This is a genomic window from Nocardia sp. NPDC049935 (genome assembly GCF_055586645.1).
The window spans coordinates 627,966-850,278 of record NZ_JBVJHV010000002.1 but is presented as its reverse complement, the minus strand read 5'-3'; the positions used below and the strand labels follow the sequence as shown (position 1 = coordinate 850,278).

Sequence of the window (222,313 nt, the reverse complement as noted above, 5' to 3'; positions counted from 1 at the left end):
CGGCGTGGTGGTGCGCGAGCAGTTCCTCGTGCGTGATGTGGGTACCGACCTCGACGTTCAGGTAGTACTGCAGGGTGTCCCGGCGGAACGCCGATTCGAACATGCCGGCCACCGTCTTGGTGCCGGGATGGTCGGGTGCCACGCCGGCGCGTACCAACCCCCACGGGGTGGGCAGCCGGTCGAACATCTCCACCTGCACATCGCACCGCCGCAGCAGTTCGTCGGCCGCGTAGGCGGCCGCCGGGCCGGCGCCGACGATGGCGACCCGCAGGGTGCCCAGCTCCTTGGGCGGACGCACCGGGGTCGAGATCGGGTCCAGGTTGGATTCCAGCGGATGCCGTTCGAACCAGGCCGCGTTGATATCCCGGAAGCGGGCCAGCGAGGCCGACAGATCGTCCTCGGAGAAGATGGCCTCCACCGGGCACGCGTCGACACAGGCGCCGCAGTCGATGCAGGTGTCGGGGTCGATGTAGAGCATTTCGGTCGTCGCGAATTCCGGCTGGTCCGGAGTCGGGCGGATGCAGTCGACCGGGCACTCGGAAACGCAGCTGGCGTCGTTACAGCAACGTTGCGTGATTACGTAGGCCATATTTGTACAGATCCTCGAGACTTATGTGCGGTCTGGTGCCGTCCGGGTCGCGGGTGGCGGGGTGGCGTCACGACTGGGTGCGGACCGGGGTCACCGGATCTCCACTCTATTGTGATGCCGCTTTCAGTTTGCCTCGAGTGTGTTGTGGATCTCCGAACGGAGGGTGCTTACGGTGGTTCCATGGCTCGGACTCTGATCTTGATGCGGCACGGTAAGTCGGCGTATCCGGCCGGGATCGCCGACCACGAGCGTCCGCTGGCGCCGCGTGGAGTCCGGGAAGCGGGCCTGGCCGGCGACTGGCTGCGGGCGACACTACCCCCGGTGGACGAGGTCCGCTGCTCGACCGCCACCCGAACCAGGGAAACCCTGGCCGCCACCGGGATCCGGGCCCCGGCGGTCTTCGAATCCGGTATCTACGAGGCGTCCGCCGAATACCTGATCGAACTGGTGCGGTTGACCGATCCCGCGGTGTCGACCCTGCTGGTGATCGGGCACGCGCCGGGTATGCCGTGGACCGCGTGGGATCTCGCCGCCACCCACGACAGCGAGGCCGCGGTGCGGATCGGCCGCAAATTTCCCACCTCGGCGCTGGCGGTGCTGCGGTTCGCCGGGGAGTGGGACGCGGTGGACACCCGTACGGGCGATCTGGTGACCTTCCACGTCCCACGCTGAGCGGGCCGGACGTTCAGCGCAGCAGTTTGCCGCCGAACACCGCCCCCGCGCCCAGCAGCACCAGCAGCAGGAACGCCGCCCAGCCGCCGATCAGCCACCAGACCAGTCCGAACACCACCACGATCGGCGCCACCGCGATCGCGGTGATCACCGGGCTCTCCTTGACCGTGGCCCAGGCCGAGCGGGCCCGGATATGGTCGATTTCCTTCGCCATGGTTCCAGGCTACGTTCCGGCGCCGGGTTGCGCTGGCACGCGCGGGTTCCGCGGTGTCAGGTGGGCTGGACACGGCGGAGCCGCGCCGACCGGCGCGAAGATCCCCGGCGACTACGCTGGCGCTCGGCGGGCGAGCCGGTGGCCGGGCCGCCCGAGCAGATGTGCCGGCGACGGAGAGGAACCGCGGAGATGACCGAAGCGACCGAGCAGAGCAAGGTGATCCGCAACGCGGACGAGAACCGCTACGAGGTCTGGTACGGCACCGAACTGGCCGGCTTCGCCGAGTACCGCGAGCAGGGCACGGATACGGTCTTCACCCATACCGAGATCGACTCGGCCTTCGAGGGCAAGGGCCTGGGCAGCAAACTCGCGAAATTCGCCATCGAGGACACGGTGGACCGCGAACGCGGTATCCGGCCGCAGTGCCCGTTCATCCGGGCCTACCTGGACAAGCATCCCGAATACGCCGCCCATATCGTCGGCGACAGCGGTGAGTGACCTCGACCCGCACCCCGCCGAAACCGTCTGCGAACCCGCTACCGGCCCGGGACCCGTCGCCGAGCTGTATCCGGCCCGGGAGGTGCCGCTGGGCGGGGTCCGGGGCACCTATGTGGAACGCACCCTGCCGCAGCGGGACCTGCCGACCGTCGGCGCCTGGTGCTTCCTGGACTATTTCGGCGCGCCCACGGTCACCACGACCGATGCGCCCCCGGATATCGATCCGCACCCGCATATCGGGCTACAGACCGTCACCTGGCCGTTCGAGGGCATGATCCGGCACCGGGATTCGGTGGGATCGGATGTCCGGATCGAACCGGGTCAGCTGAATCTGATGACCTCGGGGCGCGGGATCGCCCATTCCGAGTACACCGTGCCCGACGCGCCCGCGGGCCGCGGACTGCAGCTGTGGATCGCGCTGCCCGACGGTCATCGCGGGATCGCCCCGCATTTCGAGCAGCATCGCGATCTGCCCGAGTACACCGCCCCCGGGCTGCGGGCCAAGGTGCTGCTGGGATCGCTGGCCGGGGTCACCTCACCCGCGATTACCTACACCCCGCTGGTGGGCGCCGATATCCGGATCGACCCGGGCGCGACCGCCGAACTCGGGATCGACCGCGAATTCGAGTACGCGGTGCTGGTGGTGGAGGGCTCGGTCACCGTGGCCGGCACCGAGCTGGGCCCGGGCCCGCTGCTGTATCTCGGCACCGGACGCGACCGGCTGGCGCTGTCCGGTACCGCCGGCGCCCGGTTCGCGCTGATCGGCGGTGAACCGCTGGCCGAGGAACTGGTGATGTGGTGGAACTTCGTGGCCCGGGACCACACGGAGATCGTCGCGGCCCGCGCCGACTGGGAGGCGCACGACACCGGCCGGTTCGGCGATATCGCGGGCCATCCTCCCGAGCAGCGCATCCCCGCACCGCCGCTGCCGGGTCTGCATCTCAAACCCCGGCGCCGCCGTCCGCGCCCGTAGACCACCCACCGCCGCTGCTCTTTCTCGCGACGCCGCCGGACACCCCGGCACCGCGCCGCGACCCGTCACGCGACCTCGGCGTTGCGGAATCGCCGCTTGCCTGGAGTCCACTCCAAGTGGGTAGCGTCGATGACGTTCGGCGCACCGGATGAGATCCCCGGACCGGCGGCCACAACAATCCGTGAGGAGACCAGCCGTGAACGTATCCGGACCGGCCCCGGGCGACCCCGCGCGCGAGCTGCCCCGCCATACGATCGGCGCCGCGGCCCGGCACTGCGGGCTGAGCCAGGACACGCTGCGCTGGTACGAGCGGATCGGCCTGCTGTCCCATATCGGTCGCGATCACACCGGCAGGCGCCGGTTCAGCGATCGCGACCTGGAATGGCTGATCCTGATCACCCGGCTGCGTACCACCGGCATGTCGGTGGCGGACATGATCCGCTATGCCGAACTCGTCCGGGCCGGTGAGGGGACCATTCCGGAGCGGCTCGCCATGTTCCGGCAGACCCGCGCCGAGGTCCTCGACCGTATCGCCGAACTCCAGCAGACTGTGGGCGTGCTGGACCGCAAGATCGCGACCTATGAACAGCACATAGCGAACGACCCCGCCCGGGCGCCCGACAATGCCGCATCGTGAAGGGATATCCGCGACCATGACCTCCTCCTCGTCACTGCTGCCGACGACCACGCTGGGAACCGACGGGCTCCGGGTCGGACTCCAGGGTCTGGGCTGTATGGGTATGAGCGAGTTCTACGGACCCACCGACAGCGCGGAGGCCCGCGCGACCCTGGACCACGCGCTCGAACTCGGCGTCACCCTGTTCGACACCGCCGATATCTACGGGTCCGGCGACAACGAGAAGTTCCTCAGCGATTTCGTCCGCGCCAACCGCGACGCGATCGTGCTGGCCACGAAATTCGGTATCGTCCGCAAGGCCGACGACCCGTCGTACCGCGGTTTCGACAACTCCCCCGACTACATCCGCCGCGCCGTGGACGAGAGCCTGCACCGGCTCGGCGTCGACACCATCGACCTGTACTACATGCATCGCCGGGACCCGGCCGTCCCGCTGGAGGACAGTGTCGGCACCATGGCCGAGCTCGTCCGGCAGGGCAAGGTGCGGGCGCTGGGCCTGTCCGAGGTCACCGGGGCGGAACTGCGGGCGGCGCACGCCGTCCATCCGATCGCCGCGGTGCAGTCGGAATGGTCGCTGTTCTCGCGCGATGTCGAGAACACCGCGGTGCCCACCGCCGCGGAACTGGGCGTCGCCTTCGTGCCCTACTCCCCGCTCGGCCGGGGCTTTCTCACCGGATCGTTCGCCCGCGGCGACGAACTGAACGATTCCGATTTCCGGCGGAATATGCCCCGCTTCACCGGAGAGAACGCCGATCACAACGCCGCCCTGCTCGAACCGCTGCGCAGTATCGCCGAGGAGCGCGGCCTGACGCCCGCCCAGATCGCGCTGGCCTGGGTACATTCCCGGGCCCGGGTGCACGAACTGCCGGTGGTCCCGATCCCCGGCACCCGGCGTCGCACCAGGCTCGACGAGAATGTCGCCGCGGCCACCACGGAACTCACCGAGGCCGAACTCGCCCGGCTCGACCCGATCGCCGGTCAGGTCGCGGGTACGCGCTATCCCGATATGTCCTTCACCTCGGCGGGCCGGGAGTAGGTCACCTCGCCGGGCCGCGAGGGGGCCGCGGCCGGGCCGAGCCGCTGGGTGCCGATGACGCGCAGGAGTTCCATCTTCTCGGCGGCGTCGGTACCCGGCAACGGCCAGTAGATCAGTAGTCGCTGCGACGCGTTCGGCGTGAGCAGGGTTTCGCAGTAGATATCGATCGGGCCGATCTCCGGATGTACGGCGGTCTTGGTATCGGACAGCCGTACCGCGACCTCGTGCTCGCCCCACAGGCGCTCGAATTCCGGGCTGGCCGCCCGCAGCGCGGCGATGAATTCGATGACGTCGGCGTCCCTCGCGCGCCGTGCGGCGGTCGCCCGCAGATCCGCCACCAGGCGGCGGGAGAGCCGGTCCACATCGTGGGCCGGAGCGAAATCACGACCGTCCGGCTCGACGAACCAGCGCCAGCCGTGGAACCGCGCCCGGCCGCGCCGGCCGGACACATCGCCGAACAGCAGCGCGTGCATCGGGTTCTGCACCAGCAATTCGCCCAGATCGGTGATCACCGCGGCGGGGGTGTCGTCCAGTTTGGCCAGCACATGCATGGAACCGGGGCCGACGTGCTTATCCGCGCCACCGCCGACCGGCGGGGAGTGGTCGCACAGCAGATACATATGGTCGCGTTCGTCGGCGGTGAACCGCAGGGCCCGGGACAGCGACGCGAGCACCTGCGTGGACGGCCGCGGCCCCCGGGCCTGCTCCAGCCGCGTGTAGTAGTCGGTGGAGATCCCGGCCAGCGCGGCGACCTCGTCGCGCCGGAGTCCCGGGGTGCGGCGCCGGTTACCCGGCGGCAGCCCCACCGCCTCGGTTGTCAGCTGCTCGCGGCGGCGACGGAGGAAATCGGCGAGTTCGCGGCGATCCATATCTCCACTGTCGCGCACCGGCCCGCCCGCAGCCAGGGACCGGCGCTCCCCCGATAAAGCGTCTCTGCCACCCGAGTGGGCGCGCGGCCAGTGTGGACGTCATGACGAACACACAGATGCAGAGTGCGCGGTTGGGCGGCACCGGGCCCACCGTCGGCCGGGTCGGACTCGGCGCGATGAGCATGTCGGGCTCCTACGGGCCGGCCGACGAATCCGAATCGATCGCCACCGTGCACGCGGCGCTCGACGCCGGTGCCCGGGTGATCGATACCGGCGACTTCTACGGAATGGGCCACAACGAGTTGCTCATCGGCCGGGCGCTCGCGGATCGCCCGCGCGAGGAAACCGTGCTGAGCGTGAAATTCGGCGGCATGATCGGGCCGGACGGCGCCTGGCAGGGTTTCGACAGCCGCCCGGCGGCGCTGCGTAATTTCCTGAGCTACAGCCTGCGGCGGCTGGGCACGGACTACGTCGATATCTACCGGCCGGCGCGTCTGGATCCCACCGTGCCGATCGAGGATACGGTCGGCGCCATCGCCGAGCTGGTCGAGGCGGGCTATGTGCGCCATATCGGGCTGTCCGAGGTCGGCGCCGATACGCTGCGCCGGGCTGCCGCCGTCCATCCGATCGCCGACCTCCAGATCGAGTATTCGCTGATCTCGCGAGGAATCGAGGCCGAGATCCTGCCCGTCTGCCGCGAACTGGGTATCGGGATCACCGCCTACGGGGTGCTGTCGCGGGGGCTGCTCAGCGATTCGATGCGCGGCCACGCGCAGTTCCGGCCGGGCGATTACCGCGCCCACGCCCCGCGTTTCCAGGGCGAGAATCTCGCCGCGAATCTGAAGCTGACCGATACCCTGGCCGGTCTCGCCGAACGGAAGGGATGTTCCACCGCCCAGCTGGCCGTCGCCTGGGTGCTCGGCCGCGGCGCGGATATCGTGCCGCTGATCGGCGCCCGCACCCGGACCCGGTGGGCGGAATCGCTCGGCGCGCTCACCATCTCGCTGACGGCGGCCGAGGTCGCCGAGATCGAGGCCGCGGTGCCCGCCGACGCCGCCGCGGGCACGCGGTACGAAGCGACCCAGATGGCCGCGCTCGACAGCGAGCGCTGAGCGGGCTCCCGCCTGCGCACCGGCTCCGGCCGCATTCGGAGCCGGTGCGCGGACAGGCCACGCGGATTACTTCGCGAGCAGGGCGTCGAGCGCGCGATAGCTGGCATTGAGCCCGTCGGCCATCCCGGACTGCAACATGCCGTCGCGCTCCTCCGGGGTGTGGAACTGGCTGACCGTGACCACCCGGGTCCGGCCGTCGCCGAGATCCTCGAAGGTCGCCGCGTCGATGGCGACATGAGCGGGCATACCGTCCCATTCGAAGGACTGCACGATGCGCTCCTGCGGCACGATTTCCCGGATCCGGCCCTCGAATCCGTGCGATTGGCCCTCGGAGTGTTCGACGAACCGCCAGTGCCCGCCGGCCCGGAACTCCCAGCGCTCCACATCGATGCGGTTGCCCCGGCCCCACCACTGGGTGAGCTGTTCGAGGCGGGTGTAGGCATCCCACACCCGCGCCAGCGGGGCGTGGAAAACCCGTTCCACCCGGATCTCGCGATCCGCGGCGGCGGTGACGACGGCTTCTTCGGTGGCAGTGCTCATTGTTCGTGCTCCGTTCGTTGCAGGAATTCGCCGAGACGGTCCATACGCGCTTCCAGCATCTGCCGGTAGCCCTGTAACCAGGCCACCTCCCGCTGGAACACCTCGGGTTCGATACGGCAGTACCGCACCCGGCCCCGCTTCTCCGTGGCCACCATGCCCGCGTCCTCGAGCAGGCCGATGTGCTTCTTGATGCCGGTGAGGGTCATCGAGAATTCGCCGGCCAGTTCGCTGACGGTGGCGGGGCCGCGGCCGAGCCGCTCGAGGATGCCCCGCCGGGTGGGGTCCGCGAGCGCCCCGAAGGAGGCGTCCAAGAACTCATACTGAACCATCTAGTTCAGTATTGGCCGGAGCCCGACGATTGTCAACAGGCAGCGGTGAACAATTCGTAGCTGTGCCCCTCCGGCGAGAGCACGTACACCCGGCGACCCCCGCCCCGCCGATCGATCCGGCGATCCCATCCACCCGCGGGCCCCGAGCCGAACTCGATCTCGGGCCGTTGCCCGAGCCGGTTCAGCGCGGCGTCGAATACGGCCTCGCCGACCAGGAATCCGTAGTGCCCGGGTTCCACGCGCCCCCGGTCGTCGAAATCGAAGGTCAGATCGGCGTTCACCCGCACCGGAACGAAGGGACCGGCCGGCGGACCGGCCGCCAGCCCCAGCAGTTCCGCGAAGAACGCGGCCCCGGCGACCCGGTCGAACGCGGGCACGACGGTGTGATCCAGCACGATACGCACAGATTCCACGACTACCCCGGTACTCGAATCGACCATGAAGACCACTCCTCAGTTGTATGCGTTTCACACGGATTATATATGCGAATGGCATCCAAATAGTCGAGAAGCTAGATTGGGGACATGAGCGGCAGCCCCACTCCCGCGGACGGCGGGCCCGCCCTGTTCCGCCTGGTCCGGTTCTGGTCCCGGCGCTGGATTCAGCGCGGGGCGCAGGACCGGTCCGCGGATCTGCGGCACGCGCAGCACGTCCAGGTCGTCGAGGCGGTCGCCGGAGCCGCCGGATCACCCGGCGAGGCCACCATCACCGCCGTCGCACACCAACTGGGGCTCGATCATTCCGGCGCCAGCCGGATGGTCCGCGACGCCACCGCCGCCGGATATCTCTCGCGCCACGGATCCGATCTGGATCGCCGGCGCACGGCCCTGCACCTCACCCCCGCGGGGCACCGGCTGCTGTCCGACGCGCACGACTGGCAGCGCGGCGTCTTCGACCGGCTCACCGAGGACTGGCCGGCCGCCGACCGCCGCCGCTTCGCCGGATATCTGCAACGCCTGGCCGACGATCTCCCCCATCACGACTGACGTCCCCGCCGGCAGGCCGGTCGGGGACATCGGTACCGGTCGCCTCACCAGCGGTAGTCGAGGAATTTCCCGTCGAAGGTGATGACCACCCGGTCGCCGTCCGGATCCGGCCGGCGGGCGAAATCGACCTTGAAGTTGATGGCGCTCATGATCCCGTCACCGAACTCCTCGTGGATCAGTTCCTTGAGCGCCGGGCCGTACACCGAGATCGCTTCCACGAAACGGTAGATGGTGGGATCGCTCATCAACGCCGGATCCGCGCCGCGGGCCGGCTGTTTGGCCAGGCTCTCGGCCACCGTTTCGTCCAATCCGAGCAGGCCGCAGGCCTTATCGGCCTGTTCCGGGGTCATCGGATGCTGACCGAGCAACGCGGCGGTGGTCCACACCAGCGGAGCCCCGAGCGCATCGGCGATATCGGCCCACGACAGACCCTTGCGGATACGTGCCGCCACCACAAGATCGGCGGCGGCGCTCTTGCTCATGATCGGTTCCATATCTGACTCCTAGCCTCGAGAACACCGAAAGCCTGCCACCACCGGACGCCGGGAACCGCATCCGTATTCCAGTTTTTACCTCTGCGATACGGACCTTCCGGACCCCCGCTCACCAGGCCAGGGCCGATGACCAACGGGCCCCGGCGAATACGGTGAGGGTCCGGTAACACGTGCGCGCTCGACCGGATACCGCCGGGAAATCTCCTCATCGCACACTTCGCCCAGAGCCCAACGAGCGAAGGACATGTCATGTCGTACCTCAAACCGGCGGATTTCGTCGGCAAAATGATCGACGCCGGCGAAGAGAAGGCATTCATGTCGACCCGGGACACGGTGATACGCGCCTTCATGGCGGGCGCGATCCTGGCGCTGGCTGCCGCGTTCGCCGTCACCATCACCGTGCAGACCGGCGAACCGCTGATCGGCGCGGTGCTGTTCCCGGTCGGGTTCTGCCTCCTCTATCTATTGGGCTTCGATCTACTCACCGGCGTATTCACACTCGTCCCGCTGGCCTGGCTGGACAAGCGGCCCGGCGTCAATTGGCGCGCGGTCCTGCGGAACTGGGGGCTGGTGTTCGTCGGCAATTTCGCCGGCGCGTTCACCGTCGCGGTGATGATGGCGATCATCGTGACCATGGGTTTCTCCATGGACCCCAACGAGGTCGGGCAGAAACTCGGCGAGATCGGCGTCTCTCGGACGGTCGGCTACGCCGATCACGGCGCTTCGGGGATGCTCACCCTGTTCATCCGCGGCGTGCTGTGCAACTGGATGGTGTCCACCGGGGTGGTGGCCGCGATGATGTCGACGTCGGTATCGGGCAAGGTCATCGCCATGTGGATGCCGATCATGTTGTTCTTCTACATGGGTTTCGAACATTCGATCGTCAATATGTTCCTGTTCCCGTCCGGACTGCTGCTCGGCGGTGATTTCTCCATCGGCGACTACCTGATCTGGAACGAAATTCCCACGGTCATCGGGAATCTGGTCGGCGGCCTCGCCTTCGTCGGGCTGACGCTGTACGCGACCCACGCCCGTACCGCCGCGCCCCGGCCCCGACCGGCCGACGACGCCGACGCCGACGCCGACGAGCAGGTTCCGGCCGATACCGCCGCCCGCGTCTGATACGACATCGGCCCGCTCCCGGTACCGGGAGCGGGCCGATTCGCGTGGGTATCAGGCGAACAGCGTCAGCGCGATCGCGGCGGCCGCGGCTCCGAAGACGACCACATTGCGGGCGGTCTGCAGGGTCCAGGTCCAGGCGGGGAACCCGGATTCGGCCGCTTTCAGCAACGCCGGGACATCGATCCGCAGCAGTTCCGGATCACCCTTGCGCGCGAAGGCGGCCCGCACCGACCCCACCGCGGTGAGGTTGCTGTACACGATGACGCCGTTGCCCAGCAGCACCAGCGCGAAGACCACCAGGTTCACCGCACCCACCCAGGTGGGCGCGACCAGATTGATTCCCGCCACGGCGAGCAGCGCGGCCGCGATGGAGATCGGCGCGGCGGATTCGTGCCCGCTGGCGTCGAAGCGCATTCCGTTCTCGGACAACGCGGACGTCCGCACCCCCTGACGCGCCAGCTCGTCCTGCGCGGTGGCCATGGCCGCGGCGCCGTACCGGTGCCGCACCAGCGGCATGCTGAGAAACGCTGCCGCGATGGCGGTGGCGAGGACTGCGACGATGACGTTCATGGTGTTCCCCTTGTGTCCGGTGACCCGATCGGCACCGACTTGAACTAAGTAAAAGTAGCGTAGCGCAGCACTTGAACTAAGTGCAAGAGTGAATTTGAACTAAGTGCAAGTCGGTATCCGCCGAGGCCCTAGAGTTGTCCCATGCCCCGCGACACCCTGACCCGCGACCAGATCGTCGGCGCCGCCATCGAACTCCTCGACGCCGAAGGCCTCGACGGGCTCAATATGCGCAGCCTCGGCAAACGCCTCGACTCCGCGGCCACGGCGATGTACTGGCACGTGGGGAACAAGGACAACCTGGTCCGGCTCGCCACCGATACGGTCTGGGCCGAGATCCCCCTGCCCACCCTGGACGCCTCCGACTGGCCGACCGCCGCCCGCACCATGGCCACCGGCATGTACGAGATGATGGGCCGCCACCCCTGGCTGGTTCAGGCGCAGTCGTCGTATCTGCTCTACGGCGAGAACAAATCCCGCCACGACGACCACGTCCTCGCGATCTACGACGATGCCGGATTCCCGCCGGACGAGGCGGACCGTGCCGCCGCCACAGTCTTCATGTTCGTCCTCGGCAACGCGGCCGGAGCGGCGGCCAACGTCTCCCTGCGCCGCCGTCTCTCCCAGAAGGGCGGCGACCCCGACGCGCAACTGTCCGAAACACTCGCCGCCGCCACCGAGGTCGCCCGCCGCTTCCCCCGCCTGCGCGCCCGCATCGAGACCGCGGCCGGAACCGACTACAACGAAGCTCCCGGCAGCAGTTTCGAATTCGGCCTGACCGCCCTCCTCGACGGCCTGCGAAGCCGCCTGGCAGCAGGAAACACCACCTGACCTTATACTCACTTAACGCATAAGTGAGTATAAGATGCCGACGTGGAATCAGTTACGCCGTGGCCGCCGATCGAGTGGGAAGAGCGCACCTGGATTCCGACTGTCCCGCCCGATCTGGTGTCACGTCGGATCCGAGAACGGCATCGTGGACCCTATTTCTCGGCGGTACCTGCGCCGATTGCCGCGCGGACATTGCAGCTACCTGGCGTTGTTCTCGCCGCGGCCGACGAAGCCTCGATCGAGATCGCCCGCTTCGATGCCGAAACCGGCTCGCGGTTGGCACCCTTCGCGGCGATTCTCCTGCGATCGGAATCGACCTCGTCCTCCCGGATCGAGAATCTCACCTCGGGCGCGAAGGCGATTGCCCTGGCAGAACTAGGCGCGACCAACCAACGCAACGCGGTCGAGATCGTCGGCAATGTCCACGCGATGCAGACGGCAATCGACCTGGATGGACATCTGGATGAGAACCTGGTCCTGGATATGCATGCGGCGCTGATGGACGGGCACCACACCGGCCCCGGCGGGCAGTGGCGAAACGAGCAGGTCTGGATCGGCGGAGACAGTTTCGGGCCGCACGGAGCGACGTTCGTACCCCCACACCACGACCGTGTGCCTGCAGCGATGGCCGACCTGATGGAGTTCATCCGCCGGGACGACCTTCCTGTTCTCACCCATGCGGCCATCGCGCACGCGCAATTCGAGACCATCCATCCGTTTCCCGACGGAAACGGGCGTACCGGGCGTGCGCTCATTCACTCGATATTGCGTGCACGGCAACTCACCCCGCACGTCACGGTTCCCATCGCCGCGGGACTGCTCACCGATGTCGAGGCCTACTTCGCGGCATTGACCGCGTTTCGGATGGGTGATCCGTCACCGATAGTGCTCGCGATGGCCGAAGCATCATTCTCGGCCATCGCCAATGCTCGCCTGCTCCTCAGGGATATCACCGAAGTCCGCCAGGGCTGGGACTCGCTGATCACGGCCAGGACCGAGTCGAGGGTCCGGCAACTGGCTGATCTGGCACTGCGGATACCGGTATTCGACGCGGCGACCGTGGCGCGAGAACTGATGACCACTCCGTCTAATGCGACGCGCGCTATCAGACCACTCGCGGAATCGGGAATCCTGGCCGAGTTCACCGGTATGCGCCGCAATCGGATGTGGCAGGCTCGCGAGATCCTCGACGCACTCGATGCCTTCGCCGCTCGCGCCGGACGGCGAAACCTGGGCTGAACCCCGAAACAGACTTCGGCCCCGCTCCCTCTGGGAGCGGGGCCGAAGTGGTACTGCGGCTAGCGATTACCGGTAATCGCTGAATCCGTAATCGTCCAGCGGAACCGCCGCACCGGTGGTGGTGCCGAAGCCCTCCGGGCTGTAGTAGGTGTCGTCGTAGGACGGCACCGCGTACGCCGCGGCACGGGCCTCCTCGGTGGGCTGAACCTGGATGTTGCGGTACCGGTTGATACCGGTACCGGCCGGGATCAGCTTACCGATGATCACGTTCTCCTTGAGGCCGATGAGCCGGTCGGAGCGGCAGTTGATCGCCGCGTCCGTCAGGACTCGGGTGGTCTCCTGGAAGGACGCCGCCGACAGCCACGAATCGGTGGCCAGCGACGCCTTGGTGATACCCATCAGCACCGGACGGCCGGCCGCGGGCTCGTTGCCCTCGGCGACGACACGGCGGTTGGACGCCTCGAACTCGGAACGCTCGGTGAGCGAACCGGGCAGGAACTCGGTGGCGCCCGAATCGATGATCGTCACCCGGCGCAGCATCTGGCGGACGATGACCTCGATGTGCTTGTCGTGGATCGACACGCCCTGGCTCCGGTAGACCTCCTGGACCTCGTGGACCAGGTGGATCTGGACCTGCCGGGGGCCCATCACGCGCAGCACCTCGTGCGGATCCGCCGCGCCCTCCAGCAGCTGCTGGCCGACCTCGACGTGATCTCCGTCGGAGAGCAGACGCTCGGTGCCGTCGTCGTGCTTGAACACACGCAGACGCTGGCGCTTGGACAGCTTGTCGTACACCACTTCGTCGCCACCGTCATCGGGGATGATGGTGATCTTGTAGAAGCGGTCGTCGTCCTCCAGCCGGATCCGGCCCGAGACCTCCGCGATCGGCGCCTTGCCCTTGGGCACACGAGCCTCGAAGAGCTCCTGGACCCGGGGCAGACCGCCGGTGATGTCGTCACCCGCGACACCACCCTGGTGGAAGGTACGCATGGTCAGCTGGGTACCGGGCTCACCGATGGACTGGGCGGCGACGATACCGACGGCCTCGCCGATATCGACCAGCTTGCCGGTCGCCATGGACCGGCCGTAGCAGACCGCGCAGACGCCGGTGCCGGTGCCGCAGGTCAGCACGGAGCGGACCTTGACCTCGGTGATACCGGCCTCCAGCAGCGCCTCGATGGCCGGATCGCCGAGATCGGCGCCCTTGCCGACCACCACGTTGCCGCTGGTGTCGAGCGCGTCGGAGGCCAGGGTCCGGGCGTAGCACGAGGTCTCCACGTGCGCGTCGCGGATGATCGTGCCGTCCGGCTGCTTCTCCGCGATATGCACCAGGATGCCGCGCTCGGTACCACAGTCGGTCTCGCGCACGATGACGTCCTGCGAGACGTCCACCAGACGCCGGGTCAGGTAACCCGAGTCGGCGGTACGCAGCGCGGTATCGGCCAGACCCTTACGCGCGCCGTGGGTGTTGATGAAGTACTCCAGAACCGTCAGGCCCTCACGGAAGGAGGACTTGATCGGCCGCGGGATGAACTCACCCTTCGGGTTCGTCACCAGGCCCTTCATACCGGCGAGGGTACGGGTCTGGGTGAAGTTACCCGTGGCGCCCGAATCGACGATCGTGATGATCGGGTTATCGGCCGGGTAGTGCGCCCGCAGTGCGCGGCCGACCTCTTCGGTGGCCTCCTGCCAGATCTTGACCAGGGCGTTGTTGCGCTCCTGGTGATCGAGCGCACCACGCTGGTACTTCTTCTCGATCTGATCCGACTGCGCCTCGTAGCGCTCCATGATCTCGGCCTTCTCCGGCGGAACGAGCACGTCCGACATGGAGACGGTGACACCCGAACGCGTGGCCCAGTAGAAGCCGGCGTCCTTGAGCTTGTCGACGGTCTGCGCGACCACGATCATCGGGTAGCGCTCGGCGAGATCGTTGATGATCGTCGCCTGCCGCTTCTTCGGCATCGGCTCGTTGATGAACGCGTAGTCCGCGGGCAGCAGTTCGTTGAACAGCACCCGGCCCAGAGTGGTCTGGGTGGTCCACGCGTCGCCGCGACGCCAGCCGTCCGGGAACAGCTCCGCCTCGACTTCCTTCTGCGGACGCTGATCGGTCAGCCGCACCTTGATGTTCGACCGCACGGTCAGCTCACCGCGGTCGACCGCCATCTGGGCCTCGGCCGGCGAGGAGTACACGCCCTGCTCCGGACCGTCGGCGGTGGACGGCTGGTACTCGCCCTTGGCGCCCTCTTCGAGGCGGGTCAGGTAGTACAGACCGGTCACCATGTCCAGACGCGGCATGGCCAGCGGGCGGCCGGATGCCGGGGACAGGATGTTGTTCGAGGACAGCATCAGGATGCGGGCCTCGGCCTGCGCCTCCGCCGACAGCGGCAGGTGCACGGCCATCTGGTCACCGTCGAAGTCGGCGTTGAACGCCTCACAGACCAGCGGGTGCAGCTGGATGGCCTTACCTTCCACCAGCTGCGGCTCGAAGGCCTGGATACCGAGGCGGTGCAGCGTCGGCGCGCGGTTCAGCAGCACCGGATGCTCGGCGATGACCTCTTCGAGGACGTCCCACACCTGCGGGCGCTGCCGCTCCACCATCCGCTTGGCGGATTTGATGTTCTGCGCGTGGTTCAGGTCGACCAGCCGCTTCATCACGAACGGCTTGAACAGCTCCAGCGCCATCAGCTTGGGCAGACCGCACTGGTGCAGTTTGAGCTGTGGACCGACCACGATGACCGAACGGCCGGAGTAGTCGACACGCTTACCGAGCAGGTTCTGACGGAAACGACCCTGCTTGCCCTTGAGCAGATCGCTCAGGGACTTCAGCGGGCGGTTACCCGGGCCGGTGACCGGCCGGCCGCGACGGCCGTTGTCGAACAGCGCGTCCACCGACTCCTGCAGCATCCGCTTCTCGTTGTTGACGATGATCTCGGGGGCGCCGAGGTCGATCAGTCGCTTGAGGCGGTTGTTGCGGTTGATGACACGGCGATAGAGGTCGTTCAGGTCGGAGGTGGCGAAACGGCCACCGTCGAGCTGGACCATCGGCCGCAGTTCCGGCGGGATCACCGGAACGGCGTCGAGCACCATGCCCATCGGCGAATTGCCGTTGGTCTGGAACGCCGCGACGACCTTGAGCCGCTTGAGCGCGCGCAGCTTCTTCTGGCCCTTACCGCTGCGGATGGTCTCCCGCAGGTTCTCGGCCTCGGCCTCGATATCGAAGTTCTCCATCAGCTTCTGGATGGACTCCGCGCCCATCGCGCCGGTGAAGTACTCGCCGTAGCGGTCGGTGATCTCGCGGTAGAGCACCTCGTCCACGATCAGCTGCTTGGGAGCCAGCTTGGTGAAGGTGGTCCAGATCTCGTCGAGCCGGTCCAGCTCGCGCTGGGCCCGGTCGCGGAGCTGCTTCATCTCCCGCTCGCCGCCGTCCTTGACCTTGCGGCGGACGTCGGACTTGGCGCCCTCGGCCTCGAGTTCGGCCAGATCGGCCTCGAGCTTCTGTGCCCGGGCCTCGAGGTCGGCGTCACGCTGGTCGGCGACGGTCTTCTTCTCGACCTCCATCTCCGCCTCGAGCGTGGACAGCTCGTTGTGCCGCATTTCGTCGTCGACGGCGGTGATGACGTAGGCGGCGAAGTAGATGATCTTTTCCAGATCCTTCGGCGCCAGGTCGAGCAGGTAGCCGAGCCGGCTCGGCACACCCTTGAAGTACCAGATGTGGGTGACCGGGGCGGCCAGCTCGATATGGCCCATCCGCTCACGGCGCACCTTGGCGCGGGTCACCTCGACGCCACAGCGCTCACAGATGATGCCCTTGAAGCGGACGCGCTTGTACTTACCGCAGTAGCACTCCCAGTCCCGGGTGGGACCGAAGATCTTCTCGCAGAACAGGCCGTCCTTCTCCGGCTTGAGCGTGCGGTAGTTGATGGTCTCCGGCTTCTTCACCTCACCGAAGGACCAATTGCGGATGTCCTCGGCGGTGGCCAGGCCGATCCGGAGTTCATCGAAGAAGTTGACGTCTAGCACGTAACTTCCTTTCCCCTGTGCGGGTCGCTTACGAGCAAAAGTTCTCTAATGGTTCGAACGCGATACCCGGGTGCCGAGCCGAATCCGTACTCGGCACCCGGGCAACGCCCTAGTTCGCCAGATCGTCGACGGTGGCCGCTTCGTTCCGGGACAGGTTGATGCCCAGATTGGCCGCCGCGCGCTCCAGATCCTCGTCGTCGCCGTCGCGCATCTCGATGGCCGCGCCGTCGGAGGACAGCACCTCGACGTTGAGGCACAGCGACTGGAGTTCTTTGAGCAGAACCTTGAACGATTCCGGGATGCCCGGCTCCGGGATGTTCTCGCCCTTGACGATCGCCTCGTAGACCTTCACGCGGCCGACCACGTCGTCGGATTTGATGGTCAGCAGTTCCTGCAGGGTGTAGGCGGCGCCGTAGGCCTGCATGGCCCAGCATTCCATTTCGCCGAAACGCTGACCGCCGAACTGCGCCTTACCACCGAGCGGCTGCTGGGTGATCATCGAGTACGGGCCGGTCGAGCGGGCGTGGATCTTGTCGTCGACCAGGTGGTGCAGCTTCAGGATGTACATGTAGCCCACCGCCACCGGGTACGGGAACGGCTCACCGGAACGGCCGTCGAACAGCGTGGCCTTACCGTCGGAGTTGACCATCCGCTCACCGTCACGGTTGGGCAGCGTCGAGGCCAGCAGACCCGACAGCTCCTCTTCCTGCGCGCCGTCGAACACCGGGGTGGCGATATTGGAGTCCGCGGGGGCACCCCACATCTCCTCCGGCAGGTTCTTGGCCCAGTCGGGACTGCCCTCGACCTCCCAGCCGGCTTTGCCGATCCAGCCCAGATGGGTTTCCAGGATCTGCCCGATATTCATACGACGCGGCACACCGTGAGTGTTCAAGATGATGTCGACCGGGGTCCCGTCGGGCATGAACGGCATATCCTCGGTCGGCAGGATCTTGCCGATCACACCCTTGTTCCCGTGCCGGCCCGCGAGCTTGTCACCGTCCTGGATCTTGCGCTTCTGCGCCACATACACGCGCACCAGCTCGTTCACGCCGGGAGGCAGGTCGTCGTCGTCCTCACGGGAGAACACCCGGATACCGATGACCTTGCCGGACTCACCGTGGGGCACCTTCAGCGAGGTATCGCGGACTTCACGCGCCTTCTCACCGAAGATCGCCCGCAAAAGCCGCTCCTCCGGAGTCAGCTCGGTCTCACCCTTCGGCGTGACCTTACCGACCAGGATGTCCCCGTCACGCACCTCGGCACCGATCCGCACGATGCCCCGCTCGTCGAGATCGGCGAGGACCTCATCGGAAACATTCGGGATATCGCGGGTGATCTCCTCGGCACCCAGCTTCGTATCGCGGGCATCGATCTCGTGCTCCTCGATATGGATCGAGGTCAGAACATCGTCCTCCACGAGACGCTGAGACAGGATGATCGCGTCCTCGTAGTTGTGGCCTTCCCACGGCATGATCGCCACGAGCAGGTTCTTACCGAGGGCCATCTCACCGTTCTCGGTGCACGGACCATCGGCCAAAACCTGACCACGCTCCACCCGCTGACCCTCGTCCACGATCGGACGCTGATTGGCACACGTGCCCTGATTCGAACGCGCGAACTTCCGCATCCGATACGACTTACGGGTGCCGTCATCGGCCATGACCGTGACGTAGTCGGCGGAGACTTCTTCGACCACACCGGTCTTCTCGTTCACCACGACATCACCGGCATCGACCGCGGCCCGCAGTTCCATACCGGTCCCCACCACAGGCGATTCGGAACGGATCAGCGGCACGGCCTGACGCTGCATATTCGCACCCATCAGGGCACGGTTGGCGTCATCATGCTCGAGGAACGGAATCATCGCCGTCGCCACCGACACCATCTGGCGCGGGGAGACATCCATATAGTCGACCTCGGTGGCCGCGACGAATTCCATCTCCTCGTTACCGCGGCGGCACAGCACCCGGTCCTCGACGAAATTGCCGTCGGCGTCGACCGCGGAGTTGGCCTGGGCCCGGACGTGCCGGTCCTCCTCGTCGGCGGTCAGGTACTTGACCTCGTCGGTGACGCGGCCGTTCTCCACCTTGCGGTACGGGGTCTCGATGAACCCGAACGGGTTCACCCGCGCGTACACCGACAGCGAACCGATCAGGCCGATGTTCGGGCCTTCCGGGGTCTCGATCGGGCACATACGGCCGTAGTGCGAGGGGTGGACGTCACGGACCTCGAGGCCGGCGCGTTCACGGGACAGACCGCCGGGGCCCAGCGCCGAGAGGCGACGCTTGTGGGTCAGACCCGACAGCGGGTTGTTCTGGTCCATGAACTGCGACAGCTGGGAGGTTCCGAAGAACTCCTTGATCGCGGCTACGACGGGACGGATGTTGATCAGGGTCTGCGGCGTGATGGCCTCGACGTCCTGGGTGGTCATCCGCTCGCGGACCACACGCTCCATCCGGGACAGGCCGACCCGGATCTGGTTCTGGATGAGCTCGCCGACGGTACGCAGACGACGGTTACCGAAGTGGTCGATGTCATCGACCTCGACGGGGACCTCGACGCCGCCCGGGGCGGTCATGTTCCGGTCGCCGGAATGCAGCCGCACCAGGTACTCGATGGTGGAGACGATGTCCTCGCGGGTCAGAACCGACCCGTCGATGGCCTCGCCCGGATGCAGGCCGAGCTTCTTGTTGATCTTGTAGCGACCGACGCGCGCGAGGTCGTAGCGCTTTTCCTTGAAGAACAGGTTCTCCAGCAGGGTCTGCGCGGATTCCTTGGTGGGCGGTTCGCCCGGACGTAGCTTGCGGTAGATGTCCAGCAGCGCCTCGTCCTGGCCGGCGGTGTTGTCCTTCTCCAGGGTGGACATCATGATCTCGGAGAAACCGAAACGCTCGGTGATCTCCTCGTTCGTCCAGCCCAGGGCCTTGAGCAGCACGGTGACCGGCTGCCGCCGCTTACGGTCGATACGCACACCGACGGTATCGCGCTTGTCGACGTCGAACTCCAGCCACGCGCCGCGGGAGGGGATCACCCGGACACTGTGCAGATCCTTCTCGGTGCTCTTGTCGACCGAGTGGTCGAAGTACACACCCGGCGAACGGACCAACTGGGACACCACGACACGCTCGGTGCCGTTGATGATGAAGGTGCCCTTGTCGGTCATCATCGGGAAATCACCCATGAAGACCGTCTGACTCTTGATCTCACCGGTGTTGTTGTTGATGAACTCCGCGGTGACGAACAACGGCGCCGCGTAGGTCATGTCCTTGTCTTTGCACTCGTCGATCGAGGCCTTGACCTCTTCGAAGCGCGGGTCCGAGAAGGACAGGGACATGGAGCCGGAGAAGTCCTCGATCGGCGAGAGCTCCTCGAGGACCTCCTCGAGCCCGCCGACCAGCCCGCCGTCACCGCGCGCGGCGGCCCGCTCACGCCATTCCGGCGTGCCGACCAGCCAGGCGAAAGATTCCGTTTGTAGATCGAGAAGTCCGGGCACCTCCAGCGGCTCCCGGATCTTCGCGAAAGACACCCGCAACGGAGCCCCGGGGATACCTCCCGAAACTCCCAGCTTCGTATTGGCGCTTGTCTGGGTGGAGACTGCCAAGATGCGTCCTTCCAGCACCTCACGCGCGTCGCGTGGTGGTCCGCGACCGTCGCTTGTCTGCTACATTTTTGGATTCTCGCTGGTCACAACCCGAACGAGACTCGAACAGCAAACAACGGAAGCAACACCGGAAGGGTGGGACTTTCGTAGTGCGATCAAGGAATGGACAGGAGGCAGCCAGCGCAACGTCCAAACCTACACCTACCTATACGGAGGTGTCAAAGTACCACCCCGGCGAGCCGTTGGGCGGCTGACTCGCCGGACCGGTTCGCTGGCTGCGTTCCGGTCCGCGGTCCGAGCCGCCGACAACTGATTCGGCGCTGGCGGTCGTGCACTCTCGGTGACGGTCGAAGCCGTCTCCAATAGCGTGACGGGTCGGGCGAAAGTCGTCAAGTGCCCGTGCCGACCTGCTGGTCCTCGGATCGGTTGCCGCAGTACAAGATCACCCGAAACACCGGCGGCGAGGACGTCGCGGGGGTGCGCAGCCCTCGGATCGACGGCCGGCGAGCCCGGGCGTGTCCGCGAAAACAAACAGCGCGCCGGGTGCGAACCCGACGCGCTGCTCTCGGAGCAAGCCTGTTACAGCTTGGGGTACTGCGCGGTCTCGAAGTCCGAACCCGGGAAATCGTTACCCGCGTCACGGCCGGCGGGCTGCCGGCCGGAGTTGTACGACATGACCATGGTCTCGTCGTTCTCGTCCAGCGATTCGCGGATGGCCACCTGCGCGGCATGCGGCAGGGTGTGCATGACCTCGCGGACGCGGTCCTTACGCCGCTGCACGGCCTGGCGCACCGGCATACCCGGGGTGGCGCGCATCTGCGGGATGATGCCGTCGACCTCTTCGGCGCCGCCGTGATGGTGGCCGGCGTCCACGAGCGCCTGCTCGCGCGCCATCTGCGCCTCGTCCTTCTCCTCGGACATACCGATCGGACCGATCATGCGGCCGTTGAGGAACTGCTTGACCACCGGCTCCTCGCTGGTGAGCAGCACCTCGCGCGGACCGAACATCACCAGCTGGCGCCGGAACAGCATGCCGATGTTGTCGGGCACGGTGCGGGCCAGGTTGATGTTGTGGGTCACGATCAGGATCGTGGCGTCGATCTGCGCGTTGATATCGATGAGCAGCTGGCTCAGGTACGACGTACGCACCGGGTCGAGACCGGAGTCCGGCTCGTCGACCAGGATGATCTGCGGATCGAGTACCAGCGCGCGGGCCAGGCCGGCGCGCTTACGCATACCGCCGGAGATCTCGCCGGGCAGTTTGCCCTCCGCACCGAGCAGACCGGTGAGTTCGAGCTTCTCCATGACGATCTTGCGGATCTCGGACTCGGACTTCTTCGTATGTTCCCGCAGCGGGAAGGCGACATTGTCGAAGAGGTTCATCGACCCGAACAGCGCGCCGTCCTGGAACAGCACGCCGAAGAGTTTCCGGATTTCGTAGAGCTCCTTGTTGGAGCAGGTGGTGATATCGGTACCACCGATGAAAATGGACCCGCGCTCCGGCCGCAGCAGGCCGATCAGCGACTTCAGGAATACGGACTTACCGGTACCCGACGGGCCCAGCAGCGCGCTGACCTCACCGGCAGGCAGGGTAATTGAAACGTCCTGCCAAATCCGCTGTGAACCGAACGACTTGGTTACACTCTCGGTCCTGACCTCGACGCCCACGCCAACCTCCACATTTCTCAGCGAGCTGCCCACTTCGGCACCGCAGACCCGGTAGCGGTGCGTCTCACGTCACAGTGGGTTCGGCCACTGTATCTCATGGCACACCCATAGCACACCCGACCTGACCGAAGAGTAACCACCGGTGACGGTTGCCAACCGGAAGAATCACCGTTAACCAGCACACCAGCGACTCTCCGGGAAACAGAAACGGGCGGCCCCGAGGGGCCGCCCGTTTCCGGCTGTACCGGTCGGAATTACTTGACCGAGACCTTCGCGCCCGCGCCTTCCAGCTTCTCCTTGGCGGCGTCGGCGGCTTCCTTGGCGACCTTCTCCAGGATCGGCTTCGGAGCACCCTCGACGAGGTCCTTGGCCTCCTTCAGGCCCAGGCCGGAGACGATCTCACGGACCACCTTGATGACCTGGATCTTCTTATCGCCGGCACCCTCGAGGATGACGTCGAACTCGTCCTGCTCCTCGGCGGCCTCGGCGGCGGCCGGGGCGGCACCGGCGGCAGCGACGGCGACCGGAGCAGCAGCGGTGACCTCGAACTTCTCCTCGAACTTCTTGACGAAGTCCGACAGCTCGAGCAGGGTCATGTTGCCGAAGGTTTCGAGCAGCTCATCAACGTTGGCCATTGATATTTTCCTTTCGATAGTGAATGTCTGCGCGGGTGAGCCGGACGCGGCCCTTCCGCGAATGAGGTGCGGAAGGTGTTACTCCGCGGCGGCGTCTCCGCCTTCGGCCTGCTTCTTCTCCTGCAGCGCGGCGGCCAGGCGGGCCACCTGCGAAGCGGGAGCGTTGAACAGACCGGCGGCCTTGGCCAGGTTGCCCTTCATGGCACCGGCCAGCTTGGCCAGCAGGACCTCGCGCGACTCCAGGTCGGCGATCCGCTCGACCTCGGCCACGGACAGCGGTGCGCCGTCCATGTAGCCGCCCTTGATAACCAGCGCCTTGTTGTCCTTGGCGAAGGTCTTGAGGGCCTTGGCCGCCTCGACCGGTTCGCCCGAGATGAACGCGATCGCGGTGGGTCCGACGAACAGGTCGTCCAGGCCCTCCACGCCGGCCTCGGCCGCGGCACGCTTCACCAGGGTGTTCTTGGCGACGGAGTACGTGGCATCGGCACCCAGCGCACGACGCAGCTGGGTCAGCGCACCGACGGACAGACCACGGTATTCCGTGATGACCGCGGCGGTCGAGCCCTTGAACTGCTCGGTGATCTCCGCGACCGCGGTTACCTTTTCGGGTTTCGCCATACTTCGCCTCCTCTCTGATGTCGGTATGGATATGCCCTACCGAATCAGGGGCCGGCGAAAGAACAAGCGCCCCGAACGCAGAGCGTTCCGGGGCGCGAAGAGTATTCGGACCGCAGGCGCAAACCCGCACTCCACTCCCAGCCTCGGCTCTCCCTGCGCGGGCCGCCGGCACTTTCGCCGGACCTTCGACCGATTCCATACGAAATCAGCGACCAACGGTCTTCGGTAGAACGGATTGGGTGGCGGTCGAACTCGTCGACAACCGCCGATCAGAGTACCTCGCGACCCGCCCATCTGGCAAAACGTGCCCGCAATCCCCCTTCCGCGACGATATTCGCCGGCCCCTCGCGGTGAGACATGACACAACCGGTCCGCACTCCGGCGGAGATCACACGATCATAGTGTTACTTCAGGTAACAGATAGTGGTTCGCTGCTGAGTATGACGACCGACATAATCGCCGCGCCTCGACTGCCGGACCGACGTTCTCGACGGTTCCTGGCCCTCGCCGTCATCTGCCTGGCGGAACTGCTCGTGGTCCTGGACAACACCATCGTCAATGTCGCGCTGCCCTCGATCGGCGTAGAACTCACCACCGGGGTCAGCGGGCTGCAGTGGGTGGTCGACGCCTACACCCTGACCTTCGCCGGACTGTTGCTGGCCTGCGGAAACCTCGGCGACCGGTACGGCCGCCGCCGCGTGATGACGATCGGGCTCGCCGGCGTGGCCCTCGCCTCCATCGGCGGCGCGCTCTCGGATTCGCTCGGGGCCGTGATCACCGCCCGGGCCGTGATGGGCGTTTTCGCGGCCGCGGTCTTTCCCGCGACGCTCGCCCTGATCATCAATATCTTCACCGACCGCCGCGAACGCGCGCTGGCCATCGCCGCCTGGACCGCCATGGCGGGATTCGCCATCGCGATCGGCCCGATTTCGGGCGGATGGCTCCTCGAACACTTCTCCTGGCATTCCGTCTTCTGGATCAACGTCCCCGTAGCGCTCGTCGCGCTGGCGGCGGTACTGCGCTGGGTTCCGGAATCCCGCGCACAGCACACCGGCCGCCTCGATCTACCCGGAATCGGACTCTCCATCGCCGGAATCGTGCTCGTGGTCCGGGCCGTCATCGAGGCGCCCCACTACGGCTGGCTCGCCCCGGTCACCCTCGCCACGGGGACGGCCGGCCTCGCGCTGCTGGCCGCCTTCGTCTGCTGGGAACTGCGCACCACCACACCGATCCTCGATATGCGGCTGTTCCGGGTACGCCGTTTCTCGCTGCCCGCCCTGGCGATCGCCGTCGGCTACTTCTCGATGTTCGGCTTCCTGTTCCTCATCACCCAGTACTTCCAGGGCGTGCGTGAGTACACCCCGCTGGAGTTCGGAATCGCCTCGTTGCCGTTCGCGGCCTCGGTCGCGCTCGGCGCGCCCCTGGCCACGCTGCTCGCGCAAAGATTCGGTACCACACCGGTGATCGTCTTCGGGCTCCTGCTCACGGGGCTGGGCCTCTACCTGGGCGGCCAGGTGACCGTCGACAGCGGTTACCTCACCGATGTGCTGCCCTCGATGGTGTCCATGGCTCTCGGCCTGGCGATCGTGCAGGGCCCGGCGACCGAATCCATCATGTCGGCGCTACCGCTCGACGAAGCCGGGGCAGGTTCGGCGGTCAACGATACGACCCGCGAGATCGGCGGCACCCTGGGCGTGGCGGTACTCGGATCCATCGTGGCGTCCTACTACACCACCCGCGTCCAGCCCCTGCTGGACCGAGTACCGGCGTCGCTGATGACCGAGGACGAGAAGGGATTCGCGGCCGCCACCCCGCTCAGCATTCTGGAAATGCGCGAACGCGAACTGGCGCCCTTCTTCGACACCCAGCGCGAAACCCTCATCACGGCGATGAAAGCCGCCTGCCTGGAAGGTTCGCACGCGGCGTCACTCGTCGCGACAGCGGCGGTGCTGGTGTGCGCGGTGATCGTCGCCGTCGCGCTGCCCTGGGGCGTGCACAGGGGTGATTCGATCCTGTTCGGCGATCGCACACCGTGACAGCGGGACTACCGCTACGACCCCGAACGAAAACGCGACGGCGGGAGCATCCGCGGAGGATGCTCCCGCCGTCGCGGGATAGTGCCTGGCGCCGTTTACGCTTCCTCGTCCAGGAGGTTGCGGGTGCGGTTCGGGTCCACCGGGATGCCCGGTCCGGTGTTCGTCGAGACCGTCACCTTCTTGACGTAACGCCCCTTGGCGGTCGACGGCTTGGCACGCAGGATCTCGTCCAGCGCGGCCCCGTAGTTCTCGACCAGCTTGTTGTCGTCGAACGACGCCTTGCCGATCACGAAGTGCAGGTTGGCCTGCTTGTCGACGCGGAAATTGATCTTGCCACCCTTGATGTCGGCGACCGCTTTGGTCACATCGGTGGTGACCGTGCCGGTCTTGGGGTTCGGCATCAGACCACGCGGGCCCAGGACACGCGCGATCCGGCCGACCTTGGCCATCTGGTCGGGGGTGGCGATCGCGGCGTCGAAGTCCAGCCAGCCGCCCTGGATCCGCTCGATCAGATCCTCGGCGCCCACGGCGTCCGCACCGGCGGCCTCGGCCTCGGCGGCCTTCTCGCCGGCCGCGAACACGATGACGCGAGCGGTCTTACCGGTGCCGTGCGGCAGGTTCACGGTGCCGCGAACCATCTGATCGGCTTTACGGGGATCCACACCCAGCCGGATCGCGACCTCGACGGTCGCGTCGGTCTTGGTGGTGGAGGTCTCCTTGGCGAGCCGGGTGGCGGCCAGCGGAGAGTACAGCTTGCTGCGATCGACCTTCTCGGCCGCGGCGAGATACGCCTTGCTTCGTTTTGCCATGTTTCTCTGTCCTCGGTTTCTGGTTCAGTCGTGGTTATCGGGCCTGGCCGGCCCTCCCACCAAACGTGCGCTGAGCGTCAGCCTTCGACGGTGATACCCATCGAGCGCGCGGTCCCGGCGATGATCTTGGCCGCCTGATCGATATCGTTGGCGTTCAGATCTTCCTGCTTGGTCTTCGCGATCTCGCGCACCTGGTCCATGGTCACCGTGGCGACCTTGTTGCGGTGCGGCTCGGCCGAACCCTTCTGCACGCCGGCGGCCTTCAGCAGCAACCGGGCGGCGGGCGGGGTCTTCAGCTTGAAGTCGAAGGACCGATCCTCGTACACCGAGATCTCGACCGGCACGACGTTGCCACGCTGCGATTCGGTCGCGGCGTTGTACGCCTTGCAGAACTCCATGATGTTGACGCCGTGCTGACCGAGCGCCGGGCCCACCGGAGGAGCCGGGTTCGCCTGGCCGGCCTGGATCTGGAGCTTGATGATCCCGGCGAGCTTCTTCTTCTTGGGGGGCATCTTTCTTTCCTAGGGTGTGTGGTTCCTTGCTCTCTGCAAGTTCCGGCCCGAGGCTCACGGCCTCGGGAGCACAGGTGCCGCCTACTAGATCTTGGCGACCTTGGTGAATTCCAGTTCGACCGGAGTTTCGCGACCGAAGATCGAGACCAGCACCTTGAGCTTCTGCTGTTCGGCGTTGACCTCGGAAATGGTCGCGGGCAGCGTCGCGAACGGGCCGTCCATCACCGTCACCGATTCGCCGACCTCGAAATCGACCTCGATGGTGGGCTTGGCCGCGGTCTCGCCGGCACTCTCCTGAGACGCCGCTGCGGCGGCCGGAGCGGCGGCCTTCTTCTGCTGCGAGGCCGGCACCAGGAACTTCACCACGTCATTGATGGTCAGCGGCGAGGGGCGCGAGGTGGCGCCCACGAACCCGGTGACACCCGGGGTGTTGCGGACCGCGCCCCAGGATTCGTCGTTCAGGTCCATCCGCACCAGGATGTAGCCCGGCAGCACCTTGCGGTTCACGCTCTTGCGCTGGCCGTTCTTGATCTCGGTGACCTCTTCGGTGGGCACCTCCACCTGGAAGATGTAATCCTCCAGGTCCAGGTTCTGCACACGGGTCTCGAGATTGGTCTTCACCTTGTTCTCGTAACCGGCATAGGAATGGATCACGTACCAGTCGCCCGGCGAGCGACGCAGCACGGCCTTCATCTGCTCGACCGGATCCGGCTCCTCGCCGTCGTCGGATGCGGGCGCGGCCTCGTCGGCAGCCTCGGGCTCGGCGTCGGACGCCGGCTCCTCGACGGACACGGCGGCCTCCTCGGCCGTCTGATCGTCGACCGGGAACTCGTCGGTGGTGTCGTTCTCCGGGGTGCTCACTGGGCACTCGCTTCCTGTGTCGTCACGTGCATCCTCTGCGTGCCGGGTTCGGGCGCGGCTATCGGTCTGGCATCCGGCCCGCGGCGCGGATCGGTTACCGGCGCCGATATCGCCTGGCTAACCGAACAACCAGTCGACACCCTTGATGAACGCCAGATCCAACCCGCTGATGAACGCGACCATGAAGATCACGAACACCAGCACAACGGTCGTATAGGTGACCATCTGCTTCCGGTTGGGCCAGATAACCTTCCGCAGTTCCGCGATCACCTCACGCAGGAACTTGAACAAACGCTTGAACGGATTCCGCGACCGATCGCGTTCGGATCGGCCCGACTTCGTCTCGGCCTTGCGTTCGGGCCGATCGATGGTCGCGATCGAACCGGTATCGGACGCGCCCGACGAGTCGGACCGGCTCCGCCGAGCGGAGCGCTTTCCGCTCGGCCGCACGGCGGCGGTGTCGTCGCCGTCGTCGGCGCCATATCCGCCGCGGCGAGTGTCCCGCTCGTCGGTCACGTCGATCCTCTCTCGTCGCTGGTGTCCAGGGCAGGGGCGACAGGACTTGAACCTGCAACCTGCGGTTTTGGAGACCGCTGCTCTGCCATTTGAGCTACGCCCCTTCGGCCGAACCGATCACCGACAGGTGAGATCCGGCCACACTGCGATATTCAGTTGTCGACGTGGGTGTCACACAACACGCGCGCCGCTCCGGCAGATGCCGGCCCCGTCGGCGGGGCCGGACGAACCGGTTCGGTCCGAGCCTACTCAGCCGTACCGGCCGATACTCGGTAACCCCGCCTGGAACCAGCCTTGCAGAGCAGCGCGCATCGGCTGGTGACCCCAGAATCCCGAGTGTACGGCACGGTCGGCGACAGAAGCCAATCAGGGTCACCCGACCAGGTCAGGACAACCGCACCGTAGCGGTGGCCCGGCCGAAGATCTTTCGCCCGCCGGATTTCGCGACGATCGCGATCACCGCTGTCTTCGTTTCCGGGTCGAGCGATTTGACCTTGCCGGTGAACTCGACCTCGGCGGCCTCGGTGGCACTCACGAACACCGGGCTGGTGAAGCGGACGTTGTACTCCCTGACCCCGCCGGGATCGCCCAGCCAGGAGGAGACGAACCCGCCGCCGAGGCCCATCGAGAGCATGCCGTGCGCCACGCAGGTGTCCAGGTCCACCAGCTTCACGACCTCGTCGCTCCAGTGGATGGGGTTGGCGTCGCCGGATACGCCGGCGTAGTTCACCAGGTCGCCGCGGGTCAGCCGGACGATACGGGCCGGGAGCTCGTCCCCGACGGAGACATCGCCGAACGCGCGGGCGAACCGGGTGGGCTCCACCGCCAGCGCCGCCGGCGCGGGCGGGGCGGGATGCGACCGCGGCGTGTGATCGGGCATGGAGGCTTCCATCCCGTGCATCAGCACGTTGCGCACGGCGTCGTTGAGATTGGGATCGATATCTCCGCCGCTGCGTCCGACGAGCGTGGTGTAGGTGGTGAGAACCAGTTCGTCGTTCTGGTCGGTGACGATGTTCTTGGTGACGATGATGTCGCCGCCGAAGGCCTGGCGGAACGAATGCAGATAGACATCGCAGGTCAGCCTGTCGCCGACCAGAATCGGCCGGTGGAACTCCAGGATCTGATCGGTCTGCATGATCTGGCTGAGGTCGTAACCGGTCACGACCGTTTCGAAGAGTTTGCGCTGCGCCAGGATGCCGACCAGGGAAATGAACGTCAGCGGGGCGACCAGGCCGTCGTAGCCGAATTCCAGCGCGATGTCCTCGTCCCAGTGCACCGGGTGGCTGTCCTGGACGGCGCGGGCGTATTCACGCACCTTTTCGCGGCCGACCTCGTAATAGTCGTCGACACGGTAGTGGTGACCGACCATCGCGGCCGCGTGTGCGGCGGGGTCGAACTCCGTCTCCGTCGCAACCGCTTCGTCTGTTCCGGTGTTCATTGTCACGGGAGGACTGTACCTATCTGACCCCGCAGCACGGAGTCTGCATGGCGACTGGACATCAGCCCGGAACGAAAGTGGCGTGACCACGAGGGGCCGTGCCGCCGCCCGATCATGACAGCGACCGGGTACCGGCCGCGGATTCGATGGCCGTCGCACGACCATCGGGAAATCGCCGCCCGGCCACGGACGGCGATACTCACGGGAGGGTCAGCGCGACTCGCGGTGCGCCCGGTGGGTGCCGCAGTTCGGGCAGAACTTCTTCAGCTCGAGGCGGTCCGGGTCGTTGCGCCGGTTCTTCTTGGTGATGTAGTTGCGATGCTTGCACTGCTCGCAGGCCAAGGTGATCTTTGGCCGGACATCGGTGGACTTCGCGGCCACGATTATGCCTTCTTTCCGGTCAACCAGAGGGTCAATCAGTATGGGTAGCGATGGCCGGACTTGAACCGGCGACACAACGATTATGAGTCGTTTGCTCTACCGACTGAGCTACACCGCCTTACGCACCATCTGCAACGGCGACGTCGCGGCTTGGAGTGCCGAGTCGGACACCACCGGCAATCCGGCGAGCCCCCTAACGGAATCGAACCGTTGACCTTTTCCTTACCATGGAAACGCTCTGCCGACTGAGCTAAGGGGGCACGACTTCTCCGCAGCGGGAATCGGCGAACTTCTACCCGTTGCCTCGAAGACTTGAACGAGAGTACACACTCACCGCCGAGAGCTCCAAACCGCGTGGTCAGAGCCCATTTTACGCACTCGGCACGGGTACCGGAACGACGAAACCCCCACCGGATTTCACCGGTGGGGGTTCGTGGTGGCAGGTGTAGGATTCGAACCTACGTAGGCTTTCACCGACAGATTTACAGTCTGCTCCCATTGGCCGCTCGGGCAACCTGCCTGGAGGCGCACTCCCGATCTCGGATCGCTTTTCCGAGTGCGCTGAGCAGGATACAACGAACCCGCACCCGGAATGCAAACCCGCTGGCCAGATCGTATGAACCGCGCCCTTTCGAGACGGCCGATCGGCGCCGAGGTAGCTTGCCTAGGCACGCAGGGGTGATTCAACAGCGAACAGGAGCTCAGTGTGGCCGATTCATCATTCGATATCGTCAGCAAGGTCGAACGGCAGGAGGTCGACAACGCCCTGCACCAGGCCGAGAAGGAGCTGAACACCCGCTACGACTTCCGGGGAACAGGCGCGGCAATCGAATGGTCCGGCGAGGACAACGTCGTACTGACCGCCGAATCCGAAGAACGGGTGAAGGCCGCACTCGAGGTGTTCAAGGAGAAATTGATCCGGCGCGATATCTCGCTCAAGGCCTTCGACGCCGGCGAGCCGGTCGCCTCCGGCAAGACCTACAAGGTCACCGGATCACTCGTCCAGGGCATCGACTCCGAACACGCCAAGAAGATCTCCAAGAAGATCCGTGACGAGGGCCCCAAGGGCGTCAAGGCTCAGATCCAGGGCGAGGAACTGCGCGTCACCAGCAAGAAGCGCGACGACCTCCAGGCCGTGATCGCCCTGCTGAAGGGCGAGGACTTCGGAATCGCCCTGCAGTTCGTGAACTACCGGTAGCCACCGCCACCGGCCCGGCGGATCAGCGGCCGGCCATCTGCTCGAGCCGCGCGATCCGATCCGCCATCGGCGGATGGGTCGAGAACAACCGGGCCATCCGATCACCGGCACGGAACGGGTTGGCGATCATCAGATGCGATTGCGCGGTGAGCCGGGGTTCGGGCGGCAACGGGGCCGCCTGCACCCCGCGCTCCAATTTCCGCAGCGCCGACGCCAGGGCCAGCGGATCGCCGGTCAGCTCGGCCCCCGATTCGTCGGCCTGGTACTCCCGCGACCGCGACACCGCCATTTTGATCAAACCCGCGGCGATCGGGCCCAGCAGACTCACCAGCAGCACCCCGATGAGATTGGGCCCGGAGCCGCCGCGGTTACCGCCGAAGGCGGCCGCGAAATACGCAAAATTGGCCAGGCCGGAAATCACCGCCGCCATCGCACCGGCCACCGAGGAGATCAAGATATCCCGGTTGTATACATGCGAGAGTTCGTGCCCGAGTACGGCCCGTAATTCCCGCTCGTCCAGGATCTGCAGAATCCCGCTGGTACAGCAGACGGCCGCATGCCGCGGGCTACGCCCGGTGGCGAACGCATTCGGTGCGTTGGTGGGGCTGATATACAACCTCGGCACCGGCTGCCGGGCGGTGGTCGCCAGCTCACGCACGATCTTGTAGATGACCGGCGCCTCGATCTCGCTCACCGGCTGTGCCCGCATCGCCTTCAAGGCGAGCTTGTCGCTGTTGAAATACGCGTAGCCGTTCATGGCCACCGCGAGCACGATCGCGATCACCAGAATGGTCGTATTCCGGAACGCCGCTCCCGCGAGCACTATCAACGCGGAAAGACCGACCATGAGCCCGAACGTTTTCATCCCATTCGCAAACCCGTGCCCGTGCATAGCACTCCTGTATACGTGGCGCGTCTACCGCGCGAATTTCGGCCAGAACCGCTACTGCACGACAACGATTACCACGACGGGGAAGTTCCGTTACATGGAGCAGCTCCGCTGCTCGAGGGTCGGCCCTCCTGAGCGTCGCCTGTCAGACCTCGAGACTCGTGGCTTCGCCACATGCGCTTCGAGGTCTGACAGGCGACGCGGGCCGACCCCTTGACGCGGGCCGAACCCTTCAAGGGCATCGCTGAACGCGGCACCGAACTCGGAGCGGCATATCCAGCTCGGAGCCACACATCACTGGTTCGGCCCGCGTCTGCTGTCGGCCCTCGAAGCGCATGCGGCGCAGCCGCGAGTCTCGAGGGCCGACAGCAGACGCTCAGGAGGGCCGAACCTCGAGCGCGTCAGCGCTCCAGAATTACTGCCGAACCTCGAGCAGCGGAGCTGCTCCAATTACTCAGCCGACTCGTTCGATGGTGTATTGGACCAGGCGTACGAGGGCGTCGTTGGCGGGGCCCGGGGGCAGGGCCGCCAGTTCGGTGTGGGCGATGTCGGCGTATTCCCGCAGCTTTTCCTTCGCCTGGGTCATACCGGCCGACCGGCCCAGCAGTTCCAGGGCTTCGGTGACCTCCGCGTCGGATTCCAGGGGGTGGTCGAGCAGGGTGCGCAGCCGGTCGCCCACGGGGCCCTCTTCGCGCAACGCGTAGAGGACGGGGAGGGTGTGCACTCCTTCCCGCAGATCCGTGCCGGGGGTTTTGCCGCTCTGGGCCGAAACCGACGAGATATCGATGATGTCGTCGGAGATCTGGAACGCCGTCCCCACCGCGTCGCCGAGCCGGGCCAGGCGTTCGACATGTTCGGTGCCGGCGCCGGAGAACGTACCGCCGAAGCGGCCGGAGGCCGCGATCAGCGACCCGGTCTTCTCCCAGACGACCTTCAGATAGTGGGCGATCGGATCGGTGGATTCCCGGGCGCCCATGGTTTCGCGCATCTGGCCGGTGACCAGTTCGGCGAAGGTCTCGGCGATGATCCGTACCGCGTCGGGTCCGAGCGTGGAGGTGAGCCGGGAGGCGTGGGCGAACAGGTAGTCGCCGGCGAGGATGGCGACGCTGTTACCCCAGCGTGAGTTCACACTGGCCGCGCCGCGGCGCATGGTCGCCTCGTCCATGACATCGTCGTGGTACAGGGTGGCCAGGTGCACCAGTTCGACTACGGTGCCGGCGGTGATCAGGTCCGGATCACCGGGACGGGGCCCGAGCTGGCCGGTGAGGATGGTGAACAGGGGCCGGAACCGCTTACCTCCGGCCTTGGCCAGATGCAGCGCGGCTTCCTGCAGGAACGACGCACCGTCGGACAGTTCGTCGACCAGTAGTTTCTCCACTTGATCGAGACCGCCCCGCACGGTCTCCGCCAAGGCGGCGTCTCCGAGGTCTACCCCCGCCACCACCGTGCCCGCTTCGCTCACAGCAGATGTGCTCATACCTTCTCCCAAGGACGCGTCCGACCCCACGGTGATGAACCTAGCGTGTTCACGTGACAGCTCCCATGAACGCCGTCACTTATCGACCACGCATGAGCGAGGACCCTCCGTGGTGACGCTTCGCTACCGCCTCCGGGCCCGGCTCACTCATGCTGGCACCGTACCGCCATCGACATCGACGTCGGCGGCCTGTAACTATTGACCGCATGGGTGCACCTGGAGCCACGCCGGCCGACAGCTTCCCCGATGCGCTTCCCGCACGGGTAGAGGTGCTGGTCGTGGGGGCGGGCCCGGCGGGTTCGGCGGCCGCGGCGTGGGCCGCGCGGGCCGGCCGCGATGTGCTGCTGCTGGATTCCGCGGTGTTCCCACGGGATAAGACCTGCGGTGACGGGCTGACTCCGCGTGCGACGGCCGAACTCGAACATCTGGGCCTGGGCGAATGGGTGCGCGCGCATACCGTCAATCACGGCCTCCGGATGACCGGTTTCGGCCGCGAAGCGCTGCTGCCCTGGCCGGGTGGCTCCTTCCCGACCTACGGGAGCGCGATCCCCCGCACCGAACTCGACGACAAACTGCGCGAGACGGCGGTGAAATCCGGCGCCCGGATGTTCGACGGCGCGAAGGTGATCGAGGTCTCCCGTGACGGCGACCGGGTCACCGGAGTGACGGTGCGCACGGGCGAATCCGTTCGCGATATCGGCTGCGACACCCTCGTCGTCGCCGACGGGGTCCGCTCCCCGATCGGCAAACAGCTGGGCCGGGAGTGGCATCGCCGATACGCGTACGGGGTGGCGGCCCGGGCCTACATCACCTCCGGTCGCAGCGACGATCAGTGGATCACTTCACATCTGGAGCTGCGTAACGCCGACGGCGAACTGGTCCCCGGATACGGCTGGGTTTTCCCGCTGGCCAACGGCGAGGTGAATATCGGGGTCGGTTCGCTGGCCACGGAGCGGCGGCCTTCCCATATCGCGTTGAAACCGCTGCTGGAGCACTACACCGAGCTGCGGCGCTCGGAATGGGAGCTGACGGGATCGGTGCGTGCGGTGTCCTCGGCGCTGCTGCCGATGGGTGGTGCGGTCACCGGGATCGCGGGACGCAACTGGGCTCTGGTCGGGGACGCGGCGGGATGTGTGAATCCGCTCAACGGCGAAGGTATCGACTACGGGCTGGAGGGCGGCCATATGCTCTCGGAACTGCTCGACGAGCCCGATCTGACGCGGATCTGGCCGGATCTGTTGCGCGCCAGGTACGGCCGCACCTATTCGGTGGCGCGGCGGATCGCCGGCCTGGCCACCCATCCGCGGATGGTGCCGATCGGCGGACCGCCGGTGATGCGGTCGAAACTGCTGCAGCGCACCGCCGTCCGGGTGATGGGCAACCTCGTCACCGACGAGGATGTGGATCTCACCGCTCGCGCCTGGCGCACGGCCGGCCGGGCGTCCATGCGTTTCGACGAACTCGCGCCGTTCGGCTGAGCCGGCGGTACGCGACGCAGCCATGACGGGCCGCCCGGTTCCCGAGGATCTGCTCCCGCATCTGCGGCGGTCGCGGGATTTCATCGACCGTGAATACGCCCGGCCGCTGGATCTCGACGGGATGGCGGCGGCCGCGGGCGTCTCGAAATACCATTTCCTGCGCTGTTTCGCGGCGACCTACGGCAGGACCCCCGCGGTGTATCTGGCCGAGCGGCGTATCGAACGCGCCCAGGACCTGTTGCGCGCGACGAACACCACGGTAACCGAGGTGTGCCTGCTGGTGGGCTATACGAGTCTGGGCTCGTTCTCCCGGAAATTCACCGACCTCGTCGGCGTCTCACCGTCGCAATACCAGGCGAAGTTCGCCGACGGCGCCCCGCGGATCCCGGGCTGCTATATCTTCATGCACGGGTTGTCCGACCGTCGGCCCGATACCGCAATTTCGGAGAAGCCGGGCGGCGCGAGTGGGCCATAGGGTCGGGACATGACTCCGATCATCACCAATATTTCGCTGGTCACGGTGTATGTGACCGACCAGACGGCGGCCAAGAACTGGTACGTCGACATTCTCGGTTTCGTGGAGACCGCCGATATCACCATGGGCGACAACGGGTTCCGCTGGGTGACCGTGGCGCATCCGGATCATCGCGAACTCGAGGTGACCCTGATGGTGCCGGGACCGCCGCTGGACGAGAACCTGGCCGAGGCGATCCGCCGTTCACTGGCCGGCGGCAGCCACGGCTCGCTCGGGCTGACGACCCGGGACTGCCGGAAGGCCTACGAGGAGCTCAGCGCGAAGGGCGTGGAGTTCGTGCAGCCGCCCGCCGAACGCCCGTACGGGGTGGAGACGGTGTTCCGGGACAATTCGGGAAACTGGCTGGTACTGGTCGAGCCGAAGGAATTCGATCCGGCCGCCGGGACGGAAGCGCCCTGCACGCAGTTGTGAGCGGGCGGTGCGGTTGTCCCGGGGCCGCGGCGGTGCCCGGCCCCGGGGATGCGGATATCAGGCGTCGGCGCGTTCGGCGAACCAGTTGACGACGAATTTGCGTTCGCTTTCGACCACCCGTCGCTGCAACTGCTCGGCGAGCGGTTCGATGGCGCCGCCCACCAGCGGGACCTTGACCTTGACCGAACCGGATATCTCCAGTTCCGAGCCCTCCGCCGAAGGCCGCAGCCGGAAGGTCCCGGTCATCTGCGAGGAGATCGCCGACGAGGTGCCCTCGAAGGTGCCCTCGGCGGTATCGCCGGACAGCGGCTGCCAGTTGTCCACCCGGGTGACGACGAGATCGCTTTTGAGCACCTTGCGGACGATGCCGGGAATCTTGTCCGGGCGGATCGTCTCGCTCATGGCGATTCTGATGGTCCCCGGGCCACCGGGATGCGACAGGTCCAGCGTGGCGGTCTGCGCACCGGCGAATCGATCACGCCACAGTTCGTCCCCGGTCAGTGCCGCGTGGAGCCGGTCCACCGGGATCGGATAGGACAGGGTGAAGCCGAATTTTCGGGCCATGAGCGCCCACCCTAGCCGACCCGGATAGCCTGTTGCCGTGCCGTGAACCGGCCGCCCGGCCCTGCCGTACGGCGGCCGCGCGCACCCCCGAACAGGAATTCCGAGGAGCCAGCGTGCCCGATCAGGCAGAGGTCGCCGAGCCACACGGCCCGGCCCCGCAACCGGACGCGCACCCGGCACCCGGACCGGACCCCGTGCCGCGGCCGGCCGATCCCAGCGATCGGCTGCGCAAGGTGCGCGTGGGGGTCCTGATCGCCGCCGTAGCGCTCAGCGTGCTGACGGTGCTGCTGGTTCTGGCCGCGTGGCGCAACGACTACCTGATCGAATCGGATAAGGGCGAGACGACCGGTGAGGTGCTGTCCGCCGGACGCCTGCGGTCGGCAGTGATGTACGTCACTCCCGATGGGGTGACCCACAATCCGAAGGTCGGTGTCCTCTACCCCACCAACCTGACCGCCGGTGAGCGGATCAATGTCGAATACAACCGCGCCGATCCCGATCTGGTGCGGGTCGCCGGCCGGGATGTGCGGGTGGCGATACCGCCCGCGCTATCGGTATTGGCCACGATCTGGGCGCTGGCCCTGCCCACACTGTGGCTGCTGGTGCGGGCCGAATCCGGTTCGATGAGTGTTCGCCCGATCTTCGATCCGGTGTCATATCGCCGACGCACAGCGGGGTCATCGGACCCCCCACACTGAGCGTGTGCGCGTAGCCATCGTTGCGGAGTCATTTCTTCCGAATATGAACGGCGTCGTGAACTCGGTGCTCCGAGTGCTGGACCATCTGGACCAGCACGGACACGAGGCCCTGGTCATCGCGCCCGATTCGCTGCGCGGACAGCCGCCCGCGGCCCGGCAGCACGGCAGATTCCCGGTGTACCGGGTACCGGCGGTGATGGTGCCGAAGATCAGTTCGCTGCCGGTGGGGTTGCCGCAGCCCGGCATGGTCAAGGCCCTGGGCGCGTTCGACGCGGATGTAGTCCATCTGGCGTCCCCCTTCCTGCTGGGTGCGGGAGGTCTGGCGGCCGCGCTACGGCTGGATCTGCCCGCGGTGGCGGTCTACCAGACCGATGTGGCCGGTTTCGCCAAGAGCTACGGGCTGGGCCTGGCCACCCGGGCCGCCTGGGGCTGGACCCGGCGGATCCACGAGGGAGCGGTCCGGACGCTCGCGCCGTCGAGCGCGGCAGCCGAGGACCTCGCCCGGCACGGGATTCCCCGGGTGCACCGGTGGGGCCGGGGTGTCGACACGGTGCGCTTCACTCCCGGCGCCCGGCGGCCCGAACTGCGGGCGGCGTGGGCCGGGGCGGACGACAAACTGATCGTCGGGTTCGTGGGCCGGCTGGCGCCGGAGAAGCATGTGGACCGGCTCGCGGTATTGGCCGGCGATCCGTCGATCCAACTGGTGATCGTCGGCGACGGACCCGAACGGGCGAAGCTCACCGCGGCCCTGCCGGGCGCCGTGTTCACCGGTGAACTCGGCGGCGACGAACTGGCCCGGGCCTACGCGAGCCTGGATGTGATGGTGCATCCGGGCGAGCACGAAACCTTCTGCCAGGGTGTCCAGGAGGCCCTGGCCTGCGGGGTTCCCGTGATCGGGCCCGATATGGGCGGGCCCCGCGATCTGATCGCGCACTGCCGCAACGGCTACCTGCTACCGGTTCCGGAGTTCACCGAACTGCTGCCCAGTACCGTCGCGGCGTTACGCGAGCCCGCGCTACGCGCCCGCTTCGCCGCGGCGGCCCGCAAATCGGTTCTGCATCGCACCTGGCCGGCGGTGTGCACCGAGCTCATGGGCCACTACGCGGAGGTGATCGGCGCCGATCACCGGTTACCGCGTTCGGCCTGAGACCACCGGCCGCTCGTGCCGCGGGTCGCCGATGCGCTCGCCGCCCCGGCGCCCATTAGGGTCGGGGCTGTGGTGAAAACGCAATCGGTCCGGGCCTCGCTGGACAAGCAGCCGCACGAGGTCGCGTCGATGTTCGACGGGGTGGCGCGGCGGTACGACCTGACCAACACCGTGATATCGGCAGGTCAGGACCGCTATTGGCGCTGGCTGACCCGTAAGGCGATCGATCCGCGTCCGGGTGAGCGGATCCTGGACCTGGCGGCCGGGACCGGGGTCTCCACCGTGGAACTGCGGAAATCCGGGGCCTGGTGCGTGGCCACCGATTTCTCCCAGGGCATGCTGGCCGCGGGCCGGTTCCGCCGGGTGCCGATGGTCGCGGGCGACGCGATGGCGCTCCCCTTCGCCGACAACTCCTTCGACGCGGTGACCATTTCCTTCGGCCTGCGCAATGTGGCCGATATCGATCTCGCGATGCGCGAACTGCTGCGGGTCACCAAACCCGGCGGCCGGATGGTGATCTGTGAGTTCTCGACGCCGGTGATCCCGGTGTTCAAGACCATCTATATGGAGTACCTGATGAAGGCGCTGCCCCGGGTGGCCCGCGCCGTGAGCAGCAACCCGGACGCCTACGTCTACCTGGCCGAATCCATCCGCGCCTGGCCGAACCAGCGGCGGCTGGGCCGCCGGGTCGCCGACGCCGGCTGGTCCGGGGTGAAGTGGCGGAACCTGACCGGCGGCGTGGTCGCGCTGCATCGGGGGTACAAGCTCGGCGGCTGATACCCGCCGGGGCGTGTTCATTTTCCTCACCGCTGTGAATTTCGCCGGTGAAGGGGAATGTCATCGGCCCCTAACATCGGGAAAACCCGAGGAAACCGGTCGCGGGCACCATCGGAACCATGTCCGAAAGGCGCACAGACCGGCAGCCGGGCACGACCCGAACCTCGTGCTCGTACTGCGGCGTCGGCTGCGGAATCGAAGTGACCACCCGGACGGACCCCACCGGCGCCCCGGTGATCGCGAAGGTCGTCGGCGACAAACTCCACCCCGCCAACGCCGGGCGGTTGTGCACCAAGGGCGCCACCCACCTGGAGCTCACCCGGACCACCGGCCGGATGACCACCGCTTATCGGCGGCCCGAGCGCGGCGTCGAACCGGAACCGGTCGGGGTGGACGAGGCGGTGGCCGAGGCCGCGAGCCGACTGCGCCGGATCCTGGACGAACACGGACCGGACGCGATCGCGCTCTACGTCTCCGGCCAGATGTCGCTGGAGGCGCAGTACCTGGCCACCAAACTCGCCAAGGGGCATCTGCGCACCATCCATATGGAGGCCAACTCGCGCCTGTGTATGGCCAGTGCGGGCACGGGCTACAAACAATCGCTGGGCGCCGACGGGCCGCCCGGATCCTATGAGGATTTCGAGCACGCCGACCTGTTCTTCGTGATCGGCGCCAATATGGCCGATTGCCATCCCATTCTGTTCCTGCGGATGGCCGACCGGCTCAAGGCGGGCGCGAAACTGATCGTGGTGGATCCGCGCCGCACCGAAACCGCCGCCCGCGCCGATCTGTTCCTGCAGATCGCTCCCGGCACCGACCTCGCACTGCTGAACGGTCTGCTGCACCTGCTGGTCGAGAGCGGGGATATCGACAGCGAGTTCATCGCCGAGCACACCGAGGGCTGGACCGGTATGCCCGAGTTCCTCGCCGACTACCCGCCCGACCGGGTGGCCGCGCTCACGGGTCTGGCGGAGGCCGATATCCGCACGGCCGCACAGTGGATCGGCGCGGCGGGTGAATGGATGAGCCTGTGGACGATGGGGCTCAACCAGTCCACGCACGGCACCTGGAACACCAACGCGCTGTGCAACCTGCATCTGGCCACCGGCGCGATCTGCCGCCCGGGTAGCGGCCCGTTCTCCCTCACCGGGCAGCCGAATGCCATGGGCGGCCGGGAAATGGGTTATATGGGCCCGGGCCTGCCCGGCCAGCGCAGTGTGCTCGCGCCCGCCGATCGCGCCTTCGTGGAGACCGCGTGGGAACTGCCCCCGGGCTCCTTGCGGTCCGAAGCGGGCCCCGGCACGGTGGAGATGTTCCGGCAACTGTCCGCGGGCGCCATCAAGGCCGCGTGGATCATCTGCACCAACCCGGTGGCGACCGTGGCCAACCGCAAAACGGTGATCGCCGGGCTCGAGGCCGCCGAACTGGTGATCGCCCAGGACGCCTACACCGATACCGCCACCAACACCTACGCCGATCTGCTGCTGCCCGCCACGCTGTGGGCGGAGGCCGACGCGGCGATGGTCAATTCCGAACGCACCGTCACCCTCCAGCAACGTTCGATCGACCCGGCGGGTGCGGCGCGCCCGGACTGGCAGCTCATCGCCCAGGTGGCGACCGCGATGGGATTCCCCGGGTTCGACTACGCCTCCAGCGCCGAGGTTTTCGACGAACTGCGCGGTTTCGCGAATCCGGCCACCGGCTACGACCTGCGCGGAATGAGCTACGACCGGCTGCGCGAGGGGCCCATGCAGTGGCCGTGCCCGGACCCGGCCCGCCGCCGCAACCCGATCCGCTACCTCAACGACGGGGTGAGCCAGACCGAGTACACCGACGCCACCGGGCACCGGCCCCGGCTGGCCTTCGCCACCCCGAGCCGGCGGGCGGTGTTCTGGCCGCGGCCGCATATGCCCGCTGCGGAGATGCCCGACGACGACTATCCGTTCCTGCTCAATACCGGCCGCCTGCAGCATCAATGGCATTCGATGACCAAGACCGGCCGCATCGACAAGCTGAACAGACTGAACCGGGCGCCGTTCGTCGAGGTCCATCCCACCGACGCCCGCGCGCTGGGTCTGGAACCCGGCGACCAGCTCGAAATCGCGTCGCGTCGCGGCCGGGCGGTGCTGCCGGTCCGGATCGACGACCGGGTCCGGCCGGGCGACTGTTTCGCGCCCTTCCACTGGAACGACGAACAGGGTGAGTACCTGACCATCAACGCGGTGACCAACGACGCGGTCGACGGCGATTCGCTGCAACCGGAATTCAAGGCGTGCGCGGTGTCGCTGCGCCGGGTGGCGCCGATGACGCCCGCGCGCGGACCGGAGTCGCCCGCCGCCGAAATCGGCGAGACCGCGCCCGGCGCGCATCCGCTGGCCGCGATCCTCGGACTGGACACGGCCGCCACCCCGACTCTGAGCGAAACCGAACGGATCTACCTCGGCGGCTATCTGGCCGCCCTGCACTCCCTTCCGGTCTCGGGCCAGCCGGTGCTGCCGGAATCGGCTCCGCTCTCGGCGCGCGGCCGGGTCTGGGTGGACGGGCTGCTCGCGGGCATGTATTCGCGCGGTGTACCGGCGGATCCGGCGGCGGCCGGCGCGGCCGGCGGTGACGCGCAGACGCGGGCGGTCACGGTGTTGTGGGCTTCCCAGACCGGCAATGCCGAGGAGTTCGCGGCGGGCGCGGCGCAACGGCTCACCGAGGCCGGATTCCGGCCGCGGCTGGTCGATATGGATTCCTGCGAACTCTCGGCGCTGGCCGGCGATGTCCTGGTCGTCACCAGCACCTTCGGCGACGGCGGCCCACCCGACAACGGCACCGACTTCTGGACCCGGCTCGACGAGAGCCCGGTGCGGCTCACCGGTATGCGCTACGCCGTCTTCGCCCTGGGCGACTCCTCCTACGACGATTTCTGCGGTCACGGCCGCAAATTGGACACCTTGTTCGCCGACCGCGGCGCCACCCGCTTGCTGCCCCGGATCGACTGTGAACCCGATTTCGAGGAGCCGGGGGCCGCCTGGCTGGACTCGGTGATCGCCGCCCTGTCGGATTCCGGCGGCGAACGGGAAGCCTCCACCGACACCGCCGGAACCGGTACTGCCGCACCGGCCGGTATCGGCGGCCCGGGCCCGAAGCCGGCGACCGGTTCCACCGCCGCCACGGCTGTTCTGGAGCGCACGGCTCCGGCGCGGACACCGCGCGCGCCCGCGCCCTTCACCCGTGCGACCCCGGTCGCCGCCCCGCTGGTGAGCAACGAACTGCTCACGGCCCCCGACGCGTCGAAGGAGGTCCGGCGGTTCGTCTTCGACCTCCAGGGCCTGGACGCCCGATACGAGGCCGGTGACTCACTGGGTGTGTGGCCGGTGAACTGCCCGTCGCTGGTCGGCGAATGGCTGGACGCCACCGGGCTGGACGGCAACCGGACCGTCACCGTCGGCGACGCGGAGATGAGCCTGAACAGCGCGCTGCGCACCCACTACGACGTCACGAAGGTCTCCCGCGACCTGCTGGAGTTCGTGGCCGAACACAATCCCAGCAACCGGCTCGCGAAGCTGTTGCGCCGGGACAACCGCAACGAACTGGCCGGGTATCTGTGGGACCGGCAGGCCGCCGATGTCCTCCGCGATTTCCCGGTGCGGGCCGACCTCGTCGAATGGCTCGATGTGCTGAAGAAGCTCCAGCCGCGCCAGTATTCGATCTCGTCCAGCCCACTGGTGGATCCGGACCGGGTGGAACTCACCGTGGGGATCGTCCGCTACGGCGATCCGGCGGGCGCCGGATCGGCGGCCCGGCGCGGCGGTGTGTGCTCGACCTTCCTCGCCGACCGCGCCGCCGACGCGACGGTCCCGGTGTTCCTCCAGCGCGCCCCGCATTTCCGCCCGCCGCTGGACCCCTCCGCGCCGATGATCATGGTCGGTCCGGGCACCGGTATCGCTCCCTTCCGCGGTTTCCTGCACGAGCGGCGGGCGCGGGGTGCCACCGGACGCAATTGGCTGTTCTTCGGTGATCAGCACGCCACCCAGAACTTCTACTACCGCGCCGAACTCGAGGATATGTTCCGGTCCGGGCATCTGTCCCGGCTCGACCTGGCCTTCTCCCGAGATCAGCGCGAGCGGATCTATGTCCAGCACCGGATGATCGAGCACGGCGCCGAACTGTGGTTGTGGTTGCGCGAGGGCGCCCATTTCTATGTCTGCGGCGACGCGGCCCGGATGGCCAAGGATGTCGACGACGCCCTGCTCCGGATCGCCCGGGTGCACGGCAAACTCGACGAGGACGGTGCACTGGCCTTCCGGAAACAGCTGACCGCGGAGAAACGCTATGTCCGCGATGTCTACTGAGCATGAGCGGGGCAGGTCCGGAGGCGGTAGCGAAGCGTAACCACGCAGGACCCCCGCTCATGCTCGATGTCTACCGAGCGGTTCAGGCCGCGGGTGGGTTGAGCCGGGTGAAATCCGGCAGGCGGTAGTACGGGTAGTAGGGGTACGGCGGGGTCAGTGCGCTGGCCTTGTCCAGCCGGGCGAGCTGGTCGGCGGTCAGTTCCCATCCGACCGCGCCGAGGTTCTGGCGCAACTGCTCCTCGTCGCGGGCGCCGACGATCACGGTGGCGACCGTGGGACGCGTGAGCAGCCAGTTGAGGGCGATCTGCGGTACGGTCCGGCCGGTTTCGGCGGCGACCTCGTCCAGCGCGTCGACGACGGTGTACAGGTGTTCGTCGTCCACCGGCGGACCCGCTTCCGCCGTCCGGTGCAACCGGCTACCCTCGGGGAGCGGCTGCCCACGCCTGATCTTGCCGGTGAGCCGGCCCCATCCGAGTGGGCTCCAGATCACCGCGCCGACCCCTTCGGCCAGGCCCAGCGGCATCAGTTCCCATTCGTAATCGCGGCCGGTCAGGGAGTAGTAGACCTGGTGCGCGACATAGCGGGTGAGACCGCCGCGATCGGCGGTGGCCAGTGATTTCATCAGCTGCCAGCCGGCGAAATTGGAGGCGCCCAGGTATCGGATCTTGCCGGCGCGGACCAGATCGTCCAGCGCGCGCAACACCTCCTCGATAGGGGTGTGGGCGTCGAAGGCGTGGAGCTGGAACAGGTCGATGTGCTCGACGCCGAGCCGGCGCAGCGAGGCCTCGACCGCGCCGATGAGCCTGGCCCGGCCCGAGCCGGCGTCGAGCGGCCCGGGACCGGTGGGCAGGCTCGCTTTGGTGGAGAGCAGCAGCCGGTCACGCCGGCCGCGGATCGCGGCGCCGAGCACTTCCTCGGAGGCGCCGTCGGAATAGACGTCGGCCGTATCGAACATCGTCACGCCCGCGTCCAGGCTGATATCCACCATCCGCCGGGCCTGCTCGGTATCGGTATCGCCCCAGGCGCCGAACAGTTCGCCGCGGCCGCCGAAGGTGCCCGCTCCGAAACTCAGGGCGGGTACGACCAGCCCCGAGGCACCCATCCGCCGGTACTCCATCTCGACTCCTAAAGGGTCTATAGTTCCGTTAACAAACTCGAAGATACACCCATCGAGCCACAAATGAAACTGGAGTTCCGTTATGACGCTGGATTCGCCGGACCACGAGACACCCGAAACATCGGAACCCGGTGACGCTTCGGAACCCGGTTCCGTCCGCCCGGGCGGACGCACCGCCCGGGTCCGTGGCGCGGTGCTGCGTGCCGCCGGCGATCTGCTCGCCGAACGCGGTTTCGCGCACCTGGACCTGACTGAGGTCGCCGCCCGGGCCGAGGTCGGCAAGACCACGGTCTACCGGCGCTGGCGGACCCCCACCGGACTCATCGCCGACCTCCTCGTCGAGATGGCGCGGGAATCACGACCGCGCGCCGATACCGGGACATTGCGCGGCGACCTCACCGCGAACGCCCGACTTGTCGCCGATACACTCACCGACCCTCGCCAGGGCAGTCTCTTCCGGGCCGTCATCGCCGCCGCCACCTGCGACGACTCCGCGGCCGACGCGCTGCGGCGGTTCTACGACGCCCGGCTCGGCGAATGGGCGCCGTGTATCACCGACGCCGTCTCCCGCGGCGAGGCGCCGCCCGGCACCGACCCCCGCGCGGTACTCACCGCGGTATCCGGGCCGCTGTACTACCGGTTGCTGGCCAGCGGCGACCCGATCGACGCGGCCGCGATCCGCACGGCCGCGTCGGCCGCGGCGGCGGCCGCCACCGCGGGAATCTACGTCCGCACCGCCGACGACCACAACGCCGAATGACCCGGCCGCCCGGCCGGGTTTCTCACCACAGGTTTCCGGCGTGGATCACCGCGTCGGCCAGTAGCGCGGCGCCCAATACCGCGAACACCACCCGCACCGAGACCGGCCCGTATCGCGAGACCACCCGTACGACCGCGCGATACACCCGCTGCGCGCGCGGAGTGCGCCGGACCGACAGCGCGAGCACCACCACGGGCGGCAACAGCGCGAGAGCGCAGTAGGCGACCACGATCAGCGGCCACAGCGCCGGACGTGGATCGCGGGCCGCGATCATCGCCAGGCCCGCCAGATAGGGAATCGCGGTCGGCGCCTGGGCCAGCCCGATACCCACCCCCAGCACCCCGAGCAACCAGGGCCGCCGCCGGATGGTGACCGTCCAGGCGGGCGGTTCGGCGCGCGCGCCGCCGGGCAGCGCGGCCAGAACCAGCAGGACCACCCCGAAAACCAGTTCCCCCCAGGCCCGGATGGTCGGCGTGAGTTCGAAATCCACCAGATCGGTGAGGAAGTCGATACCGAGCACGGTCAGCAACCCGAAAGCCGTCGTGACGGCGAAAACCCCGGCGACGAAACTCATCCCGCCGGGCACCGGCGATTTCCGGGCCAGCCTGCTGTCGACCACGATCGCCGCGGTCACCCCGACGAGCAACAGGTCGAGGGAATCGATGAACGCGAACCCGGCGAGGGCGAACAGGAGGGCCACCATGACGCGGCCAGCCTACGCACCCGCCGGACCCGGTCGCCGGACAGCGCGGACCCGGTGCCCGCGCTGTCCGATCATGTAGCGGAGATGGCCGTCGGTAGCCAGAACGGGTCGCGACCGGTGTAGCCGAGTACCCGGTGCAGCAGCGGGGCGCCGGGGCCGATCGCGACCGTGGGGCCGAACAGTCCGGGCGTGCCCTCGGCCGGGGTGTCCTTCAGGAAATCCAGCAGTATTTCGAGGTGGGAATCGGCCACCTCCAGCGGCTGCGCCGTCGCCCGGGACAGATCCCAGGCGTGGATGACGAGTTCGTCCAAGGCGACCCGTGCGGTCACGGGAGCCGGCATGGCGACACCGCCCGCTTCCGTATCGCCCTCCCAGGCCGACGGTGATCGCCACGCCTGCGCGAGCGCGCGCAACCGGTCGGCGATACCCGCGCGCCAGCCGGTCGGCAAGGTGTCGCCGGAACCGAATTCCGGGGCCGCGGAGCTGTTCAGCGCTTCCTTGGTGGCCGCGGCCCGGAAAGCCTCGGCCAGCCCGTCCACATGCTCGAGCAGGGCTCGGACAGGAATATCGGCGGGGGTGGGTGCGTCGAGCTGGTCGTCCTCGATCGCGGCGACGACGGCGGTCAGGGCGTCGGTGGCCGGCGACAGGTCGAATTCCGGTGGCATGCGGTCTCCTCGATCCGGGGCTGCTGTAGATCGAGACGACGCGGGCCGGGCGAAATCATCTGTTATTTCGGAGCGGCTCCGCCGCTCGATGTTCGGCCCTCCTGAGCGCCTGCTGTCAGCGCTCGAGACTCGCGGCTGCGCCGCCTCGCTTCGAGCGCTGACAGCAGGCGCGGGCCGAACCGGGCGGCCGAACCCGGCGGCCGAGCGCGGGGGCCGAGCCCGGGGCGTTAGGAGCCGATTCCGGTGCGCATGGCCGTGTGCAGTTCTCGCAGCCCGGCCCGGTCGGTGAGCACCTCCAGTACCCGGAACCCGCCCGCGGGTACCGCGAGTTCGGCTGCGAGTTCGGCCGGGCCGACCTGCTGATGGGGTATTCGGTATGCCGCGCACAATGCCGAGAGGTCCATTCCGTGCGGGGTGCCGAACACCCGCTCGAAAACCCCGGCGTATTGCGGGTCTCCCTGTTCGAGGAGTTCGAAGATGCCGCCGCCGTCGTCGTTGGCGACCACGATGGTGAGGTCCTCGGGGCGGGGCTCGCCGCGTCCGATGAGCAGGCCCGGCGCGTCGTGCAGGAAGGTGAGGTCACCGATCAGCGCGACCGTGCGGCCCGGATGGTGCAGCGCGGCGCCCACCGCGGTGGACACCGTCCCGTCGATACCCGCGACCCCGCGGTTGGACAGCACCCTGACCCCGGGCAGCGGCGAGGACACCAGGGCGGCGTCACGCACCGGGTTCGAGGCGCCCAGCAGCAATTGATCGCCTTCACGCAGGGCGTCCATGATCACCGCCGCCACGTGCAGGCCGGTGGGTTTCGGATGACCGGCCAGTTCGTCGCGCACCACCGTGCGGGCACGCTGATCGAGCTCCCGGCAGCGGGTCAGCCATTGCGGGCTCGGCTCCCCCGTGGTGACCGCCCGGGTGCCGGTACCGACCACATTGCCGGAGACATCGGGCCAGCGCGGACCGGTGGTCAGCGCGTACACCGTGACCTCGGGATCGGCCAGCACCTTCGACACCTGCCGGTGCAGGGTCGGGCGGCCGGTGATGATGGCCTGTTTCGGTTTCAGCAATGGCAGCGCCAGCGGATGCAGGGCCGGGCCGTGCACGGGCGCGGTGGGCTCGGCGACCGTCGGCAGGGCCGCGAGTTCGGGGCGCAGCCCCGCACCGTGGCCGGAGATGACCACGGTATCCGGGGTCAGGTCGATATCGAGCGGAACGTCGAGGGTGGCGTACTGGGTGGCGGTCCACGGGCGGCCGGATTCCCGTCCCGCCGGTATCGGCTCACCGGCCCGCGAGTCCGGGACCAGCGGTTCACGCAGCGGAATATCGAAATGAACCGGCCCGGCATTGCCGGAGCGGGTACCGCGGGCGGCGGCCAGCACCCGGCACACCGACGAACGCCAGACACTGTTCTGCCGCGGATAGTCGGCGGCCGCTTCGGTTTCGGCCAGGCCGAGGCTGATGGTCGCGCGGACCTGGCTGCCGAACAACCCGAGTTGTTCGACGGTCTGGTTGGCGCCCGTGCCCAGCATCTCGTAGGGACGGTTGGCGCTGAGGACGATGAGCGGCACCCGGGCGTAGTTCGCCTCCAGCACCGCGGGACCCAGATTGGCCACCGCGGTCCCCGAGGTCATGACGACCGGTACCGGGGCGCCCGACGCGATGGCCAGGCCGATCGCGAGAAATCCGGCGGTCCGCTCGTCGATCCGCATATGCAGCCGGAGCGTGCCCGCCGCATCGGCGGCCTGCAGTGCGAACGCGAGCGGCGCGTTGCGCGAGCCGGGGCACAGCACCACTTCCCGCACCCCGCCACGGGCGAGTTCGTCGACGACCACCCGCGCTTGCGCTGTTGACGGATTCACGCCTCCAGCCTGTCAGACCACGGCGGCGCCGTCTGCGTCGGCCTGCTCACATCGGCGGCGCCGATCGGCGGCACATACCCGCAGGACCTGCGATAACCGGTCCTTCACCCCCGAGAACCGGGCCGGAACCCCCCGTTGGGGACCTCGTCGACGAGGCCCCCACGAGCCGCGCGTGCGCGCGGCCGAATCACCGTATTGCCGGGATACCGGTCAGCCGGCGTGCTTCTGTACCAGGTCGCCGACCCGGGGCAGCGCCTCGACGACGTTCTTCTTGGCCGAGGAACGCATCGAGTTGTACACCTTCTGCAGGGCCGGGCGGCTCGAGGCCGCGGCACGCGCGTCGGTGACGGTCAGCAGCGATTCGGCGACCTCGTCGCCCTTGCCGGCGAGCAGTTCGCCGAAGGTGCCGCTGCCGCCGGCCTGGAACTCGGCCCAGTACGGCTGGAGCTGCTCGAGCAGCTTGGGCGCCAGCGATTCCAGGGCGTCGGGCACGATGGACGGGCTGATCTTCTTCACCGCCGCGTACCCACCCTTCACGGCCAGACCCGACGCACCACCCTTATCGGAGACCTCGGCATCCAGGACCTGGACGGCATCGGCGAGGAAGGCCGGGCGCGTGGCCTCGTCAAGCAGTGATTCAGACAGTGCTGCAACCAATTTAAGGATCCTCCGGATCAGTACTCGTATGGACGGGCAACGCAACTATACGCATCACCCGCACGAGTGTTCGCGGCCCCGCACAGCCGGACCGCGGGCCGCACTGTCCCACCGGCGTTGCCGCGCAACCCGGTACGGCCGAAGATCGGGCCGCAGCCCACCTCCCGAGCAGGTAGTACCCCCGGCGTACACAAACCGAAACATCCGTACTCCGAAGAACCCGCCACGCCCCCCGTCCGGTCCCACCGACCGGGATCCCGCAACGGCCACCGCCCAACCGCCGAGACCGATGTTTCCCGCCGCCCCCCCCGATTTCAGCAAGACCTTCAAGGCCCCGACCTCCGCCTGAACCGGTTCGGCCCGCGTCTGCTGTCGGCCCTCGAAGCGCATGCGGCGCAGCCGCGAGTCTCGAGGGCCGACAGCAGACGCAAAAGAGGGCCGAACCTCGAGCAGCGGAGCTGCTCCAGAATTACGGCTGCCAGGGGAGTAGCTGGATCATCAGGCCTTCGCAGTCCGCGAGGACGGTGCCTTCCGCATCGAGGAGTTCGGCGCTGATGAAGGTTTTCCGGCCTTCCGTCCGCTCGACCCGGCTGCGCACGGTGAGCGGGGTGTCCAGCGGAGTCACCTTGCGGTAGTTCACATGCAGGTAGGCGGTGCGGCTGATCGGCCGTCCGGCGTAGTGCACGGTCATCCCGAAGAGATCGTCGAACAGCAGCGGCAGCACACCGCCGTGCGCGGCGGCGTTCCCGCCGAGATGGAAGCGGCGGAACACACCCCGCATCACGATGCCGTCGGGTCCGGCCGAGACCGTACGCCAGGGCAGCAGGAGCAGGCTGCCGCGACCGGGCAGGTCGACGGCCCGGCCGGCGGGACCCTGCTGTTCGGGGGCCCGGTAGGGCTCGAGCAGGGCGATCAGCTCGTTGGCCCGGTCGCGGGCGGCGCGATAGACCGAATCCGGGGCGTCGGCGGAGACGGTGAGGTCCTGGAGGGTCCGCATGGCCTCGACGAACTCCCCGAATTCCGGCCCGACCTCGGCCGGGGTGATCTTCGGAAACCCGCCGTGCCGCTCGTACCGATCCTCGTCGACGGCGCTGTCGTCGATCACCGGTTGGGTCCGCTCGCTCATATATGCACCGTAACTCCGGGTTTTACGCCGTCCAAACAAAACGGGTGAGATGTGGTGAAGTCAACGGCCCGCAAACCCGCCTACCGCGCCTGATGTAATCACCCCCATGACGTTCAATCCGACGCTGTGGCGCGAAGTGGCAGGGTTCGAGAACCTGACCGATATCACCTACCACCGCCATATCGAGCAGGGCACGGTCCGGGTCGCCTTCGACCGGCCGGAGGTGCGCAACGCCTTCCGGCCGCATACGGTCGACGAACTCTATGCGGTCCTCGACCATGCCCGCACCACCGGCGACGTCGGCGCAGTCCTGCTCACCGGAAACGGTCCCAGCGCCAAGGACGGCGGCTGGGCCTTCTGCTCGGGCGGCGACCAGCGGATCCGCGGCCGCAGCGGCTACCAGTACGCCAGCGGCGATACCGCCGACACGGTCGACAAGGCCCGCGCCGGCCGGCTGCACATCCTGGAGGTACAGCGGCTCATCCGGTTCATGCCCAAAGTCGTGATCGCCCTGGTCAACGGCTGGGCGGCCGGCGGCGGCCACAGCCTGCACGTGGTCTGCGACCTGACGCTGGCCAGCCGCGAACACGCCCGGTTCAAACAAACCGACGCCGACGTCGGCAGTTTCGACGGCGGTTACGGCAGCGCCTACCTGGCCAAGCTGGTGGGCCAGAAATTCGCCCGCGAGATCTTCTTCCTCGGCCGCGCCTACACGGCCGCGGAAATGCACGCGATGGGCGCGGTCAACGCGGTCGTCGACCACGCGGAACTCGAGGATGTCGCCCTGGAATGGTCGGCGGCGATCAACGGGAAATCCCCCCAGGCCCAGCGCATGCTCAAATACGCCTTCAACCTCGCCGACGACGGTCTCGTCGGCCAGCAACTCTTCGCCGGCGAGGCCACCCGCATGGCCTATATGACCGACGAAGCCATCGAAGGCCGCGATTCGTTCCTGGAGAAGCGCGCCCCCGATTGGAGTCCCTACCCCTGGCACTTCTGATCGGGCGCCGGCGTGCGCCCGCGCTCGCGATTCTCCAGATGCCGCCCGAAGTCACGTAGATAGTCGCTGAACTCCGGACTGTCCAGGTACGCCTCGTACTGTCCGAGGCAGTCGTGGATCTCGGAGTTGTCCCCGGCGGCCAGGACATGACGGAGGTAGCCGACGATGACCTCCTTGTCCTCGACCCAGGCGGCGAGGCTCAGGGAGGTCCAGCGATCCAGACCGTCGAACCGGTAACACCCGAACACTTCTTCGGAGTCGGCGCTCATGATCGCCGCGAGTTCCTCCTCGTCACGGGGCTGACGGAACACGAATTCGCGGTAGTGGTGGTCGTACGCCACGTTCTCGGGTGCGCTCAACCGCCCGGTCGCGCAGGTATCGCTCGACACAGTCCAGATAATGCCCGGAACCGTCAGGAATGCCCGGGTGTCCCAGTCGTCCAGCGGATGGTCGATCTTGCCGAGGAGCCAGTCCTTCGCGCTCGGATGCCAATTACGCAACGGGGCGCGCAGGGCGACGGTCCGGATCTCTCGGCGGTCGGGCAAGTAGAGCGTCACAAGATCGATTGTCTCGAAGCGCGCGAATCCGGGGCGGATCCCGCGCCGACTGCCGGGCCGCCCCTACACTCGCTCAGGGTGGATATCCTCAGCAGCCGGGTCATTCTGCGCCCGCGGGACTACGCGACAACCCTGGCGTTCTACCGCGACTCCCTGGGTCTGGCGGTGTTCCGGGAGTACCCCGGCGGAACAGTGTTCTTCGCGGGACAGTCGTTGATCGAGGTCGCGGGCCACGGCGGCGCGGATACCGCCCCCCGGGGGTTCGCGGGGGCGATCTGGTTGCAGGTTCGCGATCTCGGGGCCGTCGCGGTCGAGCTGACGTTGCGCGGAGTGGCGATCGACCGGGCGCCGGTCATCGAACCGTGGGGATTGATCGAGATGTGGCTGACCGATCCCGACGGTGTTCCGATCGTGCTGGTGGAGATACCCGAAGAACATCCGTTGCGGCGCGACAACCGCTGACCGGGAGCGGCCGGGTTTCCTGCCGGGTTGCCAACCCCCGGCCCGCCGGGCGACGATACGATCGGATGGCCGCCCGATCACCGACGCCCGGTGCGACCCCTTCGTACCGTCCGTCGAGTGAATCGCAGCCCCATGCCTGGCCCAGCCCAATCCGATAGTCCGGCTCCGGCGCCCTGTCCCGGCAGCGCGGACCCCTGCCTGCCGTGTCCGCGCGGACATGACACCATCGCTGCCGTGAGCGAGCACGACGAGCGAATCACGACCTTCCGGCGAGCCGGGGACAAGGCGCGGCCGTGAGCAAAACCTTGCGTACTCTGCCCATTCCCACCGGCAGCGGTGTCAGCGACGTCCTTCCGCATCTGCGGCAGGTGCTGGACGGCAGCGGATCGGCGGCGTGGCTGCCGGTACCGACCAGTGATCGTCGCGAGGCCCGGCGGCTGGGCGACGCGCTCGCCCCGGGGGAACCGATCGACGACGGTATCGCGCTGGTCGTCACCACCTCGGGGACGACCGGGGTGCCGAAGGGCGCCATGCTCACCGCCTCCGCCCTCCGGGCCAGCGGCGACGCGACCCATGAGCGGCTCGGCGGTCCGGGCAGCTGGCTGCTGGCCCTGCCGACCCACCATATCGCCGGTCTCCAGGTCCTCCTGCGCTCGCTGCTGGCCGGCACCGAACCCACCGTGGTCGATGTGTCCGGCGGTTTCCTGCCCGAGGCTCTCGCGGGAGCCGTCGCCGGGATGCGCGGCGAACGCCGCTACACCTCGCTGGTGCCGACCCAGCTCATCAAGGTCCTCGAGGCGCCCGCCGCGACCGCGGCGCTCGCGGAACTGGACGCGGTACTCATCGGCGGCGCCGCCACTCCGGCCCCGGTGTACGAGCGGGCCCGCGACGCGGGGATCAATATCGTGCGCACCTACGGGATGAGCGAGACCTGCGGTGGCTGCGTCTACGACGGGGTCCCGCTGACGGGCGCCCGGATCCGGATCGACAACGGCCGCATCGTGCTGGGCGGCGATATGGTCGCGGCGGGCTACCGCAATATGCCCGAGCATCCGGCATTCGCCGAACCGGGCTGGTTCCGCACCGACGACGCCGGTGAGTTCGCCGACGGCGTACTGCGGGTCCGGGGCCGGCTGGACGAAGCGATCAGCACCGGCGGCCTGCTGGTGATCCCGCAGGTTGTCGAGGCGGTCCTCGCGACGCATCCGGCGGTCGCGGAATGCGTGGTACTGGGCCTGCCCGACGAACGGCTGGGCCAGCGGGTCGCGGTGGCCGTGGTGCCCGCGCCGGGGACCACGCCCACCCTCGACGTGCTGCGCGACCATGTCCTCGCCGAACTCGACGCGGTGGCCGTACCACGCGACCTGACGCTCGTCGACGAGATCCCGCTGCTGGGCCCGGGTAAACCCGACCGCGCCGAACTGCGCAGAACACTGCTCGCGGGCTCGGCGTCCTGACCCGCGGGCCCGGGTCCGGCGTCAGGGTTCGTCGTCGGCGTAGGAGCCGTCGTAGTCGTCACCCAGCGGGACCGGGATGGCCTGTTCGGCCATATCGACCGGATCTGCCTCGTAGGTGTCCCGGGTGCCCGGCGCCGATACGGTTTCGCCCGGGACGGCGTGGTCGTCCGGAACCGAGCGGGGGTCGATATCGCTGTACGGGGCATCGTCGGGATAGGCCGGAACCGCCTGTTCGGCACGATCCGCTTCGGGCACCTCTTCGAAGGCACCGGGCTCGACCGTGCGGGGCAGCTTGCGCTGGGCCATCGTGGCTCCTCTCCTCCGGGTACGCCTCGGTGGGCGACTTACCCACCGAGAGGAAGATCAGTCCAACGTTGTCGAGAATGCCCGCACCCGCCCGATCAGGCAAGTGACCTAGGCTTCGGTGATGGCTACCGCAGCACAATGGATCGAGGGCGCCCGGCCCCGCACACTGCCGAACGCTATCGCCCCCGTCCTGGCCGGTACCGGCGCCGCCGCCGCGATCGACGGCGCGGTGTGGGGGAAGGCGCTGCTGGCGCTCGGTGTTTCGATGGCGCTGATCATCGGGGTCAACTTCGCCAACGACTATTCCGACGGTATCCGCGGTACCGACGACGACCGGGTGGGCCCACTGCGGTTGGTCGGCTCCGGCCTGGCCACCCCCGCCGCCGTTCGCGGGGCTGCCGTGGCCTGTCTGGCCGTCGGGGCGGTTCTGGGCCTGATCCTGGCCGCGCTGTCGGCGTGGTGGCTGGTATCGGTCGGCGCGGTCTGCCTGGCCGGCGCCTGGTTCTACACCGGCGGCAGCAAACCCTACGGCTACAGCGGATTCGGCGAGGTCGCCGTTTTCGTCTTCTTCGGCCTGATCGCGGTGCTCGGCACCCAGTTCGTCCAGGCCGGGCGCATCGATTGGGCCGGAGTGGCCCTCGCGGTCGGGGTGGGATCGTTCTCCAGCGGGGTGCTGGTGGCCAACAATCTGCGGGATATCCCCACCGACTCCGAAACGGGTAAGACGACTCTCGCGGTGAAACTCGGCGATACCCGGACCCGCACGCTGCATCTGGTGCTGATGGTCGTCCCGTTCGTCCTGACCCTGGTGCTGGTCGCGCGCACCCCCTGGGCCCTGGCCGGGCTGCTCGCCGCACCGCTGGCGGTCCGCGCGAACACTCCGGTCCGCGCGGACCGTTCCGGTCTGGAGCTGATCCCCGCACTGCGTGATTCGGGCCTGGCCCTGCTGGCCTGGTCCGCGCTCAGCGCGGTCGCCCTCTGGCTCGGCGCCTGACCCCGCTCGGCCCACGGCGGCGAAGGTCCGCCGGCCGCGGGTTCGCTCAGTCCCCGTCGGGGAGAATGATTCCGAGCGCCCAGTTCACGATGGTGATGATGATCGCGCCGAGCAAGGCCGCCCAGAACCCGTCGATCCGCAGGCCGTAATCGGTGGCCTCGGTGATCCAGGCGGTGAGCCACAGCATCAGGGCGTTGATGACCAGCAGGAACAAACCCAGGGTCACGATCACCAGGGGCAGCGACAGGAGCTGCACGAGCGGTTTGACGAAGGCGTTCACCACGGTGAACACCACCGCCACCGCGAGCAGGACGACGATCTTGGCACCGTTGCCCTGATCCGGTGGGGAGAAGACCTCGATGCCGCCGACCCATAGGGCGGCCAGCCAGATAGCGAATGCGGTGCCGATCAACCGGAGCAGAAGCTGCATGACTCATGCTAAGCACACGGCGCCCGGTCGCGGCGGATCCGCCGGTAATTCGCGCTGGGGCAGGGTGTCCGCGCCCGGGCGGGCCGCCGTCAGGCCGCCCGGTCCAGGAGCACGTGGACCTGTGCCCGTAGTCCGTCGATCCGGTCGGTACCGCCGAGGATCCCGGTGGTGACCGTATTGGGCGCACGGAGCACCGCCAGCAGGATATGACCGGTTTCGATCGTCTTGTCCTTGCGGGCCAGCGCCTCCCGTAGCGAGAGCTCGATAACCTTCTTGGCGCCGGAGTCGAACGGAATATGCCCGAACAACCCACCCCGGCGCTCCTTGGACTCCCGCGCCGGCTGCGCGCGGTCGAGCGCGTCGGCGCCGAAGGTCGCCTCCAGGCTTTCGCGGACGGCGTCCAGGTCGATACCGATGGAGCGCAGCGCCTCGGCGTCCTCGGGGCCGAGCGGCCATCCGCTCGCCTCCTCGGTGAGTTCGTGCCACGCCGCGGATCCGGTCACCCCGTTCTCCTCCAGTAGCGCCCGGAGCCGGGGCTCGCCCTCTTCGAGCAGCGCGAGCAGCAGATGCTCGACGCGGATCTCCGGCGCGTGCAGGGCGCGCGCCTGCTCCTGCGCGGCGACCACCACCGAGCGGGCGCTCTTGGCGAATCTCTCGAACATCTACCGACCCCTGTCTTTCCGGTTGTATTTCTGATGGACCGCCTGCTTGCTGACCTCCAGCGCGTCGGCGATGGCCTGCCAGGACCAGCCCTGGTTCCGGGCGTTGGCCACCTGGATCGCCTCCAGTCGTTCGAGCAGTCTGCGCAGCGCCAGAACGGCCCGTAGCCCGACCGAGGGGTCGGGACTACCCGCCGCCGCGGCGAGTGTCGTCGCTTCTGTCATACGTCAATTTTGATTGACACTCGGCGCAATGTCAACAAAAATTGACGACACCGCCCCGCAATCGCCGTGCAAGAGCGATGCAAGACCCGGAGAGGACCGTGAATCCCATGACGAATCACGTATCAGCGGCCGCCCTCGCCGTCGAGGCCACCGACCTGGTCAAGGTGTTCGGCACCCAGCGGGCCGTCGACGGAGTGAGCCTGGCCGTGCCGCAGGGCACGGTCTTCGGCGTCCTCGGACCCAACGGCGCCGGCAAGACCACCACTATCCGCATGCTGGCCACCCTGCTGCGTCCCGACGGCGGCAGCGCGCGGGTCTTCGGCCACGATGTGGTCCGCGTACCCTCCACCGTCCGCTCCCTCATCGGGGTGACCGGCCAGTACGCCTCGGTGGACGAAGACCTGACCGCCACCGAGAACCTGATGGTCTTCTCCCGGCTGCTCGGACTGAGCCGGACCGCGGCCCGGCGCCGGACCGCGGAACTGCTGGAGGAGTTCGCCCTCACCGATGCCGCCGACAAAGCCCTGAAGAACTTCTCCGGCGGTATGCGCCGCCGGCTGGACCTCGCGGCCGGTCTCATCGCGACCCCGCCGCTGCTGTTCCTCGACGAACCCACCACCGGCCTGGACCCGCGCACCCGCGCCCAGATGTGGGAAACCATCCGCGGCCTGGTGCGACGCGGTACCACGGTGCTGCTCACCACCCAGTACCTGGACGAAGCCGATCAGCTGGCCGACCGCATCGCGGTGATCGACCACGGCCGGGTGATCGCCGACGGCACCGCCGACGAGCTCAAATCCTCGATCGGCGGATCCTCACTGCACCTGACCCTGGCCGACCGCTCGCAGCTCGACCCCGCCCGCCGGGTACTGGCCGAGGTGCTCGGCACCGAACCGCAGGCGACCCCGGAGGCCGGCCGGCTCACCGCCGCCCTGCCGGACGCGGGCCACACCACCGACCTGCTCATCGGACTGCGCGAACGCGGTATCGCCGTGGAAGAGATCAGCGTGAGCCGGCCCAGCCTCGACGAGGTCTTCCTCACCCTCACCGGCCACCCGGCCGATACCGAACCCGATACCGACCCCGAACGGACCGCAGCATGACCACGACCCTCACCGCCCCCGCGCCCGCCGCGGCCGGGCCGATCCCCCGTCCCGCCGACCGCATAGGTCTGCGCCGGACCGTCGAGAACACCCTGACCATGGCCTACCGCGGCCTGCTCAAGATCAAGCACAATCCCGAGCAGTTGTTCGACGTGGTGATCCAGCCGATCATCTTCACCCTGATGTTCACCTACATCTTCGGCGGTGCCATCTCCGGCGATGTGCACAGCTATCTGCCGGTGATCATCCCCGGCATCCTGGTGCAGACCGTGGTGATGACCTCGGTCGTCACCGGTGTGCAGCTCAAGGAGGATATGGAGAAGGGCGTTTTCGACCGCTTCAAATCCCTGCCCATAGCCCGGATCTCGGCGCTGTCGGGCGCGCTCACCGCCGATATGGTGCGCTACGGGATCGCCTCGATCCTGACGCTGGTGATGGGCCTGATCATGGGCTTCCGTCCCGATCCGGCCGGGGTCGTGGCGGCGATCCTGCTCGTGGTGGTCTGCTCGTTCGCGACCAGCTGGATCTGGGCGTTCTTCGGCGTGATCGCCAACAAGGCCGCCGCGGTCCAGGGTTATTCGATGATGGTCATGTTCCCGCTGACCTTCGCCTCCCCGGCCTTCGTCCCCAAGGAGACCATGCCGGGCTGGCTGCAGGCGTTCATCGACGTGAACCCGGTCTCGCATCTGGTGTGGGCCTGCCGGGATCTGATGAACAACGGGCACGCCGGTATGCACGTGGTGTGGTCGCTGGTCGGCGCGGCGGCGATCATCGCCGTCTTCGCCCCGCTCACCGTCCGCGCCTATATGCGCCGGGCCTGAGCGCGCGCGGGTCCGCGCGCGGCCACTTCCGCCAGCAGTTCCACGATCCGCGCACCGGCGCGACCGCGGTGGTGCCGTTCCACCACCGGCCACGCCGATCCCAGCCGCGGACGCCACAGATCGTGATGGCGTTGCCACCGCATCACGGGAAAATCCTGCCGGGGCACGACCGCGGGCGCCAGCGCGAGCAGCTGCGCTCCGCGGCTGTCCCGTTCGTCCAATGCCAGCAGCGCCGAACCGAGCGCGCAGGCGACCGTCCCGATCCGGGGCAGGTCCGGTACCTGCTCGAGCGGGTTCGCCGTGAAGACCGCGACAGACGGCACGACATCGGCGACCAGATCCACCCGCCCGGCCAGAACGTGCGCGGCCAGGTTCGCCGAACACATCAGCAGGGTCCCCGGCCCGGGTGCGGATTCCCGGAACGGCCAGCCCATCAGTTCCAGAGCCCGCCGGAAATGCCGCAGCCCGGAGTCGGTATCGCCCTCGGCGAGTTCGACTTCCGCCAGCGCCGCCGCGATCATCGCCAGCCGGTGGTTGAACCGGACGCCGGGGTCATCGATGAGATCCGTTCCCCGCGTACCCGACCCGGACAGTCCCAGCGCCGAGCCGATCTCCCGGCGCGCCCGGGCCGTCTCCCCCAGACCGGCCAGCGAAACCGCCAGATACGAGTGCACCTCCAGGCTCTCCTCATAGGCGTGGATCCGGCGCAGCGACTCGGCCGCGCTTTCGTAGTGCGCCACCGATTCCCGGTAATGCCCGGTCTGCCCGGCAAGGGAGCCCAGATGCTGCGCGACCATCCCCCGGCTCCAGACCTCCGCTCGGCCGTACAACTCGGCTGCCGCCAGCCCGTCGCGCTGTGAGCCGTGGATACGGCCCATGTTCTCCCACATGTTCGCGCGAGCCACCAGTGCGATCGCCCGGGTCGCGGTATCGGCCGACCGCACACCGCGCGCCAGCAGCCGCGCCAATCCGGCGCCACGGGCCGGGCACACGAGCATCTGTCCCTGGAACCGGAACGCCTCGCTCATCCCGGTCTCGGCGCGCAGCAGCGCGCGCACGCGCACCCTGATCCGCGCCAGCTCCCGCAGGTTCCGGTTCATGAACGCCATATGCAGGGCGATCAGGGCGTGCCCGAGCAATTCCAGTTCGGCGTAGACCCCGTACGGCCGCGCCGGTGGCACGATCTCGGACAGCCGGGGAATCCAGCTCATGAATTCCATATGCGCGCCGTGGACCACCCAGCGCATGGCGACCACCGGGAACACCGCGTACACGGTTTCGCGATCCGCGTCCGCCGAGGCCCGGCGCAGTACGGCCACCAGGTTGTCCAGTTCGACCGCCACCCGCAGCGCGGGTTCGAGCTGGTCGCCGCCGCGCACCTCCGCGGCGACCGCCACCGCGAATTCGCGTGCCCAGCAGGCCATCCGCGCATCCACCAGTTCGGCTTCCGGTCCGGCGTCGCCGGCCTCGACGAGCTGCTGTTCGCCGAATTCCCGGACCGTTTCCAGCATCCGGTAGCGGACCTGCGGCCACGGGTCGTCACCCTCGGCCTCCGCTTCGACGACGGTGAGCAGCGATTGCGCCACCAGTCCGTCCACAGCGGCCGAGATATCGCCCACCTCCGCACCGCCGGCCACCGTCTCGGCGGCCGCCAGGGTGAAACCCGCCGGGAAGCGGCACATCCGGCGCAGCGTGATCCGCTGTGCCGGTTCGAGCAGATTCCAGCTCCACGCGATCACCGCGTGCAGGGTGCGATGCCGTTCCGGTGAGGTGCGGTCGCCGGTGCGCAGCAGGGCGAATCGCTGATCGAGGCGCCGTTCGATATCTTCGACGCTCATCGTCCGGACCCGGGCCGCGGCCAGCTCGATCGCCAGCGGCAGTCCGTCCAGCTTGTGGCACAGCCGGGCGACGACCTCCATATCCAGCCGCACCGAAGGCCGCACCGCGCGGGCCCGGGCGGTGAACAGATCGGTGGCGGGAGATCCGGTGGGGTCGATGGCCAGCGGGGCCAGCGGATAGACGGTCTCGGCGGTGATGGCCAGCGGGCTGCGGCTGGTAGTGAGCACGACCAGCTGCGGACAGCTACCCACCAGATCGGCCACCGCCGCCGCGGCCGCGTCGATCAGATGCTCACAGTTGTCCAGCACCAGCAGCATCGGGCGGGCCGACAGCGCGTCACGCAGCCGCCGCGCGGAATCCGGGCGGGGCCGCGAAGGCGGCAACCCACGCTCGCGTCCGGCCTCGCCGAGGCCCATCGCCGTGCCGATCGCGGTCTCGATCTCGAGCGCCCCGCCGGACCGGCCGGACCCCGGACGCAGCGAGGCCAGCTCCACCAGCACCACCGGCAGTTCCGCCGCGACCCGCATCCCGATCGCGTTGGCCAGCCGGGTCTTTCCGGCGCCCCCCGGCCCCAGCACGGTGACAACCCGCGATTCCCGCAGCAGCCGGGCCAGTTCGGCGAGATCGTCATCGCGCCCGAGTAGCGCGTTCGGCGCCGCGCGCACCCCCACCGCCGCGGCGACCGGCGGATTCGCCGGCGGCCGGACGGGGCTCTGCTGCCCACCGGCCTCGAACCGCCCGCGCAGGATGGCCGTATTCAGCTCGGTGACCGCGACTCCGGGATCGGTGCCCAGCTCGGTGGCGAGACCCGTACGAAGAGTCGCGAAGACGTCGAGCGCCTCGTTGGCCCGCCCGGCGGTCGCGAGCAACCGCATGAGGGTGCGGGCGGTCGTCTCGTCCAGGGGCCGGGCCCGCATCCGGGCGCGGCCCAGCGCTATCGCGCCCTCGAGGTCGCCGAGCGCCTCCCGCGCGGCCAGGTCGATATCGTCGAGCGCCTCGGCGTGCTCGGCGGCCAGACCGGCGAGTTCGTCGGCCAGCGGGCCGGCGGGCATATCCGCGCCCGGTTCACCGGACCACAGCGCCCGCGCCCGTGCCACGGCGGCCAGCCCCGCACCCGGTTCGCCGCGCTGCAGGTGCGCCCGCGCCTGCCGGACCAGTTCGGCCACCGCGGTCAGATCCACCTGGCCGGGACGCAGCGCCAGCCGGTAACCACCCGGCCCGGCCTCCAACGCCCCGTCGGGCAGCGCGGCACGCAACCGGGAGACCTGCGTATGCAACGCGTTCATCGGCGCCCGCGGCGGGTCCTCGCCCCAGACGTCCTCGATCAGGGCCGCCGCGGTGCGGGTCCGGCCCGGGCGCAACGCCAGCGCCACCAGCAGCGAGCGGGCCCGGGCGCCCGGAACCGCCACCAGTTCGGTCTCGCGGCGCAGCGCGATCCGACCCAGCACGGCGACGACGAGCGACTCGCCCGCCGACACCGGATTCAGAAGAGAGGGGCCGTCCGAGCGGCCCGGATCGCGCTCCATACCGCAGCCATCGTATGCGCTGCGCACCGCTTCCAGGCGATCGCCGCCGCGCGGCGGACCCGGCCGGGCGGCGGGCCTCAGGCGTTCCAGCGCCCGGTGGCGAGGAATTCGTCGAGGACGGCGGTCGGGGTGTTCAGGTCCCAGCCCTGGCCGTCGATCCACTCGTCGCTGAAATACGTGCCCGCGTAACGCTCGCCGCCGTCGCAGAGCAGGGTGACCACGCTGCCGCTGCGCCCGGCGGCGAGCATTTCCGCGATCAGCGCGCAGGCGCCCCAGAAATTGGTACCGGTGGATCCGCCGACCCGCCGGCCCAGCCCGCGGCTCGCGAACCGGGCGGCGGCGATCGAAGCCGGATCCGGGACCTGGAGCATGCGATCCACCACCTCCGGCACGAACGACGGTTCCATCCGCGGCCGCCCGATCCCTTCGATCCGCGACGGCATACCCGTCGCGTAATCCCGGGCCCCGGTCTCGTACGCCCCGAAGAACGCCGAATTGTCGGGGTCCACCACGGCCAGCCGGGTGCGGTGCCGGCGGTAGCGCAGATAGCGCCCGATGGTCGCGCTGGTGCCGCCGGTACCGGCGCCCACCACGATCCATTCCGGCACCGGATGGGTTTCCAGCCGCAGCTGGTCGAAGATCGACTCGGCGATATTGTTGTTGCCCCGCCAGTCGGTAGCGCGTTCGGCGTTGGTGAACTGGTCGAGATAGTGCCCACCGCATTCCGCGGCCAGCCGCGCCGCCTCGGTGTACATATCCGGCGGTCGCCGCACGAAGTGGCACCGGCCGCCCTGCGCCTCGATGAGCGCGATCTTCTGCGGTGAGGTGGAGGCCGGCACCACCGCCACGAAATCGAGACCGAGCAGCTGGGCGAAATACGCCTCGCTCACCGCGGTCGACCCCGAGGACGCCTCCACGATCGTGGTGCCCTCGGTGATCCAGCCGTTGCACAGGGCGTACAGGAACAGCGAGCGGGCCAGCCGGTGTTTCAGGCTGCCGGTGATATGGGTGGATTCGTCCTTGAGGTACAGCTGCACGTTCCAGTCGGCGGGTAAGGGATAACGCAGCAGATGGGTGTCGGCGCTGCGCTGGGCGTCGGCATCGATGAGCCGCACCGCCTCGTCGGCCCAGTCGCGCGGATTACCACGGGTGCAGGATCTCACTCCCGGCCGCCGTCGTCCGATCCCTTCGGGCCGGATTCCCGCTCCGTGGTCGGCGCCGTGTCCTTACCGGTATCCGTGCGGGCCGCCGCGTCGTCCTCGCCCCGCAGCCGGGCCCGTAACTGGGCCTTGTCCCGGCGGCGGCCTTCGTCGACCGCCGCGATATCGGAGTTCACCCGAACCCGCAGGCTCTTGAAGAGCGTGAGCGACAGCGGCATGGCGATCACGAGCGCGAACAACACCGCCACCAGCAGCGGCACCTCCACGCCGACCACCCGGGCCCCGACCATGATCACCACCGTGAGTACGGCGACGAGCGCCAGCCGCGCCAGCGTGTAGAGCGCCAGGTTGCCGGCGAGCCGGCGACCCGGCGACGCCCCGGGCCGGGGGGTGGTCTGTTCCTCGGATGGGTTCGCGTCACTCACCTGACCAGCGTAAGCGACTCCGTTCAGGGGTCACCCGGGTGTATCCGTTTTGTCCATTACTTCCCCTTTACCAACAGTAGGTGGTTCGAGTACCCGGGCATCTCGGTGCCACTATGTCGGAATCCGATGAGAAAACGTGACGAAACAGAAAGGTTTGCCATGACCGCGATTGCCGTCGGGGCCCAGGAGAACCTGCTGACCCCCGGCCAGGTTGCCGCCCTGTTCCACGTGGACCCCAAGACCGTCACCCGCTGGGCACATGCGGGACGGCTCGGCTCCCTGCGCACCCCGGGCGGCCATCGCCGGTTCCGCGAATCCGAGGTGATGCGGTTGCTCGAATCGCTCACCACCGAGGCGACCGTGCACGGCTGAGGCCGGACACGACACGCAATCACGAAGTGAACCGCCCCGGCCGCCCGCGGCCGGGGATCGGCGCCTTCGGCCCCGGTCGACGGCCGGAATCACCGGCCGGCGGCCCCGAGGGTTAACCTCGATAGAGGAGGTGAGCCACGTGATCTACCTGTTGGCACTCGTCGCGATCGTGGTGATCGCGGTGCTGTGCTGGAAGGCGTTCGGCCCCGGGCGCCCGGCCGCCCCGGGAACGGGGCGTAATCGCGTCGTGGGCCCCGATGACGACCCCGAATTCCTCTGGCGAATCTCACGTCAGCGGAATCACCGGGACGGCGATTCGGAATCCACCGAACCTTGATCGCCGGGCCCGGATAACGCCGTTGTCCGGGCCATTATCCGGCGCACACCGGCCGCGATCTAATCGGCGGTGCTGTCGACCTGCGGCAGCCCTTCCACCGCCCGCAATTTATCGGCCACCCCGGCGAGGCGGTCGAGCGCTTCGGCGGGTAAACCCACCGCGGTACGGACCAGTCTGACCAGGGAGTCGGGCTCCAAACCGCAGATCAGCGCCTCGTTCGTGACCTCCGAGGTGTGGCAATTCACCTCGCCGCCCGTATCCGAACTGAAATTCTTCGAATCCACTGCCGCTCTCCTCGCTGTTCGACGCGTTTTACCGCGTGGTGGAGGGGAAATGACCGGTCTCGCCCGATTCAACGCATCGAGGCACAAACAGTTCAGCTATTACTCGGACCGAACAATAGCAACTGCGCATTGCGGGGGCATAACGATCATTGCGACGATGGAAATACCGCGCCGGATCAGGTCAATCCGGAGTAGCTGTGCAGGCCGGAGACCACCAGGTTGATGATGAAAAGGTTGAACAGCATCGCCACGAATCCGGCGACATTGATCCACGCCGCGCGAGTGTCGCGCCAGCCCGAGGTGGCGCGCGCGTGCAGATACGCGGCGTAGAGCACCCAGGCGATGAACGAACAGGTCTCCTTGGGGTCCCAGCCCCAGAACCGGCCCCAGGCCGCCTCGGCCCAGATCGCGCCGAGGATGACCCCCGCGCCGAACAGCGGGAAGCCGATGATCGTGGTGCGGTAGGCCAGCCGGTCCAGGGTGCGGGCGTCCGGCAGCCGGCGCGCGATCGCGCCCAGCACATTCCCCGATTCCGCTCCCTCGGGCTGGCGCAGCCGGTACAGGAACAGCAGGCTCGCGATACCGGAGACCAGGAACACGCCGCTGCCGATACTCACGATGGTCACGTGCAGGGGCAGCCAGAACGACCGCAGCGCGGGAACCACCGGCGCCGCGTCGGCGTAGAGCACGGTGCCCGCGAGGAACATCAGAACCAGCAGGGGGACCAACAGGAAGGCCCACATCCCCCGGTACCGCTCGTCGCGCATGAAGACGAGTCCGACCACGGCCGCGGTCGCGGTGGCCATGGCGACGAACTCGTACATATTGCCGAGCGGGAAGCGGCCGGTCGCGAAACCGCGCAGCACGATCGAGGCGATATGCAGCCCCACGGCCACGAACAGAACCGAGAAGGCGATATTGCCCAGCCGTTGCGACAGCGGCGGCCGGGGTGTCTCGTCGATCCGGCCGGGGGTACCGCTACCGGCGACGACGCCGCCCGCCGGGACCAGTTCGCGTTCGCTGACCTGTTTGGCGCGCGCCGAGGCGTACTGCACGATCAGTAGCACCAGCACCAGCGCGTACACGACTGCCGACGTTTCGTAGGCGAGGTCGCTGTAGCCGGCGAGAGTGGCGTCGATCGGCATCATTCATCTCCCGTGTTCATACCCGGTCGTCCGGCGCGTCCAGCAGGCGGTCCCGGAGGCGATCGAACTCCGATCCCCAGCCCGCCTGGTCGGTGCGGGCCAGCCCGCCCATCTCTACTACGACGCGTCGTTGGTCCACGGTACCCTCCGGGGTGACCCGCAGCCAGACCCGCCTCCGGGAAATCAGCAGCGAGACCAGCAGCCCGCCCATCATCACCAGCGCGCTCACCAGCACCCACTGCTGCGCCGGATCATGCGAGACCTGGATATTGGCGAATTCCTCCGCCCCGTCGAATCGCACCTTCGTGCCGTTGGGCAGCGTGGTCGACTCGCCCGGCCGCAGATTCACCCGGGCCTCCTTGGTGAGCCGGCCCTGACGCACCATCTCCTGGTCCAGCGCGAAGATCGACTGCGGCCGGCCGGTGTCCAGACCGGTGTCACCGCGGTAGACGTCCACCGCGACGGCGGGATCGGTCATCCCCGGATACACCGAGGTCATCAGGGTGCCGTGGAAACTCGCCGTCGGCGCGAACAGGCCCTCGATCGCGATCTGGTTCTGCCGCCGCTCGGTATCGTTCGAATACATCCCGCCGGGCGGATCGACCCGCAGCACACCGCTGGACAGGAAGGTCTGCATATCGTTGGGCTGCCACTGCACGGTCTCGGTGCGGGTCTCGCCGTTCGGGAAGGTCACCGTGAAGGTCGGCGCGTAACCGTGGCCCTGGAGATAGACGCGATCGCCCTCGACGCGCAGCGGATGATTCACCTTGATGGTGGTGTCGCGCCAGGTGCCCGACTCCAGATCCGCACCCGCCTGATACGCGATATCGGAGGTGAACATCTCGGCCTGGCCGTTGTCCAGGTAGTCGGCGCGGAAGTTCTTCACCCGCACGCACATGGGGGTCATACCGGTGCCGTCGTTGACATTGCCGGCCCGGAACGAATCGAACACCGCCGGCGAAGTGGTGCAGAAGCCCGGCCCGTTGTTCGCGATGACGATGACATTGCCCTCGTAGCCGAACAGCTTCCCGGCCGCGATCGCCACCAGCAGCCCTACCAGGGCCAGATGGAATACGAGATTGCCCAGCTCGCGGGTGTAACCCTTCTCCGCGGAGAGCGTCATCTCCCCGTCGCGCTCACCCGGGCGGACCTCGGTGCGCCAGCCGCGCAACCGGGCCCGCGCCTGCTCGACGACATCCTCGGGTGTTCCGTCCATCTCGCCGCGATGGTGATGCGGCAGCCGGGCCAGATTCCGCGGCACCCGCACCGGCGGCGTCCGCAGCGCCCGGTAGTGGTCCACGGTGCGCGGCAGGATGCAGCCCACCAGCGAGATGAACAGCAGCACATAGATCGCGGTGAACCAGAAACTGGAGAACACGTCGAACAGTTCGAGACGGTCCATCCATTCGCCCAGTACCGGGCGGTCCTCGATGTACTGGAGAACCTTCTGCTCGTTGAGGCTCCGCTGCGGGAGCAGCGCGCCCGGAATCGCGGCCAGCGCCAGCAGGAACAGCAGCACCAGCGCGGTACGCATACTGGTGAGCCCGCGCCAGCCGTTGCGGAGCACCGCGCGGGCACGGCCGAGCGGGGACTGCCGGGGCGGTAGAACCGGGGGCGCCTCGGGACGGTCTGTCACGGTCATATCGGCAGTGTCACCTCGGCGACGAAGCCGTCCCGCACCCAGCCGACGAACTGATCCCAGGCTCCGGTCACCAGCGCGACCCCCACCGCGACCAGCAGGATTCCGCCGATCACCTGAATCGTGCGCGAATTGCGCCGCAACCATCCGACACCGCGCAGCGCCCCGGCCGAACCGAAGGCCAGCACCACGAACGGCAAACCCAGGCCGAGGCAGTAGGCCACGATCAACGCGACCCCGCGCGCCGCCGTGGTGCCTTCCGTTCCGGCCGCGACCGCCATCACCCCGGACAGGGTCGGCCCGAGGCACGGGGTCCAGCCGAGGGCGAACACCGCGCCCAGCAGCGGCGCGCCCGCGATACCGGCCAGCCGCCGCGGCTCCATGCGGGTATCGCGCTGCAGCGCGGGAATGAGGCCGATGAACGCCAGGCCCATCACGATGGTGACCACACCGCCCAGCCGCTGCAGCAGTTCACGATTGACGTTCAGGGTCTGGATCAGCCCGAAAACCGTGGCGGTGGCCAGTACGAACACCACCGTGAACCCGGCGACGAACAGCCCGGCCGCACCCGCGACCCGCAACCGCCCGGAATCCGCGGCCCTATCGGGAACCGCCGTATCGGCCGCGGCGGGTTCGGTCAGTACCGCCGTCGCGCCGCCTCGCACCGGTTCCGCGGCCCGATCCCGCCGGGCCTGCTCGACGGTCACCGGTGGCGCCTGCGCACCCACCAGACCCGCCAGGTAGGACAGATAACCCGGCACCAGCGGCACCACACACGGTGACGCGAACGACACCAGTCCGGCCAGCAGGCAGGCGCCGAGGGCCAACAGCAGCGGGCCCGTGGCCGCTGTCTGCTGAAATGACTCCCCCACTCCTGCCAGTACCGTCAACGCGAACTACGCTCCGAGTCCGGTTCGGTGTTCGCGCGCCGGTCGTCACCGCGGCCACCCGGCGCGGTCGATCCCCGGCCGTTCGACGGCCGCGAATTCGACACCCGCCGATCGCTGCCGGGCGTGGTCGCGGGCTGTAGCTCCCACGAACCCAGTGACGATTTCACCAGGACCTCGGCACGAACCCCGCGCGGCGGGCGGTTCGCCCCGTACCGGCGTACGCCTCGGGACCGAAGGCTTCTCATGATGCTCCCTCCGCGGCGATGCGCTGCACCACCGGCATTAGATCTTCGACGAGTAGGGCGCGCAGGAAAACCGCCGCCACCCGGTGGTCCCGATCCAGCACCAATGTGGTGGGAATAACGCTGGTCGGGAAATTTCCACCGAGCGCCAGCAGCGTGCGCATCGACGGGTCGTAGATCGACGGATAACCGATATGGTTGTCGACCACGAAATCACGGGCTTTGTCCTGCTGGAAATCGCGGACATTGATCCCGAGGAAAGCGACCCCGAGATCTTTGGTCTGTTCGTAGACCTGTTCGAGCGCGGGCGCTTCGGCACGACACGGGCCGCACCACTGCCCCCACAAATTCACCACGACCACCTGGCCGGGGAAATCATCCACCGAAATCGTCTCGCCGTCCTCGGACATGAGGTCCGGGCCCGATAATTTCCCGATGGTTCCCCGCGCGGACGGCGGATCGTAGAAGATATCGGTCTGTCCGCCGGGCGAGACGAATTCGAAGGTCCCACCGGTGGCGACCGCGTCGGATCCGGTGGAACAGGCGGACATAACCGCCACGCACAACAGAGCGGCGAGCGCCGGTAACAACCGGCCCCCGGGCGCCGAGGCGACTCGTCTCATGCTGTGACATCTGCGCATGAGCGCGAGCCCTCCGTGGTCACGCTCCGCTACCGCCTCCGGGCTCGGCGCGCTCATGCGCCGTGCACCGTCGGGTCCGAACCGCCCGCGGGCTCCGAGTAGACGATGTCGACCAGGGTGTCACCCCGGTACACCAGCGAGGTCAGCGAGGCCAGACCGCACTGCCGGGAGCGGGGATCGTGCCAGAGCCGCTGCCCCTGCAGGAACCGCCGCAGCGTCCAGACCGGCAGCTGGTGGGAGACGAGCACCGCTTCCCGGCCCGCCGACTCCACCCGTGCCTTGTTCACCGCGGCCAGCATCCGGTGCGCGATCTGCAGATAGGGTTCGCCCCACGACGGAGTGAACGGGTCCCGCAGTTTCCACCAGTGGCGTGGTTTGCGCAGCGCGCCGTCACCCACCGACACCCGCAGGCCCTCGAAGGTGTTCCCGGCCTCGATGAGGTTCTCGTCGGTGCGCACGGTGAGCCCGTGCCGGCTCGCGATCGGGTCCGCGGTCTCCTGCGCCCGCTGCAGCGGCGAGGCGATGACCATGGCGATATCGTGATCGGCCAGCGACCGCGCCACCGCGCCCGCCTGGGCGCGCCCGGAGACCGACAACCCGAACCCCGGCAGCCGTCCGTACAGGATTCCGCGCGGGTTGTGCACCTCACCGTGGCGCAGCACGTGCACGATGGTTTCGACCGATTCGGCCTCGGCCGCACCGTCGCCCGGCATGGGCGGGGTCGCGAGGACCTCGTCGGCGGGGTCGGCGGCCGGAACCGGTTCGCTTCGGTCTTCCGGTTCGGCGGCGGCGTTCTCGTGCTCGGGCCGGCTCACGCGCCGGCTCCCTCGGGTACCGCACTCGCGGCCGCTTCGGCGGCGGCGGGCAGGGCGGCGGCTATCCGGTCGAAGGCCGCGTCGTCGAGCGCCGCGGAGACGAACCAGGCCTCGAACGCGCTGGGCGGAGCGTAGACCCCGGCGTCCAGCAGGGCATGGAAGAAGGCCGGATAGCGCCACGTCTGGGTGGCTTTGACCGTGGTGTAGTCGAGTACCGGAGTATCGGCGAAGAACACGCTCACCATATTGCCCGCGAATTGCACCCGGTGCGCTACCCCCGCGCCGGTGAGCGCCTCGGTGAGCAGAATGCCGAGCCGTTCGCTGTTGCGATCCAGCGCCGCGTACACCTCGTCGTCGGCGGCGTGCAGGGTGGCGATTCCGGCCGCCACCGCCACCGGGTTACCCGACAGCGTGCCCGCCTGGTACACCGGGCCCAGCGGGGCCAGCCGGTCCATGACCTCGGCCCGGCCGCCGAACGCCGCCGCGGGCAGGCCGCCGCTCATGACCTTGCCGTAGGTATAGAGGTCGGCGGCCACCGGTTCCAGCCCGTACCAGCCCGAACGGCTCACCCGGAAGCCGGTCATCACTTCGTCCATGATGAGCAGCGCACCGTGGTCGGTGGTGATCCGCCGCAGTCCGGCGTTGAAATCCGGCAGCGGCGCCACCGCGCCCATATTTCCGGCGGCGGCCTCGGTGATCACCGCGGCGATCTCACCGGGATGCGCTTCGAACGCGGCGCGGACGGCGTCGAGGTCGTTGTACGGGAGCACGATCGTATCGGCGGCCTGCGCCCCCGTGACCCCCGGCGAGTTCGGCAGCGCGAAGGTCGCGACACCCGAGCCCGCCTCCGCGAGCAGGGCGTCCACATGTCCGTGATAGCAGCCCGCGAACTTGATGATCTTGGTGCGTCCGGTGTAGCCGCGCGCCAGCCGGACCGCGCTCATGGTGGCCTCGGTGCCCGAGTTCACCAGCCGCACCTTCTGCACCGGCGCCACCCGCTCGACGATCAGCTCGGCCAGTTCCACCTCGGAAGCCGTAGGCGCCCCGAAGGACAGCCCCGATCCGGCGACCCGGCGGACCGCCTCGACCACCGCGGGGTGGGCGTGCCCGAGAATCATCGGGCCCCACGAGCAGACCAGATCGATGAAATCGTTGCCGTCGGCGTCGGTCAGATGGCAGCCGTTCGCCGATGTGATGAACCGCGGCGTGCCCCCCACCGAACCGAAGGCACGCACCGGGGAATTGACCCCACCGGGAACAACCGCTTCGGCTCGCTGGAAAAGCTGACTGGAGGCCGGCACCGCCGTACCGGCCACGCGCAGAGAACTCACGGTCTCCAGTTTGGCAGCCTCCTCCGGGAGGGTCCGCACAGGGTGGCGCATACGTGATATATACCGCCGGTTCGACACGTCCCGAGCCAAATACTGCAGGCCGGCGGCCCGAGTGCGTACTGTCATCTCAATCGGAAAATTCTGCGAACCACCGGCCGGGGAGGTCGTCTTGCGTATTGCCATCAGTGGTGCGGCTCTGTCACTGGCCTCGGTCGCGTTCGGCGTCCTCGCCACCTGCCTCGGAGCCGGTACCGCCGCCGCGGCCGAGCCGGTGGTGGACCCCGACAACGGCCGGGCCGGAGTCCGGCTCAGCCACCAGGAGACCGAGGCGCTGGCCGCCGGGCCGATCCCGGCCCTGGTCGACCATGTCGTCCCGCCCTCGCGTATCGGCGCCGGGCTGAACAGCGAGACCCGCCTCTACCGTGACGAACAGGGCGGCGTCCACGCGTCCCTGCGTCAGGTGATCCTCGAATCGGCCGATAACAACGGCTCGGTCCTCGTGTTCTTCCACGCACCGGGGGCGGCGCACGGCCGGGTCTTCGATATCTATCAGCAGTGGGGCTGAAATGTTGGAGCAGCTCCGCTGCTCGAGGTTCGGCCTTCTGAGCGCCTGCTGTCGGCCCTCGAGACTCGTGGCTACGCCACATGCGCTTCGAGGGCCGACAGCAGGCGCGGGCCGAACTCTTTCGGGGGGTCGCGCTTCGGGGCTGCTTTTACGGGCGCCGCAGTACGCGCGTGGTGGCGTCGATGATTGCTACCCCGGAGCCTGCGACCAGCACGGTGGCCAGGAATAACCAGGGGCCCACGTAGCGGGTGGCGGTGTAGGCCGGGACGTCGCCGGTCGCGGGGAAATCGGTATCGCGGACGCCGAGTTGCCAGCAGAGCACGGCCAGGGCGAGCGCGACCAACGCCGCAGCGAGGTCGATGGCCGGGACGACGAACGAGCGGTTCACGGATCTCCTCGGATCGGGCGGTCGGTGTGCTATCCGATGCTGCCCGCGCGGGAGCCGATAATCAATCGTCGCGACCGGTGTCGGAATCGCCGGCGGGCTCATCCGTCCCCGCGCCGGCGGGCCGGTCGATCAGCTCGGTGAGCGCCGCGCGTAGCGCGCGATGATCCTTGGCCCAGGTTCGTACCAGTTCGCCGTCGGTGCGGCGCAGGCCGATCGCGGTGCGCCGGCGCGGCACTCCGGTGAGTTCGCCGAGGGCGCGGCCGTCCTCCCAGGGTTCGTCGGAATCGACCGGCAACACCGCGGCGATCGAGGCGACGGTGGTGTTCTCGGGGCCGTTACGCAGGAAGCGATCGGTGAGTTCGACGCTGACGTGGGTCCGGGCGGCGTACACCTGCAGCACCGCGAACGACGCGATCAACGCGGCGCAGAACAGCAGCGCGAACCAGTGCACGGTGGCGCCCGCCGCGATCTCCACGGCGAGCAACAGGAAACAGACGATCGGCCCGTAGGCCACGGCCCGCCAGCGCGCACCCGGCTCGGAGAACAGGATCTCCCCGGATTCCGTGGCGGTTCCGGCCTGCTCAGCCATCGATTTCCGAGGTGGCGACGACACGCACCCGGATCAACCGACGATGCTGGGAATCAACAGAACCGCGACGGTGAGGACACCGAACAGAATCAACAGGCTCAGTACGAGCATGTCCCGCCGGATACTCTGCGGCTGCTGGATCACCACTCGCATCGTTGCCTCCGATCACCGGACGACCCGAGCTGCCGCCCTACTGGACGGTTACCCCTGGCCACCGGTTCCCATGTCCTCTGTGACAGCCCTCACCATACATGGCGGAATTCTGGAAACAAACTCCGCGTTCGTTATCTGAATGCGGGTCGAACCGTGACCCGGAATCAATGTGCAGGTCAGAACGCCGGGTAGGACTTCTCACGAATTTCCGGGACCCCCGGGCCGTCGCGGCAGGAACCACTTGGCCGCGTCCGGCCGCTGGCACAGGTAGATCGCGCCACCGGCCAGTACCGCCTGCACGATCGTCGCGGCGCCGCCGAGCAGCGGCACGACACCGTCGACCATCCCGATGGAGAACAGGGCGGCCACGCCCGTGATCACCAGCCACACCCCGGCAAACGTCAGCAGCGTCCGCGCCCACAATTTGCCCTTGCCCAGCTGGTGAACCACCAGCACACCCAGCGCCGCGACCGCCAGCCCCAGGATCACGCCCAGGACGGCGCCCAGTGTCACCAGCAGATCGGTCATCGCCGGGGTGAGCTGGGGATCGGTGGACTGCACCCGCTCCCGCAGCTCGGCACTGAACCGATCCCGGTTCGCCAGCGTATCGGCCAGTGAGACGAACAAGCGCCCCACGCCCAAACCGATGACACCCCACCACAATTGCCGCGCGGTCACGATATCCGCGGGCATACTCACGATAGCCAGCGTGCTGCCTCCGTCGCCCAATAGGTGAGCACGATATCCGCGCCCGCACGGCGGATACCGGTCAGCGACTCCAGGATCGCCGCGTCCCGGTCGATCCAGCCGCGCTCGGCCGCCGCCGTGATCATCGAATACTCACCCGAGATCTGATACGCCGCCACCGGAACCGGCGACCGGTCGGCAACCTCACGCAGGATGTCCAGGTACGACATCGCCGGTTTGACCATCACGATATCGGCGCCCTGTTCGAGATCCAGGTCGAGTTCGCGAATCGACTCCCGCCGGTTGGCCGCGTCCTGCTGATAGGTCCGCCGGTCGCCCTGCAGTGAGGACGACACCGCCTCCCGGAACGGCCCGTAGAAGGCCGACGCGTATTTGGCGGCATAGGCGAGGATCGCGGTATCGGTCCGGCCCGCCTCGTCGAGAGCCTCCCGGATCGCCCCCACCTGACCGTCCATCATCCCGCTCGTCCCGAGCAGATCCGCGCCGGCCTCGGCCTGGGCCAAGGCCATCTCCACATACCGATCCAGAGTGGCGTCGTTGTCGACCGCGCCCGCCGGATCCAGCACCCCGCAGTGCCCGTGGTCGGTGAATTCGTCGAGACAGGTATCCGCCATCACCACGGTCGCGTCCCCCACCTCGGCGGCCAGCGCCCGCAACCCGCGATTGAGAATCCCGTCCGGATCGGTGGCCCCACTACCCACCGCGTCCTTGTCCTCGGCCCGGGGCACCCCGAACAACATCAGCCCGCCCACTCCGGCCTCGACCGCCTCCACAGCGGCCTTGCGCAGCGATTCCAGCGAATGCTGGAACACACCGGGCATGGACCCGATCTCCCGGGGTTCGGACAATCCATCCGCGACGAACATCGGCAACACCAGATGCCGCGGCTCCAGACCGGTTTCCGCCACCAGCCGCCGCAGCGCAGGCGTACGCCGCAACCGCCGCGGCCGCTCCACTCCGCTCATAAGGCTCATTCTGCCCTGTGCCCGCGACGCGTCCCCTTCGGCATCGAAGACCGACTCATTCGGGCGCCCCACCCCCGAATCCCGGAATCCCCGAACCCAGCCGACCCCGAAAAGGGTTCGGCCCGCGTCTGCTGTCGGCCCTCGAAGCGCATGCGGCGCAGCCGCGAGTCTCGAGGGCCGACAGCAGACGCAAAAGAGGGCCGAACCTCGAGCAGCAGAGCTGCTCCAAAATTACAGCACCCTCGAGCAGCGGAGCTGCTCCATGTGACAGCTACCTACTGCGGCGGCTCTTCTTGCGCGGCGGCGGCAGCAGGCCCTCCGCCCGCAACCGGGCGGCGTGCTCGGCCAGCGCCTCCACCAGCGGACCCACCTGGGCGACCTCCGGCTGCACATCCACCCGCAGCCCGAACTCGACCGCCGTCTCCGCCGTCTTCGGCCCGATGCAGGCCACAATCGTGCGGGCGTGCGGTTTGCCGGCGATACCCACCAGGTTCCGGACCGTCGAGCTCGAGGTGAACAGCACCGCGTCGAAACCGCCGGTTTTGATCATCTCGCGGGTTTCGGCGGGCGGCGGGGAAGCGCGGACCGTGCGGTAGGCCGTGACATCGTCGATTTCCCAGCCGCGTTCGCGCAGGCCCTCGGCGAGGGTCTCGGTGGCGATATCCGCGCGCGGCAGCAGCACCCGGTTGACCGGGTCGAAGACGTCGTCGTACGGCGGGAAGTCGGCGAGCAGGCCGATCGAGGACTGTTCCCCGCTGGGCAGCAGTTCCGGGTTGATCCCGAAGGAGCGCACCTTCTCGGCGGTGGCCTCGCCGACGCAGGCGATCTTCACACCGGAGAAGGCCCGCGCGTCCAGGCCGAATTCGGCGAATTTCTCCCAGACCGCGCGTACGGCGTTGGTCGAGGTGAACACCACCCACTGGTAGCGGCCGTCGACCAGGCCCTTGACCGCGCGTTCCATCTGCGCGGGGCTGCGCGGCGGTTCGACCGCGATGGTCGGCACTTCCTTGGGAATGGCGCCGTGGGTGACCAGGCGCTCGCTCATCTCTCCGGCCTGGTCCTTGGTGCGCGGCACCAGCACGGTCCAGCCGTAGAGGGCGCGTGATTCCCACCACGACATCTTGGAGCGCTGCGCGACGGCTTTGCCGATGGTCACCACCAGGGGACCGACCAGTTCGGAGGCGGCGCTGTTCAGCGTGGCCAAAGTGGCCTCGATGGTGCGCTGCTGGCGGGTGGTGCCGCGGACGGTGACCGCGACCGGGGTCTGCGGCGCCATACCGTGCTCGACCAGCGCGCTCGCGGTCTCGGCCAGATGCCCCGAGGTGGCGTGCAGCACCAGCGGGCCGGGGGCGGCGGCCAGCGCGGGCCAGTCCACCTCGCCGCGCACATCGGCCTCGGTATGCCCGGACCCCAGCGCGATACCGGCGTAGCTGGGCACCGCGGACCCGGACGGCAGCCCGGGTAGCACCTCGAAGACGATATGCGAACGGGTGACGGTGGTGACCTCGGCGATCACCGCGTCGGTGGTCAGCGGGTCGCCGGAGACCACCCGCACCACATCGTGGCCGGCCTTGGCCTCGGCGATCAGCGTTTTGGCGACCTCCGCGGGATCACCCAGCGCGGGCCGCACGTCCACCGGACGATCGCCCTCGGCATCGGGTTCGACCTGGGTGCCGATCAGGGCGAGCACCCCGGCGTCCACGTCGGGGTCGGTGAACGCGAGGGTTGCCCGGCACAGCACTTCGCGGGATCGGGTGGTCAGCAAAGCCGGGTCCCCCGGGCCCGACCCGACGAACAGGATCCGCCCCGGATGCTTCTTGCTGGCTCGACTCATCGGTTGTTCTCCATGGGACTGGGTTCGGTGAAGTCCGTAGCGGTGCTCCCGGCGGTCGCGTTCCCCGATTCGGGGGTGCCGGGTTCGGCGGCGAGTAACTCGCGCGCGCCCAACTCCAGCAGTTCGCGGGCCAGTGCGATGCCGAGTTCGGCGGCGTCGGCCGGTGCACCCACCGCCGAGGCCCTTATCACGTCGGAACCGTCGAGCGCGGCCGCACAGCCGCGTAAGGACAGCTCCTCGACGATGCGCCCGTCGTCGTCCAACGATTCGACGATTTCGGCGATCGCTCCGACGGGCGCAGTGCAGCCCGCCTCGAGTTCGGCGAGCAGTGCTCTTTCCGCGAGCACCGCGGTTCTGGTGGCGGCGTCGTCCAAGGCGGCGAGCAGCCCGATCAGTTCGGTCTCCCCGGCGCGGCATTCCACCGCAAGCGCGCCCTGCGCGGGTGCGGGCAGCATCTGCACCGGTTCCATCGCCTCGGTCACCGCGTCGAGCCGGCCGATCCGGGCCAGCCCGGCCCGGGCGACCACCACGGCGTCGAGTTCGCCCTCGGCGACCTTGCGCAGCCGGGTGTCGAGATTGCCGCGCAGCGGGCGGATATCGAGCCCCAGCCCGAGCGCACGCAGTTGCGCGGACCGGCGCGGCGCGGAGGTCCCGACCACCGCGCCCGGCGGTAACTCCCCGAGCACCATTCCGTCGCGCGCCACCAGGGCGTCGCGCGGATCCTGGCGCACCGGTACGGCGGCGAGCACGAAACGCTCGTCGGCCGCGGTGGGCAGATCCTTGTAGGAGTGGACGGCGATATCGATGGTCCCGGCGGCCAGTTCGGCGCGCAACGCACTGGTGAACACGCCGACGCCGATATCTTCGACCGGGTCGCCGGACAGATCGCCCGGGGTTTCGACGAATACGAGCTCGGCGGGCTGGCCGGCCGCGATCAACGCGTCCCGCACATCACCGGCCTGGGTGCGCGCGAGCAGGCTGGCCCGGGTGCCGATCCGCCAGGCCGGCCGGCCGCCGGTCCCCGCACCCGGTGCGGCGCCTTCGCCCTGCAGGATTGTCATGTCGACTGCTCCTGTTCGTCGTCGTGGCCGCCGGGAGTGAAATCGTCGGCCAGGGCGATGTCGCCGTCCAGGCCCATCCAGCCGACGCCGTTGTGCTCGGCGCGGCTGATCTCCATCGGCGCGGCCACGGCCTGCGCCGAACCGGGCTTGAGTTCGAACAGTTCGCGCAACGCCTCGGCGTAGCTGTCGCCACCGGGAGTGGTCGCCAGCTGCTTGACCCGCACCGTCGGCGCGTGCAGCAGCTTGTCCACCACCCGGCGCACGGTGCGCGCCACCTCGTCGCGGGCCGGATCGGCCAGGCCGGGCAGTCTCGAATCCAGCCGGAGCAGTTCGGCTTCGACCACCTCGGCGGCGCGCTGGCGCAGCGCCGCGACGGTCGGGGTGACTTCGGCCATCCGCTGGCCGGCGAGGTATTTGGCGAGTTCGTCGGCGACGATCGAGCGCGCGGCGGCCGTATCGTCGGCCGCGGCGCCGGCCGCGGGGTCACGCTGCAGGGTCTCGATATCGATGACGGTGACACCGGGTAGCCCGGCCACCGCGTGATCGACGTCGCGGGGCAGGCCCAGATCGCAGAACACCAGGGGCCGTTCCGCGCCACCGGCGCGCTCGGTGAGCGCGTTGTGCGCGTCGGCCAGGGTGACCACCGCGCCCACCGCGCCGGTGCATGTGATCACCACGTCGGCGGCGGCCATGGCCTCGGTGAGCCGGGACAGTTCGTAGGCGTCGGCGGCGACTCCGTGTGTCTCGGCGGTCGCCGCGAGCCGCTGGGCGCGTTCGATGGTGCGGTTGACCACCAGAATCCGGCCGATACCGGCCCGGGACAGATGCGCGACCGACAGCCCGCCCATGGCGCCGGCGCCGATCACGGCGGCGGTCCGGCCCGCCAGCGGGCCGAGGACGGTGGTGGCACGGTCCAGCGCCACCGACACCACCGACGCGCCGGCCCGGTCGATCCCGGTCTCCGAATGCACCCGCTTCCCGACGCGCAGCGCCTGCTGCGACAGTTCGTGCAGGGTGCGTCCGACGGCCTGCTGGGCATCGGCGGTGGTGTAGGCGCTGCGGATCTGGCTCAGGACCTGCTGTTCGCCGACCACCATCGAGTCGAGCCCGCTGGCGACGGCGAACAGATGCTCGGCGGCGGCCTCGCTGTACCGGACGTAGGCGTGCCGGGTCAGTTCGGGCATCGGCAGACCGGAATGCTCGGTGAGCAGCTGGCCGACATCGGCCAGGCCACCGTGGAAGGCGTCGACCACCGCGTAGATCTCCACCCGGTTGCAGGTGGACACGATCATGGCTTCGGAGATATGGCTAGAGGCCAGCATGCGGTCGATCAGTTTGGGCCGATCGGCATCGGTGATCGCCACCTTCTCCAGCATCGCGACGGGCGCGCTGCGATGGGAGATTCCGACGAGAAGAACGCTCATGGTGTGACCACCGATCCCTTGCTGGTTGGCTCCGTTGCCGTATGCGAGGTCGTCTGGGCGGCCTGCGCCGCGCAATGGGACAGCCCGGCGGGGCCCGGCGTCGGATGCGCAGGCACCCGGCGGGCGATCCGGCCGGAGCCGTTCAAGGGATGAGCGGCGGGCACGCCACCGCTCGGTACAACACCGCCGGCGGCGGAATCATTCGCCGCGGCGGTGGCGTCGTCCGCCACATCCTCGGCGCTCGCGGCGGCGATATTCTCGCCGCTCCCGGCGGCCGTTTTTTCCGCGGCGCCGCCGTTCGGGCCGGCCGGCTCGTCGGAGTCGGCGTTGCGGACCCGGTCGAAGGACAGCATCTGCATTTCCACCGCGAGGTCCACGCGCCGCATCTCCACCCCCGGCGGCACGGTGAGCGGGCACAACGCGAAACTCAGAATCGATCCGACCCCCGCGGCGACCAGTTCGTCGCAGACCTGCTGGGCGCTGTCGTCGGGTACCGCGATCACGGCGATGGTCGGGCGCAGTGCCGCGATCCCGTCCGCCAGCCCGGCGACATCGCGCACCCGCAGTCCCTCGACCTCGCGGCCGATCACCTCGGGGTCGTCGTCGAAGATCCCGACCACCGCGAACCCGCGCCGCCGGAACCCGCGGTAACCCACCAGCGCGCGCCCGAGATTGCCGGCGCCGACCAGTACGACCCGGTGGCCGCCGGACAGTCCGAGGACATCCTCGATCCGCGCCCGCAACCGCGCGACGTCGTAGCCGACGCCGCGAACGCCGTTGGGGCCCAGGAAAGAAAGATCCTTGCGCAGTTTCGCGGAATTGACACCCGCCGCGACAGCCAGTTCCTCACTGGATACGATGGCCACAGCGTCATCGGCGAGTAGGGCGAGCACCCGGAGATAGGTGGCCAGCCGGCCCACCGTAGCCTGGGGAATGTCCTTCTGGAGGGTCCGGGTGGTGACGTGGGGAGCATCGCCGGAGACGCCGCGCGTCTCATGGTGCTCTGTCACGTCCTCGGCTCCTCGTCCGGACCGAACAGGCCCGGGTGGTCGGCGACCTCCGCCGGGGTCCATGCGCCGATGACGGGGTCGGATATCGGGTTGATTCACGTGCTACCGGCGGCCGGATACTCGCCCCGGCCTGCGGTTCGCGTGCCACCACCGTAACTGCTTGTGAACCCATGCACAAAGTCGGTGAAATTCGCCTCATTTTGTGTCGCGGCCCGAGCTTGTACGATTCCGCGCCGGAATCACGTCACCGCGGGCGGGCGAGGTCGGTCCGCAATCGGCTCTCGTCGACATCGAAATAGCTGTGCTCGCGGCCGTCGAGCAGGACCACCGGGAGCCGGTCGCCGAATTCCGCCCGCAACCCCGGGTCGGTCGCCGCCGCGACGTCCACATCCCGCGTCCCCGGCTCGATCCCGAATTCGGCGCAGATCACCCGCAACTGATCCAGCGCCCGGTCGCACATTCCGCAGCCGGCGCGGGTCAGCAGGGTCACCTCATGGGTGGTGGAGTGGCTCATGACCGATATTCAACCCGCCCCGCCGGGACGCCCGCACCACTGCAGTGCGTCCCGGCGGGCGCGTCCGGTTAGTGTGGACGTGATTCGCGCGAACAGGCGGAGGTACTGGTGCCGGAACGATCGAAGGTGGGGAAAACCGGATTCATCGCGGGCCGGTTCGGGGAACTTCCGGTCCGGTGGAATCTGGGTCCGCTCGGGCAGGGCCTGTCCGAGCAGCTCGCGCGTATCTCGCGCAGCCCGTTCGGGCCGAGCGAGGAAGAGGTCCGCGCCAATGTCGCCGGCGAGGCCAGTGCCGACGCCGCGCTGGCCCTGCAGGACGCCGAGCGGGCCGGTGGTATCGGCACGGCCCGGCCGGAGGTCCCCCGCGATCTCACCGCGGCCGCCTTCTTCGACGTCGACAACACGATGGTGCAGGGCGCCTCGATCGTGCATTTCGCCCGGGGATTGGCCGCCCGTAAATACTTTCGGAGTTCCGATCTGGTGGATATCGCCTGGAAACAGGTGAAGTTCCGGGTCACCGGTAAAGAGAACAGCACCGATATGGCCTCCGGTAAAGAGAAGGCCCTGGAATTCATCGCCGGCCGCTCCACCGCCGAACTCGCGGCTCTCGGCGAGGAGATCTACGACGAGATCATCGCCGACAAGATCTGGCCCGGCACCCGGGCGCTGGCGCAGATGCATCTGGATGCCGGTCAACAGGTCTGGCTGGTCACCGCCACCCCGGTCGAGCTGGCGCAGGTGATCGCCAAACGGCTCGGCCTCACCGGCGCGCTCGGCACGGTCGCCGAAAGCGTCGACGGTGAGTTCACCGGCCGGCTGGTCGGCGATATCCTGCACGGCCTGGGCAAAGCCCACGCGGTCCGCGCCCTGGCCATTCGCGAGGGTCTCAACCTCAAACGCTGCACCGCCTACTCCGACAGTCACAACGATGTCCCCATGCTGTCGCTCACCGGTACGGCGGTCGCGATCAATCCCGATTCGGATCTGCGCGAGGTCGCCAAGGCGCGCGGCTGGGAGATCCGCGATTTCCGCACCGGCCGCAAAGCCGCCAAGATCGGCGTCCCCACCGCCCTGGCCCTGGGCGCGGCCGGTGGCGCGGTGGCCGCCGCCGTGACCCGCCGCCGTGGGGGCAGTCACTTCTGACGATCCGGGATGTTCCGGGGTCACTGCCTTAATCTCGACGCGTACGGATACGAAGCTCGTCCGGTCAGGCCGATATCGAGGAGCGTCGATGGGTCCGATTTCCGTTTCGCGTCGCTGGCCCGTCGCGGCGGCCGCGGTGCTTCTGACGGTCGCCGCGGGTGGATTCACCGCTTCCGCCGCGCCGGCGGACGAACGGCCCAATGTGGTGCTGATCCTGGCCGACGATCTGGACGCCGCCACCACGCCGGTCTGGCAGGCGATGCCCCGGACCGCCGCGCTGATCCGCGACCGCGGAATGGAGTTCACCGACGGTTTCGCCCCGATGCCGATCTGTTGCGCCGCCCGGGCTTCCATCCTGACCGGCGAATACGGCCACAACACCGGGGTCCTCACCAATTCCGGGCCGGTGGGCGGTTTCGAAACCTTCCGCGCCAACGGGAACGAGTCGCATACGGTGGCGACGGCGCTGCACGATGCGGGATACCGCACGGGAATGGCCGGGAAATACCTCAACGGCCTCGAGGACGACCCCGGCCATATCCCGCCGGGCTGGGACGACTGGAACGCCGGCGTCGACAACTTCCTGTACTCCGGCTACAACTACACGCTCAACGAAAACGGTTCCTTCGTGAAATACGGTCTCGCGCCGGCCGATTACGAAACCGATGTCGTCGGCGCGAAATCCCGGAAATTCATCACCGACTCCGCCGCGTCCGGGCAGCCGTTCTTCTGGCTGGCGTCCTCGACCTCACCGCATTTCCCGATCCCGCCCGCGCCCCGGCATATTCCCGAGACCCGGCCGACCGCCTCGCCCCGCTCGCCCAACTATCAAGAACCCGACGTTTCGGATAAACCGTCCTGGCTGATCGATACCGCCGGCGCGCGGGCCGCGACGATCGCCGCGACCAACGACGCCGATTACACCAATCGGCTCGGGGCGCTGAAATCACTCGACGAAATGGTGGCGGGCATCGTCGAAACCCTCGCGCGCACCGGCGAACTCGACAACACCTACCTGGTGTTCACCTCCGACAACGGCTACAGCCTGGGCGCGCATCGCCTCACCCAGAAGATGGCGCCCTACGAGGAGTCCATGCGGGTACCGCTGGCGATCGCCGGCCCCACGGTCCCCACCGGACGCAGCGACGCCATGGCCCTGTCGATCGACCTCGCCCCCACCATCCTCGACTGGGCCGGAATCGGTGTCCCCGATCGGATGGACGGCCGCTCCCTCACCGGAGCCCTGGCCGGGGACGCCACCTGGCGCACCGACTTCCTCGCCGAATACGGCGGTCCCGGCGACGACGGGCGCGCCGGTATCGCGCAGGAACAGGTGCCCGGAACCGACACGCCCCTGATCTACACACTCGATATGCCGTCCTGGAGCGGCGTCCGCAACCAGCGCTACCTCTACGTGCGCTGGTACGAACGCGAACGCCCGCTCGACGCCCGCGAATACGAGCTCTACGACCTACAGGCAGACCCCTACCAACTCACGAACCTCATCAAAACCCCCGAGGGCCGCGCCGCCCACGCCGAGGTGGCCGGCGACCTCGACGACCGGCTCACCGAATTACTCACCTGCACCGGCCACAGCTGCCGCTGACCGGCGCAGATGGGCTTGCCGCTACCCCATGAAGGTGTTGCGGCGTTTGATGAGGAGTTTGTAGAGGGTCTGCTGGATGGTTTCGCGGACCTGGTCGGTGACCTCGAACATGAGCATCGGGTCGTCGGCGTCCTCGGCCACATAGTCGGTGGTACTGATCGGGGTGCCGAATTCGATGTACCACTTCGAGGGCAGCGGGATCGCACCCAGCGGGCCCAGATGCGGGAAGGTGGGGGTCACCGGGAAGTACGGCAGGCCGAGCAGCCGGGCCAGCGGCTTGATATCGGCGAGCTTCGGGTAGATCTCCTCGGATCCCACGATCGAGCACGGGATGATCGGTACTCCGGCCTTGACGGCGGCGGCCACGAACCCGCCGCGCCCGAACCGCTGCAGTTTGTAGCGGTCCGCGTATTTCTTGCCGACCCCTTTGAAGCCTTCCGGGAACACGCCGGTGAGTTCGCCCGAGCGCAGCAGGCGCTCGGCGTCGGGGCGGCAGGCCAGGGTGTGACCGGCCTTGCGGGCGAGGGCGCCCAGCATGGGCACCTCGAAGACCAGATCGGCGGCGAGCAGGCGCAGCGCGCGCTGTTTGGGATGGCTGTCGTGCACCGCCAGCTGGAGCATCAATCCGTCGAGGGGGACGGTGCCGGCGTGGTTGGCCACGATCAGCGCGCCACCGGCCTCCGGGATGTTCTCCATCCCGTTGACCTGGACCCGGAACCAGTTGTCCGCGAGCGGGCGCAGAGCGGGGAGCAGGACCGATTCGAGGAGATGCTCGTCGAATCCGAACTCGTCGACCTGGTAGTCGCCGGTGAGCCGGCGGCGGGCGAATTCGGCGGTCCGGCCGATCTGCTTTCCGACGGCGTCACGTACGAGATCGGCCGTCGAACGCGGCGCGGGCGGCACCGGCGGACTGAGACGGTCGGTCAGCGAAGTCACCGAGCGGTCCACGGGACCGGCCCAGTTCCGGGCCGCGGGTCGTTGCCGCGGCGCGGTGGCGAGATCTTGCAGCCGAATGACTTTGGCAACGTCGTTCATGTATGTGCTCCCGTACCGGCCCCGAGAAGGCCGAGCAGTTTGTTTTCTGCGGCGTCGATCCACGCTGGATCGACTACGGGCCGCAACGCTGCGCCCCCGGTGAAGTCGTCGAACGCCTGTACCGTCGTCCAGCGCGGCTCGAATCCGAGTTCGGCGCGCATTCGCGTCGTGTCCAGACCACAACCGAAAAGGAAATAATCGAGCTGTTCGGAGCTGAAGTCACGCATAACCGGACCCATCAGGGACCGGCCGACGGTGCGGAACACAGACCACGGTACCGGTACCGCGACCCTTCCGGCACGACGCACCGCTTGGGAAAGCGAGAGCGCGCCGTCGCCGGCGACATTGTAGGTACCACCCGGACCGGACCGGGTGGCGTGGACGAGGGCTGCGACCGCATCCTCTTCGTGCAGGAACTGCATCCGTGCGTCCCGTCCGAGCACTGTGGGAGTGACCGGCGAACGCAACAGTTGCGCGGCGCGGCCACCGAGGCCGGGCCCCACGATCGGCGCGAGGCGCAATGTTATGGCATTGATATCCGGACGGCGCCGGGCCAGGCCGCGCGCGAAGCCTTCGATCTCGATCAGATCGCGCGCGAACCATCCGCCCGGTGCCCTCCGAGCGCTCATTTCCTCGGTGAACTTCGCTGGATCCTTGGCACTGCCCCCGTATACCCCGGAAGTCGATCGCAACACCACCCGGTGCACGGTCGGTGATTTCTGGCAGACCGCGAACAGCTGCATCGCGCCCAGGACGTTCATATCCTTCATCGCGGCCCGGCCACCGCCCGACGGCGGTTGCGACAGCACCGCGGTGTGCACCACGGTATCGACCTGATAACGCTCGATAACTTTGCGGATCAGTGGATTCCGGATATCGGCGCGCACGAATTCGGCGCGGCCCATACGCCGCCGCAGTGGGGGGCTCGGGGTGAGTACATCGACCGCGATCACGCGTTCGATGCCGGGATCGGAGACCAGCGAGCACACGACATTGCCACCGAAGAAGCGGCTGGCACCGGTCACCAGCACGACTTTCGGCCGGTATTCCCCGTTCGCGTCAGTGTCCATCTGCACCGGACCAATCCACCTCGAGCATCGATCCCCCGCTCATCAGTTCCGAGTACCAGCGTAACGGCCCCAGCCGTGACCCCCGGCTTCTTAACGGGGACCTAACCCCAACTTCAGTTGATCGAAACGAAACGAAAACCCGCCACCGAATGGTAGCGGGTTTCGTGGATTACGACGCGCGAGTTGCGCTTACTTGCCGAGTTTGCGCCGCTGCACGCGGGTACGACGAAGCAGCTTGCGGTGCTTCTTCTTCGACATGCGCTTGCGGCGCTTCTTGATCACAGAACCCATAGGGTGTCCTCGCGTTCTCTCCTCGGCGCGTGCACGCGCTCGCTTACGTCAACTGTCCGGTCGTATGCCCGGTTGCTTGGTGGCCGAAAACTCCCAGCCCACCCGGGGCGGACCCTCGGCCCTGCGGACGGCGGCTCCGCGCGACCACGACAGGGCCGCGGCGAACCGCCGATCCAACACAGCGAGGGTTGATGTTACCGGCCCGCCGGACGGTGCCGGTAACCGCCTTCACCCGGCATCGAAATAGGACGTCTCCAGATAATCGTGCACCGCCTTGGCATGCACCCGGAACGATCTTCCGACGCGTACCGCCGGTAACTCGCCGGAGTGCACCAGCCGGTACACCGTCATCTTGGAAACTCTCATCAAATTCGCCACCTCGGCGACGGTGAGGAATTGCGTACCACCGCCGAGTATTGATTGTCCTGGCGAAGAACCACCGCCGCTGTTAGCGGACATCTTGTTCGAAGACATCATCGCACCACTGACCTCCGGCACGTCCGCGCCGCCGGCTTCCCCACCGGCGGAACAGACACGCACGTGCTCCTTGAAGCTTAGCGGGACCAGTGGGATTACTGCGACGGGAGTGAGAAATCAGGTTCATACGCTGGGGGTCGGCCGGTCATTCCGCCGACGCTCCCTGTTCCGCCGAACGCTGCTTGGCCGCGTGCAGCGCCTCCAGGAACGCCGACCGCAGGCCCGCCCGCTCCAGTTCGCGCACCGCCGCGGCGGTGGTACCCGCCGGTGAGGTGACCGCGGCCCGCAGATCGACCGCGCTCTGCCCCGACTCGGCCAGCATGGCGGCCGAACCCAGCATGGTCTGGTTGACCAGCTGCGCGGCGATATCCCGGGTCAGCCCGAGTCCCACCCCCGCCTCGACCATGGCCTCCACCACCAGGAAGAAATACGCCGGACCCGACCCCGACACCGCCGTCACCGCGTCCATCTGCGCCTCCGGGACCACACACACCTGGCCCACGGTGCTCAGCAGCTCGGTCACCAGGTCCAGCTGCTCGGGTTTGGCGTAGCGGCCCGCCGCCAGCACACTCATCCCCGCGCCGACCAGCATCGGGGTATTCGGCATCACCCGGACCACCGGGAAACCGGCGGGTAGTTTGCCCTCCAGCCGGGCAGTCGGCACACCCGCCGCCAGCGACACCAGGATCTGATCCCGGTCGCCGCCCAGATCCGCCTTCCCGAGTTCGGTGAGCACCGCGTCCACGTCGCCCGGCTTCACCGCCACCACGAGCAGATCCGCTCCCACCGCGGCATCGTCGACGGAATCGGTGACCCGGACCCCCAGCCGCTGCGCCAGCAGCTCGGCCCGGTCGGTATGCGTCTCGACCACCACCAGATCCTTGACGGGACGCCCGGCCTCGAGCAGGCCGGCAATCAAAGCCTCACCGATCCGGCCACCGCCGATCACTGCAATACGTGTCATAGGGCTATCTTCGGCCCCGACCACGGATGCGGCCGACCGGGGGTGCCTAACGCTTGGGTGAGGGAAGCAACGCCAGCTGACGGCTCTGCGCGACCAGCGCCCCGGTGGAGTCCACCACGATCTGATCCGAATCGAACATCCCGCCGCCGACCTCATGGGTGGTGGCGATGATGCGCAGCCAGCCCGGGGCGGGGCGGCGGCGCAGGTAGGTGGTCATCTGAACGGTCGGGGACCAGCCGAAGTACCCGAGGTTGGTCGGGACGGGCGGGCACATATCGGCGGCCATCATGGCGATATAGGACGCGATCTCGGGGTCGGCCTGGTCGGCGGGACGCGGCCGCAGCCACATGCGCAGGCGGGGTTCGCCGTGTTCGCCGTCGATGAAGCGGGCCCATTCACGGTCCAGGAAGGCGTCCATACCGCGGGCCACGTGCACGATACGGCCCATCGACGAGCCGGGTTCGTAACCGATGGCGTCGGCGGGGGGTTCGACCGGGAGATCGGTGTGCTCGGGTGAATAGAGCGGCGGCCGGTCCGGTCCGTCGAGGTGGCCGAAGGTGAAGGCGGTGCGCACCAGCGGGCGGCCGCGCTGGATCAGCATCACGTCCACCAGGCAGATCTGCCGGCCGACCTTGCGGATGGTGACCTCGTAGGAGACCTCACCGGGTTCCGGGGCGCCGAGGAAGTCGGTGCTGCCGGACAGGGGGGCCATCGCGGCGCGGTCGGGTTCCACGGTGCGCAGCCAGCGGGTCGCGGCGGCGGCGGAGCCGGCGACCATGGTGCCGCCGTGCACCTTGGGTCCGATGGTCCAGATGTTGTCGATGACGCCGCGATAGCGGCCCGCGCCCGGTTCGTCGGCGGCGAGCTCGGTCAGGGCGCATACCCGGCGGAACGGTGCGTCGGGGTGCACCAGGTCGATATCGGCGCTCAGCTCCGTCTCCGTCGTCATCGGTACTCCTCCTCCTCGGCCCCGTGTCCGTCACCGCGGGTTCGATACTGCCGGTCCATATTGGTACACAGGTGCCTCAACGGCTCATTCGGGTGCCTCGCGTACGCGTGCCACTGTAGGTGCCCGCGGGCCGCGGGCCGCGGACGATCACCGGGACTCGATCGGGCTGTGATCGGGCGGCGAGGTGACCGCGGGATTCAGATGGGTGCGGGCGAAGGTGAGCGTTTTCTCCAGCATCGCCGACCGGGCCGCGGTGGTGCGGGCCTCCTGGGTGTTGATCTCGGCCACCGCGTGCCCGCCGAACCCGGCACGGACCAGCGTTTCGCACACCTGGGCGCAGGGCTGCGTTCCCTCACCCGGGACGAGATGTTCGTCGTGCGCCGCGCCGCGGCCGTCGGCCAGATGCAGATGCACCAGCCCCGGCCCCATCCGTTCGGCCAGCGCCAGCGCATCGGTCCCGGCGGTGGCGGTATGCGACAGATCGAGGGTGTAGTGGCGGAACCCGGTATCGGTCGGGTCGTAGGTGGGGCTGAAGGCGGTCATCGAAAGACCGGGACCGCCGCGGCGTTCCAGGCGGCGGATATCCCCGGCGCCGCGTTTGAACAACCGGTCGGCGCGCATCGGGAACATGTTCTCCACCGCGACGGCGACCGCACCGTCCTGTTCGAGTGCCCGCACCTGTTCGGCGAAACCCTCGGCGTAGCGCCGCTGCCACCGGAACGGCGGATGCACCACCACGGTGTCCGCGCCGAGCGCCTCGGCCGTGCGCACGCTGCGCTCCAATTTGGCCACCGGGTCCGCGCCCCATACGCGCTGGGAGATCAGCAGGCACGGCGCGTGAACCGCCAGCACCGGCACCGAATACTTGCGCGCGTAGCCACGCACGGTGGCGATGCTCTGACTGGCCGGTTCGGCCCACACCATCAATTCGACACCGTCGTAACCGAGTTCGGCCGCGTACCGGAACGCGGCTTCGGTGTTCTGCGGATAGACCGACGCGGTGGACAGTCCCACCTTCACCGCATACGTCCGGCCACCGTCCCGCGCCTCGGCCGCGGGAGATCTGCCTGTCATCGCTGCCTCGCTCAGCCCGTACTGAGTAGAAATGCCAACGGCCCCAGCGTGACGAACACGCCGACGACCACGGCGATCACGGTACTGAAGATATCGTCGGTACGGCGCAGGATCCGCACCAGGGCGACGAGTCCGAGGATCACGACCACCGCGAGCGCCAGCGCCGCCAGCGGCTGCATCTCCCACAACTGCTCGAAACCCTTGAACAGCACCATCCCCACCAGGGCCGCGCCGACGCTCTGGACACCGAGCATGATCCACTGTTTGCGCGGGTCGACGGGGGCGTCGCCGTCCTCGGCACGCTCACGGCCCGCGAGCCGTTCGCGGGCGCCCGCGAATTTCCCGGTGGCGACTCCGAGCCTGCCGGTCAGCGCGGCGCGGCCGCGGGCGAGCCGGGATTCGGCCTCCTCGGCGTCGTCCCGGTCGTCGTACAGATCGGGTTCCGATGCGAAATCCGCGTCGAAATCGCCTGTTTCGGGACCCCGGTCGCGCGGCATGGGCCCGGGCACCGGCGGCATCGGGCCGTGCACATCGGTGGCGTACATATCGGTGGCGAAGCTGCCGGAATCCTCGAATCCGGGTGCGAAATCCCCCGGCCCGCCCGGATCCGGGAACCCGGGGGCCGGGTGTCCCTCGTGCCCACCCGGACCGAAGCCGGGACGGTGCCACGACTCTTCCAACGGGGGCGCGTCGACACCCGGCGGACCGAACGGCGGCCGCTGCTCCTGGTCGGCGCGCGGCCACATCACCGTCGCCTGCTCGGCCGCCGCCACCTCGGGCCGGGGTTGTCCGTCGGGCCACGGCGCCGGTTCCGGCACCGGATTCGTACCCCGCCGGCGGCGCTCCAGTTTGGGACGGCCGTCCAGGCCCGGGCCGGGTTCCGGCGGCTGCCAGGTCTCGGCCGGCGCCGCCCCCGGCGGGCCAAGCCGGGGCGGCCCGGCTTCGAAACCGGGCGCACGGTCCGGCCAGGACGGCCCAGGATCCGGGCGGCCGAAATCCGGCTGCGCGGCGGGCGGCCCGAAATCCGGAGCCCCGAAATCCGGGGCGAAGCCGCCGAAATCCCCCGGCCTGCCGTAGTCCGCGGGAGCCTCGGGAGCGGTCTGCCGGGCCACTTCGGCGGCGGCTTCCGCCGCGGCCGCGGCCTCGGCGGCCTCGGCGGCGCGCCGGCGGGCGGCCCGGCCACCGCCGGGCGTGGGCGGACCGGTCTCCCAGGACCGATTCGCGCCGTCGCCGTCGAATTCGTCGTCCGATTCGGCCCGGCGCCGGCGCCGTCCGGCGGGGCGGGTGTCCTCGGCCGCCGGTGCGGGCTGCGGGTCCGGCCAGGCACCCGCGGCCGGGTCGCCCAGCCGGGCCGGCGCGTCACCGGCGCCCGCATCCGGCCCGTACGGCGCGAGCGGGTTGTAGACGCTGATCGGGCCGGACATCGGAGAGTAGTTCGGATCCGGCGCGGACTGCGGGAGCTGTTCGCCCGCATAACCATCCGGCGCGTAGCCGTCGGCCGCGGGCTGTCCGGGGTCGTACCCCGCGGGCGGATCGTCGGTATCCGGCGCCGCGTGCGAGGACGTGCCGTTCTCGACGACCGGCAGGTCACCGCTCAGCTCGTCGACCGAGACTCCCCGCCCGCCACGCCTTCTGCGCCCACCGCCGGCGGCCGGCTGCTGACCGTTGCGGGCCAGAAGTTCGGCCACCGACAGCTGATTCGAGTTCCTGCTCATGAAGGCACCGTTTCGATCGGTCCCGCCGACGCGCTGCCGGGCGAGGCACCGTTACCGGACGCGTTCGCCGGAGCGTTCGTTGTCAGAGGTCCACCATCCATATCGGTATCCAGTTTGCGCAGAATCAGGCCTTCGCGCAGCGCCCACGGACAAATTTCCAGCGTATCGAGGGAAAGCGCGCGCATGGCCGCTTCCGCGACCAGCGCCCCGGCGACCAGCTGCTGGGACCGGTCGGCGCTGACTCCCTCGAGTTCGGCGCGATCGGCGGCGGTCATCCGGGAGATGAAGGCGATCAGCTGCCGCAGTCCCGAACCGGTCAGGGTCCGGCGCACCCGCGGCCCGGCACCGGACGGCGCCGCACCCGTCAGCCTGGCCAGCGATCGGAAGGTTTTGGACGTGCCAACGGCCAGATCGGGCTTTCCGGCGTCGCCGAGCTGCTTGGCGGGATCGACGAGTTCGGCGGTGAGCCAGTCGCGCAGGATGGCGATACGCCGCTTACTCGGCGGATCCTCCGGCAGCCATTTACGGGTGAGACGGCCGGCGCCCAGCTGCAGGGAGAGCGCCACATCGGGTTCTTCGTCCACCCCGCTGCTCACCTCGAGCGAACCACCGCCGATATCCAGGTTGATGATCCGGCCGGCGCTCCAGCCGTACCAGCGGCGCACGGCCAGGAAGGTGAGACGGGCCTCGTCCGCGCCGGCGAGCACCCGCAGATCCACCCCCGTCTCGGTGCGCACCCGCTCCAGCACCTCGTCGGAGTTGGTGGCCTCACGGACGGCCGAGGTCGCGAACGCCATCAGTTCGGCGCATCCGGAGGTCGCGGCCAGGCCGGCGAAATCGGCCACCGTGTCCACCAGTTTCTGCGCGCCTTCGGGGGTGATCCGCCCGGCGTCGTCCATGCTCTCGGAGAGTCGTAACGACTCCTTCGTCGAGCTCATCGGCATGGGATGGCCACCCCGATGCGCGTCCACCACCAGCAGGTGGACGGTGTTGCTTCCGACATCGAGGACACCTAGACGCACACGGACACGTTACTTGGTGAACCTGAACGCCGAACGACCCGGTTGTGGTGTTAGCGTTGAGGGTTGTGACGTCTGGCGCAGCCACGAACGACTCAGTCCCCGCTCCGACCGACCTTCCGATGCCGAAGATGCGGCCCAGCCGGGAAGTACCACTCGACTTCCCCCGCGAGTGGCTCGAGTTCGTCGACCCCGCGGACGACGAACACCTCGTCACCGCGGATCTCACCTGGCTGACCTCCTATTGGACCTGCGTCTTCGGGACTCCCGCCTGCCAGGGCATCCTGGCCGACCAGCCCGATTCCGGCTGCTGCACCCACGGCGCCTTCCTCTCCGACGACGACGACCGCAAACGCCTGCGCAAGGCCGTCAAGCTGCTCACGCCCCAGGAATGGCAGCTGATGGACGAGGCCCGCGACGAGAACGGCAAGATCACCCGGAAGACGTATCTGGAAACCGACGAACTCGACGGCGATCCCGCCGAGCGCACCCGCCGGGTCGACGGCGCGTGCATATTCCTGAACCGGCCGGATTTTCCGGGTGGCGCCGGGTGCGCGTTGCACATCATGGCCGGACACCGGGGCGTCGAGCCGCATACGGTCAAACCCGACGTCTGCTGGCAACTGCCGATCCGCCGCACCCAGGAGTGGGTGGACCGGCCCGACGGTGTGCGGATCCTGCGGACCGTGATCACCGAGTACGATCGCCGCGGCTGGGGCCCGGGCGGGGTGGACCTGGACTGGTACTGCTCCGGCTCCCCGGACGCCCATATCGGCGAACGTCCGGTCTGGCAGGCCTACCGCGCCGAACTGATCGAACTCCTGGGCAAACCCGCCTATGGCGAGCTCGAACGGCAGTTGCGCCGCCGCGAAGGCATCCCGCCGGTCGCGGAGCATCCCGCGACCACCCGCGCCCGGCGGTCGGCCCGGGCGCGCCAACAGGGAAACCCGCGGATGCCGGATAGAATTCTGGGACTCGAGCTGCGATAACAGGAGCGGAGCATGCTGCGGAGCCCCTGGATGAGATGGCCGGCCGGTTTCGCGGCGGCCCTGTTCGCTCTCGGCGCCGCCGGCGTCTCGACCGGTGCTGTCGCCGACGCCCGGCCCGCCGCCGACCCCCGTCAGTACTCCGACCGCACCGCCTGGTTCGTCCCGCTCGGCCATCCCGACGCGCAGACAGCCGCGGCGACCGGCAAGAAGCTGGTCCTCAGCCCCTACGGCGCCCGGCGCAGTATCGTCTGCCGCGGTGACGGCGAATCGATACCGCTCTACGACTGCGCCCAGGAGGACGGTCTCGGTCTCGGGTGGGCGCCGCTGCATCGCACCGACACCCCGGTCGGGGAGGTCTGGATCTACTTCCCCTGACCGCTCCCGGCTCAGGCCTCCAGTTTGTAGCCCAGCCCCCGGACGGTGACCAGGTGTTCCGGACGGGCCGGATCGGACTCGATCTTGGATCGCAGCCGTTTCACATGCACATCGAGGGTTTTGGTATCGCCCACGTAGTCGGCGCCCCAGACCCGGTCGATCAGCTGTCCGCGGGTGAGCACCCGGCCGGAGTTGCGCAGCAGGTATTCGAGCAGGTCGAACTCCTTCAGCGGCAGTGTCACGGGTTTGCCGTTGACCAGGACCGTATGCCGGTCCACGTCCATGCGCACCGGCCCCGCCTCCAGGACGCCGTTCTCACTGCCGGAATCCAGTTCGTCGCCGGCGCCGCGGCGCAGCACCGCCCGGATCCGGGCGATGAGTTCCCGGGCCGAATACGGCTTGGTGACGTAATCGTCGGCGCCCAGTTCCAGGCCGACCACCTTGTCGATCTCGCTGTCGCGGGCGGTGACCATGATCACCGGGACCCCGCTGCGGGTGCGCAGCTGTTTACAGACGTCGGTGCCGCTCATCCCGGGCAGCATCAGGTCCAGCAGCACGATATCGGCGCCGGACCGGTCGAACTCGGCGAGCGCGGAGGGCCCGTCCCCCACCACCGTGACCTCGAAACCTTCCTTGCGCAGCAGGAAGGCAAGCGGATCGGCCAGCGACTCCTCATCCTCGACGATCAACACACTCGTCATCTGCGTGCCTCCACACCATTCGTTCGGCCCGGTCCCGAGGGGCGCGGGCTGGTTTCTCTTTTAGTCAGCACGGGCGGATCGGCATTACTGCCGTCGGCCTCCTGATGCGCGGGTATGCGCAGGGTGAATGTCGAGCCGGTGCCGAGTTTGCTCCACAGCGTGATCTCACCGTTGTGGTTGGCGGCCACGTGCTTCACGATAGCCAGGCCCAGTCCGGTACCGCCGGTGGCGCGGGAGCGCGCCTTGTCCGAGCGGAAGAATCGTTCGAACACGCGTTCCTGATCGTCCTTGGCGATACCGATCCCGCGATCGGTGACCGCCATCGCGACGTAGGTTCCGCGCACCGACCGGCTCACCGAGACGTGGGAGCCGCGGGGCGAGTAGGCGATGGCGTTCTCGACCAGGTTCGACAGCGCGGTGATCAGCAGTGTTTCGTCGCCGAGCACTTCGAGCCCGCTGGGCCGGTCGGTGCTGACCGTGATCCCGGCGACCTCGGCGGCGGTCCGGGACCGGTCCACCGCCTGATTGACGACCGTGTCCACATCCACGACCTCGAGTTCCGGCAGTTTCTCCGCGCCCTGCAGCCGTGACAGCGCGATCAGCTCGGTGACCATCTTCCCGAGACGGCTGGACTCGGCGAGCACCCGCTGACCGAAGTGCCGGACCGCTTCCGGATCGTCGGCGGTCTCCAGTAGCGCCTCGGCCAGCAGACTCATCGCACCGACCGGGGTTTTGAGCTCGTGGCTGACATTGGCGACGAAATCGCGCCGCGTCGCCTCCATCCGGGCCTGTTCGGAATCGTCGTCGGCGAACAGCACCGTGAAACTGGTCTCCTCCGGCGACAGCGGCCGTGCCAGCCCCCGGACCGCGATCCGGCCCCGCCCCGGCGTGGGTTTGTCGGCGGTGAGATCGAACTCCGATGATTCGCCGCTGGCCAGCACTTTCTCCACCGCGGCCCAGGCCCGTTCGTCGAGCAGCCGGTCGCGCACCAGTCCCAGTTCCTCGGCCCGCGGGTTCACCAGGACCACATCGCGGTATTCGTCCACCACCGCGATACCGCTCTCCGACGCCAGCACGATCAGGTCGAGGACCTGTGACATGGTGAGACCGGAATCGGCCTGCCGCCGCTGCGCGGTGCGCGCGTTCACATAGGGGATGAGAAGTCCACCGACGGCCAGTCCGACGACAGCCGCCAGGACTGCCAGCAAAACGGCCTGGGGAACGCTCACATCAAGAATCGTACGGTCGACTACAGGTAAACAAACCCGGGGTCGGTGAAGTTTCACGCAGGTCACGGGCGATTATTGCGGCGTTCGCCGGGCGTTTACTCATTGTTCGGCACCCGATCGTTCCGGCGGCGGTCCGGGCGTGTTCGGCCCCGGAACGCGACGCGACCCCGTTGTGTCTGGGACACAACGGGGTTCGTCTCGGCGGCGGCTACCCGCGCGCGCTCACCAACCAGGATTACCGCGCACCGGCAGATTGACGAAACTCGGCAGGTTCGGGTCGAGCTGCACATGCTGAGGTTTCAGCCCGGTATCGAGGATCATCGGCAGGGGCGGTACACCCTTGGGCGGATTGCCCGCGTAGACGTCCACCCGCAACCGGTGACCCGGCTCCAGCCGCGCCTCGATCGCGGGGACCGCGATATCGAGTGTGGTGACCTCGCCGGGCACCGTGAGCTTCCGGTTCTCGATCGAGGTGTAGGGGCGGGGGTCGGTGTAGTCACCGTTGGCCGACCGGCTGCTCAGCGAATCGTCGATCTCCCGCAGCGAGGCCGTCAGCTGCCCCGACGACAGCACCCGCGACTGCCCGTCGGGCGCCACATCGTTGACCGTGACCGACCAGTAGCCGTCGGCCGCGTCCTGCACGGTCTGCAATCGCACGGCGATCGGGCCGGAGACGTCCACCGCCGCGGCCACCGGCGCGCTGGTGAAGGTGAGCCCGTTGGATTCCTGGATCCGGGAATCCGCACCGCAGGCGTTGATGACCGCGATGATCCCGGCGGTGGCCTGGCCGGCGTCGTTGGAGCAGATCCCGGTGAGTCCCGGCGCGACCGTCAACCGCGCGGAACTGTCGGCGCTCGTTCCCAGCGAACCGTCGTGCACGCTGTGCCCGCCGGTCCCGCTGGGCGCGGCGGACAGATACATCCGCCGGTACTCGGCCGCCTGATCGGGTGGGGCGCTCTCGCCGAACCCGTCCCGGGTCACCCAGCCCCCGCCCTGCTGCCGCAGGGTGACCGGGCCGTATCCGTCGATCCCGTTGTCGATCCCCTTGAGCCATTTGTCGAACCAGGCGCGCTGCAGCACGTCCAGACGCGGCGGCAAACCCGGTTTCCCCGATTCGCTGCCCGAGTTGATGTGATAGGTATCGCCCATGAGCAGCTGCTTCTGCCCGGCGGGCAGCGGCATCTGGTTGTAGATCTGCGACTCCGAGTAGGTGAACAGATCGTGCCAGCCGCCGGTGACGAAGGTCGGCACCTCCACCTTCGACGGATCGCCGAGCCAGGCCTGCCGGTCGGGGCTGCTGCCGCGGATCATCTCCTGCAACCGCGGATCCAGGTCCTCCACCCGCGGCGTGGTGTAGGCGTCGAGGAACACGTCCAGGTAGGTGAACGGCGAGGACAGCCGATCGTGCAGCCACCGCTGATCGAAGGTCCCGCTGACCATCGACTGCACATCCGGCACCCATTTGGTCGCGTTGATCAGCGACATCCACAGCGGGATGAAATTGAATCCGAAACCGCCCCCGGGCATGAGCACGTCCTGGGTGAGGTCGCTGCCGGGCACCACCGGGAACAGGGCCTTCAGAGCGGGCGGATGCTGTTCGGCCGCCTGCAACTGGTTGATGCCGGAATACGACATCCCCGTCATCCCCACCTGACCGTCCGACCACGGCTGCCGCGACGCCCAGTCGATCACCTCCACGGTGTCCCGCTGTTCGCGCTGCCGCAACATATCCCAGACGCCCTGCGAGAACCCGGTCCCGCGGACATCCACCACGACCTGCACGTAGCCGCTCTTCACCAGTTGCCGGTCCACGGCGAAGTTGCGCATCGCGCCGCCGCCGAGCGCCTTGGTGAGATCGGTCAGACCGGACAGCGGGGTCCCGGTCATATCGATATCGCGGGACAGCTGAGTGACGGCGTCGGAGATACCCGGTACCGAACCCATATGGTCGACCAGGTTCGACGCCAGTTTGGTGTAGGGCGTCATATTCACCAGCACCGGAGTGTGGGTGTCGATGGGCCGCGACGCGGCATCGGCGGGGCGGTAGACATTGGCCTTCAGCACCGTGCCGTCGCTCATGGTGATCGGCACATCCCAGGTGATGTGGATGTTCGGATACTGCTGCGGCCCGTCGTGGGTGGCCGCCCACTGCGCGCCGGCCGCTCCGCCGTCGGGGCCGGCGGCCACCGGGGCCGCGACCGCACTGCTGCCCAGTATCGGCGCCAGCAGCACCGCGGCGGCCATTGCCACTGTGGCTCGGAGCATAATTCTCATCGGCCGTGATCCATCTCTCGGACTGGTCGGACGATCGAGAGCTTACACAGTGTTACCAACGAGTAACGAGAAATCGGCGGCCGTAAAGGACTGCGGCGCCGGAGCGTACGAACTACCGGCCGCCCTGGTTCGCGACCGCGGCCGCACCGGCGGCGGCGGCCTCCGGGTCAAGGTATTCGCGCGGGCGGACCGGGCGCAGATCGTCGTCCAGTTCGTAGCGCAGCGGAATGCCGGTCGGGATATTCAATCCGGCGATATCGTCGTCGGAAATTCCGTCGAGGTGTTTCACCAGCGCCCGCAGCGAATTACCGTGTGCCGCCACCAGGACGGTCTTTCCGGTCAGCAGTTCACGCGAGATCGTCGACTCCCAGTAGGGCACCATCCGGTTGACCACGTCGAGCAGGCATTCGGTACGCGGGACCTCGATTTCCGCGTAGCGCGGATCGCCTTCCTGGCTGTACTCGTCGGCCGGGTCGATCGGCGGGGGCGGGGTGTCGTAGCTGCGGCGCCACAGCATGAACTGGTCCTCGCCGTACTCGTCGCGGATCTGGGCCTTGTTCTTTCCCTGCAGCGCCCCGTAGTGCCGCTCGTTGAGCCGCCAGTCCCGGACCACCGGGATCCAGTGCCGGTCGGCGGCGTCCAGTGCGATATTCGCCGTCATGATGGCGCGGCGCAGCAGCGAGGTGTAGACCACATCGGGCAGGATGCCGTGCTCGGCCAGCAGTTCGCCCGCCCGTTTCCCCTCGGCGACGCCCTTGTCGGTGAGATGCACGTCCACCCAGCCGGTGAAAAGGTTCAGGGCGTTCCATTCGCTCTCGCCGTGGCGCAGCAAAACGAGGGTGTAGGTCATGCCGGTCATCCTGCCATGGCCACGCGGCCCGTCGTGCGCGTGCCCGGACCGGCCCATCAGGCGACAGCGAACGGGTCGAGCGGCGATCCGGCCAGTACCGCGGCGCCGACGAGGGTGGCTCCGTCGTCGAGACGCGACAGTTCCACCCGCAGACCGCGGAGGAAGGTCAACCCGGCGTGACGGGCCACCGCTTCGCGTAGCGGACGCCACAGCGGATCACCCGAATGCGCGAAACCACCACCGACGACCACGGTGTCCACATCCAGCAGCGCGGCCGCCGAGCAGATCGCCTGCCCGAGCGCGGTCCCGGCTCGCGCCAGCGCGGCGGTCGCGATCGGGTCCCCGGCCCGGGCCGCCGCCGCGAGTTCGGCGCCGGTCTGCCCGGCCCAGCCCTGCGCGCGGGCCCAGCGCGCGGACGACATCCCGCTCGCCACCGCTTCCACACACCCCACCCCACCGCAGGCACACGGCACATCCTGGCCGGGCACCACGATATGACCGATATGCCCGGCATTCCCGGTGCGGCCCAGCGATACCCGTCCGTCGACCAGCACCCCGCCACCGATCCCCGACGAGACGGTCATCGCCAATCCATTGCGCGTCCCCCGCAACGCACCCGACCGGTATTCCGCGAGCGCGAGGCACGCGCCGTCGATGGCGAAACGCACCGCTGCGCCGGGAAAGAGCTCCTCGACCGCCGCCACGATCGGGAATCCACCACGCCACTCCGGGATATTGAGCGGACCCGTCACCCCGCCGGGCGTATCCACCGGACCCGCCGACCCGATCCCCACCGCGGTCACCTCGGCTCCACCGGCGACCTCGAGCAGCAGACGCCGGCATTCCGTCCACACCTCGCGCGCCGGCACCTCCGCCCGGCTCACCGCGTAGACCCCGCCCGCCGGGTCGACCTGCCCCGCGGCGAACTTCGTCGCCCCGATATCCAGCGCCAGAACCGCCACCGACTCCTCCAAGGTTCGCCTGCGTCCCCGATTGTCGCCCACCGACACTCGGCTTCCGGGCAGCAGCACCCCGAGCCTCTCCAAAATATTCCTTGACTTGAATATTCTTTTCAGTGAATACTTCTGTCCATGGATCGCATCGTGGCAGCTCTCGCCGACAGCGCGCGATGGCGTCTCGTCGAACTCCTCGCCGAACGCCCGCGCTCGGTCGGGGAGCTGGCCGACCTGACCGGCCTGCGGCAACCGCAGACGACGAAACACCTCCAGACCCTCGCCCGCGCGGGTCTGGTCACCGTGTTCCCGCTGGGGCAGCGCCGGGTCTACGCCCTGGAGGCCCCGCCGCTACGGGACCTCCGGCACGAGCTGGGGAAGCTGATCGGCGCGATCGAGGCCCACTCCGGTGACCGGGACGCGGTGGCGCGCTACCGCGCCGCCATCGAGCGCGACAGCGCGGCGGCGGACGGCCGGCGCTGGGCGGACGGCCGCACCTTCGTCTTCGAACGCGACCTCCCCGCGCCCCCGCCGGAGGTCTGGCGGTTCTGGGCCGAGAGCGATCTGCTCGCCTCCTGGTGGGCGCCCGCGCCGATGACGGTGACCGAATGCGGATTCGCCCTGTTCCCCGGCGGACCGGTGGTTCTCGAGTACCGCGACGCCGAGGGGGTCCGGTATCGCTCGGAGGGCCGGGTCGAACACGCCAACGCGCCGGGCCACCTGGCCTTCACCCTGTCCGTACTCGACTCCGCCGGCGCCATCGCGTTCACCGGCCACTACGACCTCACCCTCACGGCGGCCGCGGCGGGCACCCGGCTCCGGCTCGAACTCGCCGTCACCGAGACGACCGTCGAGGCCGTCCCCTACATCGCCGGTATCGAAACCGGATGGGCCCAGGTGCTCGACAACCTCACCGCCGCGATCCACGATCCGCGATCCGGCGCCACCACCCACACCGGAGAAACAGGAGCACACTCATGACCGAGACGACCCGCGCGGTACGCGCCAACATCAGCATCACCCTGGACGGGCGATACAGCGGCCCCGGCGGGGCCACCGACCTGGGCGCGATCGTGCCCTACGCGGTGACCGAGGTCGCACGCGATCACCTCACCAGAATCCGGGAAGGCGCGACCACCGCCGTGCTCGGCCGGGTCAATGCCGAAGGATTCCTGGGGTTCTGGCCGCCGGTCGCCCAGGACGAGAACGCCGATCCGCGCGACCGCGGCTACGCGAAGTGGCTGGTCGATACAGAGAAGATCGTCCTGTCCAGCACCGTCACCGAATCGCCGTGGGAACGTACGCGCATGGTGAACGCACCGGCGGCGCAGGTCATCACGGAACTGAAAGCGACCGGTACTGGCGATATCCTCGTCAACAACAGCGTCAGCGTCATCCGGGCGCTACTCGCCGAAGACCTGCTCGACCGGCTGTATCTCATGATCTGTCCCGAGATCGCCGGGGACGGGCAACGGCTCTTCACCGACGGCCTGCCCGGTTCGAAATGGACGCTCCGGCATCAGGAAACCGGTGAATTGGGTGAGATCGCCGTGATCTACGACCGCGCGCGCTGAGAGCGGATCCGTCCCGCGGGCCGCACGTCAACCCGCGGCACCCGGCTCATTGGACGTCGGAGGTATCCACCAGATGCTCGAACGCGCGCAGGTTCTTCAGCGATTCGCCCCGGGACACCCGCCACTTCCATTCCCGGCGAATCGATTCGGCGAATCCGAGTTCGAGCAGGGTGTTGAAATCGCCGTCCACGGCTTCGAGGATCTGGCCGAAGATCCGATCCAGTTCCTCGGCGGTCACCGCGTGCGTGGCCGCCCGGCCGACCAGATAGATATCGCCCACCTTGTCGAGGGTGTAGGCCACGCCGTAGAGACGGCGGTTGCGGCGCAGCAGATATTTGTAGACGCCCTCGAAATTCTCATCGGGTTTGCGGCAGACGAAGGATTCGAAACGCACACCGTGCCCGCCCACCGTGAGCATCACGTTCGTCTTCAGTTTCCGCTCACCCGGTAATACGGCGACGAACACCTCGTCACCGGTCCGGGTGTATTCGATCTCGCGATCCCGCAGCGTCTCCTCGACGATCCGAGCGGTATCGGCTATCTCGCTCATCTGCGCACTCCCGTCCGGCGCCGCCACAGCGCCCGCGATCTGGCCTGGCTCTCGCCGAGGGTAGCCGGACCGCGACCGTAGTCGGCCAGCGCGGCGGTATAGCTGGCGAGCAGCTTGTCCGCGGTATGGGCCCACGAGAAACCGGCGGCGTGGGCCACCGCGTGCCCGCCCATGGCCCGCAACCGCGCCGGATCATCGAGCAGGTATTCCAGCGCACCCGCCCAGTCCGGCGTGCGATGACCGGACACCAGCAACCCGCTGTGCTCGTGCCGCACCGCGGTACCCAGCCCGCCGACCGCGGCCGCCAGCACCGGGGTACCGGCGGCCTGGGCCTCCAGCGCGACCAGCCCGAACGATTCGTTGTAGCTGGGCACCGCCACCAGATCCGCGGCCCGGTACACCTGCACCAGGCGGTCGGGCGGTTGCGGGGGCAGGAAGGTGACCTGGTCGCTGATCCCGAGTTCGGCCGCCAGCTCGATCAGCGAATCCGGGCGTTCCAGCCCGGTCCCCGACGGCCCGCCGACGATCAGCGCCCGCAGCCGCCGGCCCGGTCGCCGCCGCACGGCCTCCGCGACAGCGCGCACCAGCACATCCGGAGCCTTCAACGGCTGGATCCGGCCCACGAACGCCACGATCTCCTCATCCGCCGCGAGCCCCAGCTCGGCCCGCGCCCGCAGCCGGTCGCCCGGCCGGTAGCGGTTGAGGTCCGCGCCGGGCGGGACGATATCGATCCGGTCGGGCAGCGCGCCGTACAGCTCCCGCAACTGCCGGGCCTCGCGCGCGGTGTTGGCGGTGAGCCGGTCGGCCTCCGCGATGACCTGCTTCTCACCGATCTCGCGGGTCGCGGGTTCCGGGGAATCCCCCTCGGCCAGGGCGGCGTTCTTCACCGCGGCCAGCGTATGAGCGGTATGCACCAGCGGCACCCGCCAGCGGTCCCGCGCCAGCCAGCCCACCTGACCGGAGAGCCAGTAGTGCGAATGGATCAGGTCGTAGTAGCCGGGCAGATGACGGGCCTCCTGCCGCAGCACCTCGGCCGTGAACGGGCACAGCTGGGTCGGCAGATCGTGCTTGTCCAGGCCTTCGAAGGGTCCGGCCACCACATTGCGCACCAGCACCCCCGGCGCGGCCTCCTGCACGGGCGGCAGATTCGACGAGGTCGCGCGGGTGAAGATCTCGACCTCGGTCCCGCGCCGCGCCAGCTGTTCGGCGGTCTGCAGCACGTAGACGTTCATCCCACCCGCGTCCCCCGTGCCCGGCTGGGCCAGTGGTGAGGTGTGCACCGTCAGCACGGCGATTCTGTTCGGCCGGCGGTCCGGGCGTTGACTCACGATGTCCATACTGCACGGTGCAACGCGGCAGCCCGACGGCTCCTTCCCGAGGGGTGAAAGTGATCACAGTAATTTTGGAGCGGCTCCGCCGCTCGAGGCGGGGCCCTATTAACCCCGGTTCTTCACTCCCGGCGGTCGGTCGCTGCGCTCCCTCCCTCTGGTCGCTCCAGAACCGGGGCGGGCCCCGCCCGGCGAAGGCGACCGTCAGGGGGGAGGGGGCGAGGGGGACGTTGTTATGGGGTGGCCAGCTCGGCGGAGAAGTGGCGGATCTCGGTGGTGAAGCGGTCCGGGTCCTCGATGAACAAGGCGTGTTTGGCGTCCTCCCAGATGGAGGTGCGGCCCAGGGGGGCGGTCTCGGCTATGTAGCGGCCGTCGGCTACGGGGACCACCGGGTCCGCCGAACCGTGCAGCACCAGCACGGGAACATCGAGTCCGCGCAGGGTCTCGGTGTTGTCCACGGTGCGATAGAACAGCGCTTTTCGCACGAACGGGGGCGTGGCCAGGCTCGCGCCGAACAGACGTTGCGCGTCCGCGCCCTTGTCCCGGCGGGACCCCGTATTGGCGTCGCCGAACGCGGTGAAACCGCGCATCGCCTTTCCGGGGCTCTCCTCGAATGCCGCCGGTATCGCCTGCTGCATGGCCTCGCCGACCTCGGCGCCCGGCACGCCCCGGCCGATATTGGCCATCGACCCGGTATAGACCACCCCGGCGACCGCTCCGGTCCCGTACTCGGCCAGATAGTCGCTGATCACGATCCCGCCATAGGACCATCCGAGCAGCACGGCGCCCGCCTCGATCGATTCGGCGGCCAGTACGGCGGCGATATCGCCCGCCCAATTCTTCGGCTCGTCGTACCCGGTGCGCGGAGCCTCCGAATACCCGTGGCCCCGCAGGTCGACCGCGACCACCCGGAAATCGGCGGCGAGATCCTCGAACACCTGCCCCCAGCACCGCAGATCCGCCGACCACCCGTGCACCAGAACCAACGGCGGTGAATCCGGTGACCCGCCCGTCCGGTAGACGATGCCGGTGCCGTCGATACTGCGCACTTCTCTGATGGCCATGAGCGCATCATAGGATCGGGCCCATGAGCACACGTACCGCCGTTGTCACGGGAGCCAGTTCGGGAATCGGTGCGGCCACCGCCCGGGAACTCGCGAAGCAGGGCTATCACGTGTACGTCGGCGCCCGGCGGGTGGACCGGCTCGCGGTGCTGGCCGAGGAGATCGGCGGGACGGCGCTGGAACTCGATGTCACCTCCGAGGAATCGGTGGCGGCCTTCACCGACGCGGTCGGCGAGGTGAACGTGCTGGTGAACAATGCCGGTGGCGCCAAGGGCCTGGCCACTGTCGCCGACGCCGACCTGGACGACTGGCGCTGGATGTGGGAGACCAACGTCCTGGGCACCCTGCGCATGACCAAGGCCCTGCTACCGAAACTCATCGCCTCCGGCGACGGCCTGATCGTCACCATCACCTCGGTGGCCGCCTTCCACGCCTACGACAACGGGTCCGGCTACACCACGGCCAAACACGCCCAGGCGGTGCTGCACCGGACCCTGCGCGGCGAACTCCTCGGGCAGCCGGTGCGCCTCACCGAGATCGCGCCGGGCGCGGTGGAGACCGAGTTCTCGCTGGTCCGCTTCGACGGCGACGCCGGCCGCGCCGCGGCCGTCTATCAGGGCATCGACCCGCTGGTCGCCCAGGACATCGCGGAGATCGTCGCCTTTGCGGCGAGCCGCCCGCCGCACGTGAACCTGGACCAGATCATCGTCAAACCCCGTGATCAGGCCGACCCGGGTCGTTTCGCCCGCCGCTCCTGACCCGGTCGGCGCCGGCCCGGCGTCAGAGGTCCAGACCCACCGTCACCGGTTCGGGCACCAGGGTGATCCCGAACCGGTCGGCCACCCCGTCCCGGACCACGCGGGCCAGCGCGGCGATATCCGCGGCGGTCGCCGCGCCCCGGTTGGTCAGGGCCAGCGTGTGCTTGGTGGACAGCCGGGCGGCGGCGTCCGGACCCGGGAACCCCTTGGCGAAGCCGGCGTGCTCGATCAGCCAGCCCGCGGAGAACTTCACGCCGTCGGGCGCGGGGTAGGTCGGGAAGGAGATATCGCCGAGCCGGTCGCGGATGGCGGCGCGCACCCGCTCCACCTCACCGGCGGGAACGACCGGGTTGGTGAAGAACGAGCCCGCGCTCCAGGTGTCGTGGTCGGCGGGGTCGAGCACCATGCCCTTACCCGCGCGCAGACCGAGCACGGCCTCGCGGACCGCGGCCGCGGGGCGGGATTCGCCGTCGCCGGCGCCCAGTATCCGGGCCAGTTCGCCGAAACGCAGCGGTGCGCTCGTGCCGGAGGGATCCAGGGCGAATTCGACCGCCAGCACCACCGCGTCGCCGGTGTGCTTGAGGCGGCTGGTGCGATACCCGAGGGCGAGATCCTCCGGACCCACCCAGTGGGTCTGCCCCGACGCCCGGTCCAGCAGCCGCACCCGGCGCAGCAGCTGGGCGACCTCCACGCCGTAGGCGCCGACATTCTGTACGGGGGTGGCTCCGGCCGATCCGGGGATACCGGACAGGCATTCCAGCCCGCCGAACCCGGCGGCCACCGTTTTCGCCACCACCGAATCCCAGTTCGCCCCGGCTTCCACCGTGACCCCGTCGGCACCGAACTCGATACCGGCGCTCGCGACGCGGACCACCACACCGGGCACCGGGTCGTCGGAGACGAGCAGGTTGGACCCACCGGCCACCAGCAGTACCGGCACCTCGGCGGCATCCAGCGCGGTGACCGTGGCCACCAGCGAGTCGGTGGTGGCGCAGTCGGCGACCGTGGCCGGCCCGCCGACCCGCAGCGTGGTGAGCTCGGCCAGCGGGACCGCGGACCGCACCCGGGCGCCGGTTCCGGCCAGCAGGGTACGGAGTTCGTCGGCCGGGACAACCCGAGAAGTTCGCACGACCAGACGGTAGCGTGTCCGGTCATGGCTACAGCGCTGGCGTATACGGCTCGCTATTCCCACCCGGTCGCCGCGGTCCGCGAGGCGTTCTGCACCGAGCAGTACTGGCGGGATCGCATCGAGGCGGTGGGCGGACCGAACGCGAAGTTCGTCTCGCTGACCGTGGAGGGCGAACAGGTCCGGGTCGAGGTCGTGCAGACCATCCCCTCCGATCTGCTGCCGGCCGCCATCACCGCTGTACACCCGGGCGATCTGATCATCCCGCGCACCGAACTCTGGTCGGGTACCGCCGGTAGTTTCGAGGCCCGCGTCGAGGGCGCGCCGGCGGAGGTCCGGGGCACCATCACCGCCGTCGACGAGCCCGACGGGGCGGTCGCCGAGATCTCCGGATCCATCGAGGTGAAGATTCCGCTGTTCGGCCGCAAGATCGAAGAGGCCATCGGGGAACGTCTCACCGAACTGCTCGCCGAGGAGACCGAGTTCACCAACGGCTGGATCGCCGAACGGGCGTAGCCGCGCCTACCTGCGCCCACGGTCCGGCCTCCGGAGGGTGGGCGCGGCCGCGGGCGGTAACCTACCGCCCATGGCTCGCCGACTCGACTATTCCGCCCGCTATCCGCTGCACACCACCAAGGAGCTGTACGCGGCGCTGACGAACCGGGATTACTGGGAGGCGCGGATGGAGGAGATGCGCAAGTACTCCCCCAACGAGGTCATCTCCATCGACGCGAGCGAGGACGGGATCGATGTGGTGCTGCATCACATCCTGCCCCGCGATGTGCTGCCCGAGGTCGCCCAGTCGGTGATGCGCAAGGATATGGTCATCACCCGCAAGGAGAGTTACGGCCGGTTCGGGCCGGAGGTCGACGGCCGGTATTCGGCCTCGATCCCCGCCGGGCCGGGCAGCCTCACCGGCACCATCAGCCTGTTCCCCACCGAAACCGGCTGCACGATGCGGATGTCGTCGGAGGCCAAGGTCTTCATTCCGATGGTCGGGCCGCGGCTGGAACAGCTCATGCTGGTGAATCTGGTGGACCTGTTCCGCGCCGAGGCCGAAGTGACCCAGAAATGGCTGGACGAGCACAAGTCCGCCGGCTGAGCGTTCCGCTCGGCACCGTCACCCGCGGCACCACCGGCACCAACCGGCTGCGGCGCAGCGACCGGCAACTGATGCACGATCCGCGGATCACCGAGGTACTGCGCGGGGCGGCCGATCCGCTGGTGGTCGACCTCGGCTACGGGGCGCAGCCCTGGACGACGCTGGAACTGGCCGCCCGGTTGCGTACGGTCCGGCCGGATACCCGGGTGGTGGGTCTGGAAATCGATCCGGCCCGGGTCGTCCCCGCCCGCGACGGCGTGGTCTTCGCGCGCGGCGGTTTCGAATTGGCGGGTCTGCGCCCGATCCTGGTCCGCGCGTTCAACGTTCTGCGCCAATACCCGGAAGCCGCGGTCGCCGGCGCGTGGCAGACGGTACTCGCGGGCCTGGCTCCCGGTGGGTTGCTGGTGGAGGGCACCTGCGACGAACTGGGCCGCCGCTGCGCCTGGGTGGTGCTGGACCACTCCGGCCCCCGTTCCCTGACGCTGGCCTGGGATCCGCTCACCGTCGAACGCCCCTCGGATCTGGCGGAACGACTCCCGAAGGCGCTCATCCACCGCAATATCCCCGGAGAACGCATCCACGCCCTGCTCACCGCGGCCGACCGTGCCTGGGCGCACAGTGCCGCGCTGGCGTCCTTCGGCCCCCGGGTGCGCTGGCGGGCGGCCGCGGATCTCCTACGGGAGCAGGGGTTTCCGGTGCGCGATCACCGGCGGCGCCTACGCGACAATATTCTCGAGGTGCCGTGGTCCACGGTGGCGCCGGCCTGACAGGCGGAGACCGGCATGTGTCCTAGATCACAATAGGACGCCCGGAACCGAGGCTGACGTCGGCACCTTCACCGTGTGCCCATATCCGGGCCTCATAGCCGGCACAGAATCATCGGGAAGAATCTCACTCATGTCCACCAAGTCCCTGTCTGTCCCGAAGGTCAGCCGCCGGACCACCGTGATCGCTCTGGTCGCCGTGCTCGTGCTGGTGGCCGGTGCGTTGATCGGCGGTGAAGCCTATGCGCGGCACCGCATAGCGAGCTGCATCAGCTCGCAGTTCGAGAAGGAAATGGGCTCCAAGATAGATGTCGGTTTCGGAGCCAAACCGCTGCTCATCACCTGGCTGGACGGGAAGGTCTCCCGGATGGACGTCGACAGCGAGGGCGCCGAGTTCGGCCCCGCCGTCGGTATGCAGGTGCATGCGCAATTCCACGACATCACCATGCCGAAAGGCAGTAGCAGCGGCAGTTCGATCGGCAGTTCCTCGGCCGATGTGAGCTGGAGCAACACCGGAATCAGCGAAACGCTGAAAGGCCTGGTCTCCGATGTGATCTCCGATCCCGCCACCGGGCAGCTCACCATGAAGGTGCTCGGCGGTATCGGCGAATTGCAGGTCGTGCCCCAGATCGAGGACGGCAAGGTCGATGTATCGGTCGCCCAGGCCCAGTTCCTGGGATTCGGAATACCCGACGACCTGGCCCAGGGCGTCGTGGATCTGATGACCGAGAGCCTGCAGACCTATCCGCTGGGCCTGCAACCGACCGAATTGCGGGTCACCGACGACGGTATCGAGGTAGACCTGGCCGGCGGCCCGGCCCAGCTGCCCGCGCCCGCCGAGGGCAGCGATGCCTCCTGCTGACCTCCGGCCCGTACACCCCGGCGGGCCGGGCCGGGTCTCACTCCGGGAAACCGGCGAGAACGTCACGGCTGCGGGACAATCCGAGCCGGGTCGCACCCGCGGCGATCATCTCCGCGGCCGCGGCCGCCGTCCGGATCCCGCCGCTCGCCTTCACGCCGAGGCGCCCGCCCACCGTATCCGCCATCAACCGCACGGCACGCGCGTCGGCGCCGCCGGCGGGATGGAACCCGGTGGAGGTCTTCACGAAATCCGCCCCCGCCTGTTCGGCGGTGCGGCAGGCCTCGACGACGGCCTCGTCGGGCAACGCGGCGGATTCGATGATGACCTTCAGCAGCGCACGGTCCGAAATCGACTCGCGCACCACGATGATATCGGCCAGGACGGCGGCGAAATCGCCGGAGCGGGCCGCCCCGACGTCGATCACCATATCCACCTCGGCCGCACCCTGCTCCACCGCCAGCCGCGCCTCGGCCCCCTTCACCAGCGAATGATGTTTGCCGGAAGGGAAACCCGCGACGGTGGCGACCACCACGCCCGGTGCGCGCACCGGAAGCATGGCCGGCGAAACGCAGATCGCGTAGACCCCGAGCTCGCGCGCCTCGGCCACGAGGGCGGTAACATCCGCGCTCGTCGCTTCCGGGGCCAGCAGGGTGTGGTCGATCATTGCGGCCACCTCGGACCGGGTCAGCGACTGGGAATCGGCCATGGGTCCAGAGTCTGGCATACCCGTATCCGATGGCCGGGGCCCGGCGCGGCGAATTCCGTTGCGCGCCTCCGAGCCCTCACGCACACTCGTATCGGCCGCCGAAGAGAGGACGCCGTTGCTGATCCGCCGCGAACGCATGGTCGACGCCCCCGCCATCGCCGCCGTCCACCGCAGCGCGTTCGCGCCGCACTACGCACCGGGCGGCCCCGCGGCCGGTGCGGCGGATCCCGGCGCGCCTCCCGAGGTCGCGCTGGTGGACCGCCTGCGCAGTGATCCGGCCTGGATCCCGACCCTGTCGATGGTCGCGGTGGCACAGGAGACCGTGGTCGGTCATGTCTGTGTCACCCGGGCCACGGTCGGTCCGTTCCCGGTACTGGCCCTCGGCCCGATCGGCGTGCTCGCCGAAGCCCAGGGCGAGGGCGTGGGCACGGCGCTCATGCACGCGGTGCTCGGCGCCGCGGACGCGCTGGACGAACCCCTGGTCGGACTGCTCGGCAGCCTCGAGTACTACCCCCGGTTCGGATTCCAGCCGGCCGAACGGCTGGGTATCGCCCCGGACCAGCCGGACTGGGCGAGCCATTTCCAGATAAGGCCGCTGACCGCCTACGACGCGCAGATCCTCGGCGAGTTCCGCTACCCCGAGCCGTTCTACGCCCTCTGACCGGCTCCCGGACCGGCGGGAGGCGGAGGCGCGGACGGCCGCGCGGGCCCGCCCTGTCAGGATGACCTCATGGTTTCCGCCGTTCCCGTCGCCGACGACCGTCGCTACGTGCTCACCCTGGGCTGCCCCGACCGTCCCGGCATCATCGCCACCATCACCTCGTTCATCGCCGGGTTCGGGGGGTCCATCCTGGAGGCGGGCTACCATTCCGATCCCGAGACCGGCTGGTTCTTCACCCGCCAGTCGATCAGGGCCGCGACCGTCCCGTTCGGCGTGGAGGACCTACGGCAGCGGTTCCGTACCATCGCCGACGAACTCGGTCCGCGCACCGAATGGCAGGTCCACGATTCGGGCGTCCGGCGCCGCTCGGTGGTCCTGGTCAGCAAGGAGGGGCACTGCCTGCACGATCTGCTGGGCCGGGCCACCTCGGGTGAACTGCCGTCCACCATCGAGGCGGTGATCGGCAACCATCTCGACCTGGCCGCGATCACCGAGGCGCACGGCATCCCCTTCCACCACGTCCCGTTCCCGAAGGATCCGGCCGAACGCGGCCCGGCCTTCGAGCGGATGCGCGAACTGGTCGACCGCCACGATCCGGACGCGGTGGTGCTGGCCCGGTTCATGCAGGTGCTCCCGGAGGATCTGTGCGAGCACTGGGCCGGCCGGGCCCTCAATATCCACCACAGCTTCCTGCCGTCGTTCGTCGGCGCCCGCCCCTACCACCAGGCCTTCGCCCGCGGCGTGAAACTCATCGGCGCGACCTGCCACTATGTGACCCCCGAACTGGACGCCGGCCCGATCATCGAACAGGACGTGATCCGGGTCGACCACGCCGACGAGGTGAGCGATATGGTCCGCCAGGGTCGCGATATCGAACGTGTCGTGCTGGCCCGTGGACTGCGCTGGCATCTGGAGAGCCGCGTGCTCGTGCACGGCCGGCGCACCGTGGTGTTCTCCTGACCGCCGCGCGGGCAGCGCTCAGCCGGCCGCGGTGGCCGGCTCCCGTACCGAGGTGAGCACCTGATCGAGGATCTCGTTGAACTCCTCGATCGCTTCCAGGTTGCCGAGGTGGCCGGTGGGCAGCAGCACGAACCGGACCAGGTTGCCGGTCTGTTTCAGCCACTCCGCGATCTGCTCGGCGTGTACGGCGGGGGTCATATCGTCGGCGGTCCCGGCGATCACGGTGGTGGGCACCGTGAGATTGCGGGCCGCGTCGCCCAGGTCCATCTCCGCCAGCAGCAGGCCGAACGCCGACCGCACCCGCGACCGGCACGAGCGCACGATATTCATCCCGAACTCGATGGACTCCGGATCGGCGGCCAGGCTCATGATCTGCCGGGCGAAGATCCAGCGGACCGCCGCTACCGGCGGGAAGACGATCCGCGCGCTCAGGCCGTTGCGCCCGAGCCACGCGGGCAGCGGGACCATCCGGTCGATCAGCGGCAGCGGCCGGTTGAAGAACGGCACGACGGTGGTCTCGGCGACCAGCGAATGCGGCCCGGTATTGGCCAGCACCACCGCCGCCGCCTGTTCGGCGACCCGCTGCGGATACTTACCGGCCCATGCCTGCAGCGTCATCGCGCCGAGGCTGTGGCCCACGATCACCGCACGCTGCCCGGGCCGCAGCGCGGCGTCCAGGACGGCACACAGGTCGTCGGCCAGCAGATGGCAGTCCAGTTTCTCCGGCGCGCCGAATTCGCTCTCCCCGTGCCCGCGCAGATCGAACGCGATGATCCGGTACTGCCCGGCGAACTCGTTGATCTGCGGGTTCCAGTATTCGAGCGAGCACGTCCAGCCGTGGACGAGAACCACGGGCAGGGCATCGGCGGGACCGTAGGCGTGTACTCGCAGCCGGGCGCCGTCGGCGGCCCGGGCCTCGATGACCTCGTGCTCCACCCGCGGCGGGTTCAGCGCCGGGTTGCGGTATCCGCCCCGGGAACGCAGTCCGGCACGGTGCACCTCGAAAAGACCCTCGATCTGGTCCACGAGGGCGCCCAGGGCCGCCTTCGGCATCGTCGCGCGCATCGGCACACTCCTTTGTGTTACTCAATGACACAGTAACTCTTGGAGTGCCACCCCGCCACCCGGGTATCGCGGTCCCGCCGCGAATGCCTCCTACCAGCGCGGTCCGCGCTGCACTTCGTCGAGTTTGGGCCGGACGTCGGCCAGGTAGATACCCGTCGCGATGATCGCGATGAACGCCAGCAGCCCCAGACCGGAAGATCCCACCAGCAGCAACAGCGCCGCCACGCCCAGAATCCCCAGCCAGATCGGCTTGGTCAGTTTGTCGACCGCGGTGAACGCGTCCGAACGCTGGCGCACGGCGTGCACCAGCGCGAATACGGTCGCACCCAGCGCCAACAGCCGCAGCGCGAGCATGATCCACCCGGTCAAGCCATACACCTGTTCCACCCCACCATGATAAGAGCAGCGCCCCCGTGCACCACAGGTGCACGGGGGCGCGAGCCCTGACCGGCCGATCAGACGTTCTTCGGCGTGGTCTTCTTCGGGGCGGCCTTCTTGGCGGCCGGGGCCTTCTTGGCGGCGGGAGCCTTCTTCGCCGGAGCCGGGGTGGGCGCGGGCACCGGAGCGGGCTCGACCACTTCGGCGTCGAGGACGTCGGGCGCGGCGGGAGCATCCGCCACCGGCGCCTCGTCGGCGGTCTCGTCCTTGCCGGGGCGGCCGATCAGGCCGTTCACCCGGCCCAGCACCTCTTCGGCCCGCACACTGGCGTCCTTGTAGAAGGTCTCGACCCGTCCGACCTGCTCTTCGACGAGATGGTTCGCCCGCAGCCGGTCGACCGTCTCCTCACCGCGCACGGCGAGATCGGAGTAGATGTCGAGCACCTGGCGGTAGTACTGCTCGGCGAGCCGGCGCAGTTCCTCGGTGGTGAACTTCTCCCGCAATTCGGCGAGATCCTCGGGCAGTTCGGACGGCAGTTCCGACAGCCGGGTGCGGATCTGCTCGAACTGGGTCTGTACATCGGCAGGCAGCCCGGCGAAGCGCTCACGGGCCACATCGACCCGGCCGTTGACATCGGTGGCGCGTTCCCGGACCTGCGTCACCGCATCCACGACCGCGGCGTACACGGCGTCCGTGGCACCGACAGTGGCGAACAACGGCTTAGCGGTGGTGTTCTTCTCGGTCATTTATATCGCTCTCCTGGCGTGGAGCATCGGTGGTCGGTTGTGGAACAACGCTGTCCCGATCGAGCGTTTCCCCGTTCTCCCGGCGGAACGACTCGTATATGTCCAGGAGCACCTGCTTCTGCCGCTCACTGATCGCGGGATCGGCGAGCAGAGCGTCCCGGACGGGACTGTGCGCCCGCTGCTCGAGAAAGCCGGCGCGCACGTACAACACCTCCGAAGACACCCGTAGCGCCTTGGCGATCTGGGTGAGCACTTCGGCCGAGGGGTTCCGCAATCCGCGCTCGATCTGGCTGAGGTACGGGTTGCTGACCCCCGCCAGCTGGGCGAGCTGACGCAACGAGACCTGGGCGGCCTCGCGCTGCGCCCTGATGAATCCGCCGATATCCTGCGCCGCGTTGACCACGCGGGCTGCCTTGTCGCCGGCGCCGGCAGACGCTGCCGGATCGTCGGTGCGCTGGCTGGAAACCTGGGGCTGGTCGGCCATCACTCACCTTCTGGCGTTGTACGAACGCAACGATAGAACAGGGTGCTAGCTATTGCAAGCACTTTGTTAGCAGGGGTTGATATACGCGCTCGGCGCGCTCATCCGCCGAACATCAGCTGCGACACCGTGTAGATCACCAGACCCGCCAGACTGCCGACCACGGTGCCGTTGATCCGGATGAACTGCAGATCGCGGCCAACCTGCACCTCGATCTTCTTGCTGGCCTCCTCCGCGTCCCAGCGGGCGACCGTATCGGTGACGATGGTGGCGATCTCGTCGGCGTAGTTGGCGGCCAGATAGCGGGCGCCGCGCTCGATCCAGCCGTCGATCTTGATCCGGGTCTCGGTCTCGTCACGCAACCGCTCGCCCAGCTGCTGCACGTTCTCGGCCACCTTGCGGCGCAGCGTGCTGTTCGGATCGTCGGCGGATTCCAGGATCAGCCGTTTGGCGGCGCGCCAGGTCGCCTCGGCCAGACCGGTGATCTCCTCCCGGCCCATGATCTCGGTCTTGATGCGCTCGGCCTTCGCGATCATGGTCTCGTCGTACTGCAGGTCGTGGGCGAACTCCTCCAGGAAACGGTTCGCCGCCAGCCGGACCTCGTGATCGGGGGTGGACCGGACCTTCCAGGTGAACTCCACCAGTTCCCGGTACACCTTCTCCGACAACAGCACATTGACGAACTTCGGCGCCCACTGCGGCGCCTCGCCCATCACGATCCGGTCGACGGTCTCCTGGCTGCCCAGCGCCCACTGATGCGCACGTTCGGCGAGCAGATCCAGCAGCGGCAGCTGGCGGTTGTCGGCCAGCAGCTCGGCGAGCACCCGGCCGATCGGCGGACCCCACTGGGGCTCGGCGATCCGCTTCACGATGGTGTTGTCGATCACCTGCTCGACATCCTCGTCGCGCAGCGCGCCGACCACCGCGCGCAGAATCGTCGAACTCTCGTCGGCCACCCGGGCCGCGTTCCCCGGAACGGCCATCCACCGGCCCATCCGCCACGGGATCTGCGCGGAATTCACCTTCGCCGTCACCACCTCGGGTGACAGGAAGTTGGTGCCGACGAAATCGCCCAGGCTGGCGCCCAGCTGATCTTTCTTCCGCCGGATGATCGCGGTATGCGGAATCGGCAGCCCCAGCGGATGCCGGAACAGCGCCGTCACCGCGAACCAATCCGCCAGCGCGCCGACCATCCCCGCCTCCGACGCCGCCCGCACATAGCCGACCCAGTCGCCCGCCCCGCCCCGCGACTCCAGCCACCGGCACACCAGGTAGATCACCGTGGCGACCGCCAGCAGACCGGTCGCCACGGCCTTCATCCGCCACAGGTCCCGCTTCTTGGCGGCCTCGTCGGTGAGGGTGGCGAAAACACCCGGGGTCTCCGCCGGGCCGCCGGGTGCGGCCGCCCCGGGAGCGGATTCGAGCACCGCACTACTACCGGTCGGTTTCTGCATGAGGTTCATTCTGCCTGTAATTTTGGAGCTGGAATTTTGGAGCGGCTCCGCCGCTCGAGGGTGGGGCCCTGGCATCCCGGTTCTTCACTCCCGGCGGTCGGTCGCTGCGCTCCCTCCCTCTGGTCGCTCCAGAACCGGGCGGGCCCCACCCCGCCCCCTTCGCAGGATGCGACCATCCGGAGGAACGGGAGATCGTCGCGAAGCACCCCGCACCACGCAGCGCACATGCGCAAACCCCACGTCACTTCCGCCTGTGCCACTCCCACCCCCGCGTCGCCCCTGGCCTCGCGTCACTCCCGGCCCCGCGTCACTCCCGGCCCCGCGTCACCACCGGCCCCGCGTCACTCCCGGCCCCGCGTCACCACCGGCCCCGCGTCACCACCGGCCCCGCGTCACTCCCGGCCCCGCCTCACCACCGGCCCCGCGTCCCCCTACGGCGCGTCACCACCGGTTCCCATCCGAAGCGGGCTCATCCTCGAAATAGACCCTCCCGCAGCGCCGAGCATGCGAGGCTTTTGGAAAGGGTCGTCCCGCGTCTGCTGTCAGCCCTCGAAGCGCATGCGGCGAAGCCGCGAGTCTCGAGGGCTGACAGCAGACGCTCCGGAGGGCCGACCCTCGAGCAGCGGAGCTGCTCCAAAATTACAGCTACTAGAGTGGAACGCACCTACCGAAACGGACCGAGGAGTCACGCTGTCCACCGAAGACCTGATCGATATCGGCACCTCCGCCGAGCGCTCGGCGCCGGTGCGTACCACGCGGACCGACGGTCGTAAGCGGCGCTGGCGGCAACACAAGATCGACCGGCGGGAGGAACTCGTCGACGGCACGCTCGCGGCGGTGCGTACTCGCGGCGGGAATGCCGGGATGGACGAGATCGCCGCCGAGATCGGGGTGTCGAAAACCGTCCTCTACCGCTATTTCTCCGATAAGAACGACCTGGTCAACGCCGCGATGCAGCGGTTCATCGAGATCACGCTGATGCCGCGGGTGTACGGGGCGATCAGCTTGGACGCCGACGAGTATCAGCTGGTGCGCTCGGCGCTGGCCGAGTACGTGGGCGCGGTGGACGAGGACCCCGAGGTCTATCGGTTCATCATGGGCACCGGGTCCGGCGATCCGTCCACGCTGGCCGATTTCGAGCGGCTGTTCGCCGAGGTGGTGGCGGCGGCCATCACCGAACGGGGCGGTGAGCGCGGTATCGAGACCGAAGGCGCGATGCTGTGGTCCTACGTCATCGTGGGCGGTATCCAGCTGGCCACGCACTGGTGGACCACCACCAACAAGACGATGGCCCGTGACGAGGTGATCGACTACCTCACCATGATGGTGTGGAGCGCCATCGAGGGGATGACCCGCGCCGGCGGTTCGCGCACACGGTTCGCCGAGCAGGAGCACGCGCTGCCCGATATCGCGCCGGACGACCCCGCCGTCTGAGCCCGGCCGGACGCCGGACCGTCCGGGACGGCCGATTCGCCGGGCTCGACAACACCGCCGGTTTGGTTAGTCTGAGTCCCGTGCGGCGGCAGCGGACCACTCCGGTCCACCGGCCACCGCAGGCGCGCGTCGGCACCAACGGAGGTACCTCGATGGCGAAACAAGTGCCGACATCGCGGCTGGCCCGCGGCACCAAACTGGGTGCCGTCGCGGCCGGTTCGATGATGCGGAAACAACGCGCCCGGCTCTCGATGAGAGGTCGTTCCGAGGCCGTGCGCGCGCGGATGGCCGAGGAATCCATCCTGCGCAGCACCGAACAGCTGGTCATGGTCCTGGGCACCATGAAGGGCGTGGCGATGAAGCTGGGCCAGATGATGTCGGTACTCGACCTGGATCTGGTGCCGCCGGAACATCGCGAACGCTTCCAGAAACGACTGGCGGTCCTGCGCAACGCCGCGCCGTCGGTGTCGTTCGAGGCGATGCGCGCGGTGATCGAGGAGGACTACGGGCAGCCGCTGGACGCGGTGTTCGCCGAGTTCGAATCGGAGGCGATCGCGGCGGCCTCGATCGGGCAGGTGTATCTGGCCCGGTTGCACGACGGCCGTCAGGTCGCGGTGAAGGTGCAGTATCCGGGGATCGATGCCGCGGTGCGGGCCGACCTCAAGAACCTGTCCATGTTCCGGCGCGTCCTGCAGTCGGCCATGCCCTGGGTCACGCCGGCCGTTCTCGACGAGCTGCGGCTGAACATGGAATCCGAACTGGACTACCAGATCGAGGCGCAGACCCAGGGCGAGATCGCCGACCTCTACACCGGCCACCCCTTCGTGGTGGTGCCGCGGCCGGTTCCCGAGCACAGCACCCAGCGGGTACTGGTCACCGAGTATCTGCCCGGCACCGCCTTCGAGGACATCCGCGAGCTGCCGCAGGCCGACCGCGACCGGGTCGGGGAGATCATCTATCGCTTCTACGTGGGCTCGCTGTTCACGTTCAACGAGTTCTGCGGCGACCCGCACCCGGGCAATGTGCTGCTCGCCGCGGACGGCCGGGTCGGGTTCCTGGATTTCGGTCTGTTCAACCGGATGGACCCCGAGCACGTCCGGTTCGAGGCGATCTGCCTGTGCGCGGCGGCGGAGGATCGCGGCGAGGATCTGCGCGAACTCATGGTCCAGCGCGGTGTGATCGATTCCACCGACGAGATCGGGGTCGAGGAGTGCCTGGAGTATGTGCTCTCGGCCTCCGAATGGTGTCTGGTGGATCAGGAACTGACCATCACCCCGGAGCTGGCCAGCGGCGCGTTCCTGCTCGCCGTCGACCCGCGCTCCAGCGAATTCTCCGGTATGAAGCAGCAGAACCTGCCGCCGGAGCATCTGTTCTCCCGGCGTGCCGATTTCCTCACCTTCGGCATGCTGGGCCAGCTCGAGGCCACCGGGAACTGGCATCGGGTGGCCCGGGAATGGCTCTACGGCGAGGAGCCGGTCACCGAATTGGGCAAGCTCCATCACCAGTGGCTGGCCACGCGCCGGCCGGCCAAGCGCGGTAGACGCCGCACGGGTTAGCGGCCGCGCACGACCACTACGACCAGGGGTTCCATCCATGACAGACCTACGCGAATTCGATCTTGTCGTCTTCGGCGCCACCGGCTTCGTCGGCACACTCACCGCGCGATATCTGGTGCACGCCGCACCGCCCGGGGCCCGGATCGCCCTCGCCGGACGATCCGCGGACAAACTCGCCGCGGTACGCGACGAGATCGGGGCACCGGATTGGGGGCTGATCGTCGCCGACACAGGCGACCAGGAGTCGATCGACGCGCTGGCGGCCCGGACGACCGCCGTGATCACCACGGTCGGCCCGTATCTGCGCTACGGGATGCCGATGGTGGCGGCGTGCGCGAAGGCGGGCACCCACTACGCCGACCTCACCGGTGAACCGCTGTTCATCCGCGACGCCATCGACGCCCATCACGACGAGGCCGCCCGCACCGGCGCCAAGATCGTGAACTCCTGCGGCTACGATTCGGTCCCCTCCGATCTCAGCGTCTACCAGCTCTACCGCCGCAGCGTCGCGGACAACACCGGCGAACTCGGCGACACCACCCTCATCGCGACCCTGCGCGGCGGAGTGAGCGGCGGCACCGTCGATTCCGGGCGCGCCATGATGGAGGCCGTCGCCGCGGATCGGTCCAAAGGCGCGGTCCTGGCCCATCCGTACTCGCTGAGCCCCGATAAATCCATGGACCCCGATGTGGGCCGCCAGTCCGATCTCACCGTGCAACGGGCGAGCGAGATCGACCCGAGCCTGCGCGGCTGGGTGGGTACCTTCGTGATGGCCGGTCACAACACCAAGATCGTGCGCCGCAGCAACGGGCTGCTGGGGTGGGTGTACGGCAAGAACTTCCGCTACCGGGAGACCATGGGCGCCGGGACCTCCCCGCTGGCACCGCTGGTCGCCGCGGGTGTCTCCGGCGGTGTGGTGGCCGCGCTGGGTATCGGCGGGCTGCTGTCGCGGTTCCGCGCCGGACGCGCTCTGCTGGACCGGATCCTGCCCGCGCCCGGTACCGGGCCGAGCGAGGCCACCCGGGAAAGCGGCTGGTTCCGGATGCGGACCTACACCCGAACCTCCTCGGGCGCGCGGTATCTCGCGAACTTCGCCGGTGTGGGCGATCCCGGGTACAAGGCGACCGCGGTCATGCTGGGCGAGAGCGGACTGGCCCTGGCATTCGACGAGAAGCCCGAACTCGCCGGAATCCTCACCCCCGCCGCGGCCATGGGCGACGCGTTGACCGATCGCCTGCGCAATGCCGGTATGACCATCGATGTCGAGCGCCTGGGATGAACCTCGCTCGACGCACGATGAACGCACCGGCGCTGGCCGCGGTGTACGAGAAGGTGTGGCGGCCGACGGTGTTCTACCTGGCCACCGGGCGCACCACCGAGTCCGACCGGCGGTTCGCGGTGGACTCCCTGCACCTGCGCCGGGCCCACCGGGTCTTGGATATCGCCTGCGGTCCGGGTAATTTCACCCATTTCCTGAGCGAACAGGTACCCGCCGACGGCTATGTGACGGGTATCGACTTCTCCCCGCCGATGCTGGCGCGCGCCCGCGCGGACAACGCCGGCCCGCGCGCCGGATATGTGCGCGGGGACGCGCGTTATCTGCCGTTCGCCGACGGAACCTTCGACGCCGTCTGCTGTTTCGGCGCGTTGTATCTGATCCCGGACCCGCTGGTCGCGGCCCGCGAAATGGTCCGCGTGCTGGCTCCGGGCGGTCGCCTGGCGATCACCACCAGCCACCGTCCCGACAATCCGATCGGCGAGATCACCCGCCGCACGGCGGCGGTGAGCGGGCTGCGCATGTTCGACGGGCAGACCTTTCCCGACCTGTTCGCGGCGGCGGGCCTGGTCGATATCGAGCAGCGCGTCCACCGGTTCTTCCAGTACCTCACCGCGGTCCGGCCGCCGGACGGGGTCCCCGCACGGGACGCGGGCAGACCCGCCGCGTCCGGTCGCGGGGTCTGACGTATTCCCGCGCGCGATAGTCACGTTCGACCCGATGATCTCCCGTTATCCACCCACGCGTACGGCCCTGCGCGCGTGCGCCATGTCACAACCGAATCCCCGTGAGCGGCCGGTTTTCCCACGACGACACGGCTACTCGTCGGTAGAGTCACGGGACATACCCGTGGGCCGGAAGGGGGATTCGAGATGTCGGTGCCGGACATGGGCCAGGGGACGGCCCGGCGGCTGTACGCTTCCGCCACCGCCGGGAGCGCCGATTCCTTCGCTCTCGCCGAGGATGCCGCCCTGCGGCTCGCCGCCGCCTGCGACACACTGGTCGCCGATCTGGAGGCCGCCCGCGCGGGCGGGCAGCAGATCGCCGATGCGCCGGGCACTACCGGTTTTCCCGATCTCCCCACCGGCCGGGCACTCGCCGCCGGTTTCACCGCCAAGGCGGCCGACTACCTGGACACCCTCACCGCGCTCCAGGAAACAGCCCTCTGCTTCAAGGCCGCCTATCTGGCCGCCGGCGGCCGGTTCGAGGAAGCCGATCTCGCCAACCGCGCGGCGCTCGCGGTCGTCGCCGCACATCCCGGCCACCACGACGCCGGATGCGCCGCCGATAAGGGCGACCATGGCTGAGACCGCCGATACCGATCCGCCGTACGCGCCGGAACGTGAATGTTTCGGCAGCTACAGCCATCAGGAGATCTGGGACCGGGTTCACGAAACCCTCGATCCCGGCGCCCTGGGCGCCACCGCGGCGGCCTGGAAATCGAACGCCGACAGCGTCGCGGAGGCGTTCGCCGGCTTCACCGATATCGTGGCGCGCGAATTCGGGCACTGGTCCGGGCATACCGCGAACGCCGCCCGGCAGGCCACCCAGGATTTCATCCACCGCGGGAACGCGACCCACGACGTTTGCCGGGCGCTGCAGCGGATCATGGAGGGTAATTCCGAGGCCGCGCAGACCCTGCGGTCGGCGATCGAGCCCCCGCTGCCCTACCGGCCGCTCGACGATCCCGCCGCCGAAGCGGTACACGGCGGCCGCCGCCGGATGGATCACGATATCGCCTCCGCCGCGGCGACGGCCGACGCGCAGGACGCGATGACCACCATCTACACCCCCACGCTCCCGGCCTCCGGGGATCGGGTCCCCCGGTTCCCCGACGCCTCACCCGGCGCCGGCGGCGGGAGCCCACATCGGTGAAATGGATCCTCACACCGGACGAATTCAGTTACGTCTGGGCCAATGAGACGAGCCTGGACCGGCGCCCGTATCCGGTGAACCTGGCGCCCGCCAGCACCGTACGAACCGAATCGGAACTGGCCGCCCTGCGATTACCGCAGCGGTTTGCCAGGCAGGCCGACCCGGATCTGGCAGCCGCACTCATGCTCTGCGCTCGCCCGGACGCCACCGCCGTCACCGTCTCCGGCGAACGATCGGGCCCCGGCCGAGGCGGCGACCGGGCCGAATCCGAGCAGATTCTCGGATTCGCCGCCGTAATGGACCATCACGCCGCGGTGCTGCAGGCCACGCCCACCCGGGTCACCGTCCATATGTGTCACGCCCGGGAGCTCGGAAGCCGGCTGGTGGCGTTGATCGGCTCGGCGCGGGCGGGTTCGCACGGCCCGTTCCACGAGCCCCAGGAGACGGTTCTCACCGATGAGCCGATCCCGGGATGTGCCACCGGCGACGCCGCCAGATTCCGCGAAACCCTCCGCGAGCCGGTAGATTCCCGGGGGTTCATCACCGTCACGGTCGCCCCGAGCGATCCGATGTCGCCGCCCACCCGCCACCGCAGCTGGCTCGATATCCAGGGCGACGGCCGCTACCTGCTCACCACCGCGGATGTCCTGACCCTGAGCCCGGTCGGCGACGCCGACTTCGCCGGCGAACTGCTGAGCCTGGCACGGATCGGTGGCAGCGCCTCCGGATTGTGATAATCCTGTTCGATGGCTCAGCACTGGAAGATCCCCGCGGGCCGGGCGCTGCGCGCCGACGGCCTGCGCATCGCCGACCTCGACACCTCCGCGCGCCCCGGCTTCCACGGCGGGAAGAAGGCCGGGCAGGAACTCCTGGCCGAACGCGGCACGGTCCTGGCCGGGCTACAGGAGAAGCTCTACGCCAACGGCCGGTCCGGAGACGAACGCAGCGTCCTGCTGGTGCTGCAGGGTATGGACACCGCCGGCAAGGGCGGCATCGTCCGGCATGTGATCGGTTCGGTGGACCCGCAGGGCGTCGATCACGCCGCCTTCGGCGTACCGACCGAAACGGAGAAGAAACACCATTTCCTGTGGCGGATCCGCAAGCGACTGCCGCGGGGCGGGCAACTCGGCGTCTTCGACCGGTCGCACTACGAGGATGTGCTGGTGGCCCGGGTGCACCACCTGGTTCCCGAGGAGATCTGGCGCAAGCGCTACGACGAGATCAACCGGTTCGAGCGGAAACTCGCCGATGCGGGCACGACCCTGGTGAAGGTCGCCATGTTCGTCTCGCTGGACGAACAGAAGAAGCGGCTGCGGCAACGGCTGGAACGCCCCGACAAATATTGGAAGTTCAACCCCGCCGATATCGACGAACGCGCGTACTGGCCCGATTATCAACAGGCCTATCAGGACATGCTGGACCGGACCTCCACCGACGACGCGCCCTGGTACGTCCTGCCCGCCGATGCCAAATGGTTCTCCCGGCTGGCCGTCACCGAACTGCTGATCGAGGCGCTCGAGGGGTTGAACCTGCACTGGCCGCCGGCCGCGTTCGACCCGGAGGCCGAACTGCGCCGGCTCGACAGCGCCTGACCGGCCCGCCACCGCCGGTTGTGGAAACTCTCAGCAAGCCGGGCAATGATGGGCAGTGCGCCGGGGCACCCGGCGGCCCGGCAGGCCTTCCGGCGCCGGGCAACCAGGCTAGCGAAAGGCGTGGTGAACGCACGGTGAGCAAAAACCCCGGGCGATCCAATCCGGTGACGGCGGCCGCACGCGCGGACCGCAATCGCAAGATCGCGATACAGGTGGGGGTGACGGCGGTACTGATCGCCCTGGTCGCCGCGATCGGGATCGGGCTGGCCGTGCGCAACTCCGGGTCGGACTACGACGGACCGGTGCCGGCCGCGGCCACCGAGAACGGCGCCATCCGGATCGGGCAGCCCGATGCCCCGGCGACGGTCCGGATCGTCGCGGATATGCAGTGCCCGGTCTGCAAACAGTTCGAGGCCGATAACGGCGAACTGCTGCGGCAGGCGGTGACCGACGGGTCGGCGGCCGTCGAATACAACATCGTGGGCTACCTGGACAAGATGTCCAGTACCGAATACTCCACCCGGGCGGCCAACGCCTCCTACTGTGTCGCCGATACCGGCACCGACAAATACCAGGACTGGCTGGAGCGGATGTTCGCCCAGCAGCCGGAAGAGGGCGGCGCGGGCCTGCCGGACGACAAGCTGGTCGAGATCGCCCGCGAGGCCGGCTACACCGACCCGGGTATCGAGAAATGCATCACCGACGGCACCTACAAGGGCTACGTCGCCGCGAAATCCGACGAATCCCTCGCCGAGGGGATCGACGGCACGCCCACGGTCTTCGTGAACGGTGAACAGATCCAGCTGAAGACCAAGCAGGCCGGCCCGAACAAGGTCGTGTTCGACACCGCTCCGCTGGCCACGGCGATCCAGGAGGCTGCGGGCCAGTGATCCGGACCTCGCCCCAGGCCGCCTGGATCCTGCTCCTGGGCGGCCTGGCCGGCTGGATCGCCTCGTTCGTCCTGCTGGTCGAAGATTTCAAACTGCTCAGCGAACCCGGGTATGTGCCGTCGTGCAGCCTGAACCCGGTGCTCTCGTGCGGCTCGGTGATGGTCACCGATCAGGCCCAGGTGCTCGGATTCCCGAACCCGATCATGGGTGTCGCCGGGTTCTCGGTGGTCGTCACGCTCGCCGTGCTCTCGGTCGCGGGCGTGGCCCTGCCGCGCTGGGTCTGGACGGGTCTGTGGCTGGGCACCCTGGTGGGCACCCTGTTCATCTGCTGGCTGATCTTCCAGAGTCTGTACCGGATCAACGCGCTGTGCCCGTACTGCATGGTGGTGTGGGCGATCATCACCCCGCTGCTCGCCGTGGTCACCGAGCAGTTGTGGGCCGATGATCGCGGCGCTCTGCGGGTCGTGGCCGAATGGCGCTGGACGTTCGTGGCGGTCTTCTACGCCATCGTGCTGGTGCTGGTGTTCCTGCGGTTCCAGGATTACTGGCTGTCACTGTTCTGACCGCGAACCGAGGGTCAGCCCGGGGTGCCGGTGGCCAGGGTCACCGGCACCACCCGTTTCGTCCCGTCGATCGCCAGGACCCCGAGCTGGACGACCTCCGCCGGTTTGCGGGCGTCGATGGCCGCGCGCAGCGCGCGGGCGCTGGTGATCGCGCGGCCGTCCACCGAGGTGACGATCTCCCCCGCGACCAGGCCCGCCTGCTGGGCGGGCAGGCCCCCGATGGCCATATCGATCCGCGCGCCGCGGGGTCCGGCGTCGGAGATCAGCACGCCCAGGGTCGCGGTGGGACCGATATGCACCGATTCGGTCGGAGTGCCGGAACGAATCTGCCGCACGACCCGCATGGCGGCGTCGATCGGGACCGCGTACCCGTTCGGCGGGTCGGCCGTCTCACCCGGTGGGTCGTGCTCCCCGGAGGCCGCGGCGATCACGCCGACCACCGCGCCGCTGTAATCGGTGAGCGCGCCGCCGGACTGCCCGGAACTGACGGCGGCCTCGATCTCGAGCACCCCGGTGAGCGCCTGGCGCGACAGATCCTGCTCGTTGAGAGCCATGATGGTGCTGTCCAGATCGCTGATCCGCCCGGTGACCGCGGTGGCCGCGCCGCTGCCGCCGGCGTTACCGATCGCCATCACCTCGTCGCGCAGCCGCAGCCCCGCCGAACTCCCGATCCGCGCCGCCGCCAGCCCGTTGGCGCCGGCCAGGGACAGCAGTGCGATATCGGCGCGGGCGTCGTAGCCGAGCACCTGCGCGGAGTAGACGGCGCCGTCGGCGACCCGGCTGACCCGTACGGTTTTCGCGCCCTTCACCACATGGTGGCTGGTGAGGACCTGGCCGTCACCGGTGAGGACGATGCCGGAGCCGGCGGCCGAGGCGCCGAACGGCCGGGCCGCGGCGGTGATATTGACCAATACCGGCGAGATGCCCTGGGCGACCGCTCCGGCGTCGAGCGGAGGCCGCGGCGCGAGCCGGACCGGCGCGGCGACCACGCTGCGTCCCGGCTGTCCGATGCCGGGGAGTTCACCGCGGTAGCCGAAAAGCGCACCCAGGGCCAGCACCGCCGCGACGACAGTGATGAGCGCCCGGCCACCACCGGTGGGACCACCGGGGCCGGTGCCCTGCCACTGGTTGTCCAATGAGCCTCCCTGCCGCCGCCGGACACACCCATTGTGGCCCGGATCCACGCCGGGCACCGGGTTTCCCGGGGGCGGGGAGTTATCCACAGATCTCCACAGTTATCCACAGGCCGGCCGGTGCCTGTGGATGACCGCGTGGAGACGACTGCCGATTCGTTACCGGAGGCCACCGCGGTCACATCCGCGTCACACCCACGACCACCGCGATTTCGGCCGGTTTCCGGAAAACCCGCCGTGGCGTCGGACTTTCCCACCGAAAGCAACGCCGCGAATCCGGCCCGGAAATCGCGCACACTCGTTATCCGCCGGAAACCGAAACAATAGAATCCGCGCTCCCACCAGGGCGGGAGCCGGAAACAATCCACAAGAACCAGCCGTCATCCACAGCACCGCCCGAGGTTTTCCACAGCCTTCTCCACAGTGCGGAAATCCACTCACAACCCGGAATGGGGCATTGTTCGACAGCGGCCGATCAATCCTTCGACGACGACCGATCAATGCGTTTCGGTACCCGCGGATCCCCCGGCGAATTCAGGGTCCATTCCTCCGGAACCTCAGATCGTGGCGGTATCGATCACGAACCGGTAGCGCACATCGCTGGCCACCACCCGCTCGTAGGCGCCGTCGATCTCGTCGGCGGAAATCAACTCGATCTCGGCGCCGATTCCGTGTTCGGCGTAGAAATTCAACATCTCCTGGGTTTGTTCGATACCGCCGATCATCGACCCGGCCAGCGCCCGCCGCCGCCCGGCCAGGACCTTCGCCGGCACCGCCAGCGGCTGCTCGGGCAGCCCCAGCACCACCAGCGTGCCGTCCAGGCGCAGCAACTTCATATAGTCGGCAATCGGCAAATCGGCGGACACAGTATTGATGATGAGATCGAAGTGGCTACGCAACTCACGGAAGACCTGTTTGTCGACAGTCGCGTAATAGTGGTCCGCGCCGAACCGCTTTCCGTCCTCCTGTTTGCTCAGCGAATGGCTCAGCACCGTCACCTCGGCGCCCAGCGCGGACGCGATCTTCACACCGATATGGCCGAGACCACCCATACCGACGATCGCGACCCTCTTACCCGGCCCCGCACCCCAATGCCGCAGCGGCGAATACAGGGTGATCCCGGCGCACAGCAGCGGCGCCGCGACCGAGAGGTCGATACCCTCGGGAATCCCGACCACGAAGTTCTCGGCCACCACGATCTGCGTGGCGTACCCGCCGAGCGTGTGCCCGCCCGGCTGTAACTCCTCGGGCACCCGGCTGTTGTAGGTCATGACCGCACCGCGGGTGCAGAACTGCTCCTCACCGGCCAGGCAGGGTTCGCAGACGCCACACGAATCCACCATGCACCCGACACCCACCCGGTCCCCGGCCCGATACCGCGACACCGCGCTCCCGACCGCGGCGACGGTCCCCGCGATCTCGTGCCCGGGAACACACGGATACGCGGCGCCGCCCCATTCATTACGCGCGGTGTGGATATCGGAATGGCAGATCCCCGCATAGGCGATATCGATCAGCACATCGTGCGGACCGATCTCCCGGCGCTCGATCGCGACCTTCTCGAACTGGGCATCTGGTCCGGCCATTGCATACGCGGCGGCAACACTCATGATGTCATTTTGGCGCGCCGCCACACCCGAGGTTCGACCCCCCTCAACGTCCGCTGTCAGCTCCCCTTACAACTCGCCTTCCCAAGCACCTCCCCCACCCCCCGACGGTCGCGTCCGCGGGCGGGGCCCGCCCCGGTTCTGCAGCGACCAGAGGGAGGGAGCGCAGCGACCGACCGCCGGGAGTGAAGACCCGGGGTTAATAGGGCCCCGCCCTCGAGCGGCGGAGCCGCTCCAAAATTACAGCCCTCGAGCGGCGGAGCCGCTCCAAAATTACCGCCGGCGGACGCGGCGGGCGGCGGCGACCAGGTTGCGGAGGGCGGGGTCGAGTTGCCAGTGGTGACGGGTTTTCAGGCCGCCGTCGGGATTGGCCCAGAGCCGTTCGGGGCCGACAGCGGCCGCGGCGGCGGTGAGTAGTTCGTCCAGCTCGTCGATATCGGGGATCCGCGCCGAGCGGCTCTCGTACACACCCGGGCCGACACCGTGGCTGAGGCCGTGGCCGGAGGCATAGTCCTCCTCCAAGGCCTTGAGCACCCATTCGATCGACCTGGTGGCGACGATCGCGGTCACGTCGGCGTCCAGCTGTTCGATGGCCTGCACGATCTCGGTACGTCCCGAGTACGGGATATGGGTGTGGATCTGGGTCCGCGGTTGCACGCCCGAGGTGGCCAGCCGGAACGCGCCGATCGCCCACCGCAGGTATTCGGCACGGCCCTCGGGGCGGGCGGGCCACAGTTCGCGCAGGGCGGGTTCGTCGACCTGGATGATGCCGATTCCGGCGCGTTCCAGATCGACGACCTCGTCGCGGATGGCCAGGGCGACCTGATCGGCGGTCTCGTAGAGCGGCTGGTCCTGTCGCACGAACGACCGCGCCACCATCGTGACGGGCCCGGTGACCATGCCCTTGACGGGTTTATCGGTCAGCGATTGCGCGTAGGTGGTCCACTCCACCGACATCGGGGCCGGCCGGGAGACGTCGCCGTAGATGATCGGCGGGCGCACGCAGCGGGAACCGTACACCTGGACCCAGCCGAAATGCGTGGTCGCGAAGCCGTCGAGCAGTTCGGCGAAGTACTGGATCATATCGTTGCGCTCGTGCTCACCGTGCACGAGCACATCGAGGCCGATATCCTCCTGCAGTGCGATCGTCCCCGCGATCTCGGCCTCGATCCGCTTGCGGTACTCGTCGTAGGACAGCCGGCCCTCGCCCAGTTCGTGCCGGGCCCGCCGGGCCTCGGCGCTCTGCGGGTAGGAGCCCAGGGTGGTGGCGGGCACCAGCGGGAGCCGCAGATGCTCCTGCTGCGCCGCGCGGCGGATCGCGTACGGTTCGCGTTCGCGCATCGCGGGCGTGATCGCGTACACCCGCTGGCGCACGGCATGCTTCTGTTTGAAATGCACTTCGCCCGGCCGTTTGCGCCATTTGTCCGAAGGGCCCTCGGTCAGCGCTTTGGCCAGGGAGACGACTTCACCGACTTTTTGTTTCGCGAAGGCCAGCCGGTCGGCGACATTACCGTCGATATCGTATTCGGCCAGCACGTCATAGGGCACGTGCAGCAGCGTGCTCCCGGTGGAAACCACCAGGTCCGGGCACACTTTCGCGAGTTCGTTCAGATACTCGAGCGTGACGTAGCGGTCGGCCCGCCACACATTGGTGCCGCTGATGACACCCGCGTAGAGCCGTTTCCGTTTGATACCGGGAATCGCGGCCAGCGCCTCCGGCCGGATCCGGTACGACGCGAGATCCAGCCCGATCGCCTCCACTCCCGACGCGGCGAGAATGGTCAGCGCCTCCCCGAAATCTCCGTACTGTCCGGTGACCAGGATGCGCGGGCGCAGCGGCGATTTGGACAGCCGATCGTAGGCCCGGGAGAACGCCGCCAATTCGGCTTCGCTGCGTTCGGCGGTGAAACAGGGCTCGTCCAGCTGCACACAGGTCGCCCCGCGGCGCGCCAGGATCTCGAACAACTCCTCGTAGACCGGCAGCAGCCGGTCCAGCAGTTCGACGGTGTCGAATCCGGCCGATTCGCCGGGCACACTGCCGGCCTTCGACATCAGCAGCAGTGACACCGGCCCCAGCACCACCGGGCGCTGTTCGATACCTGCCGCCATCGCCCGGTCCCATTCGTCGAGCAGGGCCTCGGGGTGCAGTGAGAAGGCGGTATCGGCATCCAATTCCGGCTGGCGGTAATGGTAATTCGTGCCGAAATAGCGCACCAATTCCAGTGGCGGCAGATCGGGGCGGCCGCGCGCCATCAGGAAATAGAAGTCCAGCGGATCCAGATCCGCGCGGAACTCCTCGAAACGGGACGGGACCGCGCCGAACAGCAGGGCGTTGTCCAGGACATGGTCGTAGAACGAGAAGGTGTTACCCGGAACCTGGGTGAGCCCGGTGGCGGCGAGTTCGTGGAACTGCTCATCCTGGATATCGCGGGCGACGGCCCGCAATTCCTCCCGGGTGATCGCCTGCCGCCAATACGCCTCGAGCGCACGTTTGAGTTCCCGGTGCGGACCGATCCGGGGATACCCGAGCACACTCGACCCGAACCCGTCGTTCACATTCGCCATGCCGGCCTCCTGTAATTTTGGAGCGGCTCCGCCGCTCGAGGGCGGGGAGGTAATTCTGGAGCGCCTCCGGCGCTCGAGGGTGGGGCCCCTGGTAGCCCGGTTCTTCACTCCCGGCGGTCGGTCGCTGCGCTCCCTCCCTCTGGTCGCTCCAGAACCGGGCGGGCCCCACCCGATTGGATGCGACCATCCGGAGAAGGTATTCGGCTATTTGCCGCCGTACTGGTAGAAGCCCGCGCCGGTCTTCTTGCCGAGCAGGCCCGCCTCGACCATGCGCATGAGCAGCGGCGGGGCCGAGTAGAGGGGTTCTTTGAATTCGCCGTACATGGAATCGGCGATGGATTTCACGGTATCGAGGCCGACCAGATCGGTGAGCGCGAGCGGACCCATCGGGTGCGCACAGCCCAGCACCATCGCCTTGTCGACATCTTCTTTGGTGGCGAATCCGGATTCGACCATGCGAATGGCCGAGAGCAGATAGGGCACCAGCAGCGCGTTCACGACGAAACCGGAGCGGTCCGAGGAACGCACGACCTCTTTACCCAGGATCTCGGCGGCGAATTTCTCGGCCCGCTCGGAGACCGAGGCGCTGGTCTTGAGGGTGGTCACCAGTTCGACCAGCGGCAGCACCGGAACCGGGTTGAAGAAGTGCATACCGACGACCCGCTCGGGGTTGTTGGTGGCCACGGCGATCTTCATGATCGGAATCGACGAGGTGTTGGAAGCGAGCACCGCACTGGGGTCGGTGACGACCTTGTCGAGCTCGGCGAAGATCGAAGTCTTGACCTTCTCGTCCTCGAGCACCGCCTCCACGACCAGCTGGCGATCGGCGAAATCGCCCAGATCGGAGGTGAACCGCAACCGCCAGGCCGCTTGCTCACGCTCCCGCTCGGTGATCTTGCCGCTGCTCACACCGCGATCCAGCGACCGCAGAATGCGGGATCGGCCGGCCGCGGCGAGTTCACGGGTCTGCTCGTACACGAGCACATCGACATGCGCGCGCGCACAGACCTCTGCGATACCGGCGCCCATCTGTCCGGCGCCGATGATTCCGACGCGCTGAATCTTCTCACTCACGTCCCGCTCCTGTGTCTATGGCGCCGCCTCCGGCGGCGCGGGTTGGGGCCCTATTAACCCCGGTTCTTCACTCCAGCCGGTCGGTCGCCGCGCTCCCTCCCTCTGGTCGCTCCAGAACCGGGGCGGGCCCCCACCACTGGATGCGAACATCTGGAAGAAACGTACGACCGCCGACTCACCTGCACCATGATCGCCGCACAGGTGTCGCGCCGATGTCAGTGCGCAAGGGCGCGAACGGTAGCTCGGCAATGGCACACCACGAATGCGAACAACCGGGGAACAATGCGATTGCGGAGGGCGTGGCTGTCCAGTTTTCACGGTAAGTGCACCGATGCCCCCTCGCCGGGCTGTTGCGAGGGGGCTGCGGTGACCAACCCCAACCGGGGTAGCGGTTACCGGTATCCGCCACGGATACCATGTCCGGCTCCGGTCGACCCGGAACCGGGCCGGCTCCGGGCCATCCTGCCGGGCAACCGTGACCCGAACCGGAGCCGAACTTCCGATACCGGGAGCAGTACCCGGCGATCCGGCCCCCGACCTGCCCAGGAACCAACCCGAACAAACCGAAGATCCGAACCTCACCGCGACCACCACCCGGTATCGAGTCTTACGAGATCCACCATGGTTGAGGCCCGTCCCGCGTTTCCGTGCTCGAAGCGATGCGCCGTAGGCGCGAGTCTCGAGCGCGGAAACGCGGGACTCGAGGGGGCCTCAACCCCGCGCCGCCGGAGGCGGCGCAGAAAACTCAGTGAAATTGCCCCTCTTCGGTGGAGCCCTTCAGGGCCGCCGTCGAAGTGTTGGGGTCGACCGTGGTGGCGATGGTGTCGAAGTAGCCGGCACCGACCTCACGCTGGTGCTTGATGGCGGTGAAGCCACGCTCGGCGGCGGCCTTGAACTCGCGCTCCTGCAGGTCGACGAAGGCGGTCATACCCTCGCGGGCGTAGCCGTAGGCCAGGTCGAACATGCCGTAGTTGAGCGAGTGGAAGCCGGCCAGGGTGATGAACTGGAACTTGAAGCCCATCGCGCCGAGTTCACGCTGGAACTTCGCGATGGTCGCGTCGTCCAGGTGCGCCTTCCAGTTGAAGGACGGCGAGCAGTTGTAGGCCAGCAGCTGGTCCGGGAATTCGCCGCGGACGGCCTCGGCGAACTTGCGCGCGACCTCGAGGTCCGGCACGCCGGTCTCCATCCAGATGAGGTCGGAGTAGGGGGCGTAGGCCTTGGCCCGGGCGATGCAGGGCTCGATGCCGTTCTTCACACCGAAGAAGCCTTCGGCGGTGCGGGTGCCGTCGAGGAATTCGCGGTCGCGCTCGTCCACATCGGAGGTGATGAGGGTGGCGGCTTCGGCGTCGGTGCGGGCGATGATCACCGAGGGGACCTCGGCGACGTCGGCGGCCAGGCGCGCGGAGGTCAGGGTGCGGATGTGCTGCTGGGTGGGGATGAGCACCTTGCCACCGAGGTGGCCGCACTTCTTCTCCGAGGCCAGCTGGTCTTCCCAGTGCACACCGGCGGCGCCGGCGGCGATCATGGCCTTCTGCAGTTCGTAGGCGTTGAGCGCGCCACCGAAGCCGGCTTCGGCGTCGGCGACGATCGGGGCCAGCCAGTTCTCGACGGAGGTGTCGCCTTCGACCTTGGCGATCTCGTCGGCGCGCAGCAGCGCGTTGTTGATGCGACGGACCACCGCGGGCACCGAGTTGGCCGGGTAGAGGCTCTGGTCCGGGTAGGTGTGACCGGAGAGGTTCGCGTCACCGGCGACCTGCCAGCCCGACAGGTAGATGGCCTTGAGGCCGGCGCGGACCTGCTGGACCGCCATATTGCCGGTGAGGGCGCCGAGGGAGTTGATGTAGTCCTCGTTGTTCACCAGATCCCAGAGGATCTCCGAGCCGCGGCGCGCGAGGGTGTTCTCTTCGACAACGGTGCCCTGCAGCTTGGAAACCTGCTCGGCGGTGTAGTTGCGGGTGACGCCCTTCCAGCGCGGGTTGGTATCCCAATCCTTCTGGATTTCCTCGGGGGTCTTCGGGGTGCCGGTGGTCGACATCGTGCGACTCCACTTCCTTGTTCGGTCGGTCCCGTCGGTCTACGTCGACGGAGCGTTTCCGCTCCGCACTGCTGACTCGACGATTTGCAGGCTTGCAATGCCCTGTGGCGGTACTTCCACACCTTGACATACGAACAAAAGGCCGTCTACCTGTTGCTTCTGTGAATCTGAGCTAGGATCGCCCCCCGGATTGCTAACCCTGCGAAAGTAGCCAGCACATTGCCGCCACAAATTCTACTCACCAGTAGCCCTGACCTCGGCTTTTAGCGTAACGCCCGTACTGTTAGCGAAAGCACCCACCCGCCCCCACTCACTCCCTCCCCCGACCCCCTTGTGAGGACGTTCATAACTGACATCACCCGCCATCACACCCCACCCAGAACACCGCACCAGACCCCGCACGCCCCCGATCCACCACTCCCCCGAACCGAACACTCCCCACGCCGCCCCCGCGACCCCCGGTCCCCACGCCAACCCCCGGTCCCCGGGCCAACCCCCGCGACCCCCGGCCTCCACACCGACCCTCGCGAGCCCGGCCTCCCGCCGACCCCGCGCGGGCCCCGGTTCGGCCCGCGCCTGCTGTCAGCACTCGAAGCGCATGTGGCGAAGCCACGAGTCTCGAGTGCTGACAGCAGGCGCTCAGGAGGGCCGAACCTCGAGCAGCGGAGCTGCTCCAAAGTCACAGCTCCAAAGTCACAGCTCCAAAGTCACATCTTCCCGCCGGCGGGGACTCGGGTTACGGGGGTGAACCCGCAAAATTTCACAATATGCCCAGAAAGGCGCAGTGCCCGGCCACAGAACTTGGCCAACCATTCATGTACCCGCCCGATAAGATTTTCGCGGGCGTGCCAATTTCGCACAGAACAGCGCTAGGGTGGCCGTCACGTGCGCGGTCATCGGTGACAGGTGCCGATGGTGAGCGCCTGCCCTCCGACGCACGGTGGGATCGGAGCTGTTGATGCGCGATATCGTCGACGACCTGCTGGAGGTATGGCGTTCGGGCCGGACCGGCGGGCTGGCAACCATCGTGCGCACGGGGGGCCGGGTGGACATCCCCGTGGGTACGTCGATGCTGGTGGACCCGGATGGAATGATCTACGGATCGATGGCGGCCACCGGTATCGAGGACACCGTCTACGAGGCCACCCTGCAGTCCGCGCGGACCGGTCAGCGGGCGTTGCACCGGCTCACCGTGCCCACGGCCGACAGCGGCGGCGAGAGCGGGGTTATCGACGTGTTCACCGAACCGTTCTCGCGCGGCCATTTCCCGGAATTCCCGACAATCGCGACCGAAATCGCCGAGCACCGCCGCGTCACACTATTCACAGTGGTCTGGAATCCGGAGCCCGGAATGATCGGGCAGCATCTGATCACCGATAAACGCCATGCGACCGAGCTTGTCTCACTTCCGCAATCGGATATCTTCGTGGCCTCGTTCGCGCCGCCGCCGCTGCTGATCATCTTCGGCGCGAACAGTGTGGCGGCCGCGTTGTCGACGCAGGCGCAGTTGCTCGGCTATCGCGTGGCCATCTGCGATCCGCGCCCCGCTTTCGCGGTCCCCGAGAGTTTTCCCGGCGCCGAGGTCGTCTGCGATTGGCCGCACCGCTACCTGAATGTGCTGGTGTCGGACGGAGAGGTCGATTCGTCCACCGGGATCGTGCTGGCCGGTCACGATCCGCAGTTCGAGATCCCGCTGCTGACGGTCGCGCTACGACTACCCGAGGTGGGCTACATCGGCGCCGTGGGGTCGGCGATCACGAGTGCCCGCCGCCTCGACGATCTGCGCGCGGGGGGTTTCGACGACACCATGCTGGCGCGGCTGCATTCGCCGGCCGGGATGGATATCGGCGCCGCCGGCGCCGGCGAGACCGCGCTGGCGGTCGCGGCGGAGATGGTGGCCGCCCGCAACGGGCGGCTCGGCCGGATCACCGTCCGGTTCCCCGCGGAGGCGGCGATCTGAACACTCCCGACCTGTGTCCGGCCCGGCGTGGCCGGCGACCGATTCCGGCTTCCCGCCCCGGCCGACCGCGTTTGCGTGGCGGCCGCTCTCGTGGACAGTGGTTCTCGTGATCCTCACCGTGACAATGAATCCCGCCTACGACGTGACCTACCGGGTGGAGAATTTCTTCCCCGGGCAGACCCATCGGGTGCGTTCGGTCGAACAGCGTCTGGGCGGCAAGGGCATCAATGTGACCCGCGTGCTCAACCAGCTGGGACGGTATGCCCGTGCGACGGGATTCGCCGACCACGCCTTCGCCGCGGCCGCCGAGGCGGAGATGCCGGTGGATTTCGTGCACGCGCTGCCGTGGGTGCGGCGCACGGTGGTGATCAGCGAATCCGAGTCCGGTATCGCGACCGCCCTGCGGGAGCCGGGGGCCCGGATCTCGAATCCGCATGCTTCCGAGCAGCTCGAGGTCCGGGTGTCGGGCATGCTGCCGCATATCTCGGGACTGGTGATCGCCGGATCGCTACCGGAGGGGATCGATCCCGGTCTACCCGCCCGGATCGCGCACAGTGCGCTCGACGCCGGGGTCCCCACGGTCTGCGATCTGGACGGGCCCGCGCTGCGGATGGCCTCGCGTGTTCCGGGTGTGGTGTTGCTGCCGGGCGTCGGCGAGTTCGCCGCCCTCACCCACGGCCGGGTCGAGACCCTGCCGGCACTGGCCACCGCCGCCCGGAGCCTGGTGGACCGGGGTGTGGGCGCGGTGGTCGTGACCCGCGGTGCCGAGGGCATGCTGGCGGTCACGCCGCGGGGCACCTGGAACGCGCATCTTCCCGAACCCCTGACCGGTAACCCCACGGGGGCGGGCGATCCGGTCGCCGCCGCGGTGATCGCCGCGCTGGCCACCAGCGAAACACCCGATTGGCCGGCGATCCTGGTGGACGCGGTCGCCACCTCGGCGGCCTCGGTCGTGATCCCGGTGGCGGGGGAGATCGATCGGCGGTTGCGCGGGCATCTGGCGCCCACGGTGGTGGTCACCGAACTCGAGAATGCCGTGTCGTCCGCGCAACCGGAGTCGTAGTCCGGCCGCGCCGGGGCGGCTATTTCAGCACGTACGGCGAGACCGAGCTGCGGTGTTCGCTGATATCGAGTGTTTTGCCGAGCGGCGGGAAGGCGCGCTGCGGGCAATTGGTGCGGTCGCAGACCCGGCAACCGGCGCCGATCGGGGTCGCGTTGACCTCGCGCAGATCGATCCCGTCGGCGTAGACCACCCGGGCGGCGTGCCGGATTTCGCAGCCCAGCCCGATGGCGAAGGTTTTACTCGGCTGCCCGAACCGGGTGGCGCGCCGTTCGACGGTCCGGGCCACCCACAGATATTTGCGCCCGTCGGGCATCTGCGCGATCTGGGTCATGATCTTGCCCGGATAGGCGAAGGTCTCGTACACATTCCACAGCGGGCAGGTGCCGCCGCTGGAGGAGAAGTGGAATCCGGTGGCGGACTGGCGTTTCGACATATTGCCCGCGCGATCCACCCGGACGAACGAGAACGGCACACCCCGCAGCTCCGGGCGCTGCAGCGTGGAGAGCCGGTGACAGACGGTCTCGTAGCTCTGGGCGAAGAACGCCGATAATCGTTCGATGTCGTAGCGGAAGGATTCCGCCACCTCGTGGAAGTAGGTGTAGGGCAGTACGGTCGCGGCGGCGAAATAGTTCGCCAGTCCGAGCATGGCGAGTTTGTGCGCGTCCGGGCCGGAGAAGTTGCCCTCGTCGACGAGTTTGTCGAGTAACGGCCCGCATTCGAAATAGGCCAGTTCGGCGGCCAGTTTGAACAACCGCTGCCCGCCCGAGAGATGCGGGGCGATCTCGAGCACCTGGTGGTCGGGGTCGTAGCGGTGCAGAACGCCCTCGCCGAGATCGATCCGTTCCAGGATCCGCACGCCGTGCGTGCGCAGGACCTTCGGAATCTCGCTGTGCGCGTCTCCGTTGTGCAGGCGGATGCGGTTGGCCAGTTCCTCGGCGGCGGTATCGAGTTCGTGAATATAGTTCTGCCGCTGATAGAAGTAGTCGCGGACTTCCTCGTGCGGTTTGCTGATGGTGGCGCTACCGGAGCCGTCGGAGAAACGGTCCTCGGTGGCCGCGGCCAGCTGGGCACTGGTGTTGCGGTAGCGGTTGTGCATGTTGACCAGGGCCCGGGCCATGCTCGGGTGGGCCGACACCATCTCCGCGATCTCCCGGGCGTCGGCCTCGATACCGAGTTCCTGGTCCATCACCACCTCTTGGAGTTCGGCGATGAGCCGGGTGTCGTCCTGCGGGGAGAAGAAGGTCGCCTCGACACCGAAGACCTCGCTGATCCGCAGCAGCACCGGCACGGTGAGCGGCCGGACATCGTGCTCGATCTGGTTGAGGTAACTGGCCGAAATCTCCAGCTGCTGGGCCAGCGCCACCTGACTGAGCCCGCGTTCGGTACGCAATTGCCGGAGCCGGGCACCGACGTAGGTCTTGGCCATGCGTCCAGCTTATGCAACGTTCGCACGCTGCGATACTCGGGTTAGCAAGAATTACATATTGCGGTCTATCCCGGGGATCCGGACGGCCAGCCGGGCGGATCCAGATGTGAGAGCACCCGCTGCAACTCCTGTTCCGACGGCATCTCGTCGGTGACCTTGGTGATCATCACCTCGATATCGGTGGTGTCCGGCCGCCGGTCCGCCGATATCGGCACCTCCCGCGCGATCTGCCGGACCTCTTCGTCGGTCAGCCGCCTGCGCAGCAGCGCGACCAGCGGAATGTAGTCCGATTCCGGCACCCCGTCGGGATAGCCGCGCCGCAGCCACTCGATCACCGCACGTACGACGTGCGGCACCATCAGCCGTCCTCGGCGGGGCGGGAGATCTCCTCCAGCGGCGAGGCCAGCGGCCAGCCGCCGGCGGCCAGATGCGACGCCACCCGGGCGATATCGTCGGCGCCCGCCTTCTCGCGGGCCACCCGGCCCACGGCCGCCTCCACCTCGTCGTGGGTGATCTCCCGGCCGTCGCTGTCACGCACCACTTCCTCGGCCACGAGCAGCACCTCGTAGTCGGTCAGGTCGCGATGCAGGACCGCGAACAACGCGACGTAGTCCGACTGCGGTACCCCCTTGGGATATCCGGCGCGCAGCCATTCGACGATCCGCGCCAGTAATCCCGACCGTTCGGGCGGTAGCCCACTCCCGGCGCTCATCTCAGGCCTGCCCGAAGAGATGGATACCGAGCCGGTCGGCGAGGAACGCCTTGGCCACGAACAGCACACCGGCGATCACCACCGCCAGGACGACGAGCAGGCAGATCACCGCCCCCGCCCAGGCGGCGTAACTGTGGCGCACCGACCCGTCGGGGCCCGGCCGCTCCGCGACCGACCACCACCGCACTCCCAGCGCGAAGACGGCCGGCAGCCCGGCTCCCAAGATCAGCGCCGCCAGCAGTACCTCACCCAGCGACCGGAGATCGGCCAGAAAGGTGCTCATCATGCCTCCTCGCGTGTGGACTCGACGGCCGGCGAATCCTGGACCGGCGGCGATGCGACGGTCCCGGGGGGATCGTTGACATTGCCGCTGGACACCCGGTCGCGCAGCGAACGCCGGTAGATCACCAGCGCCAGCGCTATGAGCAGCGCGAATACGACCAGGACGCCGGTCAGCCCACCGATATAGTGTGCCAGCGCCCAGCACATCGCGCCGACCGTGCCCGCGGCGGGCAGGGTCAGCAGCCAGGCGACCGCCATCCGGCCCATCACTGCCCAGCGCACCTCGGCGCCCTTGCCCAGGCCGGTACCCAGGATCGCACCGGTCACGGTCTGCGTGGTGGACAGCGGCAGGCCGAAATGCGCCGAGGTCAGGATGATCGCCGCCCCGGACGATTCGGCCGCCAGCCCCTGCGGCGAGTCGATATCGACCAATCCCTTGCCCAGTGTGCGGATGATCCGCCAGCCGCCGAGGTAGGTCCCGGCCGCGATGGCGAAGGCGCAGGAGGCCATCACCCACAGCGGCATGGTGGCGTCCGCCGAGATCTCGCCGTAGGCGACCAGTGCCAGGAAGATCACGCCCATCGTCTTCTGGGCGTCGTTGGTGCCGTGGGCCAGCGATACCAGCGACGCCGACCCGACCTGACCCCAGCGGAAGCCGGTGGTGACCTTGTCCGGATCCGAGCCGCGGGTGATCCGATAGACCGACCAGGTGCCGATGGTGGAGACGAGCCCCGCCACGACCGGTGCGAGCAGCGCGGGCAGGATGATCTTGTTCACCACGCCCCCGTCGTCGGAGAACCAGACGACCCCGTTCCAGCCGAGCGCGGCCAGCGTGGCGCCGATCAGACCGCCGAACAACGCGTGCGATGAACTCGACGGCAAGCCGAACAGCCAGGTCAGCAGATTCCACAGGATGCCGCCGACCAATCCGGCGTACACGATGATCAGCAGCGAATGCCCGGAGACCTCGTCCAGCCGCACGATCCCCTCGGCGACGGTGGCCGCGACCGCCACCGAGAGAAACGCCCCGATCAGATTGAGAAAGGCCGACAGCGCGACCGCCACTCTGGGTCTGAGCGCTCCGGTGGCGATCGAGGTCGCCATGGCGTTGGCCGTGTCGTGGAAACCGTTGGTGAAGTCGAAGGCCAGTGCCGTGACAATGACGACCAGAAGGATCAGCAGCTCTACCGTCACACCTGCATTGTGCGCTGCGCCGTCCGGCCGGCTTCGGGCGGACGCTGGATGGTTGCTGAAATGTATCGCCGGCCTGCGGCGATCCGGTGGTTACGGGCGTGCCGACCCGCCGGTCCGCAACTCGGCGGGCTCCGGCGATACCGAAGCCGGGGCCGGGGCTCGCCCGGCGAACCACCGGGCGGCCATCCCCAGACACGCGCAGACCACGATCACCACCGCCATCGGCACCCCGGTCTCCGGACCGCCCGTACCGACCAGCGGCGACACCAGCGCACCCAGCGTGAACTGCAACGCGCCCATCAGCGCCGACGCGGTGCCCGCGGACTGCCGGGCCCGGCCGATCGCCAGCGCGCTCGCGGTGCCCATCACCGTCGGCGTACTGGCCACCAGCACGAACAGCGCCGGCAGCACGGCCGCCGCGGGGGCGCCGGCCGCCAGCAGGACCAGGAGGACGAGTCCCGCGGCCAGGATGACGCGCTGCCCGATCCGCAGGATGGGTTCCGGGCCGAACCTGCCGACCAGGCGGGAGATCACCACCCCGGCCAGCACCATGCCCGCGGCATTGGCGGCGAACACGATCGTGTAGGTCCGGTTGGACAGGCCGAGCACGTTCTCCACGACGAACGGGGAGGCGGAGATATAGGCCATCATTCCCGCGAACCCGAGCGCGAACGCGAAGATGTAGCCGAGATACCCCCGGTCGGCGGCGACCCGCGCGATACCCCGCGCCGTGCCCGCGATCCCGGCGGTGTGCCGGTTCTCCGGCGGCAGCGATTCCGGGACCACCAGCAACGCCCCCAGGAACATGAGCAGGAAGATCGCGCTCAGAGCCCAGAACTCCGCCCGCCAGCCGGCCGCGACCAGGACCCCGCCGAGCAGCGGCGCCACCACCGGGGCGATCCCGCCGATGGCCGAGAACAGCGTGAACAGCCGGGCGGTACCGGCGCCCTCGGTGCGGTCGGCACCGACCGCGCGGCCGATCACCAGGCCCGCGGAGGCAGTGAGGCCCTGCACGAAGCGCATCACGATGAGCAGCCAGATACTCGGCGCGAGCGCACAGCCGACGGTCACCGCCACGGTGATCGCCGTGGCCAGGACCAGCGGCCGGCGCCGCCCGAACCGGTCCGAGAGCGGGCCGATGAGCAGTTGTCCCAGTGCCAGCCCGACCAGGAACGCCGTGAGAGTGAGCTGGACACTCGCCGCGCTGGTACCGAGGTCGGCGGCCAGATCCGTGAAGGCCGGCAGGTACATGTCGATCGCGAACGGCGCGGCCGCCGCGAGCAGGGCCAGCACCACCAGCAGAATTCCCGATACGCCGGGCCGGTTCCCGATCGGCATCCGGGCTCCCTCCGTCCAGATATTCATTCATACCAAGTACTTATTTATGCATACATAAGTTAACATGGGAAGTGTGAGCCGTGACTCCGATCTCCGGGCCCTCGATGCCGCGCTGCGGGATATCGCCCGCGCCGTCCGGCGGGCCGCGCTACGCCCCGCCGGCGCCGAGGCGCTGACCGATTCCCAGTCCGAGGCGCTGCGCTTCATCGTGCACAACCCGGGAGCGGCCCCCGGGGAACTGGCGGCACTGGCGGGTATGCAGCCGAGCAATATGAGCGCGGCCCTGCGCCAACTCGCCGAATACGGCCTGATCGAACGCGAACGCGACCCCGGCGACCGGCGCTGCAGCCGGGTCTCGCCCACGCCGAAAGCCCTCGCCTACGCCCGTGAGATACAGGCCCTGCGCAGCGGGCTGGTCCTCGACGCGCTCGACACGATGGATCAGGCCGATCAAGACGCCCTGGTGGCCGCTGTCGGCGCGCTGCGGTCGCTGGGCGCGGCCCTCGGCGCGGCCTCCCCCACCGCCCGTCCTCGGCAGAGATGAGCCCGGTACGGGCCGGAATCGGCCGTACCGGGCTCGACGGTCACCCGGGGCGAACGCCCCGGCGGCTCAGAACGCCTCTTCCGGCATCTCCATGATCTCGGTATCGAGAGCGGCGATGACATTCTTGGTCGCGGTGAGTGTGGGCAGCACGTTCTTCGCGAAGAAGCTCGCCACCCCGACCTTGCCGGTATAGAACGGCCGGTCGCGCTCCTGGGCCTCCGAGGCGAGTGCGGCCGCGGCGACCTCCGCCTGCACCAGCAGCCGCCAGCCGATGAGCAGATCACCCACCGCCAGCAGGAAGCGCACCGAACCCAGGCCGACCTTGTACAGCTCCGAGGGCTCGCTCCGAGCGGCCATCGCGTAACCGCTCAGCGAGCCCGCCATGGCCTGCACATCGGCCAGCGCGGTACGCAGCAGCGCGCGTTCGGTTTCCAGCCGCCCGCTCGGGGTGTCCAGGAAGGCGGTGATCTCGCCGAAGACATGCCCCGCCGCGGCGCCGGAGTCCCGCACGATCTTGCGGAAGAAGAAGTCCTGCGCCTGGATCGCGGTGGTGCCCTCGTAGAGCGAGTCGATCTTGGCGTCGCGGATGTACTGCTCGATCGGGTAGTCCTGCAGATATCCGGATCCGCCCAGGGTCTGCAGGGATTCGGTCAGATACTGGTAGGCCCGCTCGGACCCGACACCCTTGACGATCGGCAGCAGGAAATCGTCGACCCGGTGCGCGGTTTCGGCATCGGCGCCGGAAACCAGTTCCGCCACATCGGCGTTCTGATGCGCGGCGGTGTACATGTACACCGCGCGCAGGCCCTCGGCGTAGGCCTTCTGGGTGGCCAGGCTGCGCCGCACATCCGGGTGGTGGGTGATGGTGACCCGGGGCGCGGTCTTATCGGCCATCTGGGTGAGATCGGCGCCCTGGACCCGTTCCTTGGCGTAGGCGAGTGCGTTCAGATAGCCGGTGGACAGGGTTCCACTGGACTTGACGCCGACCATCATGCGCGCGTTCTCGATGACCTTGAACATCTGGGCGATGCCGTTGTGCGAGCCGCCGACCAGCCAGCCGACCGCCGGCCGCTCCCCACCGAAGGTGAGCTCACAGGTCGGCGAGGATTTCAGGCCCATCTTGTGCTCGACGGCGGTCACGTACACGCCGTTACGTTCACCCAGTTCCAGTGTCTGCGGATCGAAGTGGTATTTCGGCACGTAGAACAGGGACAGCCCCTTGGTGCCCGGGCCCGCGCCCTCCGGCCGGGCCAGCACCAGATGGAAGACGTTCTCGGCGGTATCGCCCACATCGGCGCCGGAGATGAAGCGCTTCACGCCCTCGATATGCCAGGTTCCGTCGGGCTGCTCGACGGCCTTGGCCCGGCCCGCGCCCACATCGGACCCGGCGTCGGGTTCGGTGAGCACCATCGTGCCCTGCCAGTGCCGCTCGAAACCCGCCGCGGCCCAATGCCGCTGCTGCTCGTCACCGATCCCGTACAGCACCTGCGCCATCACGGCGCCCATATCGAAGAACACCGCGGCCGGATTGGCGCAGGTGATCATTTCGCTGACCGCCCAGTTGAGCGCCGCGGGCGAGGGCATACCGCCCATCTCCTCGGGTTTGCCCAGCCGGTTCCAGCCGGCGTCGCGGATGGCGAGAATCGACTTGGTCAGCGGTTCCGGAACGGTGATCGAATGGGTGTCCGGGACGAATTCCACCGGATCGCGGTCGGCGTCGGCGAAGGACTCCGCCACCGGGCCCTCGGCCAGCCGTTTGACCTCGGCCAGGATCTCGCGCGCGGTATCGGTATCGAGATCGCCGTACGCACCCGAGTCGAGCAGTTTGCCGAGTTCGAGCACCTCGAAGAGATTGAATTCGATATCACGCAGATTCGCCTGGTAGTGACCCACGGTCGTCCTCCTGGTCGGTTCCCTGGCGGTCGGGGCCGACCGCGTGGTGCAGGCTTTTGACATCGTACGAATTGCAGCGTGCCGGACGGCGTGCGGGTACGCAACCGTAGCTTTCCCACCCCGCATCCACCGGGGCCGCACGGACGGGTGAACCCGTCCCGGACAGTTCGCCGGGTCTCAGCAGTCCGGCTGCAACGGCCAGCATTCCACCGGCCCGGCCGGGGGCGGTGGCGCCGGAGCCGTCGAGCTGGGCGGTGCCGCCGGTTCGGCGGACGGCCCGTCGGACAGCAGCGAGCCGATGATCGCGAACAGCACCACGAGCATGCCGAACACCGCGACGCTCAGTACACCCCAGCCGATCAGATCGTGGGTGCGGTCCGAATCCGGCTGCCGCCAGCTCGGCCGCTCGCGCGGTTTCTTGGGCGGCTCCGGGAGTTTGTCCTCGAATCCGGCGGCGATCAGTTCGCCGCGTTCGGGTGCCCAGCCGGTGAGCGCACGGGTCGCCGCGCACACCCGCCCCAGCGTCCAGCGCGGCGGTCCGGGCGCGAAATTCTCCAGGAAGATCCGCAGCTCGGTGTGGTCGGCGGCATTACCGGCCACCACGTCGAGGCCCGGCCGCAAGGTCTCGCGAGCCGGCCGCAGCACCGCGCCCCGCATGGGGATCAGCGCCACCGCGCCGCACAGCTGCCCGGGATCGTAGGAGGCGCGCTCGAAGGTCAGCTGCACCTCCTGCACCGCGCTCTCCACCTGCCGCACGGGGTTGGTCCCGAACTCCAGCGCCAGATCGGCCTCGTGCTCGCCGACTCTCCAGGCGCGTTGCGGGGCAACCGTCAGAATCCCGCTCTGCCGGCTCCGGAACCCGATCACCTCGAAGACCAGGACACCCTGCGGGGTCCAGATCACCGCACCGATCTGCCGGGTGCCGCGCTGGGTCCCGATTCTCAGGCCCACGATGGCCAATCCGGTCGTCGGCAACTGCCGCAGACATTCCACGAACTCCCGCTCGGCCGGAGAAAGCTCCGCCCGATCGTCGACCTTCACCAGCATCGCGCTCTACCTCTGCCGTGTGTCGTTACGCCCGATACCACCACCGACCCCCTGACGATCATGACCCCACGCCCCCTTTCGTACCACTCGTACCGGCCGCGGCTCCGGCGAATCGGCAATCCACGGCCGCCACCGGGTGCCGGCGACCCTTGCCGGGCGGAATATCGCGGTGCTGGCTAACCTGCTGTCATGTCTGACGCTCCGCCGCCCGGAAAGCCCTCTGTCGCACTGGTACTGGGAGGCGGTGGACCGGTCGGCATCTGCTGGCTGGCCGGTCTCGCGATCGGTTTACGGGATGCCGGTGTGGACCTCGCGCTGGCCGACCGCATCATCGGCACCTCGGCCGGGGCCGTCGTCGGCGCGGTCCTCGCGGCCGGGGCCGATCCGGCGACCCTGCTGACGCCCCGGCCCGAACCCGCGCAACCCGTGCGGTACAACTTCGGTCCGCTGCTGGAGATCGCCTCGCTGCTACGCGCCGTCGACCAGGATCGCGAACTGGTCCTGCAGCGCGTGGGCGAACTGGCGCTCGGCAGCGATACCGGCGACCCGGCGGCGCATATCGAGCGGATCGGCGCTCTCGTCGGTTTCGCGTCGTGGCCCGAACGGGAACTGCTGGTCACCGCGATCGATATCGGCACCGGAACACTTACCGCCTGGACCCGGGACGGCGCCGCGACCCTCGTGCAGGCGCTGGCGTCGAGCACCTCGGTGCCCGGTGTCTACCCGCCGATCGAGATCGGCGGGAGTCACTACATCGACGGCGGTGTCCGTTCCACGATCAACGCCGATCTCGCCGCCGGGTTCGATGTGGTCCTCATCCTGGAACCGCTGGCCCATATGTACCCGCGGACCCGCGCGGACCGGGAACTGCGGGCCGGGCACGAGATCTCGGTGGGTCCCGACGATATCGCCGTCGCCGCGTTCGGCACCGACCTGTTCGCCGCCGCGTCCCTCGCCCCGGCCTACGAATCGGGGTTGCGGCAGGCGGGAGAACTCGCACCGGAACTGAAAGCGGTCTGGCCGGCCGCGGGACAGTGACCGCTAGATGGTCCGAGGCCCGCGGGCGGCACGCAAACCGCTACGTGGGAGCCCGGCCCGGTTCGCCGGCTGCTGGATCAGCTCCGGGTCGATCCCGACGCGCTGCGCGAATTCGGTGAGACCGGGAGTGGCCTGATCCATGTAGAGCAGATCGGAGGTGGTGGCGCGGACGGTCCGGTGCCGCCCGATCTGCTCGGGGGCCAGGTCCTCGGCCTCCAGCAGCAGCCCGAGCGCGCGTTCCGGGCTGCGGCGCTGGGCCCACGCGCGGGCGGTGTCGACGAGCAGCCGGCAGTGATTGGCCGTCGACAGCGTCCGGGTGTCGACCTTGCCGGCCAGCCTGATCGCCGTCCCCGCGTCGCCCAGTTCCACCGCGACGGAGACTTCGTGCAGATCGACGGCGGTGGGGCCGAAACCGGTCTGATAGTCGTCGCGGTCGCGCCCCAGATCGGTCGCCACCTTGCGCGCCCGGATCAGCAGATCGTGCGCCGATTCGGCGTTCTCGGTCCGGGCGGCGACGACGGCCGCCTGCAGGGTGAGCGCGCCGTACACGCTCAGCGCCCGTGGATCCCCCTGATCGACCAGTGGTTCGATAGCCGCGCGGGCCGTTTCGGCGGCATATCCGGCCTGGTCGAGCTGCTGTGAGCGCTGGAAGATGAGGGTGAGGCGGAAAGCCGCCGAGGCGAGCAGTACCGGATCGCCGGTGCGCTGGGCCTTGCTCATGGCGCGCTCCGCGGCGACCCACGCCGCGTCGAACTGCTGCAGTTCGGCCAGGGCGACGGCCCAGGCCTGGTACGTACTCGCGAGCAGTTCGTCGGCCCGGCCCGGCCGGACTCCGGCGGCCTCCAGTTCCGATAACAGCGGTTCGAGCACCGGTAGCAGGTCGGCGTAGCGCGCGTGGCGGGTGAGCGACCACACGGATTCGACGCGCTCGGCCAGTTGCGCGTAGTCGGGTTCGGGGACACGGTCGGCGACCATCGCCGCCAGCGCGTGGTTGGCGGTGAGCAGCCGGCGCAGCGCCGCGGCATCGGCCGGTATCGGCTCGACCCGGACGGTCCGCGCGGTCGGCGCCAGTTCGGCGACCGGGATATCGAGTACCTCGGCGATCCGCTCGAGCACGTCGAGCGCTTTCACCGGGCGCACCCCGCGCTCCACCTGGGAAACCCAGGCCTCGGACCGTTTGATCAGGGGAGCGAAATCTCGCTGGGACAGACCTTTTCGCGCGCGGTAATACGCGACTTTACGGCCGATACCCGATTCGTTCTCGGTCATCGGCCGGACTCGCCTCTACCGGCGAGCGGTTCGTGGGTTCGCGCCGCGGACGCGCTCCCACTGTGGCCCGATCGCCGGTGGTAGAGACCCGTCGCACTCATCTGGTCGTGCGAATCGACGCGCGGGACCGGTCCCGTCATGTCAGGCTCCTTCGGTGCGTCACCGGCGCGAGGCCGATCCTGGGGCTGCGGCTGTTCACTTGTCCGATCAGTACTCATCGTCTGTCCGAGCACTGTCGGTGTTACATCGTTCGTGTGGCTGTGCCGCAACGCCCGCACCCGAACCGCCGGTGAGTGGATGCGTGAATTCCCCGAGAGCTGTTCCGGATTCCCGCCCCGCCTCCGCCTGACGATCACTTTATAACGTCTCGCTGCGATTCTCTCGGGCCAGTGGGGCTTACGGGTACCCATTGACCCGTTCCGGTAAAACCCCGGCGCCGGGAATTCGCCCGCCGCCTACCCGCTGTCCACGGCATCCGCCGCCGACCGGCGCGGGCGGGCCCCCTCGTGTAATATAAGTTCAAACTTATACAAGGAGGACAGCATGGATTTGCTCGCCGATCCCGCAGGGCTGGCCGGACTGGTCTCGCGGGAGATCCGCACCGGCGAACGCCAGGGCACGCCGACCAAGATCGCCGTCGCCCGGCGCACCTACCCCACCGATCGAGACGATCTCTGGGATGCGCTCACCGACGCCGACCGGCTCCCCCGGTGGTTCCTGCCCGTCACCGGCGAGTTGCGCGTCGGCGGGAAATACCAGCTCGAAGGGAACGCCGGCGGTGTCGTCGAGGAATGCGAACCGCCGGCCCGCTTCGCCGTGACCTGGGAAATGGGCCCCATGATCTCCTGGCTCGAGGTCCGCCTCGCGCCGGCCGGCGCCGGCACCACCCTGGAGCTGACCCACGAAGCACCGGTGGACCCCGATATGTGGAAGCAGTTCGGGCCCGGCGCGGTCGGTGTCGGCTGGGACCTCGGGCTCATGGGCCTGGGCCTGCATCTGGACACCGGCGCCGCCGTCGACCCGGCCATCGCACTGGAGTTCCCGGCCACCCCCGAGGGACTGCTGTTCATCCGCACCTCCGCGGCGGGCTGGGCGGAGGCCGCCGTCGCCGACGGCGACGACCCCGCCGAGGCCCACCCGGCGGCGGAGGCGACCGTGGCGTTCTACACCACGGTCCCCGAGGAGGGCGCGCAATCCTGATGTCCGGTACCTCACCGGCGAAGGTATTCGAGGCGCTGGGCGATCCGGTCCGCCGCCGGATCCTGCAGCTCGTCGCAGCGGGCGAACAGACGGCCGGTGGGCTGGTGGACGGCGTACGGCAGGACACGCCGATCTCCCAGCCCGCCGTATCGCAGCATCTGCGCGCCCTGCGCGAGGCCGGGCTGGTGCGGGTGCGGCCGGAGGGCAGTAAGCGGTTCTACGGGCTGGATCCCACGGGAGTCTCCGCCGCGCGCGAATGGCTCACGGATCTGCTGGACCCGATGGCACTGTTCGCGCAGCCGCTCGACGCCCTCGCCACCGAAGTCGCCCGTGGCAAGCGCGAACGCCGTGGGCGGGAGTCCGGCGGCGGCGCCGACCGCGACTCCCGGCCCGCCTGAGGGTCCGCGATCGGGGCGACGCCGCCCCCTGGCGCCTGCTATACAACGGGGGTGCGACGCTGGATCATCGGGATATCACTGGGCCTGGTCATACTGCTGATATCGGCGGCGGGTGGCTATTTCCTGATGAACTCCCGCACCTATCAGCTCACGGGGCGGTTGGTCGACCGGGTGGAGACCGGCGCGAAGGTGGTGGCCCTGACCTTGGACGACGGTCCGACCGACCGCGCGAGCGAGGTACTGGACCTCTTGGCCGAGGCCGATATCCCCGCCACCTTCTACCTCAACGGCGGTGATCTCGCGGCCCGGCCCGAACTGGGCCGGGCCATCGCCGCGGCCGGTCACGAACTCGGCAATCACACCTACACCCACCGGCGGATGGTGCTGGTGTCGCGGGAGACCGTCGCCGACGAGATCGAGCGCACCGACGCCGAGATCCGCCGCACCGGATACCGGGGTGAGATCACCTTCCGCCCGCCGTACTGCAAGAAACTGTGGACCCTGCCCGACTATCTGTCCGACCACGACCGGACGACGGTCACCTGGGATATCGAACCGGAGGCGGTGGCGAATACCGCCGAGGGCATGGTCACCGCCGCGACCGAACAGGTCCGGCCCGGGTCGATCATCCTGCTGCACACCATGTTCGCGAGCGGGGCCGCGGCCCGCGCGGCGATCGTCCCGATGGTGCGGGCCCTGCGCGCCGACGGCTACCGGTTCGTCACCGTGTCCGATCTGCTGCGCGACGCCGGGACCGCCGCGTGATTCCGGTCCGCGCGCATCGGAGGCGGACCGGCGGGTAGGTTCGCAGCAGTGCCGCGCGCCCACTTCCGGGGTTCGCGGCCGGGACGGCAGCTTCCACCCGAAAGGGACTGACAAGATGGTTTCGGAGTCGCGACCACGGATCACCCCCGGCCGCCTGCGCGAGCTCGGCCCGATCAACTGGGCCGCCTGGCAGGTGCTCTCCAAGGCGTCCGGAACCCCGGACGCCCAGGTGTTCAGCACGCTCGGCCGGTCGGGCCGGCTCTTCCGCGGCTGGCTGCACTTCTCCGGAATGCTCATGCCCGGCGGGCGCCTGCGCCGCTACGAAACCGAACTGGTGATCCTGCGGGTCGCCCATCTGCGTGGATGTGAGTACGAGACGGATCATCACATCCGCCTGGGCAAACGTGCGGGCATCACCCCGGAGGTCCTGGACCGGATCCGGACCGGCCCCGAGGCCGAGGGCTGGCCCGCCGGGCACCGGGCCCTGCTCACGGCCGTCGACCAGCTGGTCCGCACCCGCGATATCGACGACGCCGTCTGGACGGAACTATCCGCCCACTACGACGAACGCCGCCTGATCGAAATCGTGCTGCTGGTCAACCAGTACGAGGGCCTGGCCGCGACGATCACCACGCTGCGTATCCGCCGCGACGAATTCTGAGCGCGCCGCCGCGCCTTCCGTGGTCTACCGCCCGCCGATGAACGCCGCGGCGGGCAGGAATATCTCGTGCCCGGAATCGAACCGGAAGGCCACCCCGCCGGGCCGCCAATCCACCGATTCCAGGCGCGGGTCGCGGTTGCCCAGTATCTCGAAGTAGACGGGATGCCCGTAGCCCAGCCCGGGGTCGCGCCCGACGAGCACGACATCCGGCAACCGGCGGTGGAGCAGCCGGCTCTCCTGCCGCACCAGTCCGGCGTGATAGGTGGCGCCGTCGTAGTCCACACCGGCGGGCTGGACCTCGGACAGGACCACCTCGCTGCGCACCAGCTGGGTATCGGCGAATACCGCCGCCGCTACCGCTACCAGCAGGAACAGGATCAGCAGTACCGCGAGCACCCATCGGAGTACGGGTGCGGCGCCGGTGCCCGGCGCCGGAGAAGAAGACACCGCCGGAATATATCCCGCCGGACCGGCGCGCACCGGACCGGCGGAACCGTCGAAAACGACCGACTCCGCGCCGGATACCGGCGCGGAGTCGGGAGTCACCGATCGGATCGGCGGATTCGCTCAGAAGTTGATCATATGGCCGGCCAGGCCGTGGAAGGCTTCCTGCAGCGCCTCGCTCAACGTCGGGTGGGTGTGCACATTGCGGGTCAGCTCGTTGACCGTGAGATCCCACTTCTGCGCCAGGGTGAGCTCCGGCAGCAGTTCGGAGACATCGTGGCCGATGAGGTGGCCGCCGATGAGCTCGCCGTGGGTGTTGTCGGAGATGAGCTTCACGAAACCGGTGGCATCGCCCAGGCCGTGCGCCTTACCGTTGGCGGTGAGCGGGAAGGTCGCGACCTTCACGTCGTAGCCCTCGTCGCGCGCCTGCTGTTCGGTGAGCCCGAAGCTGGCGACCTGCGGCTGGCAGAAGGTGGCGCGCGGCATCATCCGGTAGTCACCCAGGGCCAGCGTCTCCGCACCGGCGATGGTCTCGGCCGCGACCACGCCCTGCGCTTCGGCGACATGCGCGAGCTGCAGTTTCGCGGTGACATCGCCGATGGCGTAGATATGGCCCACATTGGTGCGCATGTAGTCGTCGATGGCGATGGCGCCGCGGTCGGTGAGCGCGACCCCGGTGTTCTCCAGGCCGAAGCCCTCGACCCGGGGCGCGAAGCCGACGGCCTGCAGCACCTTGTCGACGGTGACCGTCTCCACCTGGCCGGACTTGTTGTCCTTGATGGCGACGGTGACCTTGCTGCCGTCGTCGTCGATCGACTGCACCGCGGCACCGGTGCTGATGGTGATGCCCAGCTTCTTGTACGCCTTGGTGATCTCCTTGGAGACGTCGGCGTCCTCGTTCGGCAGGGCCCGGTCCAGGAACTCCACGATCCGTACGTCCACGCCGTAGTTGCGCAGCACGTAGGCGAACTCCATACCGATGGCGCCGGCGCCGACGATCAGGATCGAACCGGGCAGGTCGCGGGTGAGGATCTGCTCCTCGTAGGTCACCACGTTCTGGCTCAGGGAGGTGCCCGGCAGCAGTTTGGTGTTGGTACCGGTGGCGATGATGGCGTTGTCGAAGGTGATCGACTCGCTGCCACCACTGCTCAGCTCCACCGAGAGCGCGTTCGGGCCGGTGAACGTGCCCTTCCCGTCGTACTCGGTGATCTTGTTCTTCTTCATCAGGAAGTGGACGCCCTTGACCCGGCCGTCCGCGACCTTGCGGCTCCGGTCGAACGCCGCTCCGAAATCGAACGACGCCTCACCGGTGATACCGAAGGTTTTGGCCTCCTTGGTGAAGATATGCGCCAGCTCCGCGTTGCGCAGCAGCGCCTTGGACGGGATGCAGCCCACGTTCAGGCATACGCCACCCCAGTATTTCTGCTCGACGATCGCTGTTCGCAGGCCGAGTTGAGCGGCGCGGATCGCGGCGACGTAACCGCCGGGACCAGCACCGAGAACGACGACATCGTAGTGGGAAGTCACGGTGTCGAGCCTAGCTCTCCGGGCGTGGCGGGACCCACCCACCCGTCCCGCCCGTGAACAGCGTCACCGGGTCCGGGCGTGGTCGCCCGGACCGCCGCCGCCGACGCGACCAACGCCACGGCGACGACCGCGGCCGCGATCCCGAACCCGGTCGTCGACAGGACCAGCCCCCCGACGACCATCCCCGCCGGAATGCCCGAGGCGTCGGCGAAACCCTCGAGAGAACTGAACCGGCCCAATGCCGCGGTGGGCAGTATCGCCTGGATCAGCGCCTGCCAGACGATCCCGGCGACGGCGATCGCGAACCCGGCCGCCATGATCCCCGCGCACAGCGGCACCGCCCCCACGACCCCGTACGCGTAACCGGTGACGACCGCCAGCTCCACGAGGACGACCACCGACATCACCACCACGGCCAACCTCCAGCCGACCCGCCGCAGTCCGGCCATCACGGACGCCGACCCGGCCAGACCGGCCACCGCCATACCGGTCGCCACCACCGCCCACAGACCGCCGCCGCCGCGCTCGACGGTCAGCACCGGCCCGGCCACCGCGACCAGGCCTATCGCGAACGAGACGCCGAACCACAGCACGACCGACCACCCGAGCCACGGCGCCCCGGCGAGCGTCGCACGCAGCGAATCCCCGCGCGGTGAACGCCCGGCGCCCGGGGATGCGGACGGAGGGGCGATGTCCACGGCCGCACCGGCCCCGGCATCGGGCGGGGTGTCCCCGGGAGCAACGGTCACCCGTGCCGGCGGGCGAGCACGGCCGCGGGCGTACCCCAGGGCGGCGAGATTCAGCGCGAACGTCACCGCGTCCAGCACCAGGATCCAGAGGAAGCCGGTCGTCTCCATCAGCACCACCGCCAGCGCCGGACCGGTCAGCAGGCCGAGGTCGGCGACTGCCGTGAGCAGTGCGTTGGCGGTCGGCAGATCACGCGCGGGCACGATCCGCGGCAGTACCGTGTGCAGCGCGGGCCCGTAGAACGCGGTCGCGGCCCCGAACACCGCCGCCGATGCGATCAGGGCCGCTGCCGGATCGCGATCGGAGCAGACCAGAACCAGCGCGAGCCCGCCCTGTGCGACGATGCGGGCCGCGTCGGCGGCGATCATCACCGCGAACCGGTCGCACCGGGCGGCGGCGATCCCGGCGAGCGGGGTGCAGACCAGCCGGCCCGCCCACAGCGCGAGCAGCACCGAGGTGAGCACGGCGGCCGATCCGAAGGTTTGTACGGAATAGACGGCGAAGGCCACCGGGATCATTCCGTCCGTGGCGGCCGAACATACCGCGCCGAAACCGATTCCACGAAAGGCCGGTTCGCGCAACGGGCGTAGTTTCTCCCGCGGCGCCGGCCGGGGCACGACTGATCTCATACGCCCCGCATCCTGTCCGGAAAGGCCGCCGGGCGACAGTCATTTTCCGGCGGGCGGCGGCGTCAGCCCAGCAGGAAGGCGACCAGAAAGCCCACCGCCGTCGCCATTCCGACCCACCAGCCGCCCTCCTTGTAGGCCTCGGGCATGAGTGAGTCGGCGAGGACCGCGATGGTGGCGCCGCCCGCGAATGCCTGGACGGCGCCGATCGAGTTGTCGCTCAGATGGTCCGAGAGGGCGTGGCCCCCGACCGTCACCACGACCAACGCCGCGGCGGTGAGAACCCAGAGCATGAACGCCCTGCCGTTGGAGACATCGTGCTGCCGGTGCAGCAGCGCGGATCCGCCGATCGCCTCGGGTACATTGCCCGCGGCGATGGCGACCAGCAGTACCAGCCCGCCGCCCGACGCCAGGGATACGCCGAGGGCGGTGTTCTCGGGTACGCCGTCGAGGACGGTGCCCAGCATCAGCGCCCAGCCCACGGCGCCCGCGCCGGTCCGTCGCTCCAGCAGGTGGTTGGCCACCACGTACACGGCCGCACCGGAGAAGAGCGCCGCTCCGGCCGTCGCCGCACCCGCCTGGACGAAGGCGGGTTCGAACAGCTCGTTGGTGACGGCGGCGATCATCGTTCCGGCACCGAATGCCATCAGCGACGCGAGCAATGGCCTGGGCAGAGTGGTGCGCAAACCTATGGCCGCGCCGATCACCAATGGAATTGCCGTACCGAGCCCATACAAGAGCGCCGTTCCCATAGGGTGAACACTATGGGTTGGAGGGTTATGGCAATGGTCATGCAGGGCCGAAAGAAATTATTCTAGAATTTCCCTCTAAAATCCCGCGAACTCGTGGCGACCCGGGTATTGTCCGATTTGGCAGTTTTCCGGCGACCAGGTTGCGAGCAGCCAACTTTCGGCAAACACGCAGCGTGCTACCGGTGTGCTACGAAAGGCCCGATCGATGACGAGGGGATCGGGCTTTTCGGTATTGTTCTGCGCGATGTCACAGGAAGCGAATTCGGGACGAAGGTATGCCGGCCAGCCCGTAGAAGATCGGCAACGCGAACGGCGCGCGCGTTTTCTCGAATCCGGCCTGACGGTTTTCGCCCGCGACGGGTATGCCAATAGCTCGGTCGGCGCCATTTGCAAAGACGCGGGGCTCTCCTCGCGACAGTTCTACGAGGAGTTCACCGGACGTGAATCCTTACTTCTCGAACTGTTCGCGACGATCGATCGGGAATCGCGCGCCGCGGTCCTCGGATCCCTGCAGCACAGCACCGAGCAGAGTTCACTCCAGCGGATCGACAGCGCGATACGCGCCTATGTGCAATCCATCGGTACCGATATGCGGCGGGCTCGGGTCGTGCTCGTCGAAGTGGTCGGGGCCGGGAGCAAAGTCGAAAAGATGCGTACCGAATCGCGGCGCGCCTGGAGCGCGGTTCTCGCCCAGGCCGCGGAGGACGCCGCCCTGCACGGCGAGATCCCGACCGGCGACTACGACCTGCGCATGCTGGCGATCATCGGCGCGGTCAACTATGTCGTGGACGAATGGAGCGGAACCGAACCGCAGCGCCCGCTCGACGAGGTGATCCGGGTGATGAGCCGGATCATCGTCGGCGCCATCCGGGCCTGACGCGCCCCCGGAGCGCCGGCGGCTAGCCTGGCCCGATGGAGACCGTTCCGATCCAGATGCCGGACGGCGCCACGGTGCCGGTGCGACTGCTGCCGGCCGAAGGGCCGCACCGGCATCCGGTCACACCGGATAGGCCGCGACCGGTCGTCGTGCTGATACCGGGGCTGGGAGTTCCGGGCGAGTACTACCTGTACTTCGCCCGCGAACTCGCCCGGCGCGGAATGGACGTGGCGGTCGGCGAATTGCGCGGCAACGGGGACAGCGCACCGAAGGCCACCGCCGCCAGCAGCTACGGCTACCACGAACTCGCCGCGGTCGATTTCCCGGCGATCTTCGAGGCGGTCCGGACCCGGTTCCCCGGCAGCACCCCGTATCTGATGGGGCACAGTATGGGCGGGCATCTCTCGGTTCTCTACGCCTCCCGGGTCCGCGGCCGCCTGGCCGGATTGATCCTCGTCGCCTCCGGAACCCCGTACTACCGGGGGTTTCGCGGACTGCTGGGACCGGGCCTGCTCCTGGGCACCGCCGCCGTCTCGCTCACCGCCAATCTGGCCGGCGTCTGGCCCGGTGACAAGCTGGGTCCCAACGGGTTCGGCCGGCAGTCGAAGGTGCTGATCTCGGATTGGGCCCGGCTGGCCCGCACCGGCCGGTTCACCCCGGCCGGCGCCGATATCGACTACGAGGAACGGATTTCCCGGCTGAAACTGCCCGTGCTGTCGATCACCATGTCCGGCGACGAATTGACCCCGCGGGCCTCCGCCCGCCATCTGCTGGACAAATTACCGGCCGCCGACAGCACCACCTGGCACGAACCGCGCCGGCTCGGCCACAACGGCTGGATCACCGATCCGCACAGTGTGGTCGACCGGATCGAGAAATGGATTCGCGACCGCTGACCGGGCCGCGGATCATTTCTCCGTCCGGCCCTCGATCAGCGTCTGGGTGAAGAACTCGTAGATCAGGGCCGCCTGGAACGCCGACTGCTTGTTGTCGGCGGCGCCGCCGTGCCCGCCCTCGATGTTCTCGTGGTACCAGATCCGGTGCCCCTGCTCCTCGAGCAGCGCGGCCATCTTCCGGGCGTGCCCGGGATGCACGCGATCGTCGCGGGTGGAGGTGGTGAGCAGAATCGGCGGATAGGTGGCGGTACCGCCCTCGCTCATGGCCTTCTGATAGGGCGAATACCGGCTGATGTATTCCCATTCCTCGGGGATATCGGGATCGCCGTATTCCGCGACCCACGACGCCCCGGCCAGCAGCAGGTGATACCGGCGCATATCCAGAAGCGGGACCTGGCAGACGATCGCGCCGAACAACTCCGGATAGCGGGTGAGCATCACACCCATCAGGAGGCCGCCGTTACTGCCGCCCACCGCACCCAGCTGTGACGCCGTGGTTATTCCGCGCGCCACCAGATCCCGCGCGATCGACGAGAAATCCTCGTACACCTTGTACCGGTTCGCCTTCTGAACCGAGGTATGCCAATCGGGTCCGTATTCACCACCGCCCCGGATATTGGTCATCACCCAGGTGCCGCCCTGTTCGAGCCAGCCCATACCCGAGGCCCCGCCGTACGCGGGGGTCCGCGACACTTCGAATCCGCCGTACCCCGACATGACGGTGGGCCCGGGACGGTCGCGATGATCGCGGTGGCGGAGCACGAAATACGGGATCATGGTCCCGTCGTCGGAACGGGCGAAGAACTGTTCGGTGTCGATACCGGCGGCGTCGAAAACCGCCGGTTCCTGCTTCAGTTCGGTCACCGCCGACCCCACCGAACCTGCCAGCAGTGTGGTGGGAGTGGTGAAACCACTGGTCAGCAGCATGAAGTCGTCGCCGGCCTCGAGCGGGTCGAGGTTCATGAAACTGGTGGTCGCCATTCGCGGAGTATCGGCCAGCGGTTCGGTATGCCAGCCCCGCTCACCCGGAGTGAGCACATACAGTTTCGTCTGCACATCCTCGAGGGTGACCAGGAGCAAATGGTTCTCGGTCCAGCCGTAACCGTGGAGCGAGGTATGCGCGTCGGGTTCGAAAAGCACCTCGAATTCGCGTGCACCGGAGAGGAATTCGGCGAAATTCGTCGCGATCAGCGAACCCGCGGCATACGTATGGCCACCGGTTTCCCACTCCGATTTCAACCGGATCGTCAGCCATTCCTTGTACCAGGACTCGTCGGCATCCGTCGGCGTCTCCAGCCGGGTACGGGAACCCTCCGCGTCGAGCAGATACACCGTTTCGTTGTAGAAATCCGTCGCCTGCCCGACGAAGTGACGTTCGTATCCCGGCGTCCGGTCGTAACCGGCGGATACCGCGACATCGGTCGCCGCGCCTTCGAATACCGTTTCCGCGCTCTCGAGCGCGGTACCGCGCCGCCACCGTTTCGCGATCCGCGGGTATCCGGAATCGGTCAGCGATCCGGGACCGAAGTCCGTGCCGACATACACCGAGTCGATATCGATCCAGCCGATCCGGGATTTCGCCTCCGGCAGATAATAGCCGCCCTGCTCCGGAGCGATGAATTCCCGTGTTACCATATCGAATTCGCGCACCACCTTGGCGTCGGCGCCGCCCCGGGACAGACTGATCAGGGCCCGGGTCTGCGCCGGGCGCAACACTCCCGCACCGCCCCACACCCAGTTCTCCTCCTCGGCGGCGGCGAGCTCGTCGAGGTCGATGAGCACATCCCATTCGGGTTCGGGTTTCACGTACTCGGCGAAGGTGGTGCGGCGCCACAGTCCTCGCGGATGTTCGGCGTCCCGCCAGAAGTTGTAGAACCATTCCCCGCGCCGTCCCGGGAACGCGATCTTGGCATCGGTATCGAGCATGTCCAGAATCCGCCGCCGCAGGACCTCGAAGCGGTCCTCGGCAGCGAACCGTTCCATCACGACCTCGTTGCGGGCCCGCGCGAAGTCGAGCGCCCGCTCGCCGGTCACCTCTTCCAGCCACAGATAGGGATCGGTTCCGCGGTCCTGACTGCCACCACTCATCCGACCATTGTCACCCACCGATCGCCGGTCCCCCTACCGAGGTGATCGGCAGCGGGCCGGGCCCGGCGCACGAGGCATTCGTCCGGCCGCCGCGCCGATCAGCCTGCCACGCCCGTCACAAACGCGACCTGCTGCCCGGTCACCCGGGCAACCGTCGCGAAGTCCTTGTCATCACAGAGGACTGTGAGCCGGCCGAGTTCCGCCGTCGCCGCGATCAGGAGGTCCACCGGGCCCGCCGAACGATGGATTCCCCGCTCGGTCATCAACTGCTGGGACTCCTCGGCGCGACGGTAGGCATGCTCGGACATCGGGACCCAGCCGAACAGGTCACGCAGTAGCCGCTGCTTCTCCAGCCGGTCGGCCAGCGATCTGGCGGAATACAGGAATTCGAGCTCCACTATCGGGCAGGTAGCGATCACTCCGGCGGCCAGCTGATCGGCCCATGCCTTCCGGTGCGGCTCCTGGAGAATCCGGAAGAGACCCGAGGTATCGATGAGGTAGATGGCAGGAGTCACCGCCGGTAGGCCGCTTTGTTGCCGAGGTATTCGTCGAAGTCTCCGCCGTCGGCCATCTCACCGAGACGGGCCAGCGCACGCATCCGCACCAGTCGCTGGCCCACTTCGCGGAGCGCGGCGTTGACCGTATCCTTCTTGGTCTTGGTGCCGAGCACCTCGGCGGCGATGGCCAGGGCCTCGTCGTCGATCTCGATCGGCGTCTTGGAAACACTCACGACCCACCGTCTCCTCTGGGTATCCGAGAAATCCACCGTAGATATCTACGACATCCCAGCCTACCGCTCGAAATGCCGGAGACCGGCCCACCGTGTGGTGGACCGGTCTCCGGTTCGAACGGGGTGCCGGGTGGCAGGGACTCAGAAGTCCATGCCGCCCATGCCGCCGGTCGGATCGGCCGGGGCGGCCGAGGCCTTCTCCGGCTTATCGGCGACAACGGCCTCGGTGGTCAGGAACAGGGCCGCGATGGAGGCCGCGTTCTGCAGGGCCGAGCGGGTGACCTTGACCGGGTCGGCGACGCCGGCGGCCAGCAGGTCCTCGTACTCGTTGGTCGCGGCGTTGAGGCCCTGGCCGGCGGGCAGGTTGGAAACCTTCTCCGCGACCACGCCGGGCTCGAGGCCGGCGTTGAAGGCGATCTGCTTCAGCGGAGCCGACAGCGCCACCTTGACGATGTTGGCGCCGGTGGCCTCGTCACCTTCGAGCTTCAGGTCCTCCAGCGCGGGGGCCGACTGCAGCAGGGCCACGCCACCACCGGCGACGATGCCCTCCTCGACGGCGGCCTTCGCGTTGCGCACGGCATCTTCGATGCGGTGCTTGCGCTCCTTGAGCTCGACCTCGGTCGCGGCGCCGGCCTTGATGACCGCAACACCGCCGGCCAGCTTGGCCAGACGCTCCTGCAGCTTCTCCCGGTCGTAGTCCGAATCCGAGTTCTCGATCTCGGTGCGGATCTGCGCCACGCGGCCCTGGATGGCCTCCGCGTCGCCCGCGCCCTCGACGATGGTGGTCTCGTCCTTGGTGACGACGACCTTGCGCGCCTGGCCGAGCAGCTCGATGCCGGCGGTCTCCAGGGAGAGGCCGACCTCTTCGCTGATGACCTCGCCACCGGTGAGGATGGCGATATCGGCGAGCTGGGCCTTGCGGCGGTCACCGAAGCCCGGAGCCTTGACGGCGACGGACTTGAAGGTGCCGCGGATCTTGTTCACGACCAGGGTCGACAGGGCCTCGCCCTCGACGTCCTCGGCGATGATCAGCAGCGGCTTACCGGCCTGGATGACCTTCTCCAGCAGCGGCAGCAGGTCCTTGACGGTGGAGACCTTCGAGCCGACCAGCAGCAGGTAGGGATCCTCGAGGACCGCTTCCTGACGCTCGGGGTCGGTGACGAAGTAGCCCGAGATGTAGCCCTTGTCGAAGCGCATACCCTCGGTGAGCTCCAGCGACAGACCGAAGGTCTGCGCCTCTTCGACGGTGATGACGCCTTCTTTGCCGACCTTGTCCATGGCCTCGGCGATCAGCTCACCGATGGACGCGTCGCCCGCGGAGATACCGGCGGTGGCGGCGATCTGCTCCTTGGTCTCGACCTCCTTGGCGGAGTCGAGCAGCTTGGCGGTGACGGCCTCGACGGCCTTCTCGATGCCGCGCTTCAGGCCCAGCGGGTTCGCGCCGGCCGCGACATTGCGCAGACCCTCACGCACCAGCGCCTGAGCGAGCACGGTGGCGGTGGTGGTGCCGTCGCCCGCGACGTCGTCGGTCTTCTTGGCGACTTCCTTGACCAGCTCGGCGCCGATCTTCTCGTACGGGTCCTCGAGCTCGATCTCCTTGGCGATGGACACACCATCGTTGGTGATCGTGGGGGCGCCCCACTTCTTCTCGAGCACGACGTTGCGGCCCTTCGGCCCCAGCGTCACCTTGACCGCGTCGGCGAGGCTGTTCAGGCCCCGCTCGAGACCGCGACGGGCCTCTTCGTCGTACGCAATTGTCTTGGCCATTGCGGTGAGATCCTCCAAGTAATGAGGCTGACACACAGGATGACCGCATTGTCGGGCCACCCTCTAGCTACGCTTGTGGCCAGGCTCGGTGCCCGCGACGGACGACCAGGGGTGTCGTGGTACCCGATCTCACCGTCCCGACCTGGCACTCACCGGTGGGGAGTGCCAAAGCCATTTTTAGCACTCGCCGGTAACGAGTGCAAGGTCGGTAGGGGCAGCGCCGAAATTACAGGCTGTCGGTTACGCGGAGGGCGAGGGCCAGGAAGGCGTCCGCCCGGCGCTCCTCGGGGGTGCGGGGCTCCCCCTCGTCGATCGTGACGAATTCGGCATCGTGCAGTAACAGCTCGGCTTCGACCCGCATGATCGCGCGGATGAACGGCGGCGCGACCTCCGGCGGCAGATCGCCGTTGACCACATAACTCCCGTCGGACAGGGATTCGGTGGACACGTAGGTCAGCGCGCGCAGCAGATCGTCCCGGTGCTCACCGGCCACCAGGTCGGAGTCCGTTTCATCCGCCATTGCTATAGATTACCGGGATCAGTGGCCCGTCCGGGTACCCCCGCGACGTTCGCGGGCGCCGCCCTGTACCCCTCGGCGGTTTCGCGGGCCGACGGCCGGCCGGTCGGGCGGCAACCGCTCGCGGTTCGGAGTCCCGGGTGCCTCCGCGCCGCTCACGGCCTATTTCTGATCGGCAACGATCTGCTGGAGAACCTCGGTCAGGCGGGTTTCCAGGGCATCCTTGCGCAGCCCGGCGCCGGAGAGGATCCCCGATCCGTTCTCCTGTTCCAGAATGGCCAGCAGAACATGTTCGGTGCCGATGTAGTTGTGGCCGAGCCGCAGCGCCTCCCGGAAGGTGAGCTCCAGCGCCTTCTTGGATTCGGCGTCGAAGGGCACGAGCCCGCTCATCTTGCCGGACCTCACGGCGGCCCCGAGCTCCTGCGGCGAGATCGCCGCGCCGGGTTCGGCGCCGGAGGCGGCGACAGCGGTCGCACCCAGGTCGGCCAGGGAAATCCCCTGTTCGACCATCAGCTGACCGGCCAGCCCGTCGGCCTGGCTGAGCAGGCCCAGCACCAGATGGGCGAGCGTGATCTGCGAACCGCCGGCGACGGTGGCCGCCTCCTGCGCGGCGACCACCATGGCCCGGGCCCGCGCGGTGAACTTCGCGAAACCGGCGTTGGGGTCCATCTGGTCGGAGGGGTCCCCCGGCGCTTTGGCGACGAAGCGCTTCTGGGCCGCCTGTTTGCTGACGCCCATACTGGCGCCGATCTCGGTCCAGGAGGCGCCGGAGCGGCGGGCCTGATCGACGAAGTGGCCGATCAGATGATCGGCCAGTTCACCGAGGTGGCCGGCGGTGACCACCGCGTCGGAGAGCTGTTCCAGGGCATTGTCGGGCCGGGCTTTCTTGATGACCTCGATGAGGTCGTCCAGCCGTACTGAGGAAGTCATGCGTCAACTATAGGTTGACGCATGACCGAGCGTCAACCGACAGTTGACGATTCCTCGGGATCAGCTCCGCCCGCCCGGACGGCGCAGCCGCAACCGCGAATCGCCCCGCAATTGCGGCCTGCGGATCTCCGGACGCCGGAGTTCCGGACGGCGCAGCACCGGCATCCGGCGGTCGGCGCGCCGCTGCGCCCGCCGTTCCGCCGGTTTGTACTGCCAGGTCTCCGGCCGCGCCGCGACCCAGCGCTGCGAATACCAGGCGAAGGGAATATGGCCCAGGTAGAGCACGATGAGCACCAGCAGCAGCACGATCGGATAGGTGATCAGGGCCGCGCCCGCCAGCGCGACCAGGACCAGCAGTCCGGCGGCGGCCTGCGGCGCCACCGAGACCGATTTCAGCGCCAGGGTCGGAATGGTGCTGACACACAGCGCGGCCGCGAACACCGTCCAGGCGGCGACCACCGGGAAACTCGTCCACCAGCCGTCGCCGAACTGGACGAGCACCGCGATCGGTGCCATGGCGATGAGCGCGCCCGCCGGAGCCGGAACCCCGACGAAGTACTCCCGCGCCCAATCCGGGCGGGTGTCGTCGTCCATCAAGGTGTTGAACCGGGCCAGTCGCAGCACGACGCTCACCGCGAACAGCAGCGCGATGATCCAGCCCGAACCGCTGCTCTCCCCGTCGAACAGCACCACATAGAGCACCAGGGCGGGCGCCACTCCGAAGGAGATGGCGTCGGAGAGCGAATCCAGCTCCGCGCCGATCTTGGTGGTGGCCGACAGCAGCCGGGCCAGGCGGCCGTCGAGGGTGTCGAGTACCGCGGCGGCGCCGATCATGGCGAGCGCGATCTTCAGCTCGCCTTCCAGGCCGAATTTCACCGCGGACAATCCCGAGCACAGGGCCAGGATCGTGACGATACTGGGCAGCAGCCGGATGGATCGGCGCCGCCTGCCTTCGATGACCTGCTCCATCACGTATCGGCCGACGGCAGGACCGCCAGGACCGTCTCCCCTCCGATCGTGCGCTGCCCGACGTTCACCAGCGGCCGGGTACCCACGGGGAAATAGGTGTCCACCCGGGAGCCGAAACGGATCAGGCCGTAGGTGTCGCCGATGGTGACCCGGTCGCCGGGAGCCGCGTCACAGACGATCCGGCGGGCGAGCAGACCGGCGATCTGCACCACCACCACCTGCTCGCCGCTGTCGGTGTCGAGCAGCATGCTGCTGCGCTCGTTGGCATCGCTGGCCTCGGGCAGATCGGCGGATTTGAACTGCCCCCGCCGGTACTGCACATCGCGCACCACACCGGACACCGGCGTGCGCTGTACATGGACGTCCAGGACGGACAGGAAGATGCTCACCCGCGGCAGCGGGCTGTCACCGAGTCCCAGCTCGGCGGGCGGCGCCGCGGTGTCGACCAGCGCGATTTCGCCGTCGGCGGGCGCCACGACCACTCCGGGCCGGTTCGGCGGCACCCGGTGCGGGTGCCGGAAGAAGGTCGCGCTCGCCAGCGCGGCGGCGAGCCCGCCGCGGCGGATCCAGCGACGCCGGCGCCCGAGTACCGCGACGGCCAGCGGCGCGGCCACGAACGGCAGTCCGGCCGGGTGCATCGGCGGGATCGCGTTACGCACCAGATCGGCCAGATGAGCCGGACCGGAACGTTCCGGAGTGCCCGGCGGGGTGGGACGGCGTGCCACTGATTCCTCTTTCGTACTCGGTTCGATCCACCCGGACCGGGTCACGGCCGGACACCACACGGCGTCCCCGCCGGACCCGTCCGGCGCAAGCGTTCACACCTTACGCCGAACTGGGCCGACGGGGCCGGGTTCGCACCGGCGGCTACCGCCGCACGACTGCCTTCACCAGGAACAACAGGATGACCGCGCCCGCCAGGCAGGTGAAGAAGCTGAACCACAGGCCGCCACCCTCGACGTCCACGCCGAACAACCCGAGCAGGAAGCCGCCGAGCAGGCCGCCGACCACGCCCACCACGATGTTGAGCAGAATGCCCTGCTGCGCATCGGTTTTCATGAACTTGCTGGCCAGCCATCCGGCGATACCGCCGATGATGATCCAGCCGATGATGCCGAGACCGAGCATGACTTGTCCCTCGCTTCTCTCCTCGGGTACACGTCGCGGTGGCGAACGTGTACCCGGGCGATACCCGGAGCGGGTCGGGATAACCGCGAGCCGATCTCGAATTTGGGGCTGCCGCCACGCGAACCGCGAGCTAATATGAGGGTGCCTCATGTCTTCGGATGCCGGTGGCCGTCAGCCACAGCCCCCGGCGAGGAACACACAGCCCCCGGCGCGGAATACCGATCGGATTCCGGGCCCACCCTCGCGGCGCCGCCGCCGCAGGTACATAGGAGAAGCAGCATGGCTACTGAGCTCGCCCAGACGACCGGGGCGCAGTACACCGCGATCCTGGGGCTGGGCGTCTATCGCCCGGCTCGCGTCGTCACCAATGACGAAGTGGCCGGACCGATCGATTCCAGCGACGAGTGGATCCGCACCCGTTCGGGTATCCGGACCCGCCGATTCGCCGACGAGACCGAGACCATCCACTCCATGAGCGTCGCGGCCGCCCGCGGCGCCCTCGATTCCGCCGGTATCGCCGCCGACCAGGTCGACTGCGTGATCGTCGCCACCTCGACCCATCTGCTGCTCACCCCCGCCGCCGGTCCCCGTATCGCCACCGAGCTGGGCACCAACGGATCGGCCGCCTTCGATATCTCCGCCGGCTGCGCGGGCTTCTGTCACGGCCTGGCCATGGCCTCCGACCTCGTTCGCGGCGGCACCTCGTCCTACGTCCTGGTGATCGGGGTGGAAAAACTCACCGACACCATCAACCCGGCCGACCGCGGTACCGCGTTCCTGTTCGCCGACGGCGCCGGCGCGGTCGTCGTCGGACCGGCCGAGGCGACCGGGATCGGGCCGACGGTCTGGGGCTCCGACGGCACCCAGCACCATGCCATCCGCCAGGACAAGGACTGGATGGAGTTCTTCGCCGAAATCGACGAGAAGGGCACCGACGCCGTCCGCCCCTACCTCGCCATGGAGGGCACCGCGGTGTTCCGCTGGGCCGCGCATTCGCTGGAGAAGGTCTGCCGCGACGCGGTGGACCGCGCCGGCCTGTCCACCGACGACCTCGACGCCATGATCCCGCACCAGGCCAACGGCCGGATCATCGAGATCATGGCGCGGGTGCTGAAACTGCCGGAGAACTGCGCGCTGGCCGACGATATCGAAGAGGCCGGCAACACTTCGGCAGCCTCGATTCCGCTCGCGATGGAGGCGCTGCTGCGGACCGGGCGCTCCAAGCCCGGCGATACCGCGCTGCTCATCGCGTTCGGCGCCGGACTCTCCTACGCGGCCCAGGTGGTGACCCTGCCGCCGTTCAGCCCGCCTCGGCCGCTGTCTTGATCTTCGCCAGCGATTCGTTCATCCCGCGCACCAGATTCTCCTCGAAGGCGGTCTCGCCGCCGAGCGCGGCATCGATCATGGTGCGGGAGAACCAGCTGGTGCCGTTGGGAACGTCACGCCGTTCGACCAGCCGGGTCCCGGTATCGGTCGGTTCGAGCGTGTAGACCCATACCGAGCGGTTCTGGCTGACCCGGAACGCCAATGCGCTGTCCTTTTCGTAGCGCAGGATGCGGGAGGTGGTCGGCCAGAACTTCCAGCCGTCCCGGTTGAGATTGACCGTCAGGGTGCCGGCCCGCGGTTTTCCGATCGGGATCATCCGTACGCACTGGGGGCTGAACTCCGGCATCCGGGCGGGATCGGAGAGCACCGCCCAGACCCGATCCGGGGGCGCGGCGATCTCGATACTGACTTCCAGGTTCTTCGGCAACGCTGCCTCCATTTAGATGAAACTCCAAGTATCAGGAAGGGTAGCGATTGGCGACGGCTCGGTCACGTTTTCTCCCGCCGCGTATCGATAACGCCCATCGGGAAGCAGAATTGATCGTGAGATCTCCGCCGGGTCGGGTACCCGCACCGCAGCAAGACACGATGCCAGCAAACACTCAGCTAACGTAAGGTGATGGCCGTGAACCTTCGCTCGCTATTGCGCCGCCAGAGCACCGGCAGTCTGCCGCAGCTACCCGCGATCGAACCGGACGAGGACACCGGCGGCGACCGCGTCGACGAACGCCTCGAACGACTGCTCACCCCGACCGAACTCGATATGGTGCTGCGACACCGAGTCTGACCCCGCGGTCCGGCTCGACCCGGCTACCCGCGAGGCCGGTGCGAGCCGCCCGGTACGCTGCTGGCCACGCCGGAGGCTCCGGCGTGGCTGACCACCGGGACATGCGTTATGAAGCGAATCTCAACTGTTGTCGTCACCGCTGCCGCCGCCGCGGCGCTGGTGCTGTCGGGTTGCTCCTCCGACGAGGAATCGGCCGACGCGGCCGGTCTGCGTAAGAACACGGCAACAGCTCAGACCACCCCCGACAGCGACCCCGGCGTGACCGAACAGACCCCCGCCCCCGGCGACGACACCGGCACCGCCGAAGCGCCCGCCGAGGACACCTCGGCCCCGGCCGCCGAGCCCGGCGACGCCACCGCCCTCCCCGACCGCGCCACCGATACGACGTGCGCCCAGTTCAAGTCCCTCGACGAACCGGACCAGCAGCAGCTCATCGGCCGCATCCTCGGCGAGAACCCCGACAGCACCTTCGTCGGCAACCCCAACGCGGCCCTGGGCACGGCGAAACTGGTCTGCAACGCCGGCAAACTCGCCGACCAGAAGGTCGCCGTGGTGGCGGGAATCGTCATCAACGGATAGCACAACCAGCGGTCCGCCCCCTATACCCGGACGCTCGCCACAACCCCCACCTCCGACTCCGAGCGCCGAGTTCAGCGAGGCCCTCCGAGGGTTGCGGGCCGTCCCGTGTTTCAGTGCCCGAAGCGCATGTGGCGAAGCCACGAGTCTCGGGCGCTGAAACACGGGACACAAGGGGCCCGCAACCCCGCGCGCCGAAGGCGCGCAGAATTGACGCTGTGGCTGAGTTGGGTTTGACGGTGCGACTGAATTCTTCCGCCGCCGATGCGCGCCGGGGGGTGATCCGCTTGCACCCCGAGGTGCTGACCGCGCTCGGGTTGCGGGAGTGGGATGGGATCACGCTGGTGGGGTCGCGGCGGACGGCGGCGGTGGCGGGGCGGGCTCCCGCGGGGACTCCGGCGGGAGCCGCGCTGCTCGACGATGTGACGCTGTCGAACGCGGGGTTGCGGGAGAACGCGACCGTGGTGGTGTCGCCGGCGGTGGTGCACGGGGCCCGGCATATCTCGGTGAGCGGATCACGGCATGCCACCCAGTCGATTCCGGCCGCCACGCTGCGCCAGGCGCTGCTCGGCAAGGTGGTGACCGTCGGGGACACGGTGTCGCTGCTGCCACGGGATCTGGGGCCCGATATTCCGTCGTCGGCGGCCAGCCAGGCGCTGTCGCGGGCTTTCGGTATCGCCTGGACCTCGGAGTTGCTCACAGTTGTCGCGACCGAACCGGCGGGCGGGCCGGTGAGTGTGCAGCCGAATTCGGCGGTCGAATGGACCGCGGGAGCGACCGGCGCCCCGGCGGCCGGAGAGGCTCCGGCGGTCCGGGTGAACGGTGACGGCGGTGCGCGGCCGTCGCTGATCCCCAGTCATCTCGACACCGTGACCACCGGCGATCTGCCGGGCAACGTACCGGTGGCGAGCGCACCCGCGACGGAGATCGGGGTGGAGGAGCTGGCCGGGGCCCGGCCGCAGGCCGCGAAACTGGCCGAATGGCTGAGTCTGGCGTTGGACGAACCGGAGTTGCTGAAAGCGCTGGGCGCCACCCCGCGGCTGGGCGTGCTGATCACCGGGCCCGCGGGCGTGGGCAAGGCCACGCTGGCGCGGGCGGTGGCGGCGCCGCGGCGGGTCGTGCAGCTCGACGGACCCTCGGTGGGCGCCGCGGAGAGCGGGGCGCGGTTGCGTGAGGTTGCGGCGGCGGTGGCGGCGGCGAGTTCGGGGCAGGGCGCGATTCTGCTGGTCACCGATATCGACGCGCTGCTGCCCGAACCGGCCGAGCCGGTGGCGACACTGATCCTGGACCAGTTGCGGGCGGCGGTGGCCGCGCCGTGCGTGGCGCTGCTGGCGACCACCTCGAACCCGGCCGGGGTCGATCCGCGGCTGCGGACTCCGGATCTCTGCGATCGCGAACTCGCGCTGACACTGCCCACCGCCGTGGTGCGCCGCAATCTGCTGGAACAGTTGCTGCGCAAGGTCCCCACCGGGGAACTGCGCCTGGACGAGGTGGCGGCGGCCGCACAGGGGTTCGTGGTGGCCGATCTCGCCGCGCTGTGCCGGGAGGCGGCGTTGCGCGCGGCGGCGCGGGCCAGTCGCGAGGACAGCGAACCGCGGCTCGAACACGAGGATCTCGCCGGGGCGCTCGAGGTGATCCGGCCGCTGTCGCGTTCGGGCAGCGAGGAACTGGCGATCGGCAGTCTCGGGCTCGACGATGTGGGCGATATGGCCGAGACCAAACAGGCGCTCACCGAGACGGTGCTGTGGCCGCTGCGCCATCCCGATTCCTTCGCCCGGCTGGGTATCGACCCGCCGCGCGGGGTGCTGCTCTACGGACCGCCCGGATGCGGGAAGACCTACCTGGTCCGGGCGCTGGCGGGGAGCGGGCAGCTCAGTGTGCACGCGGTCAAGGGCGCGGAATTGATGGACAAATGGGTGGGTTCCTCCGAGCGCGCCGTGCGGGAACTGTTCCAGCGGGCGCGGGATTCGGCGCCGTCGCTGATCTTCCTGGACGAGGTGGACGCATTGGCGCCGCGACGGGGGCAGAGTTCGGATTCCGGGGTCGGCGACCGGGTGGTCGCGGCACTGCTCACCGAACTGGACGGCGTGGAGCCGTTGCGCGATGTGGTGGTGCTGGGCGCGACCAACCGGCCGGAGTTGATCGATCCGGCGCTCCTGCGCCCGGGCCGGCTGGAGCGTCTGGTTTTCGTACCGCCGCCCGACGCCGAGGCCCGGCACGCGATTCTGCGGACGGCCGGCCGTTCGGTGCCGCTGGCGGAATCGGTGGACCTCGCGCGGCTGGCCGCGGATCTGGAGGGTTTCTCGGCGGCCGACTGTGCGGCGCTGTTGCGTGAGGCCGCGCTGGCGGCGATGCGGCGGGATGTGATGGCAGCCGATGTCACTGCCGAGGACCTCGCCGCCGCGCGCCGGACGGTGCGGCCCTCACTGGACCCCGAGCAGGTCGAAGCATTGCGCCGGTACGCCGACGCCCGTCACTGAGTCCGGGCGTCCGTCCGATATGTCTGACCTGCGGTGATCGTTGCCCGAGGGTAGCCGGATGCGGACCACGGTCCGTTAACCTGTACGATTGTGCCAGATCGTGCTCGCATATGATGAGCGCGCTGTACCCCGCCGCCCCGATTCCCGACGGAGGTAACGCTTGCTCGCCATCCTGCTCGCACACGCTTTGGCCGCGCTCGTCGCGCCGCCCGCCGTGCGAGTGATGGGGCGCAACGCGTTCTATCCGCTCGCGCTCGTCCCGCTCGGTTCCCTCGTCTGGGTCATCGCCCGGTGGAACGACACCGTGCAGGTCCGGATGAACTGGGCGCCCAATATCGACCTGTCGCTGGATCTGCGGTTCGACTCGCTCGCCACCGTGATGAGCGCGCTGGTCCTGGGTATCGGCGCCCTCGTACTGGCCTACTGCGCACGCTATTTCACCGACGACGAACCCAAGCTCGGCTCCTTCGCCGCCTGGCTGGTCGCCTTCTCCGGCGCCATGTTCGGCCTGGTCACCAGCGATAACATGCTGCTGCTGTTCACGTTCTGGGAAATCACCACGGTGCTGTCGTTCCTGCTCGTCGGACACAATTCCGACAGCGCAGCGGGCCGGCGGGCCGCCCTGCAGGCGCTACTGGTCACCGGCGCGGGCGGGCTGGCGATGCTGGCCGGGATCGTCATCCTCGGTGAGCGCTACGACAGTTATCTGCTGTCGGATCTGCTGTCCGCCGAACACCCTCCGGGCGGTATCGCGGTGCAGGTCGCACTGGTGCTCGTCCTGGTGGGAGCGCTGAGCAAATCGGCCATCGTGCCGCTGCATTTCTGGTTGCCCGGCGCCATGGCCGCGCCCACCCCGGTGAGCGCCTATCTGCACGCCGCCGCCATGGTCAAGGCCGGTGTGTACCTCATCGCCCGGCTGGCTCCGGCCTTCGCCGGCGAACCGGTGTGGCGCCCGCTCGTGCTCACCCTGGGTGTCGCCTCGATGTTGCTGGCCGGTCTGCGCGCGATGCAGGTCACCGACCTGAAACTGGTACTGGCCTTCGGCACGGTGAGCCAGCTCGGCTTCCTGGTGACGATGGTCGGGATCGGCACTCCCGACGCCGCCCTCGCCGGTATCGCCCTGCTCGTGGCGCACGCCCTGTTCAAGGCCTGTCTGTTCCTGGTGGTCGGCATCATCGATCACGGCGCGGGCACCCGCGAGATCGACGAACTGTCCGGCCTGGGCAGACGCGCGCCGATACTGTTCGCGACCGCCACGCTGGCGGCGCTGAGTATGGCCGGAATCCCCCCGCTGTGGGGTTTCGTCGCCAAGGAATCCGCACTCGCCGCCGAACTGTCCGCCGAACCTCTCGGACTCACCGCCAAGCTGCTGCTGGGCGCGGGCATCGTGCTCGGCTCGGTATTCACCGTGGCCTACAGCGCGCGTTTCCTCTGGGGCGCCTTCGCCGACAAATCCGGTGTCCGCGAACCCGGCTGGCATGCGCCCGGGGCCGCCCTCATGGCCGCGCCGGTACTGCTGGCGGTGGGCTCGCTCGGCGCGGGCCCGGCCGCCCCCCTGCTGGACGAATTGCTGGTTCCCTACGCGGCGTCCCTGCCCGGTGAGCTGACCGAACACCTCCAGCTGTGGCACGGCTTCACCTGGCCGCTACTGCTCACCGTGGTGATCATCGCCGCCGGGGCCTGGCTCTTCGCGCTGCGCGACCGGTTCGACCACTCGACCACGCTGCTCGGCAACGCCGACCGCGGCTACGACGCCGCCCTGCGCGCCATGGACCGGATCTCGTTGCGGATGACCGGTTCGGTCCAACGCGGTTCGCTGCCGCTGAACCAGGCCGCCATCCTGGGAACGTTGGTCATCCTGCCCGCGGTGGTCCTGGCCGTCGGCACCCGCACCGGCGTCGAACTGCGGCTGTGGGATTCCCCGCTGCAGTTCGTGATCGGCGCGATCATGATCGCGATGGCGCTCGGCGCGACGGTCCTGCGCAACCGCCTGGCCAGTGTGCTGGTGGTGGGCCTCACCGGCTACGGCTGCGGTGTCATCTTCGCCCTGCACGGCGCTCCCGATCTCGCGCTGACCCAGTTCCTGGTGGAAACGCTCACCCTGGTCGTCTTCGTCCTGGTGCTGCGGGCGTTCCCGGCCGAGATCGGGCCGGAACAGCAGGCCGGATTCCAGATCGGCCGGGCGGCCATCGCCATCGCCGTCGGTATCGCCGTCCCGGTGCTGGCGGCCTTCGCCGCCGCGGCCCGTAACACCCAGCCGATCTGGGAACGTATCCCGGAGGCCGCCTACGAATTCGGCGGCGGTAAGAACGCGGTCAACGTCCTGCTGGTCGATATCCGCGCCTGGGATACGCTCGGTGAGATATCGGTGCTGGTCGTGGCCGCGACCGGGGTCGCCTCGCTGGTGTTCCGCAGTCGCCGGTTCGGGCTGGCGCCGCGTGCGGCCGATGCCCCCAACTACACCCCCGGCAAGGTGAGCTGGCTGCCCGCGGGCCGGTTGGTGGACCGCCGCGACCGGTCGATGGTGCTGCAGATCACCACCCGCCTGGTGTTCCCCACCGTCATGGTGCTGTCGGTCTACTTCTTCTTCTCCGGCCACAACGCCCCCGGCGGCGGTTTCGCCGGCGGGCTCATCGCCGGGCTGGCCCTGGTGCTGCGTTATCTCGCGGGCGGGCAGTACGAGCTGGGTGAGGCGCTGCCCGTGGACGCCGGGCGTCTGCTCGGCGCCGGCCTGGTCCTGGCGGCCGGTACCGCCACCGCGTCACTGCTGCTGGGCGCGCCGCCGCTGTATTCGGTGATCGTGGAGACGACCGTGCCGCTGCTCGGCCACGTCAAACTCGTGACCTCCCTGTTCTTCGATCTCGGGGTCTATCTGATCGTGGTCGGCCTGGTCCTGGACGTACTGCGCAGCCTCGGCGCGCGGCTGGACGACGAGCTGGTGCAAACATGAGCGCGAACCTGACCCTGTTGATCGTCGTCGGCGTCCTCACCGCCTGCGGCGTATACCTGCTGCTGGAGCGGACCGTCTCCAAGATGCTGCTCGGCATCCTGCTGTTCAGCAACGCCGTGAACCTGCTCATCCTCACCATGGGCGGGCCGGACGGGTCGGCGCCGATCAAGGGCACCGACGACACCGCGCACAGCGGTATGGCCGATCCGCTGGCCCAGGCCCTGGTGCTGACCGCCATCGTGATCACGATGGGGATCTCGGCATTCGTGCTGGCCCTGGCGTATCGCTCCTACATCCTGACCACCAGCGAAAAAGTGGAGAACGACCCGGAGGACATCGGGATCGCCGCGCGCGAGCGGGAGGACCCCGAAGAATGAGCCTGTCTTCCGATTTCCTGCCCGCGCTGGCCCCGCTCCCGGTGCTCATTCCCCTGCTGGCGGCCGCCGCGACCCTCATCGTCGGCCGCAGCCCGCGTATCCAGCGGGTGTTCGTCATGGTGGCGCTGACCTCGGTCGTGGTGATCTGCGCCGGGCTGCTGTACCTGGCCGATCGCGAGGGTACGGTCGCGGTGCAGGTCGGCGGCTGGGAGACCCCGATCGGTATCACCATCGTCGTGGACCGGCTGTCGGCGGCGATGCTGCTGGTATCGGCGATCGTGCTGCTCGCGGTCGCGGTCTACGGCGCCGGCCAGAACATCGGTGACAGCCGCGTCCGCCAGCCCACCTCGATCTTCTGGCCCACCTATCTGGTGCTCAACGCGGGCGTCTCGATGGCCTTCCTGGCCGGCGATCTGTTCAACCTGTTCGTCGGTTTCGAAATCCTGCTGGTGGCCTCCTTCGTCCTGCTGACCCTGGGCGCGACCGCCGACCGGATCCGCGCCGGAGTGTCGTATGTGATGGTGTCGATGGTGTCGTCGCTGATCTTCCTGATCGGCACGGCGGTCATCTACGGCGCGACCGGCACGCTGAACTTCGCCCAGCTCGCGGTCCGGATGGACGGGATTCCCGACGGTATCCGCCAGGCCGTGTACGCGGTGCTGCTGGTCGCGTTCGGGATCAAGGCCGCGGTGTTCCCACTGTCGAACTGGCTGCCGGATTCGTATCCCACCGCACCGGCCCCGGTCACCGCCGTTTTCGCCGGTCTGCTCACCAAGGTCGGTGTCTACGCCATCGTCCGGACCCAGACCCTGCTGTTCCCCGACGGCGGTTTCGACAATCTGCTGCTGATCACGGGCCTGCTCACCATGCTGATCGGTATCTTCGGCGCGATCGCGCAGAACGATATCCGGCGATTGCTGTCGTTCACCCTGGTCAGCCATATCGGCTACATGATGTTCGGCGTCGGGATCGCCAGCCGGATCGGTCTCACCGGCACGGTGTACTACATCGCCCACCACATCCTCGTGCAGACCGCGCTGTTCCTGGTGGCCGGACTGATCGAACGGCAGGCCGGGTCGGCGTCGCTGCGCCGGGTCGGCGGGCTCGCCGCGGCCAGCCCGCTACTGGCCGGGTTGTTCCTGATACCGGCGCTGAATCTCGGCGGTATCCCGCCGTTCTCCGGTTTCATCGGCAAGGTGGCCCTGCTCCAGGCCGGTGCGCAGGACGGCAGCGCGCTGGCCTGGATCCTGGTGGCCGGTTCGGTGATCACCAGCCTGCTGACCCTGTACGTGATGGCGCGGGTCTGGAGCAAGGCGTTCTGGCGGCCTCGTGAACAGGCCCCGGAGGGGCATCTGGTGGCGGCGACGCTGCCGTCGCTGGTCGAGGACAACACCGACATGCTCTACGACGAACGGACCGATCCCGGCCGGCTCCCGGTGATGATGGTGTTGCCGACGGCGGCGCTGGTCGCGGTGGGCCTGGCGCTCACGGTGTGGGCCGGACCGGTGCTGGGCATCGCCGACCGGGCCGCGGTGGAACTGCAGAATCGCGGCGTCTATATCGGCGCGGTGCTGGGCGGGGGGACGAAATGACGCGCTGGATCGCCCTGACCCGTGACAATATTCTGCGCGTCGGGGTCCTGGCCTGGCTGACGGTGGTGTGGGTGGCGCTGTGGGGGCAGATCAGCGTCGCCAATGTGCTGGCCGGATTCGTGGTCGGGCTGGTGATCATGGTGGCCCTTCCGCTCCCCCGGATCCCGGTGCAGGGCCGGTTGCGGCTGCTGCCGCTGATCCGGCTGGTCGCCGCGAGCGTGTACTACGCGATCGAATCCAGCCTCCAGGTCGCCTGGTTCGCGCTGCGGCCCGGTCCGCCCCCGGTTTCGGGTGTACTCCGGGTTCGCTTCGCCTTCCGGTCCGATCTGGTGCTGGTCCTGTGCACCAATCTGCTGAACCTGATCCCCGGCACCATGGTGCTCGAAATCGATCGCCAGCAGTGCGTGGTCTACGTCCATGTCGTCGATATCAGCAGTGAGAAGGCGGTGGCCAGTTTCTACCGGACCATCCGCCAGGTGGAGCGGCTGCTGATCGCCGGGCTGGAGAACCGCGCCACCCCGCTTCCCCCGCCGGACACTCCCGAGGAGGTGCGCTCGTGAACGTTGTGGCAGTGGTGGCCGCGGTGCTGCTCGGCGCCGCCGCGTTGATCACCGCCTACCGCATTCTGGCCGGACCCGACACCCTCGACCGGGTCGTGGGGATCGACTCGATCATCGCGATGGCCATCTGCGGTCTGGCGGTTTGGGCCGCCTACAGTCGCGATACCACGGTCGTTCCGGCCATTGTCGCGCTCTCGCTGGTGGGCTTCCTGGGGTCGGCCGCCGTCACCCGCTTCCGGGTCCGGGACGACCGATGACGACCGTACTGAACTGGATCTCCGGCACCCTGATCATCCTCGGCTCGCTGTTCGCGCTGACCGCGGCGATCGGCATCGTCCGCTTCCCCGACACCCTGCTGCGTATGCACGCGGCGACGAAACCACAGGTCATCGGGCTCACACTGGTGCTGACCGGTACCTGTCTGCGGGTCTACGAGGATCCGAACGTCTGGATGCTGGTGATGGTCGGGCTGTTCACCCTGCTCACCGCACCCGTGATCGCCCATCTCATCGGCCGCACCGCCTATCGTGAGCAACTGCATCGCAAGGATCTCCTGGTCGTCAACGAGCTGGAGGACGACCTGGAGAAGGAGCAGCGGCAACCGTAGTCCCGGAATGCCGGCCCGGGCGCCGACGCGGTGCACCGGACACCGGAACGGCAGCGCCGGCGCGCTCGTGACGCGAACTCAGCGGGAGTCGTCGCCCGCGGCGGCGGAACCCGTCTGCCCCTCGGCGGCCACCGCCGGTTCGCCGCCGCCCGGAACCCGGACGGGGGCCGGAGCGGACGCGACCGCCGGGCGGACCGAGGCCGGGGCGCCCGCCGCCGCGACCGCGCTCGCCACCCCGGCTCCGGTGGTCACCGAACCGGGCAACCGGCCGCTCAGACCGGAAACCTCGGTCGCGACGGGCCGGCGGCGGCGCGCGAACCAGGTCGCGTGGAATCCGGCCGCCATCGCGGCCAGCAGGGCCAGCACCACCGACCCCGCCACGATCGGATGGTCGGCCATCTGCACCGCGAGGTACCGGTAACCCAGCAGCAGCGCCACCAGCACCAGCGCGCCGCCCGCGACGAGGCGGATCCGGAACCGGCCCCAGCCGCGTTCGGGATCGCGCAGCGCGGATTCCACGGTCAGGCACAGCACCGCGCCCGCGACCAGGTCCACGCCGTAGTGGTAGCCGAAACCCAGGGTCGCCGACAGGGTGCACAGCAGCCAGAAGGTGCCGCCCCAGCGCAACCAGGTGGGGGCGAGGGTGCCGTCCGGATTGCGCCGGGTGTGCAGGAAGAGCGCCAGCGCCCACGCCGTATGCATGGACGGCATGCAGTTGCGCGGAGCCACCGCGTCGAAGGCCATGGCCGCCGGGCTGCGATCCAGCGAGGGGACCACCCCGGGCCAGTAGTTGCCCACCTGGAACCCGTTACCGTCCGCGCCGTAGGCGAACATCGGCCCGACCACCGGGAACAGGATGTACACCAGCGGACCCACCAGCCCGAGCACCAGGAACGTACGCACCAGATAGTGGGCGGGCCACCGGCCGCCACCGGCCACCGACCGCAACTGCCAGACCGCGACCAGGATCGCCGCGGCGGGCAGTTCGATGTACACCCAGTGCAGCACCGCGTCGGGCACCGGCCCCAGCGCCTCCAATACCCGGCCCATCACCCAGGACGGATCGCCGAGCGCGTGATCGGCCAGCATCACGTACTGATCCAGTACCTCGGGCCGCAGGTCGATGGTGATGTGCAGCCAGACATCGCCGACCTTGGTGGCCAGGATCAGCAGCGCCCCCAGCGCCGCCGCCCGCAACGCGTTACGCCGCGTCGGCCCCTCCCAGCGCAACCACGCCACCAGCACCAGCCCGGTGAGTACCAGCACGGGACCGTTTCCGACGGTGAACGGGTCCCCCATCAGCAGCCGGGCGCCCGCGTATCCGATATCGATCGCCACCGCGGACGCGAACGCCACCAGCCGGTGCCGGCCGGCAAGGCCCACCAGCGCCAGCACCAGACCCGCCCAGGGCACGGTCATGGATTTGGGAGTGCCCAGGTAATCCCGGACCAGACTCTCCAGGGGCCCCTCGTACCCACGCCAGACCGCCACCGCCTGCAGGGCGATCAGCAGGGCCGGTACCGCGAGTACGGCGAATACCCGAAACCCCCGATGCGGCACGGATGGGCGCGCCGCGGGCCCGGCTCCCGTATTCGGGTTTTCGACTAGCACTCGCTCATCGTAAACGGCACGTGAACGGCAGGCCCACGGCCTGTTGAACAGCAGCGGACCGGACGGCTTCAGCCGTCCAGTTCACGCACCAGGGCGTCCACCACCGCCACCAGATCCCCCTGCGCCGCCGCGGCCACCTTCCGCTGCCGCTGATAGTTGGCCCCGTGCCGTGGGATATCGGCCACCGCGGCCAGTTCGTCCGCACAACCCAGCCGGCGCGCTGTCGGCTCGAGCCGGTCCAGCAGTTCCGCCAGATCGTCGGTAACCAGCCGTTCCCGGTTGTCCGCGTCCACGATGACGATGGCGTCCAGGCCGTAACGCGCGGCCCGCCACTTGTTCTCCTGCACATGCCACGGCGGCAGGGTCGGCAGATCCTCGCCGTTTTCCACCCGTTCGTCCAGGTGCACGATCAGACAGTGGATGAAGGCCGCCAGTGCGGCCAGTTCCGCGCGATTGGAGATCCCGTCACAGATGCGGACCTCGATGGTCCCCCATTTCGGGGCCGGCCGGATATCCCAGTGCATCCCGCCGAGCTGTTCGAACACACCGGTTTTCATCTCGTCGTGCACATAGCGCTCGAACTGGCCCCAGTTCTCGAACTGGAACGGCAGTCCGGCGGTGGGTAACTGCTGGAACATCAGCGCCCGGTTGCTGGCGTAACCGGTATCGGACCCCGACCACATCGGCGAGGACGCCGACAGCGCCAGCAGATGCGGATACGACAGCAGCAGCGCGTTCAGGATCGGAAAGACCTTCTCCCGGTGCGAAACCCCGACGTGCACGTGCACGCCCCAGATCAGCATCTGCCGGCCCCACCACTGGGTGCGTTCGATCAGCTCGTCGTAATGTTCGGTGCGGGTGAGCTGCTGGGTCGACCACTGCGCGAACGGGTGGGTGCCCGCGCAGAACAGATCCACCCCCAGACCGTCCGCGGCCCGCCGCACCGTATCCATGGTGGCGGACAGATCCTGTACCGCCGCACCGACGGATTCGTGTACACCGGTGACCAGTTCCACCGTGTTGCGCAGCAGTTCCTTGCTCACCTGCGGAGTGCCGTCGTGGGCACGCAGTTCACCGACTGCGTCGAAGACCGCGGCGGCGGTATTGGACAGATCGCGGCTCGTCTTGTCGACGAGCGCGATCTCCCATTCGATCCCGATGGTCGGCCTGGGCGACTCACGGAAAGGAACCGGTTCGATCCGTGCCCCACCCATTTCGCCTCCGTAGCGCGTCGACTGCTACCCGATGACGCCGCAGGCGACGCGCCCGCCCGCGTCCCCGGTGCTCATCGTGTTCTGATCCGGGCCGGCGCCGCCCTCACGGGTGTAGCGCTCCGGGATATTGGCGAAGTTGTCCGGACCGGCGTGGATGATCAGCGCCTTGCCCTCGATATCGGCCATGGTGACGGTATCGGTGGTGGTCACCAGGTAACCGTGACCGTCCTCACGGACCTGCAGCGAGGTGAGATCGCCGCTGGCCGGATGCCCGGTGGCACCGCCGACCTGCAGATGCCCGCCCGCGGACAGGAAATCACCGGGCGCGCCACCGGCGGGCGGCGCGGAGTTCGCCTCGCACTTGCCCTCCTGGTGGATGTGCAGGCCGTGGAAACCCGGGGTCAGTCCCGTGGCGTCGACGGTGACCTTGAGATGGTTGCCGTCGACGGTGAAGTTAGCGGTGCCGGCCGAGGCGCCGCTCGGCGTCTTCAGCTCGACCTCGGTCCCCGAACCGGCCGGAGTGCCCTGCTCCTCGGCGTGCTCGCCGTGTTCGGACTCGCCCGCCGGAGCCGGCGAGGAGGTCCACACCGGCGGCGTCGTACCGGTCGCGTCGCTGGATTCCTGGCTGTTCGTGCAGGCAACGAGGCCGAAAGCCGCGACAGCCAGCACCGGGGTCACGGTCCGCCAGGACGGGCGACGAGATGTGGACGGTGCCATCGAGGAACTCCTTTACGAGTACCGAGTTTACGGGTCGATCGTTTCGACAACGATCATTCGACGCAGATGATGATGCCACGCCCCCCGCATCCGTCCGGGACAGCCCCGACCTCCGGTCGCCCGCGTCACCGCCCGGTCACCACGACGATCACACCGGACCCGTCGCCCACCCCCGGCGCCATGGGCGCGGTGGTGGCCCCGATATCGGCGGCCACCGCGGCCGCGGTCTCCTGGTCGCCGGGCGCGGTGCCGTAGTAGACGGTGGTGGCCTCCAGGGTGGCGGCGGCGTAGTTACCGGTCGAGGTGTTGGTCCAGCCCTTGGCCGCCAGTTCGTTCGCCGTAGTGGCCGCCAACCCGGCGACCAGGCTGTTGTTGAGCACTCGCACCGGCGCGGCCCGGTCCACCTCGCCGGCGGCGGCCTGGGTGCTGGTCGACACCGCGCTGGTGGTGGCACCCGCCGCCGTGGTCGTCGGAATCGCGGCGCTCGCGGTGGTCCGCGGCGCGGCCGGCGCGGTGGTCGTCGAGGTGGTCCCCGCACTCTCGGCGCTCTCGGAGGACTCCGAATCCGCGCTCGACAGTGACATCGCGCCCAGACCGGCGAAAACGATCGCCAGCGCGATCAGAACCATCGCCGTCGCACGCAGCGGCGGCCCACCGGAGCCAGGGTTCGAATTGCTCACGGCCCGAGCCTAGCGTTGCGCTCGACCGCGCGCCCGCGGCACGCGGGGCCCGACCACGTTTTCACCCACCCCCACACCGACTCCACAAGACCCGAGTTACGTTCTCGCCCCACCCCACACCCCCACACCCGCCCCCGCACCGAGGGCCGAAGGCCCGACCGGGTTCGGCCCGCGCCTGCTGTCAGCCCTCGAAGCGCATGCGGCGAAGCCGCGAGTCTCGAGGGCTGACAGCAGGCGCCCAAGAGGGCCGAACCTCGAGCGGCGGAGCCGCTCCAATATCACAGCTCCTATATATCGAACCCGAGGCGGCGGGCGGCGCGGGACTTCTGGCGGCCGGCGCGCAGGCGGCGGAGTCGTTTCACCAGCATCGGATCGACGGCCAGGGCTTCGGGGCGGTCGATGAGGGTGTTGAGGACCTGGTAGTAGCGCGTGGGTGAGAGCGCGAACAGTTCGCGGATCGCTTCCTCTTTGGCGCCCGCGTATTTCCACCACTGCCGTTCGAAGGCCAGGATCTCGTGTTCGCGGCGGCTGAGACCGCTGTCCGGATCGTGGGCCGATTCGACCGTATTCGCTGTATTGGCCGGAGGACTGGCCTGGATTGCGGAAAGATCCCGCGCTGCTGCGCCGTCCATCTTGCTCCTCGCCGAGTTACCACCGGACGCGATCACATTTCAAGACCCATCGCGTCACCGTGTTACTGCCTTTCGATATTCAACCACGCCGCGCGAGTTACCGCTGCCGCACGCATCCGGGCGTGTCCGGCACGGTCGTACCGGAATAACCCGGGGTCGCCGCCCGTCTCGCGCCGGCGCCTCCCGCGGCACTTCAGAACAGGCCCTTTTCATCCTGCGCCGGGGCACCAATAAGCTCGTAGCCATGTCTATCCTGCCCATCGTGATCGTCGGCGATCCCGTACTGCACCGGCCCACCGAGCCGGTCACCGAAGCACCGGCCGACCTGGCCGGGTTGGTCGCGGATATGTACGAGACCCTGGACGCCGCCAACGGTGTGGGCCTGGCCGCCAATCAGGTCGGAGTGTCCAAACGACTCTTCGTCTACGACTGTCCCGACCGGGCGGAGGACGGGACGGTGACCCGGCGGCGCGGGGCCGTGATCAACCCCGTCCTGGAGACCTCGCAGATCCCGGAGACGATGCCGGATCCCGAGGACGACGACGAAGGCTGCCTGTCGGTACCCGGTGAGCAGTTCCCCACCGGGCGCGCCGACTGGGCGAAGGTCACCGGGACCGATGAGCACGGCGAACCGGTGACGATCGAGGGCACCGGCTTCTTCGCGCGGATGCTGCAGCACGAGGTCGGCCATCTCGACGGGCACCTCTATATCGATGTGCTGATCGGCCGGTACGCCCGTGCCGCGAAGAAATCGGTCAAACGCAACGGCTGGGGCACCCCGGGGCAGACCTGGATGCCCGGTATCGATCCGGACCCCTTCGGACATGACGACTGAACCGCCGGAACCCGAGCACAGCGCCGCCGCGGATATCCCGGTCGGCGAACGGGTCGTGGTCCGCTACCGGCTGCCGGACGGCAGCGATCCGCCGCTCACCGATGTGATCGGTGAGGTGGTGTCGACGAACCCGCTGACCGTCCTGGCCGCCGACGGGCACCCCGTACTGATCCCGACCGGCCGCGTGGTCGCCTTGAAATCATTGGCGCCCCGGCCTATTCGCACCTCCGAGATCCGCGCGCTGGAAACCGCCGCCGCCTACGGCTGGCCGGGCACCGAATACGCCTGGATGGACGGCTGGATGCTGCGCGCCGGGCACGGCTACACCCGCCGCGCCAATTCGGCGGTGCCCATCGGGGATTCGAGCGGCCCGGCGCGGATGGGCCCGGACACCCTGCACCGCATGGGCGCCTGGTACGCCGCGAAAGGCCTGCCCCTGCAGCTCGCCCTCCCCGATCGGCTGGCCACCGTCCCGCACGGCTGGAACAGCTGGGGCGAAACCCGCGTACTCGGTATCGATATCGAGAATTTCGTCCTGCCGCAGGGCCCGTCCATGGTGCGCATCGCCCCCGAACCCGATATCGCCTGGCTGGAAATCCACCGCCATCGCGGCGACGAGCCCACCGGGCACAGCACCACCGTCCCGCTGCCCGAGGTCTTGTCGGCGGTCTACGAGGGTCAGCTGGGTTTCGCCTCCCTGGGGCTGCCCGGTCCCATCGCCATCGCCCGCGGCGCCCTGACCGCGGCCTCGGACGGACGCCGCTGGGTCGGCCTGACCTGCGTGGCGGTCCTGGCCGCGCACCGCCGGCACGGGCTGGCCGCGCTGGTCTGCGGCGAACTGCTGCGCTGGGGGCGTGATCGCGGTGCGACCCATGCGTATGTGCAGGTCGAGGCGGGGAATGTGGAGGCGCTGGAACTCTTCGGCGAACTGGGGTTCATCGACCACCACAGCTACCGCTACGCCGTGAGCGGTAATTTTGGAGCAGCTCCGCTGTAATTCTGGAGCGCTGACGCGCTCGAGGTTCGGCCCTTCTGAGCGTCGGCTGTCAGCCCTCGAGACTCGCGGCTTCGCCGCATGCGCTTCGAGGGCTGACAGCCGACGCGGGCCGAACCCTTTACCGGCTGGTTGAGATGTTTCTCTGGGAGCTACTGGGTTAGCCGTGCCCTTTGGGCGGTGGGGCGGGTTTTGTTGATGCATCGATTTTGCATCGCTTGGGGCGTAGGGTGGTGGGCATAGACGGAGGATTTTCTGGCTCGGCCGGGCGTCTCCCGCGTGGCGCCGCCCGGCACCGCGATCGAGAACGAGGAGACCGTCATGTTCCATCCCATCGCCACACGCTCACTCGGGTTGCTGGTGGGCGTGGGCGCGGCGTCACTGTGGGCCTTGGTCGGGGGGCCGACAGCGAACGCCGCGCCACCTGCCGCCTGTCCGGCGGCCGGCGCCGCCGCCGTCGAAGCCGGTGCCGCCGGGGCCTCCTGCGCCGCGGACAGCGACGCGGGCGGTGCGGCCGCCGCCTACGGCATCGACGGCAACGCGGCCGCCGATGCCGCGCCGACCAGCCTCTCGCTGGCCATCGCCGCCAACGGCGGAAATGCCGCCTCGGCCTCGCAGTTCCTCTCCGGTCCGGCCGCGATCGCGGTGGGTCCCGGCGCCACGGCCGACACCACGGGGGTGCGGCCGGGGTTGTCCATCGGAATCGCCGGGCCCGGCGCGACGGTGACCGTCACGGGCACCTCGGCGCCCACCTGCACCGGCGGGCCCGGGTTCGCCGGTGACTTCCAGACGCTGCAGGGCTGTCTGTCCATGCCGTGAGCGGAATCGGCCACCACACCGTCGTTCCCGGCGATACGACCAGGTCCGGATCGGATGTTCCGGAGCGGCGAAAGGGGCCGGAATTGACCGGGGCCGGTGCGGGAATCGATCCGGAGGCCGGGCTGACCGTGAGTGCCGTCGCCCGGTCCCTGGGTATCCCGGTGGCGACACTGCGGAGCTGGAATCAGCGCTATGGGCTGGGGCCCACGCGCCGGCGGCCGGGGCAGCACCGCCAATACACCGCCGGTGATGTGGCGGCGCTGCGCCGGATGGTCGAGTTGGTGCGCGCGGGGGCGACTCCGGTGAGCGCGGCCGAGGCGGCCCGCGCGGCCGCCGAACCCACCCCGCTGCTCGGCGATCTGTCCCCCGTCCTGGCGGCCGCCGGCCGGCTCGATTATCCGGAGCTGCTCTCGCTGGTCACCGCGCACTTCGCTCATCTGGGTGTGGTGACCACGTGGAACGGATTGTGCCGCCCGGTCTTCGCCGACCTGGTGGCCCGCCAGGAGCGCGGTCACGGACTCATCGATGTCGAGCACGTGTTCTCCTCGGCGATTACCGCCGCCCTGCACCGCACGGTCCCGCCCGTCCGCAATCTCGGCGGCGGCGCACCGGTACTCCTGGCCTGCACCGGCGGTGAGAACCACGTGCTGCCGCTGGAGGTGCTCCGCGCCGCCCTCGCCGAAAACGCCGTCGCCGCACTGCTACTAGGCGCAGCCGTCCCCGCCACCGCCCTGGCCGAGGCCATGGCCGCACAACCCCGCGACCCCATCGTCGTGCTGTGGTCCCAGACCCGGGGCACCGCGGCCGAGACCGTCCCCGCCCGCACCCGCGCATCCACCCTGCTCCTACTGGCCGGACCCGGCTGGGCCCACGTACCGCTACCCCCCGAAGCGCACCGGATACACACCCTCGAGGCCGCCCTGCACCACATAGGCCGCACCGTCCACGCCACCGGCACCACCGTCCGCCGGCACCACCCCCCAGGACCGAAGCCCACCAACCCTTGACCAACCTTCGAGGCAAAAACGATGCAACCCCACATCCCGCAGACACCCGGCCCCATCCCCCCCGCTAGCACGTAGATACCCACCACCTCCTCCACAAGGTCTCCTCCCCAGGGCGGGGCCCGCCCCGGTTCTGCAGCGACCAGAGGGAGGGAGCGCAGCGACCGACCGCCGGGAGTGAAGAACCGGGGTTAATAGGGCCCCGCCCTCGAGCGGCGGAGCCGCTCCAAAATTACAGCCCTCCAGAATTACCTCCCCGCCCTCGAGCGGTGGAGTCGCTTCGAAGATACTTCTTTCGTGCGACTGGCTACCTGGAATGTCAATTCGATCCGCTCCCGGCAGGACCGGATGCTGGCCTGGCTGGATCGCCAGGACATCGACGTGGTGGCCCTGCAGGAGACCAAATGCCGCGACGATCAGTTCCCGTTCGAGCGCTTCGCGGAGGCCGGGTACGAGGTCGCCCATGTGGGGCTGAACCAGTGGAACGGGGTGGCGATCGCGTCCCGGGTGGGGCTCGAGGAGGTGGAGATCGGGTTTCCCGGTCAGCCCGGTTTCGACCGGGATGCCGCCGATGCGCTGATCACCACGCCCACCGTGGAGGCGCGGGCGCTGGGGGCGACCTGTGGCGGGGTCCGGGTCTGGAGCCTGTATGTGCCCAACGGCCGTGCACTGACCGATCCGCACTACGAGTACAAGCTGGAGTGGCTGGCCGCGCTGCGCGATAACGCCGCGCGCTGGCTGGCCGACGATCCGGCGGCCAAGACCGCGCTGGTGGGAGATTGGAATATCGCGCCCACCGACGACGATGTGTGGTCGATGGAGTTCTTCGACGGCAGAACCCACGTTTCCGGGCCCGAACGCGATGCCTTCCGCGCGATCACCGAGACCGGTTTCGCCGATGTGATGCGACCGTTCGCTCCGGGCCCCGGCGTCTACACGTACTGGGATTACACCCAGCTGCGGTTCCCTCGCAAGGAGGGGATGCGGATCGATTTCGTGCTCGCGTCGCCGGCGCTGTCGGCCACGGTGACCGACGCGGGGGTGGACCGGGAGGAACGCAAGGGCAAGGGCGCCAGCGACCACGCGCCGGTGATCGCCGAATTCGATATCGCCGCCGACGGGCAGGGCTGAACCCGGCCGCTGTCACCCGGCCCGAAAGGGCCGGGTCGAGAGCGCCTACAGCCAGTCCGCGAGGGGGTCGGTGGCGAGGAAGGTGCCGAGCGGTTCCGGGAACTCGATATCGGTACCGAACGGGACGGTGACCTTGCTGGCGTATCGACCGTCTTCGGGTTCGCTGTACACGCTGGCCTCCGCCGCGCCGCGGTCGATGAGGAAGTAGAGCGGGATCCCGGTCGCCGCGTAGAGGAACGGTTTGTCGAGCCGGTCCCGCAGTTCGGTGTGCTGGGCCCGGGACGTGATCTCGATCGTCATGAACACCGGCTGCGGATCCGACCATTCGCCTTCGCCCGCGAATGCCGACGCGGGCGCGAGGATCGCGTCCGGCCGGACCCGGCTGCCGCCGCCGCGACCGGCCCGCAGGCCCCGGTCGGCGAACAGCCACAGCTCGGATCGGCGGGGCACCAGGAACCGGGCCAGCCATTGCACGACCCGGCTGTGATTGACGTCCGGTCGCGATTTCGCCGCCAGCAGTCCGTTCAAGTACTCCAGCCGCAACCCATCGGAAATCCGCTGTGCCGCGGCGTCGAGTTCCTCGAACTCGCCCACGGTCATCAGCGATCCATGCGAGAGCGTCACCGTTAGACCCTATCGCCCGCACCCCCGAAGTCCGCACCGAACACCCACCCGACCCCACCGAACGAAAGAACACCCCGCCCTCGAGGCGCGGAGCGCCTCCAAATTACAGTCGGGGGGAAAATTTCACACGCAACGGGGGCTCGCACCAGCGGGCTGAGAGGACGGCTAGCCCAGATCGGGCGTTCAGGGCCGTCGACCGTATGAACCTGACCGGGTAATGCCGGCGTAGGGAGGCAAGTATGACGAGCACACCTGTCGATTCCGTGACCACGGGTCCGATCGAGGGCAGCGTCAAGCACTATCGGGAGACGGACGGTCTGCGCATTCCGGTGCGCCGGATCGGCCTCACCAACGGCGACCATTTCGATGTGTACGACACCTCGGGGCCGTACACCGACGAATCCGCCGCCATCGATCTGGAAGCCGGGCTGCCCGCAGTGCGCGACAGCTGGCCGAAACCGGATCTTCCCGGGCCCCGCACCCAGTTGGCGTGGGCGCGGGCGGGCGTGGTGACCGCGGAGATGCGGTTCATCGCCGCGCGGGAGGGGGTGGAACCGGAACTGGTGCGGGCGGAGGTCGCCGCGGGTCGTGCGGTGATCCCGGCCAACCACCGGCATCCCGAACTCGAACCGACCGTGATCGGCAAGAAGTTCCTGGTGAAGATCAACGCCAATATCGGCAATTCGGCGGTCTCGTCGTCGATCGCCGAGGAGGTGGAGAAGATGGTGTGGGCCACCCGCTGGGGCGCCGACACCATCATGGATCTGTCCACCGGCAAGAACATCCACGAGACCCGGGAGTGGATTCTGCGCAATTCGCCGGTACCGGTGGGCACGGTGCCGATCTATCAGGCGCTGGAGAAGGTGAACGGCGATCCGGCCGCCCTGACCTGGGAGCTGTACCGGGATACCGTGATCGAGCAGTGCGAACAGGGTGTCGACTATATGACCGTGCACGCGGGCGTACTGCTGCGCTATGTGCCGCTCACCGCGAAACGGGTCACCGGGATCGTGTCGCGGGGCGGTTCGATCATGGCGGCCTGGTGTCTGGCACATCACCGGGAGTCGTTCCTGTACGAGCATTTCGACGAGCTCTGCGAGATCCTGGCCCGTTACGACGTGACCTTCTCGCTGGGCGACGGCCTGCGTCCCGGCTCGATCGCCGATGCCAACGACGAGGCGCAGTTCGCCGAACTCCGCACCCTCGGCGAGCTCACGAAGATCGCGAAATCGCACGGGGTGCAGGTGATGATCGAGGGTCCGGGGCATGTGCCGATGCACAAGATCGAGGAGAACGTGCGGCTGGAGGAGGAACTGTGCGAGGAGGCGCCCTTCTACACCCTCGGCCCGCTGGCCACTGATATCGCGCCCGCCTACGACCACATCACGTCGGCCATCGGCGCGGCGATGATCGCCCGGGCCGGTACGGCGATGCTGTGCTACGTGACCCCGAAAGAACACCTGGGCCTGCCGAATCGCGACGATGTGAAAACCGGGGTGATCACGTACAAGATCGCCGCGCATGCCGCCGATCTGGCCAAGGGGCATCCGCACGCGCAGCGGCGCGACGACGAATTGTCCAAGGCGCGTTTCGAATTCCGCTGGCACGACCAGTTCGCCCTGTCCCTCGACCCGGATACCGCCCGCGAGTATCACGACGAAACACTGCCCGCGGAACCGGCGAAAACTGCGCATTTCTGCTCGATGTGCGGCCCGAAATTCTGCTCGATGCGGATTTCGGCGGATGTGCGCGAATACGCCGAACGGCACAACCTGACCGATGTGGAGGCCATCGAGGCGGGAATGGCGGAGAAGTCCGCCGAATTCGCCGATACCGGTAAGCGAGTGTATCTGCCGCTCACCACCTAGCGAGCAATCACAACAGAGCCCGCCCGATCATGGTGACCGGGCGGGCTCTGTGGGTCCCGGCGGGTGCCGCGACCGTCCGCGCCACCACCGGCGGTCAGTGGGAGATGCCCGGAGCCTGGTGTACGTAGGTCCGATCGGTGACCTGGTCCAGGAGGAATTCCGCGATATCGGCGCGGGCGATCTTCAGGCTCAGGCCGGCCTCGTCGCCGCCGAAGCCGCGCCGGTAGGTGCCGGTGCGGGGACCGTCGGTGAAGGCGCTGGGCCGCACGATCGTCCAATCCAGGTCGCTGGCGCGCACATGGATTTCCTGCTGCTGATGGTCGGCGTAGGCCGGACGCAACAGCAGGCCGAACATGATGTATTTCCACAGGAAGTTCAGGTTGGCCCGGCTGTCGCCGGCGCCGAGGGTGGACTGGCAGACCAGCCGTTTCACCCCGGTCCGGTTCATCGCCTCGATCACCGTGCGGGTGCCTTCCGCCCGCACCAGGCCCTTGCGTCCGTTGCCGAGGACCACGACGACCGCGTCCTGTCCGATTACCGCCCGCTCGACCGCCGCCGGGTCGAGCACATCGCCCTCGACGATGCGCAACCCCTCGCGCGACCGGTCGATCCGGCTCGCGTCGCGGGTGAGCGCGGTGACCTCGTATCCGCGTGCCAACGCCTGGTCCACCACATGCCGTCCGACCGTTCCGGTGGCTCCGAAGACCGCGATTCGCATAACTGCTCCTGACTCTCGAAAGCTGCTGTTTCTGGGCTGAATCCAGTACAGCAACACGGAGCGAGACGGAACATCGCTCGAACGCTCGAGGACATAAGCGAGCGTCTACCGGGCCACGTGGGTGCGTTCAGCCGGGCCGCAGCGCCCGGATCGTCGCCTCGTCGGCCGGGTAGAAGGCTTCGATATGCAGTTCGTCGACGGTCACGTCGGTGGCCGACATGGCCTGCGCGGTGATGCTGAAGAAGGAGAGTTCCGCCTCCCCCACCCGCAGTCGCAGCGGAATCACCACATCGGCGCGCGCCGTGCCACCGTCCTCCCGGTACGGATAGGCCGAGACCTCGTCCAGCAGCGCCTTCAGTCGCTGGTCACCGGTGGATTCGTAACGGCCGCGGACCTGGCCCAGCAGATGCCCGCGCCATTGGGCGAGATTGCGGATCCGGGGTGCGAGACCGTCCGGGTGCAGGGAGATCCGGATGGCGTTGACCGGCGGCTCGAGCACTTCCGGCGCGCAGCCCTCGAGCAGCACATCGGTGGCGGTATTGCGGTCGACCACGTCCCACCAGCGGTCCAGCACCAGCGCCGGATGCGGCATATGAGCGTCGAGCAGTACCCGGAAGGCGTCCATCACCGCGCGCAATTCGGGCGCGTTCACATCCCGCTGGCCGTATCCCGGCGCGAAACCGGCCGACAGCAGCAGTTCGTTGCGTTCGCGCAGCGGCACCTCCAGATGGGCGGCCAGCCGCTCCAGCATTTCCCGGGTCGGCCGCGACCGGCCGGTTTCCAGGAAGCTCAGATGCCGCGTCGACACCTCGGCCTGGGCGGCGAGCTGCAGCTGACTCATCCGGCGCCGCTCCCGCCACGACCGCAGCAGCCCGCCCACCGAGGGTTCGGTCTCCATCGTCACCACGGACCCAGCGTATCGGTCACGGTAAACGATCCCATTACCTCGCGGGTAATCGCCGCGACGCCGGATCCCGGAGAAGCTGTGTGCGTCGAGTTCACAACCCCGAGAGGACAATCCGATGAGCGACACCGTCACCGCCTACCTGGAGACCTGGAACACCACCGACGCCGCGGCGCGCACCGCGTTGCTGGCCCGGCACTGGACGCCGGAGGCCACCTACACCGACCCGCTCGCCGAAGCCGTGGGCGCCGAGGCGATCGGCGCCACCATCGGCGCGATCCACGACCAGTTCCCGGGGTTCGTGTTCACGCAGGTCGGTGAGCCGGACGCGCATCACCGGCAGATCCGGTTCCAGTGGGGTCTGGGCCCGGCCGGGGCCGAACCGGTGATTATCGGCTTCGACGTGGTCGTCACCGACGAGCGGGGCCGCATCGATACGGTCCTGGGCTTCCTGGACAAGGTCCCGGGCTGAGACCGGGGGTTCGAGCGGGCCGGCCGCCGGGGCGTGCGGCGCGCCGAACAACCCGGCGGCCACACTCCGGCATCAGGCCCGGCCGAGCGCGAGGGTGACGTTGTGGCCCCCGAACCCGAACGAGTTCGTGAGCGCGTGGTCGATGCGCTGGGCCCGGGGCGACCCGTGCACGATATCCAGTGCGGCGTCCGGGTTGTCCAGATTGAGGGTCGGCGGCACCGTCTGTTCACGCAGCGTGAGGGCGGTGAGGACGGTTTCGAGCGCACCGACCGCGCCGATGGAATGCCCGAGTGCCGATTTCGGGGCGTAGACCGAAGCGTCCGGGGTGACGGCGCCGATGGCGGCGGCCTCGGACGCGTCGCCGATGGATGTCGAGGTGGCGTGCGCGTTGACATGCTGGATATCGGCCGGTTCCAGCCCCGCGGTGGCGATCGCCTTACGCATGGCGCGGGCGGCCCCGGCGCCGGCCGGATCGGACGCCACGATATGGAAGGCGTCGGAGGTGATCCCCGTGCCGAGCACCCGCGCGTGGATCCGGGCGCCCCGGGCGCGGGCGTGCCGCTCGGATTCGAGCACGACCAGCGCCCCGGCCTCACCGAAAACGAACCCGTCCCGGTCCCGGTCGAACGGTCGTGAGGCCGCCGCGGGCGCGTCGTTGCGGGTGCTCATGGCCCGCATCATCGCGAAACTCGCGATCGGCACCGCGTGGATATGCCCCTCGACGCCGCCGGCCACCACCACATCCGCCTCCCCCGTGACGATCAGCCGCCAGGCGTGCGCGATGGCCTCGGTCCCGGACGAGCAGGCCGAGACCGGCGCGAAAACACCCGCTTTCGCCCCGATTTCGAGGCTCACCGCCGCGGCCGGGCCGTTGGGCATGACCATCGGCACCGACATGGGCGATACCTTGCGATAGCCCCCGGCGCGCATGGCGTCGACGGCATCGATCAGCGCGTCGCCGCCGCCCAGCCCGGTGCCGATACAGACCGCGAGCCGTTCGCCTTCCACCTCGGGCTCACCGGCGGCCCGCCATACCCGCCGGCCCAGAACCAGGGCGAGTTGTTCGACGTAGGAGTGCCGGCGCTGTTCGACCCGGGTGAGACCGGCGCCGGGATGCGCGGTGAGCTTGCCACCTATCCGGACCGGGAGGTCGTATTCGGCGACGAAATCGTCGTCGAGGGTGCTGATCCCGGACTGCCCGGCGAGCAGGCGCGCCCAGGTGTCGTCCATATCGTCGGCGAGCGAGGTGGCGGCCGCGTAGGCGGTCAGCACCGCCCCGGTCCGAGTTTCTGTAGCGATCGGTACAGTCACGGTGTCCATGAATACCTGTACCGTTCGCTACAGTCAACCCATGGCCCGCCCACTCGACCACGCCAAACGCGCCGAACTCCTCGACGCGGTGGTGCGCTATATCGCCGAGCACGGCCTCGCGGACCTCTCCCTGCGCCCGTTGGCCGCGGCGCTCGGCACCAGTTCGCGCATGCTGATCTACTACTTCGGCACCAAGGAGGAACTGCTGGTCCAAGCCCTGACCAGCCACCGCCCCGACCTGACCGAGGTCTTCTCCGGTATCGGCGACGCCGCCGGGCTGCGCGACCGGATGTGGGACTTCTGGCAATCCAATACCGCCGGCCCCGACGCCCCGAGCGTCACGGTGATGCTGCAGGTACTGGGCGCGGCCTGCGCACCCCACGGCCCCTATATCCGCTACGCGGACCAGGCGATCGCCGAGTTCGTCTCCACTCTCACCGGCGAACTACGCCGACTCGGCACCGAGGACCCCGCCGTCGCCGCCACACTGCTCGTCTCCGGACTCCGCGGCATCCTGCAGGACCGGACCATCACCGGCGATCACGAACGCGCCGACCGCGCGGCCCGGCGCCTGATCGACCAGTCCATACGTTGAGCAACGTGAAGCCGGTACCGCGGTCCCCGGCCGGTGTGGGCCGGAGACCGGCGGAACCGACGTTCAGGACCCCGCGGTCTGATCGACCAGCTGGGCGGCCGGGGCATTCGACTGCACCGAGGCGATGCCCTTCTTGGCGGAATCCTTGGTTTCGTAGGCCTGGCTCGCGGCGATGGTCTCACCGTTACCCGCCTTGAGCCGCCAGCGGAACTTACCCGCGGCATCGGAATAGAGCTCGAACTTGGCTGCCATGACTTCCTCCGCTTCATGAGCTGGATATAGCCTGGTCAGCCGCAGAATACGACCGCTCCCGCACAGCCTTGCGCAGACACGCGGACGCGCCGGCGCATCGTTGGGCGAACGCGACCGCGCGGCCGGGCCGGTATCGGGCGGCGGCTCCGCTCTTCGAACACGCCACATACAGTTGTGCCGTGAAGCTCTTGCCGTTGACCCCCACCGGACAGACCCCGCCCCGGGTCCTCACCATCGCCGGCACCGACTCCGGGGGCGGCGCCGGGATCCAGGCCGATACCCGGACCATGGCGCTGTGCGGAGTGCACGCCCTGGTGGCGGTCGCGGCGGTGACCGTGCAGAACTCGGTCGGGGTCAGCGGATTCCACGAGATCCCCCCGCAGGTGGTGGCCGATCAGGTGCGGTGCGTGGCCGACGATATCGGCGTGGGAGCCGCGAAAACCGGGATGCTCGCGTCCAGCGACATCATCGAGGCGGTGGCCGGAGTATGCCGCGAGGTCGGGATCGGACGCGATTCGGCGGTACCACTGGTCGTCGACCCGGTGGCCGCCTCCATGCACGGTGACCCGCTCCTGCACACCGAAGCGCTCGACGCCGTCCGCTACACCCTGTTCCCGCTGGCCACCATCGTCACCCCCAACCTGGACGAGGTCCGGTTGCTCACCGGTGTGGAGGTCACCGACCGTGCCACCGCCCGCACCGCCGCCGAGGCCCTGCACGCCCTCGGACCGCAGTGGGTCGTGGTGAAGGGCGGCCATATGCGATCCGCCCCCACCAGCACCGACCTGCTGTTCGACGGCGAACGCTTCCTGGAGTTCGACGCCGACCGCATCGTCACCGGAAACGACCACGGCGGCGGCGACACCCTAGCCGCCGCGCTCGCCTGCGCCCTCGCCCACGACTACACCGTCCCCGAGGCGTTCGAGTTCGCCAAGGAATGGACCCGCCGCAGCCTGGAAGCCTCCTACGACCTCGGCAAAGGCCACGGCCCCGTCTCCCCCTTCTGGCGGTTGTAATGTGACAGCAGGCGCGGGCCGAACCATTTCACCCCCGGTTCGGACCGGGGGCAGATCGGTGGCCGGGCTCCCCGCCCCGGTTCCCTTCCTGACCGAATCTGTCGGACCCCCCGCGCATACTGAATGCATCTCGAGACACCACTCACAACGGCGTGAGCCCGGACAACGAGGTCCGATCGAGAATCCGACCCACCGCCCCGATGGTCGCAACACCCGACCACCAACATTTTCCCAAACGGTCGCCCCCGCCAGGGCGGGGCCCGCCCCGGTTCTGGAGCGACCAGAGGGAGGGAGCGCAGCGACCGACCGCCGGGAGTGAAGAACCGGGGTTAATAGGGCCCCGCCCTCGAGCGGCGGAGCCGCTCCAACAACACAGCAGGTTCACAGGTTGGCTGGAGGGTGGCCCCAGCGGGCGGGCCGACTGTGGTCACCATGACCCAGACCGTGACCGCCGCCGGACCGGTGGAATACGCGGACGCCGCCTCGCCGCCACCCGTGCTCGATGTGGTCGTCCCCGTCTACAACGAAGAGACCGATCTCGGCGTATGTGTGCGCCGGCTCCATTCCTATCTGGGAGACGGGTTCCCGTTCCCCGCCCGGATCACCATCGCCGATAACGCCAGCACCGATGCCACCCTCGCGGTCGCCGAGCTGCTGGCCGCCGAACTGGACGGCGTCCGGGTGGTGCATCTGGACGCCAAGGGCCGGGGCCGGGCGTTGCGGACGGTGTGGCTGGAGTCGGACGCGCAGGTCGTCGCGTATATGGATGTCGACCTGTCCACCGATCTCAATGCGCTGCTCCCGCTGATCGCGCCGCTGGTTTCGGGCCATTCGGATCTGGCGATCGGCTCCCGGCTCAACGCCGCTTCGCGGGTGGTGCGGGGGCCGAAGCGTGAGTTCATCTCGCGCTCCTACAACCTGCTGTTGAAGGCGTCGCTGCGGGCGGGCTTCTCCGACGCCCAGTGCGGATTCAAGGCGATCCGCACCGAGGTGGCGCGTAAGCTGCTGCCGCTGGTACAGGACGGGGAGTGGTTCTTCGATACCGAACTGCTGGTGATCGCCGAGCGCGCGGGCCTGCGGATCCACGAGGTGCCGGTGGATTGGATCGACGATCCGGACAGCCGGGTCGATATCGTCGATACCGCCCGCAAGGATCTGCGCGGTATCTGGCGTCTGGGCCGGGCGCTGGCCACGGGCGCGTTGCCGCTGGCCGAGATCAGGCACGCGGTGGGCCGGGAACCGCTGGTGCCGGGGGTGCCGCTCGGGATGGTGGGTCAGCTGATCCGGTTCGCTGCGGTCGGCGTCGCTTCCACCCTCGCCTACATGCTGCTGTATGTGCTGATGCAGCCGTGGGCCGGGGCGCAGATCGCCAATTTCGGAGCCCTGTTGATCACGGCGGTGGCCAATACCGCCGCGAACCGCGCCTTCACGTTCGGGGTGCGCGGGCAGCGGGATATGGCCTCGCACCATTTCCAGGGGTTGCTGATCTTCGGTTTCGGATTGCTGGTCACCAGCGGTTCGCTGTTCGCACTGCATCGCTGGGCGCCGGGCGCCCCGGTGCAACTCGAACTGTTCGTCCTGGTCGTGGCCAACCTGATCGCCACCCTGATGCGGTTCGTGGGACTGCGCTGGGTGTTCCGTGAGGCCGGCCGCCCCGCCATCGACACCGAGGAGCCCACCCGATGACGACCCTTGTCACGAATCCGCCTTCCGCCGCGCCGGCACCTGCTGCCGGCTCCCGACCGGCGCGGCCGCGCTGGGAGTTTCCGGCGCTGGCGGCGCTGCTGCTGGCCACGGCGCTCTCCTATCTCTACAACCTGAGCGCCAACGGCTGGGCCAACTCGTTCTATTCGGCCGCGGTACAGGCCGGTTCGGTGTCCTGGAAGGCGTTCTTCTTCGGTTCTTCCGACGCCGCGAACTCCATCACCGTGGACAAACCGCCCGCCTCGCTGTGGGTGATGGAACTGTCGGTGCGGGTGTTCGGGCTGAGTAGCTGGAGCATGCTGGTTCCGCAGGTGCTGCTGGGTATCGCCACGGTGGCGCTGGTGTGGGCGACGGTGCGGCGCTCGTTCGGACCCGCCGCGGGACTCCTGGCCGGTCTGGTATTGGCCGCGACACCGGTTTTCGCGCTGATGTTCCGTTTCAACAATCCCGACGCGCTGCTGGTGCTGCTGATGGTCGCCGCGGTGTGGGCGATGATGCGGGCACTCGATGACGGCCGCTGGCGCTGGCTGGTGCTCACCGGAGCCTGTATCGGCTTCGGGTTCCTGGCCAAGCAGTTGCAGGTGATGCTCGTCGTGCCGGTGCTGGCCCTGGTGTACCTGTTCGCGGGCCCACCGAAACTGGGTAAACGGATCGCGCAACTGTTCGCGGCGGGCGCCGCGATGGTGGCGGCGGCGGGTTGGTGGCTGCTGGCGGTGGAACTGTGGCCCGCCGATTCCCGCCCGTATATCGGTGGTTCGCAGAACAACTCGATCATCGAACTGACCCTGGGCTACAACGGCCTCGGCCGGTTGAACGGTAACGAGACCGGCAGTGTCGGGCCGGGCGGGGAACTGCCGCCGGGCGGTAACGGTATGTGGGGACAGACCGGGATCACCCGGATGTTCGATCAGATGCAGGGCGGGCAGATCGCCTGGCTGATTCCCGCCGCGCTGGTCGCGCTGGTCGCCGGACTACTGCTGCGCGGCCGGGCCGCCCGCACCGACGGCCCCCGGGCACAGGTGCTGCTCTGGGGTGGCTGGCTGCTGGTGACCGGCCTGGTGTTCAGCTTCATGGCCGGGATCTTCCACCAGTACTACACGGTGGCGCTGGCGCCGGCGATCGCGGCGCTCGTGGGTATCGGCGCGGTGTCCTACTGGCGTAACCGGTCTCGCTGGTGGGTGCGGCTGCTCGCCGCGGCGGCGGTGGGCCTGACCACCGCGACGGCGTGGCTGCTGCTCTCGCGTACCGCCGATTTTGTGCCGTGGCTGCGCTGGGCGATCCTGGCCGGCGGTATCGTCGCCACCCTCGCGCTGCTGGTCCGGCTACCGGGCAAATCGGCCGTGGCGGCCGCGGTACTGGCCGGTGTGGTCGGTCTGAGCGGACCGGTCGCCTATACGGTCGACACCCTGAATTCGGCCCACAACGGCCCGATTCCGACCGCCGGGCCGAGTAACGGAATGTTCGGGGGGATGCGTCCCCCGGGTATGCGGGACGGCGGCCCCGGTATGGACGGCGGAATGCCCGGGATGCCCGGTAATCAGGGCGGGACGCCCGGTATGGGCACCGGGCCGGGCGGTATGCCCGGAACGGGCGGCGGCGTGCCGGGTACCGATGGCGGTCAGGATGCCGTACCAGGAACCGACGGGATGCCCGACGGCGGAATGGGCCTCGGCGACGGGAACGCCGCGGGCCAGGACGGTCGCCGTGGTGGTATGGGCGGTCCCGGCGGCGGGGTGATGGGCGCCAGCCGCCCCAGCGACGCCCTGGTGGCGCTGCTGAAGGAGGACGGCGCGGACTACACCTGGGCCGCCGCCACCATCGCCTCCAACAGCGCGGCCGGTTACCAGCTCGCCACCGAACTGCCGGTGATGCCGGTCGGCGGATTCAACGGCAGCGATCCCTCACCGACGCTGGAACAGTTCCAGCAGTACGTGGAGTCAGGGCAGATCCACTATTTCCTCGGCGGCAGCGGCAGCGGCGGCGGACCCGGCGGACGGCAGGCCACCACCTCCGCCATCACCGAATGGGTCCAGCAGAATTTCACCTCGAAAGAGGTGGACGGGGTGACGGTCTACGACCTGACCGCGCCGAAGTAATTCCGCACCCGCGTAGACCGACGGCTCGGACCGCTGTGGTCCGAGCCGTCGGTTTTTCGTTCCGAGCCCTACCGATTCAGGCGAACACCTCGGTGAGGTCGCCGTAGAGACGCTGTTCGGTGAACAGGGTGTCGGCATCGATGGTCGCGTACACCGCGCCCGGGATATCGACCTCTTTACCGTTCTTCAGCCAGTAGTGGATCCGGATCTCGAAGACGACCTCGGTGATTCCGTCGACCGGCGGATGCGGTTCGATCCAGTGGACCACTTTGTGTTCGATCTTGTCGCACTGGTCGAGGACGAACTGGATGGACGCGGTGGCGGTATCGCGACCGGTCACCGGCTCGGCATTGGCGAAGGTGAGTTTCACATCGTCGGTCATCAGCGCGGCAGCGTCGGCCAATCGACCGGAATCGATCAGACCGTAGTATTCCTCCACCATTTTCCGAACAGCCGACATCCACTATCTCCTTGCTGAGTTTCCCAGGTAGGGAAGGTTTTTCGAAGTGCGAGCCAAGGTTAGTGGACCTTCCCGCGCCCCGCGCTCCCGAAAGCGGAACGTCATCCGACTGTGATCGCGCGATCCCCCTCGCTCGCGACCGCACCGGGGATCGCGACAGCGGCCCGGACGGCGGCGGCCTCGTGGTCGAGGAGAACGTCACCGCCCTGCGTGCTGACGATCGGCGTGTAGGGATCGGGTTCGTGTGGGTCGCCGAGCAATTCGCGCAGCACGGCCACTCCGCAGAACGGCACGTAGTACGGGCTGTAACCGCCCTCCTGCACGAACGCGATCCGCCCCTCGCACAGTTCGGCGGCGAGATCCAGCATCCACCGTGTGAGCTGCGCGAACCCGGCACTGGTGACCATCTGGCGGGCCAGCGGGTCCATCATGCTCGCGTCGAATCCGGACGCGACGATCACCAGTTCGGGCCGGAACGCGCGCAGCGCCGGGACCACCGCCTCCGCCAGCGCGTACAGATACGCCGCGTCGCCGCTGCCGGGCGGTAGCGGGATATTGATCGAGTACCCCTCGCCCGCGCCGGTGCCGCGTTCTTCCCGGAATCCCGAATTCGGCGGGAAACACAGATGCTGGTGCAGCGATACGGTGAGCACCGAGGGATCGCTGTACCAGATGTCCTGAGTGCCGTTGCCGTGGTGCACATCCCAGTCGACGATGGCGATCCGCTCCAGCCCCAGCACCGCCTTGGCGTACGCGGCGGCCACCGAGACATTGTTGAAAACGCAGAAGCCCATCCCGGACGCGCGGGTCGCGTGGTGCCCGGGCGGATTCACCAGCGCGTACCCGGTATCGATCGTGCCGGCCACCACCTGCGAGACGAGCTGGATCGCGCCGCCGGCCGACAGCGCCGCGATCTCGTAGCCGCCTTTCCCGAACGGCGAGCATCCGTCACCGGCGTCACCGCCCTTCGGCAGCAGGCTCTCCGCCTGGATCCGCGCGAGATGTTCGGCGGCATGCACCCGCAGGATGTCTTCCTCGGTGGCGGGAACCGCCCGCACTTCCCGCAATCGGTCGAGTAGGCCGGATACGGCGACCAGTTCGTGGAAGCGGCGTTTGGTGTCCGGATGGGCGAGATGGTGTGCGATGGGTTGGAGGCCGGTGGTCGCGTCGGAGGGGAACAGACTCCCCGAACCGGTGTCGACCCACCCGTAGACGGTATTCCAGACGTAGCCGATGGTCATGGTCGAGCTCCTAACGCCGGCGAGCCGAGGGGGCGCCGGACGGCAAATATCGCGCAATCGAGCGATCACGCGCGCTTATCGAGCCATAACCTCCTACAGCGCGCAACCGGAACGATTCCCACACCCGACCATGCCGAACCGGGCAAACCGGATTGTCGGGCGTTTCCGGATCCACCCGGACCCCACGACCTGCGAGCAGGAAAATGGCTGGACGGAATTTCGCGGCGATTGCTAACTTCGATGCAGCCGTGACAGCACGCGAGGAGGTGAGACCCATGAACACAGCAATCATGTGGGTGCTCCCACTCGTGTTCACGGTTCCGCGATCGATGTAGGTGTCGCCGGGAGCGCCCGACAAGGCGATCCCGAAAGGCAACACCATGCATTTCACCTCCGAGACATCGTCGAACGGTGTCATCGAACGAACCTTCACCCTGGGCGAGATCACCGGCGTGCTCTGGTCACCGGAATCCGGGCAGGCCGGCGCGCCACTGCTGCTGTCCGGGCACTCCGGCGGTATGCACAAGAAGGCGCCCGGGCTGGTGGCCAACGCGCTGCACAGCGTCACCGCCTACGGTTTCACCGTCGCCGCCATCGACGCGCCCGGACACGGTGACCGGCCGCGGACCCATCAGGATCGGCAGCGGGGCGAGCAGATCCACGCCGCGCGGGCGGCGGGCGAGTCCATCGCACCGATCGTCGTCGAGTACAACAGAGCGCTGGCCGAGCGCGCGGTGCCGGAATGGCAGACGACCCTGGACGCCCTGCAGTCACTGCCCGAGATCGGCACCGAAACACCGGTCGGCTACGGCGGTATGAATCTGGGTGTCGTCACCGGCCTGATGCTGACGGCGGCCGACCCCAGGATCGCGGCCCTGAGCCTGGGCGCGGTGTTCGTGGACGACGCCCTGATCGAGGCGGCGAGAAAGGTGACCGTACCGGTCGAGTACCGGATTCCCTGGGACGACGAGTACTTCGACAACGCGTCCGGCGTCGCGTTGTTCGACGCCCTCGCCTCGAAGGAGAAGACGCTGCACGCCCACCCGGGCCGGCGCCACCGGATACCCGAATACGAGCTCGACGGTTCGGTCCGGTTCTTCACCCACCACCTCGGCGGAGCCGCCACGGCTTCGGACTGACGCGACCGTGCCGGCGTCCGGTTCCCGCCGGACGCCGGCACTCCCGTTCAGGCGGTGGCGCGTTCCAGATTGCCGATAATGCGTTCCAGCACATCCATCATCCGGGCGAATTCGTCTTCACCGACCCCCTCGCCCGCCAGCTCCCGCAGCCGCGATACCGAGTCCCGCGCGGTCGCGTGGGCAGTGCGGCCCGCCTCGGTCAGCGTGTAGTTCGCGTCGGCGCCGCGGACGATCCAGCCGCGGGCGGTGAGGCCGGTGACGGTATCGGCGACGCTCTCGCCGCCGGCCTCCCAGAACGGGCGCAGCGCCTCGGTGAGTCCGGCGTCGTCGACGGGTCCTCGGGCGATCGTGTTCAGCGTCTGCCACTGCCGCCGTGAGAGTCCGGCTTCGCCGAGCAATCGGTCGAAGGTCACCTCGATGAGCTGATCGAGTCGTTTGACCTGGTAGCCGATGAGCCGGTTCTCCGAGTCGGCCGGAGGGCCCGGCGCCTCGGCGGACCCGCCGCACGCGGCCAGGGACATGAGCAGTGCGACGGCGAGGCCGGCGAGCAGAGCGGAGGTTCTCATCGTGACTCCTGCGGAGAATATATTCCTAGTGAATATACATGTCTTATGACATGTATATGTCAGTAGTAACATGCCCGCATGGACGATGTCGAGCGGGTGGAACGGGCGATGGTCGCGATACGGCGCAGGCAGACCCGCCGCGCCCTCGCGCGCGACGGTGAACTCACCCGGCAGTCCTTCGATGTCCTGGACGCGATCGAGGCCGCGCCGGAACCCACCGTGTCGACGGTCGCCACCGCACTGGCGGTGGACCAACCCCGCGCCAGCAAGCTGGTCGCCGCGGCGGTGAGCGAAGGTTTCGCACACCGGATCGCCGATCAATCCGACGGCCGGCGCTCGATATTGGCCCTCACCGAGCGCGGACGGGATCTCCTCACCCGGGCACACCGCACCCGCCGGGAGGCATTCGATTCGGCGATGTCGGAGTGGACCGCGAGGGAACGGTCCGAGTTCGCCCGGTTGCTGGATCGCTTCGTCGACGCCATGCCCTGAAGTCCTGCCCGCGCTCGGTTCGCACCGGCCGCGCTTGACCGCTGACGATTTTTCGTGAACACTGCTCTCTATAGAGAGCAGTGTTCACGGACGGGAACGGGCATGCGGGAAGTCTGGAAGTGGGGCAATCTCACTCTGTTGTTCGTGCTGGAGCTGGCCGCATTCGCCGCACCGGCACTGTGGGGATGGAAGGTCACCGACGCGACTCCGGCCAAGCTCGCGTTGGCGATCGGCGCACCGGTTCTCGCGATCACCGCCTGGGCCCTTTTCGCCGCCCCGAAATCGGTTTTCGACCAGCCACTGCTCGCGATCGCCACCAAGATCACGGTTTTCGGCGGTGCGGCGGCCGGGCTGTGGGCCGTGAACTATCGCACGGCCGCCGTCGTGTTCGCCGTTGTTCTCGTCGCCAACCTGCTGGCGATCCGGATCGGGCATCTCACCCCCGTGACCGAACTCCGGCTCGAGCAGAGGGGCTGAGCAATGCCGCAGGGAATCCCTTCCAACCGTTCGAATCGATGGCTCCGGGGCGCTGTCGCTTCAGCGGAAGGACGGATGACCGTGTGAGATTCCGGAGGTGAATGCGTCCCAGTCGCCGGAGGCGAAGTGCAGGACACCCGCCTCCGGCGACTTCGAGTCACGCACGCCCACGAGATCGGGCGCGAGGAAGGCCACCTCGACGCATTCACCCGTACCCTGGCTGTAACTGCTCTTGAACCACTGTGCGGAAACCGGGTCGACCGTCACGCCAGATACTCCTTCGCTACCTGCCGTAGCAGGTTCCTGCTGGTCGCCGTATCCAGCGATCGGCTGCGGATCCGGCCGTACGTCTGATGGTAGCTCCGGACATCCTGCGGCTTCTCGAGATACAGATTGCCGACCGAGCTTCCCTCGATGAAGACCACCTGCGGCTCGACAGGGTCTCCCGTCTCGGTGGATCCGAAGTCCAGAATGACGCAGGGCCCCACCGCCAGACCTGCGGGAAACCCCGCCTGGAATGGGAGTACGAGCACTTCGACATTCGGGAGCGTGGACATATCCGCCAGCTTCCGCAACTGCACCGCCATCACCTTCCGGCTTCCGTTCACTCGCCGCAGGGCTGCCTCACCGACAACCGCCACAACCGACAACGGGCGGCGTTTCCGGGTCACCGCCTGCTGTCGCCGCAGCTTCAGATCCACCCAGGCCTCATGCAATTCGGTGCTCGCTGTGGGAAAAGCGGCGCGGTTCAGCGCTCGAACGTAGTCACCGGTCTGGAACAGGCCGGGAATGAGTTCGGGCTGAAATGTCGTAATACCGACCGCGGCGGCTTCCAATCCCACATAGACGTCGAAGTCCCGGGGAATCAGATCCCCGAATTCGTGCCACCAGCTCCGCACCGCCGCCTGCCCGGCGAGCCCGACGAACGCGGCCGTCAGTTCCTCCGGCACTCCGTACAGTTCACAGGCCGCTTCTATCTGGCCTGTCCGGACCCGCCCGGTCCGCCCGTGTTCGAGCCGGTGCAATCCGCTGACGCTGGTTTCGAGTAGTTCGGCGGCGGTGGTCAGAGTCAGTCCGGCGCGGGTGCGCCATTCCATGAGATAACGCCCGAGCTGGCGTCGGGACAGTGTCGATCCGGTGTCCTGCATGGAGTCCTCCCCATTTCGGGCGGGCGGGATGCGCCCGCGACGGGTAGAGCCTGAGCGCTGCCGTGGAAGAAATGCTGGGCGTTTACCTGAAATGCGGCCATCGGCGCGCATACCGGCGCATCGCCCCCGGGCAGATGGTTCGCTGATGCGCACCGGATGCCGCCCCCGAATCCGATCTCAACCTAGCAGCATCGGGAACGATCCAAAACCCTTGTACCCGAACATAATTGGAGGATTCTCCAGGTGATTGCACAGGTCCGACCACGTCTCGGCGACCCCGCCGCGACGGGCAGAACCCGACTTCGACCCTGACGTAGGGCACGTCGCCACCCCGCCGAGGCGGCGACGCCGAATCGTCACCCGCAGGGCGGTCGGCCGGGTCTCGTCGGCGTCAGCGGGCCGAGTAGCAGGAGTAGGTGATTCCCGAGCGGAAGGTTTTCGTATCGACGAGGCGGAGTTCCGGGATCTTGTGACCGGCCGGGAACAACCGATGGCCGCGGCCCTGGACGACCGGGTAGGTGAACAGGCGGAACTCGTCCACCAGATCCGCCGCGATCAGGGTGTGGCAGAGCGTGATGCTGCCGGTAACGACGATGTCCTTGCCCGCCTGCTCTTTCAGTGCCGCCACCTCGGCGACCGGATCGCCGGACAGGACGGTGGAGTTCTGCCATCCCGGATCGGTGAGAGTGGAGGAGATTACGTATTTCCGCACGGTGTTCAGGTATTCGGTGATACCGGTGGGGTCCTCGGCCTGCTGGGGCCAGTAGCCGCGCAGATCCTCGAAGGTGCGGCGGCCGGTGAGAAAGGCGTCGGCGGCGCTGTCCTGGCGGTGCGTTTCGTCCAGCAGGTCCTGATCGTCGCCCTGCCCCTGCGGGTCGAACCAGTCGTCGAGCATCTCGATGGCGCCGTCGACGGTGATGTTCTGGGTTATCGCGAGCGTGCGCATGGCGCCTCCTGGCAGCGTCGTACGTCCGATAGGGGGACGGCGGCCCGATGTCTCGGATTTACGGGCCGCCGACCCGCATGTTCGGACGAGGCAGCGCACCGAAACTCATCGGCCGCTCCCGGATTTTCTTTCCGGCAGGCCTCCCGGGCCGCTCAGTCGAAAGGGTAGGCGCAGGTCAACCGGTATCTTCCGGTTCGCCCGGTGTGGCGGAAGAAATTCACCGCACGGTCGCTCACCGGCTGTCCGGAGCTGTCAGAGTCGGGAGGTATGGGTGTTGTGCGTAGAGCCGCTTCCGGCTGCGCTCTGGTCATGGGTCTCGTTCTGCTCGCCGGATGCTCCGGGTCCGGCGAACCCGCTCCCCCGCCGGGCGCGATCCCACTGGTCTCCACCGCCGACCTGCCGGCCGCCGAACCGGGCGAGGTGCATCTGTTCGGGTTCAACGATCTGCACGGTCATCTCGAACCGCCCGAGGCGAGCAACGGACTGGTCGGCGAATACACCGCCGGTGGCGCCGCGTATCTCTCCGCCCACCTGCAACGATTGCGGGCCGCCTATCCCGACAGCGCGGTCCTGTCGGCGGGCGACAATATCGGCGCGAGCCCGCTGGTGTCGTCGCTGTTCCACGACGAACCGACCATTTCCTTCCTGAACCGCGCCGGGGTCGCGGCATCGGCGGTGGGTAATCACGAACTCGACCACGGGGTACTGGAACTGGCCCGGCTCAGCAAGGGCGGGTGCGCACCGGACGGATGCGTACCGGGCGAACCGTTCACCGGCGCGGATTTCGCCTTCCTGGCCGCGAACCTCACCGACGGCCGCGGTGCGGTGCCGCCGGAGGTACGGCCGTGGACGATGCTCGACGTGGGTGGGCACAAGATCGGAGTGGTCGGCACCGTCACTCCCGATACCGTGAACCTGGTGTTCCCCGAGGGGATCCGCGGCTACACCTTCGGCGATCAGGCCGAGGCCATCAACAAGTACGTGCCCGCCATGAAACAGGCGGGCGCGGAAACCGTGGTCGCGCTGGTGCACGACGGCGGCGCGCAGGGCACTCCGGCGAAGACCACCGATTACAACGGGTGCGCCGATATCAGCCCCGATGTGCCCGACCTCGCCGCGCGGACCGACCCGGCCGTCGCGGTCCTGCTCACCGCGCACAGCCATCAGCCCTATGTCTGCGAGTTCGGCGGGAAAGTGGTGACCCAGAGCGCGTCCTACGGCCGCCTGATCTCCGACATCACGCTGCGTTTCCAGGACGGCCGGGTTTCGGCGAAGGCGGTGAACCGGGTGGTCACCAGGGATATCGAACCCGACCCCGCGATCACCGCGCTGATCGACTACTACGCCGGGCAGGCGGCACCCCGGGCCGAGCGGGTGGTCGGCACCGCGACCGCCCCGCTGGCCCGCGGCAGCGCCACCGGTGAGTCCCCGCTGGGCGCGGTGATCGCCGATGCCATGCTCGAGGTGACCGGCGATTCGGCGCAGGCGGTGGCGGCGTTCATGAATCCCGGTGGTGTGCGCGCCGATATCGATCCCGGACCCATCACCTACGGAAACATCTACGAGACCCAGCCCTTCGGGAATCAGGTGGTGACGCTGACCCTCACCGGCCGTCAGATCCTCGACCTGCTGGAACAGCAGTGGGACAACACCAGCAAACCGGCGATCCTGTCGGTGGCGGGGCTGACCTACGCCTACGACGACGCGGGGTCTCCGGGAGACAAGATCGTCGAAGGGTCGGTACGGATCGCGGGACAGCCGGTGAACGAGGTCGCGGGATACAGGGTGAGCACCAACAATTTCCTCGCTTCCGGCGGCGACGGCTTCACCGTTTTCACCCGCGGCACCGATACCGCGGTCGGACCCACCGATCTGGACGCGCTGGAAACATATCTGCGCGATCGCGGACCGGTGGCGGCGCCGGAGGAGCGCGTCGAACGCCGGTGAACGGTATCCGCCGGCGATCACCGCCGCGACGGATTCACCACTGTCCGTCCTGGACCGGCTTGTCGTTCAGGTGGTAGGTCGGCAGGGGTGATTCCAGCGGGGCGTCCGGTCCGGACTCCGGGAACCAGTTGCCGCTGGCCTGCACGGCGCTCAGGTCCGGAGCGGGCGGGAGATCGGCCGCATCGGCGTCGTAGTAGTCGAACCACGGCAGACCTCGCGCGGCATACGCTTCCGCGGTCACGGGGGTGGGCGGCGCCGGTTCGCCGGTGATCTCCCGCCATTCGGCCGCCGACGCCAGATGGACGAACACCCGGCCGTGGGCCTGGGCGCGGTAGTCACCGAGCGGGCGGGTGTCCTCGAAGATCTGCTGACGCATCCGTCCACCGGCACCGAGACCCATCGGCGACGCGCCCGGACGCCGGGGCGCCGCACCCGGCTCGGGCAGCCCTCCGGCGACCGGTACCGCGCCGTATGCCGCCGGCGACGGCGCGTTCGCCCGGAGTCGCGCGGCCTCGGCGCGGCGGGCCCGGGCGATTTCCTGTTCCCGGTCCCAGGCCTCGCGCGCCGCCGGGGTCAGCCCGTGCACCGCCAGCTGCACCCCACCCCACTGTTCGGTACCGGTGACCTGGCCTTCGACCGTCGCGCCCAGTCCGAGCGGCAGCGCGACGAACTGGCGGACCGTACCGTTACCGGAGTTGATACCGTCCAGCCACGGCTGTTTCGGCAGGGCCACGTAGTTCTGCGGGTCGCGGATGAGCTCGTCGGACCAGGGCTTGCCGGAGACCGCGCACACCTTCCCGACCCCGACCTTCAACGCCGCGGGCACCGGCGCGGTGAATCCCAGCCACATCGCTTCCCGCTGGTACACGGGCAGCATCACGCCGCCGCGCTCCCGCCACTGCGCGGGCACGGTATCCGGATAGTCCGCGACCCGCCGCAACGGAAAGGATCCCAGACCCGGCGGCAGTGGATAGGTGCCCTCCTCGGGCAGTCGCAGCGTCCGGACGAACCGGACCCGGGCGCCACCCGGGAGCTCCAGCGAATCGCCGGTCAGAGTTATTTCCGTCATCGCAGTTCCCACCCGTATCTGTCGATCTGCGCCGGCCCCGGCCCACCACCGGCGGAACCGCCCGGCGGGACCGGATATCCGGACCAGAAAAACGAATCCACACCTCATGCGGACGATCCCCACGCTACTCGCCGGAACCCGGAGGAGGCCGGTATCGCCGACGGTCCACAGCCGGACGGGTGAATCCCCGGCCGGCGCAGTGGCCGCGTTACGGAGCGACGGAGGTGCGCAGGATATTCCGGGGAGCGGGACGGAGCGCGATATCGAGTGCGTCCAGTCCGACAGGGGCGGAGACGAGGTCGTCCCAGGGACGGCGGCCGAGGGTCGCGGCGAGGAAATCCACCGCGCGGACGAGGTGACGTGGCTCGTAGTTGTGCACGCCGGTCAGCGTGAGCCAGCCGCGGACCACCGCTTCGGGATCCACGGCGACGGCGGGGCCGGGGGTCACCGAACCGGCGAGGACCAGGGTGCCGCCGAGGTCGAGCCGCGACAGCGCGGTGGCCACCGCGGCCGCCGAGCCGGAGAAATCGAAAGCGGTATCGACCGGACCACCGGTTTCGGCCGTCGCGCCGAACCGGGCCGCCAGTTCCAGCCGTTCCGGATGCGGATCGGCGATCTCGACCAGGGCGCCCTGTTCGGCGCAGGCCGCCGCGGCGGTGATACCGAGCATGCCGGCGCCGCAGATCAGCACCCGGCGACCGGACAGGTCCCGAGCGGCTTCCAGGGCGGCCATCACGGTCGCGGTGGCACATCCGGCCGGCGCGGCGACGGCGTCGGGCACCGTGTCGGGTACCGAAACGGTGGTCACGCCCGCCGGGAGCAGGATGTGTTCGGCGTAGCCACCGGAAAGCGGCCAGTCCCCGGTGAATGCTTCGTGCCCCACTTTGCGCACCTGCTCGCATTTCGCGGTGAAACCGCGGCGGCAGCGAGCACACCGGCCGCAGGCCGAGGTCACCGACCAGACGATCCGCTCCCCCGTCTCGCGTTCGGCGCCGGGACCGGCGGCCACCACCCGGCCCACGGCCTCGTGGCCGAGAATCGACGGGCACGCCGCGGTCCGACGCCCCGAGACCGTATGCAGGTCACTACCGCAGACGGTGGCCAGCGCGATCCGGACCAGCAGTTGGCCGGGCCCGGGTTCGGGGAGTTCCACCTCCCGTACCCGCACCTCGTCGCCCGACCAGATCGCCGCGCGGGTCAGACGACGAGTGAGCGTATCCATCCGGACAACCTTTCGATGGTGTAGACGATGACGAAGACGACGATCACGATCGCGCCCGCGACGTCGAAGTTCAGGGTGCGAATGGCCTCGAACAGCAGATACCCGACGCCGCCCGCGCCGACGATGCCCAGCACCGTGGAGGTGCGGATATTGACGTCGAGCAGATACAGGCTCGATCCGATCATCGACGGCACGGCCTGCGGGATCACGGCGGCGAACAGGGTTTTCCACCAGCCGCCGCCGACCGCGCGGACCGCTTCGAGCGGGCCGGGGTCGATCTCCTCCACGCCGTCGGCGACGAGCTTGCCGAGGAAACCGATGGAACCGATGGCCAGCGCACAGGTTCCGGCGATCGGCCCGAGCCCGAGGGCGGCGACGAACACCACCGCGATGATCAGTTCCGGTACCGCCCGCACCACCAGGATCCAGGCGCGGGCGAACCAGTACAGCGCCGGATGGGGCGATACGTTCGCGGCGCCGAGGATGCCCAGCGGTATCGACAGCACCATGCCGATCGCGGTGGCCACCAGGCCGATCGCGACGGTTTGCAGGGCGGCATCGAACAGATCGGCGCCGAGGGCCTCGAAGTTCGGTGGAATCATCCGGCCGAACACCTCGAACGACGGCCACGGCCAGGTGAACAGCGCCGCGAGGTCGATATCGAGCACCACCAGGGAGGCCAGGCAGCTCGCGGCGAGCAGGGTGCCGAAGGCGAAGCGGGTGAACCGGTCCCGGCGCGGGCCGGCCTGCGAGGGGGTGAGCAGGGTGCGGCGGATGACGATGGTCAGCACCTCCATCGCCGCGATGATCACCAGGATCACGGCCACGATGCCGAGCGCGCGGGGATAGATCAGGCCGCGTAGCGCGTCCTGCAGGGCGAACCCGATACCGCCCGCGCCGACGAATCCCAGCACCACCGACATCCGGAGGTTGATATCGATGCGGTAGACGAAGGTGGCGATCCAGGCCGGGACCACCTGCGGGACCACCGCGTTCAGCATCTCCCGGAAATAGCCGGCGCCGGTGGCGCGCACCGCCTCGCGCGGACCGGGATCGGTCTGCTCGATGGCGTCGGCGAACAGTTTGCCGAGCATCCCGATGGAATGCAGGGCCAGCGCGAGGATTCCGGGCAGTACCCCGATCCCCAGCGCACGCACGAACAACGCGGCGAACAGCAGATCCGGCATCGCCCGGCAGAAGGTGATCACCGCCCTGGCCACGCTGTACACCACCGGATGCGGTGTGGTGTTGCGGGCGGCCAGGAACGCCAGCGGTACCGAGGCCACGGCCGCGAGCACCGTGCCGAGGATCGCCATGAGCAGGGTTTCCACGGCCAGCGTCGAGATACGGCCCGGATCGTCGAGCCGCGGCGGCAGCATCCGTTCCAGCAGGTTCGCGATCTCGTCGAGCCCGTCGATCAGGGTGGCGGGCGCGAAATCGATGTACCAGGCGGCGGCCAGGGTCGCCAGGACCGCGGCGGCGCCGCAGGCCCGCAGCGCGACGGTACGGAATGTCCGCGGCGCGGGCGGTTTCGGTGCCGCGCGATGCGAGGCGAGCAGCGTGCTCATCGCGGCTCGGTGGCGTCGGCGCCGGCGGTCGCCGGTTCGACCCGCTGATAGACCTCCATGACCTCGTCCCGCGACATCCCGACGGCGGGACGGTCGAGAACCTTGCGCCCACCCCGCAGGCCGATCAGGCGGTGGGCCCAGCCCATCGCCAGATCGACCTGGTGCAGGGTGCACAGCACCGTGAGTTTCTCCTCGATGCACACCCGGAACAGCAGGTCCATCACCACGCCCGCGTTCTCCGGGTCCAATGAGGCCACGGGTTCGTCGGCGAGCAGTACGGCGGGACGCTGCATCAGCGTGCGCGCGATGGCGACCCGCTGCTGCTGACCGCCGGAGAGGGTGTCGGCGCGGCGTTCGGCCAGGTCGGCCAGCCCGACCCGGTCGAGATGTTCCAGCGCTTCGGCGCGCATCGCCTTGGGATAGGTGAGCGCGCCGTAGCGCGGCAACCGGATCCGCCCGAGCCCGCCGATGAGGACGTTCTCCAGGCAGCTGAGCCGGCCGACGAGGTTGAACTGCTGGAATACGAACCCGACGTCACGGCGCAGGGCCCGCAACCGCGCCCCGGAGGCGAGGTCGACGCGGGTGCCGCCGACCTCGATCTCCCCCGACGTGACCGGGTGCAGTCCGTTGAGGCACCGCAGCAGCGTCGATTTACCGGACCCGGAGAGTCCGAGCAGCACGACCATCTCACTGCGGTGCACCTCGAACGACACATCCTCGAGTGCGGTGGTGGCACCGAACTTCTTGGTGACCGACCGCGCGGAGAGGACGGTGTCGTCTCCGGCGACGGTCGGCCGGTGGGGCGCGGGAGGCATCGGACTCAGCCCTTGCACTTCTCGGAGCCGGTGACCTCACAGACATGCCGGACGCCGTTGTAGTCGGTGTCCTCGGCGGGTGCGACACCCCAGATGCGTTCGTCGGTGATCCGGCAGTCGCCGGTGCAGAAGCCCTGTTCCAGCATGTAGTCGGCGTTGGCCTTCTCGGTGAAGATCGTCTTCAGCTTGCCGACGGTCTCCGCGCCCAGATCGTTGTTCGCGGCGAACAACGATCCGGCGATGGTCTCGGACTTCCAGACCGTCTTCAGCTGACCGGGTTTCAGATCACCCTTCTCGATCAGGGTCTTGTCGACCATCGTGTCGAAGGCGAATCCGGCGTCGCAGTCACCCGCGGCGATGGCCAGCGCGGAGGCGTCGTGGCCGCCCGCGTAGATCGGCTGCACCCCGGCCGAGACATCGGCTTCCGACCCCGACGCGATGACCTTCGACTCGATCAATCCGGCGGTGGGATAGAGGAATCCGGAGGTCGAACCCGGATCGACGAAGCACACCTTCTTACCCTTGAAATCCGGCAGACCGTTCACCGCGGCGTTATCGGTTCTGGCGAGGCCGTAGGACTGGTAGCCGGGCTTGCCGCCCTTCTCCTGGATACCCGCGGCGAGCGGGGTGAGGTCGGCGCCGTTGACTCCCGCGACCACGTAGGCGAACGGGCCGAAGAACGCCAGATCGACGTTCCCGGCGATCATCCCCTCGACCACGCCCGCGTAATCGGAGGCCTGGACGAATTCGACATCGGAGCCGGTCTCCTTCTCCAGCATCGCGATCAGCGGGTCGTAGCTGGCCTTCAGATCACTGGAGTTCTCCGCCGGGATGGCGGCCAGTGTCAGTTTCTCGGGGAAGCCTTTGTCGTTGCGGGCGTCGGAATCACCGGAGCCGGAACAGGCGGAGAGGGTGAGAGCCAGGCCGGCGAGTACGGCGGCCGCGGCGTGACGACGACGGAAGAACATGGAACGTCCTCAGGGAGAAGGGGTGGAGCGGATCAGGCGGATAAGAGCAGGGCGGGCAGATCGGCGACGGAGTCGATGACCCGGGTGGCGCCGGCCTCGCGCAGCGCCGGTTCGTCGTGGGCGCCGGTGAGGGTGCCGATCACGACGGCGGCCCCGGCGCGGAGGCCGGAGAGGATATCGCTGGAGGTGTCGCCGACGACCGCGACGCGGCGCAGGTCGTCGGTTTCGGTGCGCAGTACCGCGGTGAGCACCAGGTCGGGGTAGGGGCGGCCGCGGCCGGCGTCGGCGGGAGCCAGCACGAGGTCGGCGATATCGGTCCAGCCGAGGGCGGTGAGCAGCCGCTGCTGGGTCTGTTTGCTGAACCCGGTGGTCAGCGCCACCTTGATCCCGGCCGCACGCAGTTCGGTGATGGTCTTCTCGGCGCCGGGGATCGGCGTGACACCGCCCTCGTCGACGAACCGTTCGTAGGCGGATTCGAACGCGGCGTTGGCCTCGGCCGCCCGCTCGCCGAACAGGTGGGTGAACACCGCGATCTTCGACTGTCCCATGGTGTCGAGCACGTACTGCCGGGCGTTCTCCCGCTCGGGTCCGCTCTCGGGCAGGCCGACCGCGGTGGCGGCGGCGTCGAAGGCGCGGACCACCGCGCCGTCGTCGGCCACCGTGGTGCCGGCCATATCCATTACAACCAGGGTGATATCGCTGATGTCTTGCACGGGTTCGAGCATGCACCCTGGTCTATACCAGGGATCGGACGTCGGGCGAACTGTTGGTTAACAGCTGGTATAGACCAGCGTCACGGTAGGGTTGGCCCGTGTCGTCCACGGCCGAACCGCGGGTTCTCAAACATCAGATAGTCCGGGCTCGAATCGAGAAACTGCTCGACGGGCTGACGGAGGGCGCCCCCGTACCCTCCGAACGCGATCTCGCCGTGCGCTTCGACGTCGCCCGCGAAACCGTGCGCCAGGCCCTGCGCGAGCTGCTGGTCGCCGGACGCATCGAACGACAGGGCAAGACCACGCTGGTCGCCGGGCCCAAACTCGTACTGCCCCTGGCCCTGGGCTCCTACACCGAGGCCGCGCGCGCCGAGGGCCGCAGCGCCACCCGAATCCTCGTCGGCTGGTCCCAATTCGGCGCCGACGCCGATCTCGCCGGCATGCTCGCCATCCAACCCGGCGACCCGATCGTGCAACTCGAACGGGTACTCACCACCGACGGTGTCCGCCTGGGACTGGAAACCACCCGCCTGCCCGCCTACCGCTACCCGGGCCTGCTCGAAACCTTCGACTACACCCACTCCCTGTACGCCGAAATCGCCACTCGCGGTATCGCCTTCGCCGAGGCCGTGGACAGTATCGAAACCACCCTCCCCGACGCCCGCGAGGCCGCCCTGCTCACCGTGGACACCCGCACGCCCATGTTCTTGCTCAACCGGGTCTCCTACGACCCCGACCGGGTCCCGATCGAACACCGGCGGTCGCTGTACCGCGGCGACCGGATGACCTTCACCGCCATCCAGCACCCCGAGACCGGGAGTTCCCCGCACACGGCGGAGTAGGGGCATGACGCGCCCACTCGGTGCGGCCGCGGCCTTCGACGATCGGGTCGCCTCCTGCCGAGTGAGAGGATCGGAAATAAACCATATGGTCTGTCTTTTCTCGGCCCGTTGAGTGATCATGTTCGCGTGGATCTTGATCGAATCAGTGCCCGAGCCGCGGAACTCGCAGCGAGTTTCGGGGTGCGGGCGCCACGCGTCGTGGCGGGCGAAGTGCCGGTGTGGGTGACGCAGGGAGTGCGGTACACCGCGGGGAAAACGCCGGTCGTGACGGTCGGCAGCGGATTCGCCGGGCTTTCCGCGCCCGAACAGGACGGTGCTCTCGCGGGTGCGCTCGTGGCCGCCGATCTCTACCGAACCGGAGCGGTCAAGACCCTTCTCATCTTCAGTTCGTGTTTCATGGTCATCGCCCTGCCGCTGGTCTACATCGCCGCCTATCACGGAACGCCGACCGGGGTGAACCTCTCAGTGTTCGGGGCGCTCTATGTGTTCGGCTACCTGCTGACCTTCGCACTGCGGTCGCGACGCATCATTCACCGCGTCGACCAGCGGATGGTGGAGGTGATGGGGCGACCCGTCGTGGACCTGATGCTCGACCACGATATTCGTCACGGTCATCTGATTCGCGGTTTCGTGCGGCTCTATTGCCGCGCATTCGGCCCCACGGTGGCCCAGCGCGTGCGGCGCCTCGACGCCACCTTCGGCGGCAACCGCATCCCCGGCTAGCTTCCGGCGTTCGTCTCGACGATCCGATATCGGCGGAGCACACGCTGCGCCAGGGCGGGACCCGACAGCACCTACCGGCTCAGCCCGGCACAACCATCGCCACCATTTCCGCGACCACCGACACCAGCGACAGCGCACCGGTCCCGAAGGCAGCGGCGAGTGCGTATCCGACCAACAGGTCCTCTGTGGTCGGGACCGGTGGCTCGATTGTCTTGCCGAGCAACTCGACGGTCCGCGGAACCGCCCAGATGACGTCGATCGTGCCGTCCGCTCCGGCCGTCAGATCACAGAAGCTCTTCTCGATCTCATACGGCTTTCCGGCGATGAACGTGACAGTGTCGGCGGTCGACGGCCGAAAGCTCACGGTTCGATCATCCAACGCCACGGAAATTCGGAACGTCCGCTTCAGGATTCGGCCACTACCAGGTGAAACAGTTATCGCACGATCATTGACGCGGGCCGCGATACAGCTACCCGAGCGCGTACCGATGGGTACGTTCTTTCGGGTCCGGGGTCCCAGCCTGGCGATCCGGACAATCACCGATTCATCGTTTTCCAGATGGGTCGTGACCTCACTGTCGGTTCGGTCGATGACGAGATTCCCGAACAGCACGGTGTCCACCACGCAGCGCCGCGGTTCCAAAGCTGTCACGACGCATACCTCTGCTCATGTCCGCCGGATCGAGTCCGCGCCTCCGCATCACCCGAAATGCGGTGCCGCAGCGAATTACAGCACATGCGCCGGTGCCACACTCCAGCGCCGACGAGGTAACCGCAGCCGGGCATCGACCTTCGACCGCACCCACTCCCTCTACATCTGGATATTGTTCGCAATTTAGCTAAGGTGCTAAATTGCGAAGCATGGCCGACACCGGTACCGAAGACGAAGCGGGCGTGTTTCGCGCGCTGGCCGATTCGACGCGCAGGCAGATCCTGGAAGACCTCCGCGCCGGCGAGTCGACCGCGGGTGAGATCGCCGCGCGGTTTCCGATCAGTGGCCCATCGATCTCCCGCCACCTCGGCATACTCGAGGCCGCGGGGCTCATCCGGGGGCGACGAGACGCCAATCGGATCTTCTACTCACTCGTCGAGGAACGGCTCGCGTTATGTGTCGGCAGATTCCTGAGTGTGATCTGCCCTGAGCAGGTCATCGTGAGAAATCGCAGGCGAACCACAGAGAACGAGGACGCCGGATGAGACCTCCACGCATGTCCAGCGTCGTCGAGCGACGCCTCCTGGTGAACTACCGGGTGGACCCCGAGGTCGCCGCGCGTTCGGTGCCGGCACCGATGCGCCCCCAGCTGGTCGGCGGCTGGGCGGTGGCCGGTATCTGCCTGATCCGCCTCGGACAGTTCCGGCCGAGTCGGCTACCCGCCTGGACGGGACTGCGCACCGAGAACGCGGCGCATCGCATCGCCGTCGAGTGGGACGGCCCGCAGGGGCCTTCGACCGGCGTCTACATCGCGCGCCGCGACAGCGACTCGCTGATCAACGTCCTCGCCGGCGGCCGCCTGTTTCCGGGTGAACACAATCCGGCGCGGTTCGACGTGCGGGAGACGGCGCGGGACCTGCACGTGGCCTTCACCAGTCGTGACAAGTCCATGTCGGTGAGCGCGGACGTCCGGACCGCCGAACAGTTCCAGGGCAGCGAGCTGTTCGCAGATCTGGCGCAGGCGTCGGACTTCTTCCGCCGCGGCTCGGCCGGATTCTCGGCCACCCGCGACGGCCGCCGTCTCGACGGGCTCGAACTCCGAACGGACTCGTGGAAGGTCCGGCCGGTCGACGTCCGGTCGGTTCGGTCCACGGTTTTCGACGACCCGGACCGCTACCCGCCGGGCAGCGCGGTGCTCGACTGCGCCTTGCTCATGCGGGAGGTGCCCGCGACCTGGCACCCCCTGCCCCCTTGGCGATTCGGTCACCACACCGGTCAATCCGCCGCCTGACACACGGCGGTGACCACGCCGGCGAGTTCCCGGCAGCCCGAACCCGGGCCACGCACGCCGCCGCGGTCTACCGTTCGAGCAACCGGAGGATCTCCACTGTGCCTTCCGCGGGTCGCATCAAGGCAAGCTCGCGGGGAGTCTTCCCACTCCAGCGGCCCGCCTGCGGCCCCATCCGCACATCGATCCGTGCTCCGGCGTGCAAGAGAACTCGGACGCATTCGGGAGAACCGGCGTCCGCTGCCGCGCACAGCGGTGGCCAGTCGGCCGGCAGATCCGGGTGCATGCCGTGGTCGAGCAGGATCCGCACCGCCCTGACATGCCTCTTCCCCGCCGCTTTCGACAACGCCATCGAATCCGCTTCGATGCCCTGGGCCAGGAGGTAGGCGAGGATCTCGACTCTGCCCCACTCCGCGGCCCAGCCGAAAAGCGACCCTCCGGGCGTAGTGACACTCGCCAGTTCCACCCCTGCTTCGTGCGCGCGCCGCACCTCGTCGATATCGGCATGGATCACAGCCATGACCAGATCGAACTCTTCCGCAGCGCCCACTGCCTCAGCATGCCCTGCCCCGGCGTTCGAAGCCACCGCACGGCTCGACCTCGTTCCGCGCCCTCCCCTCCGAGACGCGGAACGAGGTCGGCACAGGTGGATCACGCGGCCGCGATCCGATGCGACCTCAGTCCGGCGGGAACGCCAGCATCGCGCCGCGCAGGTCGGCGTTGGTCTCGTGTGCCGCGGCCGCGCGGATCCACTCGGCCGCCTCGGACGGGCGGGTTTCCGGCGGCCACTCCTGGAAGGCGGAAAGCGCGGCGCGGCGGCAGCGCACGACCCGGTTCGCGAGCGCGACCGGAAGCAGGTCCGCACCGATTCCCGGATGGTCGGCCACTTTCCGCACCACCAGTTCGAGGCACATATCCGCCTCGTATTCGGTGCCGAACCCGAGTGCCTCGGACGGGCCCGAGGCCAGCTCGCCCAGTGGCAGCAATTCGGTGGCCAGCGCCGCCACCTGTGCCACCTCGGACCGATCGTCGGAATGCAGCAGCCACTGCCAGATATAGGCGTTGTACCGGTCGGCCCGCAGGCAGGCGACCGCTCGACCCCACACCCGCATCCCGAGCCGGCGGGCGCACGAGAGTGCGACGTTGACCGAATAACTGCGCCCGGTACGTGCCCCGGGATCGCTGTCCGGTTCGCCACGCGACTCGAGAGTCCGCAGCACCAGGTCACGCCAGCGCGGTTGTCCGGCCAGCGCCGCGTAGCGGGCGGCGAGGCGGTCCGGTTCCCCCTCCGGCCAGGGGAACTCGTCGCGCCCGATCAGGCGGCGCAGCGACAATGCCGCATCCAGCCGTCCGAGGGTGGGGTCGGCGGTGGCCAGCAATTCGCCGAAACGGTGCATCACCGGGACCGCGTCCTCGTAATCGCTCATATCCTCGGCCGGACCGCCCAGCACGAGGGCCCGCAGGATATCGGCGGCGCCGTCGAGCAGCGCGTCGTCGATATCGGGTTCGAGCAGGGCCTCGTACAGACCGCCGGTCGTGGCCGCGAGATGGGCCAGATATTCGTTCATCACGCCGTTGCGGAAACCGTCGCGCAGCAGCCATGCCCGGATATCGGGGTCGGCGCAGCCCCGTAACCGCTCGACGGCGTGGATCCGGCCCCAGCCGTCGAGCCGCCGCGCGAGTTCGTAGACCTCGCGTTGCGGATCGGGCTGGGTGTTCATCAGGGCCACGACGGCGAACAGGGCGAACTCCTCCAGCGTGCCCAGGAGTTGCAGCAGTTCGCCGTCGCGTTCGTCGCCGCTCACGCCGAGCAGCACGATGCCGAGTTTCGCGATTTCACGCCGGGTGGCGTGTTCGGCGACGAAACGCGCCGCCAGCCGCAGCTTCTCGCGCGGCACCGGGCGCGACCGCAGTTCGCGGACCAGATCGTCGGCGATCCGGACGGCCTGTACTTCGGCGAACGTGTCGAGCAGCCGCTCGGGTTCCTCGAGCCGGGCGAGTATCAGATCGGCCAGATCCGAGACGGGCTGGGATTCGGGCCGGAAATGATGGGTGGAGATACCGTCGTGAACGACGCTGGGAAGAAGTACTTCACCGGCCCCGGGATCATCGTCGGGTAGTGGATAGCCGCTGCGGGGCCACGGCCCCGGACCATGCAGTGCGGCAAGAGATAGCGCGTGGGCCACGAAGGTGGCCGCGCGGGGGTTCAACGAACCGGGCGCAGGACGCCCTTTCCATGAGAGGTCATGGGCACGAGCATGACAGCTCACGGGGTCGTCGCACAACCCCCGCGCACCGGCTCCGGCGATCAGATACCGCTGGACAGCCGCCCGTACACGAACAGCAGGATCACGTTGAACAGCGTGATCCCGGCCAGCGCCAGCCATTGTCGCGGCCAGTCCTTCCGGGTCACCCGCAACGCGGCGAAGGCGCCCGCCCCACCGGCGGCGCAGTAGGCCAGCGCCCACACGGTACTGTCGGCCGTGAGGCCCATCACCACGGTGACCAGCGCGAACACGACGGCCGTGACCAGTAGTTCGGTGCGCAGCAGACCCTCGTCCAACATGACACCGAACCGGGCGATCGCGGCCATGGCGCCTCTCGGGCGCCGCGAACGACTCGTATCCCCCATCCGTACCCCTTCCGATCGAGAGCCGTCGCATCGGCGCCGGACCCTGAATTGCCCGTGCTCTGTGGGATTTCGAACTGTTGTGGAGCCGGGTGGCACCCGGTGCGCGGGAGGGCTACAGCACCGGGCAGGCGGAGCCGAGGTCCAGCCCAGACCCGACGTCCACCACCACCGACTGGCGGCTGCCGATCTGTTCCGCGTGCAGATTGTGGATACCGCGGGTGTGCGGGGTCCACCGCGCGGTGACCGTGCCGGATTTCCCGACGAGTATCGCGCCGGGCGGGTCGAAGGACCCTTTCTGGCTGTCGTAGAAACTCACGTACTCACCCGGTTCGGCGGCGGCGGTCGCGGTGTAGGAGCAACCGGTGCCGAACGCCGATGAACTGCTCCCCCAATCGATTCCCGGGGTGACCCGGAAATCGGTGACGGCCGCCGGTGCGGTGGGAGCGAGCGCTACCAGCGCCGCCGCCGGCGCGGCGAAGGCCGAGAGGACCAGAGACCTGCGTGAGCGATACATCGACGATCCTTTCCGGTGACGACTGGTCGAACGGAAAAGCCGGTGCGAACGCGGGAACGCGTGCACCAGGCTACTCGTTGTTCCGCCTCCACCACCTCTGATCAGTACTTCTCGCCCGCCCGGACACGCGTTACGGTCGGGATATGAGTTCTTCGCAGTGGACCGCGGCCGATCTGCCCGCGCTCGACGGCCGCACCGTGGTGATCACCGGCGCCAACAGCGGCGTCGGTTTCGGCACGGCGAAAGCCTTCGCCCGGGCCGGAGCGCATGTGGTGCTCGCCGTCCGCGATATCGACCGCGGCAACGAGGCGGCCCGGGTCATCGGCGGCAGTCATGAGGTGCGCCGGCTCGACCTCGCCGATTCCCGGTCGATCCGCGAATTCGCCGAATCCTGGCAGGGCGATATCGCGATCCTGGTGAACAACGCCGGAGTCGCGATGGTGCCCCGGGGCCGGACGAAGGACGGTTTCGAAATGCAGTTCGGGACCAACCATCTCGGCCATTTCGCGCTCACCAACCGGCTGCTGCCGCATATCACCGACCGCGTGGTGACACTGGCATCGGGAGCGCACAAGGTCGGCACCATCGATTTCGACGACCTGGATTTCGCGCGGAGCGGCTACGGTCCGGTGAAGGCCTACGGCCGGTCCAAACTCGCGAACCTGCTGTTCACCCTCGAACTCGAGCGCCGACTCCGGCAGGCCGGTTCGGCGGTGCGCGCCACGGCGTCGCATCCCGGCTACGCGGCCACCGAACTGGGCACGAAGAACCGGCCGAAGTTCCTGGTCGGCATCGTGCACCTGGCCGGCCGCTACCTGGCCCAGACTCCGGACCAGGCGGCGTTGCCCTCGCTGTTCGCGGCCACCCAGGATCTGCCCGGCGCCAGTTATGTGGGGCCGGACGGGCGCGGGGAGATGCACGGATACCCGACGCTGGTCGGGCGGTCGGCACAGGCCAGTGATGTGACGTTGGCTCGGCGGCTGTGGGAGGTGTCCGAAGAGCTCACCGGCGTCACGTTCCCGCTGTCCTGACCCGGCCGGGCGGGAGCGGCGGTTATTCGCCCGGGGCGAGACAGATCACGCCCTCGTTCATCCAGGGCACGGCCGACTCACCGGCCGGGCAGTGGGTGCGCTTGTACTCGTTGGTGCGTTCATCGCATTCCCAATACGAGGTGGCGTCATCGGCCCGGACCTTCGGGATATCGCTGCAGTCGCCGCTGTCGGGCAGTTTGGGCTGGGCGGCGGCCACGGCGGCCGGTACCACCGGCGCGGCGAACGAGAGCACGAGTACCGCGAGGGCCGTCGAGGTCTTCGTGGGGGCAGACATACCTCCGTCGTAACGGCCGGGCCGGCGCCTCCGCGGGAGGCCCGGCCCGGCCGGCGCCGGTTGTGAAGCAGTCGTTGCGGCGATGTCATCGACCCGATTCCTGCCCCGGCGGCACGTACGCTTGACGGCGTTTCTCCTAGGCCGCCCGAGGCTCGCCGATGCCCGCGGAACCCGCCGGTGCGGTCCGCGTTCGCCGCCCGAGCACCCGCGATATCGCGCGCACACGCATCCGCCCGGACTCCCGGATCTGGCCCACCGATATCCCCAGCAGCAGACCGCGCTCCTCGGGCACCAGGGTGCGGGCGAGCAGAACCTGTGCGATCAGCTTCAGTTGCCCGAACAGCCGGGCCACCGGCATCCCGTTCCCGGGAAAATCGATATGCAGCCGGACCAGGCCGCGACCCCGGGCGAGGCCCTGCCGGTATCCGGACCCGAAATCCGGCCGGTACCGGTAGGCCACCAGCGCGGCCGGCAGATAGCCGACCCGGCGCCCGCGCCCGGCGGCGCGCCAGCCGAACTCGACGTCCTCGTTGGCCGGGTAGTCGGTGTTCATTCCACGGAGATCGCGATAGACCTCCGCGCGGCAGGCCATACTGCAGCCGACCAGGATCGGCACCCGCACTCCGGCGGGCTGGAACTTCTCCGGCGCCGCGATGGCGGCGACGGTGCGCGGACTGTCCGTGTTGAGGGTGTCGCCCTCGACGGCCGAACTGGCCATATCGAATCCGGTGTCCAGGTAGTCGACCATCCGGCCGACCCACTGCGGATGTACTCGATCGTCGTGGTCACAGAACAGCAGGATCGACCCGGTGGCCGAGTCGGCGCCGACATTGCGGGCGTAGGCGGCGCCGGATCGAGCGGAGGCGGCCACATATCGCAGGGACAGCCGCTCGGCACGGGGATGTCGCGCGAGGAAGGTATCCAGGCCCGGCCGCGACCGGTTGTCGGCCACGATCACCTCGAAAGGCCCCGGATAGTCCTGGGCGGCAAGCGCGTTCAGTTGCTCGTCGAGCCGGTCGCGGTCTTCGTCGGTGGAGATATGGGCGGGCACGATCACCGATACCCGATCACCACAGTCGCGAACAGTGTTCTCAGCCATCTCGAAGTTACTCCCCTATCCGTCTCTAGCCGGGATTCGCCGTCGCGAGAGATCCGGGCTCGGACAACTCGCGGGGCGATGGTGTGCAGACCGTTCCGGGAGATCATCGCGCCGACCGGAGGATTCGGTACTTCGAGGCGGGCCGGATGTCGCGAATGCGCCGAACCCGTTTGAACAAGAACCTGTTACCCGTGTCACCGGACAAAGCAATTCACTGGCTAATTTTTTGGGACATGGGCTAGAGTTCGAGTCATGTATGTGGGCACTGTGTCGATGAAGCCCTGGTCGCTCCGCTGACGGCGGCGACCCGGATTCCGACGAACTTCTGAAGCCGCCGTCCGAGCATTCGTGCCGGGCGGTTCTCGTGCTGTCCCGGCTCCACCTCGAGTCGCGGAGAATCAGTGTCTCTCTCACCCACGGGCCGATCCGGCCTGTCCACACCCGAATCCACCGACCTCGCACCCGCTCATGAACTGCCCGCGGGCGCGCACGCGCATATCCGGGCCGATTCGATATCGGTGACCCTCGGAGCACGGCCGGTCCTCACCGATGTGTCGGTCACCGTGTCCCCTCGCTCCCGGCTGGCCGTCGTCGGCGAGAACGGGCGCGGTAAGACCACCCTGCTGCACGTCCTCGCGGGGCTGGTGCGCCCCGACGGCGGCACGGTCGGCCGGGCCGGCACGATCGGCGTCGCCCGGCAGGCCATACCTTTTCGCGCCCAGCAGACGGTGGGCGATCTGGTGGCCGAAACCATCGCACCCGCCCAGCGGGCGTTGCGCGCACTCGATACCGCCACCACCGCGCTCGCGGCCGGTGGGGCCGGCGCCGACGACGCCTACGCGGCCGCCTTGGACGCGGCGACCCGGCTCGACGCCTGGGACGCCGAGCGTCGCATCGATATCGCACTGGCGGCGCTGCACGCGTGCACCGACCGGACGCGCCCCCTGGCCACGCTGTCGGTCGGGCAACGCTATCGCGTACGGCTGGCCTGTCTGCTCGGCGCAGCCCACGACATCCTGCTGCTCGACGAACCGACCAACCACCTCGACCGCGCCGGTCTGGAATTCCTCACCGCACGGCTGCGCGCGCACCCCGGCGGGCTGGCGCTGGTGAGTCACGACCGGGCCCTGCTGGGGGATATCGCCGAGGAGTTCCTGGACCTGGACCCCAGCCGGGACGGCCGGCCGCAGCACTTCGCGGGCGGCTATTCCGGCTGGCGGGAAGGCCGGGCCCGGGCCCGTAGCCGGTGGGAGAACGAGCACGAGGAACAGCTCGCCGAACGGGCGCGGCTGAAGGAGGCCGTCGCGGTCGCCCGCGACCGGCTCGAGACGGGATGGCGTCCCGATAAGGGCACCGGTAAACATCAGCGCCAATCCCGGGCGCCGGGCGTGGTCCAGGCGTTGAAGCGGCGGCAGTCCGAGCTGGCGGCCCATACCGTGTCCGTGCCCGAACCCCCGTTGCGGCTGCGGTTTCCCGACCTCCCGGCCCGGCCCGGCACCCCACTGCTGGGTTGTGAGGACGTCACCGTGGCAGGCCGGCTCGCGGTTCCCGTCGGGCTGTCGCTGGAGGCGGGGCAGCGGCTGCTCGTCACCGGCCCCAACGGGGCGGGTAAATCGACGCTGCTCGCCGTACTCGCCGGCGAACTCGAGCCGACCACCGGATCGGTGCGGCGTCATACCACCGCCCGGATCGCCCTGGTGGGACAGGAGGTGCCGGACTGGGATCCCGGCCTCACCGCGGCGGAACTCTACGACCGGTACGCCCGCGGGCTCGACCTGCACCGCGGCATCGACCCGGTACCGCTCACCTCGACGGGTCTGCTGGAACGGCAGGCCCGCGATACCGCGGTCGGCCGGTTGTCGCAGGGGCAGCAGCGCAGATTGCACCTCGCCCTGCGACTGGCCGCCCGCCCGACGGTGCTCATTCTGGACGAACCCACCAACCATCTCTCGGTATCGCTGGTCGACGAGCTCACCCCGGCACTGGCGGACACCCCCGCCGCCGTCATCGTGGCCACCCACGACCGGCGGATGCTCACCGACCTCGCGGACTGGCCGCGGCTCACCGTGAGCAGGGCGGACGAGTAGACCGGGCGGTCAGACCTCGACCTGGGATCCCATGATCAGAGTCCGGGCGCCGGGGAGACCGAAATAGTCGGCGGCGTCGGAGGTGATGTAGGAGGTGGCGATGAACAACCGCTTGCGCCAGGGCGCCATGGTCGGCGCCGGGCCTCTTTTCAGTTCGATCTTCGACAGGAAATAGGAGGCGCCGGCAATGGTGATCGGCCCCTCGGTCTCGTCCGGGTCCAGCAGGGCCAGGGCATGCGGGACGTGGGGCGTCTCCATATAGCCGAAATAGGCGGTGACGTGGATGATGCCGTCGTCCGGGTCGCCGAGATCGTCGACGCGTACGCGCACGAAATCGGCGACCCGGGGTACCGGCACGGTCTCGATCGACATGATCACGACGTGTTCGTGCAGGACCCGGTTGTGTTCGACATTGGCGCGCATCGCCAGCGGAGTGGTCTGCTTGCCGCGGTTCAGGAAGACCGCGGTGCCGGGCACCCGCGTGAGCGGCGGGTCGTGGTGGCGGAGCCGGTCGATGAAAACGCGTAGCGGCCCCTCGACCTCCTTGCGCGCGGCGGTGACGATGACGCGGCCACGCGACCAGGTGATCATCACGGTGAACGCGGTGAGACCGATCAGCAGCGGCAGCCAGGCGCCGTGCAGGAATTTGGTCAGATTCGCCGCCACGAACAGCGCGTCGACGGTGAGCAACGGAATGGCGCCGAGCAGTACCAGCCACAGCGGCGTATGCCATTTCGCGTACCGGATGTAGAAGAACAGCAGGGTGGTGATGGTGATGGTCGCGGTCACCGCCATACCGAAGGCGTACGCGAGCGCCCCGGAACTCCGGAACGCCAGGACCAGCGTTATCACCCCCACCATGAGCAGCCAGTTGATCCACGGCACATAGATCTGGCCGATCGTCGATTCCGAGGTGTGCGCGATCCGCAGCCGCGGCAGATAGCCCAGCTGCACCGCCTGGGAGGCCACCGAGAACGCGCCGGTGATCACCGCCTGTGAGGCGATCACCGTGGCGGCGGTGGCGAGCAACACCATCGGCAGCCGCGCCCACCCGGGTGCCAGCAGAAAGAACGGGCTGCTCACGGCCGAGTAGTCGCTCAGGACCAGCGCGCCCTGCCCGAAATAGCTCAGCGTGCAGGCGGGCAGCACCAACCCCAGCCACCCCCGGGTG

227 protein-coding genes, 4 tRNA genes and 1 riboswitch (2 of these 232 only partly in view) are annotated in these 222,313 nt (G+C 68.5%); of the genes, 93 read left to right on the top strand and 138 right to left on the bottom strand.

All coding sequences use genetic code 11. The features are described from left to right. Positions 1-589 carry the start of a 4Fe-4S binding protein gene (locus ACZ6SF_RS12330; protein WP_466062118.1) on the bottom strand. The gene continues 1,085 nt to the left of window position 1, outside the view, so the window shows 589 of its 1,674 coding nt (coding positions 1-589); its start codon is at positions 587-589; the stop codon falls past the left edge of the window. 180 nt (positions 590-769) lie between these two features. Between ACZ6SF_RS12330 and ACZ6SF_RS12325 the strand changes: the two genes are divergently transcribed. Continuing rightward, the gene (locus ACZ6SF_RS12325) at positions 770-1,261 is read left to right on the top strand and encodes a SixA phosphatase family protein (protein WP_466062116.1); all 492 of its coding nucleotides are present in this window, start codon (positions 770-772) and stop codon (positions 1,259-1,261) included. A gap of 13 nt (positions 1,262-1,274) precedes the next feature. On the opposite strand, the gene ACZ6SF_RS12320 is transcribed toward ACZ6SF_RS12325, so the two are convergent. Continuing rightward, entirely contained in the window at positions 1,275-1,475 is a 201-nt protein-coding gene (locus tag ACZ6SF_RS12320; protein WP_466062115.1) for a hypothetical protein, read from the bottom strand. 189 nt (positions 1,476-1,664) lie between these two features. Here ACZ6SF_RS12320 and ACZ6SF_RS12315 point away from each other — a divergent pair, with 189 nt between their 5' ends. From ACZ6SF_RS12315 to ACZ6SF_RS12300, 4 genes are all read left to right on the top strand, one after another. Further along, positions 1,665-1,973: a GNAT family N-acetyltransferase gene (locus tag ACZ6SF_RS12315; protein ID WP_466062114.1), complete on the top strand. Its 309-nt coding sequence runs from the start codon at positions 1,665-1,667 to the stop codon at positions 1,971-1,973. Further along, complete coding sequence (locus tag ACZ6SF_RS12310; protein ID WP_466062113.1) at positions 1,966-2,946, top strand: pirin family protein; 981 nt, start codon at positions 1,966-1,968, stop codon at positions 2,944-2,946. Before ACZ6SF_RS12315 ends, ACZ6SF_RS12310 begins: the two co-directional genes overlap by 8 nt. A gap of 196 nt (positions 2,947-3,142) precedes the next feature. Continuing rightward, positions 3,143-3,583 carry a MerR family transcriptional regulator gene (locus ACZ6SF_RS12305; protein ID WP_466062112.1) on the top strand — a complete coding sequence of 147 codons (441 nt, stop codon included), beginning with the start codon at positions 3,143-3,145 and terminating at the stop codon, positions 3,581-3,583. Between the two features lie 16 nt (positions 3,584-3,599). Next, the gene (locus ACZ6SF_RS12300; protein WP_466062111.1) at positions 3,600-4,619 is read left to right on the top strand and encodes an aldo/keto reductase; all 1,020 of its coding nucleotides are present in this window, start codon (positions 3,600-3,602) and stop codon (positions 4,617-4,619) included. Here ACZ6SF_RS12300 and ACZ6SF_RS12295 read toward each other — a convergent pair. Continuing rightward, positions 4,580-5,488 carry a helix-turn-helix transcriptional regulator gene (locus ACZ6SF_RS12295; protein ID WP_466062110.1) on the bottom strand — a complete coding sequence of 303 codons (909 nt, stop codon included), beginning with the start codon at positions 5,486-5,488 and terminating at the stop codon, positions 4,580-4,582. The genes ACZ6SF_RS12300 and ACZ6SF_RS12295 overlap by 40 nt on opposite strands. Before the next feature lie 101 nt (positions 5,489-5,589). Between ACZ6SF_RS12295 and ACZ6SF_RS12290 the strand changes: the two genes are divergently transcribed. After that, a complete protein-coding gene (locus ACZ6SF_RS12290) occupies positions 5,590-6,600 on the top strand; it encodes an aldo/keto reductase (RefSeq protein ID WP_466062109.1) in 1,011 nt (336 codons plus the stop codon). A gap of 66 nt (positions 6,601-6,666) precedes the next feature. Here the strand turns inward: ACZ6SF_RS12290 and ACZ6SF_RS12285 are convergent, their stop codons facing one another. Genes ACZ6SF_RS12285 through ACZ6SF_RS12275 form a run of 3 tightly spaced genes read right to left on the bottom strand, consistent with a single transcriptional unit; the run spans position 6,667 to position 7,909 of the window. Then, positions 6,667-7,140, bottom strand: coding sequence for an SRPBCC family protein (locus ACZ6SF_RS12285; protein ID WP_466062108.1), 474 nt, complete (start codon positions 7,138-7,140; stop codon positions 6,667-6,669). Continuing rightward, a complete protein-coding gene (locus tag ACZ6SF_RS12280; protein WP_466062107.1) occupies positions 7,137-7,469 on the bottom strand; it encodes an ArsR/SmtB family transcription factor in 333 nt (110 codons plus the stop codon). The genes ACZ6SF_RS12285 and ACZ6SF_RS12280 overlap by 4 nt, the downstream gene beginning before the upstream one ends. 32 nt (positions 7,470-7,501) lie before the next feature. After that, positions 7,502-7,909: a VOC family protein gene (locus ACZ6SF_RS12275; protein WP_466062106.1), complete on the bottom strand. Its 408-nt coding sequence runs from the start codon at positions 7,907-7,909 to the stop codon at positions 7,502-7,504. 84 nt (positions 7,910-7,993) lie between these two features. On the opposite strand from ACZ6SF_RS12275, the gene ACZ6SF_RS12270 reads away from it, so the two are divergent. After that, positions 7,994-8,455 (top strand): MarR family winged helix-turn-helix transcriptional regulator, encoded by a 462-nt coding sequence (locus ACZ6SF_RS12270; protein WP_466062105.1) that lies wholly within the window; start codon positions 7,994-7,996, stop codon positions 8,453-8,455. Between the two features lie 44 nt (positions 8,456-8,499). On the opposite strand, the gene cynS is transcribed toward ACZ6SF_RS12270, so the two are convergent. Beyond that, a complete protein-coding gene (gene cynS / locus ACZ6SF_RS12265) occupies positions 8,500-8,949 on the bottom strand; it encodes a cyanase (RefSeq protein ID WP_466062104.1) in 450 nt (149 codons plus the stop codon). Positions 8,950-9,198: 249 nt separating this feature from the next. Between cynS and ACZ6SF_RS12260 the strand changes: the two genes are divergently transcribed. Next, positions 9,199-10,071 (top strand): formate/nitrite transporter family protein, encoded by an 873-nt coding sequence (locus tag ACZ6SF_RS12260; RefSeq protein ID WP_466062103.1) that lies wholly within the window; start codon positions 9,199-9,201, stop codon positions 10,069-10,071. A gap of 51 nt (positions 10,072-10,122) precedes the next feature. Here the strand turns inward: ACZ6SF_RS12260 and ACZ6SF_RS12255 are convergent, their stop codons facing one another. Next, complete coding sequence (locus ACZ6SF_RS12255; protein WP_466062102.1) at positions 10,123-10,641, bottom strand: hypothetical protein; 519 nt, start codon at positions 10,639-10,641, stop codon at positions 10,123-10,125. 141 nt (positions 10,642-10,782) lie between these two features. Here ACZ6SF_RS12255 and ACZ6SF_RS12250 point away from each other — a divergent pair, with 141 nt between their 5' ends. Both ACZ6SF_RS12250 and ACZ6SF_RS12245 read left to right on the top strand, forming a co-directional pair. After that, positions 10,783-11,469 (top strand): TetR/AcrR family transcriptional regulator, encoded by a 687-nt coding sequence (locus tag ACZ6SF_RS12250; protein ID WP_466062101.1) that lies wholly within the window; start codon positions 10,783-10,785, stop codon positions 11,467-11,469. A gap of 42 nt (positions 11,470-11,511) precedes the next feature. Further along, entirely contained in the window at positions 11,512-12,708 is a 1,197-nt protein-coding gene (locus ACZ6SF_RS12245) for a Fic family protein (protein ID WP_466062100.1), read from the top strand. A 66-nt stretch (positions 12,709-12,774) separates the two neighbouring features. On the opposite strand, the gene ACZ6SF_RS12240 is transcribed toward ACZ6SF_RS12245, so the two are convergent. The 5 genes from ACZ6SF_RS12240 to rplJ form a co-directional block, all read right to left on the bottom strand. Beyond that, positions 12,775-16,728, bottom strand: coding sequence for a DNA-directed RNA polymerase subunit beta' (locus ACZ6SF_RS12240; RefSeq protein ID WP_466062099.1), 3,954 nt, complete (start codon positions 16,726-16,728; stop codon positions 12,775-12,777). A 109-nt stretch (positions 16,729-16,837) separates the two neighbouring features. Next, positions 16,838-20,347 (bottom strand): DNA-directed RNA polymerase subunit beta, encoded by a 3,510-nt coding sequence (gene rpoB / locus ACZ6SF_RS12235; RefSeq protein WP_466062097.1) that lies wholly within the window; start codon positions 20,345-20,347, stop codon positions 16,838-16,840. 561 nt (positions 20,348-20,908) lie between these two features. Continuing rightward, the gene (locus ACZ6SF_RS12230; RefSeq protein ID WP_466062095.1) at positions 20,909-21,997 is read right to left on the bottom strand and encodes an ABC transporter ATP-binding protein; all 1,089 of its coding nucleotides are present in this window, start codon (positions 21,995-21,997) and stop codon (positions 20,909-20,911) included. Positions 21,998-22,251: 254 nt separating this feature from the next. Continuing rightward, on the bottom strand, positions 22,252-22,632 hold the full coding sequence (gene rplL / locus ACZ6SF_RS12225) for a 50S ribosomal protein L7/L12 (RefSeq protein ID WP_396944565.1): 381 nt from the start codon (positions 22,630-22,632) through the stop codon (positions 22,252-22,254). A 78-nt stretch (positions 22,633-22,710) separates the two neighbouring features. Next, entirely contained in the window at positions 22,711-23,250 is a 540-nt protein-coding gene (rplJ, locus tag ACZ6SF_RS12220) for a 50S ribosomal protein L10 (RefSeq protein ID WP_450000333.1), read from the bottom strand. Between the two features lie 440 nt (positions 23,251-23,690). Here rplJ and ACZ6SF_RS12215 point away from each other — a divergent pair, with 440 nt between their 5' ends. Continuing rightward, on the top strand, positions 23,691-25,286 hold the full coding sequence (locus ACZ6SF_RS12215; RefSeq protein WP_466062094.1) for an MFS transporter: 1,596 nt from the start codon (positions 23,691-23,693) through the stop codon (positions 25,284-25,286). A gap of 95 nt (positions 25,287-25,381) precedes the next feature. Here the strand turns inward: ACZ6SF_RS12215 and rplA are convergent, their stop codons facing one another. The 10 genes from rplA to ACZ6SF_RS12165 all read right to left on the bottom strand — a co-directional run bounded on the left by rplA (position 25,382) and on the right by ACZ6SF_RS12165 (position 30,323). Next, positions 25,382-26,095, bottom strand: coding sequence for a 50S ribosomal protein L1 (rplA, locus tag ACZ6SF_RS12210; protein ID WP_466062093.1), 714 nt, complete (start codon positions 26,093-26,095; stop codon positions 25,382-25,384). A 77-nt stretch (positions 26,096-26,172) separates the two neighbouring features. Next, entirely contained in the window at positions 26,173-26,607 is a 435-nt protein-coding gene (gene rplK, locus ACZ6SF_RS12205; RefSeq protein WP_450000328.1) for a 50S ribosomal protein L11, read from the bottom strand. Between the two features lie 84 nt (positions 26,608-26,691). Beyond that, positions 26,692-27,468: a transcription termination/antitermination protein NusG gene (gene nusG / locus ACZ6SF_RS12200; protein ID WP_466062092.1), complete on the bottom strand. Its 777-nt coding sequence runs from the start codon at positions 27,466-27,468 to the stop codon at positions 26,692-26,694. Positions 27,469-27,585: 117 nt separating this feature from the next. Further along, positions 27,586-27,984, bottom strand: coding sequence for a preprotein translocase subunit SecE (secE, locus tag ACZ6SF_RS12195; RefSeq protein ID WP_466062091.1), 399 nt, complete (start codon positions 27,982-27,984; stop codon positions 27,586-27,588). Between the two features lie 31 nt (positions 27,985-28,015). Next, a tRNA-Trp gene (locus tag ACZ6SF_RS12190) sits at positions 28,016-28,088 on the bottom strand. A 281-nt stretch (positions 28,089-28,369) separates the two neighbouring features. After that, positions 28,370-29,422: a fused (3R)-hydroxyacyl-ACP dehydratase subunits HadA/HadB gene (locus ACZ6SF_RS12185; protein ID WP_466062274.1), complete on the bottom strand. Its 1,053-nt coding sequence runs from the start codon at positions 29,420-29,422 to the stop codon at positions 28,370-28,372. Between the two features lie 210 nt (positions 29,423-29,632). After that, on the bottom strand, positions 29,633-29,803 hold the full coding sequence (gene rpmG / locus ACZ6SF_RS12180) for a 50S ribosomal protein L33 (protein WP_011211653.1): 171 nt from the start codon (positions 29,801-29,803) through the stop codon (positions 29,633-29,635). Between the two features lie 45 nt (positions 29,804-29,848). Then, a tRNA-Met gene (locus tag ACZ6SF_RS12175) sits at positions 29,849-29,921 on the bottom strand. 69 nt (positions 29,922-29,990) lie between these two features. After that, positions 29,991-30,063 (bottom strand) — tRNA-Thr (locus ACZ6SF_RS12170). A gap of 174 nt (positions 30,064-30,237) precedes the next feature. Further along, positions 30,238-30,323: transfer RNA gene (locus ACZ6SF_RS12165), tRNA-Tyr, on the bottom strand. A gap of 186 nt (positions 30,324-30,509) precedes the next feature. On the opposite strand from ACZ6SF_RS12165, the gene ACZ6SF_RS12160 reads away from it, so the two are divergent. Beyond that, positions 30,510-31,001, top strand: a complete 492-nt coding sequence (locus tag ACZ6SF_RS12160; RefSeq protein WP_466062090.1) for a YajQ family cyclic di-GMP-binding protein — start codon at positions 30,510-30,512, stop codon at positions 30,999-31,001. Between the two features lie 22 nt (positions 31,002-31,023). Here ACZ6SF_RS12160 and htpX read toward each other — a convergent pair whose 3' ends face one another. Next, positions 31,024-31,893: a zinc metalloprotease HtpX gene (gene htpX, locus ACZ6SF_RS12155; RefSeq protein ID WP_466062089.1), complete on the bottom strand. Its 870-nt coding sequence runs from the start codon at positions 31,891-31,893 to the stop codon at positions 31,024-31,026. A gap of 451 nt (positions 31,894-32,344) precedes the next feature. Then, positions 32,345-33,367 (bottom strand): polyprenyl synthetase family protein, encoded by a 1,023-nt coding sequence (locus ACZ6SF_RS12150; protein ID WP_466062087.1) that lies wholly within the window; start codon positions 33,365-33,367, stop codon positions 32,345-32,347. Between the two features lie 206 nt (positions 33,368-33,573). Between ACZ6SF_RS12150 and ACZ6SF_RS12145 the strand changes: the two genes are divergently transcribed. The 3 genes from ACZ6SF_RS12145 to ACZ6SF_RS12135 are packed head-to-tail and all read left to right on the top strand — an operon-like array spanning position 33,574 to position 35,791. Further along, positions 33,574-34,845, top strand: a complete 1,272-nt coding sequence (locus tag ACZ6SF_RS12145) for a geranylgeranyl reductase family protein (protein WP_466062086.1) — start codon at positions 33,574-33,576, stop codon at positions 34,843-34,845. A 22-nt stretch (positions 34,846-34,867) separates the two neighbouring features. Then, entirely contained in the window at positions 34,868-35,320 is a 453-nt protein-coding gene (locus ACZ6SF_RS12140; protein WP_466062085.1) for a helix-turn-helix transcriptional regulator, read from the top strand. An 18-nt stretch (positions 35,321-35,338) separates the two neighbouring features. Further along, complete coding sequence (locus ACZ6SF_RS12135; protein WP_466062273.1) at positions 35,339-35,791, top strand: VOC family protein; 453 nt, start codon at positions 35,339-35,341, stop codon at positions 35,789-35,791. A gap of 57 nt (positions 35,792-35,848) precedes the next feature. Here the strand turns inward: ACZ6SF_RS12135 and ACZ6SF_RS12130 are convergent, their stop codons facing one another. Then, positions 35,849-36,355, bottom strand: coding sequence for a DUF2505 domain-containing protein (locus ACZ6SF_RS12130; protein WP_466062084.1), 507 nt, complete (start codon positions 36,353-36,355; stop codon positions 35,849-35,851). A 194-nt stretch (positions 36,356-36,549) separates the two neighbouring features. On the opposite strand from ACZ6SF_RS12130, the gene ACZ6SF_RS12125 reads away from it, so the two are divergent. From ACZ6SF_RS12125 to ACZ6SF_RS12110, 4 genes are all read left to right on the top strand, one after another. Then, on the top strand, positions 36,550-37,053 hold the full coding sequence (locus ACZ6SF_RS12125; protein ID WP_466062272.1) for a DUF3592 domain-containing protein: 504 nt from the start codon (positions 36,550-36,552) through the stop codon (positions 37,051-37,053). A gap of 4 nt (positions 37,054-37,057) precedes the next feature. Continuing rightward, the gene (locus tag ACZ6SF_RS12120) at positions 37,058-38,200 is read left to right on the top strand and encodes a glycosyltransferase family 4 protein (protein WP_466062083.1); all 1,143 of its coding nucleotides are present in this window, start codon (positions 37,058-37,060) and stop codon (positions 38,198-38,200) included. Between the two features lie 69 nt (positions 38,201-38,269). Further along, positions 38,270-38,977: a demethylmenaquinone methyltransferase gene (locus ACZ6SF_RS12115; RefSeq protein ID WP_466062082.1), complete on the top strand. Its 708-nt coding sequence runs from the start codon at positions 38,270-38,272 to the stop codon at positions 38,975-38,977. A gap of 119 nt (positions 38,978-39,096) precedes the next feature. Next, a complete protein-coding gene (locus ACZ6SF_RS12110) occupies positions 39,097-43,317 on the top strand; it encodes a molybdopterin-dependent oxidoreductase (RefSeq protein WP_466062081.1) in 4,221 nt (1,406 codons plus the stop codon). Between the two features lie 82 nt (positions 43,318-43,399). On the opposite strand, the gene ACZ6SF_RS12105 is transcribed toward ACZ6SF_RS12110, so the two are convergent. After that, positions 43,400-44,434, bottom strand: a complete 1,035-nt coding sequence (locus ACZ6SF_RS12105; RefSeq protein ID WP_466062080.1) for an aldo/keto reductase — start codon at positions 44,432-44,434, stop codon at positions 43,400-43,402. Positions 44,435-44,516: 82 nt separating this feature from the next. On the opposite strand from ACZ6SF_RS12105, the gene ACZ6SF_RS12100 reads away from it, so the two are divergent. Further along, a complete protein-coding gene (locus ACZ6SF_RS12100) occupies positions 44,517-45,194 on the top strand; it encodes a TetR/AcrR family transcriptional regulator (protein ID WP_466062079.1) in 678 nt (225 codons plus the stop codon). 22 nt (positions 45,195-45,216) lie between these two features. On the opposite strand, the gene ACZ6SF_RS12095 is transcribed toward ACZ6SF_RS12100, so the two are convergent. From ACZ6SF_RS12095 to ACZ6SF_RS12075, 5 genes are all read right to left on the bottom strand, one after another. Next, a complete protein-coding gene (locus ACZ6SF_RS12095; RefSeq protein ID WP_466062078.1) occupies positions 45,217-45,897 on the bottom strand; it encodes a GAP family protein in 681 nt (226 codons plus the stop codon). 71 nt (positions 45,898-45,968) lie between these two features. Continuing rightward, complete coding sequence (locus tag ACZ6SF_RS12090) at positions 45,969-46,562, bottom strand: TIGR03086 family metal-binding protein (RefSeq protein ID WP_466062077.1); 594 nt, start codon at positions 46,560-46,562, stop codon at positions 45,969-45,971. 227 nt (positions 46,563-46,789) lie between these two features. Then, positions 46,790-48,421, bottom strand: coding sequence for a 2-succinyl-5-enolpyruvyl-6-hydroxy-3-cyclohexene-1-carboxylic-acid synthase (menD, locus tag ACZ6SF_RS12085; protein ID WP_466062076.1), 1,632 nt, complete (start codon positions 48,419-48,421; stop codon positions 46,790-46,792). Between the two features lie 210 nt (positions 48,422-48,631). Then, positions 48,632-49,078 carry a DUF6918 family protein gene (locus ACZ6SF_RS12080; protein WP_466062075.1) on the bottom strand — a complete coding sequence of 149 codons (447 nt, stop codon included), beginning with the start codon at positions 49,076-49,078 and terminating at the stop codon, positions 48,632-48,634. A 469-nt stretch (positions 49,079-49,547) separates the two neighbouring features. After that, positions 49,548-50,204: a PaaI family thioesterase gene (locus ACZ6SF_RS12075; protein ID WP_466062074.1), complete on the bottom strand. Its 657-nt coding sequence runs from the start codon at positions 50,202-50,204 to the stop codon at positions 49,548-49,550. A gap of 106 nt (positions 50,205-50,310) precedes the next feature. Between ACZ6SF_RS12075 and ACZ6SF_RS12070 the strand changes: the two genes are divergently transcribed. Next, the gene (locus ACZ6SF_RS12070) at positions 50,311-51,204 is read left to right on the top strand and encodes a 1,4-dihydroxy-2-naphthoyl-CoA synthase (protein WP_466062073.1); all 894 of its coding nucleotides are present in this window, start codon (positions 50,311-50,313) and stop codon (positions 51,202-51,204) included. Here ACZ6SF_RS12070 and ACZ6SF_RS12065 read toward each other — a convergent pair. Next, positions 51,186-51,761 (bottom strand): hypothetical protein, encoded by a 576-nt coding sequence (locus ACZ6SF_RS12065; protein WP_466062072.1) that lies wholly within the window; start codon positions 51,759-51,761, stop codon positions 51,186-51,188. The genes ACZ6SF_RS12070 and ACZ6SF_RS12065 overlap by 19 nt on opposite strands. Before the next feature lie 78 nt (positions 51,762-51,839). Between ACZ6SF_RS12065 and ACZ6SF_RS12060 the strand changes: the two genes are divergently transcribed. Further along, complete coding sequence (locus tag ACZ6SF_RS12060) at positions 51,840-52,223, top strand: VOC family protein (RefSeq protein WP_466062071.1); 384 nt, start codon at positions 51,840-51,842, stop codon at positions 52,221-52,223. Positions 52,224-52,516: 293 nt separating this feature from the next. Then, complete coding sequence (menE, locus tag ACZ6SF_RS12055; protein ID WP_466062070.1) at positions 52,517-53,680, top strand: o-succinylbenzoate--CoA ligase; 1,164 nt, start codon at positions 52,517-52,519, stop codon at positions 53,678-53,680. A gap of 21 nt (positions 53,681-53,701) precedes the next feature. Here the strand turns inward: menE and ACZ6SF_RS12050 are convergent, their stop codons facing one another. Beyond that, positions 53,702-53,986, bottom strand: coding sequence for a hypothetical protein (locus ACZ6SF_RS12050; RefSeq protein WP_466062069.1), 285 nt, complete (start codon positions 53,984-53,986; stop codon positions 53,702-53,704). Positions 53,987-54,107: 121 nt separating this feature from the next. Between ACZ6SF_RS12050 and ACZ6SF_RS12045 the strand changes: the two genes are divergently transcribed. Further along, a complete protein-coding gene (locus ACZ6SF_RS12045; protein WP_466062068.1) occupies positions 54,108-54,980 on the top strand; it encodes a 1,4-dihydroxy-2-naphthoate polyprenyltransferase in 873 nt (290 codons plus the stop codon). A 46-nt stretch (positions 54,981-55,026) separates the two neighbouring features. Here the strand turns inward: ACZ6SF_RS12045 and ACZ6SF_RS12040 are convergent, their stop codons facing one another. The 3 genes from ACZ6SF_RS12040 to ACZ6SF_RS12030 all read right to left on the bottom strand — a co-directional run bounded on the left by ACZ6SF_RS12040 (position 55,027) and on the right by ACZ6SF_RS12030 (position 56,294). Continuing rightward, on the bottom strand, positions 55,027-55,410 hold the full coding sequence (locus ACZ6SF_RS12040; protein WP_466062067.1) for a phage holin family protein: 384 nt from the start codon (positions 55,408-55,410) through the stop codon (positions 55,027-55,029). Between the two features lie 89 nt (positions 55,411-55,499). Continuing rightward, the gene (locus ACZ6SF_RS12035) at positions 55,500-56,072 is read right to left on the bottom strand and encodes a Clp protease N-terminal domain-containing protein (protein ID WP_466062066.1); all 573 of its coding nucleotides are present in this window, start codon (positions 56,070-56,072) and stop codon (positions 55,500-55,502) included. Next, positions 56,073-56,294, bottom strand: a complete 222-nt coding sequence (locus ACZ6SF_RS12030) for a helix-turn-helix domain-containing protein (RefSeq protein WP_466062065.1) — start codon at positions 56,292-56,294, stop codon at positions 56,073-56,075. Between the two features lie 107 nt (positions 56,295-56,401). On the opposite strand from ACZ6SF_RS12030, the gene ACZ6SF_RS12025 reads away from it, so the two are divergent. Together ACZ6SF_RS12025 and ACZ6SF_RS12020 are read left to right on the top strand one after the other, a co-directional pair. Beyond that, a complete protein-coding gene (locus ACZ6SF_RS12025) occupies positions 56,402-57,397 on the top strand; it encodes an ATP-binding cassette domain-containing protein (protein WP_466062064.1) in 996 nt (331 codons plus the stop codon). Further along, a complete protein-coding gene (locus ACZ6SF_RS12020) occupies positions 57,394-58,218 on the top strand; it encodes an ABC transporter permease (RefSeq protein WP_466062063.1) in 825 nt (274 codons plus the stop codon). The genes ACZ6SF_RS12025 and ACZ6SF_RS12020 overlap by 4 nt, the downstream gene beginning before the upstream one ends. Here ACZ6SF_RS12020 and ACZ6SF_RS12015 read toward each other — a convergent pair. The 3 genes from ACZ6SF_RS12015 to ACZ6SF_RS12005 all read right to left on the bottom strand — a co-directional run bounded on the left by ACZ6SF_RS12015 (position 58,200) and on the right by ACZ6SF_RS12005 (position 63,168). After that, complete coding sequence (locus ACZ6SF_RS12015; RefSeq protein WP_466062062.1) at positions 58,200-61,583, bottom strand: AfsR/SARP family transcriptional regulator; 3,384 nt, start codon at positions 61,581-61,583, stop codon at positions 58,200-58,202. The two genes, ACZ6SF_RS12020 and ACZ6SF_RS12015, sit on opposite strands and share 19 nt — an antisense overlap. Positions 61,584-61,660: 77 nt before the next feature. Then, entirely contained in the window at positions 61,661-62,746 is a 1,086-nt protein-coding gene (gene cds1, locus ACZ6SF_RS12010) for an L-cysteine desulfhydrase Cds1 (protein WP_466062061.1), read from the bottom strand. Continuing rightward, a complete protein-coding gene (locus ACZ6SF_RS12005; RefSeq protein WP_466062060.1) occupies positions 62,743-63,168 on the bottom strand; it encodes a DUF4229 domain-containing protein in 426 nt (141 codons plus the stop codon). Before ACZ6SF_RS12005 ends, cds1 begins: the two co-directional genes overlap by 4 nt. Positions 63,169-63,327: 159 nt before the next feature. Here ACZ6SF_RS12005 and ACZ6SF_RS12000 point away from each other — a divergent pair, with 159 nt between their 5' ends. Together ACZ6SF_RS12000 and ACZ6SF_RS11995 are read left to right on the top strand one after the other, a co-directional pair. Further along, positions 63,328-63,540, top strand: coding sequence for a BldC family transcriptional regulator (locus ACZ6SF_RS12000; protein ID WP_357425438.1), 213 nt, complete (start codon positions 63,328-63,330; stop codon positions 63,538-63,540). Positions 63,541-63,679: 139 nt separating this feature from the next. After that, positions 63,680-63,877, top strand: coding sequence for a hypothetical protein (locus ACZ6SF_RS11995; RefSeq protein WP_466062059.1), 198 nt, complete (start codon positions 63,680-63,682; stop codon positions 63,875-63,877). Positions 63,878-63,936: 59 nt separating this feature from the next. On the opposite strand, the gene ACZ6SF_RS11990 is transcribed toward ACZ6SF_RS11995, so the two are convergent. The 7 genes from ACZ6SF_RS11990 to hemL form a co-directional block, all read right to left on the bottom strand. Beyond that, positions 63,937-64,161, bottom strand: a complete 225-nt coding sequence (locus tag ACZ6SF_RS11990) for a hypothetical protein (protein ID WP_466062058.1) — start codon at positions 64,159-64,161, stop codon at positions 63,937-63,939. A 176-nt stretch (positions 64,162-64,337) separates the two neighbouring features. Next, entirely contained in the window at positions 64,338-65,306 is a 969-nt protein-coding gene (gene ccsB, locus ACZ6SF_RS11985; RefSeq protein ID WP_466062271.1) for a c-type cytochrome biogenesis protein CcsB, read from the bottom strand. Between the two features lie 16 nt (positions 65,307-65,322). Beyond that, a complete protein-coding gene (gene resB, locus ACZ6SF_RS11980) occupies positions 65,323-66,948 on the bottom strand; it encodes a cytochrome c biogenesis protein ResB (RefSeq protein ID WP_466062057.1) in 1,626 nt (541 codons plus the stop codon). Then, positions 66,945-67,835 carry a cytochrome c biogenesis CcdA family protein gene (locus ACZ6SF_RS11975; RefSeq protein WP_466062056.1) on the bottom strand — a complete coding sequence of 297 codons (891 nt, stop codon included), beginning with the start codon at positions 67,833-67,835 and terminating at the stop codon, positions 66,945-66,947. Before ACZ6SF_RS11975 ends, resB begins: the two co-directional genes overlap by 4 nt. Before the next feature lie 241 nt (positions 67,836-68,076). Further along, on the bottom strand, positions 68,077-68,628 hold the full coding sequence (locus ACZ6SF_RS11970; protein ID WP_466062270.1) for a TlpA disulfide reductase family protein: 552 nt from the start codon (positions 68,626-68,628) through the stop codon (positions 68,077-68,079). Positions 68,629-68,771: 143 nt separating this feature from the next. Further along, positions 68,772-69,431: a histidine phosphatase family protein gene (locus ACZ6SF_RS11965; RefSeq protein WP_466062269.1), complete on the bottom strand. Its 660-nt coding sequence runs from the start codon at positions 69,429-69,431 to the stop codon at positions 68,772-68,774. A 98-nt stretch (positions 69,432-69,529) separates the two neighbouring features. Continuing rightward, positions 69,530-70,855: a glutamate-1-semialdehyde 2,1-aminomutase gene (hemL, locus tag ACZ6SF_RS11960; protein ID WP_466062268.1), complete on the bottom strand. Its 1,326-nt coding sequence runs from the start codon at positions 70,853-70,855 to the stop codon at positions 69,530-69,532. Between the two features lie 178 nt (positions 70,856-71,033). Between hemL and ACZ6SF_RS11955 the strand changes: the two genes are divergently transcribed. After that, entirely contained in the window at positions 71,034-71,429 is a 396-nt protein-coding gene (locus ACZ6SF_RS11955; protein ID WP_466062055.1) for a hypothetical protein, read from the top strand. A 148-nt stretch (positions 71,430-71,577) separates the two neighbouring features. Here ACZ6SF_RS11955 and ACZ6SF_RS11950 read toward each other — a convergent pair whose 3' ends face one another. The 9 genes from ACZ6SF_RS11950 to ACZ6SF_RS11910 all read right to left on the bottom strand — a co-directional run bounded on the left by ACZ6SF_RS11950 (position 71,578) and on the right by ACZ6SF_RS11910 (position 80,075). Beyond that, on the bottom strand, positions 71,578-71,817 hold the full coding sequence (locus ACZ6SF_RS11950) for a hypothetical protein (RefSeq protein WP_466062054.1): 240 nt from the start codon (positions 71,815-71,817) through the stop codon (positions 71,578-71,580). A gap of 61 nt (positions 71,818-71,878) precedes the next feature. Then, on the bottom strand, positions 71,879-72,406 hold the full coding sequence (locus tag ACZ6SF_RS11945; RefSeq protein ID WP_466062053.1) for a hypothetical protein: 528 nt from the start codon (positions 72,404-72,406) through the stop codon (positions 71,879-71,881). Positions 72,407-72,757: 351 nt separating this feature from the next. After that, entirely contained in the window at positions 72,758-73,252 is a 495-nt protein-coding gene (locus ACZ6SF_RS11940) for a hypothetical protein (protein ID WP_466062267.1), read from the bottom strand. Positions 73,253-73,254: 2 nt separating this feature from the next. Next, positions 73,255-74,232: a porphobilinogen synthase gene (gene hemB / locus ACZ6SF_RS11935; protein WP_466062052.1), complete on the bottom strand. Its 978-nt coding sequence runs from the start codon at positions 74,230-74,232 to the stop codon at positions 73,255-73,257. A gap of 271 nt (positions 74,233-74,503) precedes the next feature. Beyond that, the gene (locus tag ACZ6SF_RS11930) at positions 74,504-76,066 is read right to left on the bottom strand and encodes a bifunctional uroporphyrinogen-III C-methyltransferase/uroporphyrinogen-III synthase (protein ID WP_466062051.1); all 1,563 of its coding nucleotides are present in this window, start codon (positions 76,064-76,066) and stop codon (positions 74,504-74,506) included. Beyond that, a complete protein-coding gene (gene hemC, locus ACZ6SF_RS11925; RefSeq protein WP_466062050.1) occupies positions 76,063-77,127 on the bottom strand; it encodes a hydroxymethylbilane synthase in 1,065 nt (354 codons plus the stop codon). Before hemC ends, ACZ6SF_RS11930 begins: the two co-directional genes overlap by 4 nt. Continuing rightward, positions 77,124-78,551 (bottom strand): glutamyl-tRNA reductase, encoded by a 1,428-nt coding sequence (locus ACZ6SF_RS11920; protein ID WP_466062049.1) that lies wholly within the window; start codon positions 78,549-78,551, stop codon positions 77,124-77,126. Before ACZ6SF_RS11920 ends, hemC begins: the two co-directional genes overlap by 4 nt. Beyond that, on the bottom strand, positions 78,548-79,561 hold the full coding sequence (locus tag ACZ6SF_RS11915; protein ID WP_466062048.1) for a redox-sensing transcriptional repressor Rex: 1,014 nt from the start codon (positions 79,559-79,561) through the stop codon (positions 78,548-78,550). The genes ACZ6SF_RS11920 and ACZ6SF_RS11915 overlap by 4 nt, the downstream gene beginning before the upstream one ends. 244 nt (positions 79,562-79,805) lie before the next feature. Next, positions 79,806-80,075 carry a glutaredoxin family protein gene (locus ACZ6SF_RS11910; RefSeq protein ID WP_466062047.1) on the bottom strand — a complete coding sequence of 90 codons (270 nt, stop codon included), beginning with the start codon at positions 80,073-80,075 and terminating at the stop codon, positions 79,806-79,808. 183 nt (positions 80,076-80,258) lie between these two features. On the opposite strand from ACZ6SF_RS11910, the gene ACZ6SF_RS11905 reads away from it, so the two are divergent. Then, positions 80,259-81,218 (top strand): HAD family hydrolase, encoded by a 960-nt coding sequence (locus tag ACZ6SF_RS11905; RefSeq protein WP_466062266.1) that lies wholly within the window; start codon positions 80,259-80,261, stop codon positions 81,216-81,218. An 88-nt stretch (positions 81,219-81,306) separates the two neighbouring features. After that, entirely contained in the window at positions 81,307-82,824 is a 1,518-nt protein-coding gene (locus tag ACZ6SF_RS11900) for a sulfatase family protein (protein ID WP_466062046.1), read from the top strand. A 21-nt stretch (positions 82,825-82,845) separates the two neighbouring features. Here the strand turns inward: ACZ6SF_RS11900 and ACZ6SF_RS11895 are convergent, their stop codons facing one another. The 9 genes from ACZ6SF_RS11895 to ACZ6SF_RS11855 form a co-directional block, all read right to left on the bottom strand. Next, a complete protein-coding gene (locus ACZ6SF_RS11895; protein WP_466062045.1) occupies positions 82,846-83,859 on the bottom strand; it encodes a lysophospholipid acyltransferase family protein in 1,014 nt (337 codons plus the stop codon). Continuing rightward, on the bottom strand, positions 83,856-84,929 hold the full coding sequence (locus ACZ6SF_RS11890) for an NAD-dependent epimerase/dehydratase family protein (protein WP_466062044.1): 1,074 nt from the start codon (positions 84,927-84,929) through the stop codon (positions 83,856-83,858). Before ACZ6SF_RS11890 ends, ACZ6SF_RS11895 begins: the two co-directional genes overlap by 4 nt. 189 nt (positions 84,930-85,118) lie before the next feature. Next, positions 85,119-85,220, bottom strand: a complete 102-nt coding sequence (locus tag ACZ6SF_RS11885) for a 30S ribosomal protein bS22 (RefSeq protein WP_003402602.1) — start codon at positions 85,218-85,220, stop codon at positions 85,119-85,121. 228 nt (positions 85,221-85,448) lie between these two features. After that, complete coding sequence (locus ACZ6SF_RS11880; protein ID WP_030525584.1) at positions 85,449-85,697, bottom strand: helix-turn-helix domain-containing protein; 249 nt, start codon at positions 85,695-85,697, stop codon at positions 85,449-85,451. Between the two features lie 145 nt (positions 85,698-85,842). Next, on the bottom strand, positions 85,843-86,661 hold the full coding sequence (gene proC, locus ACZ6SF_RS11875; RefSeq protein ID WP_466062043.1) for a pyrroline-5-carboxylate reductase: 819 nt from the start codon (positions 86,659-86,661) through the stop codon (positions 85,843-85,845). A 46-nt stretch (positions 86,662-86,707) separates the two neighbouring features. Next, positions 86,708-87,610 carry a thioesterase family protein gene (locus ACZ6SF_RS11870; protein ID WP_466062042.1) on the bottom strand — a complete coding sequence of 301 codons (903 nt, stop codon included), beginning with the start codon at positions 87,608-87,610 and terminating at the stop codon, positions 86,708-86,710. A gap of 147 nt (positions 87,611-87,757) precedes the next feature. After that, entirely contained in the window at positions 87,758-88,684 is a 927-nt protein-coding gene (locus tag ACZ6SF_RS11865) for a sugar phosphate isomerase/epimerase family protein (RefSeq protein WP_466062041.1), read from the bottom strand. Positions 88,685-88,695: 11 nt separating this feature from the next. Further along, positions 88,696-90,399 (bottom strand): hypothetical protein, encoded by a 1,704-nt coding sequence (locus ACZ6SF_RS11860; protein ID WP_466062040.1) that lies wholly within the window; start codon positions 90,397-90,399, stop codon positions 88,696-88,698. Beyond that, positions 90,396-91,421, bottom strand: a complete 1,026-nt coding sequence (locus ACZ6SF_RS11855) for a Ppx/GppA family phosphatase (RefSeq protein ID WP_466062039.1) — start codon at positions 91,419-91,421, stop codon at positions 90,396-90,398. Before ACZ6SF_RS11855 ends, ACZ6SF_RS11860 begins: the two co-directional genes overlap by 4 nt. A gap of 119 nt (positions 91,422-91,540) precedes the next feature. Between ACZ6SF_RS11855 and ACZ6SF_RS11850 the strand changes: the two genes are divergently transcribed. Both ACZ6SF_RS11850 and ACZ6SF_RS11845 read left to right on the top strand, forming a co-directional pair. Further along, positions 91,541-92,407 carry a DUF3109 family protein gene (locus ACZ6SF_RS11850; protein WP_466062038.1) on the top strand — a complete coding sequence of 289 codons (867 nt, stop codon included), beginning with the start codon at positions 91,541-91,543 and terminating at the stop codon, positions 92,405-92,407. A gap of 12 nt (positions 92,408-92,419) precedes the next feature. Further along, the gene (locus ACZ6SF_RS11845) at positions 92,420-92,782 is read left to right on the top strand and encodes a hypothetical protein (protein WP_466062037.1); all 363 of its coding nucleotides are present in this window, start codon (positions 92,420-92,422) and stop codon (positions 92,780-92,782) included. Between the two features lie 11 nt (positions 92,783-92,793). On the opposite strand, the gene ACZ6SF_RS11840 is transcribed toward ACZ6SF_RS11845, so the two are convergent. The 5 genes from ACZ6SF_RS11840 to ACZ6SF_RS11820 all read right to left on the bottom strand — a co-directional run bounded on the left by ACZ6SF_RS11840 (position 92,794) and on the right by ACZ6SF_RS11820 (position 98,798). Beyond that, complete coding sequence (locus tag ACZ6SF_RS11840; protein ID WP_449999186.1) at positions 92,794-93,483, bottom strand: response regulator; 690 nt, start codon at positions 93,481-93,483, stop codon at positions 92,794-92,796. Then, the gene (locus ACZ6SF_RS11835; RefSeq protein WP_466062036.1) at positions 93,480-94,712 is read right to left on the bottom strand and encodes a sensor histidine kinase; all 1,233 of its coding nucleotides are present in this window, start codon (positions 94,710-94,712) and stop codon (positions 93,480-93,482) included. Before ACZ6SF_RS11835 ends, ACZ6SF_RS11840 begins: the two co-directional genes overlap by 4 nt. A 222-nt stretch (positions 94,713-94,934) precedes the next feature. Next, a complete protein-coding gene (locus tag ACZ6SF_RS11830) occupies positions 94,935-96,986 on the bottom strand; it encodes a CocE/NonD family hydrolase (protein ID WP_466062035.1) in 2,052 nt (683 codons plus the stop codon). A 112-nt stretch (positions 96,987-97,098) separates the two neighbouring features. Continuing rightward, on the bottom strand, positions 97,099-97,845 hold the full coding sequence (locus ACZ6SF_RS11825; RefSeq protein WP_466062034.1) for a phosphoglyceromutase: 747 nt from the start codon (positions 97,843-97,845) through the stop codon (positions 97,099-97,101). A gap of 47 nt (positions 97,846-97,892) precedes the next feature. Beyond that, positions 97,893-98,798, bottom strand: a complete 906-nt coding sequence (locus ACZ6SF_RS11820) for an ROK family protein (protein WP_466062033.1) — start codon at positions 98,796-98,798, stop codon at positions 97,893-97,895. A 129-nt stretch (positions 98,799-98,927) separates the two neighbouring features. Between ACZ6SF_RS11820 and ACZ6SF_RS11815 the strand changes: the two genes are divergently transcribed. Both ACZ6SF_RS11815 and ACZ6SF_RS11810 read left to right on the top strand, forming a co-directional pair. Then, positions 98,928-99,770 carry a metalloregulator ArsR/SmtB family transcription factor gene (locus ACZ6SF_RS11815; RefSeq protein ID WP_466062032.1) on the top strand — a complete coding sequence of 281 codons (843 nt, stop codon included), beginning with the start codon at positions 98,928-98,930 and terminating at the stop codon, positions 99,768-99,770. After that, a complete protein-coding gene (locus tag ACZ6SF_RS11810; protein WP_466062031.1) occupies positions 99,767-100,363 on the top strand; it encodes a dihydrofolate reductase family protein in 597 nt (198 codons plus the stop codon). Before ACZ6SF_RS11815 ends, ACZ6SF_RS11810 begins: the two co-directional genes overlap by 4 nt. 46 nt (positions 100,364-100,409) lie before the next feature. Here ACZ6SF_RS11810 and ACZ6SF_RS11805 read toward each other — a convergent pair whose 3' ends face one another. The 3 genes from ACZ6SF_RS11805 to ACZ6SF_RS11795 form a co-directional block, all read right to left on the bottom strand. Further along, positions 100,410-100,913 (bottom strand): type III secretion system chaperone family protein, encoded by a 504-nt coding sequence (locus ACZ6SF_RS11805; RefSeq protein ID WP_466062030.1) that lies wholly within the window; start codon positions 100,911-100,913, stop codon positions 100,410-100,412. After that, positions 100,910-102,250: a D-inositol-3-phosphate glycosyltransferase gene (gene mshA / locus ACZ6SF_RS11800; protein ID WP_466062029.1), complete on the bottom strand. Its 1,341-nt coding sequence runs from the start codon at positions 102,248-102,250 to the stop codon at positions 100,910-100,912. Before mshA ends, ACZ6SF_RS11805 begins: the two co-directional genes overlap by 4 nt. A gap of 224 nt (positions 102,251-102,474) precedes the next feature. Next, positions 102,475-103,305: an alpha/beta fold hydrolase gene (locus ACZ6SF_RS11795; RefSeq protein ID WP_466062028.1), complete on the bottom strand. Its 831-nt coding sequence runs from the start codon at positions 103,303-103,305 to the stop codon at positions 102,475-102,477. A 23-nt stretch (positions 103,306-103,328) separates the two neighbouring features. Between ACZ6SF_RS11795 and ACZ6SF_RS11790 the strand changes: the two genes are divergently transcribed. Next, the gene (locus tag ACZ6SF_RS11790) at positions 103,329-104,063 is read left to right on the top strand and encodes an SDR family NAD(P)-dependent oxidoreductase (RefSeq protein WP_466062027.1); all 735 of its coding nucleotides are present in this window, start codon (positions 103,329-103,331) and stop codon (positions 104,061-104,063) included. A 22-nt stretch (positions 104,064-104,085) separates the two neighbouring features. Here the strand turns inward: ACZ6SF_RS11790 and ACZ6SF_RS11785 are convergent, their stop codons facing one another. After that, positions 104,086-105,126 carry a UDP-N-acetylmuramate dehydrogenase gene (locus tag ACZ6SF_RS11785; RefSeq protein ID WP_466062265.1) on the bottom strand — a complete coding sequence of 347 codons (1,041 nt, stop codon included), beginning with the start codon at positions 105,124-105,126 and terminating at the stop codon, positions 104,086-104,088. 90 nt (positions 105,127-105,216) lie between these two features. Between ACZ6SF_RS11785 and ACZ6SF_RS11780 the strand changes: the two genes are divergently transcribed. From ACZ6SF_RS11780 to ACZ6SF_RS11765, 4 genes are all read left to right on the top strand, one after another. Next, positions 105,217-105,705 carry a DUF2505 domain-containing protein gene (locus ACZ6SF_RS11780; protein WP_466062026.1) on the top strand — a complete coding sequence of 163 codons (489 nt, stop codon included), beginning with the start codon at positions 105,217-105,219 and terminating at the stop codon, positions 105,703-105,705. Positions 105,706-105,775: 70 nt separating this feature from the next. Continuing rightward, the gene (locus tag ACZ6SF_RS11775) at positions 105,776-106,291 is read left to right on the top strand and encodes a DUF2505 domain-containing protein (RefSeq protein WP_466062025.1); all 516 of its coding nucleotides are present in this window, start codon (positions 105,776-105,778) and stop codon (positions 106,289-106,291) included. Continuing rightward, positions 106,261-107,058 (top strand): class I SAM-dependent methyltransferase, encoded by a 798-nt coding sequence (locus ACZ6SF_RS11770; RefSeq protein ID WP_466062024.1) that lies wholly within the window; start codon positions 106,261-106,263, stop codon positions 107,056-107,058. The genes ACZ6SF_RS11775 and ACZ6SF_RS11770 overlap by 31 nt, the downstream gene beginning before the upstream one ends. Before the next feature lie 130 nt (positions 107,059-107,188). Continuing rightward, entirely contained in the window at positions 107,189-107,917 is a 729-nt protein-coding gene (locus tag ACZ6SF_RS11765; RefSeq protein ID WP_466062023.1) for an LmeA family phospholipid-binding protein, read from the top strand. Positions 107,918-107,954: 37 nt separating this feature from the next. Here the strand turns inward: ACZ6SF_RS11765 and deoC are convergent, their stop codons facing one another. After that, positions 107,955-108,623: a deoxyribose-phosphate aldolase gene (deoC, locus tag ACZ6SF_RS11760; protein WP_466062022.1), complete on the bottom strand. Its 669-nt coding sequence runs from the start codon at positions 108,621-108,623 to the stop codon at positions 107,955-107,957. Positions 108,624-108,738: 115 nt separating this feature from the next. Here deoC and ACZ6SF_RS11755 point away from each other — a divergent pair, with 115 nt between their 5' ends. Both ACZ6SF_RS11755 and purU read left to right on the top strand, forming a co-directional pair. Then, entirely contained in the window at positions 108,739-109,284 is a 546-nt protein-coding gene (locus ACZ6SF_RS11755; protein WP_466062021.1) for a GNAT family N-acetyltransferase, read from the top strand. A 69-nt stretch (positions 109,285-109,353) separates the two neighbouring features. After that, entirely contained in the window at positions 109,354-110,244 is an 891-nt protein-coding gene (purU, locus tag ACZ6SF_RS11750; RefSeq protein ID WP_466062020.1) for a formyltetrahydrofolate deformylase, read from the top strand. Between the two features lie 18 nt (positions 110,245-110,262). Here purU and ACZ6SF_RS11745 read toward each other — a convergent pair whose 3' ends face one another. From ACZ6SF_RS11745 to ACZ6SF_RS11725, 5 genes are all read right to left on the bottom strand, one after another. Further along, complete coding sequence (locus tag ACZ6SF_RS11745) at positions 110,263-111,309, bottom strand: alpha/beta fold hydrolase (RefSeq protein WP_466062019.1); 1,047 nt, start codon at positions 111,307-111,309, stop codon at positions 110,263-110,265. Between the two features lie 90 nt (positions 111,310-111,399). Then, complete coding sequence (locus ACZ6SF_RS11740; protein ID WP_466062018.1) at positions 111,400-111,696, bottom strand: DUF2516 family protein; 297 nt, start codon at positions 111,694-111,696, stop codon at positions 111,400-111,402. Positions 111,697-111,764: 68 nt separating this feature from the next. Next, on the bottom strand, positions 111,765-112,433 hold the full coding sequence (locus ACZ6SF_RS11735; protein ID WP_466062017.1) for a heparin-binding hemagglutinin: 669 nt from the start codon (positions 112,431-112,433) through the stop codon (positions 111,765-111,767). Beyond that, complete coding sequence (locus tag ACZ6SF_RS11730) at positions 112,408-112,917, bottom strand: helix-turn-helix domain-containing protein (protein ID WP_466062016.1); 510 nt, start codon at positions 112,915-112,917, stop codon at positions 112,408-112,410. The genes ACZ6SF_RS11735 and ACZ6SF_RS11730 overlap by 26 nt, the downstream gene beginning before the upstream one ends. A gap of 98 nt (positions 112,918-113,015) precedes the next feature. Continuing rightward, the gene (locus tag ACZ6SF_RS11725) at positions 113,016-114,368 is read right to left on the bottom strand and encodes a DUF445 domain-containing protein (protein WP_466062015.1); all 1,353 of its coding nucleotides are present in this window, start codon (positions 114,366-114,368) and stop codon (positions 113,016-113,018) included. 744 nt (positions 114,369-115,112) lie between these two features. Between ACZ6SF_RS11725 and ACZ6SF_RS11720 the strand changes: the two genes are divergently transcribed. The 10 genes from ACZ6SF_RS11720 to ACZ6SF_RS11675 all read left to right on the top strand — a co-directional run bounded on the left by ACZ6SF_RS11720 (position 115,113) and on the right by ACZ6SF_RS11675 (position 123,554). After that, positions 115,113-115,802 carry a TetR/AcrR family transcriptional regulator gene (locus tag ACZ6SF_RS11720; RefSeq protein WP_466062014.1) on the top strand — a complete coding sequence of 230 codons (690 nt, stop codon included), beginning with the start codon at positions 115,113-115,115 and terminating at the stop codon, positions 115,800-115,802. Positions 115,803-115,954: 152 nt separating this feature from the next. Next, positions 115,955-117,358 (top strand): ABC1 kinase family protein, encoded by a 1,404-nt coding sequence (locus ACZ6SF_RS11715; RefSeq protein WP_466062013.1) that lies wholly within the window; start codon positions 115,955-115,957, stop codon positions 117,356-117,358. Between the two features lie 37 nt (positions 117,359-117,395). Continuing rightward, a complete protein-coding gene (locus ACZ6SF_RS11710) occupies positions 117,396-118,637 on the top strand; it encodes a saccharopine dehydrogenase family protein (protein WP_466062012.1) in 1,242 nt (413 codons plus the stop codon). Beyond that, entirely contained in the window at positions 118,634-119,320 is a 687-nt protein-coding gene (locus tag ACZ6SF_RS11705; protein WP_466062011.1) for a class I SAM-dependent methyltransferase, read from the top strand. The genes ACZ6SF_RS11710 and ACZ6SF_RS11705 overlap by 4 nt, the downstream gene beginning before the upstream one ends. Positions 119,321-119,506: 186 nt before the next feature. After that, positions 119,507-119,941, top strand: coding sequence for a hypothetical protein (locus tag ACZ6SF_RS11700; protein ID WP_466062010.1), 435 nt, complete (start codon positions 119,507-119,509; stop codon positions 119,939-119,941). Next, positions 119,934-120,509 (top strand): hypothetical protein, encoded by a 576-nt coding sequence (locus ACZ6SF_RS11695; RefSeq protein ID WP_466062009.1) that lies wholly within the window; start codon positions 119,934-119,936, stop codon positions 120,507-120,509. Before ACZ6SF_RS11700 ends, ACZ6SF_RS11695 begins: the two co-directional genes overlap by 8 nt. Then, a complete protein-coding gene (locus ACZ6SF_RS11690; protein ID WP_466062008.1) occupies positions 120,506-121,243 on the top strand; it encodes an ESX secretion-associated protein EspG in 738 nt (245 codons plus the stop codon). The genes ACZ6SF_RS11695 and ACZ6SF_RS11690 overlap by 4 nt, the downstream gene beginning before the upstream one ends. A gap of 12 nt (positions 121,244-121,255) precedes the next feature. Next, the gene (locus ACZ6SF_RS11685) at positions 121,256-122,101 is read left to right on the top strand and encodes a polyphosphate kinase 2 family protein (protein WP_466062007.1); all 846 of its coding nucleotides are present in this window, start codon (positions 121,256-121,258) and stop codon (positions 122,099-122,101) included. Between the two features lie 134 nt (positions 122,102-122,235). After that, a complete protein-coding gene (locus tag ACZ6SF_RS11680; RefSeq protein ID WP_466062006.1) occupies positions 122,236-122,991 on the top strand; it encodes a DsbA family protein in 756 nt (251 codons plus the stop codon). Further along, a complete protein-coding gene (locus ACZ6SF_RS11675) occupies positions 122,991-123,554 on the top strand; it encodes a vitamin K epoxide reductase family protein (protein WP_466062264.1) in 564 nt (187 codons plus the stop codon). Before ACZ6SF_RS11680 ends, ACZ6SF_RS11675 begins: the two co-directional genes overlap by 1 nt. Before the next feature lie 14 nt (positions 123,555-123,568). Here the strand turns inward: ACZ6SF_RS11675 and ACZ6SF_RS11670 are convergent, their stop codons facing one another. The 5 genes from ACZ6SF_RS11670 to aceA all read right to left on the bottom strand — a co-directional run bounded on the left by ACZ6SF_RS11670 (position 123,569) and on the right by aceA (position 131,968). Then, positions 123,569-124,690: a S1C family serine protease gene (locus tag ACZ6SF_RS11670; RefSeq protein ID WP_466062005.1), complete on the bottom strand. Its 1,122-nt coding sequence runs from the start codon at positions 124,688-124,690 to the stop codon at positions 123,569-123,571. A 554-nt stretch (positions 124,691-125,244) separates the two neighbouring features. After that, positions 125,245-126,297: an NAD(P)-dependent alcohol dehydrogenase gene (locus tag ACZ6SF_RS11665; protein WP_466062004.1), complete on the bottom strand. Its 1,053-nt coding sequence runs from the start codon at positions 126,295-126,297 to the stop codon at positions 125,245-125,247. Between the two features lie 270 nt (positions 126,298-126,567). Beyond that, positions 126,568-128,859 carry a 5-methyltetrahydropteroyltriglutamate--homocysteine S-methyltransferase gene (gene metE, locus ACZ6SF_RS11660; RefSeq protein ID WP_466062003.1) on the bottom strand — a complete coding sequence of 764 codons (2,292 nt, stop codon included), beginning with the start codon at positions 128,857-128,859 and terminating at the stop codon, positions 126,568-126,570. 204 nt (positions 128,860-129,063) lie between these two features. Next, complete coding sequence (locus tag ACZ6SF_RS11655) at positions 129,064-129,933, bottom strand: 3-hydroxybutyryl-CoA dehydrogenase (protein ID WP_466062002.1); 870 nt, start codon at positions 129,931-129,933, stop codon at positions 129,064-129,066. Between the two features lie 745 nt (positions 129,934-130,678). Beyond that, on the bottom strand, positions 130,679-131,968 hold the full coding sequence (gene aceA / locus ACZ6SF_RS11650; protein ID WP_466062001.1) for an isocitrate lyase: 1,290 nt from the start codon (positions 131,966-131,968) through the stop codon (positions 130,679-130,681). Between the two features lie 958 nt (positions 131,969-132,926). On the opposite strand from aceA, the gene ACZ6SF_RS11645 reads away from it, so the two are divergent. Both ACZ6SF_RS11645 and ACZ6SF_RS11640 read left to right on the top strand, forming a co-directional pair. Continuing rightward, the gene (locus tag ACZ6SF_RS11645; RefSeq protein ID WP_466062000.1) at positions 132,927-133,928 is read left to right on the top strand and encodes an XdhC family protein; all 1,002 of its coding nucleotides are present in this window, start codon (positions 132,927-132,929) and stop codon (positions 133,926-133,928) included. 124 nt (positions 133,929-134,052) lie between these two features. Continuing rightward, positions 134,053-134,991: a hexose kinase gene (locus ACZ6SF_RS11640; protein ID WP_466062263.1), complete on the top strand. Its 939-nt coding sequence runs from the start codon at positions 134,053-134,055 to the stop codon at positions 134,989-134,991. 19 nt (positions 134,992-135,010) lie between these two features. Here ACZ6SF_RS11640 and ramB read toward each other — a convergent pair whose 3' ends face one another. The 6 genes from ramB to ACZ6SF_RS11610 all read right to left on the bottom strand — a co-directional run bounded on the left by ramB (position 135,011) and on the right by ACZ6SF_RS11610 (position 139,943). After that, positions 135,011-136,417: an acetate metabolism transcriptional regulator RamB gene (ramB, locus tag ACZ6SF_RS11635; RefSeq protein ID WP_466061999.1), complete on the bottom strand. Its 1,407-nt coding sequence runs from the start codon at positions 136,415-136,417 to the stop codon at positions 135,011-135,013. A gap of 65 nt (positions 136,418-136,482) precedes the next feature. Further along, positions 136,483-136,776, bottom strand: coding sequence for a DUF3349 domain-containing protein (locus ACZ6SF_RS11630; protein WP_466061998.1), 294 nt, complete (start codon positions 136,774-136,776; stop codon positions 136,483-136,485). Beyond that, complete coding sequence (locus ACZ6SF_RS11625; protein WP_466061997.1) at positions 136,776-137,129, bottom strand: DUF3349 domain-containing protein; 354 nt, start codon at positions 137,127-137,129, stop codon at positions 136,776-136,778. Before ACZ6SF_RS11625 ends, ACZ6SF_RS11630 begins: the two co-directional genes overlap by 1 nt. 1 nt (position 137,130) lies before the next feature. Continuing rightward, positions 137,131-137,412 carry a hypothetical protein gene (locus ACZ6SF_RS11620; protein WP_466061996.1) on the bottom strand — a complete coding sequence of 94 codons (282 nt, stop codon included), beginning with the start codon at positions 137,410-137,412 and terminating at the stop codon, positions 137,131-137,133. Continuing rightward, positions 137,412-138,605 (bottom strand): inorganic phosphate transporter, encoded by a 1,194-nt coding sequence (locus ACZ6SF_RS11615; RefSeq protein WP_466061995.1) that lies wholly within the window; start codon positions 138,603-138,605, stop codon positions 137,412-137,414. The genes ACZ6SF_RS11620 and ACZ6SF_RS11615 overlap by 1 nt, the downstream gene beginning before the upstream one ends. A gap of 90 nt (positions 138,606-138,695) precedes the next feature. Beyond that, entirely contained in the window at positions 138,696-139,943 is a 1,248-nt protein-coding gene (locus ACZ6SF_RS11610; protein WP_466061994.1) for a multidrug effflux MFS transporter, read from the bottom strand. 73 nt (positions 139,944-140,016) lie between these two features. On the opposite strand from ACZ6SF_RS11610, the gene ACZ6SF_RS11605 reads away from it, so the two are divergent. Next, complete coding sequence (locus tag ACZ6SF_RS11605; RefSeq protein WP_466061993.1) at positions 140,017-140,487, top strand: MarR family winged helix-turn-helix transcriptional regulator; 471 nt, start codon at positions 140,017-140,019, stop codon at positions 140,485-140,487. A gap of 66 nt (positions 140,488-140,553) precedes the next feature. Here ACZ6SF_RS11605 and ACZ6SF_RS11600 read toward each other — a convergent pair whose 3' ends face one another. Together ACZ6SF_RS11600 and ACZ6SF_RS11595 are read right to left on the bottom strand one after the other, a co-directional pair. Then, a complete protein-coding gene (locus ACZ6SF_RS11600) occupies positions 140,554-142,380 on the bottom strand; it encodes an acyl-CoA dehydrogenase (protein WP_466061992.1) in 1,827 nt (608 codons plus the stop codon). Positions 142,381-142,557: 177 nt separating this feature from the next. Further along, a complete protein-coding gene (locus ACZ6SF_RS11595) occupies positions 142,558-143,427 on the bottom strand; it encodes a nuclease-related domain-containing protein (RefSeq protein WP_466061991.1) in 870 nt (289 codons plus the stop codon). 189 nt (positions 143,428-143,616) lie between these two features. Here ACZ6SF_RS11595 and ACZ6SF_RS11590 point away from each other — a divergent pair, with 189 nt between their 5' ends. Beyond that, positions 143,617-144,465 (top strand): patatin-like phospholipase family protein, encoded by an 849-nt coding sequence (locus ACZ6SF_RS11590; protein WP_466061990.1) that lies wholly within the window; start codon positions 143,617-143,619, stop codon positions 144,463-144,465. 3 nt (positions 144,466-144,468) lie between these two features. On the opposite strand, the gene ACZ6SF_RS11585 is transcribed toward ACZ6SF_RS11590, so the two are convergent. Next, positions 144,469-145,734: a helix-turn-helix domain-containing protein gene (locus tag ACZ6SF_RS11585; RefSeq protein ID WP_466061989.1), complete on the bottom strand. Its 1,266-nt coding sequence runs from the start codon at positions 145,732-145,734 to the stop codon at positions 144,469-144,471. 543 nt (positions 145,735-146,277) lie between these two features. On the opposite strand from ACZ6SF_RS11585, the gene ACZ6SF_RS11580 reads away from it, so the two are divergent. The 4 genes from ACZ6SF_RS11580 (at position 146,278) to ACZ6SF_RS11565 (ending at position 148,758) form a co-directional block, all read left to right on the top strand. After that, positions 146,278-146,934, top strand: coding sequence for an SRPBCC family protein (locus ACZ6SF_RS11580; RefSeq protein WP_466061988.1), 657 nt, complete (start codon positions 146,278-146,280; stop codon positions 146,932-146,934). After that, the gene (locus ACZ6SF_RS11575) at positions 146,934-147,332 is read left to right on the top strand and encodes an ArsR/SmtB family transcription factor (RefSeq protein WP_466061987.1); all 399 of its coding nucleotides are present in this window, start codon (positions 146,934-146,936) and stop codon (positions 147,330-147,332) included. The genes ACZ6SF_RS11580 and ACZ6SF_RS11575 overlap by 1 nt, the downstream gene beginning before the upstream one ends. A 51-nt stretch (positions 147,333-147,383) precedes the next feature. Further along, entirely contained in the window at positions 147,384-148,097 is a 714-nt protein-coding gene (locus ACZ6SF_RS11570; protein WP_466061986.1) for a polysaccharide deacetylase family protein, read from the top strand. A gap of 115 nt (positions 148,098-148,212) precedes the next feature. Then, on the top strand, positions 148,213-148,758 hold the full coding sequence (locus tag ACZ6SF_RS11565; RefSeq protein ID WP_466061985.1) for a carboxymuconolactone decarboxylase family protein: 546 nt from the start codon (positions 148,213-148,215) through the stop codon (positions 148,756-148,758). A gap of 24 nt (positions 148,759-148,782) precedes the next feature. Here ACZ6SF_RS11565 and ACZ6SF_RS11560 read toward each other — a convergent pair whose 3' ends face one another. The 4 genes from ACZ6SF_RS11560 to ACZ6SF_RS11545 all read right to left on the bottom strand — a co-directional run bounded on the left by ACZ6SF_RS11560 (position 148,783) and on the right by ACZ6SF_RS11545 (position 152,854). Further along, positions 148,783-149,205, bottom strand: a complete 423-nt coding sequence (locus ACZ6SF_RS11560) for a hypothetical protein (RefSeq protein WP_466061984.1) — start codon at positions 149,203-149,205, stop codon at positions 148,783-148,785. 120 nt (positions 149,206-149,325) lie between these two features. Next, complete coding sequence (gene lpdA / locus ACZ6SF_RS11555; RefSeq protein WP_466061983.1) at positions 149,326-150,729, bottom strand: dihydrolipoyl dehydrogenase; 1,404 nt, start codon at positions 150,727-150,729, stop codon at positions 149,326-149,328. Next, positions 150,726-152,105, bottom strand: a complete 1,380-nt coding sequence (locus ACZ6SF_RS11550) for an MFS transporter (RefSeq protein ID WP_466061982.1) — start codon at positions 152,103-152,105, stop codon at positions 150,726-150,728. Before ACZ6SF_RS11550 ends, lpdA begins: the two co-directional genes overlap by 4 nt. A gap of 62 nt (positions 152,106-152,167) precedes the next feature. Continuing rightward, positions 152,168-152,854: a ZIP family metal transporter gene (locus tag ACZ6SF_RS11545; RefSeq protein WP_466061981.1), complete on the bottom strand. Its 687-nt coding sequence runs from the start codon at positions 152,852-152,854 to the stop codon at positions 152,168-152,170. 244 nt (positions 152,855-153,098) lie between these two features. Between ACZ6SF_RS11545 and ACZ6SF_RS11540 the strand changes: the two genes are divergently transcribed. Both ACZ6SF_RS11540 and ACZ6SF_RS11535 read left to right on the top strand, forming a co-directional pair. Further along, positions 153,099-153,731: a TetR/AcrR family transcriptional regulator gene (locus ACZ6SF_RS11540; protein WP_449999933.1), complete on the top strand. Its 633-nt coding sequence runs from the start codon at positions 153,099-153,101 to the stop codon at positions 153,729-153,731. Between the two features lie 35 nt (positions 153,732-153,766). After that, a complete protein-coding gene (locus tag ACZ6SF_RS11535) occupies positions 153,767-154,627 on the top strand; it encodes an alpha/beta hydrolase family protein (protein WP_466061980.1) in 861 nt (286 codons plus the stop codon). Positions 154,628-154,639: 12 nt separating this feature from the next. Here ACZ6SF_RS11535 and ACZ6SF_RS11530 read toward each other — a convergent pair whose 3' ends face one another. The 9 genes from ACZ6SF_RS11530 to ACZ6SF_RS11490 form a co-directional block, all read right to left on the bottom strand. Further along, the gene (locus ACZ6SF_RS11530; RefSeq protein ID WP_466061979.1) at positions 154,640-156,715 is read right to left on the bottom strand and encodes a prolyl oligopeptidase family serine peptidase; all 2,076 of its coding nucleotides are present in this window, start codon (positions 156,713-156,715) and stop codon (positions 154,640-154,642) included. A 98-nt stretch (positions 156,716-156,813) separates the two neighbouring features. Then, positions 156,814-157,230, bottom strand: coding sequence for a PIN domain-containing protein (locus tag ACZ6SF_RS11525; protein ID WP_466061977.1), 417 nt, complete (start codon positions 157,228-157,230; stop codon positions 156,814-156,816). Then, positions 157,227-157,445, bottom strand: a complete 219-nt coding sequence (locus ACZ6SF_RS11520) for a type II toxin-antitoxin system VapB family antitoxin (protein WP_466061976.1) — start codon at positions 157,443-157,445, stop codon at positions 157,227-157,229. Before ACZ6SF_RS11520 ends, ACZ6SF_RS11525 begins: the two co-directional genes overlap by 4 nt. 141 nt (positions 157,446-157,586) lie before the next feature. Next, the gene (gene groL, locus ACZ6SF_RS11515; RefSeq protein ID WP_466061975.1) at positions 157,587-159,212 is read right to left on the bottom strand and encodes a chaperonin GroEL; all 1,626 of its coding nucleotides are present in this window, start codon (positions 159,210-159,212) and stop codon (positions 157,587-157,589) included. Between the two features lie 226 nt (positions 159,213-159,438). Next, the gene (locus tag ACZ6SF_RS11510; RefSeq protein WP_030524663.1) at positions 159,439-159,732 is read right to left on the bottom strand and encodes a DUF222 domain-containing protein; all 294 of its coding nucleotides are present in this window, start codon (positions 159,730-159,732) and stop codon (positions 159,439-159,441) included. A gap of 159 nt (positions 159,733-159,891) precedes the next feature. After that, positions 159,892-160,659, bottom strand: coding sequence for a Clp protease N-terminal domain-containing protein (locus ACZ6SF_RS11505; protein ID WP_466061974.1), 768 nt, complete (start codon positions 160,657-160,659; stop codon positions 159,892-159,894). Between the two features lie 60 nt (positions 160,660-160,719). After that, positions 160,720-161,628: a CDP-alcohol phosphatidyltransferase family protein gene (locus ACZ6SF_RS11500; protein ID WP_466061973.1), complete on the bottom strand. Its 909-nt coding sequence runs from the start codon at positions 161,626-161,628 to the stop codon at positions 160,720-160,722. Next, positions 161,628-162,353, bottom strand: coding sequence for a phosphatidylserine decarboxylase (locus ACZ6SF_RS11495; RefSeq protein ID WP_466061972.1), 726 nt, complete (start codon positions 162,351-162,353; stop codon positions 161,628-161,630). The genes ACZ6SF_RS11500 and ACZ6SF_RS11495 overlap by 1 nt, the downstream gene beginning before the upstream one ends. Positions 162,354-162,495: 142 nt before the next feature. Continuing rightward, positions 162,496-162,756, bottom strand: coding sequence for a GlsB/YeaQ/YmgE family stress response membrane protein (locus ACZ6SF_RS11490; RefSeq protein ID WP_466061971.1), 261 nt, complete (start codon positions 162,754-162,756; stop codon positions 162,496-162,498). A 279-nt stretch (positions 162,757-163,035) separates the two neighbouring features. Here ACZ6SF_RS11490 and ACZ6SF_RS11485 point away from each other — a divergent pair, with 279 nt between their 5' ends. Further along, a complete protein-coding gene (locus ACZ6SF_RS11485; RefSeq protein ID WP_466061970.1) occupies positions 163,036-164,082 on the top strand; it encodes a beta-ketoacyl-ACP synthase III in 1,047 nt (348 codons plus the stop codon). Here the strand turns inward: ACZ6SF_RS11485 and ACZ6SF_RS11480 are convergent. After that, positions 164,057-164,521: an SRPBCC family protein gene (locus ACZ6SF_RS11480; RefSeq protein WP_466061969.1), complete on the bottom strand. Its 465-nt coding sequence runs from the start codon at positions 164,519-164,521 to the stop codon at positions 164,057-164,059. The two genes, ACZ6SF_RS11485 and ACZ6SF_RS11480, sit on opposite strands and share 26 nt — an antisense overlap. Before the next feature lie 180 nt (positions 164,522-164,701). On the opposite strand from ACZ6SF_RS11480, the gene ACZ6SF_RS11475 reads away from it, so the two are divergent. The 9 genes from ACZ6SF_RS11475 to mnhG all read left to right on the top strand — a co-directional run bounded on the left by ACZ6SF_RS11475 (position 164,702) and on the right by mnhG (position 174,011). Further along, complete coding sequence (locus tag ACZ6SF_RS11475; protein ID WP_466061968.1) at positions 164,702-164,869, top strand: hypothetical protein; 168 nt, start codon at positions 164,702-164,704, stop codon at positions 164,867-164,869. Positions 164,870-164,977: 108 nt separating this feature from the next. Next, entirely contained in the window at positions 164,978-165,448 is a 471-nt protein-coding gene (locus tag ACZ6SF_RS11470) for a hypothetical protein (protein ID WP_466061967.1), read from the top strand. 215 nt (positions 165,449-165,663) lie between these two features. Beyond that, entirely contained in the window at positions 165,664-167,925 is a 2,262-nt protein-coding gene (locus ACZ6SF_RS11465; protein ID WP_466061966.1) for an AAA family ATPase, read from the top strand. Positions 167,926-168,085: 160 nt separating this feature from the next. After that, positions 168,086-170,875, top strand: a complete 2,790-nt coding sequence (locus ACZ6SF_RS11460) for a Na+/H+ antiporter subunit A (protein ID WP_466061965.1) — start codon at positions 168,086-168,088, stop codon at positions 170,873-170,875. Beyond that, entirely contained in the window at positions 170,872-171,252 is a 381-nt protein-coding gene (locus tag ACZ6SF_RS11455) for a Na(+)/H(+) antiporter subunit C (RefSeq protein WP_466061964.1), read from the top strand. Before ACZ6SF_RS11460 ends, ACZ6SF_RS11455 begins: the two co-directional genes overlap by 4 nt. Continuing rightward, complete coding sequence (locus tag ACZ6SF_RS11450; protein WP_466061963.1) at positions 171,249-172,844, top strand: Na+/H+ antiporter subunit D; 1,596 nt, start codon at positions 171,249-171,251, stop codon at positions 172,842-172,844. Before ACZ6SF_RS11455 ends, ACZ6SF_RS11450 begins: the two co-directional genes overlap by 4 nt. 14 nt (positions 172,845-172,858) lie before the next feature. Next, positions 172,859-173,404, top strand: a complete 546-nt coding sequence (locus tag ACZ6SF_RS11445) for a Na+/H+ antiporter subunit E (protein ID WP_466062261.1) — start codon at positions 172,859-172,861, stop codon at positions 173,402-173,404. After that, positions 173,401-173,661: a monovalent cation/H+ antiporter complex subunit F gene (locus ACZ6SF_RS11440; protein WP_466061962.1), complete on the top strand. Its 261-nt coding sequence runs from the start codon at positions 173,401-173,403 to the stop codon at positions 173,659-173,661. Before ACZ6SF_RS11445 ends, ACZ6SF_RS11440 begins: the two co-directional genes overlap by 4 nt. Next, positions 173,658-174,011, top strand: coding sequence for a monovalent cation/H(+) antiporter subunit G (mnhG, locus tag ACZ6SF_RS11435; RefSeq protein WP_466061961.1), 354 nt, complete (start codon positions 173,658-173,660; stop codon positions 174,009-174,011). Before ACZ6SF_RS11440 ends, mnhG begins: the two co-directional genes overlap by 4 nt. Positions 174,012-174,089: 78 nt before the next feature. Here mnhG and ACZ6SF_RS11430 read toward each other — a convergent pair whose 3' ends face one another. The 5 genes from ACZ6SF_RS11430 to ACZ6SF_RS11410 form a co-directional block, all read right to left on the bottom strand. Continuing rightward, positions 174,090-175,571, bottom strand: a complete 1,482-nt coding sequence (locus ACZ6SF_RS11430; protein WP_466062260.1) for a DUF5933 domain-containing protein — start codon at positions 175,569-175,571, stop codon at positions 174,090-174,092. A gap of 119 nt (positions 175,572-175,690) precedes the next feature. Further along, on the bottom strand, positions 175,691-176,836 hold the full coding sequence (locus tag ACZ6SF_RS11425; RefSeq protein ID WP_466061960.1) for a glutamate--cysteine ligase: 1,146 nt from the start codon (positions 176,834-176,836) through the stop codon (positions 175,691-175,693). A 24-nt stretch (positions 176,837-176,860) separates the two neighbouring features. Then, positions 176,861-177,553: a superoxide dismutase[Cu-Zn] gene (sodC, locus tag ACZ6SF_RS11420; protein ID WP_466061959.1), complete on the bottom strand. Its 693-nt coding sequence runs from the start codon at positions 177,551-177,553 to the stop codon at positions 176,861-176,863. 125 nt (positions 177,554-177,678) lie between these two features. Continuing rightward, positions 177,679-178,233, bottom strand: coding sequence for a LytR C-terminal domain-containing protein (locus tag ACZ6SF_RS11415; protein ID WP_466061958.1), 555 nt, complete (start codon positions 178,231-178,233; stop codon positions 177,679-177,681). A 287-nt stretch (positions 178,234-178,520) separates the two neighbouring features. Beyond that, complete coding sequence (locus ACZ6SF_RS11410) at positions 178,521-178,865, bottom strand: DUF3263 domain-containing protein (RefSeq protein ID WP_466061957.1); 345 nt, start codon at positions 178,863-178,865, stop codon at positions 178,521-178,523. Between the two features lie 244 nt (positions 178,866-179,109). Between ACZ6SF_RS11410 and ACZ6SF_RS11405 the strand changes: the two genes are divergently transcribed. The 5 genes from ACZ6SF_RS11405 (at position 179,110) to ACZ6SF_RS11385 (ending at position 183,648) form a co-directional block, all read left to right on the top strand. Beyond that, entirely contained in the window at positions 179,110-179,700 is a 591-nt protein-coding gene (locus tag ACZ6SF_RS11405) for a peptide deformylase (RefSeq protein WP_466061956.1), read from the top strand. Beyond that, on the top strand, positions 179,690-180,697 hold the full coding sequence (locus ACZ6SF_RS11400; protein WP_466061955.1) for an N-acetylglutamate synthase, CG3035 family: 1,008 nt from the start codon (positions 179,690-179,692) through the stop codon (positions 180,695-180,697). Before ACZ6SF_RS11405 ends, ACZ6SF_RS11400 begins: the two co-directional genes overlap by 11 nt. 318 nt (positions 180,698-181,015) lie before the next feature. Beyond that, entirely contained in the window at positions 181,016-181,513 is a 498-nt protein-coding gene (locus ACZ6SF_RS11395; protein ID WP_466061954.1) for a DUF6764 family protein, read from the top strand. A gap of 83 nt (positions 181,514-181,596) precedes the next feature. Continuing rightward, entirely contained in the window at positions 181,597-182,520 is a 924-nt protein-coding gene (locus tag ACZ6SF_RS11390; RefSeq protein WP_466061953.1) for a MerR family transcriptional regulator, read from the top strand. A gap of 294 nt (positions 182,521-182,814) precedes the next feature. After that, on the top strand, positions 182,815-183,648 hold the full coding sequence (locus ACZ6SF_RS11385; RefSeq protein ID WP_466061952.1) for an exodeoxyribonuclease III: 834 nt from the start codon (positions 182,815-182,817) through the stop codon (positions 183,646-183,648). A gap of 45 nt (positions 183,649-183,693) precedes the next feature. Here the strand turns inward: ACZ6SF_RS11385 and ACZ6SF_RS11380 are convergent, their stop codons facing one another. Continuing rightward, the gene (locus tag ACZ6SF_RS11380) at positions 183,694-184,272 is read right to left on the bottom strand and encodes a Uma2 family endonuclease (RefSeq protein ID WP_466061951.1); all 579 of its coding nucleotides are present in this window, start codon (positions 184,270-184,272) and stop codon (positions 183,694-183,696) included. 122 nt (positions 184,273-184,394) lie between these two features. Next, positions 184,395-184,521: riboswitch (TPP riboswitch) on the top strand. Here ACZ6SF_RS11380 and thiC point away from each other — a divergent pair. After that, complete coding sequence (gene thiC, locus ACZ6SF_RS11375; protein WP_466061950.1) at positions 184,512-186,140, top strand: phosphomethylpyrimidine synthase ThiC; 1,629 nt, start codon at positions 184,512-184,514, stop codon at positions 186,138-186,140. It overlaps the preceding riboswitch by 10 nt. Positions 186,141-186,234: 94 nt before the next feature. Here the strand turns inward: thiC and ACZ6SF_RS11370 are convergent, their stop codons facing one another. Together ACZ6SF_RS11370 and ACZ6SF_RS11365 are read right to left on the bottom strand one after the other, a co-directional pair. After that, positions 186,235-186,858 (bottom strand): NAD(P)-dependent oxidoreductase, encoded by a 624-nt coding sequence (locus ACZ6SF_RS11370; RefSeq protein ID WP_466061949.1) that lies wholly within the window; start codon positions 186,856-186,858, stop codon positions 186,235-186,237. A 127-nt stretch (positions 186,859-186,985) separates the two neighbouring features. Continuing rightward, positions 186,986-187,756, bottom strand: coding sequence for a helix-turn-helix domain-containing protein (locus ACZ6SF_RS11365; protein ID WP_466062259.1), 771 nt, complete (start codon positions 187,754-187,756; stop codon positions 186,986-186,988). 124 nt (positions 187,757-187,880) lie between these two features. On the opposite strand from ACZ6SF_RS11365, the gene ACZ6SF_RS11360 reads away from it, so the two are divergent. Next, entirely contained in the window at positions 187,881-188,234 is a 354-nt protein-coding gene (locus tag ACZ6SF_RS11360; RefSeq protein WP_466061948.1) for a nuclear transport factor 2 family protein, read from the top strand. A gap of 72 nt (positions 188,235-188,306) precedes the next feature. Here the strand turns inward: ACZ6SF_RS11360 and ACZ6SF_RS11355 are convergent, their stop codons facing one another. Beyond that, complete coding sequence (locus tag ACZ6SF_RS11355; protein ID WP_466061947.1) at positions 188,307-189,554, bottom strand: KasA/KasB family beta-ketoacyl-ACP synthase; 1,248 nt, start codon at positions 189,552-189,554, stop codon at positions 188,307-188,309. Between the two features lie 31 nt (positions 189,555-189,585). Between ACZ6SF_RS11355 and ACZ6SF_RS11350 the strand changes: the two genes are divergently transcribed. Further along, positions 189,586-190,140 carry a TetR/AcrR family transcriptional regulator gene (locus ACZ6SF_RS11350; RefSeq protein ID WP_466061946.1) on the top strand — a complete coding sequence of 185 codons (555 nt, stop codon included), beginning with the start codon at positions 189,586-189,588 and terminating at the stop codon, positions 190,138-190,140. Positions 190,141-190,203: 63 nt separating this feature from the next. On the opposite strand, the gene ACZ6SF_RS11345 is transcribed toward ACZ6SF_RS11350, so the two are convergent. Further along, positions 190,204-190,392, bottom strand: a complete 189-nt coding sequence (locus ACZ6SF_RS11345) for a YegP family protein (protein ID WP_466061945.1) — start codon at positions 190,390-190,392, stop codon at positions 190,204-190,206. Positions 190,393-190,571: 179 nt separating this feature from the next. On the opposite strand from ACZ6SF_RS11345, the gene thiD reads away from it, so the two are divergent. The 3 genes from thiD to ACZ6SF_RS11330 all read left to right on the top strand — a co-directional run bounded on the left by thiD (position 190,572) and on the right by ACZ6SF_RS11330 (position 195,208). After that, positions 190,572-191,408: a bifunctional hydroxymethylpyrimidine kinase/phosphomethylpyrimidine kinase gene (gene thiD, locus ACZ6SF_RS11340; protein ID WP_466061944.1), complete on the top strand. Its 837-nt coding sequence runs from the start codon at positions 190,572-190,574 to the stop codon at positions 191,406-191,408. A gap of 432 nt (positions 191,409-191,840) precedes the next feature. Then, complete coding sequence (locus tag ACZ6SF_RS11335; protein WP_466061943.1) at positions 191,841-193,094, top strand: bifunctional glycosyltransferase family 2/GtrA family protein; 1,254 nt, start codon at positions 191,841-191,843, stop codon at positions 193,092-193,094. Further along, complete coding sequence (locus tag ACZ6SF_RS11330; RefSeq protein ID WP_466061942.1) at positions 193,091-195,208, top strand: glycosyltransferase family 39 protein; 2,118 nt, start codon at positions 193,091-193,093, stop codon at positions 195,206-195,208. The genes ACZ6SF_RS11335 and ACZ6SF_RS11330 overlap by 4 nt, the downstream gene beginning before the upstream one ends. 76 nt (positions 195,209-195,284) lie before the next feature. Here the strand turns inward: ACZ6SF_RS11330 and ACZ6SF_RS11325 are convergent, their stop codons facing one another. Beyond that, positions 195,285-195,668, bottom strand: a complete 384-nt coding sequence (locus ACZ6SF_RS11325; RefSeq protein WP_466061941.1) for a nuclear transport factor 2 family protein — start codon at positions 195,666-195,668, stop codon at positions 195,285-195,287. Positions 195,669-195,769: 101 nt separating this feature from the next. Then, positions 195,770-196,909 (bottom strand): class II histone deacetylase, encoded by a 1,140-nt coding sequence (locus tag ACZ6SF_RS11320; protein ID WP_466061940.1) that lies wholly within the window; start codon positions 196,907-196,909, stop codon positions 195,770-195,772. A gap of 380 nt (positions 196,910-197,289) precedes the next feature. Between ACZ6SF_RS11320 and ACZ6SF_RS11315 the strand changes: the two genes are divergently transcribed. Beyond that, a complete protein-coding gene (locus tag ACZ6SF_RS11315) occupies positions 197,290-198,048 on the top strand; it encodes an alpha/beta hydrolase family protein (protein WP_466061939.1) in 759 nt (252 codons plus the stop codon). Between the two features lie 47 nt (positions 198,049-198,095). Here ACZ6SF_RS11315 and ACZ6SF_RS11310 read toward each other — a convergent pair whose 3' ends face one another. Continuing rightward, positions 198,096-198,614, bottom strand: coding sequence for a MarR family winged helix-turn-helix transcriptional regulator (locus tag ACZ6SF_RS11310; RefSeq protein WP_466061938.1), 519 nt, complete (start codon positions 198,612-198,614; stop codon positions 198,096-198,098). Between the two features lie 78 nt (positions 198,615-198,692). Here ACZ6SF_RS11310 and ACZ6SF_RS11305 point away from each other — a divergent pair, with 78 nt between their 5' ends. Beyond that, positions 198,693-199,106, top strand: coding sequence for a MarR family winged helix-turn-helix transcriptional regulator (locus ACZ6SF_RS11305; protein WP_466061937.1), 414 nt, complete (start codon positions 198,693-198,695; stop codon positions 199,104-199,106). A 102-nt stretch (positions 199,107-199,208) separates the two neighbouring features. Then, positions 199,209-199,583 (top strand): YrdB family protein, encoded by a 375-nt coding sequence (locus ACZ6SF_RS11300; RefSeq protein WP_466061936.1) that lies wholly within the window; start codon positions 199,209-199,211, stop codon positions 199,581-199,583. A 60-nt stretch (positions 199,584-199,643) separates the two neighbouring features. Here ACZ6SF_RS11300 and ACZ6SF_RS11295 read toward each other — a convergent pair whose 3' ends face one another. The 3 genes from ACZ6SF_RS11295 to ACZ6SF_RS11285 form a co-directional block, all read right to left on the bottom strand. Beyond that, a complete protein-coding gene (locus tag ACZ6SF_RS11295; RefSeq protein WP_466061935.1) occupies positions 199,644-199,850 on the bottom strand; it encodes a DUF397 domain-containing protein in 207 nt (68 codons plus the stop codon). Beyond that, positions 199,847-200,842 (bottom strand): helix-turn-helix domain-containing protein, encoded by a 996-nt coding sequence (locus tag ACZ6SF_RS11290; protein ID WP_466061934.1) that lies wholly within the window; start codon positions 200,840-200,842, stop codon positions 199,847-199,849. The genes ACZ6SF_RS11295 and ACZ6SF_RS11290 overlap by 4 nt, the downstream gene beginning before the upstream one ends. Before the next feature lie 280 nt (positions 200,843-201,122). After that, positions 201,123-201,677 (bottom strand): dihydrofolate reductase family protein, encoded by a 555-nt coding sequence (locus ACZ6SF_RS11285; RefSeq protein ID WP_466061933.1) that lies wholly within the window; start codon positions 201,675-201,677, stop codon positions 201,123-201,125. Between the two features lie 309 nt (positions 201,678-201,986). Here ACZ6SF_RS11285 and ACZ6SF_RS11280 point away from each other — a divergent pair, with 309 nt between their 5' ends. Further along, positions 201,987-203,624: a bifunctional metallophosphatase/5'-nucleotidase gene (locus ACZ6SF_RS11280; RefSeq protein WP_466061932.1), complete on the top strand. Its 1,638-nt coding sequence runs from the start codon at positions 201,987-201,989 to the stop codon at positions 203,622-203,624. Between the two features lie 34 nt (positions 203,625-203,658). Here ACZ6SF_RS11280 and ACZ6SF_RS11275 read toward each other — a convergent pair whose 3' ends face one another. The 6 genes from ACZ6SF_RS11275 to ACZ6SF_RS11250 form a co-directional block, all read right to left on the bottom strand. Next, entirely contained in the window at positions 203,659-204,693 is a 1,035-nt protein-coding gene (locus tag ACZ6SF_RS11275; protein ID WP_466061931.1) for an NUDIX hydrolase, read from the bottom strand. Between the two features lie 208 nt (positions 204,694-204,901). Next, positions 204,902-205,915 (bottom strand): zinc-binding dehydrogenase, encoded by a 1,014-nt coding sequence (locus ACZ6SF_RS11270; RefSeq protein ID WP_466061930.1) that lies wholly within the window; start codon positions 205,913-205,915, stop codon positions 204,902-204,904. Continuing rightward, positions 205,891-207,483 (bottom strand): phosphonate ABC transporter, permease protein PhnE, encoded by a 1,593-nt coding sequence (gene phnE, locus ACZ6SF_RS11265; protein ID WP_466061929.1) that lies wholly within the window; start codon positions 207,481-207,483, stop codon positions 205,891-205,893. The genes ACZ6SF_RS11270 and phnE overlap by 25 nt, the downstream gene beginning before the upstream one ends. Further along, positions 207,480-208,298, bottom strand: a complete 819-nt coding sequence (phnC, locus tag ACZ6SF_RS11260) for a phosphonate ABC transporter ATP-binding protein (RefSeq protein ID WP_466061928.1) — start codon at positions 208,296-208,298, stop codon at positions 207,480-207,482. The genes phnE and phnC overlap by 4 nt, the downstream gene beginning before the upstream one ends. Positions 208,299-208,303: 5 nt before the next feature. Beyond that, positions 208,304-209,266: a phosphate/phosphite/phosphonate ABC transporter substrate-binding protein gene (locus tag ACZ6SF_RS11255; RefSeq protein ID WP_466061927.1), complete on the bottom strand. Its 963-nt coding sequence runs from the start codon at positions 209,264-209,266 to the stop codon at positions 208,304-208,306. A 32-nt stretch (positions 209,267-209,298) separates the two neighbouring features. Next, positions 209,299-209,991: a phosphonatase-like hydrolase gene (locus ACZ6SF_RS11250; RefSeq protein ID WP_466061926.1), complete on the bottom strand. Its 693-nt coding sequence runs from the start codon at positions 209,989-209,991 to the stop codon at positions 209,299-209,301. A gap of 86 nt (positions 209,992-210,077) precedes the next feature. Between ACZ6SF_RS11250 and ACZ6SF_RS11245 the strand changes: the two genes are divergently transcribed. Both ACZ6SF_RS11245 and ACZ6SF_RS11240 read left to right on the top strand, forming a co-directional pair. Next, a complete protein-coding gene (locus tag ACZ6SF_RS11245) occupies positions 210,078-210,821 on the top strand; it encodes a GntR family transcriptional regulator (RefSeq protein ID WP_466061925.1) in 744 nt (247 codons plus the stop codon). A gap of 198 nt (positions 210,822-211,019) precedes the next feature. Continuing rightward, positions 211,020-211,544 (top strand): hypothetical protein, encoded by a 525-nt coding sequence (locus ACZ6SF_RS11240; RefSeq protein ID WP_466061923.1) that lies wholly within the window; start codon positions 211,020-211,022, stop codon positions 211,542-211,544. Positions 211,545-211,623: 79 nt separating this feature from the next. Here the strand turns inward: ACZ6SF_RS11240 and ACZ6SF_RS11235 are convergent, their stop codons facing one another. Beyond that, a complete protein-coding gene (locus tag ACZ6SF_RS11235; protein WP_466061922.1) occupies positions 211,624-212,196 on the bottom strand; it encodes a hypothetical protein in 573 nt (190 codons plus the stop codon). 209 nt (positions 212,197-212,405) lie between these two features. On the opposite strand from ACZ6SF_RS11235, the gene ACZ6SF_RS11230 reads away from it, so the two are divergent. Together ACZ6SF_RS11230 and ACZ6SF_RS11225 are read left to right on the top strand one after the other, a co-directional pair. After that, complete coding sequence (locus tag ACZ6SF_RS11230) at positions 212,406-212,741, top strand: metalloregulator ArsR/SmtB family transcription factor (RefSeq protein WP_466061921.1); 336 nt, start codon at positions 212,406-212,408, stop codon at positions 212,739-212,741. Further along, positions 212,738-213,487 (top strand): DUF2071 domain-containing protein, encoded by a 750-nt coding sequence (locus ACZ6SF_RS11225; RefSeq protein ID WP_466061920.1) that lies wholly within the window; start codon positions 212,738-212,740, stop codon positions 213,485-213,487. Before ACZ6SF_RS11230 ends, ACZ6SF_RS11225 begins: the two co-directional genes overlap by 4 nt. Positions 213,488-213,554: 67 nt before the next feature. On the opposite strand, the gene ACZ6SF_RS11220 is transcribed toward ACZ6SF_RS11225, so the two are convergent. From ACZ6SF_RS11220 to ACZ6SF_RS11205, 4 genes are all read right to left on the bottom strand, one after another. Beyond that, complete coding sequence (locus ACZ6SF_RS11220) at positions 213,555-214,034, bottom strand: ankyrin repeat domain-containing protein (RefSeq protein ID WP_466061919.1); 480 nt, start codon at positions 214,032-214,034, stop codon at positions 213,555-213,557. Between the two features lie 127 nt (positions 214,035-214,161). Further along, a complete protein-coding gene (locus tag ACZ6SF_RS11215; RefSeq protein ID WP_466061918.1) occupies positions 214,162-215,694 on the bottom strand; it encodes a hypothetical protein in 1,533 nt (510 codons plus the stop codon). A gap of 98 nt (positions 215,695-215,792) precedes the next feature. Next, on the bottom strand, positions 215,793-216,077 hold the full coding sequence (locus ACZ6SF_RS11210) for a hypothetical protein (protein ID WP_466061917.1): 285 nt from the start codon (positions 216,075-216,077) through the stop codon (positions 215,793-215,795). Between the two features lie 151 nt (positions 216,078-216,228). Next, complete coding sequence (locus tag ACZ6SF_RS11205) at positions 216,229-216,630, bottom strand: hypothetical protein (RefSeq protein ID WP_466061916.1); 402 nt, start codon at positions 216,628-216,630, stop codon at positions 216,229-216,231. 143 nt (positions 216,631-216,773) lie between these two features. Here ACZ6SF_RS11205 and ACZ6SF_RS11200 point away from each other — a divergent pair, with 143 nt between their 5' ends. Beyond that, a complete protein-coding gene (locus ACZ6SF_RS11200) occupies positions 216,774-217,661 on the top strand; it encodes an oxidoreductase (RefSeq protein WP_466061915.1) in 888 nt (295 codons plus the stop codon). A gap of 22 nt (positions 217,662-217,683) precedes the next feature. Here the strand turns inward: ACZ6SF_RS11200 and ACZ6SF_RS11195 are convergent, their stop codons facing one another. Then, entirely contained in the window at positions 217,684-217,956 is a 273-nt protein-coding gene (locus ACZ6SF_RS11195; RefSeq protein WP_466061914.1) for a hypothetical protein, read from the bottom strand. A 136-nt stretch (positions 217,957-218,092) separates the two neighbouring features. Continuing rightward, the gene (locus ACZ6SF_RS11190; protein ID WP_466061913.1) at positions 218,093-219,055 is read right to left on the bottom strand and encodes a glycosyltransferase family 2 protein; all 963 of its coding nucleotides are present in this window, start codon (positions 219,053-219,055) and stop codon (positions 218,093-218,095) included. 431 nt (positions 219,056-219,486) lie between these two features. On the opposite strand from ACZ6SF_RS11190, the gene ACZ6SF_RS11185 reads away from it, so the two are divergent. Beyond that, on the top strand, positions 219,487-221,142 hold the full coding sequence (locus tag ACZ6SF_RS11185; protein ID WP_466062258.1) for an ABC-F family ATP-binding cassette domain-containing protein: 1,656 nt from the start codon (positions 219,487-219,489) through the stop codon (positions 221,140-221,142). A gap of 9 nt (positions 221,143-221,151) precedes the next feature. Here the strand turns inward: ACZ6SF_RS11185 and ACZ6SF_RS11180 are convergent, their stop codons facing one another. Beyond that, positions 221,152-222,313, bottom strand: the 3' portion of a protein-coding gene (locus ACZ6SF_RS11180; RefSeq protein WP_466061912.1) for a potassium transporter Kup. It continues 734 nt past the right edge of the window; the window shows 1,162 of its 1,896 coding nt (coding positions 735-1,896); the start codon falls outside the window, past its right edge; its stop codon occupies positions 221,152-221,154.

What these genes read in the sequence shown, in the direction of transcription:
- ACZ6SF_RS12325 (WP_466062116.1), top strand. Translation starts at nt 770, where the DNA reads ATGGCTCGGACTCTGATCTTGATGCGGCACGGTAAGTCGGCGTATCCG.
- ACZ6SF_RS12320 (WP_466062115.1), bottom strand. Translation starts at nt 1,475, where the DNA reads ATGGCGAAGGAAATCGACCATATCCGGGCCCGCTCGGCCTGGGCCACG.
- ACZ6SF_RS12315 (WP_466062114.1), top strand. Translation starts at nt 1,665, where the DNA reads ATGACCGAAGCGACCGAGCAGAGCAAGGTGATCCGCAACGCGGACGAG.
- ACZ6SF_RS12300 (WP_466062111.1), top strand. Translation starts at nt 3,600, where the DNA reads ATGACCTCCTCCTCGTCACTGCTGCCGACGACCACGCTGGGAACCGAC.
- ACZ6SF_RS12295 (WP_466062110.1), bottom strand. Translation starts at nt 5,488, where the DNA reads ATGGATCGCCGCGAACTCGCCGATTTCCTCCGTCGCCGCCGCGAGCAG.
- ACZ6SF_RS12290 (WP_466062109.1), top strand. Translation starts at nt 5,590, where the DNA reads ATGACGAACACACAGATGCAGAGTGCGCGGTTGGGCGGCACCGGGCCC.
- ACZ6SF_RS12285 (WP_466062108.1), bottom strand. Translation starts at nt 7,140, where the DNA reads ATGAGCACTGCCACCGAAGAAGCCGTCGTCACCGCCGCCGCGGATCGC.
- ACZ6SF_RS12280 (WP_466062107.1), bottom strand. Translation starts at nt 7,469, where the DNA reads ATGGTTCAGTATGAGTTCTTGGACGCCTCCTTCGGGGCGCTCGCGGAC.
- ACZ6SF_RS12275 (WP_466062106.1), bottom strand. Translation starts at nt 7,909, where the DNA reads ATGGTCGATTCGAGTACCGGGGTAGTCGTGGAATCTGTGCGTATCGTG.
- ACZ6SF_RS12270 (WP_466062105.1), top strand. Translation starts at nt 7,994, where the DNA reads ATGAGCGGCAGCCCCACTCCCGCGGACGGCGGGCCCGCCCTGTTCCGC.
- cynS (WP_466062104.1), bottom strand. Translation starts at nt 8,949, where the DNA reads ATGGAACCGATCATGAGCAAGAGCGCCGCCGCCGATCTTGTGGTGGCG.
- ACZ6SF_RS12260 (WP_466062103.1), top strand. Translation starts at nt 9,199, where the DNA reads ATGTCGTACCTCAAACCGGCGGATTTCGTCGGCAAAATGATCGACGCC.
- ACZ6SF_RS12255 (WP_466062102.1), bottom strand. Translation starts at nt 10,641, where the DNA reads ATGAACGTCATCGTCGCAGTCCTCGCCACCGCCATCGCGGCAGCGTTT.
- ACZ6SF_RS12250 (WP_466062101.1), top strand. Translation starts at nt 10,783, where the DNA reads ATGCCCCGCGACACCCTGACCCGCGACCAGATCGTCGGCGCCGCCATC.
- rplL (WP_396944565.1), bottom strand. Translation starts at nt 22,632, where the DNA reads ATGGCCAACGTTGATGAGCTGCTCGAAACCTTCGGCAACATGACCCTG.
- rplJ (WP_450000333.1), bottom strand. Translation starts at nt 23,250, where the DNA reads ATGGCGAAACCCGAAAAGGTAACCGCGGTCGCGGAGATCACCGAGCAG.
- ACZ6SF_RS12215 (WP_466062094.1), top strand. Translation starts at nt 23,691, where the DNA reads ATGACGACCGACATAATCGCCGCGCCTCGACTGCCGGACCGACGTTCT.
- rplA (WP_466062093.1), bottom strand. Translation starts at nt 26,095, where the DNA reads ATGGCAAAACGAAGCAAGGCGTATCTCGCCGCGGCCGAGAAGGTCGAT.
- rplK (WP_450000328.1), bottom strand. Translation starts at nt 26,607, where the DNA reads ATGCCCCCCAAGAAGAAGAAGCTCGCCGGGATCATCAAGCTCCAGATC.
- ACZ6SF_RS12185 (WP_466062274.1), bottom strand. Translation starts at nt 29,422, where the DNA reads ATGAACACCGGAACAGACGAAGCGGTTGCGACGGAGACGGAGTTCGAC.
- htpX (WP_466062089.1), bottom strand. Translation starts at nt 31,893, where the DNA reads ATGCACGGGCACGGGTTTGCGAATGGGATGAAAACGTTCGGGCTCATG.
- ACZ6SF_RS12150 (WP_466062087.1), bottom strand. Translation starts at nt 33,367, where the DNA reads ATGAGCACATCTGCTGTGAGCGAAGCGGGCACGGTGGTGGCGGGGGTA.
- ACZ6SF_RS12145 (WP_466062086.1), top strand. Translation starts at nt 33,574, where the DNA reads ATGGGTGCACCTGGAGCCACGCCGGCCGACAGCTTCCCCGATGCGCTT.
- ACZ6SF_RS12140 (WP_466062085.1), top strand. Translation starts at nt 34,868, where the DNA reads ATGACGGGCCGCCCGGTTCCCGAGGATCTGCTCCCGCATCTGCGGCGG.
- ACZ6SF_RS12130 (WP_466062084.1), bottom strand. Translation starts at nt 36,355, where the DNA reads ATGGCCCGAAAATTCGGCTTCACCCTGTCCTATCCGATCCCGGTGGAC.
- ACZ6SF_RS12110 (WP_466062081.1), top strand. Translation starts at nt 39,097, where the DNA reads ATGTCCGAAAGGCGCACAGACCGGCAGCCGGGCACGACCCGAACCTCG.
- ACZ6SF_RS12105 (WP_466062080.1), bottom strand. Translation starts at nt 44,434, where the DNA reads ATGGAGTACCGGCGGATGGGTGCCTCGGGGCTGGTCGTACCCGCCCTG.
- ACZ6SF_RS12100 (WP_466062079.1), top strand. Translation starts at nt 44,517, where the DNA reads ATGACGCTGGATTCGCCGGACCACGAGACACCCGAAACATCGGAACCC.
- ACZ6SF_RS12095 (WP_466062078.1), bottom strand. Translation starts at nt 45,897, where the DNA reads ATGGTGGCCCTCCTGTTCGCCCTCGCCGGGTTCGCGTTCATCGATTCC.
- ACZ6SF_RS12090 (WP_466062077.1), bottom strand. Translation starts at nt 46,562, where the DNA reads ATGCCACCGGAATTCGACCTGTCGCCGGCCACCGACGCCCTGACCGCC.
- ACZ6SF_RS12075 (WP_466062074.1), bottom strand. Translation starts at nt 50,204, where the DNA reads ATGAGCGAGCGGACCCAACCGGTGATCGACGACAGCGCCGTCGACGAG.
- ACZ6SF_RS12070 (WP_466062073.1), top strand. Translation starts at nt 50,311, where the DNA reads ATGACGTTCAATCCGACGCTGTGGCGCGAAGTGGCAGGGTTCGAGAAC.
- ACZ6SF_RS12050 (WP_466062069.1), bottom strand. Translation starts at nt 53,986, where the DNA reads ATGGCCCAGCGCAAGCTGCCCCGCACGGTCGAGCCCGGTGCCTTCGAA.
- ACZ6SF_RS12045 (WP_466062068.1), top strand. Translation starts at nt 54,108, where the DNA reads ATGGCTACCGCAGCACAATGGATCGAGGGCGCCCGGCCCCGCACACTG.
- ACZ6SF_RS12040 (WP_466062067.1), bottom strand. Translation starts at nt 55,410, where the DNA reads ATGCAGCTTCTGCTCCGGTTGATCGGCACCGCATTCGCTATCTGGCTG.
- ACZ6SF_RS12035 (WP_466062066.1), bottom strand. Translation starts at nt 56,072, where the DNA reads ATGTTCGAGAGATTCGCCAAGAGCGCCCGCTCGGTGGTGGTCGCCGCG.
- ACZ6SF_RS12030 (WP_466062065.1), bottom strand. Translation starts at nt 56,294, where the DNA reads ATGACAGAAGCGACGACACTCGCCGCGGCGGCGGGTAGTCCCGACCCC.
- ACZ6SF_RS12025 (WP_466062064.1), top strand. Translation starts at nt 56,402, where the DNA reads ATGACGAATCACGTATCAGCGGCCGCCCTCGCCGTCGAGGCCACCGAC.
- ACZ6SF_RS12020 (WP_466062063.1), top strand. Translation starts at nt 57,394, where the DNA reads ATGACCACGACCCTCACCGCCCCCGCGCCCGCCGCGGCCGGGCCGATC.
- ACZ6SF_RS12015 (WP_466062062.1), bottom strand. Translation starts at nt 61,583, where the DNA reads ATGGAGCGCGATCCGGGCCGCTCGGACGGCCCCTCTCTTCTGAATCCG.
- ACZ6SF_RS12000 (WP_357425438.1), top strand. Translation starts at nt 63,328, where the DNA reads ATGACCGCGATTGCCGTCGGGGCCCAGGAGAACCTGCTGACCCCCGGC.
- ccsB (WP_466062271.1), bottom strand. Translation starts at nt 65,306, where the DNA reads ATGCCGATCGACGCCACTCTCGCCGGCTACAGCGACCTCGCCTACGAA.
- resB (WP_466062057.1), bottom strand. Translation starts at nt 66,948, where the DNA reads ATGACCGTGACAGACCGTCCCGAGGCGCCCCCGGTTCTACCGCCCCGG.
- ACZ6SF_RS11970 (WP_466062270.1), bottom strand. Translation starts at nt 68,628, where the DNA reads ATGTCCGCCTGTTCCACCGGATCCGACGCGGTCGCCACCGGTGGGACC.
- ACZ6SF_RS11965 (WP_466062269.1), bottom strand. Translation starts at nt 69,431, where the DNA reads ATGCCGGGCGACGGTGCGGCCGAGGCCGAATCGGTCGAAACCATCGTG.
- ACZ6SF_RS11945 (WP_466062053.1), bottom strand. Translation starts at nt 72,406, where the DNA reads ATGGCTGAGCAGGCCGGAACCGCCACGGAATCCGGGGAGATCCTGTTC.
- ACZ6SF_RS11940 (WP_466062267.1), bottom strand. Translation starts at nt 73,252, where the DNA reads ATGCCCGCGGATATCGTGACCGCGCGGCAATTGTGGTGGGGTGTCATC.
- hemB (WP_466062052.1), bottom strand. Translation starts at nt 74,232, where the DNA reads ATGAGCGGAGTGGAGCGGCCGCGGCGGTTGCGGCGTACGCCTGCGCTG.
- ACZ6SF_RS11930 (WP_466062051.1), bottom strand. Translation starts at nt 76,066, where the DNA reads ATGAGTCGAGCCAGCAAGAAGCATCCGGGGCGGATCCTGTTCGTCGGG.
- hemC (WP_466062050.1), bottom strand. Translation starts at nt 77,127, where the DNA reads ATGACAATCCTGCAGGGCGAAGGCGCCGCACCGGGTGCGGGGACCGGC.
- ACZ6SF_RS11920 (WP_466062049.1), bottom strand. Translation starts at nt 78,551, where the DNA reads ATGAGCGTTCTTCTCGTCGGAATCTCCCATCGCAGCGCGCCCGTCGCG.
- ACZ6SF_RS11910 (WP_466062047.1), bottom strand. Translation starts at nt 80,075, where the DNA reads ATGAGCCACTCCACCACCCATGAGGTGACCCTGCTGACCCGCGCCGGC.
- ACZ6SF_RS11900 (WP_466062046.1), top strand. Translation starts at nt 81,307, where the DNA reads ATGGGTCCGATTTCCGTTTCGCGTCGCTGGCCCGTCGCGGCGGCCGCG.
- ACZ6SF_RS11895 (WP_466062045.1), bottom strand. Translation starts at nt 83,859, where the DNA reads ATGAACGACGTTGCCAAAGTCATTCGGCTGCAAGATCTCGCCACCGCG.
- ACZ6SF_RS11890 (WP_466062044.1), bottom strand. Translation starts at nt 84,929, where the DNA reads ATGGACACTGACGCGAACGGGGAATACCGGCCGAAAGTCGTGCTGGTG.
- ACZ6SF_RS11885 (WP_003402602.1), bottom strand. Translation starts at nt 85,220, where the DNA reads ATGGGTTCTGTGATCAAGAAGCGCCGCAAGCGCATGTCGAAGAAGAAG.
- ACZ6SF_RS11880 (WP_030525584.1), bottom strand. Translation starts at nt 85,697, where the DNA reads ATGATGTCTTCGAACAAGATGTCCGCTAACAGCGGCGGTGGTTCTTCG.
- proC (WP_466062043.1), bottom strand. Translation starts at nt 86,661, where the DNA reads ATGACACGTATTGCAGTGATCGGCGGTGGCCGGATCGGTGAGGCTTTG.
- ACZ6SF_RS11870 (WP_466062042.1), bottom strand. Translation starts at nt 87,610, where the DNA reads ATGACGACGGAGACGGAGCTGAGCGCCGATATCGACCTGGTGCACCCC.
- ACZ6SF_RS11865 (WP_466062041.1), bottom strand. Translation starts at nt 88,684, where the DNA reads ATGACAGGCAGATCTCCCGCGGCCGAGGCGCGGGACGGTGGCCGGACG.
- ACZ6SF_RS11860 (WP_466062040.1), bottom strand. Translation starts at nt 90,399, where the DNA reads ATGAGCAGGAACTCGAATCAGCTGTCGGTGGCCGAACTTCTGGCCCGC.
- ACZ6SF_RS11850 (WP_466062038.1), top strand. Translation starts at nt 91,541, where the DNA reads ATGCCGAAGATGCGGCCCAGCCGGGAAGTACCACTCGACTTCCCCCGC.
- ACZ6SF_RS11845 (WP_466062037.1), top strand. Translation starts at nt 92,420, where the DNA reads ATGCTGCGGAGCCCCTGGATGAGATGGCCGGCCGGTTTCGCGGCGGCC.
- ACZ6SF_RS11840 (WP_449999186.1), bottom strand. Translation starts at nt 93,483, where the DNA reads ATGACGAGTGTGTTGATCGTCGAGGATGAGGAGTCGCTGGCCGATCCG.
- ACZ6SF_RS11830 (WP_466062035.1), bottom strand. Translation starts at nt 96,986, where the DNA reads ATGAGAATTATGCTCCGAGCCACAGTGGCAATGGCCGCCGCGGTGCTG.
- ACZ6SF_RS11825 (WP_466062034.1), bottom strand. Translation starts at nt 97,845, where the DNA reads ATGACCGGCATGACCTACACCCTCGTTTTGCTGCGCCACGGCGAGAGC.
- ACZ6SF_RS11815 (WP_466062032.1), top strand. Translation starts at nt 98,928, where the DNA reads ATGGATCGCATCGTGGCAGCTCTCGCCGACAGCGCGCGATGGCGTCTC.
- ACZ6SF_RS11810 (WP_466062031.1), top strand. Translation starts at nt 99,767, where the DNA reads ATGACCGAGACGACCCGCGCGGTACGCGCCAACATCAGCATCACCCTG.
- ACZ6SF_RS11805 (WP_466062030.1), bottom strand. Translation starts at nt 100,913, where the DNA reads ATGAGCGAGATAGCCGATACCGCTCGGATCGTCGAGGAGACGCTGCGG.
- mshA (WP_466062029.1), bottom strand. Translation starts at nt 102,250, where the DNA reads ATGGACATCGTGAGTCAACGCCCGGACCGCCGGCCGAACAGAATCGCC.
- ACZ6SF_RS11795 (WP_466062028.1), bottom strand. Translation starts at nt 103,305, where the DNA reads ATGGCCATCAGAGAAGTGCGCAGTATCGACGGCACCGGCATCGTCTAC.
- ACZ6SF_RS11790 (WP_466062027.1), top strand. Translation starts at nt 103,329, where the DNA reads ATGAGCACACGTACCGCCGTTGTCACGGGAGCCAGTTCGGGAATCGGT.
- ACZ6SF_RS11780 (WP_466062026.1), top strand. Translation starts at nt 105,217, where the DNA reads ATGGCTACAGCGCTGGCGTATACGGCTCGCTATTCCCACCCGGTCGCC.
- ACZ6SF_RS11775 (WP_466062025.1), top strand. Translation starts at nt 105,776, where the DNA reads ATGGCTCGCCGACTCGACTATTCCGCCCGCTATCCGCTGCACACCACC.
- ACZ6SF_RS11770 (WP_466062024.1), top strand. Translation starts at nt 106,261, where the DNA reads ATGGCTGGACGAGCACAAGTCCGCCGGCTGAGCGTTCCGCTCGGCACC.
- ACZ6SF_RS11765 (WP_466062023.1), top strand. Translation starts at nt 107,189, where the DNA reads ATGTCCACCAAGTCCCTGTCTGTCCCGAAGGTCAGCCGCCGGACCACC.
- deoC (WP_466062022.1), bottom strand. Translation starts at nt 108,623, where the DNA reads ATGGCCGATTCCCAGTCGCTGACCCGGTCCGAGGTGGCCGCAATGATC.
- purU (WP_466062020.1), top strand. Translation starts at nt 109,354, where the DNA reads ATGGTTTCCGCCGTTCCCGTCGCCGACGACCGTCGCTACGTGCTCACC.
- ACZ6SF_RS11745 (WP_466062019.1), bottom strand. Translation starts at nt 111,309, where the DNA reads ATGCGCGCGACGATGCCGAAGGCGGCCCTGGGCGCCCTCGTGGACCAG.
- ACZ6SF_RS11735 (WP_466062017.1), bottom strand. Translation starts at nt 112,433, where the DNA reads ATGACCGAGAAGAACACCACCGCTAAGCCGTTGTTCGCCACTGTCGGT.
- ACZ6SF_RS11730 (WP_466062016.1), bottom strand. Translation starts at nt 112,917, where the DNA reads ATGGCCGACCAGCCCCAGGTTTCCAGCCAGCGCACCGACGATCCGGCA.
- ACZ6SF_RS11725 (WP_466062015.1), bottom strand. Translation starts at nt 114,368, where the DNA reads ATGCAGAAACCGACCGGTAGTAGTGCGGTGCTCGAATCCGCTCCCGGG.
- ACZ6SF_RS11715 (WP_466062013.1), top strand. Translation starts at nt 115,955, where the DNA reads ATGGCGAAACAAGTGCCGACATCGCGGCTGGCCCGCGGCACCAAACTG.
- ACZ6SF_RS11710 (WP_466062012.1), top strand. Translation starts at nt 117,396, where the DNA reads ATGACAGACCTACGCGAATTCGATCTTGTCGTCTTCGGCGCCACCGGC.
- ACZ6SF_RS11705 (WP_466062011.1), top strand. Translation starts at nt 118,634, where the DNA reads ATGAACCTCGCTCGACGCACGATGAACGCACCGGCGCTGGCCGCGGTG.
- ACZ6SF_RS11700 (WP_466062010.1), top strand. Translation starts at nt 119,507, where the DNA reads ATGTCGGTGCCGGACATGGGCCAGGGGACGGCCCGGCGGCTGTACGCT.
- ACZ6SF_RS11695 (WP_466062009.1), top strand. Translation starts at nt 119,934, where the DNA reads ATGGCTGAGACCGCCGATACCGATCCGCCGTACGCGCCGGAACGTGAA.
- ACZ6SF_RS11685 (WP_466062007.1), top strand. Translation starts at nt 121,256, where the DNA reads ATGGCTCAGCACTGGAAGATCCCCGCGGGCCGGGCGCTGCGCGCCGAC.
- ACZ6SF_RS11665 (WP_466062004.1), bottom strand. Translation starts at nt 126,297, where the DNA reads ATGAGTGTTGCCGCCGCGTATGCAATGGCCGGACCAGATGCCCAGTTC.
- metE (WP_466062003.1), bottom strand. Translation starts at nt 128,859, where the DNA reads ATGGCGAATGTGAACGACGGGTTCGGGTCGAGTGTGCTCGGGTATCCC.
- aceA (WP_466062001.1), bottom strand. Translation starts at nt 131,968, where the DNA reads ATGTCGACCACCGGCACCCCGAAGACCCCCGAGGAAATCCAGAAGGAT.
- ACZ6SF_RS11645 (WP_466062000.1), top strand. Translation starts at nt 132,927, where the DNA reads ATGCGCGATATCGTCGACGACCTGCTGGAGGTATGGCGTTCGGGCCGG.
- ACZ6SF_RS11640 (WP_466062263.1), top strand. Translation starts at nt 134,053, where the DNA reads ATGAATCCCGCCTACGACGTGACCTACCGGGTGGAGAATTTCTTCCCC.
- ramB (WP_466061999.1), bottom strand. Translation starts at nt 136,417, where the DNA reads ATGGCCAAGACCTACGTCGGTGCCCGGCTCCGGCAATTGCGTACCGAA.
- ACZ6SF_RS11630 (WP_466061998.1), bottom strand. Translation starts at nt 136,776, where the DNA reads ATGGTGCCGCACGTCGTACGTGCGGTGATCGAGTGGCTGCGGCGCGGC.
- ACZ6SF_RS11625 (WP_466061997.1), bottom strand. Translation starts at nt 137,129, where the DNA reads ATGAGCGCCGGGAGTGGGCTACCGCCCGAACGGTCGGGATTACTGGCG.
- ACZ6SF_RS11620 (WP_466061996.1), bottom strand. Translation starts at nt 137,412, where the DNA reads ATGAGCACCTTTCTGGCCGATCTCCGGTCGCTGGGTGAGGTACTGCTG.
- ACZ6SF_RS11610 (WP_466061994.1), bottom strand. Translation starts at nt 139,943, where the DNA reads ATGCCGATCGGGAACCGGCCCGGCGTATCGGGAATTCTGCTGGTGGTG.
- ACZ6SF_RS11595 (WP_466061991.1), bottom strand. Translation starts at nt 143,427, where the DNA reads ATGCTGGTGAAGGTCGACGATCGGGCGGAGCTTTCTCCGGCCGAGCGG.
- ACZ6SF_RS11590 (WP_466061990.1), top strand. Translation starts at nt 143,617, where the DNA reads ATGTCTGACGCTCCGCCGCCCGGAAAGCCCTCTGTCGCACTGGTACTG.
- ACZ6SF_RS11585 (WP_466061989.1), bottom strand. Translation starts at nt 145,734, where the DNA reads ATGACCGAGAACGAATCGGGTATCGGCCGTAAAGTCGCGTATTACCGC.
- ACZ6SF_RS11580 (WP_466061988.1), top strand. Translation starts at nt 146,278, where the DNA reads ATGGATTTGCTCGCCGATCCCGCAGGGCTGGCCGGACTGGTCTCGCGG.
- ACZ6SF_RS11575 (WP_466061987.1), top strand. Translation starts at nt 146,934, where the DNA reads ATGTCCGGTACCTCACCGGCGAAGGTATTCGAGGCGCTGGGCGATCCG.
- ACZ6SF_RS11565 (WP_466061985.1), top strand. Translation starts at nt 148,213, where the DNA reads ATGGTTTCGGAGTCGCGACCACGGATCACCCCCGGCCGCCTGCGCGAG.
- ACZ6SF_RS11550 (WP_466061982.1), bottom strand. Translation starts at nt 152,105, where the DNA reads ATGAGATCAGTCGTGCCCCGGCCGGCGCCGCGGGAGAAACTACGCCCG.
- ACZ6SF_RS11545 (WP_466061981.1), bottom strand. Translation starts at nt 152,854, where the DNA reads ATGGGAACGGCGCTCTTGTATGGGCTCGGTACGGCAATTCCATTGGTG.
- ACZ6SF_RS11540 (WP_449999933.1), top strand. Translation starts at nt 153,099, where the DNA reads ATGTCACAGGAAGCGAATTCGGGACGAAGGTATGCCGGCCAGCCCGTA.
- ACZ6SF_RS11535 (WP_466061980.1), top strand. Translation starts at nt 153,767, where the DNA reads ATGGAGACCGTTCCGATCCAGATGCCGGACGGCGCCACGGTGCCGGTG.
- ACZ6SF_RS11530 (WP_466061979.1), bottom strand. Translation starts at nt 156,715, where the DNA reads ATGAGTGGTGGCAGTCAGGACCGCGGAACCGATCCCTATCTGTGGCTG.
- groL (WP_466061975.1), bottom strand. Translation starts at nt 159,212, where the DNA reads ATGGCCAAGACAATTGCGTACGACGAAGAGGCCCGTCGCGGTCTCGAG.
- ACZ6SF_RS11510 (WP_030524663.1), bottom strand. Translation starts at nt 159,732, where the DNA reads ATGGCGGATGAAACGGACTCCGACCTGGTGGCCGGTGAGCACCGGGAC.
- ACZ6SF_RS11505 (WP_466061974.1), bottom strand. Translation starts at nt 160,659, where the DNA reads ATGACTTCCTCAGTACGGCTGGACGACCTCATCGAGGTCATCAAGAAA.
- ACZ6SF_RS11500 (WP_466061973.1), bottom strand. Translation starts at nt 161,628, where the DNA reads ATGGAGCAGGTCATCGAAGGCAGGCGGCGCCGATCCATCCGGCTGCTG.
- ACZ6SF_RS11490 (WP_466061971.1), bottom strand. Translation starts at nt 162,756, where the DNA reads ATGCTCGGTCTCGGCATCATCGGCTGGATCATCATCGGCGGTATCGCC.
- ACZ6SF_RS11485 (WP_466061970.1), top strand. Translation starts at nt 163,036, where the DNA reads ATGGCTACTGAGCTCGCCCAGACGACCGGGGCGCAGTACACCGCGATC.
- ACZ6SF_RS11480 (WP_466061969.1), bottom strand. Translation starts at nt 164,521, where the DNA reads ATGGAGGCAGCGTTGCCGAAGAACCTGGAAGTCAGTATCGAGATCGCC.
- ACZ6SF_RS11475 (WP_466061968.1), top strand. Translation starts at nt 164,702, where the DNA reads ATGGCCGTGAACCTTCGCTCGCTATTGCGCCGCCAGAGCACCGGCAGT.
- ACZ6SF_RS11470 (WP_466061967.1), top strand. Translation starts at nt 164,978, where the DNA reads ATGAAGCGAATCTCAACTGTTGTCGTCACCGCTGCCGCCGCCGCGGCG.
- ACZ6SF_RS11455 (WP_466061964.1), top strand. Translation starts at nt 170,872, where the DNA reads ATGAGCGCGAACCTGACCCTGTTGATCGTCGTCGGCGTCCTCACCGCC.
- ACZ6SF_RS11450 (WP_466061963.1), top strand. Translation starts at nt 171,249, where the DNA reads ATGAGCCTGTCTTCCGATTTCCTGCCCGCGCTGGCCCCGCTCCCGGTG.
- mnhG (WP_466061961.1), top strand. Translation starts at nt 173,658, where the DNA reads ATGACGACCGTACTGAACTGGATCTCCGGCACCCTGATCATCCTCGGC.
- ACZ6SF_RS11425 (WP_466061960.1), bottom strand. Translation starts at nt 176,836, where the DNA reads ATGGGTGGGGCACGGATCGAACCGGTTCCTTTCCGTGAGTCGCCCAGG.
- sodC (WP_466061959.1), bottom strand. Translation starts at nt 177,553, where the DNA reads ATGGCACCGTCCACATCTCGTCGCCCGTCCTGGCGGACCGTGACCCCG.
- ACZ6SF_RS11410 (WP_466061957.1), bottom strand. Translation starts at nt 178,865, where the DNA reads ATGGACGGCGCAGCAGCGCGGGATCTTTCCGCAATCCAGGCCAGTCCT.
- ACZ6SF_RS11405 (WP_466061956.1), top strand. Translation starts at nt 179,110, where the DNA reads ATGTCTATCCTGCCCATCGTGATCGTCGGCGATCCCGTACTGCACCGG.
- ACZ6SF_RS11400 (WP_466061955.1), top strand. Translation starts at nt 179,690, where the DNA reads ATGACGACTGAACCGCCGGAACCCGAGCACAGCGCCGCCGCGGATATC.
- ACZ6SF_RS11395 (WP_466061954.1), top strand. Translation starts at nt 181,016, where the DNA reads ATGTTCCATCCCATCGCCACACGCTCACTCGGGTTGCTGGTGGGCGTG.
- thiC (WP_466061950.1), top strand. Translation starts at nt 184,512, where the DNA reads ATGACGAGCACACCTGTCGATTCCGTGACCACGGGTCCGATCGAGGGC.
- ACZ6SF_RS11370 (WP_466061949.1), bottom strand. Translation starts at nt 186,858, where the DNA reads ATGCGAATCGCGGTCTTCGGAGCCACCGGAACGGTCGGACGGCATGTG.
- ACZ6SF_RS11365 (WP_466062259.1), bottom strand. Translation starts at nt 187,756, where the DNA reads ATGGAGACCGAACCCTCGGTGGGCGGGCTGCTGCGGTCGTGGCGGGAG.
- ACZ6SF_RS11360 (WP_466061948.1), top strand. Translation starts at nt 187,881, where the DNA reads ATGAGCGACACCGTCACCGCCTACCTGGAGACCTGGAACACCACCGAC.
- ACZ6SF_RS11355 (WP_466061947.1), bottom strand. Translation starts at nt 189,554, where the DNA reads ATGGACACCGTGACTGTACCGATCGCTACAGAAACTCGGACCGGGGCG.
- ACZ6SF_RS11350 (WP_466061946.1), top strand. Translation starts at nt 189,586, where the DNA reads ATGGCCCGCCCACTCGACCACGCCAAACGCGCCGAACTCCTCGACGCG.
- ACZ6SF_RS11345 (WP_466061945.1), bottom strand. Translation starts at nt 190,392, where the DNA reads ATGGCAGCCAAGTTCGAGCTCTATTCCGATGCCGCGGGTAAGTTCCGC.
- ACZ6SF_RS11335 (WP_466061943.1), top strand. Translation starts at nt 191,841, where the DNA reads ATGACCCAGACCGTGACCGCCGCCGGACCGGTGGAATACGCGGACGCC.
- ACZ6SF_RS11330 (WP_466061942.1), top strand. Translation starts at nt 193,091, where the DNA reads ATGACGACCCTTGTCACGAATCCGCCTTCCGCCGCGCCGGCACCTGCT.
- ACZ6SF_RS11325 (WP_466061941.1), bottom strand. Translation starts at nt 195,668, where the DNA reads ATGTCGGCTGTTCGGAAAATGGTGGAGGAATACTACGGTCTGATCGAT.
- ACZ6SF_RS11320 (WP_466061940.1), bottom strand. Translation starts at nt 196,909, where the DNA reads ATGACCATCGGCTACGTCTGGAATACCGTCTACGGGTGGGTCGACACC.
- ACZ6SF_RS11315 (WP_466061939.1), top strand. Translation starts at nt 197,290, where the DNA reads ATGCATTTCACCTCCGAGACATCGTCGAACGGTGTCATCGAACGAACC.
- ACZ6SF_RS11310 (WP_466061938.1), bottom strand. Translation starts at nt 198,614, where the DNA reads ATGAGAACCTCCGCTCTGCTCGCCGGCCTCGCCGTCGCACTGCTCATG.
- ACZ6SF_RS11305 (WP_466061937.1), top strand. Translation starts at nt 198,693, where the DNA reads ATGGACGATGTCGAGCGGGTGGAACGGGCGATGGTCGCGATACGGCGC.
- ACZ6SF_RS11300 (WP_466061936.1), top strand. Translation starts at nt 199,209, where the DNA reads ATGCGGGAAGTCTGGAAGTGGGGCAATCTCACTCTGTTGTTCGTGCTG.
- ACZ6SF_RS11290 (WP_466061934.1), bottom strand. Translation starts at nt 200,842, where the DNA reads ATGCGCGCCGATGGCCGCATTTCAGGTAAACGCCCAGCATTTCTTCCA.
- ACZ6SF_RS11285 (WP_466061933.1), bottom strand. Translation starts at nt 201,677, where the DNA reads ATGCGCACGCTCGCGATAACCCAGAACATCACCGTCGACGGCGCCATC.
- ACZ6SF_RS11280 (WP_466061932.1), top strand. Translation starts at nt 201,987, where the DNA reads ATGGGTCTCGTTCTGCTCGCCGGATGCTCCGGGTCCGGCGAACCCGCT.
- ACZ6SF_RS11275 (WP_466061931.1), bottom strand. Translation starts at nt 204,693, where the DNA reads ATGACGGAAATAACTCTGACCGGCGATTCGCTGGAGCTCCCGGGTGGC.
- ACZ6SF_RS11270 (WP_466061930.1), bottom strand. Translation starts at nt 205,915, where the DNA reads ATGGATACGCTCACTCGTCGTCTGACCCGCGCGGCGATCTGGTCGGGC.
- phnE (WP_466061929.1), bottom strand. Translation starts at nt 207,483, where the DNA reads ATGAGCACGCTGCTCGCCTCGCATCGCGCGGCACCGAAACCGCCCGCG.
- phnC (WP_466061928.1), bottom strand. Translation starts at nt 208,298, where the DNA reads ATGCCTCCCGCGCCCCACCGGCCGACCGTCGCCGGAGACGACACCGTC.
- ACZ6SF_RS11255 (WP_466061927.1), bottom strand. Translation starts at nt 209,266, where the DNA reads ATGTTCTTCCGTCGTCGTCACGCCGCGGCCGCCGTACTCGCCGGCCTG.
- ACZ6SF_RS11250 (WP_466061926.1), bottom strand. Translation starts at nt 209,991, where the DNA reads ATGCTCGAACCCGTGCAAGACATCAGCGATATCACCCTGGTTGTAATG.
- ACZ6SF_RS11230 (WP_466061921.1), top strand. Translation starts at nt 212,406, where the DNA reads ATGGCCGACACCGGTACCGAAGACGAAGCGGGCGTGTTTCGCGCGCTG.
- ACZ6SF_RS11225 (WP_466061920.1), top strand. Translation starts at nt 212,738, where the DNA reads ATGAGACCTCCACGCATGTCCAGCGTCGTCGAGCGACGCCTCCTGGTG.
- ACZ6SF_RS11210 (WP_466061917.1), bottom strand. Translation starts at nt 216,077, where the DNA reads ATGGCCGCGATCGCCCGGTTCGGTGTCATGTTGGACGAGGGTCTGCTG.
- ACZ6SF_RS11205 (WP_466061916.1), bottom strand. Translation starts at nt 216,630, where the DNA reads ATGTATCGCTCACGCAGGTCTCTGGTCCTCTCGGCCTTCGCCGCGCCG.
- ACZ6SF_RS11200 (WP_466061915.1), top strand. Translation starts at nt 216,774, where the DNA reads ATGAGTTCTTCGCAGTGGACCGCGGCCGATCTGCCCGCGCTCGACGGC.
- ACZ6SF_RS11195 (WP_466061914.1), bottom strand. Translation starts at nt 217,956, where the DNA reads ATGTCTGCCCCCACGAAGACCTCGACGGCCCTCGCGGTACTCGTGCTC.
- ACZ6SF_RS11190 (WP_466061913.1), bottom strand. Translation starts at nt 219,055, where the DNA reads ATGGCTGAGAACACTGTTCGCGACTGTGGTGATCGGGTATCGGTGATC.